The following is a 175559-nucleotide window of genomic DNA, read 5'->3' as shown; positions in this document are numbered from 1 at the left end:
GGGGTTTGGGCGCGCGTGCCCCCGGGGCCCCCCAAAACGCGGGGGGGGGGGGCCGGGGTCGAAAAATTGGCGGGGGGGGGGGGGGGGGGGCCCCCGCGGGGGGGGGGGCCCCCCCCCCGGGGGGGGGGGGCCCCCCCGCCCCTCTCGTGTTGCTGCCACCGCGGCCGGCCTTGACGACGTCGCAGGTCAGGGCAAGTCAGACCGGCCGCGGAGCTTCTGCGGGGCCGGCTTGACCGTCAGGCGACCGCCGCCCCCGCGTGGAACCGGCCGGGACTAACCCAGCCGCTGCACCAGCGCGTGGTACTGGTCCCACAGTTCCTTGGGGGTGTGCTCGCCGAAGGTGTTGAGGTGCTCGGGCACGAGCGCGGCCTCCTCGCGCCACACGTCCTTGTCGACGGTGAGCAGGAAGTCGAGCTCGGACTCGGACAGTTCGAGACCGTCGGTGTCGAGGGCACCCTTGGCCGGCAGGACGCCGATCGGGGTCTCGACGCCCTCGGCCCGGCCGTCCAGACGGTCCACGATCCACTTCAGGACTCGGCTGTTCTCACCGAAGCCCGGCCACACGAACTTGCCCGCGTCGTCCTTGCGGAACCAGTTCACGTAGTAGATCTTCGGCAGTTTCGCCTGGTCCTTGTCCTTGGCGACGTCGATCCAGTGACCCATGTAGTCGCCCATGTTGTAACCGCAGAAGGGCAACATGGCGAACGGGTCGCGGCGCAGCTCGCCGACCTTGCCCTCGGCCGCGGCGGTCTTCTCGCTCGCCACGTTGGCGCCGAGGAAGACGCCGTGGTTCCAGTCGAAGGACTCCGTGACCAGCGGGACCGCTGTGGCACGACGGCCGCCGAACAGGATCGCCGAGATCGGCACGCCCTTGGGGTCCTCCCACTCGGGCGCGATGATCGGGCACTGCGCGGCGGGCACGGTGAAGCGGGCGTTCGGGTGGGCGGCGGGCGTACCGGACTCCGGCGTCCAGTCGTTGCCCTTCCAGTCCGTGAGGTGGGCCGGAGGCTCCTCCGTCATGCCCTCCCACCAGATGTCGTTGTCGTCGGTCAGCGCCACGTTGGTGAAGACGGAGTTGCCCCACAGCGTCTTCATCGCGTTGGCGTTGGTGTGCTCACCGGTGCCGGGCGCGACGCCGAAGAAACCGGCCTCGGGGTTGATGGCGTACAGCCGGCCGTCCTCGCCGAACCGCATCCACGCGATGTCGTCGCCGATCGTCTCGACGGTCCAGCCGCCGACCGTCGGCTCCAGCATGGCGAGGTTCGTCTTGCCGCAGGCGCTCGGGAAGGCGGCGGCGACGTACTTCGACTCGCCCTGTGGCGGGGTCAGCTTGAGGATGAGCATGTGCTCGGCCAGCCAGCCCTCGTCGCGCGCCATCACGGAGGCGATGCGCAGCGCATAGCACTTCTTGCCGAGCAGCGCGTTGCCGCCGTAACCCGAGCCGTACGACCAGATCTCGCGGGACTCCGGGAAGTGCGAGATGTACTTCGTGGAGTTGCACGGCCACGGCACGTCCGCCTCGCCCTCGGCCAGCGGCGCTCCGAGCGTGTGCACAGCACGCACGAAGAAGCCGTCGGTGCCGAGTTCGTCCAGGACCGGCTGTCCCATGCGGGTCATGGTGCGCATGGATACGGCGACGTAGGCGGAGTCGGTGATCTCCACGCCGATCGCGGAGAGGTCCGAGCCGAGCGGGCCCATACAGAAGGGCACGACGTACATCGTCCGGCCGCGCATCGAGCCGCGGAAGAGACCGCCCTTGCCGTCCGCGCCCTGGAAGATCTCCCGCATCTCGGCGGGGGCCTTCCAGTGGTTCGTCGGGCCCGCGTCCTCCGCCTTCTCGGAGCAGATGAACGTCCGGTCCTCGACCCGAGCGACATCGGTCGGGTCGGAGGCGGCGTAGTAGGAGTTGGGGCGCTTGATCGGATCGAGCTTCCTGAAGGTGCCCTTGCGGACGAGTTCCTCGCTCAGTCGCTCGTACTCGGCTTCGGATCCGTCACACCAGACCACGCTGTCCGGCTGAGTCAGTTCGGCGATCTCGTTCACCCACGAGATCAGTGCTTTGTGGTTGGTGGGTACGACGGTGGGAGCCGCGATGTCGCGCGCCACGATTGCTCCTAAATGAGGGGTTTTGTTGTTGTGCCCCGTGGGGGCTGCGACCCGGATGCTTCACGATGCTCATGCCCTGGCGCTCATCCGGTGCCGACCGCACTCATTTGATCATCCGACTAGACCGCGCATATGTCCAGAGGGCCGCACAGCTGAGCGGAGTGACCATCGCCACTCACCTCCGGGTTCTCTCCGGGTTTTCTCCGCGCCACTTCGGGTTCACCCTGGATATCGCGACGTACCGCGACGTACCGCGCCATGGGCGCGCGTGAGAGCATGGCCACTATTGACCGGTCATCTGGCCACACTGATAGGTAACTTACGGTTCCGTAGGTAGAATTCGGCCCATGACTGCGTCCGTCCCCGACGCGCCCACGGACTCACCGGCCACTGGCCACAGCTCCGTCGCGCACCCCGCGTCGCACTCGTCCCCGTCGCACCTGTCCCTGCCGCACCCACACCTGCCGCATCCGCACCTGCCGGACGAGATCAAGCCCAAGCTCCGCGGCTGGCTGCACCTCGGCATGTTTCCGGCCGTCCTCGTCTCGGGACTGGTGCTCACGGCGCTCGCGAGTTCGACCCGCGCCCGCATCGCCTGCGCGATCTTCGCCCTGACGGCCTGCCTCCTGTTCGGAGTGAGCGCGCTCTACCACCGGGGCAACTGGAGCCCGCGCATGGACGGCGTGCTGCGCAGACTCGACCACGCGAACATCTTCCTGATCATCGCGGGCACGTACACACCGCTGACGATGCTGCTGCTGCCGGAGGCCAAGGGCCAGTGGCTCCTGTGGAGCATCTGGGCAGCCGCCGCGGCGGGCATCATCTTCCGGGTGTTCTGGGTCGGCGCACCCCGCTGGCTCTACACCCCCTGCTACATCGCGATGGGCTGGGCGGCCGTCTTCTTCCTCCCCGACTTCATGCGGGCGGGCGGGATCGCCGTACTCGTCCTGGTGGTCGTCGGCGGGCTGCTCTACAGCGCGGGCGGCGTGATCTACGGCATCAAGCGGCCCAACCCGTCACCCAGCTGGTTCGGCTTCCACGAGGTTTTCCACTCCCTCACCGTCGGAGCGTTCGTCGTGCACTACGTGGGGATCTCGCTCGTCGCCTATCAGCACGGCTGATCGCCCACCCGTTTCCCACCCGCCCCTTCCACGGAAGCGCTTCGCGCCTCCCTGTCAGCCCTCTCGGCCCTCTCGGCCGTCCCGGCCGTCCCGGCCTACTCGACCGCCTCCGCGTCAGTGGCCGTGGCTTCGAAGCCACGGCCACTTCGTATGCCAAGGCGGCGACGCCCACCACGACGACTCCGAGAACGACGGCCGCACCGCCGACCAGATATCCGGCCACACACAGCAACGCCACCACGAATGCCGGCACCTCAAAGCTGCCTCTCACAAGCCCCTTCCCCCTCGCCCTCGCCCCCACTTTCCCCTCACCTTCACAAAGCGTGAGTCAGCCCTATCTCAGAGTGACACGGCGCACTGACAATGCACCCGCCTCGACAGCTCTCACTCAGGCCCTGGACGCGAACGACACTTCGGCCCTCGACATCAAGGCCCTCCAAGGGCACAACGCCCGCCGGCGGCTCCGAGTCGGGGACTACCGCGTCGTGTACACGGTCGAGGACGGCCGCCTCGTCGTCTGGGTGCTCACTTTCGCCGATCGTCGGGAGGGCTACCGGAACCTGTGAGCTCCGACCGGCCGGGAGGGCGCGCCCGTGGCGGGCGCGCCCTCGCCGGGTTCGGTGGCTAGCGGCGTTTCAGATCCTTCGCGCCGCAGGCCACCCCGTCCTTGCTCGGGTCGAGCTTCAGTGGATCGTCCTTCCCGTTGACCTTCAGGAGGCCGTAGTCGTTCGTCTTCAGCCAGGCGCACCGCGCGGCCGTCGTCTTCTTCACCTCGTCGGGAAAGACGGTGGGCACGCAGACGTTGACCGAGCCGTAGTGCCGGTCACAGCCGGAGATCGTCGGACTGACCGGCTGCGAAGTCCGCTTCTTGCCGGGCTCGGTGACCGTGCCCTGCAGGGAGTCGGCGAAGGAGTGCACGTGCGCCTCGGCGGTCGACTCGGCGGCCAGCGCCGACGGGCCCTGCAGATGCACCCACTTGGCCACCGACGGCACCCCGTTGGCGTCGACCGCGAAGAGCATGTACCAGCCGGGCGGCGCCAGGTTCGGGTTGCTCGTCACGTTCAGGTCGACGTTGTTGCCGTCGACGGACAGCGGCAGGTCCACGAACCGCTGGTTCGGGTCCGAGGAGTGCGTCACCGCGGCCGGGCGGATCAACTCGGCCTTGGCGATGGGCCGGTCGGTGGTGATGCGCTGCGTGTCCCCGTACACCCACTCGTTGTCGATCAGTGAAGTGATCGTCGGGCGGGTGCCCTTGAGGAGGTACGGGGGTGTGTAGACGGACACGTCGTGGTTCCAGGTGCCGTTGCCCGGGTTGTCGCCGGTCGTCATCACCCGGCCGTCGGGCAGCAGGAACGCGGAGGAGTGGTAGCCGCGCTCCTCCGGGTCGGGAGCCACCGGGTCGAACGTCGAGGTCACCGGGTCGAAGATCGACGACTCGTACACCGGGTTGGCACGGTTGTGCAGGGCACCGCCCGTCTCCAGGACCTTGCCGTCGGGCAGGAGTACGGCGGAGAGGTACATCTTGCCCTGATCGCCCGTCTGAGCCACCGGACCGGCGCCCAGGTCCACCGTGCCCTGCGGCAGCGGCGGGCCCACGGTGTACGACGGGTTGGCGGTCTTGAGGTCGATGATGTCCGTCAACCGGTTGGCGTCCGGGTTCGAGTCGATGTTGCCGCCGCCGATCGTCAGGACCTTCTGGTCCTGGGCCGGGGGCAGCAACACGCTGGCGGACTGGTCGCGTTGGTCCTTGTTCTGGAGTCCCGGGACCGCCGTCATCACGTTCGCGTCGTAGTCGTAGATCGCCGAACCCGTGCCCGGAGTGCCGTTGCCGAACACATGGCTGCCCGAGTAGAAGAGGCGGCCGTCCTGCATAAGGATCATCGACGGGTACAGACCCCAGTACGACCAGGTCTGGTTGACCTGCCACAGCGGCAGCCACTGCTGCTGCTCGTCCGACCAGAGTTCGGCGGTCACCGAACCGGTGGAGTCCTCGCGCAGACCGCCGAAGGAGATGATGTCACCGTTGCCGAGCTCGGTCGCCGACGGATACCAGTGGCCGTCGTTCATGTCGTTCGTCTTGCTGTACGCCTCGGTGACCGGGTCGAAGATGTACGAGTCCTTGTAGCCCTCGTACCCGTGGGAACCGTCCGCCGCCGGGAACGCCTTGTTGCCGCTCATCACGAGCACGCGGCCGTCCTGCAACTGCACATGCCCCGCGCAGAACATGTCCTTGGGCGTCGGGATCGTCTTGTACGTGCCGGCCACCGGGTCGTACACCGCGCTGGTGAACGTGCCCGCGTTGAACTGCTCCTCGCTGTTGCCGGAGCCCGCGATCAGCAGCACCTTGCCGTTGTTGAGGACGACGGAGTGCATGGAGCGGACCGGGTTCTGCGTCGGCAGCACGTCCCACTTGCCGTTGGCGCACTCCTCGGCCGTGCCGGTACAGGTCGGCGGCGGGAGCGTGTCGGCGACCTGCTCCATCGTGTAGTCGTCGGTGGTCGCGGAACCGGTGCCGTAGACGGAGACACCCCAGGTGATGCGGTCGGTACCGGCGGGCACCTCGGGGGTACGGACCGTCGCCTGGGTCCAACTCCCCTGCATCTCCAGTGTCTTCAGGTCGGTCCAGTACTGCCAGCCCGCCGTCGCGTCATGCCGGAAGAGCGTGAGCGAGGTGTCCGGGGTCGTCGACTTGTACCAGAGGCCCAGGTCGTACTGCTTGCCCGGAGTGACCGGCGGCGCGCAGGTGGCGGACTCGGTGATCAGCGCCTTGCGGTCGCCCTCGACCCGGCGGGTCAGCTCGACCTTCATGGCCTTGGTGCCCGAGTGGGCGTCGGCCACCGTGGAGAAGGTGAAGTCGTTGTCGCCCCAGCCCGACTTCTCCCAGCAGTACGGCATGCCGTCCGTGCCGGCCGTCTCGAAGCCCGGATTGGTGACGAGGTTGGCGGCGGAGGCGGGCTGCGGAGAGATGAGCAGCAGGCCGGCGGCGAGGCCCGCCACGGCCAGCAGCGACGTCCTCCGCCGTGGTCTCATCCGTGATGCGAACCGTGGTCGTACGCGATAGGTCACGCGGCTCTCCTTGCTGTGCGGCTTCTGCTCCCGCCCGCGGGCTCATTGCTGCGGCGCGGCAGATAGACCAGCGCTTCGGTCCCTACGAAGCGCAGGACGAAGGTCGTCACCAGGGCCAGGGCCGTGGCGGGGAGTGCGCCCATCCCGAAGTGGCCCACGAACAGGGCGATCAGCGGAATGCGCAGCACCAGATCGGCGTTGGCGAGCAGGGCGAACCGGCCGACGCGGTCCCACAGGTGGCGGTGCATCCGACGCTCACGGAACAGGAGATGCTCGATGAGCAGGAAGTTCCAGGCGACCCCGAGCTGGTTGGCGAGGATCTCCGCCGGCAGGTAGTGCATGCCGGCTGCGGTGAGGGCGTACAGGCCCAGCAGGTTCGGTACGAAGCCGGTGGCGCCGATCAGGCCGAAGACCACCATGCGCGCGACGGGCGAGGCGGTACGCAGCCCCACCAGATGGCGCAGGAAGCGGAAACCCTCCTGTGCGGTCGACTTGGACTCGCCCGCGAACCGGTCCTGGAAGACGAACGGCACCTCGGTGACTCCGCGGGGGCGGCTGCGTACCGCGAGTTCGAGGAGGATCTTGTAGCCGAGCGGCTGGAGGATCTCGGCGGTGACCGCGCTGCGGCGGATCGCGAAGAAGCCGCTCATCGGGTCGCTGATGCCGTGCAGCTTGCGCGGGAAGAGCGTCTTGGTCAGCCAGGTCGCGCCGCGCGAGACGGCGATGCGGTAGCCGCCCGCGAGCCCTTCACGGCTGCCGCCCTTGATGTAGCGCGAGGCGACGACGAGCCCGGCCGAGGCGCGCTCCCCGGTGGCGACCAACTCCGGTACCAGCGACGGCGGATGCTGCAGATCCCCGTCCATGACGACGATCCAGTCGGAGGTCGCCGCCTTCAGTCCCTCGACGACCGCGCCGCCGAGCCCGCCCACGGGTTCGGCGCGGTGCAGCACGGTGACGGGGAACGGGCAGTGCTGTGCGGCCTCGCGGATCACCTCGGGGGTGTTGTCCGTGGAGTCGTCCACGAAGACGACCTCGCAGGGCAGCCGCGCGGGCACCGACTCGGTGATCTGGTTCAGCAACTCCCCGATGTTCGCAGCCTCGTTGAACGTCGGTACGACGATGGTGACGGCGCCCGGTTCCGATACCTCCGCGGCGCGCACCGCCGGATTGCCCAGTTCGTCGGGGACGGTGCTCTCGAAGCTGCTCATCGACTGCCTCCGTCGGTAGCTGTCGTGGTACTGCCGTCGATTCGCCGGATCTCGATCCGGTCCTCGCCTTTGCCGAAGGTGGCGACGGGCGTCGAATGCTCCATCGCCGCCTTGACGTTGGGCAGGTCGACCGCGTCACGCCGTACGGTCGGGGAGGCGACGACGTAGTCGATGTCGCGCCAGCCGTCCGGCATCGTCTTGGTCACCGCGGGGTCGAGGTCGGCCTTGTAGAACCAGATGACGCCGAGCCCCGGCTCGTAGCCGGCGTGAACGAGGTCCAGCCAGAGCGCGTCGTCGACGAGGACCCGGGTCTCCGCCGGGTTCTCGACCTCGGTCTTGAGCCATGAAGAGGCCGCCCGGTAGGGGGCGTTGGCGTCGAGGGTGACGGCGGTGCGGTTTCCGTCGTACCAGCGCGGTACGACGTAGGCGGCGGCGCCCGCCACGAGCAGCACCGCCGTCACCCGCCGTCCCCACAGGACGTACCGCTTCTCGTCCTCGCTGCGCCATCTGCGCAGCACCGCGTGGGCGACGCTGGCGGTGCCGCCGGCGAGGACGAGCGCGAGGAACGGCAGGGCCTGGATGACGTACATCGCGGGCAGATAGCCGCTCGGGCGCATGGCCACCAGGGCGAGGATCGCCACGGTGAGGGCGGGCCCGGCCAGGGCGCGCGCCGTCACCGACCAGCGCCAGGTGACCAGGAGCAGCAGCGCGCCCGCGAGGCCGCCGAGGGGCAGCACGCGGTCGTAGTACAGCCAGGACTGCAGAACGCCGTACGAGCCGGTGCTCGAGTCGAGGATGAAGCCCGAACCGGGGCGGCTCATCTGGTACTTGATGCCGTCCCAGAGCGAGACATGGCCCGTGCCGGAGAACAACTCGCCCTTCAGCAGGGCGAAGAGCGGGTACGCCAGGCCGATCAGGACGCACGCGGTGATGGCTCCGGTGAGCGCGAACTTCCGGGTGTCGCGGTGACCGTGCCGCCACATGGTGACCAGCAGGGCGGGCAGGATGACGAGCATCGTCTCCTTGGTGAGCACGCCCGCCGCGGCCGCGATGCCCGCCCCGAAGTGGTGCCAGAGATGACGGCTCGGGGAGGCGGCGAGGCAGAACGCGAGCAGCGTCCACATCACCGCGATGTTGTCCAGGAAGATCTCGCGCTGGAGCACGACCGACAGCGGCGAGAGCCCGAAGAGCACCATCGCGAGGCCGGCTGCCCACTGCGGCAGCGAGAGGCGGCGCGCGAGGACGTAGACGAGGACCGCGCTGATGGCACTGACCAGGAGCATCGCGAAGCGCATCGAGCCGACCGTCATCAGCCCGGGGCTGATCTGGGCGGGGATCCAGGTCAGTGCGGCTATCTGGATCCAGCCCAGCGGCGGATGGTCGTACCAGTACGTGTAGTGGGCCAGGCCGTTGCCCTCCTGCACGGCCCAGGCCTGGGCGAGGTAGGTGCCCTCGTCGTCGCTGAGCGTCGGGTAGTCGGCGATGTTCCAGCCCTGCACGAGCATGATCGCCACGAGAAGCGCGAGGCACAGCAGCAGATCGGTGCGCGAGCTGCGAAAACGGAGCGGGGGACGGGGATCGGGGACGTTTTTGGGCGTAAGGGGCCGCTGCGCGGGGACCGTGGAGGTGGCCACCGCGGGAAGGGTGGAGGTCACGCGGGAATGTCCTCTCGGGACTCTCGGACTCTCGGACTACCGGACTACCGGACTCTCGGACTACCGGGCTACCGGACGGGCGAAGTCGCGATCCGGCGCACTAGCGGGCCGCTTCGACTTCGGTGAGGTGCGCGCCGACATGGCTGGTCAACTCCCAGTCGTTGCGCCCTCGTTGCTCGCGCCAGACGGCACGAACTGCGGCGCCGGCCAGCAGCACCTGATAGAAGGGGCCACCGGCGATCAGCTTCAGGTAGTGGACAAAGCGGACCCGAAGCCCGTACTGCTTGCCGAAGTCGTGCAGTCCGACAAGCTCGAAGACGAAGGTGACCAGCGCGGTCACAGCCGGCAGGAACGTGATGAACGCGATGCCGACCGGTACGTCCAGAAAGAGTGCGATGGCCACGTTGAGCGGAATGACCACGCCGGAGACCGCCTGGAGGTACGGCGTCATGAGGGTGTACCGGGCCAGCAACCGCTGCCCGAATCCCGGGAGTTGCTTCCAGTCCTTCTTGCGGTAGACCTGAAGGAAGCCCTGGTTCCAGCGAGTTCGCTGCTTCATCAGCGACATCAGGGTGCCCGGGGTCTCCTCCCGGGTCACCATGTCGGAGTCGTAGGCGACGACGACCTTCTTGCCGACGCTGGACAGCCGCACACCCAGGTCGCAGTCCTCGGCCAGGCAGTCGGGATCCCAGCCGTCCGCCTCCCGCAGCACGCCCGTCCGTACGAAGACGGTGTTGCCGCCCAGCGGGATGAACCCCTTCTGCGCGTGCAGATGGAGCCTGGACCGGAACCAGAAGAAGTACTCCAGGCAGTTGCGCAGGCTGTACCAGCTGGAGTTGAAGTTGATGAGCTGTACGCCGCCCTGGACGACGTCCGCACCCGTCGTACGGAACGCGTGGTCCACGTGGGCGAGGAGCTCCGGGTGGACCTGGTCCTCGGCGTCGAAGACTCCGACGACATCGCCGCGGCAGTGCGGCAACGCCGTGTTCATGGCCCTCGGCTTGTTCTTCTTCTCGTGGTGGTCGACGACGACCCGGACGCGCGGGTCACGTGCCTCGGCGCTGCGGGCCACCTCGGTGGTCTCCGGGTCGTCGTGCCCGACGATGACGATGATCTCGAAGTCGTCGTGGCTCGACTCCAGCAACCGCTGGATGGTGTGGTCGAGTACGGCCTGCTCGTGTCGAGCGGGCAGCAGCAGCGAGAACGACAGGCCGTCGCCGCCGTCGGGACTGCTGAATCGGGTGGAAGCAAGCACCTCAGGCGTACGCCACGCGTGCATCTGCCACCACAGGGTGAAGGCCGCCATCCAGAACAAGGCCAGCGAAACGGCAGCGATAAAGACAGACGTGAGCAACAGATCCCCCCAGATCCCAAAAACCCCCAGCCGCGACAGCGGGTCACTCCCGTCGCGGCACCGTGCAGAGACTATGGGGGAACTGTGAAGTCAGGAAGCTCATCAGATAAATAGAATGTTTCGGAATCCTCAGTCGAGTAAGGGCAAGTAACCGGACGTATCCCGCCACGTCGGAGGTTTACGGACCCTGTAGCCCATGTCAGACGGCGTTTCCGCCTCCCACCGCCTCGCGCAACCGCTGGACATCGGAGGTTGGCGCGTCACAGGTGAAGTTCCGGCAAACGTAAGCGGAGGGCAGGCCGTTGACCAACGGGCGGTCAGTGAGCAGCGGAAGTTCGTCACTGTCCGCAGCGCCGACGGCCACAACGGCCCCCGGCGCGGTGCCCAGCAGCGCCACGCGATGCAGTTCCCGGGTCGCGGGATCCTCCATCGGACCCACCACGGCGATCTCCCGCGGCCCGTCGAGAAGCGCCTCCGCCGCGGCCAGCCCCCAGCCGACGAAGCGCGGCACGCGCGGCCCGAGCGCCTTCACGACCCCCAACGCCCGCTCCGCCGCGGTCCGATGCGGCTCCGCCCCCGTCTGCGCCGCATACGAGAGCAGCGCGCAGGCTGCCGCGTTCCACCCCGAGGGCGTCGCGTTGTCGGTGGGATCCTGCGGACGCCGGATGAGCCGCTCGGCATCGGCCGCGGTGTCGTACAGGGCGCCCGTCTCGGAGTCCGTGAACTGCACGAGCACATGGTCGAGCAGGAACCCGGCGAACTCCAGCCACACCCCCTCCCCGGTGACCCCCGCCAGCGCGAGGAACCCCTCGGCGACATCCGCATAGTCCTCCAACACCCCGGCGTTCGCCCCGACTTGACCGTCCTTACTGGTACGGGCCAGCCGCGCCCGGTCGTCCATGTGCAGCCGTACGAGGAGATCGGCGGCGCCGATCGCGGCCTCCACGAGGTCCGGACGCCCGAAGTAGGCGCCGGTCTCCGCGAGGGCGGCCACCGCGAGCCCGTTCCAGGCGGCGACGACCTTGTCGTCACGGCCGGGAGCGGGGCGCTGCGCGCGGGCGGCGAGAAGGCGCTGCCGAAGCGAGGCGATCTTCTCCGCGTCGAACACGCCCTCGTGCTGCGGAAGTTGAAGAACGGAGGCCCCTTCCTCGAAGGTGCCCTCCTCGGTCACCCCGAAGTAGTCCGCGGCGAGTCCGGCGTCCTCCCCGAGGACTTCCCTGAACTGCTCAGGCGTCCATACGTAGTACGCCCCCTCGACATGCTTCCCGTTCCCGTCGTCACTGTCGGCGTCGAGCGCGGAGGCGAACCCGCCTTCGTCCGTGCGCAGTTCACGCACCATGAAGTCGGCGGTCTCCAGGGCGACGCGACGCGCGAGCTCGGACCCGGTGGAGCGCCAGAGATGCGCGTACACCCGGCACAAAAGTGCATTATCGTAGAGCATCTTCTCAAAATGTGGCACAACCCACTCACGGTCGACCGAGTACCGGGCGAAGCCGCCGCCGAGCTGGTCGTAGATCCCGCCTCGCGCCATCCGCTCGCCCGTGTCGGCTGCCATCTGGAGCGCGCCCTCGGATCCGGTCCGCGCGTGATGCCGCAACAGGAACTCCATCACCATGGACGGCGGGAACTTGGGCGCCCCGCCGAAACCGCCGTGCTGGGCGTCGTACTCCCGGGTGAGTCCGAGCAGGGCCTGCGCCAGCTCCTCCTCGCCGGGGGCCTGGGCGTCGCCGTAACTCAGCTCGCGTTCAGCGAGGTCCCGCGCGATCTTCCCGGCGACCTCGGCGACCTCGCCACGCCGGTCGGCCCAGGCACTGTGCACGCCCTCCAGCACCTGCCGGAAGGCCGGCATGCCGTGGCGGGGCGTGGGCGGGAAGTAGGTCCCGAAGTAGAAGGGCTCGGCATCGGGGGTCAGAAACACGGTCATGGGCCAGCCGCCCTGGCCGGTGGCGGCCTGCACGGCCTCCATGTAGACGGCGTCGACGTCGGGGCGCTCCTCGCGGTCGACCTTGACGTTGACGAAGTGCGTGTTCAGATACGCGGCCGTCGCCTCGTCCTCGAAGGACTCGTGAGCCATCACATGACACCAGTGGCAACTGGAATAGCCGACGCTCAGCAGCAGCGGCACATTCCGCTTGCGTGCCTCGTCGAAGGCCTCGGCCGACCAGGGCCACCAGTCGACGGGGTTGTCGGCGTGCTGGAGGAGGTAGGGGGACGTCTCGTGGGCCAGTCGGTTCGGCATACCTCCATCCTTGCGCACCGCACCCCTCATGGCCGCGAAGGCACCGTGATGATCCCCGGATCCGGGCAACCACCGTGATGATCCGTGCGCACCCTCGCGCGGACGCCCCGTACGCAGGACACTTGGCGGCGACAGATGTTGCCGCCGGAGGGGGACGTGACATGCGGGACAGCCACCGGGCGGATGCCGAGCGGCTGTTGGCCCGGGCCGTGGAGGAAGAGGTACGGCGGTCGGGTGGACGTACCGACGGGGGCGTACTTCTTTCTCGCGCTCGGGGTGCGCTGGACGCGATGGGTGAGACGGCGGCCGAGGAGTACGGGGCGTACACGGGAGCGCTCGACGAGGCGGAGGCGGGGCGGCTGACGTTCGGGCAGCGGTACGCCCGGGACGGTGCGGGAACTCCCTTGCTGGTGGCGGTCGTTGCGGCGGTCGCGGCCGTCGTGGCGGACCTGGCGCTCGGTACGGGCGCGGGGACGGCGCTCGGTGCGGGGGCGACCGTGGGCGTGGTGGGCGCGGCGGCCACCGTGGTCAAGGTGACGGCCTCGCATCTGCCGGCGGCGAGCCGCCGGGCCGGCGCGCTGGGGCAGCCGGGCGGCGCCGAGCAGTTGCGTCTGCAGTGGCTGACGGCCCTGGAAGTACGCGGGATCCGGCCCTTCATCGACCAACAGCGCGTGCTCAGCGCCACCACGGGCGCCAAGCAGGGCGGGCCCCAGCTGCGGCGCACCGACAAGAGCGCGGCAGCCAGGCGGCGCAGTGTGCTGGAGCAGTCGTTCGGTCAACTGCCCGATCCGGAAGGCCCGTTCGCCGGCCGTCGCGCAGAGCTGTCGCGGGTCGCGCAGTGGGTGCACGCGGCGCGCGCGAGCACGGAGACGAAGCCGACGGTGGTGGTGCTGTACGGCGTGCCCGGCTCCGGCCGCAGCACGCTCGCGATCCGGGCGGCGCATGCCCTGAAGGACCAGTTCCGGGGCGCCTGCGTGGTGGACCTGCGCGGCGACAACCCCGAGGAGTCGCCGCTGACGACACGGGACGCGCTGCTCCATCTGCTGAATCGTCTCGGCGCGCCGCGCGAGCAGCTCCTCTTCCGCGAGCGTTCCTCGCAGAACCAGCAGGACCAGCAGGTCAGGCGGCTGACCGAGCTGTACCACCAGCACCTGACGGGGCTGCCGGTGACGATCGTCCTTGACGACGCGAGCGACGCCGAGCAGGTCCGCATCCTGGTCCCCGAGCGCTCGGACAGCCTGGTCCTGGTCACCGCCCGCAAACCCCTCGACCTGCCGGCCGACCTTGCCGCCTGGGTGCACCAGCTCCCGGTCGAGGCGCTGGAGGCGGCCGGCGCCGAGGAGCTGCTGAGCGCAGCCGCGGAGGACAAGTCCGGCCCCTACGACGCCGAATCCTCCGACCGCGTAAGGGAGTTGTGCGGCGGTCTGCCGCTGGCCCTACGCATCGCCGGTTCCTCGCTCGGCCCGCGGACGCCACGCCAACTGGCCTCGGACCTGGCGGCGTACGGCCCGGTCGAACCGGTCGAGCGGGTCCTGTGGCTGCGCTACACGGACCAGACGGACACGGCACGCCGGCTGCTGCGCCGCCTCGCCCTCGCGGGCCGTGCCTCCCTGGGCGCCGTCGCGGCCGCCTCCCTGCTCGCCACGGACGAACCGGAGGCCACCCGCCACCTGACCGCGCTCTCCCGCGCGGGCCTCGTCGACCACGTCCGGGGCAGCCGCTACCGCCTGCACGACCTCGTCCGCACCTTCGCGCAGGCCCGCCTCCTCGACGAGGAGGAACCGTCCGAGCGTACGGCGGCCCAGGAACGTCTGATCGTGAACTACGCGGAGCTGGCGGACTCGGTGATCCGCCTGGTCGACGGCAAGACGTCCACGCGGGCGGACCAGTTCGGCCCGCACGGCTTCACCTCTCTCGACGCGGCCCTGCGCTGGCTGGACGACGAGTCGAGCTTCATCACGGCGGCCCTGCGGCACGCGGAGGGCGTGGACCAGGCGGCCGTACTCCATCTCCTGGGCGCGCTCTGCGACTACTGCCTGCTGCGCGGCGACCTCTACCGCCTGGGCGAGATCAGCGAGTTGACGCAGGCCGTCGACCAGGGCCTGCTGGTCCGTTCGGTCCAGTGGCGTACGGGCATCGCGGCCCGTCAGCTCGGCGAGCTGGACAAGGCCCGTACGACGCTCTCCTCGGTCGTCGACCTCTACTTCGAGGCCCATCAGGACGCGGGCGCCGCCCTGGCCCTGTGTTCCCTCGGCATCACCCTCCACCACCAGGGCAACCTCACCGAGGCCGCGGCGAAGCTCCAGGAGGCCATGGACCTGCAGGCCTCGCCCGAGCTGGCGGGCGACCGCGCCTGGACGATGCACGCACTGGCCGGCGTGGAGCGCGACCGCTCCCGGCTCGCCGTGGCCCTGGACCTGCTCACCCGGGCGCTGGTCCTGCACCGCGAGAGCGAGTCCGTGCACGGCGAGGCGTGGGCGCACTTCCACCTCGGCCAACTCGGCCTGCGGATGGGCGACGTACCGCGCGCGGAACGCGAACTGCGCGAGGCACTCGAACTGTACGGCCGCACCCGCGACCCCCGCGGCGAGGCCTGGGCGCTGACCCAGCTGGCCCGCGCCCGCCTCGTCGCCGGCGACCCGTCCCCCGCGGTCGACGGCCTGCGCCAGGCGGCTTCCCGGCACCGCGACAACGAGGACGCGCGCGGCGAGGCGTGGACGCTGTACTACCTGGGCCAGGCCCTGGAGGAGACCGGCAACCTGGACCAGGCGGTGCGCGAACTGGAGCGCTCCCGCACGATGTTCTCCCGCATGCGCGACGTGTACGGACTGGCCTGCGCCCGCCATCACTCGGCGCGCGTCACCCGCGACCAACGGGCCGGCCAGACAGGCTCGTTGCGCAACTCCGGCTTCGCCCGCCAGCTCCTCGTCGACGCCCGCGCCGACTTCCAGCGCATCGGCGTCGCGCACGGCGAGGCGTGGACGTGCCTGGAACTGGCGGTGGTCGACGGCGGCAACGCCCGTACCCAGCAGGCGCTGAAGCTGTGCGACGAGGCCATCGCCCTCTTCGACTCGTACGGCGACCGCCGCGGCGAGGACTGGGCCCGCTTCCTGCGCTGCACCCTGCTCCCCTACGCCGCCCCCGGCGGCTCCGAGATCGGCACCGCCGTCGCCCAGGAGGAACTCAGCCGGCTGTCCCGCACCGGCCACACGTCCCGGGACGCAAAACTCGACGACTACGTCGAGGCGTACCAGCTCCTGCTGGAACGAGGCGTGAGCCTGGAAACCGGCTGGCAGGCATGGCGCCTCCAGATGGTGCCCAAGCGCCACGCCCGGGACGTGATGGGGGTGGCGGTGGGAGCCGGGCGGGGGTGACGGTGCGCGGGGGTTACGGTGCCGGGGGGACCGGCTGACGCCGACGAGACCCGCGCCCTGTCGGCGTACGCCGCCGAGACCCGCGCCCTGTCGGCGTACGCCGCCGAGCGCCGCGCACACCGGCGTACGGCGACAGCGCCTCGCGGACCCACTAGAGCCACTCGCCCTCGGACGGACCGACTCCGACGGCGTACGTCAGCGAGCGCCTCGGGGACCCGCTCGCTCCGCCGATGCCAGCCGCGCATCGCGCCGCAGCGAGGCGGCGTACGGCTGCTCGCGCCTCGCGCCGATCGGGCTTGGGCGGGCCCACACTGCACCACACGGCACGCGTGCGTCCGACAGCGGCGCGGCCGCCGCCGGCGGGCAACCGGCCCCGCCCGATGGGGCGGAGGCACCGCGCCGAGGCGCGGGAGTGAACAGGTAAGCGCAGCGCGCCGCGTCGGCCGTCTGCGCCCGCTGACGGCTCAGCGACCGCAGGCGCTCAGCGGCCGCGCGCCGGCGACGGGTGGCGCCTCAGCGCGGGTCGAGCTTCCCGGCCTCCGCTGGTCAGGCCTTCTCGGCCTTCGCCGGCGAGGCCTTCGCGGGCGAGGTCCCCCCGGCTGAGGCGTCCGGGTCACCGGGCCCCTCCCCGGAGTCACCCCCGTCCCCGTTCCCGTCCCCGTCCCCCTTGCCTGAGGCACTCGCCTCGAAGTTGTCGTTGACCTTCCCCATGTGCCGGTTCATGGACTTCATCAGTGCCCACACCGCCAGGGCCATCGCCGCGAAGACGATGAAGCCGAGGACGCCGGGGGTGACCTTGTTCTCGTCGACCTCCTTGGCGAGGGGGACGAGGTGCGTCAGTGCCAGGCTTGCGCTCATGTCAGGCATTGTCGCGGATGCCCGCAAAGAGGTCGTCCTCGGGGAGGGAGGTATCGACGAGGGACTTCACGAGCTCGTACTCCTCGGTCGGCCAGACCTCCTTCTGGAGCTCCAGCGGGACCTTGAACCAGCCGCCGTCGGGGTCGATCTGCGTGGCGTGCGCGATCAGCGCCTTGTCGCGGATCTCGTAGAACTCGGCGCACGGAACGTGCGTGGTCAGCGTGCGCTCGGTGCGCTCGAACTCCGACCACCGCTTGAGCCAGTCCCCGTACGGCGACTCCATGCCACGCTCCAGGAGTGCGTGGTGCAGCGCCTCGGTCCGCGGGCGGTTGAAGCCCTGGTTGTAGTAGAGCTTCTGCGGCTGGAACGCCGGGCCGAACTGCGGCTCCGGGTACTTCTCGGTGTCCGCCGCCGCCTCGAACGCCACCATCGAGATCTTGTGGGTCATGATGTGGTCGGGGTGCGGGTAACCGCCGTTCTCGTCGTACGTGGTGATCACCTGGGGACGGAAGGAGCGGATCTGCTTCACCAGCTCGCCGGCCGCCTTGTCGACGTCCTCCAGTGCGAAGCAGCCCTCGGGAAGCGGCGGCAGCGGGTCGCCCTCGGGCAGGCCGGAGTCGACGAAGCCGAGCCACTCCTGCTTGATGCCGAGGATCTCGCGCGCCTCGTCCATCTCCTTCTTGCGTACCTCGTGGATGTGCTCCTCGATGTACTTGTCACCCTGAAGCTTCGGATTGAGGATGGAGCCGCGCTCGCCGCCCGTGCAGGTCACGACCAGCACGTCCACCCCCTCGGACACGTACTTCGCCATGGTGGCGGCGCCCTTGCTCGACTCGTCGTCGGGGTGGGCGTGCACGGCCATCAGTCGCAGCTGGTCAGTCAAGACTCAATCCTCAGTAAGTCGGCCAGTCGGCAAGTCGGCGCCCGGCGTGAATCAGCTCGATGGGCGGCTTCTATAGTGACGGAACCGGAGGGCGAATAATTCCGGGTCCCGGCCCTGGGCCTCCCGGACCCATGCCGCCGCCCCTGCCGAGAGGACGACCATGAGTACGGCGAGCACGCAGCTGCCCGAGGGCCGGTACGGCCGCTCCGCGGACGAGCGCGCCGACCGGAAACTCAAGGTCATCGGCGGCGTACTGGGCGCGATCCTGCTCGTGCTCATCGGCTGGTACGGGTACGACCACATCGCCGGGACCAAGATCAGCGCCGAGGTGATCACCTTCAGCGCCTCGGACACCGAGGTCGAGGTGCACCTGGAAGTCCGCAAGGACGCCGACGCCCACGGCTACTGCACGCTGCGCTCACAGGCCGCGGACGGCGCCGAGGTGGGCCGCGCGGACTTCCGCTTCGATCAGGACGCGTCCCGCATCGACAAGGTCCTCACGCTCCGCACGACCGCCAAGGGCACCACCGCGGAGCTTCTGGGGTGCTACGACGACTGACGTCACCCCCAGCACTTACGTGTTGACCTGCGTTGACGTAATTCTGGTGTCTTATGTCCTCCCCCTTCGGCCGCTGAATTGTTAGGCTCGTGGTTTCGCCCACCCGTGAAGGACCATTCTTCTGGGTAGGGCGATGCTTTGTATTCCCAGTACCTACGAGGAGCACCTGTGACCCAGACCAGCGAGAACGTCACCTGGCTGACCCAGGAGGCGTACAACCAGCTCAAGGCCGAGCTGGAGTATTTGTCTGGTCCCGCGCGCACGGAGATCGCCACGAAGATCGCGGCGGCGCGCGAGGAGGGCGACCTGCGGGAGAACGGCGGGTACCACGCGGCCAAGGAGGAGCAGGGCAAGCAGGAGCTCCGCGTGCGCCAGCTGACCCAGCTCCTGGAGAAGGCCAAGGTGGGCGAGGCTCCCGCGGCCGACGGTGTGGTCGCGCCCGGCATGGTCGTCACCATCGCCTTCGACGGCGACGAGGACGACACCCTGGACTTCCTGCTGGCCTCGCGCGAGTACGCGAGCGCCGACATCGAGACGTACTCGCCGCAGTCCCCGCTGGGCTCCGGCGTGAACGGCAAGAAGGTCGGCGAGGACGCCCAGTACGAGCTGCCGAACGGAAAGCTCGCCTCGGTGAAGATCCTCAAGTCCGTGCCCTACCAGGGCTGACCCGAGGACGACCCGGGGTCCGGGGTCCTGGGCCCGGGACCACTGACGGGGTCCGGGGACCACGTAAGCCCAAGGCCCACCTGTGTCCAGGACGGACGCCGCCCCAGGACCACGTACTCCGACCGGCTCCGACTCCGACGATGCCCCCGAGAACCCGCCTCCGCGGCCCGGGGGCATCGTCATGCCTGGATCGATGCTTTGGTCACGCGGTGGCGGACCGGTACTTGCGCACGGCCAGCGTCCTGAAGATCAGGACGATCAGCACCGAGTAGATCAGCGAGGCCCAGACCGCGTGCTGCATGGGCCAGGCGTCCGACTGCGAGACGCCCGGATTGCCGAAGAGCTCACGGGAGGCCTGCACGGTGGCGCTGAAGGGGTTCCAGTCCGCGATGTGCCGCAGCCAGGGCGTCATGTTGCTGGAGTCCACGAACGCGTTCGAGATGAACGTGACCGGGAAGAGCCAGATCAGTCCGCCGGAGGTTGCCGCCTCCGGGGTGCGCACGGAGAGGCCGATGAGCGCGCCGATCCAGGTGAACGCGTACCCCGACAGGAGGAGCAGCCCGAAGGCACCGAGGACCTTGCCGGCGTTGGTGTCGCCGTCCGACCCGACCCGCCAGCCGACCAGCAGGGCCACGATGGCGAGGACCAGCAGGGTGAGCGCGGTCTGTACGAGGTCGGCGAGCGTCCGCCCGGTCAACACCGCGCCGCGCGCCATGGGAAGCGAGCGGAAGCGGTCGATCAGGCCCTTGTGCATGTCGTCGGCGATGCCCGCACCGGCGCCCGCGGTGGCGAAGGTGACGGTCTGCGCGAAGATGCCGGCCATCAGGAAGTTCCGGTAGTCGGTGGAGCTGGTGCTGCCGCCGATCTGCATGGAACCGCCGAAGACATAGCTGAACAGCACCACGAACATGATGGGCTGGATCAGCCCGAAAATCACCATCTCAGGAATCCTGGACATCCTGATCAGGTTGCGCTTGGCGACGACCAGGGAGTCCCGGATGGACTGGCCGACGGGGTTGGCGGGCGCCGGGACCTGCACGGCGTCGGTGACGGCACTCACTTCGCGTCCTCCTTCTTGCGCTTGCGGCTCTTGCTGTCCTTGCGGTCCTTGCTGTCCGCCACTCCGTTGCCCTCTTCCCTCTCCTCGGCCGCGTGGCCGGTGAGGGAGATGAAGACGTCGTCCAGGGTGGGCCTGCGCAGGCCGATGTCGTCGATCTCGATGCCGCGGCTGTCCAGCTCGCGGATGACCTCCGCGAGGAGCTTCGCGCCGCCGGTGACGGGCACCGTGAGCTTGCGGGTGTGCTCCTGGACCGTGGTCTCGCCCTTGCCGAAGCCGCGCAACACCTCGGAGGCCGTCTCGATGTGCTCGCGCTCGTGCACGACCACCTCGACGCGCTCGCCGCCGGTCTGCGCCTTGAGCTGGTCGGCGGTGCCGCGGGCGATGACGCGGCCGTGGTCGACCACGCAGATGTCGTGCGCGAGGTGGTCGGCCTCCTCCAGGTACTGGGTGGTCAGCAGCAGCGTCGTACCGCCGGAGACCAGCTGTTTGATGACCTCCCACAGCTGCTGGCGGTTACGCGGGTCGAGACCGGTAGTCGGCTCGTCCATGAACATCACCGGAGGCGAGACGACCAGCGCGGCCGCCAGGTCGAGCCGGCGGCGCATACCGCCCGAGTACGTCTTCGCGGTGCGGTCGCCGGCGTCGGTGAGGTTGAACTGCTCCAGCAGCTCTTCCGCCCGGGCCTTCGCCGCCTTCGCCTTCATCTGGTAGAGCTGGCCGACCATCTGGAGGTTCTCGCGGCCGGTCAGATACTCGTCGACCGCGGCGAACTGGCCGGACAGACCGACCCGGCGGCGCACCGCGTCGGGGTTCTTGAGCACGTCGATGCCCGCGACGACCGCTCTGCCGCTGTCGGGGCGCAACAGGGTGGTCAGACAGCGGACGGCGGTCGTCTTGCCCGCGCCGTTCGGCCCGAGCAGGCCCAGCACGGTGCCTTCCGGGACATCGAGATCGACGCCGTCCAGAGCCCTTACGTCGCCGAAGGTCTTCACCAGGCCTTCGGCATAGATGGCGCCTGGCATGTGAGGTCTCCCATGTGGTCGGGGAATTCCTAGGAAGGAGCTTGGTTTTCGCTGTTTCGTCCCGCCCGGCGGTCAAAAAACGTTCGACCGTCCGGACAGACCTGTGGTGGGATGTGTGGCGAGAGACACACAGTAACGCGATGTATCGCGTTACTCAACAGGTTTTTCCACCTCGCACTGACAACGGCTCTGACCTGGGGAGATGCCCAGATACCCGCAGCCGTCCTCAGCGGACCGCAGCGGGCCTCAGCTCGATGACGGTGTAACCCGCCTCGCGCAGCGCCTGGTTCACCTCGGCGCAGTGCTCGGGCCCCTTCGTCTCCAGGTGCAGCTCCACCTCCACCTCCGTGAGCCCGAGCCGTGGATCGGTCCGTACGTGGCTCACATCGAGGACGTTAGCGTCGGCCACTGACAACACCCCGAGCAGTGTGGCCAGGGCGCCGGGACGGTCCGTCAGACGCAGGGTGACCGCCAGGTAGCGGCCGCTCGCCGCCATGCCGTGCCGCAGGATGCGCTGCATCAGCAGCGGGTCCACATTGCCGCCCGAGAGCAGGGCCACGACCGGCCCCTCGAAGGCGCCCGGCTCCGCCAGCAGCGCCGCGACGGGGCTCGCGCCCGCCGGTTCGACGACCAGCTTGGCCCGCTCGAGGCAGAGCAGCAGCGCGCTGGACAGATGGTTCTCGGTCACCGTGACGACGTCGTCCACCAGGTCGCCGATGATCCGGAACGGCACATCGCCCGGCCGCCCGACCTTGATGCCGTCGGCCATCGTCGCCGGATTCTCTATCGACAGAGGGCGTCCGGCCGCCAGCGAGGGCGGATACGCGGCCGCGCCCGCCGCCTGCACGCCGACGATCCGCACGTCGGGGCGCAGCGCCTTCACCGCGATCGCGATGCCTGCGGCGAGGCCTCCGCCGCCGATTCCGACGACGATCGTGCGCACCTCGGGGCACTGTTCCAGGATCTCCAGGCCGACCGTGCCCTGCCCCGCGATGATGTCCGGATGGTCGAAGGGGTGGATGAACACGGCCCCTGTCCGCTCCGCGTACTCCTGCGCGGCGGCCAGCGTCTCGTCCACCACCTGTCCGTGGAGCCGCACGTCGGCGCCGTAGTCGTGGGTGGCCGCGACCTTCGGCAGCGGCGCCCCGGTGGGCATGAAGACGGTGGACCGCACGCCGAGGAGCGAGGAGGCCAGCGCGACACCCTGCGCGTGGTTTCCGGCGCTCGCGGCGACGACACCCGCGGCGCGCTCCTCGGGACCCAGGCCCGCGATCCGCACGTACGCGCCGCGCAGCTTGAACGAGCCCGTGCGCTGGAGGTTCTCGCACTTGAGGTGCACGGGCGCGCCCACCAGCTGGGACAGATACCTGCTGCCCTCCATCGCGGTCATCCGCGCCACGCCCGTGAGCATCTTCTGCGCGCCGCGTACGTCGTCGAGAGTCACGCTGGGCAAGGAGTCAGCCGTGCTGTAGCTCATGACCACCAGTCTCGCAGTTCACGTGGGCCTCCTCCCGGTGTGACCACGCTCCGAGACTGGTTTACGCAGCGTCGGTACGGCCCGCGCCCCGGCCGCGTACCCTGTCCCCCAACCCAGCTCCCACGCATGAATTGAGCCCCCGGCCATGCCCACAACACCAGAGATGTCGATGGACATGACGACCGTCGGTGACACCGGTCTCCTCGACACCCTGCAGCACGAGGTCGCGGTATTCGCGCGCCGTGCCGAACAGACCCGGCTCGGCGGAGTGGGGCAGGTGCGGAACTCCATGGACCGCGCCGCCTACCTGCTGCTCAACCGCCTCGACAAGGAAGGTCCGATGGGCGTCAAGGCGCTCGCCGCGAGCATGGGGATCGACTCCTCGACGGTCACCAGGCAGGTGGCCCCGCTGGTCGACACCGGGCTCGTCAAGCGCACCTCGCACCCCGAGGACGGGCGCGCGGTGGTCCTTCAGCTCTCGCCGCGCGGCCAGTCCCGCCTCGACGAAGTGCGCTCCTCCAGGCGTCAGTTGATGGCCGAGCTGACACACGACTGGGCACCGGAGGAGCGCGAGGCGTTCTGCACGCTCCTGACGCGCTTCAACAGCGCGCTGTCGGCCCGACAGGCCACCCAGGGCGTGCCCGTGGACGAGTCGCAGCCGACTTCCTGAGCGACAGCAGCGTCCGCAGCGACAGCCGCGACAGCCGGCCGGAGCGGGCTTTCGGGTCCCTTGGGCCTGCTTCACGCGCGCGTGCGCGAGGCTTCGGCCGGCTGCGTCGGCTGACCGCAGGTGCCTCTGCTTCACGTGCGCGTGTGCGCGCGTGTGCGTGTGCGTGGCTTTCCTCCCGATCACGCGCGCGTGAATCGTTTCGTGCCCCACGCGCGCGTGCATGTGCGCCGGGGCTCTTGACCGGAAGGCCGCACCCGGTCTCATATGAGACCGGGCCCTTGAAGTTCCCGGTGCGGCGTGCGCGGTGCGGCATGTCGTACGCGGCCGGGGCCCCGTTTCCCTCAGGGTCGTCCTCGGGCGGGAGGCGCGGTGCGAGATCGGCAGGCGTCCCATGGCGCCCGCCGGGCCCGGGAGTTCGAAGCGTTCGTCGCGGGCGCGGCAGGGCGGCTGCTGCATGCCGCGACCCTGCTCACGGCGGAGCCCGCGAACGCCAACCCGCGCGCGCGGCGCCTGCTGACGTCGGCCCTGGCCCAGACGTACGCCTCCTGGGACCGCCTGCGCGGCGAGGACCCGTACGACCACGCCCGCCAGCACCTGGCCGTCCGCTTCGCGCACGGCGCCTGGCACCAGCACGGGAGCTTCGGCAGGAGCCGCCCGTCGCCGGACAGCGTTCTGGCGCGCCTGTCGCCCCAGGAGCGGCTGATCCTCGTCCTCAGGCTGTACGAGGGGGTCGCCGAGGAGCAGACGGCAGCCTTGCTGGGTCTCCCCACGGAACGGGTACGGGCGATCTGCGCCCGTGCGATGGCGACGTTGTTGCACCCACCGCGCGGACCGGCCCCCGCTCTGGCGAGAGCGGTGCCGTCATGAGCCTGCGCGATCGCGAGGCCGCCGTGCGGCGGATCCTGGAGCGGACGCCGCCCCCGGTGCCGCCCGAGCTGCACGCGGATGTCGTGCGCCGCGGGAGCCGCATACTGCGCCGCAGGACGGCGGTCCGCCGCCTGATGTGGCTGGTGCTGTTCGCCGCGGCGGTCGCCTTCGTCGTCTGGGCGATCACGGCACAGCCCTGGGTGGAGCCGCCGTCGGAGACGACTCCACCGCTGACCGGCTGGTGACCCGGGTCTGACGGGGGCTCGGGATCCAGACCTGACGGGCTGGGTATCCAGACCTGACGGGGGCTCGGGATCCAGATCTGATCGACTGGTGACCCAGGTATGAGGGGGTTGGTAGCCCGGGTTCTAACCGAGCGCCTGCTGAAGGTCCTGAAGCAGGTCGTCGACGTTCTCGATGCCTACGGAGAGGCGTACGAGGTCGGCGGGGACCTCGAGGGCCGAGCCGGCGACGGACGCGTGCGTCATGCGCCCCGGGTGCTCGATCAGGGACTCGACACCGCCCAGGGACTCGCCGAGCGTGAACACCTTGGCACGGTTGCAGACCTCGACGGCCGCCTCCTCGCCGCCCGCGACCTGGAAGGAGACCATGCCGCCGAACGCCCTCATTTGCTTGGCGGCGACTTCGTGACCGGGGTGCTCCGACAGCCCCGGGTACAGGACACGTGTCACGCGCGCGTGCCGGGTGAGCATGTCGGCGACCCTGGTGGCGTTCTCGCTGTGCCGGTCCATGCGTACGGGGAGCGTCTTGGTGCCGCGCAGCACCAGCCAGGAGTCGAAGGGCCCGGCGACCGCGCCCATCGCGTTCTGGTGGTAGGCCAGCTCCTCGCCGAGTCCCTGGTCCCCGGTGATCAGGGCGCCGCCGACGACGTCCGAGTGGCCGCCCATGTACTTGGTCAGCGAGTGCACGACGATGTCCGCGCCGAGCGCCAGCGGCTGCTGGAGGTAGGGGGTCGCGAAGGTGTTGTCGACGACCAGCCTGGCGCCGGCGTCGCGTGCGATCTGGGCGACGACGGCGATGTCCGTGATGCCGAGGAGGGGGTTGGAGGGTGTCTCCACCCAGATGACCTTGGTCTTGGGGGTGATGGCCGCCCGTACGGACGCGGGGTCGCTGGTGTCGGCGACCGACCATTCCACCCCCCACTTGGAAACGACCTTCGCGAACAGGCGGAACGTGCCGCCGTACGCGTCGTTGGGGATCACCACGTGGTCACCGGGGCTGAGCAGCGTACGCAACAGGCAGTCCTCGGCCGCCAGTCCGGACGCGAACGCGAGGCCGCGGCGACCGCCCTCCAGGGCGGCGAGGTTCTCTTCCAGGGCGGTCCTGGTGGGGTTGGCGCTGCGGCTGTACTCGTAGCCGCCGCGGAGCCCGCCGACGCCGTCCTGCTTGTAGGTCGAGACCTGGTAGATCGGCGGGACGACCGCACCCGTGAGGGGATCGGCGGTGTTGCCCGCGTGGATCGCGAGGGTCTCGAAGTGCTGACTGATGTGCCTGTCGCTCATGCGTCCCGAGCGTAGTGCGCTTGCGGGGCTGATGACGTCCCGCCCCGGTGGAGCCGACCGCACGACGAGGTTTCCGGACCGTGACGCCGACCGGTTCGCCAATTGTCCGACCCGTCTGGTTCGCTTGAGGCATGGAGATTCTGTGGGTCCTGATGGCGCTGGCCATGTTCAGCCTGGTCCTGCTGCCGGTTCTGCGGCGCAGGCGTGCCGGTATACAGCTGGTCTCGCCGGGCGACCCGGACGCCGCGGACCCGGCGAACTACGGGTTCCTGCTGCAGGAGGAGCTGGACATCCGCATGCCGGGCCCCGACCGGGACCTGCTGGACGTGCTGGACCTGGTTCAGCGCACACAGGACTACCGCTCCGCCCTGCAACTGCTCGCCGGCACGGAAGCAGAGGGTGAGCGGCGCTGGCAGCGGGTGCAGGCCTTCGCGGGCGCCGCGTCGCTGGAGCTGCGGCAGCGCCCCGGAGGGGTGAGCGAGACCCCCGGCGGGCAGTGGCTGCGGGTGTGGCGGGCGGAGAAGCCCAAGGACGCGGGCGGCGCGGCGGTGCACGCGGAGTTCCTGGTGCAGCAGGCGTGGCGCACGTCGACGCCGGGGACGGACGAGTTCCGGATCATCATGGAGGAGGCGAGGTCGGCGTGCGGCGAGGCCGCGCTGCTGGCCCCGGGGGACCCGATCCCGTACATCATCGAGCTGTCGGTGGCGCGCGGACTCGCCTACTCCCAGCCGGAGTTCGAGAAGCTCTGGCTGAAGATCCTGGACCGCGCGCCGGCCCACATGGGAGCGCATCTCGCGGCCCTGCACTACTGGTGCGAGAAGTGGCACGGCACGCGTGAGATGTCGTACTCGTTCGCGGAGGCGGCGGCAGCGCGCGCCCCGCAAGGGTCCTTGCTGGCCGCCATGCCGCTCTTCGCGGTCTTCGAGCACCTCCCCGAGGTCAGCCTGGTCCGCAGCTTCTACCAGAGCGAGGTCGTGACGAAGGCCGTCCACGGCGCCCTCTACGCGGTACACGCGGCCCGCCCCGACGACCCGATGCTCGCCCACGTCCGCCACCTCCTGGTCTTCTTCCTCGTCCGCGGCGAGCGCTGGGCGGAGGCCATGAACCAACTGGTCCATATCGACGGCCACGTGGGCGCCCTGCCCTGGACCCTCACATCCGACCCCGCAGCGGACTACGCGGTGTACCGGGCGCTGGCGGTGGCGGGCTACGAGGCGAACGGGGGGAGCCCGGCGACGCTCCTGCGCTGAGGCCTCACACCGTCGCGCGCTGAGCCCCCATACACCCGGTTGCGCCTTGCCACCCGGCTTACGGGTGGGTAATACTCCGCCCCTGCCTGTTGGTCATGATCACACCCATGGCCACCAAACTTTTTCGTGATCTTCAGTCTTCCCGGGGGGGGAACTCTGCCCAATGGGCGCGACCCTGCGCGCGCTGCGCGCTCTCGTATGGCTCGTCGGATTCCATCTGCTCGGCATCGTCGTGCTGGCCGCACTGGCCGGGGTCGACTACGTCTTGTACCTGCACGCCCCTTCCAGCGTCGCCGTCAAGTCGTACGTCGTCTCCGTGCTGCTCTCGATTCCGCTGGTCCGCGGCCTGTTCATGGTGCGCACGCCGAGGAACGAGGACATCGCGGGCATACCCGTGACAGCTGCCGACGAGCCCGAACTCTGGCGCACCGTAAGCGAACTGGCCGACCACGTCGCCACCCGCACGCCCTCGGTCGTCGTCCTCACGGCCGACGTCAACGCCGCCGTCAGTGAGCGTGCCCACTTCCTCGGCCTGCTCGCCGGACCGCGCCGCCTCTACCTCGGCGTGCCCCTCATGCAGGGCCTGACCGAGGACCAGCTGCGGGCCGTCCTGGCCCATGAGCTGGGCCACTACTCGAACTCCGAGACCCGACTCGCAGCCATCACCGTGCGCGGTCGTGCGCAGGTCCTGCGCACCATCGAGCAGTTCGAGGAACGGGCCGGCAGCACGGCGGAACGCGAGCGGGCCCGGCAGGAGAAGAGGAACACCAAGGCCGAGGCCAGGGGGAAAGCGGCCCGAGAGATCGACACCGGCCACGCGGGGCTCACCTACCGCGCGATGGCAAGGGTCTACACCGCGTACGCCAAGCTGTACTTCCGCGCCACGCTGGCCGACTCCCGCCGTCAGGAGTACGCCGCCGACGCCGTGGCCGCCAAGATCGCCGGACGGGACGCCACCGTGTCGGCGCTGCGCGAGGTCCCTGCCCTGGACGCCGCGTTCGGGTTCTACATGCACTCCTACGCGACACTGGGCTCCAGCGCCGGGCTTCTACCGCCGCGCGGCGAGGTGTTCGGCGGCTTCCACGCGATGCTGAACGCCCGGCAGCTCGAACTGGTCGGGCTGCGCTCCGCACCACCGGCCGCGCCTCCGTCGCCGTACGACTCGCATCCACCCATCTCCGACCGCATCCGCCGCGTCGAGGCGCTGCCCGCCGATGGGCGCACGGAAGAGGCCAAGGGCACCGCCCTCGACCTCCTGGCCGATCCGGCGGGGATCCTGGCGGCCCTGGAGGACACGGTTCTCGCGGACGACGTACGGCACTTCCGGCGCACCCTCGACTGGCAAGAACTGCTCGACGCCTCCATAGCTGAGGGGCTCGCCTCCCTCAACACACCGCTGCACCGGGCGCTGGCGATGTACACCAAGGACCGGCCGACCCTGCCCGCGCTGCTGCGGCTGATCGACAACGGGCAGCTGTGGCAGTTGGCCCGCAGGCTGCCCCTGTCCAGCCGGGCGTCCGCCGCGCAGGGCCGCGCCTTCCGCGAGTTCGTCCGTCCCGTCCTGTACGAGTCTCTGCACAGCATGGCACTGGCTGAGTTCGCCGCCCATTCCCAGCTGCGCTGGGAGTTCTCCTGGTCACGGCCGGCCACCGTGCTCCTGCCGCCGACGCCTGGCGGCAAGGAGACCTCGGAGACCGACCTCGACGCCGCGGTCAGGGCGGCGCTCGCCGACACCGCCGACACCGCCCCATTGCGTGCCCTGCTCACCCACCACCGCTGAGGCCCCTGTGCGCGTCTCCGTCACCCCCCACCGAGGTTTGCTGTGATCATCATCTGGGTCGTACTGGCCCTCGTCATACTCCCCCTGGTCGCTCTCGGCCTGTACTTCCTCAAGGCCATCGTGGAGGGCGCCGTCGAAGGCTGGCGGGGCGCCGGCGACTCGACGGGCTACGAGCTGCCCGCCGAGGCCACGGCCCTGGGGCTGCTGCCGCCCGAGCGGCAGAACTCCAAGTTCGCGGGTCCGGCTCCGGCCGAGCTGACAGCGGCACTCGCCGCCGCCAGGTCCGGCGACTGGCAGCCGGTCGCGGCGCTGTTCGACGCGACGGCCGTCGAGCGGGACTGGGAGCGCCGCGCGCTGTACCTCGCACCGCTCGCCAAGGTCGCCGCCGAGGACGACGCCTGGCTCCTTGCCTGGGAAGCCGCACGCCCCGACGACCCGGGCGCGGTGCTGATGCGGGCGCGCAGCACGGTGATGCTGGCCTGGGACATCCGCGGTGGCAAGAGAGCCAAGTACACCACCTCCGAGCAGTTCGAGGGCTTCCATCGCATGCTGGCCCGGTCCCGCGAGGAACACGCCCGCGCGGCCGCCGTGGCGCCCGAGGGTGACCCGACCCCGTACTGCGGTGAGATCTGGACGGCGCTGGGACTCGGTTACCCGCACGCGGAGATGGACCGCATGTGGAAGGAGCTCACCGACCGCGCGCCGCACCACTACGAGGCGCACTTCTCGGCGCTGCAGTACTGGTGCAAGAAGTGGCGGGGCTCGGAAGAGCTGGCCCGTCAGTTCGCGGCGCGGGCGGCTGACGGGGCGCCGCTGGGCAGCCTGATGACGGCATTCCCGCTGATCGCGCACTTCGAGCACGACGAGTCGGACTCGACGGACGCCGACCGTACGCCCGAGATGCGTGCCCTGGTCGACGCGGCGCTCGTGGACGTGGCCGCCGCCGACCCGACGCACCCGCGACTGGCGGAGGTCCGGCACCTTCTCGCCTACTACCTCTGTCTCCAGGACCGGGACGAGGCGGCCGTCGAACAGTTCCGCCTGGTGGACGGTCATGTCGGAGCCCTCCCCTGGCGCTACCGCGGCGACCCGGCAGCCGAGTTCTGCCGCATGCGAGACCTGAGCCTGGCGAACGCAGCGGCCTCGCGGTAGTCCGGTCACCGAGTTCCGCCGGATGTGCGACCTGAGTCCGGCGAACACAGCGGCTCGGGCCGTCGTCCTGCCCGCAGCTCACGCGCTGCTGCGGCCGACTCGCCGATGGCGAGTACGGCGGTCGAAACTCAGTAGCCGCCCGGACCGGCCCGGCCCCAGGCTGTACGTCATGGAAGAACCACACCGTCGGATCCGTGCGGTCTACGGCGAGTCGACGATCACCGTCTACCAGGCGTACTCGCCGGAGATCGGCCTGCCCACCGTTCGTGAGGGCCGTTTTCCCGCTGCGTGGAAGCGGGAGCGCATGACGTGGATCAAGCCGTCGTTCCTGTGGATGATGTACCGCTGCGGGTGGGGCGCCAAGGCGGGGCAGGAGACCGTGCTCGCTGTCGAGATCTGCCGTGAGGGCTTCGAATGGGCGCTGCGTCATGCGTGTCTGTCGAGCTACGTCCGCGGCGTGCACCCGGACCGGGCCGGGTGGCGGCGTCAGTTGACGCGTGCGCCCGCTCGCGTGCAGTGGGATCCCGAGCGGGATCTGCGCCTCCAGCCCCTGCCGTACCGGTCATTGCAACTGGGTCTTTCCGGCGAGGCCGTACGAAGGTACGCGGACGAGTGGACGGTCGCCATCCGCGACGTCACCCCGCTCGCCCACGAGATCCACGCCCTCGTCAGCGGTGGCGACCTGGGCTCCGCCGCCCGGCTGCTGCCCCGGGAACGCCCTTATCCCGCTGGGGACGAACATCTTGCCCACCTGATGGGATGACCTACCCCGCGCACGTCATCCTTGTACCGTGCCTGAGAGGCAGGACCGGCTGAGGCGCGAGCGCGGCCCGGGTCGGCCGTGGAGGTTCGGTTCAGTCTCCGACGACCGCCGGGCTGGCTCGTGGGTCAGCCCGCCGTGCGGGTGGGCAGGCGCCAGCCGGGGCGGGGGAAGTGGCAGGTGTAGCCGTCCGGGTAGCGCTCCAGGTAGTCCTGGTGTTCGGGCTCGGCCTCCCAGAAGGGGCCGACCGGCTCGACCTCGGTGACGACCTTGTTCGGCCAGAGGCCGGAGGCGTCCACGTCCGCGATCGTGTCCTCGGCGATGCGCTTCTGCTCGTCGTCCACGTAGTAGATCGCCGAGCGGTAGCTGAGGCCGATGTCGTTGCCCTGACGGTTCTTGGTGCTCGGGTCGTGGATCTGGAAGAAGAACTCCAGGATCGCGCGGTAGTCGGTCTTCTCGGGGTCGAAAAGGATCTCGATGGCCTCCGCGTGCGTGCCGTGATTACGGTACGTCGCGTTCTCCACGTCACCGCCGGAGTATCCGACCCGGGTCGCCGTAACGCCCGGGAGCCGGCGGATCAGGTCCTGCATCCCCCAGAAGCATCCGCCCGCCAGCACGGCCCTCTGCGTCTGCCCAGCCATTGCGGCCCTCCAATATCCGTCATGTACGTCATGTACGTCAGCTCGGTCACTCGGGCCGCCCGGCTCGCACGCCACCGGCTTCTCCTGCCCACTCCCCACAACGCGTGAGGGTTCCAGGCGATTCCGCACCCGCCGATCCGGCCCTGTGGTCGGCCGCCGCGAGGGGGCACCGATGCCGTCCTGCGGGCCGGCTGCCGGCAAGGCGGACGCCCTGGTGCGTCGGCGGCGTACCAGGGCGTCCGAGGGGGCGAGCTCTTGGGGGCAGGGCGCGATCAGGTGCCGTAGACCTGGAACTCCCAGAGCGAGTAGCCGTACTGGGTGGAACGCGCGGTGCCGTACATCCGCACATACCGCCCGGAACCGGTGACAGTCAGTGTCTGGTTGCCGCCGGTGCTCGCCGTGGTCGAGTAGATGGTGGTCCAGGTCGTCCCGTTGGCCGAGGTCTGGATCTGGTACGCCGTGCCGTACGCGCCCTCCCAGTTGAGGGCGACCGAGCTGATGGCGTGGGTGGCCCCGAGGTCCACCTGCAGCCACTGCGGATCAGTGAACGTGCTCGACCAGCGGGTGCCGGTGTTGCCGTCGACCGCCATGGGAGCGGTGAAGCTGGTGCTCTCCGAGGACGAGGTGGTGGCCGTTCTGCCCTGCGACAGGAGCGTGCCGGGGGTGGAGCCGGACGTCGAACCGTAGAGCCTGAGCTCGTAGAGCGACGCGCCGTAGGTCGAGTTTCTGGCCGTGGCGTAGATCCGGACGTATCTCCCCGAGCCCGACAGCGCGGTGTCCTGGAGGAGTTGTGGACTGTTGTTGTTGGAGTAGATCGTGGTCCACGTCGTGCCGTTCGTGGACGTCTGTAGCTGGTAGGCCGATGCGGCGGCCGCCTCCCAGATCACCGACGCGTGGGTGAGGTTGTAGGTGGCGCCGAGGTCGACCTGCAGCCACTGCGGGTCGCTGAACGCGCTCGACCAGCGAGTGCTGATGTTGCCGTCGGTGGCATTGGCCGCCGGGAACGACGCGCTCTCCGCCGAGGAGGCAGTGGTGGGCTTGCCCTGGGCGATGTTGGTGCCCGTGGCGCCGGGGGGCGCCTTGTTGTAGACGGCCACGTAGTCGATGTTCAGCGAACCGCCGGACACGGTGGCGGCGGTGGGACCGCCGCCGTAGGCAGCCGGGAAGCCGCCGCCGATGGCCAGGTTGAAGATGATGAAGAAGCTGTGGTCGACGGCGTTGGACCAGGCGGTGGCGTCGATCTGGTTGGAGCTGAGGGTGTAGAAGTTGACGCCGTCGAGGTACCAGCGGATCTGCTCGGGGGAGGTCGAGCGGTCGATCTCCACCGCGTAGGTGTGGTACCCCGTCTGACAGCCGGAGCAGGCGCGTTCACCGGAGCCGACGCCGGTGGACTCGTTGCACGGGCCGCCCGGGTTGGTGCCGCAGTGCAGGGCGCCGAACACCGAACTGCGGCCGTTGATGTCCTCCATGATGTCGATCTCGCCGGAGCCGGGCCAGACCGTGCCGACCCGCAGCGGGGAGCCCAGCATCCAGAACGCGGGCCAGTACCCGAGGCCGTTCGTCGTGTTGACGTTCGGCTGCTGGAGGGACGACTCCATCCGTACGACGCCACCGGGCAGCGCGCCGAAGCCGTCCGCCTGCGTCTCGACCCTGCCCGAGGTCCAGCCGAGGACCGGGTCGGTGCCCGAGTGCAGGGCCTTGATCACCAGATGGCCGTTGCCGTCGTGGTAGACGTTGGCCGTGCTGTTGGTCATCGTCTCGACCTCGCCGGTGCCGAAGGTCCAGCCCTCGCCGACGTCGTAACGCCAGATGTCGGTGTTCAGTCCGGTGTTGGCGGCGCCGGAGAAGTCGTCGCTCCAGGTGGTGGTGAAACCGGCGGGTGCTGCCGGTACGGCCGCGGGGGCGACCGCCGCGGCGGGCTGCGCCGCGACGGCCTTCGCCGGGGGCTGCGCGGAGGCTGCCTGGGGGGAGGCTCCCTGGGCGGCGGGCGCACCGGCCAACGCGAACGTCGCGACGGCGGAGATCGCCGCGAGCAGGCCAACGCCCGTTCGCCGCCTGCCTCTTCGGCTCGGAAGTAAGTGCAAGCGCGTGCCTTTGATGGACATCCGTGCTCCTTCCCCTCGTGGGGGGCGAGGGGCAGCCACTTGACGCTACTCCGTCAGGCGGCGTCCCTGTGGGTGGAGGTGAGAGCGCTCTCAGGAGCGTGTTCCTCGCGTCGGGTCCATGTCAATAGCACGGCGCACCCCTCGAAGAAGGCGAGCGTCGCCGCGTTGCCGTCGGGTGAACGACAGATCAGGAAGTCCGGTGAGCGACAGGACAGGAAGACGACGCGCTGAATCGCTTCTCCCTCACTCGTTCGAGCGGTGGAAAAGCACCCATGGCCGATACGCTGACGCATGGGATCAGAATCACGCCCATGGGAGCAGCCATGACCACCTCCGCCGCTGGGCAGCCGCTCATCCCCGAGCCCCCTGCCACGGTTGCCGCGTTGCGGCAGGCCATCCGTCAGATCGCGCCAGCCGCACTACCGGCCTTCACACGGGAGTTGGACCAGGCAGCCGACCAGTCACGGCAGGGTTCCGATCTTGCGCCGCTCCAGCGGTTCATCGCTCAGTGGGCTGCCTATGTCCACATCCAACGCCAGCCCGCCCTGGCAGCAGACCTCCGCCGCTGGGAAGACGCCGCCGAGGCGGGCGACGCCGCCGAGGCACGGCAAGCCGCCTCCGCGATCGGGCGCATCCTGGACGAAGCCCACTCAGCCATCGGCCTCCCGGCCCGGTGAGCACGGAGTGGCGCTGGGAGTACGACCCCGACCACAATCACGTGGCAGGCGGCATCCCCGTTCACATCGTGGCGGAGGTGGAGCGTCTGGCGGGTCAGCTCGTGGACCTCGCCAGTACGGGTATCGATGTCAGCGACCTCGGCAACGGCCCCCGACCGGGAGGCCTGCGCCGTATGGACGCGGCCGGCGGCTGGTTCTACTTCCTGGTGGCACCACGCGCCCCGCTGATCATCATCGTCCGCATCGTGCCACCGTTCGACTCCCTGTAGCCGTCACCGCCCTTGTCCTTGCGATGCGGCACCAGGGCGGAGTGGCGTAACGCTCGACTTCACGATCCGGGGGACTCGGCGGCGGAGACCAGCCCAAGCGTGCCGCTCGTCAAGGACGCCCTCCAGGCAGTGGCGGGTGACACCGCCTTCTCCGTTATGTCCGGAGTGGTTCCCCGACGGTCCGGCCCGCCCGGACCGCCAGGGGCCGCTCACCTGGTGCCGACCGTCCGGAGTGCCGTGAGGACCAGCGCGCGGCTGACGTGCACGATCTCGGAGACGGACACCCGCTCCTGGGCGCTGTGTGCGACGCGGATGTCGCCCGGTCCGAACTGCAGGGTCGGGATGCCGGCGGCGGCGTAGAGCCGCAGGTCACTGCCGTACGAGGCACCGTGCTCGGACGGGGCGGGGGCGCCGCCCGCGACGGCTCGCGCCGCCTCCCGTACGACATCCCGCAGCGGATGCCCCGCCGGCAGCCGCCCGCTGGCGAACTGGCCCCCGGGCCAGCTGACCTTCGCCGGATGGTCGCGCAGCCACGGGTCGGCGGCGCAGGCCTCGGCCACGCATTTCTCCAGGGCGGCGCGGGCGGTCGCGGGGTCCTCGTCGAGACGTACGCCGAACCGGCCCTCGGCGACCAGCAGATCGGGCACCGTACTCGCCCAGTCGCCCGAGCGAACCGTGCCGACGGACAGCGCGTACGGAATGCGGTGCTCGGCCATGAGGGGGTCAGGGTCGGCGTTCCGCTCGGCCTCCAGGGCGGCCAGCGCACGGTGGACGGGCAGGTACGCGTCGATGGCGCTGACCCCGGCGTCCCGGGAACTGCCGTGGGCGGCCAGACCGGGAACGGCGATACGGAAGGTCAGCGCGCCCGCGTTGGCCGTGATCAGGGTGCTGTTGGTCGGCTCGGTGATGACGCAGGCGTCGCCCGTGTGACCGCGCTGGAGTGTGCCGAAGGCCCCGAGTCCACCGTCCTCCTCCCCCACCACGAAGTGCACCGCCAGCCGGCCGCGCAGCCGTACCCCGCTCGCCCGGATCGCGGCCAGCGCGGCGAGGTGGGCCACAAGGCCGGCCTTCATGTCGCACGCGCCCCGGCCGTGCACGGTGTCGCCGGCCACCCTCGGTATGAACGGGTCCCCGTCCCAGCCCGCCAGGTCACCGGGCGGTACGACGTCCACATGGCCCTGGAGGATCAAGGTCGGCCCGTCGCCGCCGTCCTCGGTGACCCCCACCAGGCCCCACGCCTCGTCGCGCGGCGCCTCCGACCCGGGGAAGCCGGGGTGCGCCCGCAGTGTGGGCAGGTCCATCGACCACAGGTCGACGTCGAGACCGAGCCGGTCCAGCCGTCCGGCCAGGTCGTGCTGTGCCTCGGACTCCGCCGGGCTCCCCGTCACGCTCGGGACGGCTATCAGCTCCAGGAGGTTTCGGGCGATGGCCTGCTCGTCGATCGCGGCCAGGGCGGCGGCCTCCTGCGCACTCAACTCGGCGCTGGACACGTCGGTCGTCATGGGCGGTCGCTCCTGTCGCGGCTCAGTGTTTCACTGCTCGTAGCGTGGCGTTGGCCTGGGCATTGACTGTGGCATCGGACCTGGAGCTGGACTGGGAATGTGCCCGAGATCACCGCGGATCCTACGGCGCAGCACTTGGGCACTCAATCTCCGTACTGGCCGATCGTCTCCGTACTGGCCGACCATGAAGACGCCATGCAGACCTGCAGACCTGCAGACCTGCAGACCGTGCCGGACCATGCCGGACCATGCCGGACCATGGAAACCATGCAGACCGGCAAGACGCGGTCAGGCCGGTACCCGCGCCGGGAGGCTTTGGTGGGGATCGCTTCGTTGCCGTACGTCGACGAGCACGTCACGGTCGTCGTGGCGGAGGCCGACGACGTCTGGCGTGGTCTGGTCGAGACGCTGGAGCGGTCCTTCTCGCGTCCCCGCGCGGCGGGCTACGCGCGGCTGGTCGGATGCGCCGACCGTACGGCGTCCGGGCCGCGGCCCCTTGCCGAGGGGTCGACGTTCCCGGGGTTCCGGGTGGCCGCCGCGGTGCCGGGGCGGAAGCTGGTCCTTGAAGGGCGGCACCGTTTCTCGACGTACGCCCTGATCTTCCGTCTCGACCACGCGGGGCCGGGTCGAACCAGGCTGCGCGCCGAGACCCGGGCCGCCTTTCCCGGTCCGGCCGGCCGGCTGTACCGACGGCTCGTCATCGGAACGGGTGGGCACGCGACGGGCCAGCGGCGCCTGCTCTCGGCAGTCCGGCACCGATCCGAGTAGCGCTGGTGGCACGCGCAAGCGGGGCCCCCGGTTCCGACCGCCCCAGGAAGGGTGCTTAAGGTAAGCCTTACCTAATTCATCGATCGGAGTCGTTGTGCGCACCTGGGGATCAAAGGCCGTACTGGCCGTTGCCGTGGTCGGCGGCCTGTTGGCCGGATGCTCATCCAGCGATGAGGCCTCCGCCCCGAGCGGGAGCGCCTCCTCCGACTCGGACCGCAATCTCGTGGCCGGCGCCTCCGAGGGACCCTCCGTGGCCCCCAGCGCCGTCGAGGCCGGTATGGGCGCCGGGAGTGCCAAGGACGGGGAGTTCCCGCGGACCGTCGGGCACTTCCAGGGCAAGACGGAGATCAAGACCGAGCCCGAGAAGATCGCCGTGCTCAGCACCGGACAGCTCGACGACCTGCTGTCGCTCGGCATCGTCCCGACGGTCACGACCCGGGCCGACAACGCCGGGCTCGTGCCGGACTATCTGGCGGACGCCTTCCCCGCGTACAAGAAGCAGCTCACGGAGATGACCGACGCGGGCACCCGCCAGGCGCCGAACCTGGAGACGCTCGCCGCCGCCAAGCCCGACCTGATCCTGGTCAACGACTCGCTCGGCGACCTGTACCCGAAGCTGTCGAAGATCGCACCGACCGTCGTCACGGCAGGCAACGGCATCAACTGGAAGCGGGATCTGCTGCTCGTCGGCGACGCGGTCGGCAAGGGCGAGCAGGCGCAGAAGATGCTCGACGACATCGCGGCAGACGCCGCCACCGGCGGCAAGAGCCTCGGTGATCCCGCCGTGTCGATGCTGCGGTTCACGCCGGACCGTACGCGGATGTTCGGGGTGTCCTCCTTCACCGGGTCGATCGCCGTCGACATGGGGCTCGGCCGGCCCAAGTCACAGCAGTTCAACGCCATTTCGCAGGACATCGGCGCGGAGAGCATCGACACCGCGGACGGTGACTGGATCTTCTACTCCGTGCAGGGCGACGCGTCCAAGACCGATGCCGGCAGCGTGCTCGCCGGACCGCTGTGGAAGTCGATGAAGGCCGTCAAGGCGGGCCAGGCGGTGAAGGTCGACGACGACCCCTGGTACCTCAACGCCGGCCCGACCGCCGCTCGGCTCGTCATCAAGCAGCTCACGGACACCATCGGCAAGTGAGTCAAGTAGGTCAGGCAGAGCGAGCAGGGCCGGAGCGAGCAGGGCCGCCGAGGCCGGCGAAACGGCGCGCGACGGCCGCCAAGCGCACCGCCTGGCTCACCGCCGCCCTCCTCCTCACGGTCACCGCCGTCGCGTTCAGCCTCGCCGTCGGCACCCGCCCCGTCCCCCTGTCCACGGTCCTCGACGCCCTCGTGCACGGCGGGAGTTCACCGGACGCGCTGGTCGTACGGTCGCTGCGGGTGCCGCGGACCGCGATCGGGCTGACGGCTGGGGCGGCGCTCGGGCTCGCGGGGGCGGCGCTGCAGGCGGTCACCCGCAATCCGCTCGCCGATCCGGGGATCCTCGGACTGAGCCAGGGCGCGGCGGCAGGCGTCGTGTTCGCGATCGCGCTCGGCTGGGCGAACGGCTTCTCCGGCTACGTCTGGTACGCCTTCGCCGGCGCCGTCGCCGCCGCGTGTGCCGTCTACGCCATCGCCTCGCGCGGGCGTGGCGGCGCCTCGCCGGTGAAACTGGCGCTCGCCGGAACCGCGCTGTCCGCGATGACGGCAGGCGCCACCACCGTTGTCCTGACGTCGAGTTCGGCGACCCTCGACCAGTTCCGGTTCTGGCAGGTGGGCGCACTCAGCGGGCGGGACGCCGGGACCGTCGGGCGGATGCTGCCGTTCCTGATCGCCGGCGCGCTCCTGGTGCTTGCCTGTGCCCGCGGCCTGGACGCGCTCGCGCTCGGCGACGACACGGCGCGGGCGCTGGGCCACCGGGTCGCGCTGGTACGAGGGTGTGCGGCGCTCGGCGCGACCGTGCTCACCGCGGCCGCGGTCGCCGCCGCGGGGCCCATCGCCTTCATCGGCCTCGCCGTACCCCACCTCGCCCAGCGTCTGGTCTCCGGCGGCCACCGCTGGACCCTCCCCCTCTCCGCTCTCCTCGGCGCCGCCCTGCTGCTCGCGGCGGATGTGGCGGGCCGGGTGGTCCGCGCCCCGGCGGAGGTCCCGGCCGGCGTGATGACCGCGCTCGTGGGCGTACCCGTACTGATCGTGCTCGTACGCCGGAAGTCGGTGGGCGCATGACCGCCGGCACGTACCCCCGCTCGGCGGGACTCTCCGCGGTCCGCCACCGCCGCCTCTCCCTCCTCCTGCACCGGCGCTCGGCAGCCGTCGTCTGCGCACTCGTCGTGCTCCTCGCCGGCGTCATGCTGCTGTCGGCGTGCGTCGGGCAGACGTACATCCCGCCGGGCGAGGTCTGGCGGGTGCTGCGCGGTCAGGGAGGCCCGTACGACCTGATCGTCGGTGAGCTGCGCGTCCCGCGGATCGTGCTCGGCGCGCTCGTGGGCACCGCGCTCGGACTGTCCGGGGCGCTGGTGCAGACCGTGACGCGTAACCCGCTCGCCAGCCCGGACGTCATCGGCGTCGGACACGGCGCCGCCGCCGCGACCGTCCTGGCGCTCGCCACCGGCACGGTCGCCTCACCGGGCGCGCTGCCCGCCGTCGCCGTCACGGGCGGTCTGGTGGCCGCCGCGCTGGTGTACGTGCTGGCCTGGCGGCACGGGATGCAGCCAAGTCGGTTCGTGCTGACGGGAGTCGGGATCGGGGTCGCGCTGTCGGCCGTCGTACAGCTGTATCTGACCGAGAGCGAACTCGCCGAGGCCGAATCGCTCAAGCTGTGGCTGACCGGCAGCCTGAACGGGCGCGGCTGGGAGCAGGCGTGGCCACTCGGCTGGGTCCTGCTGCTCTCCATGCCCGCGCTGGTGTGGGCGAACCGGGCGTTGCGGCCGCTGGGCCTGGACCCCGAGACGGCCGCCGCGCTCGGCGTCCGCGTGCACCGCACCCAACTCGGGCTGACCTTCCTGGGCGTGGTGCTGGCCGCGGTCGCGACGGGGGCCGCGGGCCCGATCGGTTTCGTCGCGCTCACCGGTCCGCAGCTGGCCCGCCGCATCACCCGCACCCCTCAACTGCCGCTCGTCGCCTCCGGGTTGACGGGAGCAGTCATCGTGGTCGCCGCGGATCTGGTGGCCCGCACGCTGCTGCCGCCGCTGGAGATCCCGGTGGGGGCGCTCACGTCCCTGGTCGGGGGGCCCTATCTACTGTGGCTGCTGGGGCGTTCGGGCAGGCGCTGAACCCGCGCCCGGAGAACCGGACCCGGGTTCAGCGGCATACCGCAGACCTGGCTAGATCGTGGCCGTGTCGACCACGAAGCGGTAGCGGACGTCGCTCGCGAGGACACGCTCGTACGCGTCGTTGATCTCGGAGGCCGTGATCAGCTCGATCTCGGAGCCCAGGCCGTGCTCGGCGCAGAAGTCGAGCATCTCCTGGGTCTCCTGGATGCCGCCGATGCCGGAGCCCGCGAGGGTCTTGCGGCCGTTGAGCAGGGCGAACAGGTTGAGGGAGATGGGCTCCTCCGGGGCGCCGACGTTCACCAGCGCGCCGTCCGTCTTCAGCAGGGAGAGGTACGCGCCGAAGTCCAGCGGGGCCGAGACCGTCGACAGGATGATGTCGAAGGTGCCCGCCAGCTCCTCGAAGGTCTTCGGGTCGCTGGTCGCGTAGTAGTGGTCGGCGCCCAGCTTCAGGCCGTCGTCCTTCTTGCGGAGCGACTGCGACAGGACGGTCACCTCGGCGCCGAGCGCGTGCGCGATCTTGACGCCCATGTGGCCGAGGCCGCCCAGGCCGAGGACGGCGACCTTCTTGCCGGGACCGGCGTTCCAGTGCTTGAGCGGGGAGTACGTGGTGATGCCGGCGCAGAGCAGGGGTGCGGCCTCGTCGAGGGAGATGCCGTCGGGGATGCGGACGGTGTAGTTCTCGTCGACGACGATGTGCGTGGAGTAGCCGCCATAGGTGGGCGTGCCGTCCACCCCGATGCCGTTGTACGTCGGGACGTTGCCCTTGACGCAGTACTGCTCCAGGCCCGCCTTGCAGTTCTCGCACTCGCGGCAGGAGTCGACCATGCAGCCGACGCCCGCGCGGTCGCCCACCTGGAACCTGGTGACGCCGGAGCCGACCTCGGTGACGATGCCGGCGATCTCGTGGCCCGGGACCATCGGGAAGATCGCCTCGCCCCAGCCCTCGCGGGCCTGGTGGATGTCCGAGTGACAGATGCCGGCGAACTTGATGTCGATCAGGACGTCGAACTCGCCGACCTCGCGGCGTTCGATGGTGGTGCGCTCCAGCGGCGCCTTGGGAGCGGGGGCGGCGTACGCAGCAACAGTGGTCATGCCGGGGTTCTCCTAAGGAGTGGTCGTGTACCCGGCTGCCTTCTGACCTTGCTGACTTTCCGACCGGGTACGTCGTCCAGCGTGCCGGGCCGCGCGACATTCACCCAGGCCACGGCTTTACGTACGTTCGCTGGTCCTACTACTGACGGGGTCAGCCTCGTACGCGTACGACCGTCAGAGGACCGTGAATACTGAAGGCATGGACGCACACCCACCACAGCCTTCTCAGCAGCCCGCGGGCGCGGCGGGGCAGCCGCTGGACCGGCGCGCCGAGCTCAGCGAGTTCCTGCGCACCCGCCGAGCCAGGCTGAAGCCGGAGGACGTCGGGATGCCGGACTTCGGCCGGCACCGGCGGGTGCCGGGGCTGCGCCGCGAGGAACTGGCGCAGCTGGCCGGGGTGTCGGTGGCGTACTACACGCGCCTTGAGCAGGGCAACGGACAGAACGTGTCGGCGGAGGTGCTCGACGCGATCGCCCGCGCCCTGCGGCTCACCGACGCCGAGCACGCACATCTCACCCACCTCGCCAAGCCCAAGCAGCACAAGAAGAAGCAGGGGGCTCGGCAGCAGCAGGTGCGGGGTGCCTTGCGGCAGCTGCTGGACACGCTGGACGGGGTGCCTGCGTACATCACCGGGCGTCGTTCCGACGTGCTCGTGTGGAACCGGATGGCCGCGGCCGTGTTCGGCGACTGGTCGGAGCTGCCGGCGCAGGAGCGGAACTGGGCGCGGATGGTGTTCCTCAGGCCCGAGTACCAGGACCTGTTCGTGGAGTGGGAGCAGAAGGCGATCGACATCGTCTGCCTGCTGCGCATGGACGCCGGCTGTCACCCCGACGATCCTCGGCTGTCCGCGCTGGTCGGCGAGCTCTCCGTGAAGAGCGAGGACTTCCGGCGCTTGTGGGCCACGCACGATGTGAAGGAGAAGTCTCACGGGGTGAAGCGGCTCCGTCATCCCCTGGTGGGTGACCTCTCCCTCCAGTACGAGTCCTTCCAGCTCGCCGGTGACAGTGAGCAGGTGCTGGTCACGTATCACGCGGAACCGGGGTCGCCGTCGGCGGAGGCGCTCCGCCTGCTGGCCAGCTGGGGAACGGACGCCACCCGTTCGGGCAAGGCCGCCCCTCAGTCCTGAGGCCTACGGGCAGTCCTGAGGCGTACGGGCAGTCCTGAGGCCTACGGGCAGTCCTGAGGCCTACGGGCAGTCCTGAGGCCTACGGGCTGCCTCTACGGCTGGTACGGGAGCGCGGCTCCCCACGTCCACTTCGGCACCGGCTGCTCCCCCGGAGCCACCGCGTCGGGCCCGGAGAAGTAGACGGCCAGCCGCGTCCCCCACTCCGCATACGCGACGAACGCGGAGCGGAACTCGGCGTCGGTAGGCAGGCCCGCGTCGTCCGCGGCGTCCTGGAGGAGGTTGACCCAACGGCGGCGCTGGACCTCGGTGATGCCCTTGCCCAGGTGCTTGGCGACCATGTGCCCGTGGCCGCCCTGCGTCTCGGAGTAGCCGGCCGGGCCGCCGAAGACCTCACCGAGCCAGAGCGCGACATGCTCGGCGTGTTCGGGGGCCAGTCCCTCGAAGACCGGTGCCAGGACGTCGTCCTTGAGAACCTTGTCGTAGAAGACCTCGGTGAGGCGGGTGAAGGCCTCGGCGCCGCCCGCCCAGGCGTACAGCGTGGGAACGGCCGCGCCCGTCCCCCGTACCGCCGTCGGCTTGTAGTGGCGCATCTCCTCGATGCTGGAGACGTAGGGACGGATCTCGGCGAGGAAGTCGGCGAACAGCTCCGACTTGCGGAAGCCTTCGAGGTGGTCCTCGGTCGACGTCCAGGTGACGCGCAGGACGAAGTGCTCGAAGTCCTCCTCGCAGCGCGCGAGTTCGTAGTCCACACACTGGGGAGCCGCCGCGAGATGGGCGGCGGCCCGGGTGTAGGCGGCGAGGAACTCCGCCGACTGCTGCTCGGGGATGCCGTACCGGATGTACTCGACGGTGTGAACAGTCATGCTTCTACACAAACACGGACGGCCCCGGAAGTTGTACTTCCAGCGAAGCGGATCCCACCTATTCGAGGAGCCCCCGAGGCAAGCAGGCATCTTCCGTCCCGAAAGGCGGCTTCGCCCACGTCCCGGGCGGATTCTTCAACTACCTCATCGTCCCCCGCCACGAACGCCTCTACATCATGCAGGCGACCTTCTTCTGAACGGCTCCTCGCCGCAGCCCTCTTGTTCAGGCGGTCAGCCCGTCGGTTTTGAGGGCGGAGACGAACGGGGCCCAGGCGTGGGCGGTGAGGACGAGGGCGGGACCGTCGGAGAACTTGGAGTCACGGACGGGAACGAGGCCCGAGAGGCCGTCGGCGACTTCTACGCAGTCCCCGCCGGAACCGTTGCTGTAGCTGGACTTGCGCCAGAGGGCGGCGCCGGGGAAGTCGCTGGCAACCTCTACGCAGTCCCCGCCGTCACCGTTGCTGTAGCTGCTCTTGCGCCACAGCGCGTCACTCAAGTCGATCCGGTTGCTTGCCATTTCGGTAATCCTCTGCCGCTGCCTTGATCATGGCCAGGGACGCCTCCGGTGACAGCGCGGCGGCCCTGAGCCGATCGTATGCCTTGCGGTACTGCTTCACGAGCGCCGGTTCGTCGATGGTGTCCCCGCTGTACGACGACTCCACGTAGACCAGCGGCGGGGCATCGGGGAAGGTCATGACCTTGACGGTGCCGGTCATGAGGGGATACGGACCACATGTCCGCGGAATGATCTGCGGAACGATTCGGTATTGCTCGGTCAACTCCACGATCCGTTCGAGCTGTTCGGCCGTCTCCAGCGGCGGGAGGATCGGTTGCCGCAGCAGTGACTCGTGCAGGATCGCCCAGTACTCCGGGGTGTGGTGATCGTCCTCGAAGAGCCCGGCCCGGGCCATACGGGCACCGACCTTCTCCTCGACCTCCTCCTCGGAGGCCATGGGGTGGGCCGCCCGGACCAGGGCACGCGCGTACGGGGCGGTCTGAAGCAGTCCGGGGAAGACGCTGGGACACCACTCCTCGATGGTCTCGGCGAACTTCTCCGCCTCCAGCACCTGCTCGAAGTACCACGCATGCCCAGCCCGGTGCGCCTTCCGCACGTCCTCACAGCACCGCTCGAAGAACCCGTCGGTCTTCAGCACCTTGTCCACATGCCGAGCCAGGTCCAGCGGCATGCGCCGTCTCCCGTGCTCGATGTCGCTGAGGTAGGACTTGCCGAAGAAGCTGCCCTCGACCGTCTGTTCAAGGGAGAGCCCGGCGGCCTCCCGCTGCCACCTCAACTCCTTGCCGTAGAAGGTGGGTACGCCAGAGGAGCCGTCGATGTTCTTGCGCTGGGCCATCGTTCACCGCCGTGTGGGGTCTGCGGTCGACACGGTCATTTTCCACTGCTCTTGCCACGTCGCTTTCCATGGCTTCCGCAACTCCCCGGCCTGCTTCCGCAGTTCACGCCGCGAACCCGGAACCCCTTTTACGGTACGCCGCAACACGTCAAGGTGTGAGCGATTCGTCACAGAGCGCACAGGAAGATGAACCGCTCATGCCCGACCACTCGCCCGCCCCCTCGCCCGCCGACCGCCCCACCGCCGACGACATGACCCACTGCGTGGCGGAACTCCGAGCCGCCCTCACCCTCCACGGCATCACGCTCCCCTCCCTCCGCGTGGACCTTCCGTCCTACGCGAGTACGTGCCGGCCGCCCGCGGGCCTGGTCTCGCTGGGGAACTGCAACACCGCCACAGCCCGCACACTCGCCGCCGTACTCCGGAAGGCGGCCGAGCGGTGACGGTGACCTTGGAACTCAGTCTGCTCGCCACCGCGAAGTCCGTACCCGAGCTGCGCCACCACCTACGTCACCACAGCTACGAAGTCCGGCTCTGCACAACCGAGTTGATGACGAACGTCATCGACCACCTCGGCGAGGGCACCCCGGTGACCGTCCGAGTCATCAACACGGACCACGGCCACACCCGCATCGAGGTCACCGACCCCGACCCGCGCGCCCTGCCCGTGCTCCTGCAAGCCGCCGCCACGGCCGAGTCCGGCCGCGGTCTCGCTCTCCTCGACGCTCTCGCACGGGGGTGGGGCGTGGAACAAGGGTCGGACCGCAAGACCGTCTGGTGCGAGCTGGAGGGCACCGCCCCGGGTCAGGCACCCGTCACACCGGCGCGCAGTTCCCGGTAGGCGCTCGCGATGTCCCCCAGGCGCACCGTGGTGATGTCCTCGCGTGAGGGAGTCCCGGAACCGCCATAAACCTCGTACAGGCGCAGATCCCGCAGCGCCGTGGCCTCGCTCCGAAAGGTCCCGTGTTCCGACCATCCAGTCGAGGGCCTCTGCGGACGTTGCCCCGCCGCATGCAGCCCCAGCCAGGCGTCTGCGGCGTTCGGTCATGCCTCAACGCCGTCTCGAAGCGACGCGCCGCGGCCTCCGTCCGGCCCTGCCGGAGAAACCCCCACTGCCTCTGCCCAAGCGCGCTCGCATTTCCTGGCCGAAATCCAAGACGCGGAAGTCACCGACACGGCTTCTCCGCTCAGCGAGCAGCGGCGGACTGCGCATGAGTACGCGTACTCATGCGTGTTGGCAGGCTATTCCGCGAGAATATTTTCATGACGCTGAATAGAGTTCTTACGGGCACGGGGACGGCAGCGCTCGCAGTACTGGCGCTGGCTGCATGCGGCAGCGAGGGGACCGTGGGACGGCAGCAGAACAGCGTGACCGCGCAGGCGGCAGCTACCAGCCCGAGCCCGGATACGCAGGTAGCGTTTATGGAGATGCTGGAGCGGGTGGGTGCGCCGTGCGTGCCGGATACCCCGGCGGCGCCGGAATCAGATGATCCGGGTCCTGGTGAGCATCCGCCCACGCAGCCGAGCGGGCTGTTGCCGGTGGACGAGAATCCGCCTACGGACGTAACGTCCCCCACTGCCACGCCTGAGCAGCCCAAGCTGAATGGGGTGGAGGCATGTGAGGGCCGCATACATGGCAATCGCATTACCCAGGCACTGACTGGCCTGAACAAGCCCTCCACCATTCAAGTAAGGCAGGAGCTGAATAAACTCGGCTACACCGATTCCCGTATCCACGGCTTGCATGCCGAACAGGGCATTGTGCGCTTCTACGTGGACTTGCGGGTAATGGGCGGGCAGCTTGCGCTGAATGGGACTGCGGCCGGGAACAAGACCACTGTGGGGGCGTTCGCGCACCCGGCGGAAGGCGCGTTCAACCCGGGCAAGTAGCGAAACTCGGCGGGGCATCAACTAATGGCTTAATGGCTGTCCCGTAACTGCAGGTGCCACAGGCCCAGGGCCGTTCCTGTCCCGGTGCCAGTCGGCCACCGTGGGCGTTGTCAGTGGGGGCGGGCACACTGACGTCATGAGCGTTTCTCCGTCTCCCGAAGCCCATGCGTCCCGCACCTCCCCTGTTTGGGTGGAGTCGATGGGCGGGCCTTTGATCGTCGTCCCCGTCTCCGCGTTGGCTGCATGGCGTGGGTGTACGGAGACAGGGGTTATGACGGGAGACGCCACCGCTCCAGACGACTATGACCGGGCCTGCGCGGTGGACGATCTGGCCGGTGTGATCACCGTTGGCGAGAACGGTGCGCAGGCACTGGTGCTGGCGGACGAGCCGGCGACCAGCTGTTTTCTACCCGAGCACCGGGCCTTCCTGCGGTGGCTTGCCGCTGATTCCGAGGCCGAGCTGAAGGCGGCGGCCAGGGCTGTTCTTGCAGACCCCGCCACCGAGTGGGAGGAGTGCGGCACCTGGTCATCGGACGGTCCAGCCACACTCATGGACTCCGCCGAAGCAGGCTCCGAGCTAGGTATCGAATATCCCGGGGGCGGAATGCCCTCCCAGGCATCGGTTTCGCTGCCCGCCGGCCACTGGAGGGTCCGAGCCACCCATACCAAGACGGACGGAGAGAACTGGGTCGGCCTGGTTCAGATGCTGCCCATCGAATCTTGACCTTCTACGCTAAGTACTAGTTCCCTCCGTCTCCGGCGGCCATCGCCGGGGGTGGATTTTCTCTCCCTGATAAATTGACCAGAGAGTTGGGTCATCAAAATCGCACACTTTACGCGTTCTCGCATCGCTGCTATTGCGGCAGTTCTCGGGGCAGGTGCACTGCTCGGCACGGTCGGCCCATTCGCGAACAAATTCGACAACCCAGTCTGCCAGGCTGTAGGCGTCGTATTTTCCGTCGGATGGTCATGGGCATGCTTCGCCTTCCTGGTCGGTTACTCGCGGCGGTCAAGAATCGAGGCATCGCTGCTGGCGTCTTCAGCATTGGCAGTGGGCGTAGCCGTGTATTACCTTTTCAAGTTTCTGAGCCCCGACGTTCCGGCCGGGGGACACGTCATCTCTGGTGCGGGCGCCGGCCTCTCCCCCGGGGCCCTGTTCTGGGGGGTAGCGGCTTTCGTCTTCGGTGCGCCCGTTGGGCTCCTGGGGAGTATGGCGAGAACGCCCGGCATCGGCGGTCTCGGGTTCCGCCTGCTTGTCCCGTTGATCGCCTTCTTCGAGGCATCCCAGCGGCTGGCAGCGGAGGTGGACGACTCGCAGGGCCGGGTCGTCGAAATGGTCTGGGCTTCGATTCGTGCGCTCTCGGCCGTGGCCGTCGTACTTCTCGTGGGCCATACAGTGTGGAGCTGGTGGCATGGCCGGGGCACGCGGCAGGCCGCCCCAACGCACCGCCACTGACGCATCACCGATACACAGGCCGGGCGGCCTGTCAGCGGCGGCGCTCTTACAAATGAGCTTGGGATGACTACGGTCTGTATCGCGCCGTCGACGATCTGCGAGGGCCCTGGCTGGGCTGTTAAAACCGGTGCGTGGCTTCTTCGTCCAGCTGTCGGTTCGGGGGCCGTTTCGGGCCAGGCGCTGGGTCATGAGGGTGATGAACGCCCAGTTCAGGTGGGCTTCGGAGTGTTGGGGCAATAAGGCGACGCGTTTCCACGGCACGCTCAACGCCACATGTAAAGCGGCGGTCGCAAACTCAGGGCCAGCCCCTGCAAGTAGCAAGACCCGCAAACAACGTGAGGGGCCTGCCGGAATTCGTCCTCCGGCAGGCCCCTCAGTCGCGGACTACTTGCCGTAGTACGCGTTGTAGATCGAGACGGCCGACTTGTTGCCCTTCTTGTCGGTGATCGTCGCGTGGAGGGAGATGGCCTTGCCCTTCGCGGGGTTCTTGAAGGTGACCTTGCCGTTCTTGACGGTCACCTTGGTCCACTTCTTGCCCGCGTCGTAACTGACGGACACCGACAGGGACTTGAGGTTGCTGCCGACAGCCGCGCCCTGGACGATGACCGGGATGGTCACCGTCTTGCCGGCCGTGACACGGCCGTCCAGGCCGACGGAGGCGCCGAAGCGGGCCGTGGAGATCGGCAGCTTCGCGTCGGTGACCTTCTTGGAGCGGAAGGTCCAGCTCGCGTTGATCTTCGAGGCGGCCGTGGCCACCTTCGAGGAACGCGTGATGGACGTCGACAGCTGGTACAGCGCGTCCGCCGCCGGCACCTTGTACTGGCCGCTGCCGTCCAGCGGATCGGCGGTCGCGGCGATCTTGGTGCCGTTGCGGTACAGGGTCGTCTTGACCGAGGTGTAGAGCGACTCACCGGCGTGACCGGCTCCGTCGGCGAACACCGGCAGGACGCCGTAGAGGTAGTCGCCGCTGCGGTAGACGCCGTACAGACTGTTGAGCTTCGGGCCGAAGACCGCGTTGTTGAAGGTCTTCGAGTAGGTCTTGCCCGCCGCGAAGGTCAGCGAGTCGCCCAGGGTGTAGTAGGCCTCCAGGCTCGGGAAGCCTTCAGGGTCCGTGGGACCGAACTGCACGAAGTCGAGACCCCACTTGACCTTGTCCCCGGTGGACACATGCAGCGTGCGCGTGCCCGGCAGCTTCTGCTCGACGCCGACGCCGAAGGAGAAGTCGTCGGACAGCTCACCGAAGGCGGTGAGGGCACCCGTCTTACCGGCGGCCGACGCCCCCAGGTTCACCTTCACCGTGGCGAGCTCGCTCGCCTTGTAGTGCTTGGTCTTGGCGCCCTGCAGCTTGGTGACCTTGCCGCCGGTGACGACGTCGTACTCGGTGGCGGCGCCCTTGGTCCAGGTGCCGGACCAGCTCTGCGTGAGACCGGAGGAGATCGCCGGGCCGACGTGCGCCACCCGCAGGTCCGCGAAGGAGGCCATACCGATGCCCATACCCATACCGGCCGGCTCGTACGAGTAGAAGACAGCGCCGAACATCAACTCCGCCGCCGCGTCCGGCACCGTGATGTCGGCGCTCTTGGCGGTGCGCTGGTCGATCGTCACCGTGGTGTTCTTGGTGACGCTCAACGTGGGCTGGACCAGCCAGTCCACGCCGCCCGCGCCCGTGACGAGGTCGTTCACGAGCATGGTGTCCAGGATGTACGAGCCCTTGGGCACCCGGATGGTGTCGGTGGCGCCGGTGCCCTGACGGAAGAAGTCCCGCCCGTCGGCCAGACCCGAGTAGCCCCACAGGTCGGTGAGGTGGACGGGCTGCTCACCGGCACGCGTGATGTAGTTCACCGTGACGTCGTAGGACTCCACCTCGCGCTGCACCGCCGCCGCCGTGCGCACGGTCTGGCCGCCGCCCGTCGCCGTCACGTACGACGAGTAGGCGCCGTCCGTGGTGCCGCCCAGCTTCGTGTTGACCGTCAGGTCGACGGAGGCCGTGCCGCCCGCCGGGACGGTGACCGTCTTCGCGCCGAGCGTGAAGAAGCCCGCCGGAGCCGCCTGGCCACTGGGGTTGGTCCCCGTCGCCGCGAGGTTCAGGGTGACGTCGGCCGTGCCGAAGTTGCGGTAGGTGACCTGCTTGGTCACCGGGGTGTCATCGGTGTGCGGCCACTGCTGAATGCCGAAGCTCACCGAAGAGGTCTCGGCGATCACGGTCTGCTGGATGGCCTTGTCGACCTGGATCCGGCCCGAGCCCTGCTGGAACGGCGTGTACGCGCCGCCCTTCGCGGAGCCGGTCAGCGCACCCTTGAGCTCGGTGAACGTCCAGTCCGGGTGCTGCTGCTTGAGGATCGCCGCCGCGCCCGCGACATGCGGGGTCGCCATCGACGTACCCGAGATGGTCACGTAGCCGGCCGGGTTCTCGCCGACCTCCTTGGCGATGACGCTGCCCGCGGCCGAGGCCGCCGTGATGTCCACGCCGGGCGCCGTGACCTCCGGCTTGACCGCGCCGTCCAGGCCGGGGCCGCGGCTGGAGAAGAACGCCAGCTTGTCGCTGCCGTCCACGGCGCCGACGGTCAGCGCGTCGGCCGCGCTGCCCGGGGAGCCGACGGTCTGCTCACCGGGGCCCTCGTTGCCTGCCGCGATCGCGAAGAGGATGCCCTTTTCCTCGGACAGCTTGTTGACCTCGGCCTCAAGAGGGTCGATCTCGGGGGTGTCCCCGCCGCCCAGGCTGAGGTTCACGATGTCGGCGCCCTGCTCGGCCGCCCACTCCATGCCGGCGAGGATGCCGGAGTCGTCGCCGTAGCCCTCGTCGCTGAGGACCTTGCCGTTGAGGATCTTCGCGCCGGGCGCGACGCCCTTGTACTTACCGTTGGACTTGGCGCCCGTGCCGGCCGCGATCGACGCGACATGTGTGCCGTGGCCGTACTTGTCGGTCGCGTCGGGCGAGGTGGAGAAGTTCTTGGACTCCGTCACCTGGCCCGCGAGGTCCGGGTGGGTCGTGTCGACGCCGGTGTCCAGGACGGCGATCTTGACGCCCGTGCCGTCGTAACCGGCGGCCCACGCCGTGGGAACGCCGATCTGCGGCACGGACTTGTCGAGGCTCACCTCACGCACGCCGTCCAGCCAGACGTTCGCGACGCCGGAAGCGGTGCTCCCGTCCTCGGTGACCGCGTCCCACAGCTCGGTGGCGTCCTGCTTGGGCGTCACCACGGCGTCCGCGTTCAGGGACTTGAGGGTCCTGCGGACGGTGCCCGCGTCACGGACGTCGCCCTTGGCCGCCGTCGCCGTGCCCTTGTAGCCGACGATCACCTTCAGTCCCTGCTTCTGGGACTTTATGGACGCCGCCGTGTTCAGCTCAGTGACGTCGAAGAGCCGCTGGTCGATCTTGCCGGTGGCTATCAGACGCTGCGCGTCGGCCGGCACCACGAAGGTGTGGCCATCGGCCTCGCGGGTCCGGACGGGTATGTTCTCGCGGCCCTCGGCGCGCTCGACGCCGACGACACGCCCCTTGGCGTCGACGGCCACCCGGTCACCGGTGATCAGCGTGATGTAGTGCTTGGCCGTGAGCTCGGCCTGCTTGGCCTGGGCTGCCTGCCCGGCCGCGGACGTACCACTCGCCTGCTCCGCCGACGCCGGGCTGGTCATTCCCGCCGCCAGGGCCACCGCGGCCGCCGTTGCGACCGTGGCAAGGCACGTTCTTTTCACTTGTCTGCGCAAAACTCCCCCTGAGATGAGATCCGGACGAATCCCCATTCGTCCGGCCGGAGGAAGTTCCGCACGTGCGTACGTGCACCCCCCGGAATACGTAAGTATGCCCGGGGGGTGATCAGCTTCTCAATAGCGGGGTCACAGGAAAGAGTTGACCGACATCCTCCGCCGCGATCCCGCACCCCCTCTTCTGCGCCCTCTACGCCCCCGCGTTCTCCTTGACGGTGAGCTTGCCCTTGCGGATCGTCGCAACTCGCGGGGCCTTCCTCGCGATCGAGGAGTCGTGCGTGACCATGATGAAAGTGAGCCCGTGCTCCTTCCACATGGTCTCCAGTACGTCCATGATCTCGTCGCGCATCGACTCGTCGAGGTTGCCGGTCGGTTCGTCGGCGAGCAGTACCTTCGGCTGCTTGACCAGCGCGCGGGCGATCGCGACGCGCTGCTGCTGACCGCCTGACAGTTCGGCGGGCAGATGCCCGAGCCGCTCGTCGAGGCCCACCGACGCCAGCGCGTCCGCGGCCCGCTGCCGCCGCTCCTTCGCCTTCACCCCGAGGGGTACTAGAGCGGTCTCCACGTTCTCCTGGGCGGTGAGCGTGGGAATCAGGTTGAAGCTCTGGAAGACGAACCCGATGTTCTCGGCCCGCACCTTGGTGAGCTTCGCCTCGGACAGCTTCGCCATGTCGATGCCGTCGAGCTCGACGCTGCCCTCGGTGGGCCGGTCGAGTCCGCCGAGCATCTGGAGGAGGGTGGACTTTCCGCCTCCGGTGGGGCCCTGGATGACCAGCCGGTCGCCGTCCGCGATGGTCAGGTCGACACCGGCGAGGGCGTTGATCGTGTCCCTGCCCCGCGAATAGCGCTTGATGACGCCTCTGAGTTCGTACATGGAACAACTCCTGCTTGTGCGTAAGGGGGTTGGCCGCGTGAGCCGTGCGGGGCCGGACCACTCGAACCGTGCGGGGCCGGACTACCTGAGCCGTGCGGAGCCGGACCACTTGCGTGTGCGGGGCCGTACTACTCCACGCGGCGCAGCGCGTCCGCGGGACGCAGCCGGGAGGCGCGCCAGCCACCGAAGGCGCCGGCGATCAGGCCGCCGGCGACCGCGAGGCCGACCGCGACGACGATGGTGTTGACGCTGACGGGCGCGCTGAGCGCGACGTCGAGGGTCGAGGACGCGGCCTCGCGGGCGGCGCCGAAACCACCACCGCCCCCGCCACCACCGCCTCCGCCGAAGCCGCCACCGCCGGGACCAGCCGCCGCGGCGCCGCCCGAACTCCCCACCTCCGCCTGGAGGGTGGGGCTGATCTCGGTCACGACGAACGCGCCCGCGAGGCCGAGCGCGATACCGAGAGCGCCGCCGACGAGACCGTTGACGATGGCCTCACCGACCACCTGGCGGGTCACCCGGCCCGACTTCCAGCCGAGCGCCTTCAGGGTGCCGAACTCGCGCACCCGCCGGGAGACGGCCGAGGAGGTGAGCAGACCGGCGACCAGGAACGCGGCGATGAGCACCGCGATGGACAGCCACTTGCCCACGTTCGAGGCGAGGTCGGAGGCGGTCGACAGGGAGCCGGAGACGGTGCTCGCGAGGTCGGCGGAGGTGGTGACCGTCGTACCCGAGATGTTCTTCTGGATGGTGCTCTTGACGCTGTCGATCTGCTGCGAGTCGGACGCCTGGACGTAGATCGTGGTGACCTTGTCCTTGGAGTCGCTGAGCGTCTGCGCCTGCTTGAGCGGGATGTACAGGTTGGCCGCCGCGTCACCGCTGTCGGGCGTCGCGATGCCGATGACCTTGTATTTGACGCCCTTGACGGTGACCGTGCCGTCGAGCGCGAGCTTGTTCTCCTTGGCGTACGCCGCGTCGACGACGACGACCTTGGCATCGGTCTCGGAGGTCGTGAACGTACGGCCGCTGGTGATCTTCGAGGAGGTCAGCGGGCCGAGCTCCGGCTTGGTGACGTCGGTGCCGAAGACGGTGTACTGGTTGACGTCGAAGTCGGCGCCGCCGCCCTCGACACGGCCCTGCGGAGCACCGGTGCCGCCACCGCCACCACGGCCGCCGGGGGCGGCCGAGGCGCCTTCGTCCTGCTGGAACTGGCCCTGCCGGAACTGGCCGTTGACCTTGATGACCTGGAGGCTCAGCCCGCCGACGGAGTCCGCGACGCCCGCCTGGGAGTCGACCTTGGTGACGGTGTCGGCGGCCAGGGTCTGGAAGCCCTGGACCATCACGCGGTCACTGCTCTGCTCGGAGTCGCCGTCGCTCGCGTCGAAGTTGAAGCGCGGGCGCTGGCTGGTGTCCGTCTGAGCCGCCGCGGCCTTGGTGACCGTCATGTCGGTGCCCAGTCCGTACAGCGACTGGAGGACCTTGCCCTGAGCCTTCTCCATGCCCGAGGACACGGAACTGACCACGATGACCAGGGCGATGCCCAGGGCGAGCCCGGAGGCGACGACGAGGGCCGCCTTTCTGCGGCGGCGCAGTTCGCGCCTCAGGTAGGTGAAGAACATGGCCGAAAGCTAGGTACGGCTCGTGATGAAGGCATAAGGCCGAGATAAGAGAATGATGAGAAGGCTGTGGCGGAGCGTGAGTTCACCTGTGGGCAACCCCAGAAGCCTGTGGGCCGGCAACGTCGACGGCCCGCACCCTTTGGGGGGTGCGGGCCGTCGCCACAAGCAAGAGGGGTCCTAGACGGCCGAACCGGCCTTCCACGCCGCCCAGTCCATGTTCCAGCCGTTGAGGCCGTTGTCCGGGGCGATGGTCTTGTCGCCGGTGTTCTGGACGACCACCACGTCGCCGATCATCGAGTTGTTGTAGAACCAGGCGGCAGTCGTGTTCGGGTCGTTGGCGCCCTTGGTGTCCGACAGGCCCACACAGCCGTGGCTGGTGTTGACGCTGCCGAAGACGGACTTGGCGCCCCAGTAGTTGCCGTGGATGAAGGTGCCGGAGCTCGACAGACGCATCGCGTGCGGTACGTCCTTGATGTCGTACTCGCCCTTGCCGTCGTCGTCCGTGAAGCCGACCGTCGCGCCGTTCATCCGGGTCTCCTTGAACTTCTCGGAGATCACCATCTGACCCTCGTACGTCTTGTTCTCGGGCGAACCGGCGGAGATCGGGATGGTCTTGATCGTCTTGCCGTCCTGCGTGACCTTCATGGTCTTGGTCTGGGCGTCGACGATGGAGACCTGGTTACGGCCGATCTTGAAGGTGACCGTCTTCTGCTGCACGCCGAACACACCGCTCGCGCCCTCGACACCGTCGAGGTTCAGCTTGAGGGTGACGGTGGAGCCGCCGGTCCAGTAGTCCTCGGGGCGGAAGTCCAGGCGGTTGGCGCTGAACCAGTGCCCGACGACCTCCTGGCCGCTGCTGGAGGAGACGGTGATCCCCTTCTGCACGTCGGCCTGGTTCGTGATCGCCTTGTCGAAGTTGATCGAGACCGGCATGCCGACGCCGACGGTGGAGCCGTCCTCCGGCGTGAAGTTGCCGATGAAGCTGTTGGCCGGGGAGACCGTGGTGAACGACCCGTTCTCGTGGGCCACGCGGCCCTCGGAGTCCGTGGCCGTCGCCGTGACCTTGTATGTGGTGGAGCGCTCCAGCTGACCGGTCGGCGCCCAGCTCGTCTTGTCCCCGGATATCTCACCGGCGACGGCAGTACCGTCCGCGGTCTCCATGGTGACGTCCGTGAGCGTGCCCTTGCTCACGGTGACCTTTGCCGCGTTGTTGATGGAGGCGTTGTCGGAGCCGTCCTTGGGCGTGATCGTGATCGAGGCCTCGGACGTCTTCTTGGCGGCGGCCGCGTCGGCGCTGGCCTGCGCACTGTTGCTCTCACCGGCGTCACCGCCTGCCTTGTCGTCGCTCCCGCTGCACGCGGAGAGCGCCAGCACCCCGCCGAGCAGTGCGGAGGCGACCATCAGGCCCCTGCGCCGCTTACCATCCGTCATCACACGCTTCTCCATCGTTGCCGAATACCCAAAAAACCGTGAGAGCCCCGTGAGAACTTTCAACGCTCCGGACGGTTCATCCCGTTCCACATCCGGTGGATGTGTGGGGCACACCACGTCCGAGGCGGGTGGCACGGAGGTGATCCGCACGCCTCCCGCGATCTTCTGAGACGAGAAAACCCCGGGCGACGGTTGCCGCCCGGGGTCACGATTTCCCCAAGAAGCTTCAGCCGACGCCGATTTCCTCGTCGTCCTCGGCGTCATCATCCTCGTCGAGGTCCCAATCCGGCGAATCGGGGTCGTAGTCGATCGGCTCGCTGCTCCAGGAAGCCTGGGCGAGTTCGATCCCGGGCACCTCGCTGACCAGGTCGAACGGGTCGACGAGATAGGCGAGGGCCTCGGCAGTGTCTTCTGTCACTGCGTTTTCGGCGTGCGTCCGCTCGTCCGCCGGCATGGCGGTGTCCTCGGCGATCCGCCGCAGCGCGGCCTTGGCGACGGCGTCGGCGTCATCGACTTCAAGCACCAGTTCGACACGAAGCCGGACAAAGCGCGCTGTCTCAGGAGTACTCATGGGACGGAGCGTACGACCCACAGGTTCCGCGACTTTCCCACGACCCGCGCCTTTCATTAGCATCGGTCCACACGGCCAATTCGCCAGCGCCACAAGGGGATCGATATTTCGTGTCCGCCGCACGTCGATCATTGCTGACCGCCACTGCCGCGGGGACCCTCCTGGGGGCCCTGTGGTTCGTCCCGTCCGCCAACGCGACCCAGGACGAACCCGTCGAGCACGTCTCGACGTCACCCAGTGCACCGGCCAGTCCGTCGGCCGGTCCCAACACGACCACCGTGAACGGGACCTCCACGGAGTCGGAGACGGAGTCGCAGTTGGGCGACGCCCCGGCCCGGCTGGCCGACACCGGAAGTTTCGACACGACGCCGTACGTCGTCGGCGGCACCCTCTTCCTCGGCCTTGGCGCCGGGTTCGTGACCTACTCGGTGCGCCGGGAGCGCACGGCGGCCTACTGAGCGCGGTGCTGCGGCGCCCGGACCCATCGGGGAACCCATGCGAGACCTGACCGAGCTGACCGATGTCGAGGAGCCCGCGTGGCCGCTCCTCTCCGAGAAGCTCTCCACCACGAGTTCGGTGTCACTGGAAGTGCTCCCGGTAGACCCCGCGCAGGGCCGCGGGACCTTGCTCCAGTTACAGGTCACGGCCCGGTCGTGGCTGGGCGCGTTGGCGCTGAACTGCGGCGGAGTGGTGCTGGACAGCGGATGGCTGCGCATCTACGGCAGTCCGGGCCAGGAGACGCCCACGGGCCCGCCCGGCCTCGCCGAGGTGAACGAATTCCCCGCCCGCTTCGATCCCGCGTGGCGGCCTGAGGGCGGGCTGGTCGTCGGCCATGACGTCCTGGGCGGCGTCTTCGTCCTCAACGGCCCCGACCCCGAAGCCGAGGGCCGCCCCGGCCGGCCCGGCGAGATGATCTACTTCGCGCCGGACTCACTGCGCTGGGAGTCGCTCGAAGTGGGCCACGCGGACTGGCTCAACTGGCTCCTGAGCGGCGGTATGGAGCAGTTCTACGACACCCTGCGCTGGCCGGGCTGGCGGGGCGAGTCCGGCGCCCTGACCGGCGTCCAGGGCCTCTCCGTCTCCCCGTTCCTCTGGTCGGCCGACGCCCGCCGCGACCTCACGGCCACCACCCGCCGCGCGGTTCCGCTGGCCGAGATCCTCGATCTCCACCGCAGCTCCGCGCTCAAGCTCGACTCGGTCGACCCGGGTTTCTTCGGCGAGGTACACGACTGAGGCGCGCATTCGGCAGATGACTGAGGGGGTGTCGTGCGGACCGGACCGGCCCGCACGACACCCCCTCAGCCGTACGCCTGCTTACCTACGCCGCCCGGCGGCCTCCGCCGCCCTCGCCGCCGCGTTCCGTGCGGCGCTGCGGGGCACGGCCACGGCCGCCCGCACGGCTCGCGCCCGCGACGCCGCCGTTCTCGGTGCGCCGGCCGCCGGAGCGCTGGGGCTGACGGCCCTGCGACTCGCCGCCGGCGCCCGAACCCGAGCCCTGCGTACGCGACCCCGAACCCGAGCCCTGCGTACGCGACCCCGAACCCGAGCCCTGCGTACGCGACCCCGAACCCGAGCCCTGCGTACGCGTCCCCGTGCCCTGGGGGCGACGGGCTCCGCCGCCCACCCGGGGACGTGACTTGGGCCGCGCCTTCGGCTGCTCGGCGGCCTGCGGCACCTCGATGACCACCGGAACACCGGAGGGCTCGCGGGCGCCGGTGATACGGGCCAGTTCCTCGTCGCCGGACTTGACCCGGGCGATGCGCGGGCTGATGCCGGCGTCGGCCATCAGGCGGGTCATCTCACGCTTCTGCTCGGGAAGCACCAGCGTGACGACGCTGCCGGACTCACCGGCACGCGCGGTACGGCCACCGCGGTGCAGGTAGTCCTTGTGGTCGGCCGGCGGATCGACGTTCACCACGAGGTCGAGGTCGTCGACGTGGATACCGCGTGCGGCCACGTTCGTGGCGACCAGCACGGTGACCTGACCGGTCTTGAACTGGTCCAGGGTGCGGTTGCGCTGCGGCTGGCTGCGCCCGCCGTGCAGCGCGGACGCCCGGACACCGCTGGCCAGCAGCCGCTTGGTGAACCGGTCGGCGCCCCGCTTGGTGTCCACGAAGAGGATCACCCGGCCCTCGCGCGCCGCGATCCGCATCGCCACGGCCTTCTTGTCGGTCTCGTCGGCGACATGCAGCACGTGGTGCTCCATGGTGGTCACCGTGCCCGCCGACGGGTCCACGGAGTGCACGACGGGGTCGGTGAGGAACATCTTGACCAGCCGGTCGATGTTCTTGTCGAGCGTCGCCGAGAAGAGCAGTCGCTGACCGCCCGGCTCGACCTGCTTGAGCAGCGCCGTGACCTGCGGCATGAAGCCCATGTCGGCCATCTGGTCGGCCTCGTCGAGGACGGTGATGGCGACCTGGCCGAGCGTGCAGTCGCCCCGCTCGATGAGGTCCTTGAGCCGCCCGGGAGTGGCCACCAGCACCTCGGCGCCGCGCCGCAGCGTCCCGGACTGGCGGCCGATCGACATACCGCCGACGGCCGTCGCGATACGGAGGTTCACCGCGGTCGCGTACGGCGTCAGCGCGTCGGTGACCTGCTGCGCGAGCTCACGGGTGGGGACGAGCACCAGCGCGAGGGGCGCCTTGCTCTCGGCCCGGCGGCCCGCGGTGCGCGCCAGCAGGGCGAGGCCGAAGGCGAGCGTCTTGCCGGAGCCGGTGCGGCCACGGCCGAGCACGTCGCGCCCGGCAAGGGCGTTGGGCAGGGTGGCGCCCTGGATCGGGAAGGGCTCGGTGACACCCTGGGCCGCCAGGGTCTTGGTCAGCGCGGCCGGCATGTCCAGCGCGTCGAAGGACTCGACGGCGGGGAGCGCGGGCGTGATGCTCTCGGGCAGCGAGAACTCCTGCGGGGCCGGCGCGGCCTTACGGGCCCCGCCCTTGTTGCCGGCGCCCCGGCCCGCGTTCCTCGCGGGGGCGGAGGCGCCGGTCTGGGGCTGGCCACCGCGTGCGTTCGCCGGCCTCTTACGGACGGGACGTTCGGATCGAGTCATGCTGGATCTGGATTTCCTTCCTGGGCCACACGGACAGCACACGCGCACAGCGCGAGCCGGGGCCCGCACCCGATGGTGCGGGGCCCCGGCTCTGGAAAAGCGCTTCCCCTGATTTAGGCGGGAACGATGTTCTCCGCCTGCAGGCCCTTCTGGCCCTGCGCGACGTCGAACGAGACCTTCTGGCCCTCCAGCAGCTCACGGAAGCCGGAGCTGGCGATGTTGGAGTAGTGAGCGAAGACGTCGGGGCCGCCGCCGTCCTGCTCGATGAAGCCGAAGCCCTTTTCCGCGTTGAACCACTTCACGGTGCCTGTTGCCATGTTTCTCTCCTGAATAGGTAGGGGCCCCCATCCGGAGATGCACCGGGAAAAGCCGGAGATGCCGGTAAAACAAAACGCGCCTGCGGAAGATTCCGATCAGGCGCACAAAGTAAATGGGTACCAAAAACGTATCAATGTGATAGTAGCACGCCTGTGATCGCCTCCGGCCCCCGAAAGGCCCGGACGTGACGAGGACCACCGTACAGCCGACGGCAGCCCCCGCCACATCGGACTCCGCGCCACTTACTAGGCCAGCGGACCCGTCACCGGCTCCACCGCCGCGAGCACCTGCCCGCCGCGGACGAACGCGTCCGCCGCCGCCAGGTCCGGGGCGAGGAAGCGGTCGGGACCGGGGCCCTGTACGCCGGCCGCGCGGACGGCCGCGATGACCGCCTGTGACGCCGGGGCCGGGACGAGGCCCGCACGGAGTTCGATCGCGCGCGTGGCGGCGTACAGCTCGATCGCGAGGATGCGGGTGAGGTTGTCCACAGCCGTGCGCAGCTTGCGGGCGGCGGACCACCCCATCGACACGTGGTCCTCCTGCATCGCGGAGGACGGGATGGAGTCCGCGGACGCGGGTACGGCCAGCCGCTTCATCTCGCTCACCAGCGCCGCCTGCGTGTACTGGGCGATCATCAGGCCCGAGTCGACGCCTGCGTCGTCCGCGAGGAACGGCGGCAGGCCGTGCGAGCGGTTCTTGTCGAGCAGCCGGTCGGTGCGGCGCTCGGCGATGGAGCCGAGGTCGGCGGCGGCGATGGCGAGGAAGTCGAGGACGTAGGCGACCGGGGCGCCGTGGAAGTTGCCGTTCGACTCGACCCGGCCGTCGGGGAGTACGACGGGGTTGTCCACGGCGGAGGCCAGCTCGCGCTCGGCGACCGTGCGGGCGTGGGCGAGGGTGTCACGGCCGGCGCCGGCGACCTGCGGGGCGCAGCGCACGGAGTAGGCGTCCTGGACGCGCGGGGCGCCGTCCTGGTGGTGCCCGGTGAGTTCCGAACCCTTCAGTACGGCCAGCATGTTGGCGGCGGCGGCGCTCTGTCCGGGATGCGGGCGGATGGCGTGCAGCTCGGGGGCGAGGACCTTGTCGGTACCGAGCAGGGCTTCCAGCGACAGGGCGGCCGTCACGTCGGCCGACTTGTAGAGGGTCTCCAGGTCGGCGAGGGCCATGACCAGCATGCCGAGCATGCCGTCGGTGCCGTTCAGAAGGGCGAGGCCTTCCTTCTCGCGCAGTTCGACGGGGGTGATGCCGGCCTCGGCGAGCAGTTCGCCCGCGGGCCGTACGACACCGTCCGGGCCCTCCGCGTCGCCCTCGCCCATGAGGGTCAGGGCGCAGTGGGACAGCGGGGCCAGATCACCGGAGCAGCCGAGCGAGCCGTACTCGTGGACGACCGGGGTGATGCCGGCGTTCAGGATGTCGGCCATGGTCTGCGCGACCTCGGGCCGCACGCCCGTGTGTCCCGAGCACACGGTCTTGAGCCGCAGGAACATCAGCGCGCGGACGACCTCGCGCTCGACGTGCGGGCCCATCCCGGCAGCGTGCGAGCGGACGATGTTGCGCTGCAGCTGGGCGCGGAGTTCCGGGCTGATGTGCCGGCTCGCGAGGGCGCCGAACCCGGTGGAGACGCCGTAGACGGGCTCCGGCTTGGCGGCCAGCGCGTCCACGATCCTGCGGGCCGCGGCGAGGGCCGCCACCGCCTCGCCGGAGAGCTCGATCCGGGCGCCGCCGCGTGCCACGGCGAGAACGTCGGACGCGGTCACCCCGGACGTCCCCACCACCACAGTGTGCATATCCATATTCAGGAGCGTACGCAGTGAATTCGATGATGTCACTACTGGGTGGCGGGTTGACCCCTTACTCAGACCCCGTGCCCAGACCCCGTGCCCAGACCCCGTGCCCAGACCCCGTGCCCAGACTTCGCGCTCAGACTTCGCGCTCAGACCCCGGGCTTCGCGGCGCGGGGCGTCCCCGGAACCGGCGGCGCTCCCCTGCCCCGTCCTGGGGCGGGGCGTCGGCGAGGCGGACGACCGGGTCGTCGGGGCCCTCACGTCCGGCGACCACGGGCTTCGCGGCCCGTACGGCCTTCGCCCGGTACTGGGCGGCGTCGGCCAGCCGGAACAGCCGCCGGGCCGAGCGCACCGGCCCGATCGGGTCGGCGGTCGAGGCGACTCCGCAGGCCACGCCCTCGCCGAGCTCCAGCTCGGCGGCGCGACGGCAGAGTTCGTCGGCGACGCGGACCACCTCGTCGGCCGCCGGGCCTACCGCCAGCAGGCAGAACTCGTCCCCGCCGAGCCGGGCCGTGAGGGTGCCCGGGAGCATCGCGCCGCACAGGGAGAGCACGGATCCGAACCGCTCGAGGAGGCGGTCGCCGACCGCGTGCCCCCGGGTGTCGTTGACCCGCTTGAGCCCGTTGAGATCGCAGACGACGAGGCTGACCACGACCGACTCGTCCGCCTTGTGACGGTCGATGGCCTCGTCGAGCCGTAGGTCGACGGCGCGGCGGTTGGCGAGACCGGTGAGGGCGTCCGTGAACGCCAGCCGCCTGGCCTCCTCCAGCCGCTCGGTCTGCGCGATCCCGGCCGCGACGACCGAGGCCAGTACGGTCGCGAAGTCGGCGTCGGCCCGGTCGAAGACGGGGGCTCCCGCAGGGCGGGCCACATACAGCTCGCCCCAGGCGCGGCCGTGCAGCACGATCGGGGCGACGACGCAGCAGCCACGGCCTCGGCGGCGCAGGGCGGCGACGCGCTGATGGCAGTACCCGGCGTGGCCCCCGGCCGGACCCTCGGCCGTCTCGACCCAGGCGTCCGGCTCACCGCCCCCGGCCCATCGCTCGTGCAGGAACTCGGTGATCTCCGGGAACCTGTGGACCGGATAGGCCTCCTCCTCCGGGAACTCCTCCTCACCCTCGGCCCGCTCCCCCACGTTCACCAGAACCCGCAGCCGGCCGAGCTCCCTCTCCCACACCGAGAGGGCCGCGAAGCTCCCGGAGAGCGCGTGACAGACCCCGACGGCCGCCGCCCGCCAGGACTCGCTCGGGGTGTGGGCCGCCGCCATCCCCTGCGCCAGCTCCACCACGGCCCTCAGCCGTCTGTCGTCACCCATCCTTCCAGGCTAGGCAGAATGGTGACATTTAGGGATGTTTGGGTGGCGAACAGGGGGTTCCAGCGGGAGAAGCCCCGGCTTTCTCCGTGACTGCGTACACGTCGCGGCCGACATGCGCGACGGCGAGCGGCCCGCGTGGTTCTACGGACTTACGGACCGCTCACGGGCATGCGTCATGTTCCGTGACGAGGACGAAGCTCAGGTAGGGCAATCCGGACCCCGCCACCTCTGGGACGAAGCCGAGTCGGCTCGCCTGGGGCCTGCAGTCAGGGCGTTCGCGCAACCCGGTGTGGTGTCGGTTTGGTTTCGCTCGACGATCAATAAAGACACGCAATGATCATAAGTAGGCAAAAACCCTGCACCTCAACTCAGGGAAACCTCAACACACAGCCTCCACATAGCATGCGCACAGCCAACAAAAGAGACGATCTTCAACCGCATGCGAAATGGACCATTCCATTTTGCCGTCTGAGCAGCGTGCTTGGATCCCGCTACCGCGAGCCGACCAGCTCGCACAGCACCATCTGCTGGCCCACACGGCCGGGCAGTGAACGAACAGGGGATCCATGGCCATCAGTCAGACCAGACGACCCACCCGTGCCACCTGGGCCATGTCTGCCGCTCTCGTGGCCGGCATGGCGATAGCGCCGCAGGCCGTCGCTCCCGCGCAGCCGTCCGCCGCAGTGGAAGCCGACTGCACCTACTCGGTTCCCACCTACGTCTGGGAACCGATCACCAGCGTCGGCCTCACCCAGCCGCGGGTGCTGCACAAGTACATGGACTGGGGTCCGAGAACCGCGGACGCGAGCATGCTGGACACGCTCCACACCGCGACCCTCCCGATGACCAGCAAGATCGTCACCGGCGGCGGCAACGGCCTCATCTACGAGGTCGCGTTCGGCGGCCGGGTCAACACATACAAGGACAACACGGCCACCGGCGGCTCCCTGCTCACGCCGGTCAAGACCTACAGCTTCAACTGGTCAGCCGCCAAGCGGATCCTGACCAATGGGACGTACATCCTCGTCCTGGCCCAGGACGGCACACTGGACGTGTACAAGCAGTCGGCCCCGGCCACAGGCGACGGCACCATCACCAAGATCGACACAGTGAACTCCAGCATCACCAGTGAACTCGCCGCCGCCGCGGACGTGTGGATGATCAACTCCGCCGTCCAGTGGCTCAAGGACGGCACCGTCAAGCAGGCCTCGCTCATGTCGGTGAACGGCACCACGATCGATCTGGTGCGCAGCATCCAGATCGCCACGGGCGTGGACGCGGCGCAGGCATGGAGCCCCGGCCCCGGTGCCACGAACACCCAGACCGTCACCAGCGACCCGGACACCACCGGCCAGATCCGCAAGTACACGACCGGCCCCTGGACCCAGGTCGATGACGACGTCCGCTCCGGCATCGTCGGCGAGATCATGGCGGATGCGGGCCCCTGCCTGGCGGACCCGGATCCGGACACCGCGCCGTACTTCGGCACCCCGTCCGACGAGTCCGGCGGCGCACCGGCGACGGAACCGGCCGACGACTCCGCTCCTGCCCCGGCGCGCACCGTCACGGGCGCTTTCACCCTGGGCAACGGCAAGCCGGCGCCCGGTCTGCCGGTCACGATCACCGCGTCCGACACCGACGCGGACGCGGCCGATCAGGTCAAGGAACCGGTCCTGGGCACGACTACCACCGCCGCTGACGGAACCTGGTCGTTGCCCCTGCCCGAGACGCTGCCTGCCGCAGTGCAGAAGGCCAAGGACGACAACGGCGGCGTCCTCAACCTGCAGGCCAGCACGCAGGGCACCACCACCAGTGGTGTTCCGATGCTCGGCGTCGACGCGGTGACCGACGCCCCGGCGTCCGGAGCAACGGCCGTGGCGGATGGCGACCACACGGCCACGCTGGTCCCCAACACCGTCACCGACTCCACGGAGGACACCTTCGCCGCCTCGACGGAGTCACAGACGTACGCGGCTCGGGTCGAGAACGCCCCCGCGGTCACGGACGAGAACACCCCGCAGTGGCAGAGCGATCACAGCACCCTCGCGGCCGGTTACAACCCCTACGTCGTGGACGGCAAAGACGTCAGCACCGAGGCCGTCAAGCCGCCGATCACCCCGAGGGACTCCGGAAGCTGTAGCACGTTCAAGTCCAGGCAGAGCTCCTCGACCAAGTACACGGTCGTCGGCGAGGCCCATGCCGGTTGGGATGCCAAGGCGACCTTCGAGTACGAGTCGTCGATGAGCAGCAGCTTCGACATCGCCGTCAAGAGCAGCGGCGACTGGAGCATCAGCGGCTCGAAGGAACTGTCGAGCAGCACCGGTGTCTCGGTGGGCTACACCAACAAGGGCCCGAACTACGCCCACCAGTACAAGGTGCCGATCGAGTACATCAAGTACAAGAAGCAGCGCATCTGTTCCGGCACCGTGCGTGCCACCTGGTACACGATCGAGGCCAACCGGTACAAGGCCCCGGCGGGCGGCGCGCTCGGCAAGGTGGGCAAGGACGTTTCCGGCAAGGACGGCAGCGCCGGCTTCAACCGCTCCCCGAAGTCGAACCGGAACTACGTGACGTCAGGCAACTCGTTCCAGCTCTCCAAGGGCAAGAGCGTGAAGTTCGGCAGCGCCGTCAGCGCGTTCGGCGTGGCCCTGGGGGCGAAGACCGGCTACGACACCAACCACAAGCAGAGGATCGTCGCCGGGGACAAGCCCGGCAAGCACTGGATCTGGGGGAAGAATGGATCAGTCAGCAGTGGCAAAGCCGGTGTTTTCTACTCCAAGTAGGGTGCTCCCGCGCCGACTGCTCTCGTCCATCGTGGCCGTGGCCCTGGCAACCGCGTTCCTCACCTCGTGCGGCAACGCCGGCACCGACGGCCAGGAGTCCCAGGGCAAGGCTCTGGACGGAGGAATGCAGTCGCAGGCGGAACTCGGCTTCGAGCACGCTCAGATCGGTCAGGAGTACTGGGTGAGTCTGCCGGAGACGACCAACGTGTCGTCGAGTCCGCTGACCATTCTGAACGCCGAGATCACCCATGTGCCGAAGGGGCTTGAGGTCCTGGAGTACAAGGCGGTCAGCGAGAAGGACACCGACGGCCATGCGATGGGCGTGGGCCTCGCCGGCGAGGGGGGCACGGGGGAAATGGACCACGCCCGTGACCACGCGGGCCGTCCGATCGCGGTGAAGCCGAACAGTGCGGCGGACATCTATTACCTGGCCCGCGTGAAGGTGACCGCCCCCGTGCGAGGGGACCTGACCGGCTGCCGCTACCGGTACCGGCAGGGCACCGTGGAATACCGGCAGGACCTGAGGTGTGTCACTCAGATCCGGCTCGGCGAACCCCTGAAGAACAGCGGCTGAAATGCCTGGGCCCGCACCGAACCTCCTGCGCCGGTGCGGGCCCCTACGGCATGTTGGGGTGACGAACCGGGGGCAAGTGGCGGGGGACCTCTCGGGTTCTTTCGCCCCCGCCGCCCCTACCCAACCCGTACCTGGGGCAGCCGCCCCTAAAAGTCGGCACCTCCGGCGTTTGAGGAGTGGATGGTCCAGGGGGCCGGCCCCCTGGCGGGGTCTGGGGCGGAGCCCCAGAGACAGGGGGCGGGAGGGGGCGGAAACCTACACCCCCGGCCACTCCGGCCGGCGCTTCTCGTTGAACGCCGCGACACCCTCCGCCCGGTCCCCCGAGAACGCGACGGACCGCCAGGCGGCGTCCTCGACCTCCAGCCCGGCGCGGAGATCGAGACCGTGTCCCAACCGCAGCGCACGCTTGGCCGCACGCAGCCCCACCGGAGAGTTCGCCGCGACGCGGGACGCCAGCGCGAGCGCCTCCTCGCGATCCCGGCCGGCGTCGACCAGCTCGTCGACCAGCCCCAACTCCCGCGCCTCGACAGCCTCCACGCGCCGCGCGGAGAAGATCAGCTCGGCCGCACGGGCGGAACCGACGCGGCGCGGCAGCAGCTGCGTACCGCCTCCGCCGGGAATCACCCCGACCGACACCTCGGGCAGCCCGACGACCGCCGTACGATCGGCCACGATCAGGTCGCAGGACAGCGCCAGCTCGAACCCGCCGCCCAGCGCGAACCCGTGCACCGCGGCAACGGTCGGCATCGGCAGCTCCAGGACGCCGGTGTACGCGGCCCGCGCGACCGGTCGCTGACGCACCAGTTCGGCGTCGCTGAAGGAGTTCCGCTCCTTCAGGTCGGCGCCGACGCAGAAGGCCCGCTCATGGGTCGAGGTCAGCACGGCCACCCGGACGTCCTGGTCGGCGGCGAGCGCCTCGCAGGCACCGGCGAGGGAGCGGGCCATGTCCGTGGACACCGCGTTCATGGCCTTCGGCCGGTCCAGGACGAGCTCCGCGACGTACCCGTGCCGCCGCACCACGACGAAGTCCCCGAACCGCCGCTCGTCCCCTTGCTCCAGCTCCGCCATGACGCCCTCCGGTTAACGCGGGTTAACAACCGACCCTCCGATCATCGCAGCAGCGGACCGTCCACCGGAACCCGCTGTCCCGCCCGCCACCCACCCGTTCGAGTGACACCCGCTCGAACTCCCGGCCCCCGCAGCCGCCCGCCGCATAACGTGCGCACCGCCGCAGCGCATCGGGGAGCGCCGGCAACTGGGGGAGGTAGGAGCATGACGAACCGGGAGACGACACGTGGGCGCCATCGCAGGCCGCGCGCACGGCGGGTGTTCGTCGCCGTGGGGGGACTGGCCCTGGCGGCAGGGGCGTTGAGTGTCGTACGGCTGGCACCCGAGTCGGTGATCTGGGGCATGGGGACCCCGGACGGCGAGCCGACGACGGGCACCGTCACCGATACGGCCGGCAATGCCGCCGCGACCGTCGGGGCCGTGTCCTCGGCGCTTCCGGTGGCCGCCACGACGCCCGCCGTGATGGGCGGGGAGAACATGCTTCCGACCCCGGGTGTGAGCCTCGCGCCCACTCCGGCGTCGACGCCGACACGGTTGGTGGCGGGCCCGTCGGCCCCGGTCGGCGTCACCGTGAGCGGTACGCCGGACACCACCGGCATTCCCACCGGTCAGGCCCCCGCTCCCGCGGCGTCGCAGCCACCGGCGGCGGCCACCGCCGCGCCCGCCCCGAGCGCGACCACGCCCGCCCCCACTCCCACTCCCACGGCGAGCGCGAAACCCAAGCCCCCCGGCCTGTGCGTACCGATCATCGGGCTCTGTGTGAACGGTCTGAACCAGCCGCTCGGCGGGCGTTAGGACTCGGTTTCGCGGCGGGCGAGCAGCCATGGCTCGACCACGCCCAGGCCGCGCACCGGGCGCTGCCACATCGGCTGGAGGGCGAAGCGGTAGGAGGGCGGTTCCTCGCCCTCCTTCTCCGCGGCGGCCGCGGCCTCGGCGGCGTCCGCCTCGGAGGCGGGCGCGTCGGCGGTACGGATCAGCTCCTCCGCGAAGGCCCCGTCCACCAGGACGGCGTCCCGTGGCGCTATCGAGGTGAGCCGGCTCGCGAGGTTCACCGTCGTACCGAACACATCACCCATGCGTGTGGTCACCGTGCCGAAGGCGATGCCGACGCGCAGTTCCGGCATGGTGTCGTCGTTCGCCATCGTCTCGATGAGGCGCAGCGCGATCTCGGCGGCGACCCCGGCGTCGTCGGCCGCGTACAGGACCTCGTCGCCCAGTGTCTTGATGAGCCGGCCCCCGTGCGCGGCCACCAGGTCCGCAGCCGTGGTCTCGAAGGCCTCGACCAGTTCGCCGAGTTCCTCCTCCTCCATGCGGCGGGTCAGCCGGGTGAAGCCGACCAGGTCCGCGAAACCGACGGCGAGACGGCGGTCGACCATCTCCTCGTCGTCCGCCGCCTGTACGACCCGGCCTGTCGCGGCCGCGAGTTGGCGGCGCCAGACGTAGACGATGAACTCCTCCAGCTCGGGCAGGAGCAGTTCGATCAGGGGGTACGTCACCTCGGTGCGCGTCATCCCCGGTTCCGGGGGCTCGGTCAGGCCCTCCAGGAAGGAGTCGATCTGCCATTCGGCGAGGCGGGCGGTGGTCTGGCCGGTGGAACGGGCCACCTGGACCGCCATCGCCTCGCTCAGCAGGCCCGCCTCGACGAGGCCCGCGAGGCGGCGCAGAGCGAGGACGTCGGCTTCCGTGAGCGCCTTGGCCTGGCCGATGTCGGCGAAGCCCATGGCTCGCCAGAAACGGGAGGCGAGCTCCATGGAGACGCCCGCGCTGCGGGCCGCCTGGAAGGGGGTGTAGCGGCGCTCGGCGCCCAGGATGAGCTGCTCCAGGCGTAGCGCCAGGGGGTCCTCGCCGGAGTCCTGGCCCTCGAGTGCGTCGGGTGCGTCCACCCGCGCGGAGGACGAGTGGGTGACCGACCCGGCGGTACGGCCCGGCTCGGCGTCGGGGGCGGGGTCTGCACCCGTACCGGAACCGGTGTCGTCGACGGTCACGCCTGCTGCCCTTCCGATCTGCCACGGTCAGGTATCGACCGCGCTCAACTCTACGGCAGGTGTGGGCTGGCTCACTCCTGACCGCTGCGGCATGTGGGGCTGGGGGTGGGGTTTTCGCCCCCTCCGCCCCTACCCGTCCCTTGTTCCTGGGGGCTGCCGCCCCCAGACCCCCGCTTCGGCCTGAACGGCCTCGTCCTCAAACGCCGGACGGGCTGAAACGGAAAACGCAGCCTCACCCCGCCCGCAGATGCACGATGTCTCCCGCCGCCACCGGCTCCTGCACCCCCTCCCCGGTAGCCAGCACCAGGCGCCCGTCCCCGTCCACGGCCACCGCTTCCCCGCTGATCGACCGCCCCCCGGGCAGTTCGGCCCGGACCACCCGCCCGAGCGTCGCGGACCCGGCGGCGTACGTCTCCTGGAGGCCGGAGGCAACAGGGTCGCCGTCGGCGGCGCGCCACCGGTCGTACCACTCCGCGAGCGACCGCAGGACGGCGCGCAGCACGGTGTCACGGTCGGTCGTCGACGCGCCCGCGAGGGCGAGGGAACCGGCCCCGGGCACGGGCAGCTCGTCCTCGCGGAGGGTGACGTTGATGCCGATACCGATGACCACGGCGTCCGTCCCGGCCCGCTCGGCGAGGATGCCGCCGGTCTTGCGTTCGGCGCCGTCCACGGTCACCAGCAGGTCATTGGGCCACTTGAGTGCCGTATCGACGCCGGCGGCCCGCGACAGCGCCGTCGCCACCGCGACCCCGGAAAGCAGCGGCAGCCATCCCCAGCGTTCGACGGGGACCCCGGCGGGCTTCAGCAGGACGGAGAAGAAGAGGCCGGAGCGGGCCGGTGCGGTCCACTGCCGGTCCAGGCGGCCCCGCCCGGCGTTCTGCTCCTCGGCGACGAGTACCGCGCCCTCGGCGGCCTTCCCCTCGGTGGCGAGGGCGACGAGGTCGGAGTTGGTCGACCCGGTGCGGGCGACCACCTCGATCCCGGACCAGAGGCTGCCGTCCCGTACGAGCGCGCGGCGCAGGGAGGCGACGTTGAGGGGAGGCCGGTCGAGGTCGGACCAGCGGCCCGGCCCCGGCTCGTCCGGCTCGTCGGACGGGTTCCCTTGTGCACCCGGTGGTGTCGTCATGCCACCCACCCTAGGTTTGACATCCTGCGCCCCGCAGAGGGGGACGGATTCCAGCCCTGGCGGACTGCGGTTCACGGACGCTCGACCACTCTCGTGATGCCATCCCTCCGGCGCGTCCCGCCGCGACGCGCCGATCGTACGACGCGAAGGGGAGGGGAGTGTGGTACACGCCGCACTGCCGAACCGTATCGGCGCCACTACCCTACGACTCAGTAGCCAAGCCGAGCAGCACGGTCGAACGGAACGCTCGGCAGTACACCTGAGCAGCACCATTGAGCAGCATTCTTGAGCATGTAACCCGCACGTCCCACTGAGCAGGCAGGGAGCCGCATCCCGATGTCCGAGCCGGAAGAGCTGCAACAACACCCCGACATCCACACCACCGCCGGCAAGATCGCGGACCTGCAGCGCCGCATCGAGGAGGCGACGCACGCCGGCTCGGCCCGCGCCGTCGAAAAGCAGCACGCCAAGGGCAAGTTGACGGCCCGTGAGCGGATCGAACTGCTCCTCGACGAGACCTCCTTCGTCGAGTTCGACGAGTTCGCGCAGCACCGGTCCACGGACTTCGGCCTGGAGAACAACCGCCCCTACGGCGACGGCGTCGTCACCGGGTACGGCACGGTCGACGGCCGTCCCGTCGCGGTGTTCTCGCAGGACTTCACCGTCTTCGGCGGCGCCCTCGGCGAGGTCTTCGGCCAGAAGATCATGAAGGCGATGGACTTCGCGCTGAAGACCGGCTGTCCGTTCATCGGCATCAACGACTCCGGCGGCGCCCGCATCCAGGAGGGTGTCAGCGCGCTGGGCATGTACGGCGAGATCTTCCGCCGGAACACCCACGCGTCCGGGGTCATTCCGCAGATCTCGCTCGTCGTCGGCCCCTGCGCGGGCGGCGCGGTCTACTCCCCCGCGATCACCGACTTCACGATCATGGTGGACCAGACCTCGCACATGTTCATCACCGGGCCCGACGTCATCAAGACGGTGACCGGCGAGGACGTCGGCTTCGAGGAGCTGGGCGGCGCCCGGACCCACAACTCGGTGTCCGGCGTGGCCCACCACATGGCCGGCGACGAGAAGGACGCCATCGAGTACGTCAAGCAGCTGCTGTCGTACCTGCCGTCCAACAACCTCAGCGAGCCCCCGGTCTTCCCGGAGGAGGCGGACCTCACCGTCACCGACGAGGACCGCGAGCTGGACCTGCTCGTGCCGGACAGCGCGAACCAGCCGTACGACATGCACTCGGTGATCGAACACATCCTGGACGACGCCGAGTTCTTCGAGACGCAGCCGCTGTTCGCGCCGAACATCCTCACCGGGTTCGGACGGGTGGAGGGCCGCCCCGTCGGCATCGTGGCCAACCAGCCGATGCAGTTCGCGGGTTGCCTCGACATCGACGCGAGCGAGAAGGCCGCGCGGTTCGTCCGGACGTGCGACGCCTTCAACGTCCCGGTGATCACCTTCGTGGACGTGCCCGGCTTCCTCCCCGGCGTCGACCAGGAGCACACCGGCATCATCCGGCGCGGCGCCAAACTGATCTACGCCTACGCCGAGGCCACCGTCCCGCTCATCACGGTCATCACCCGCAAGGCGTTCGGCGGCGCGTACGACGTCATGGGCTCCAAGCACCTGGGCGCCGACCTCAACCTCGCGTGGCCCACGGCCCAGATCGCGGTGATGGGCGCGCAGGGCGCGGTCAACATCCTGCACAAGCGCACCATCGCGGCCGCCGAGGACCAGGAGGCCACCCGCGCCCGGCTGATCCAGGAGTACGAGGACACGCTCCTCAACCCCTACACGGCGGCCGAGCGCGGCTACATCGACGCGGTGATCATGCCGTCCGACACCCGCGCCCATGTCGTGCGGGGCCTGCGTGCGCTGCGTACGAAGCGGGCATCACTGCCTCCGAAGAAGCACGGCAACATCCCTCTCTAGGCCCGCTGGGAGCGGTTATGACGATCAAGGTCGTACGGGGCAATCCGACCCCGGAGGAGCTGGCCGCCGCACTCGCGGTGGTCCGGGTGCGCGCCGCGGCGGCGGCTTCCGCCCCGTCCGGCGCGCCCGGGGCCAGTGACGCCTGGGCCGACCCGGCCCGTATCGCCACGCGCCGGCTGCCCCAGCCTGGCCCGACGGCGTGGGGTCGCACGTACTGGCCCGGTTAGAACAGTCCAGCCGAAACGGTTCCGCTAGAGCAGTGCCGCGAGGGCTTCGGCCATCACCGCGTACCCCTTGTCGTCGGGGTGCAGGTGGTCGCCGAAGTCGTACGCGGGGTGCAGCCGGTCCGGGTCTGCCGGATCGGCCAGTACGCGGTTCAGGTCCAGCGCCGCGTCCCACTCGCCCGATCCCCGGATCCACTGGTTGACCTCGCGGCTCACCTTCGCCGCGTGCTCGCCCCAGTGGTCGGAGCCGCCGAAGGGGAGCAGGGTGGAGCCGATCACCCGCAGGCCCCTGGTGCGCGCCTGTCGTATCAAGTCCCGGTACCCGTCGATGAGTTCGTCCGTCTCGATGACCGGTGCGGGCTTGTAGGTGGGCTGTTCGCCGGTCTCGCTGAAGCCGATGTCGTTGAGCCCCTGGAGCACGACGAGGGTGTCCACGCCCTGGTGGTCGAGGACGTCGCGGCCGAGCCGGTGGACGCCCTTCTCGCCGTACCAGGCCGAGTCGTTGAGCAGCAGGTTGCCCCCGATTCCCGCGTTGAGGACGGGCCGCCCGGTGCGTTCGGCGAGCGCGTCGGACCAGCGGCGGTTCGCGCCCGGGGTCGAGCCGAAGCCGTCCGTGATGGAGTCTCCGAAGAGCGCCACGGCGTCCCGGCGGCCGGTGTCGACCTCGACGGCCGACAGGAAGTACCACGACTGCGACGACGCGTCGAAGGCCTCGCCCGGCACGTCCGCCAGATGGTCGCCCGGAGCCCGGTGACTGGTCGCGAAGGCCTGTGCGTGGAAGGTCGCGGGGCCGGTGACGGCGTCGAGGTGGAGGGTGACGGTCACCGATTCCAGTGGCGCCAGGGTGAGTTCGGCCGCGTCACTGACGGCGAGGCCGCGCGCCGGGATCTCGGCCGAGACGGCCCCGTCGAAGGTGAGCCGCCGCACCGAACCGGGTTCGACGGCGGCCCCTTCGCCCGAGCGGGCCACGGTGGCGCCCGCGATCCGCAGCGGCGAGGTGCCGTACGCGTTGGACAGCCGGACGCGGACCCGGTCGCCGCCCGCGGTGAGACGGACCGCCTGGCGCAGCGACTGGCGCCAGAAGCCCTCCTGCGACCAGTTGGGGGTGAAGCCCTCGGCGGGGAGCTGGGGCGATGCGGTCCAGGCGGTGGTGAACACGGAAGCTGCCTCCAGTAAATGGGACCACTGTTCCCTTAGTGATACGCACGACGGTAGCAGGGCGGCGCCCGCTAAAGAAACCCCAGGCCCATTTGTGCGAGGCGCGCACAAGTTGAGTACGCGTACTCAGGCGCCCGGCCCTCCGCCGTCGCACGATCGAAGACATGCTGTGGTCCGACCCCGAGAACGAGCCGCCCAAGGAACTCCGCGACACTCAGGACATGTTGCGGCGCCTGGGGGTTCTGATGGCGTTGGCCATGGTGCTCGCGATGGTGGTGCTCGGCATCAAGTGAGGCGCGCCGATACCCTGATCACATGACTGATCAGCCGCGTCGCCGTCTCGTGCTCGCCTCGCAGTCCCCCGCCCGGCTCAACCTGCTGCGGCAGGCCGGACTCGACCCCGAGGTGATCGTCAGCGGAGTCGACGAGGAAGCCGTCAGCGCGCCGACCCCCGCCGAACTCGCCCTCGCGCTGGCCGAAGCGAAGGCCTCCGTCGTGGCGGCGAAGCCCGAGGTACAGGGCGCCCTGGTGATCGGCTGCGACTCGGTCCTCGACCTGGACGGCCAGGCGTACGGCAAGCCCGCCGACGCCGAGGAGGCCACCGCCCGCTGGAAGTCGATGCGCGGCCGCGCCGGGACCCTCCAGACCGGCCACTGCGTCTACGACACGGCCGCCAAGCGCTACGTGTCGGCGACCGCGTCCACCGTCGTCCACTTCGGCGATCCGAGCGACGTCGAGATCGCCGCGTACGTCGCTTCGGGGGAACCCCTCTATGTGGCAGGGGCGTTCACTCTCGACGGCCGCTCGGCACCCTTCATCAACGGCATCGACGGCGACCACGGCAACGTGATCGGGATCTCGCTGCCGCTGGTGCGCCGCCTGCTGGCCGAACTGGGCGTCGGTATCACTCAGTTGTGGACGCCCGGGGAGAAGTGATCAGGAGGCCGAGGGGGCCGGAGGGGCCACGGGACCGGTGACCGGCGCTCCGTCGCCGTCGCCGCTCCAGCCCGTCTCGGGCGCGGCGTCGGAGGGGCCCTCCCGGCGGTCGAACGCAAGGAGCGTGAACACGATCAGCGCGAGGCCCACCATCAGGAAGGCGAACGCGCTCCAGCCCACCAGACCCACCGTGAGCGCACCCAGCAGGCCGTGCACCACCGCGGCGCTGATGAGCAGGATCCGCCCGAAGAGTCCCGGGGCCCGGTCGCGCAAGGCGACCAGCAGAGCGGTAAGGCCGCACAGCGCGAAGTAGAGGCCGAAGACGACACCCCCGACCTTCGACGAGAGGGACATCATGTCCGGGTCGAGCCCCGCCAGGGACATGTCCTGATTGTCGACGACCGTGCCGAGCAACCAGTTCAGCAGCGCGATGCCGATCGCCTCCACGAAGAGCACGATCGCCGCCACCCACGCCACCGGTCTGCGCACCACCGGTCCCACCCGCTTCCGTGTGCTGTTACCCCTAGTACGTTCGAGTACATCCTGAACGCTACTAACGGGTAAACCCCGGGACAAGAGTTCTGCCGGGGGCAAAGAATCACTGGGCCATTCGTAGGGACTCCACAAAGAAACCCTGTGGCGCGCAGCACGGAACCACAGAGACCTTGACCACAGAGGAGGGCTAGGGTTCAGGCAAGGGATTCCGTGTGCCGTGGCGCGACAAGGGATTTCCCCGGCCGAGCGCGCCTCGAGTCACGCTCCGTGTGGGCAAGCTCACCATTGGGGACGGGTCGAAAGCTCGTGTCGGCAGTCCCTAAACTCGGCTTGTTTCCAGGAGGGAGCCATCGTGCGCAAGGTGCTCATCGCCAACCGTGGCGAAATCGCTGTCCGCGTGGCCCGGGCGTGCCGGGATGCCGGCATCGCGAGCGTTGCCGTCTACGCGGATCCGGACCGGGACGCTTCGCATGTCCGTGCGGCGGACGAGGCGTTCGCATTGGGCGGTGACACCCCGGCCACCAGCTACCTGGACGTCGCCAAGGTGCTCCAGGCCGCCAAGGATTCGGGGGCGGACGCCATCCACCCCGGTTACGGCTTCCTTTCCGAGAACGCGGACTTCGCCCAGGCGGTGCTGGACGCCGGCCTGGTGTGGATCGGCCCGCCGCCGCAGGCCATCCGCGATCTCGGCGACAAGGTCGCCGCCCGGCACATCGCCCAGCGCGCCGGCGCCCCACTGGTGGCCGGCACCCCCGACCCGGTGTCCGGCTCCGACGAGGTCGTCGCGTTCGCCGAGCAGCACGGCCTGCCGATCGCCATCAAGGCGGCCTTCGGCGGCGGCGGGCGCGGCCTGAAGGTCGCCCGCACCCTCGAAGAGGTGCCGGAACTGTACGACTCCGCCGTCCGCGAGGCGGTCGCCGCCTTCGGCCGCGGCGAGTGCTTCGTCGAGCGCTACCTCGACAAGCCCCGGCATGTGGAGACCCAGTGCCTGGCCGACTCCCACGGCAACGTGGTCGTCGTCTCCACCCGCGACTGCTCACTCCAGCGCCGCCACCAGAAGCTGGTCGAGGAGGCCCCCGCGCCCTTCCTCTCCGACGCCCAGGTCGCCGAGCTCTACACCTCCTCCAAGGCGATCCTCAAGGAAGCCGGCTATGTCGGCGCGGGCACGGTCGAGTTCCTGGTCGGCACCGACGGGACGATCTCCTTCCTGGAGGTCAACACCCGTCTCCAGGTCGAGCACCCGGTCACCGAGGAAGTCGCCGGCATCGACCTGGTGCGCGAGATGTTCCGCATCGCGGACGGCGAGGCACTCGGCTACGGCGACCCCGAACTGCGCGGCCACTCCTTCGAGTTCCGCATCAACGGCGAGGACCCCGGACGCGGCTTCCTGCCCGCCCCCGGCACCGTCACCGTGTTCGACCCGCCCTCGGGCCCCGGCGTCCGCCTGGACGCCGGCGTCGAAGCCGGCAGCGTCATCGGCCCCGCCTGGGACTCCCTGCTCGCCAAGCTGATCGTCACCGGCGCCACCCGCGAGCAGGCGCTCCAGCGTGCCGCCCGCGCCCTGGGGGAGTTCACCGTCGAGGGCATGGCCACCGCCATCCCCTTCCACCGCGCGGTCGTCAAGGACCCCGCGTTCGCCCCGGAACTGACCGGCTCCACCGAGCCGTTCACGGTCCACACGCGGTGGATCGAGACCGAGTTCGTCAACGAGATCCCCGCGTTCACCGCGCCCACGGACACCGAGACCGACGAGGAGCCCGGTCGCGAGACCGTCGTCGTCGAGGTCGGCGGCAAGCGCCTGGAGGTCTCGCTGCCCTACTCACTGGGCATGTCCCTGGCCCGCACCGGTCTGGCCGCGGGCGCCAAGCCCAAGCGCCGGGCGGCCAAGAAGTCCGGCCCGGTGGCCTCCGGCGACACCCTCGCCTCGCCCATGCAGGGCACCATCGTCAAGGTGGCCGTCGAAGAGGGCCAGGAGGTCAAGGAGGGCGACCTCGTCGTCGTACTCGAAGCGATGAAGATGGAACAGCCCCTCAACGCCCACAAGTCCGGCACCATCATGGGTCTCACGGCGGAGGTAGGGGCCTCCCTCACCTCCGGCGCCGCGATCTGCGAGATCAAGGACTGACGGCCCTCGGTCCCACCCGTACGAGAGGGTCGTACGACATCCCGGAGCGCCTGTCGGACTGGAGCAGTCAGTCCGCCGGGCGCTTCGGCGTTCTCCTCCAGCCGGGTGCCCGGAGGTGGTCAGCGGCGGCGCAGGTCCGCCACCCTCGCTCGCTCACCGGGGGGCTGCTCACCCAGGACCGTGGCCGAGCGCAACTGGGGTGCCGTGCCGGGGACCTGGCCGCGGCGCTGTCCAGGGAGCGGCATGTCCCGGCGTGGCTGACGCCCCACCGGGACGGGATCGCCTCCCGCACCGCCCGCGGACGATCCGGCGACCGCGATCTGTACGCCCTGGTCGGCCAGGGCCTGCAGTTCGGTGAGGGCACGGTCGTCGTGGGCGGGCGGTTCGTCGGTGACCAGGCGGGTGATCAGATCGGTCGGGACCGTCTGGAACATCGTGTCCGTACCGAGCTTGGTGTGGTCGGCGAGGACGACGACCTCCGCGGCGGCCTGGACGAGCGCCCGGTCGACCGAGGCCGACAGCATGTTGGAGGTGGACAGGCCGCGCTCGGCGGTCAGCCCGCTTCCGGAGAGGAAGGCCCGGGAGACCCGCAGCCCCTGGAGGGACTGCTCGGCCCCTGAGCCGACCAGGGCGTAGTTGGAACCGCGCAGGGTGCCGCCGGTCATCACGACTTCCACCCGGTTGGCGTGGGCCAGCGCCTGGGCCACCAGGAGGGAGTTGGTGACGACGGTCAGCCCGGGTACCCGCGCAAGCCGGCGAGCCAGCTCCTGCGTGGTGGTCCCCGCGCCCACCACGATGGCCTCGCCCTCTTCGACAAGACCTGCGGCGAGATCGGCGATGGCCGTCTTTTCGGCGGTCGCGAGATGTGATTTCTGCGGAAAGCCGGATTCTCGCGTGAACCCGCCCGGCAATACCGCACCGCCATGCCGGCGGTCGAGGAGTCCTTCTGCCTCCAGTGCGCGCACGTCCCGCCGTACGGTCACTTCGGAGGTCTGGACGACGCGGGCGAGCTCACGGAGCGACACGGCCCCGTTCGCTCGCACCATTTCGAGGATCAATTGGCGACGTTCTGCAGCGAACACGAAACTGACAGTAACCCCAACGACCGTCTGCTTTCAGCAGTTTGCGCCGAATAACAGAAGTTGTTCGCATAGGAGGGCGCGGAGTGGTATACGCGCCTACTCACACCGCCTATGCCGTACGAATGGGCGACAACTCCCCGTGACCAGCGGAGAGTCGCCGCTGCGGCTCAGCTGCCGCCCTCGGTCTTCCGCGTGTGCAACTGCCGTGCCACCTCGGCGATCGAGCCCGACAAAGACGGATACACGGTGAACGCGTTCGCGATCTGTTCGACCGTCAGATTGTTGTCGACCGCGATCGAGATGGGGTGGATCAGTTCCGAGGCGTGGGGGGACACGACCACGCCGCCCACCACGATCCCGGTACCCGGGCGACAGAAGATCTTGACGAAGCCGTCCCGGATGCCCTGCATCTTGGCGCGCGGGTTGCGCAGGAGCGGCAGTTTGACCACGCGGGCGTCGATCTTGCCCCCGTCGACGTCCGCCTGGGAGTAGCCGACGGTGGCGATCTCCGGGTCGGTGAAGACGTTCGAGGAGACGGTCTTCAGGTTCAGCGGGGCCACCGCGTCGCCGAGGAAGTGGTACATGGCGATACGGCCCTGCATGGCGGCGACGGACGCGAGGGCGAAGACGCCGGTCACATCACCGGCGGCGTACACCCCGGGAGCAGTTGTGCGCGAGACCTTGTCGGTCCAGATGTGCCCGGAGTCCCTGACCTTGACGCCGGCCTCCTCCAGGCCCATCCCGCTGCTGTTCGGGATGGCGCCGACGGCCATCAGGCAGTGCGAACCGCTGATGACCCGGCCGTCGGAGAGGGTGACCTCGACCCGGTCGCCGACCCGCTTGGCGGACTCGGCGCGGGAGCGTGCCATGACGTTCATCCCGCGGCGCCGGAAGACGTCCTCCAGGACGGCGGCGGCGTCCGGGTCCTCGCCCGGCAGCACGCGGTCTCGGCTGGATACGAGCGTGACGCGGGAGCCGAGTGCCTGGTAGGCGCCGGCGAACTCGGCGCCGGTGACGCCGGAGCCGACCACGATGAGTTCGTCCGGGAGTTCGTCGAGGTCGTAGACCTGGGTCCAGTTCAGGATCCGCTCGCCGTCGGGCTGCGCGTCGGGCAGCTCGCGCGGATGCCCGCCGGTCGCGATCAGCACGGCGTCGGCGGTGAGGGTCTCCTCGGCGCCGTCCGCGGAGCGCACGATCACCTTGCGGGAGCCGTCCAGGGCCTGCATGCCCTCCAGGCGTCCGCGACCGCGCAGGACACGGGCGCCGGCCCGCGTCACCGAGGCCGTGATGTCGTGCGACTGCGCGAGCGCCAGGCGCTTCACCCGGCGGTTGACCTTGCCGAGGTCGACGCCGACCACCCGCGCGGGCGCGTCGATGGGCGGAGTGTCGTCGGCGACGATGATGCCGAGCTCCTCGTACGACGAGTCGAAGGTGGTCATCACCTCGGCCGTCGCGATGAGGGTCTTGGACGGGACGCAGTCGGTCAGCACCGACGCCCCGCCCAGACCGTCGCAGTCGACGACGGTCACCTCCGCGCCGAGCTGGGCGGCCACGAGGGCCGCCTCGTATCCGCCGGGTCCGCCACCAATGATCACGATCCGAGTCACGTACTCCATTGTCCCGCACGCTCAGGGTGCTTCCCGCCGCGGGGCCCGCGCTCCGCGTCATTCGAGCTCCTTCTGTTACGCGGAAGGCCCCGGCTGTTACGCGAGAGACGCAGGTGATTGCTGCCGTACTCTCGACCCCATGTCGCTCTACGCCGCCTACGCCGGCAATCTCGACCCGCGGCTCATGACGCGCCGCGCACCGCACTCGCCGCTGCGCGCCACCGGCTGGCTGAACGACTGGCGGCTGACGTTCGGGGGCGAGCACATGGGCTGGGAAGGGGCGCTGGCGACGATCGTCGAGGCACCGCGGTCCCAGGTCTTCGTGACGCTGTACGACATCGCATCCCTGGACGAGGACTCCATGGACCGGTGGGAGGGCGTGGGGCTCGACATCTACCGCCGGATGCGGGTGCGGGTGCACACGCTGGAGGGCGAGGAAGCCGCGTGGGTGTACGTGCTCAACGGGTACGAGGGGGGACTCCCCTCGGCGCGCTACCTGGGCGAGCTCGCCGACGCCGCCGAATCGGCCGGGGCGCCTCATGACTACGTGATGGAGCTGCGCAAACGGCCCTGCTGAGGCCGGCACGGGCACCCATATCCGCACCTTTGTCCGTCCGCTCGGGGGGACGCACTCCCGCGCGCTTGTCGGAAACGACAAGACAACGATCGCAAGACCGTGAGCTCTGTCATCTACGCGCGTAGGCCCGGACCAGCTACCCTCATGCGCGTGAACGCATCTCTTCTTCCGGACGACATCCAGGGCGACCCCCACGCCGCCGCCGACGCCGCCGCCACGCGCCTGCGTGAGCTCACGGGCGCCGAGACCCACGACGTCGCCCTCGTGATGGGCTCCGGCTGGGCGCCTGCCGTGGACGCGCTCGGCACACCCGAGGCCGAGTTCCTGGTCACCGAGCTGCCCGGGTTCCCCCCGCCGGCGGTCGAGGGCCACGGCGGCAAGGTCCGCTCGTACAAGATCGGCGACAAGAGGACCCTGGTCTTCCTGGGCCGCACCCACTACTACGAAGGCCTCGGCGTCGCCGCCGTCGCGCACGGCGTCCGTACCGCCGTCGCCGCCGGCTGCAAGACCATCGTGCTCACCAACGGCTGCGGCGGGGTGCGCGAGGGCATGCGCCCCGGGCAGCCGGTCCTGATCAGCGACCACATCAACCTGACGGCCACCTCGCCGATCATCGGCGCGAACTTCGTCGACCTCACCGATCTGTACTCGCCCCGGCTGCGGGCCCTGTGCAAGGAGATCGACGCCAGCCTGGAAGAGGGCGTGTACGCGCAGTTCCCCGGGCCGCACTACGAGACGCCGGCCGAGATCCGGATGGCCCGCGTGATCGGAGCCGACCTGGTGGGCATGTCGACCACACTGGAGGCCATCGCCGCCCGTGAGGCCGGTGCCGAGGTGCTCGGCATCTCCCTCGTCACCAACCTCGCCGCCGGCATGACGGGCGAGCCGTTGAACCACGAGGAGGTTCTCCAGGCGGGACGCGACTCGGCGACCCGGATGGGGGCGCTGCTCACCCAGGTGCTGGATCGGCTGTAGTTTTTTCGCCCCGCCGCCCCTGCCCGTCCCTTGTTCGGGCTCCGCCCCAGCCCCCGCTCCTCAAACGCCGGAGGGGCTGTCTCCAGCCCGTCCGGCGTTTGAGGACGAGGCCGTTCAGGCCGAAGCGGGGGTCTGGGGGCGGCAGCCCCCAGGAGCAAGGGACGGGTAGGGGCGGAGGGGGCGAAAAAAACCGGGTACACAGCACCGGGTACACAGCAACGTACGAACGAACGAAGACAGAGAGGCGCACCCGACGTGCAGGACGAACTCATCGCGCGGGCAAAGGCGTGGCTGGCCGAGGACCCCGACCCGGAGACCCGTGAGGAGCTCGCGAAGCTCATCGGCGCCGGGGACACGGCGGAGCTCACCGCACGCTTCAGCGGCACTCTCCAGTTCGGCACCGCGGGACTGCGCGGCGAACTCGGCGCGGGCCCGATGCGGATGAACCGCGCCGTGGTCATCCGCGCGGCCGCCGGCCTCGCCGCGTACCTCAAGGGCAAGGGCGAGACGGACGGCCTGGTCGTCATCGGCTACGACGCCCGCCACAAGTCCGCCGACTTCGCCCAGGACACCGCCGCGGTCATGACCGGCGCGGGTCTGCGCGCCGCCGTACTCCCGTACCCGCTCCCCACGCCCGTCCTCGCGTTCGCCATAAGGCACCTCGGTGCGGCGGCGGGAGTGGAGGTCACCGCCAGCCACAACCCGCCCCGTGACAACGGCTACAAGGTGTATCTGGGAGACGGTTCGCAGATCGTTCCGCCGGCGGACGCCGAGATCGCCGCCGAGATCGACGCGGTCCGCGCGCTCGCGGACGTCCCCCGCCCGGACAGCGGCTGGGAAATCCTCGACGGCGGCGTCCTGGAGGCCTATCTGGCCCGTACGGACGCCGTACTGGCCGCCGGCTCCCCGCGCACCGCCCGCACCGTCTACACCGCCATGCACGGCGTCGGCAAGGACACGCTGCTCGCGGCGTTCGCGCGGGCCGGCTTCCCGGAGCCCGTCCTCGTCGCCGAACAGGCGGAACCGGACCCGGACTTCCCGACGGTCGCGTTCCCGAACCCGGAAGAGCCCGGCGCGATGGACCTCGCCTTCGCGAAGGCCCGCGAGACCGAGCCGGATCTGATCATCGCGAACGACCCGGACGCGGACCGCTGCGCCGTGGCGGTCAGGGGCGCTGCCGGCTGGCGGATGCTGAGCGGTGACGAGGTGGGCGCGCTGCTCGCCCAGCACCTGGTGAAGCGCGGCGCGCGGGGCACGTTCGCCGAGTCGATCGTCTCGTCCTCGCTGCTGGGCCGGATCGCGGAGAAGGCGGGGCTGCCTTACGAGGAGACCCTCACCGGCTTCAAGTGGATCGCCCGCGTCGAGGGCCTCCGGTACGGGTACGAGGAGGCGCTCGGCTACTGCGTCGACCCCGACGGCGTACGCGACAAGGACGGCATCACGGCGGCTCTGCTGATCACGGAGCTGGCTTCGGAACTCAAGGAACAGGGGCGCACGCTCCTCGACCTCCTCGACGACATCGCCGTCGAGTACGGCCTGCACGCCACCGACCAGCTCTCGGTCCGCGTCGAGGACCTCTCGCTGATCGCGAACGCCATGCGGCGTCTGCGTGAGCAGCCGCCCACGCGGCTCGCGGGCCTGGCGATCACCAGTGCCGAGGACCTGACGAAGGGCACGGCCACGCTGCCGCCCACGGACGGGCTGCGTTACACCCTGGAGGGCGCGCGCGTCATCGTCCGGCCCAGCGGGACCGAGCCGAAGCTGAAGTGCTATCTGGAGGTCGTCGTCCCGGTGGCCGGGCACGAGGAGCTGGACGCGGCGCGGGCGAAGGCGACCGAGCTGCTGGCCGCCGTCAAGCGGGACCTGTCGGCCGCCGCCGGCATCTGACCCGTACTCGCGCGCACACCTGTTCCACGCCTGCTCGCGTGCCTGCCTCGCGCCTGCCCCGGTGTGGCCAAGTGTCCCTGGTTCATGGGGAGTTGGGCTGTCGCATGCTCCTCGGCCGGCTGCTCCGCCCCCGTGCGTACTCCGCCACTCACCCCATGGCCAGCAGAACCACCAGCAACACGGCCCCGGCGATCGCAGGGCCGACGATCTCGTACGCCCAGCGCACCGTCACCTCGCCCTGCGCGCTCTCCGCCTCCCTCCGTGCCTCCCGGAGTTCGCGCAGTTCGTGCATGATCCGGTCGGTCTCCGCAAGAGCCGGCCCGGACGGTTCGGATGCCGGACCGCCGAGGCCGCCGAACCCGAAGCCGCCCAGCCCCCCGCCGCCCCTCCGCTTCCCGGCCGGGTCGGCGGCCTGGCGTGCCTGACGCTGGGCCGCCTTCTTGCGTCCGCGCAGCGACACCGGTACCGCCCACAACTGGAACTTCCGGCCGGACTCGTCGACGACCTCGTTCGAGTAACCGGACCGCAGCCCGGCGACCTGCCCCCAGGGCAGCACGATGCTGCGGAGCGGGTTGCGGATGCTCAGCCGGTCGGCGTTGGCGTAGACGGCCGGACGCAGGGTGAAGGCGACGACCAACGGCACCATGAGGATCATCCCGGCGAGCGCCAGCCACGGGGTGCGGTCCTCGCCGGAGACCAGCGCGTCGATACCGAGCCAGCCCACGAGGGCCAGCAGCAGGGCGCCGCCCGCCATGCCGGCGGGCGACCGGTAGATCCGGTCCTTCGACTCGGGTCGCGAGGCGTCCGGCGTGGGTGACTGATGATCCGGGGTCGTCATACCCCGATTCTGCCCGACGCGTCCCCCGGCCCCTCTGCGCGGTGCCTCGCGCCTTCCCGGCCCCACCCTCGACGCCTGCCGGGCGCCCGGCACGGGTGTGCGAGCCGAGCGTTTTCTCGCCCCCTCCGCCCCGGCCCATCCCGTACCTGGACTGCGCCCCCAGACCCCGCTTCGGCCTGAACGGCCTCGCCCTGGAAAGCCGGACGGGCTGAAGCTGCTCATCCGGGACCGAGAGGGCGCTAGGAGGCCCGATTTCCCGTTCCCGTTCCCCTGGTCGCCCGATCCTGAGGGTCTGGTCGGACGGGTGGGGTTTGTCGGCCCGAGGCTCCGTCACCCCTCGTAGTGGCCCTCGTCGAGTTTCTTCTCACCGTGCAGCGTGAACAGGCGAATGCTCTTGTCCATCTCCGTACTGAACACCGCCAGATGGACGTTCAGTGTGCCGCTGACGTCGTATCCCCCGTACACCGTCCAGGCGAGGACCACGTTGCCGGTACTGCTCGGGGTCGTGCCAGGCACTGCGGTCAGTGTCCCGGTGGCGCCGCCCGTCGCCGTGACCCGGGCGTACGGGGCGATGTCGACGGTGACGTCCGTAGCCCCGTAGAGCCCGACCGACGCCTCGGCTCCCAGCGTGGCCTTCGCGTTACCCGCGCTCGTCACGGCCGACTTCACGGGGCTGACCGCCATCGAGGCCTTGTTGACCGGACTCCAGCCGGTCGCGCGGCTGTAGCTGCCGCCGGCCGTGAAGTCGCCGGTCGCGCTCTGCGAGACGCGGACGCTGACCTTGCCGTCGGCGTCGACCTGGTAGTACAGGACGTAGCCGAGGTTGACCACGACCGGCACCGGGCCGACATAGATCACGACATCGGTGGTCAGTTGGGCGAACGGCACCTTGGTGCCCTTCTGCGCGGCGGACGCCTGCCCGTCAAGCTCCCACCGCGAGGCCCAGTCACCGGACAGGCCGATGTAGGCGGAGGCCGGCTGACCCTCGGCGCCGACGCTGCTGCCGTCGTACGCGAACTCGACCTCGGGGGTCAGCTCCACGTAGCCCTTGACCGACGCCTCGGCGGACTCGGAGGCGTCGGCGGGGGTCGCCACCGAGTCGCTGACGTCGACCCGGATCGTCCCCAGCGACACATCCGCCCCCTTCGAGCCGAAGGTGGCGCCGCTGCCCTTCTTCCCGGAGACGGTCACACCCGCGTCCAGCGCCTTGACCGTGACGGAAGACGGATCCACTGCCACCGTTTTATCGACCTTGCTCTTCCCCAGCAGTTCGCGGAGCGTGGCCGGCTCAGTCGCGACCTCAGTGCCCGTGGCCGTCCCGCCCAGTACCCGGGTGACCTTGACCAGCAGGCCGTCGGGCGCCGACGGCACCGGCGCGCTGGCAAGGACGTCACCGGCGGCGACGGCTGCAGGCTTCGAATCACCGTCCGAAACCACGGCCCGCCCGCTCTTCGCGTCGTACGAAGTCACCTTCAGAGACGACTGCTGCGCCGGCTGGTCCCCGGCGGATGCGCGGGCCATCGCAGCCGAGCTGGTCCCGGCCGCCGTGGCCGCGCCGGTGGCAGTCGAACCGGCGGACCCGGTGGCGGAGGCAGAAGGGGACGATACGGTTCCGGCCACCTTCTGCATCCCGCTGTCGGCCGCTCCGGTCTGTGTTCCGGTCCCCTGCGGCGCCCCTGTCGCGGAGCAGCCCGCCATGGCCAAGGCCGCCAGCGTCAGAGCCGAAATCAGCGAATTCCGCATACCGTTGCGCACATCAGGTCCTCTGAAGTCGGGGCGGCGATCGAATTATCTGCCCAGTGGTGTGCATGACCTTTTCATGCACACCACTGGGCAGATAAGGGCTCCACAGGCAACGTGGGGCGTGACTTACCTCACGCCAGCCGAACCACTCGCCCCCCACAGCCCTCCTGCGCCCCGTCGGCACCAACCCCGGCCCTGAACACCTACCCCAGGACGGGCAATTCGGCCGCGGCTCCGGATCCGCTGCCACAGTCACCGAAGCCACCCATTGCGACCGGCCGCATCCGGAAGACCACGGAAGGGGCCGGGGGCCGGGGGCCGGGGGCCGGTAGATCAAACGCCCTTCGCGTACGTCCGCGCCCCCGGATCCCCGCCCCCATCCTGATCCGGCGGCGACGGGCGGATGCACCGGCCCCCGACCCCGACTCCGACCCACCCACCCACCCACCCACCCAGCCGGCAGCACGCACCCCGCGCGACCCACATCCGGCGCCCCGCAGCCCGACACCCCGCACCGCCCGCACCCCGCACCGCCCGCACCCCGCACCGCCCGCACCAAGCACCCGACACCCCGGCACTCCGGCACTCCGGCACTCCGGCACTCCGGCACTCCGGCACTCCGCAGACAACCCCCAGGGCTGTACAGCCGCTACGCGCGTAGATATGCTCGGCTAGTGACCATGCCCACCACTGCACCCGCTGCTGCACACGCACTCGGCGACGTAACCGCGTCCGACAGCACGCTGCGCCGCTTCCTCCACGGGCTCCCCGGCGTAGACGCGGTCGGCCTGGAGGCGCGCGCCACCTCGCTCGGCACCCGTTCCATCAAGACCACGGCCAAGGCGTACGCCATCGACCTCGCCATCTCGATGGTCGACCTGACGACGCTGGAAGGCGCGGACACCCCGGGCAAGGTCCGGGCGCTCGGCGCCAAGGCGGTCCGCCCGGACCCGACCGACCGCACGGCGCCGGCCACGGCCGCGGTCTGCGTCTATCCCGACATGGTGGCCACCGCCAAGGACGCCGTCGCCGGCTCCGGCGTGAAGGTCGCCTCCGTCGCCACCGCCTTCCCGGCCGGCCGAGCCGCCCTCGACGTCAAGCTGGCCGACGTACGGGACGCCATCGCCGCGGGCGCCGACGAGATCGACATGGTCATCGACCGCGGCGCGTTCCTCGCGGGCAAATATCTGAAGGTGTACGACGAGATCACCGCCGTGAAGGAGACCTGCGGGACCCGCGCCCGCCTCAAGGTCATCTTCGAGACCGGCGAACTGTCGACGTACGACAACATCCGCCGCGCCAGCTGGCTCGGCATGCTCGCCGGCGCCGACTTCATCAAGACCTCCACCGGCAAGGTGGCGGTGAACGCGACCCCGGCGAACACGCTGCTCATGCTGGAAGCCGTACGCGACTTCCGCGCCCAGACCGGCGTGCAGATCGGCGTGAAGCCGGCCGGCGGCATCCGCACGACCAAGGACGCGATCAAGTTCCTCGTCCTGGTCAACGAGACCGCGGGCGAGGACTGGCTGGACAACCACTGGTTCCGCTTCGGCGCGTCCTCGCTCCTGAACGACCTGCTGATGCAGCGTCAGAAGCTGGCCACCGGCCGCTACTCCGGCCCCGACTACGTGACGGTGGACTGATCACCATGCCCATGGAAAAGCGGTCACCCGCATTCGACTACGCACCGGCGCCCGAGTCCCGCTCCGTCGTCGACATCGCCCCTTCCTACGGCCTGTTCATCGACGGCGAGTTCACGGAAGCCACCGACGGCAGGGTCTTCAAAACGGTCAGCCCGTCCACCGAAGAGGTCCTCGCCGAGATCGCCCAGGCGGGCGAGGCGGACGTCGACCGTGCCGTCAGGGCGGCCCGCAAGGCGTTCGAGAAGTGGTCGGCACTGCCCGGCTCCGAGCGCGCCAAGTACCTGTTCCGCATCGCCCGGATCATCCAGGAGCGCTCGCGCGAGCTCGCCGTCCTCGAAACCCTCGACAACGGCAAGCCCATCAAGGAGACGAGGGACGCCGACCTCCCCCTCGTGGCCGCGCACTTCTTCTACTACGCGGGCTGGGCCGACAAGCTCGACCACGCGGGCTTCGGCGCGAACCCCCGGCCCCTCGGCGTCGCGGGCCAGGTCATCCCCTGGAACTTCCCCCTGCTGATGCTGGCCTGGAAGATCGCCCCGGCCCTGGCGACCGGCAACACCGTGGTCCTCAAGCCCGCCGAGACGACCCCCCTGTCCGCCTTGTTCTTCGCGGACATCTGCCGCCAGGCGGGGCTGCCCAAGGGCGTCGTCAACATCCTTCCCGGGTACGGCGACACGGGCGCGGCCCTCGTCGAGCACCCGGACGTCAACAAGGTGGCCTTCACAGGCTCCACCGCCGTCGGCAAGGCGATCGCCCGCCAGGTGGCCGGCACGACCAAGAAGGTCACCCTCGAACTCGGCGGCAAGGGCGCGAACATCGTCTTCGACGACGCCCCCATCGACCAGGCCGTAGAGGGCATCGTCACCGGCATCTTCTTCAACCAGGGCCAGGTCTGCTGCGCGGGCAGCCGTCTCCTCGTACAGGAGTCGATCGAGGACGAGTTGCTGGACTCCCTCAAGCGCCGCCTCTCGACGCTCCGTCTCGGTGATCCCCTCGACAAGAACACGGACATCGGCGCGATCAACTCCGCCGAGCAGCTGTCCCGCATCACCACGCTCGTCGAGCGGGGCGAGGCGGAGGGCGCCGAGCGCTGGTCCGCGCCCTGCGAACTCCCCTCCTCCGGCTACTGGTTCGCCCCGACGCTCTTCACGAACGTCACCCAGGCGCACACCATCGCCCGCGACGAGATCTTCGGCCCGGTCCTGTCCGTCCTCAGCTTCCGCACGCCGGACGAGGCGGTGGCCAAGGCCAACAACTCCCAGTACGGCCTCTCCGCCGGCATCTGGACGGAGAAGGGCTCCCGGATCCTCGCGGTCGCGGGCAAGCTCCGCGCCGGCGTCATCTGGTCCAACACGTTCAACAAGTTCGACCCCACCTCGCCGTTCGGCGGTTACAAGGAGTCGGGCTTCGGCCGCGAGGGCGGTCGCCACGGCCTGGAGGCGTACCTCGATGTCTGACAAGCCCGAGAAGACCGTAAAGCCCGGGAAGACGGCGAAGCCCGAGAAGACAGCGAAGCCCGGGAAATCGGATAAGCCGGAGACCTCGGAGAACTCGCAGAAGTCAGAGAACTCGGAGCAGAACCGTCTGAGCGTCTTCAAGACCTACAAGCTGTACGTCGGGGGCAAGTTCCCCCGCAGCGAGAGCGGCCGGGTGTACGAGGTGACCGACTCCAGGGGCAAGTGGCTGGCCAACGCGCCGCAGTCGTCCCGCAAGGACGCCCGTGACGCCGTGGTGGCGGCCCGCAAGGCGTTCGGCGGCTGGTCCGGGGCCACTGCGTACAACCGCGGCCAGATCCTGTACCGCGTCGCGGAGATGCTTGAGGGCCGCAAGGACCAGTTCGTGCGTGAGGTCGCGGACGCGGAAGGGCTCTCGAAGTCCGAGGCCGCGGCCGTCGTGGACGCGGCCGTCGACCGCTGGGTCTGGTACGCGGGCTGGACCGACAAGATCGCCCAGGTGGTCGGCGGCGCCAACCCGGTCGCGGGCCCGTACTTCAACCTGTCCACCCCGGAACCGACGGGCGTGGTCACCGTCCTGGCGCCCCAGGAGTCCTCGTTCCTCGGCCTGGTCTCGGTGATCGCCCCGGTGATCGCGACCGGCAACACGGTGATCGTCATCGCGAGCGAGAAGTCCCCGCTCCCGGCGCTGTCACTCGGCGAGGTCCTGGCGACCTCGGACCTGCCCGGCGGAGTCGTCAACGTCCTTTCGGGCCGGACCGCCGAAATCGCCGCGCCCCTGGCCGCGCACCAGGACGTCAACGCGATCGACCTGGCCGGCGCGGGCGCCGACGACGGCCTGGCGAAGGAACTGGAGATCGCGGCGGCGGACAACCTGAAGCGAGTTCTTCGTCCACAGGCTGTGGATTACTCCGAGACCCCCGGCACCGAGCGCCTCACCGCCTTCCTCGAGACGAAGACGGTCTGGCACCCGACGGGCGCGCTGGGCGCCTCAGGATCGTCCTATTGAGTCCTGAGTTCTGGGTCCTGGGTCCTGGGTCCTGGGTCCTGCGCCGAAGGACCGTCTCACTGAGTCCTGAGTCCTGAGTCCTGAGTCCTGAGTCCCGGAACCCGGTGCTTGAGACCCGGGACCCCGATCCGTGTCCCCGGGGTCCCGTTCTACGAGAGAGCCGCGCTCCCCCTCCGTCCAGGGGAAGCGCGGCTCTCTTGCGTGCCCGACGCCGCAGGCCCGACGCCGCACGTTCAGTGCAGCAGCCCCGCCGCCTGCCCGATCACCGGGATGCTGCCCACCGACGGCGCCTGCGCCAGCGGCCCCGTCAGGGCCTGCGAGGACAGCGGCTTGAAGTCGGCCAGCTGCGTGGCGACCCCGTTGTCGAGCGGGTCGACCCCGGTGCCGGCGAGGGGGTTGGGCTTGAGCCCCGCGACCGGCCCGGTGACGTACCCGACCGTGCCGGTCAGAGCCCCCAGGCCCGCCTGCGGGTCGATCTCGCCGAGCGAGGTGGGCCGGGTGCGCACGACGTCCACGACGGGGTCCGCATCCGCGACGGCCGGCGCGGCGACGGCCGCACCGGCAGCAACGACCACGCCGGCCGCGGTGGCGATGCGCGCGGTCCTGCGCGCCATGGTGGTCAGCTGGTCTGCGTGTCGGGCCATCACATTTCCTATTCGGGGAGCACTTGTCGGAGAGCAACTTGTCGGAGAGCAACTTGATTGACACGCAGAGTAGTTGACTCAGCCCCCCTTCCGGGCGGTCCTGGCGACGGATTCGCCTGTGCGGCCCAACAGGCATATCAGCGCCAGTCCACGGTGCACGTCGACATCCCCCGGCGCGAACCTCCGGGTCAGTCCGTTCCGTGACGGAGCCCTCGCCCCACTGACCGGAACGGCGGCGCGGGGCAGGGATAATGTCCAGGACGTTGCCGGCAGGCAGCGAGCCCAGGTCGAGTCACAGAAGGTACGGAGAATTGGGTTCCCATCCCCCGATACCCACCCGCGTGGTGCTGCTCTGCGGCCCCTCCGGCTCTGGAAAGTCCCTTCTCGCGGCCGCCTCCGGCCTCCCCGTGCTCCGCCTCGACGACTTCTACAAGGAGGGCACGGATCCGACGCTGCCCCAGGTGGAGGGCAGCGCGGACATCGACTGGGACCACCCGCTGTCCTGGGACGCGAGCGCCGCGGTCACCGCGATCGAGGAGCTGTGCCGCACTGGTCGTACGGCCATCCCCGTGTACGACATCTCGCTGAGCGCCCGTACCGGCACGGAGGCGCTGCACATCGACCGGACCCCGCTGTTCATCGCGGAGGGCATCTTCGCCGCCGAGATCGTCGGGCACTGCCAGGAGTTGGGCGTGCTGGCCGACGCGCTGTGCCTGTCCCGCGGCCCGGTGACGACGTTCCGGCGCCGATTCCTGCGGGACCTCAGGGAGGGCCGCAAGTCGGTCCTCTTCCTGCTGCGCCGCGGCTGGCGTCTGATGCGCGCCGAGCGCTCCATCGTGGCCCGCCAGACCGCCCTGGGCGCGTACCCCTGCGACAAGGGCGAAGCCCTGGGCCGGTTGACCGCGGCGGCCGCCGGCCGCTGCATGACCCCGCGCCCGGCGACGGCGTAAGCCGCACAGAAGCAGAGGACACACGAAAAGAGGCCCAGGCGGACCCCCCGTCCGCCTGGACCTTTCTCGTTTCCCCCGTGCTACCACGCGGTCCCCCGACCCCGTGGTTCCCCCGCCCCCATTGGTTCCCCCCGGAACCGCTCCCCCGTACTACCTCTTACCTTTTCTTGCTTCCCCCCAGACCTTCAGGCGACAAGCTCCCCGAAGGACTCCTCCTCGTCACGTCCGAAGCTGAGGACCTCGTCCTCACGCATCCGGCGGAGCGACCGCCAGATGCTTGACTTCACCGTGCCGACACTGATGTCGAGGATCTCCGCGATCTCCGGGTCCGTGCGGCCCTCGTAGTAACGAAGGACCAGCATGGTGCGCTGGAGTTCGGGCAGCCGGGCGAGCGCCTGCCACAGCACGGCGCGCAGCTCGGTGCCGCGCATCGCGTCGGTGTCACCGGCGGTCTCCGGCAGTTCCTCGGTCGGGTATTCGTTCAGCTTGCGGCGGCGCCACGCGCTGATGTGCAGATTGGTCATGGTGCGGCGGAGGTAGCCCCCGACCGCGGCCTTGTCACTGATCCGGTCCCAAGCCCGGTACGTCGAGAACAGCGCGCTCTGCAGCAGGTCCTCGGCCTCGAAGCGGTCACCGGTCAGGTGATAGGCGGTTGCGTAGAGGGAGGCGCGGCGCTCCTGGACGTAGGCGGTGAACTCCGCTTCCGACACCGAGCGCCGCTCCCCCGTGACCTCCCCGTACGCGGCTCCCCCGTGAGCCTGTCCCCCCGCGTCAACCACCGTCATGTACGACCCGGTGTGCTGACGCCCGGCGCCGCGAGCGCACCCCCGCCCGCTCACGACACCGGACTTCTCAGTGTTCCGGGTGACGGTGACAGTGACGTCGTGCAAACGCGTGACAACTGCGCCAGTGCCGGTGCTGTGCAGCGTGTTCATCTCGCGCCCCCCGTCGTGGAGTCCCGGTTCTTCGGTTCGTTCCGTCGTGCTGGCTTGCTTGTGTGGAAAAGCTTGCCCGGGCCACTTCATGACGGTGTCCGCCGACTGTCACAGACCTGTCACAGGGGTCGCCCGCAGGCGCGTCACGGCGGAGGCACAGGGTGATCACAGAGGAGAGCGGTAGCACTACGCAGACGACCGATCCGGGGCCTCGTCGAGGAGTCCCTGTGTGCGGGAGATGGATGGGAGCGCTCCAACGGTCGATACACGACCGTTGGATGGGCCAGAATGACGTCCGTGCCCTCCCTGTTGCTGATCGAAGACGACGACGCCATTCGCACGGCCCTGGAGCTGTCGCTGACGCGCCAGGGGCACCGTGTGGCCACCGCTGCCACGGGCGAGGACGGTCTGAAGCTGCTGCGTGAGCAACGGCCGGACCTGATCGTGCTGGACGTGATGCTGCCCGGCATCGACGGATTCGAGGTGTGCCGGCGTATCCGGCGCACCGACCAGCTCCCGATCATCCTGCTGACCGCGCGCAGCGACGACATCGACGTCGTGGTGGGCCTGGAGTCCGGCGCCGACGACTATGTCGTCAAGCCCGTGCAGGGCCGGGTGCTCGACGCGCGGATCCGTGCCGTCCTGCGGCGCGGCGAACGCGAGGCGAACGACTCGGCGTCCTTCGGCTCCCTCGTCATCGACCGTGCCGCCATGACGGTCACCAAGAACGGCGAGGATCTGCAGCTGACGCCCACCGAACTGCGGCTGCTCCTGGAGCTGAGCCGCAGGCCCGGACAGGCGCTGTCCCGCCAGCAGTTGCTGCGTCTGGTCTGGGAGCACGACTACCTCGGCGACTCGCGTCTCGTCGACGCGTGCGTCCAGCGACTGCGCGCCAAGGTCGAGGACGTCCCCTCTTCCCCCACGCTCATCCGTACCGTCCGGGGAGTCGGCTACCGGCTGGACAATCCTCAGTGACCAAACCGCAGGACAAGCTCCGCGGCTGGGCCGCGGCGCGCAGGGCGATCCTGTCCGGCCTGCGCTTCACCAGTCTGCGACTGCGGCTGGTGGTGGTGTTCGGACTCGTCGCGCTCACGGCCGCCGTATCGGCTTCGGGCATCGCGTACTGGCTCAACCGCGAGGCCGTCCTGACGCGTACGCAGGACGCGGTGCTGCGCGACTTCCAGCAGGAGATGACCAACCGCGCGAGCACGCTGCCGGTGCACCCGGCGCAGGCCGAACTCCAGCGCACGGCAGGGCAGATGTCGGCCAGCAGCCAGCGCTTCAGTGTGCTCCTGGTCGCCGAGGCCACGGACGGCAAGCAGATCACCGGCAACTCCGCGCTGGACACCTTCACGCTGGAGGACGTACCCAAGTCCCTCCAGAAGGCGGTGAACAAGGAGCAGCCGCTCTCCTCGAACAACAAGTCGGCGTACCACTTGTACTGGCAGCGCATCTCCGATGACGACAAGCCCTATCTCGTGGGCGGCGCGAAGGTGATCGGCGGCACCACTACCGGCTACATGCTCAAGTCCCTCGAACCCGAGGCGAAGGATCTCAACTCCCTCGCCTGGTCCCTGGGCATCGCGACCGGTCTGGCCCTGATCGGCTCGGCGCTGCTGGCGCAGGCCGCCGCGACGACGGTCCTCAAGCCGGTCCACCGCCTGGGCATCGCGGCCCGCCGCTTGGGCGAGGGCAAGCTGGACACCCGCCTGCGGGTTTCCGGCACCGACGAACTCGCCGATCTCTCCCGCACGTTCAACCACACGGCTGAGGCCCTGGAGAAGCGCGTCGACGACATGAGCGCCCGCGACGAGGCCTCCCGCCGTTTCGTGGCGGACATGTCCCACGAACTCCGTACGCCGCTCACCGCGATCACCGCCGTGACGGAGATCCTGGAAGAGGAACTGGACGCGGAGACCGGCAGCGTCGACCCGATGATCGAACCGGCCGTACGGCTCGTCGTCAGCGAGACCCGCCGGCTGAACGACCTCGTCGAGAACCTGATGGAGGTCACCCGCTTCGACGCGGGCACCGCCCGGCTGGTCCTGGACGACGTGGACATCGCCGACCAGATCACCGCGTGCATCGACGCCCGCGCCTGGCTGGACGCGGTCGACCTGGACGCCGAGCGCGGTGTCATGGTGCGCCTGGACCCGCGCCGCCTGGACGTGATCCTGGCCAACCTGATCGGCAACGCGCTCAAGCACGGCGGCTCGCCGGTACGGGTCTCGGTGCGCAAGGAGGCCGGCGCCCTGCTGATCGAGGTCCAGGACCACGGTCCGGGCATCCCCGAGGACGTACTCCCGCACGTCTTCGACCGCTTCTACAAGGCGAGCGCGTCCCGTCCCCGCTCGGAGGGCAGCGGCCTCGGCCTGTCCATCGCCCTGGAGAACGCGCACATCCACGGCGGCGAGATCACCGCGGCGAACGCGCCCAAGGGCGGCGCGGTCTTCACCCTCCGCCTCCCGCAGGACGCGCCGGTGCTCCTCGCCGACGACCCGCGCGACGAGGACGAGAGCGGGACCGGCACGGAGGCGAACACCGGATGACGACCCTACGACGCCGGTCCGCCCGCCCCTGGGCGGTCCTCGGCCGACTGACCACCCTGCTCAACGAAAGCGAACGCCGGACGCCGACCCCACGACGCCGGTCCGCCCGCCCCTGGGCGGTCCTCGGCCTGCTGGCGACGCTGCTCACGGGCTGTGGCATCCGCTCCACCCAGGTCCCCACGGACTTCGGCCCCGCGCCCTCGCGAGCCCCGTGTGCCGTGTCGGGCGACATCTCCACGCAGACCTCCGGGGGCGTCCCGGTCCAGGTCTTCCTGCTCTGCTCCGCGCAGCTCGTCGCGGTCGACCGGTCCGTCAACATCCCCGCCGGCACGGTGGAGGAGGCGCGGCGCGTGCTGGTTGCCCAAGGGCTGCTCGACGAACTCGCCGAGACCCCGTCCACGGCCGAGTTGCAGGCCGGCTATGCCACGGACGTACGCGGCGGCATGACGGTGAGCGGCCCCCGGGACAAGGACCCCGAGGACACCCTCCGCCTGAGCACCCCGCCGGACGACCTCACCCGCTTCTCCCTCGCCCAGATCGTCTGCACCTTCGCCAACTCCGCCGCAGCCCAGGACGACGGCACGGTCATCCTCGGCGGCCCGGACGCCGCCCCCCTCAACCGCTACGAATGCACCAGCGAGGTCCGCTCCAGCCCGGGCACGGAGTCGCCGCCTTCGACAAGAGTCGGGAACTGAGGTTTTCAGCCCGTCCGGCGTGGGGGTTTCAGCCCGTCCGGCGTTTGAGGACGAGGCCGTTCAGGCCGACGGCGGGGGCCTGGGGGCGGCAGCCCCCAGAAACAAGGGACGGGCAGGGGCGGAGGGGGCGAAGAAACCGCCCAGCCACACATGTGGCGTATGCCTCAGCCCCAACCTCCCCACCAACCCGGAACCGATCGCGCCGAACCCCGCGTCTTGGCCAGCGTGCAGCGTGAAGGTTCAGGCGGCGGCAGTGCCGCGATCCGCATCCGTGTGGCAGGAGGTGTCCTCCTCCTCGCGCACCTCGCCCTCGTCGCCTGGATCACCCTGCGCCCCCTCGACGTTCCCTGGGTGAGCGCCGCGAACCTGCGGCCCTTCGCCGGTATCAGGGCCGACCTCGCACTGGGCCCCCGGGAAGCGGCTCGCCGCATCGGCGAGGGCCTGATCCTGCTGGCCCCGCTGGGCGTCCTGCTCCCGACCGCGGGCGGCAAGCTCACCGTCTCCCCGCTCGGCTCCCTCGTCCGTACGGTCGCCGCCGGCGCCCTGCTCTCGCTGGGCATCGAACTCCTGCAGACCGGCGTCCCCGGCCAAGTGGTCGACGTCGACTCCCTGCTGCTGAACACGGTGGGCGTCGCTCTGGCGCACCTCGCGATCGTGCCTGCCGCCCGGTCCGGGCTCCGCCGCCGGGCGGAGAAGCAACGCCGCGCGGCACTCCGGCGGGAGGACACGGCTCAGGGTCGGACCCCGACGATTCCCAGGGTCGGGATCGCGCCGTAGAGCGACGCTTCGCCCGTTTCGTCTCCGTAGCCTTGAAGGCACAGAGTCGCTGAGTCCCCGAGTCGCGGAGTCACAGAGTCGCGGAGTCACAGAGACACCGCGATACAGAGACACCGCGATACAGAGACACCCGCTACTCAGAGACACAGAGACACAGCCGTCACGGCAAAGAAGTCTCCCGACACACGGTTCACGAAGGAGCCCCGATGAGCGCCATTGTCCGCCCGACCAACGGCCGCATGATCGGCGGAGTGTGCGCAGCGCTGGCAAAGCGCTTCGGCACCTCCGCGACCACGATGCGCGTGATCTTCGTCCTGTCGTGCCTGCTTCCGGGCCCGCAGTTCCTGCTCTACATAGCGCTGTGGTTCCTGTTCCCCTCGGAGGACAAGGCCCGCGCCACATCCTGGTAGGACGACCGCCGCGCCACGAAAAGGCCGGTGGGGCGCACCCGTTCAGGGTGCGCCCCACCGGCGTTTCGTCCGTGAAGCCAGCCTCAGCCGAGCGGCAGCCCGTTCACCGGCAGCCCGTGCGTGGGCAGGCCCTGCACCGGCAGTCCGCCGAGCAGTCCGGCCACCGGCGCGGTCGGCCCGTCGGCGAGGACGCGCGCGACGGCCGGCTGCGCGGCGGCCACACCCGCGCCGAGCGCGCCCTGCCCCTGGGCGATCGCCTCGCCCGCACCGGGGAGCGCCTTGGACACGTTCTCCGCGGGCAGCGTCGAGGTGACGGTGTCCAGCACCGAGGAGGCGTCCGGCAAGGCGGGCGCGGCATTCGCGGCACCCGCGCCCGCGGCGGCGAAGGCGGCACCGAGAGCGGCGACACCGAGGGTCTTGGCAGCAGACTGCTTCATTTTGAATGCGTCCTTGGATCCGTGAGACGGGGATGTGAGCGGTCCAAGACCGTAAACACCTCCAGCGGCCTTCCGCAAACATCGAAAAGCGCCCGAGTCATGGAGAACAGGTGAAGACCGAGCCGCTTCCCGCCTCGTCGGATCAGCCCTCATCCTCCCCGGAACCGCTGGTGGAAGCGGTCTGCTGGAACAGCCAGGCGGACTTCAGCTCGGCATATCCGGGCTTGAGCACGTCATTGATCATGGCCAGTCGTTCATCGAAAGGAATGAATGCTGACTTCATAGCATTGACGGAGAACCACTGCATGTCATCGAGTGAATAACCGAACGCCTCGACAAGTTGCTCGAATTCCCGGCTCATACTGGTACCGGACATGAGCCGATTATCGGTATTCACCGTGGCACGGAAATGCAGCCGGCGGAGCAGCCCGATCGGATGGGCGGCGTACGAGTCGGCGGCACCTGTCTGGAGGTTGGAGCTGGGGCACAGCTCCAGGGGGATGCGCTTGTCCCGTACGTACGAGGCGAGCCGTCCGAGCTGCACGGAGCCGTCCTCGTGGACCTTGATGTCGTCGATGATCCGCACGCCGTGCCCGAGCCGGTCGGCGCCGCACCACTGCAGCGCCTGCCAGATCGAGGGGAGCCCGAAGGCCTCACCGGCGTGGATGGTGAAGTGGTTGTTCTCGCGCTTGAGGTACTCGAAGGCGTCGAGGTGTCGGGTGGGCGGGAACCCGGCCTCGGCGCCTGCGATGTCGAATCCAACGACACCGCCGCCCGCCAGGTCCCGGTACCGGTTGGCGAGTTCGGCGATCTCCAGGGCGCGGGCGGCGTGCCGCATCGCGGTGAGCAGTGCGCCGACGCGGATCCGGTGGCCGTTCTCGCGGGCCAGCCGCTCGCCTTCCCTGAAGCCCTCGTTGACCGCCTCGACGACCTCTTCGAGACTGAGCCCGCCCTCCAGGTGCTGCTCGGGCGCGTAACGCACCTCGGCGTACACGACGCCGTCCTCGGCGAGGTCCTCGGCGCACTCGGCCGCGACCCGGACGAGGGCTTCACGGGTCTGCATGACGGCGCAGGTGTGGGCGAATGTCTCCAGATACCGTTCCAGAGAACCGGAGTCGGCGGCCTCGCGGAACCAGATGCCGAGCTTGTCGGGATCAGTCTCGGGGAGGCCGGAGTAGCCCGTGGTGCGGGCGAGTTCGACGATCGTCCCGGGGCGCAGACCCCCGTCGAGATGATCGTGCAGCAGGACCTTGGGCGCCCGGCGGATCTGCTCCGAGCTCGGGGTGTTCCGGATCTGGCTCGTCATTACCGCACTCTAGCCCCTACGCGCGTAGATCTCCTGCCGGGCAGATGTGTCGATACGTAACGGTGACCCCGCCGACGGGTGGCGTACACCACTGCTTCTGAGACTGTTCTGTCATGGCACACCAAGCGACGCCGGTTCGCAGAGCCCGGCTGGGGAGGGCGCTCGGCTCGGAACCGACGGCGGTCAGCGGGGTCGTCCTGCTGCTCCCGGGCGGCGAGGAGACCTCCGCCCGCAGACCGTCCTCCATGCTGGCGGCCGCTTCCGTCCACACGCTGGGGCGCCGGCTGACGCGCGCGGGGCGCGCAGAAGGCCTGGCCACGCACGTCGTGCACTACCGGGTCCGCGGCTGGAACGGCAGCGAGGCGGAGTTGGCGGCCGACGCGTCCTGGGCCGCCGACGAGGTCGTACGCAGATACGGAGATGTCCCGGTGTGCCTTGTCGGCGTCGACATGGGTGGCCGGGCGGCGCTGCGCGCGGGCGGCCACACCGCCGTCAACTCCGTACTCGCGCTTGCCCCTTGGCTGCCCGAGGAGGACGTGGCGGCACCCCCCGAACCGGTGAAACAGCTCGCCGGGCGACGCGTGCTGATCGTGCATGGCACCAACGACGAGCGCACCGATCCGGAGTTGTCCTTCCGTCTCGCGGCCCGCGCGAAGAAGGCCAACCGCGACATCTGCCGCTTCGAGGTCCACTCCGACGGCCACGCACTGCAGCAGCACCGGACCGAAGTCATGGCCCTGGCCGAGGACTTCGTCCTGGGCGCGCTGTTCAGCCGTTCTTTCTCCCGGCCGGTCGAGGACGCCTTCGCCGCGCCGCCGCCGCTGGGGCTGCGGATGCCGCTCGCGGCGGGCTTCGGGCAGGCGCGGCGCCGGTAGCCGCCTGCGCAGAGCCCGTACAGGGCACACCACACACGAAGATCCACAACACCCGGCACCCCACATCGCAAGACCCCCTTGCACATCTTTACTGAAAATGATTATCGTCTTTACGTGCCCATGGAGGGCATGAACATGACTCAGGGGGGTCTCTTTTGCGTACCCGCAATCGCCTGCTGACCGTTTCCGGCATCGCCGCCGCCGCTCTCGCCGCGGCCGGCCTCAACACGTCCGCCTTCGCCGCGACAACGCTGTCGTCCGGGCATGTCGACGTACTCGACACGGAGTGGGACGGCAGCGCCCTGCACCTGCACGTGCACGACGAGGTGACCGAGACCGAGTACGAGCCGGCCGACGTGACGCTGGCCGTCCCGGCGGCCGCGAAGGTCACCAACCCGGGCTACGCCTTCCTCGGTACCGGCAGCCAGGTGTGGCTGCTGCCCGACACGGAGGCCGAGGCCACCGCGGCCGGCGTGCTGTTCGCCGGCGTCTCCACCGAACACCTCACCACCGGCACCTTCACCGGCGACACCGTCACCTACACCCTGGTGAACGCGACCCGCAACGGCGCGAGCACCGAGGACTTCAGCGTCTACAGCGACGCCTCGGGCTCGGTGAACCGCTACTTCGACAGCGGCAGCACCGCCAATCGCTCCGAGTCGTTCACCGTCGGCGCCCACAACCACCCCAACTGGGCCTTCGAGGAGGCGGGCACCTACCAGGTCACCTTCACCGTGAGCGGCACGGTGGGCGGCGGCACGGTCACCTCCGAGCAGGAGACCCTGACCTTCGTCGTGTCGGGCTGATCCGGACCGATGAGTACAAGACACACCTACGCCGCCGCGGTGATCGCCGCGGCGGCGGTACTCACCGGCGCGCTGGGGCTCGTGGCGGGCGGCAGTCCGCCCGCCAGGGCGGCGTCCGGCGCGGTCGTACTCGACGAAGGACCGGTCGACCTCACACCCCGGCTGGTGGACGGTGAACTCCAGCTCCAGCTTGACGACCGGACGACCGGCACCGAGGTGGTCCGCGAGCCCTCCGAGGTCGTCTGGCACGTCGTGCCCGAGGCGAAGTCGTTCGTCGAGGGCCCGCTCCAGGGGCCGTTGGGCAGTCTGATGGACGCCTGGTACCTCAACGGCTGGGAGGCGGACCAGATCTTCGCCCTCGAACCCGGCTGGAACGGCACGGAGGCCGGGGCCGACACCGAGGTGACGCTCACCGGCTTCGAGGGCCCGGGTGGCTTCGCCCTCTACGACTGGCTGGAGGACGACTCCTACAACGACATCCCGCCGGACGTCCACCTCGCCTCCGATCCCACCGCGAACTCCTACAAGCTGGGCAAGGACACCGAACACGCCGTCCCCACCTGGGGGTTCGGCGCCGAAGGCGTCTACCGACTGACCCTCACGGCAAGTACGACCCTCGCCGACGGCACCGTCTCCAACGACACCGAGACCCTCGCGGTCGCGGTCGGGAACACCGACCCGACGGCCGTCCTGCCCGGCGACGGATCGACGCCGACCCCGACGCCGACCCCGACGCCGACGCCGACGCCGACGCCGCCGAGCAGCCCGCCCCCGACGCAGCCCGTCACCCCCACCCCGACCGCCACCGGATCCGGCGCCCACGTCATCGACGACGGGCACCTGGACCTCGCCGCCCGGCCCGTCGACGGCGGACTGCGGTTCCAGATCAAGGAGGGCACGGCGTACGACTACCAGTGGTACGAGCCCGACGAGGTCGTGCTGCATGTCGTCCCGGCCGCGAAGAAGAAGATCACGAGCGACACGGCCTTCCTCGGCGCCGAGGGCGACCCGGTCTGGTGGCTGCCGCTCGCCCAGGTCTCAGGCATCCTCTGGCCGGGCTGGAGCACCGAGGAGTGGGAACCGGCCGCACTCGACGGCAAGGTCACCTACCAGGTGGACTCGTTGCAGGGCCCGGGCACCATGGCCGTGTTCTCGAGCGGCTCGCTCAGCGGCTGGGACCTCTGGATCAACAGCGGCGACGGCCTGCCCGACAGCTTCGTGCACAGCGTCGACGCACACTCCCACTCGTACTGGGCCTTCACCCAAGAGGGCGTCTACCGCACCGAGTTCACCGTGAGCGCCACTCTGGCCGACGGGACGCAGGTCAGTGACACGGAGACCATCGCGTGGGTCGTGGGGGATGACGTCGACCCGTCGACGGTCCAGCCCGGGGCGGGGGACGAGGACACGGCGACACCGACGGCCAGTGCGCCCGGCTCCGACGCCCCCACCCCGTCGGCGAGTTCAGGCCCGGGCGCGAGCCCGGAGGCACCCGCCTCACCGTCGGAGTCCACGCCTGCAGTCGGCCCGAACGACGGTACGTCCACCACGGTCACCGGCGCCCTCGCCTCCACCGGCTCCGGTGTCCTCGCACCGCTCGGCGCGTCCGTTGCCGCGCTGATCGTCGGAGGCGGCGCCGTGTGGGCCGTACGGAGAAAGCGAGCTCAGCAGTGAGAAGGAGCCCGGAGTTGAGAAGGCGTACGCGAAGCGCCGTCGGCGTGGCTCTCGCCGGAGCTCTTCTCGCCGGATGCGCGGGGTCCCGAACGGGCTCCGGCACCGGCGAGTTGAAGGTCTCGACGACCACCGCGATCATCGCCGACCTGGTCCGCCAGGTCGGCGGTGACCGTGTCGACGTCACCTCGATCGTGCCGCAGCACGGCGACCCGCACTCCTACGAACCGAGCCCCGGCGACGCGGCGACGGTCGCGCGGGCCGACCTGGTCTTCAGCAACGGCCTGCTGCTCGAAGAGCCCGGGATCACCAAGATGGTCCACAGCAACGCCCGCGAGGACGCGCCCAAGGTCGAGATCAGCGAGAAGCTGGAGGAGTACGGCGGCACGGTCATCAAGCTGGAGGAGGACCTCGGGCTCGACGTGCTGTGGCTGGGCTGGGCGGTCGAAGGGGACCTCGGCGGCGCCGGCGCCCAAATGCGGATCCGCGCAACGGACTTGGAGGGGCCGGGCGACCTGCACGTCTATCTCACCGACACTCTCGGCAACCCCATCAGCTACGTCGACTCCACGGACGGCTTCGACGAGGACGACTCCTTCGAGCTGCCCGCCGAGGCGCACACCCACGTCAACTGGGCCTTCACCGAGCCGGGTACGTACCGGCTGACCGTCGAGGGCTCGGGCGCCGGGAGCGGCACGCTGACCTTCTCGGTCGGCGGCGCGGCCCCCGAGGACGGTGGGACGGTACTCGACGACGGGCACGCGGACGTCGCCTTCGACGCGGAACAGCACAAGGTGTCCGTACGCTCCGACGATCCCGCCACCGGGAAGCGGGCCTACCACGCCACCGACGACGTCACGCTCAACGTGCCGGACCGGGCGAAGGAGGAAGTGCCCGAGGAGGGCGCGTACGGCTTCCTGGGCGCGCCCGGCGCCGACCTGTGGGTGTTGCCGCAGGCCGTCATCGGCAAGCACGTGCACGGCGACCTGGACCCGCACGCGTGGGAGGACGTCGCCAACGCGGAGGCGTATGTGCGGCGCATCGAGGCCGAGTTGACCGCGGCGGACCCGGCAGGGAAGGCGGCGTACGAGAAGAACGCCGCCGCCTATCTCAAGACGCTCGGCGCGCTCGACCAGGAGGTCGCGGACACCCTCGCGACGATCCCGAAGCAGAACCGCAAGCTCATCACCACACACGACGCCTTCGGCTATCTCGCGAAGGCCTACGGCATGGAGGTCGCGGGCTTCGTCGTCCCCGTGCCGAACCAGGAGCCGAGCGCCGCCGAGGTCGAGGAACTCGGCAACACCATCCGGGAGAAGAACGTCCCGGCGGTCTTCCTCGAACCGAACCTCGCCGCCCGTGCCGACGTGCTGCGCAGGGTCGCCGAGGACGAGGACGTGCGCGTCTGCACGATCTACGGCGACTCGTTCGACGACAAGGTCCACGACTACGTGGCGATGATGCGGCACAACGCGACCGAGCTCGCGAAGTGCCTACAGGGAGGGGCGAGTTGATGCGGGGCAGGGTTTGCACGGTGGTGGCGCTGGCCGCCACGCTGGCGGTCGGCGGGAGTGTCGCCCTCGCGGCGGACGGCGACCAGGTGCCGGTGGTGAAGGTGGACGACACCCACCGGGTGGTCGTGTCCCAGGGCGGCGCGGACTTCGCGGGTTCCCGGGTGTGGGAGGTGACGGCGGACGAGACCGGCTGGGGCCGGGACGGCTGGTCACTGAGCGGAGCCGAAGGGCCGGGGAAGGTCACCTCCGAAGGCCAACAGGGCGACGCCCGTTGGGTGTTCGCGACCGCGGGGGCCTACGAACTGCTCTTCCGTACGGGCGAGGCGACCGAGGCGCGGTATCAGGTGCTCGTCGGAAACGCCGTCATCGCGGAGGCGGAAGAGGGCGCGGAGGAGCCGGAGAAGGAGCCGGACACGGCGGCTTCGCTCGCGCCTCCGGCAGCCGCCGGGACTCCCGTCACCAAGGTGACCGAGACGCCAGCCCTCTCGGCCTTCGCCGCCCAGAACGCCCAGAACGCCCAGCAGGTCACCCAACTCGCTGCCCAGGAAGCCCAGTTTGCCGCCGAGGACGACGTACCGGTCGTCTCCACCCGGACAACCCTGGACGAGGGGCACATCGACATCGCCGCCCGCGTCGTGGGCGGGAAGATGCAGATCCACGTCAAGGACGGAACCGTCGCCGGGAAGACCACCTGGCGCGAACCCTCGTCCCTCGTGCTGCACGTCAAGCCGGCCGCCGAGAAGACCATCCCGGACAACGACGACTTCGCGTTCCTCGGCAAGGCGGGCGACCCGGTGTGGCTGCTCGACCAGATACAGCAGGACGGCCTGCTGTGGCCCGGCTGGTCGACCGAGAACATCGCGTCGGGGGCCGCCAAGGGCGAGGTGAAGTTCTCGCTCGACAAGGCCGATGGGCCGGGCAACTTCGCGCTCTACACGTACGACGGGCTGTCCGGCGCCGACGTGCTCTTCAACAGCGCGGACGGCGTGCCGGACTCCTTCGACGTCGCCCAGAACACGCACGCGCACGGCGGCTGGGCCTTCCAGAAGGAGGGAACGTACCGGCTGACGCTCACGATGTCCGGGCAGTTGGCGGACGGGACGAAGGTGAGCGACACGGAGACGCTGGCCTTCGTGGTCGGGGACGACACGGATCCCTCGGAGGTGAGCGGCGGGGAGGATGCCCCCTCCGGCACGGCCGGAGACTCCGGGAGTTCACAGACGTCCGACGACAGCACCACCGCGAGTGCCGAGCCTTCCGGCTCCATGGCCCACACCGGCGCGGACAGCCCAGCCCTGCTCGGTTCCGTGGCCGCAGGTCTCGCGCTGGCCGGCGCGGGTGCCATCTGGGCCGTACGTCGCCGCCGCAGGGGTGAGGAGGCATGAGCGGCACCCTGCTCACCGTCGACTCGGCGTCCGTCGTCCTGGGCGGGCGCCCGGCCCTGCGGGAGGCGTCGCTGAGCGTCGACGAGGGCGAGCTGGTGGGACTCATCGGGCCCAACGGGGCCGGAAAGACGACCCTGTTGAGGGCGGTCCTCGGGCTCGTCCCCCTCGCCTCGGGTGCCGTGCGCGCCGAGTCGTCGCCCATCGGGTACGTGCCCCAACGCCACGAGTTCGCCTGGGACTTCCCCATCGATGTCGCGGGGACGGTGCTGACCGGACGTACCCGGTCGATCGGCTGGCTACGGATGCCGCGCGCCGCCGACCGTGCGGCCGCCGACCGGGCACTGGAACTGACCGGGCTCACCGCGCTGCGCCGCAGGCCCATCGGCGAGCTGTCGGGCGGGCAGCGCCAGCGCGTGCTCGTGGCGCGCGCACTCGCCGCCGAACCCGAACTCCTGTTGCTGGACGAGCCGTTCACCGGAGTCGACGTACCCACCCAGCACCTGCTCAACGACCTCTTCGGACAACTCACCCGCGAACAGGGCAAGGCGCTGCTGATGACGACCCACGACCTGGCGGCCGCCGCCCGCACCTGTGACCGAGTGGTGCTGATCAACGGGACGGTCGTCGCGGAGGGCGGCCCGGAACTGCTCGCGGACCCGGAGCAGATGCTGCGGGCGTTCGGCCTCGACCGTGCGATGGGACCGACGGGGGCCAGGGCATGATCGACTTTCTGCTCGACCCCTGGGAACTCCCCTTCATGCAGCGGGCGTTCACCGTCGCGGCCGTCGTCGGGCTGGTCTGCGGGGTCGTCGGGGTGTACGTCGTGCTGCGCGGGATGGCGTTCATCGGGGACGCGGTGGCCCACTCGGCGTTCCCGGGAGTGGCGCTGGCCTACACCTTCGAGGGGAACCTGCTGATCGGCGGGGCTGCCGCCGGGATCACCACCGCCGTACTGATCGCCTTCGTGTCGCAGAACCGGCGGCTGAAGGAGGACACCGTCATCGGGGTGTTCTTCGCCTTCGCGTTCGGGCTCGGGATCGTGCTCGTGTCGACGCGCGACAGCTGGACGACCGACCTGTCGTCGTTCCTGTTCGGGCAGGTGCTCGCGGTGTCGGCGTCCGACGTGTGGACGGTGGCGGGGATCGGCGCGGTGCTGGTCGTCGTCGTCCTCGCGCTCCGCAAGGAACTGGTGGCCGTCAGCCTGGACCGGGAGACCGCCCGCGCGGCCGGCCTGCCGGTCTTCCGCCTCGACCTGACGCTGTACGTCGTCGTCACCGCGACGATCGTGATGTCACTGGAGGCCGTCGGCAACGTACTCGTCCTGGCACTGCTCATCACGCCCGCGGCGACGGCCCGGATGCTGACGGACCGGCTGTGGGCGATGACCGTGCTCGCGTCCGGGATCGGCTGCGCGGGCAGTCTGGCCGGGCTCTATGTGTCGTACGCCTATGACCTCGCGGCCGGTGGTTCGGTGGTCGTCGTACTGACCGGCGTCTTTATCGTCACCTGGTGTCTGGCGCCGCGGCACGGGCTGCTGACGCGGGCCCTGCGGCAGCGGGTCACTCCGGCAGCAGGTGCCCCCGCCGCGACAACAGGAACTTCTTGAAGGCCGCGACAGGCGGAGTGTCCGGGTGACCGTCGAGCCAGGCGACACCGATCTCGCGCACCGCGCGCGGGGCGGTGACCGTCAGCTCGACAACTCCCGGGCGGGCGAAGGCCGGTGGCGGGAGGAGGGCCACTCCGAGGCCGGCGGCGACGAGACCCCGTAGCGTCTCCGCCTCCTCGCCTTCGAAGGCGACCCTCGGCTTGAAGCCCGCCTCCCGGCAGACGGCGTCGGTGATACGGCGCAGCCCGTAACCCGGTTCCAGGGTCACGAAGGTCTCGTCGGCGGCCTCGGCGAGGCGGATGCGTCTGCGACCGGCGAGGCGGTGGTCGGCGGGGACGACCAGCCGGAGCTTCTGCTCGTCGAGGCGGCGGCCCACCAGGTCGGGGGCGTCCGGCACGGGTGAGGTGAGACACAGGTCCAGCTCTCCGGAGCGCAGCCGTTCCAACATCGCCTCGCCGTAGGTCTGGACGAGGCTGAAGCGGACGCGGGGATGATCGGCGCGGAAGGCGCGGATGAGCTCGGGGACCGTTTCCGACCCCATGGTGTGCAGGAAGCCGAAGGCGACCTTGCCGGTGGCGGGGTCGGCGTCCGCGCGCACCTCCTCGGCGGCGCGTTCGATCTCGGCGAGGGCGCGTTCGACGGAGCCGAGGAACGTACGGCCGGCCGGCGTGAGCGAGACCGTCCGTCCCCTTCTCGCGAACAGCTCGACGCCCAGGTCCTGTTCGAGCCGCACCATGGCCCGCGACAAAGTCGACTGCGGCACCCCCATCTCCTGCGCGGCCCGCGTGACGTGCTCGGTGCGGGCCACTCCGGCGAAGTGCGCGAGGCGCGGGGCGAGGAGTCTCGACATTTCCGCGCTGTCTTGTGTGTCACTGGACGGTGACAGGTGCGCTTCCGACCTCGACTCATGCATCACAGGAACGATTATGGCGTTTCCGTGCATTGGACGGATGAGTAGCGGGTCTTTAGCTTTGAAGTATGCCTTCTGCCAGTACCGGGGCGTCCACCACCGTGGACGCCTCGACCACCGCCTCAGCTCCCGCGACTTCCGCCTCCACCGTGTCGGCCGACTCCCGGATGGCCCCGGGCGGGCCCGGCTACCGCCGGATGAGCCTGGCCCTCTTCCTCGCGGGCGTCGCGACCTTCGCGCTCCTCTACTCCACGCAGGCACTCCTCCCCCTCATCTCGCACGACTTCGCCGTCAGCGCGAGTGACGCGAGCTGGACGGTGTCGGCCGCGACGGGCGCTCTGGCGCTGTTCGTGCTGCCCATGAGCGCCCTGTCGGAGCGGTTCGGACGGCGTACGTTGATGACGGCGTCGCTGGTGGTGGCCGTGACGGTCGGCCTACTGGTCCCCTTCGCTCCGTCGATCGGCGCGCTGATCGCGTTGCGCGCCGTACAGGGAGCTGCGCTCGCGGGGCTCCCTGCCTCGGCGACGGCCTATCTGGCCGAGGAGGTCCGGCCGAAGGCGCTGATCACCGCGATCGGTCTTTTCGTCGCGGGCAACAGCGTCGGCGGCATGAGCGGGCGGGTCGTCACCGGCTGGGTCGCGCAGGAGTGGGGCTGGCGCGTCGCCGTCGGTGTGATCGGCCTGATCGCGGTGGCGTGCGCGGTCGCTTTCCGGCTGCTGCTGCCCGCCCCCCGGCACTTCACGGCCGGGTCGCTGCGGCCGCGGATCCTGGCCCGCACGGTCCGCGACCACCTCTCGAACCCGCTGCTGTGCCGGCTGTACGCGATCGGCGCGCTCTTCATGACGGTGTTCGGCGGGGTGTACACGGTGATCGGCTACCGCCTCACCGAGGCGCCCTTCTCCCTCCCCCAGGGCATCATCGGCTCGATCTTCCTGGTGTATCTGGTGGGCACGGTGTCGGCGTCGACGGCGGGGAAGCTGGTCGCCCGGCTTGGCCGGCGCGGCTCCCTGTATCTGGCGGGCGGCACGACGACCGCGGGTCTGCTGTTGTCCCTGGCCGACTCGCTGCCGTTCATCCTGCTCGGTCTTGTGCTGATCACCGCGGGGTTCTTCGCGGGGCACGCGGTGGCGTCGTCGTCGGTCAGCAACACCGCCACACGGGGGCGGGCGCAGGCCTCCGCCCTGTACCAGTCCGCGTACTACGTCGGCTCCAGCGTGGGCAGCACGCTGGGCGCCGTCGCCTTCCACGCGGGTGGCTGGGCGGGGACGGTGACCCTCGGCCTGCTCGCCGTGTTCGGCGTCGTCGCGATCACGGTGCTGGGTTCGCACGCGGCGCGGGTCCAGGCCCGACGGGGGCCGGTGCTGGCGCACTGAGCGCGGAAGGGGCGAACAAAACCACCCACCCCCTGACCTGCGCCTTTCCCCACTCCCCAGGCCATTGTCAGTGGGCTGCGGTAGCTTCCGAAGTACGTCGCGAAGGCGCGGCGGAAACGGCCACAGGGGTGGGTTGGCTATGAGCGAAGGCACGGCGACGACGACAGACCTGGACGTCCGGCTGGAGAAACACCGGGTCGAGCTGACCGGGTACTGCTACCGGATGCTCGGCTCCTCCTTCGAGGCCGAGGACGCGGTGCAGGACACGATGGTCCGCGCCTGGCGCAGTTACGACAAGTTCGAGGGCCGCTCCTCGATGCGTTCCTGGCTGTACCGGATCGCGACGAACGTATGCCTGGACATGCTGAACGCGGGCAACAAGAGGGCGCGTCCCATGGATCTGACGGCACCCTCACCGCTGGCCCAGGCCGCGCTCAACCCACGCCCGGACCACACGTGGCTGGAGCCGATGCCGACCGCCCGCGTCCTGCCCGAGGTCGTCGACCCGGCCGAGGCCGCGGTGGCGAAGGAGTCGGTGCGGCTCGCCTTCATGGCCGCCCTGCAGCAGCTGCCTCCCAAGCAGCGCGCGGTGCTGATCCTGCGCGAGGTCCTCGCCTGGAAGGCGAGCGAGGTCGCCGAGCTGCTCGGCACGACGGTCGCCTCGGTCAACAGCGCGCTCCAGCGGGCCCGCGCGACCCTCGCGGAGAGCGACGGAGCCGGTGCGGACGCCGCCACCTCCGACCCGCTCGACGAGGAGCAGCAGAAGCTCCTGGAGCGCTATGTCGCCGCCTTCGAGGGGTACGACATGACGGCGCTGACGGCGCTGCTCCACGAGGACGCGATCATGACGATGCCGCCGTTCGACCTGTGGCTGGTCGGCACGGAGGACATCACCGGCTTCATGACGACGCTGGGCGCCGGCTGCGCGAACTCCCGCCTGGTGCCGGTGGAGGTCAACGGCCTCCCGGGCTTCGCCCACTACAAGCCGGATGCGGAGCAGGGCGGCTTCTCGCCCTGGGCCGTGCAGGTGCTGGAGATCTCAAAGGGCCGGATCACGGGGTTCCACTGCTTCCTGGACACCGCCCGCTGGTTCCCGCTCTTCGGCCTGCCCCTCCGGCTCGAAGCTCCCGAAGGGAGTCCTGGGGTCCAGGGCGTCCGAGGGGTTCAGGGCGTCCACGGAGTCGAAGCGGAGTCCGACCAGGTCGAGTAGCGCGCGCAGGGCAGGGGACGGGTTCCGCAGGCGTATCCGTCCCCCCGCCCGCCGCGCGGCGAGCTGCAGCCTGGCCAGGACGTCCACGGTGCCAAGGCCTGGCGGCCCGAGCCCCGCGACATCGCACTCCACGACCCCGCTGCCCGATGTCTCCAGCCGCGCCCGCACGTCATCACAGAGCCGGGGCACGTCGTCACGGGTGACGGGGCCGGGCAGCATGAGTACGGCGGGTGTCGTGGCATCCACACCCAGTAGACCGGCGGGGGACGCGAAACTCATCGGCAGGGCGCGCCCTGCCGCTACTCGGCGGGAAACTCGCCCGTGTCGATGACCAGGTCGAAGGGCGCGGGCAGCTTGATGGCTTCGCCGAACTTGGCGGTGCTGAGTGGACGGTAGACGTCGCCCTTCGGTTCTCCGTAGAGCGTCGCGGTGGGACCTTCGGGCGCCCAGCGGTCGACGAGGAGGTAGAGGGGGATGCCCGCGGTGGCGTAGGCGGCCGGTTTGCTGATGCGGTCGTGCCGGGCGTTGGACTTGGAGGTCACCTCGACGACGAGCTTGGCCAGGGCGGCCGGGATGTGACTGTCCGCCTCCGTGTGCTCCCGCGCGGGAGCCACCACGATGTCCGGAATGAGCATGCCCAGACGCGAGGGCACAGCGATGGCCAGAGTCTGGAAGACGCCCCAGTCCTCGGGGATCACGGAGTAGAGGCGGCGCTGGATTCGTTCCGTGATGAAGTTGTGGTGGTACGCGGGAGCAGGTGACACGGTGATGATCCCCTCAACGATCTCCACCTTGCTGCCCTCAGGCCATTCCATCTCCTCCCAGAACCGGACGAGGTCGTCCCAGCTCTGCTCGGGGTCCTGGCTGACGGTGAGTGCGCCCACGGCGGTCTCCTATCGGTCGTCACCGATCCCAGCATGCCGAACGGGACCGGCGTAGGTCCACCGATCCCGTTCACCCGTATGAGGAAGGCGCAGGTCAGGCGATACGTTCCAGCACCACCGGGGCGGCCTTGAAATCGGTGCCCGCCGCAGCGATGTCGTAGGAGCCCTCGACCGACCGGAGTGCGTACTCGAAGCGCTCCGGGGTGTCCGTGTGGAGGGTGAGGAGGGGCTGGCCCGCGGTCACGGTGTCGCCGGGCTTGGCGTGGAGTTCGACGCCTGCTCCCGCCTGCACCGGGTCCTCCTTGCGGGCGCGTCCGGCACCCAGGCGCCAGGCGGCGATGCCGATGTCGTACGCGTCGAGACGGGTGAGCACGCCCGATTCGGGCGCCGTGACGACGTGCTGCTCGCGTGCGACGGGCAGCGCGGCGTCCGGGTCCCCGCCCTGCGCGGCGATCATGCGGCGCCAGACGTCCATCGCGGAGCCGTCGGCCAGCGCCTTCGCCGGGTCGGCGTCCTTCACGCCCGCCGCGTCGAGCATCTCGCGGGCCAGCGCGAGGGTGAGGTCGACGACGTCCGAGGGGCCACCGCCCGCCAACACCTCGACGGATTCCCGTACTTCGAGCGCGTTGCCCGCCGTCAGACCCAGCGGCGTCGACATGTCCGTGAGGAGGGCGACCGTCTTCACTCCGTGGTCCGTGCCCAGGCCGACCATCGTGGAGGCGAGTTCACGCGCGTCCTCGATCGTCTTCATGAAGGCGCCGGTGCCGACCTTGACGTCCAGGACCAGGGAGCCCGTCCCCTCGGCGATCTTCTTCGACATGATGGACGAGGCGATCAGGGGGATCGCCTCCACCGTGCCGGTGACATCGCGCAGCGCGTACAGCTTCTTGTCGGCGGGGGCGAGACCGTCACCCGCGGCGCAGATCACCGCGCCGACGCCGTCCAGTACGGAGAGCATCTCCTCGTTGGAAAGCAGCGCGCGCCAGCCGAGGATCGACTCCAGCTTGTCGAGGGTGCCGCCGGTGTGGCCGAGGCCCCGGCCCGAGAGCTGTGGGACCGCCGCGCCGCAGGCCGCCACCAGCGGGGCCAGCGGGAGCGTGATCTTGTCGCCGACGCCGCCCGTGGAGTGCTTGTCGGCGGTCGGGCGGGACAGCGACGAGAAGTCCATGCGCTCGCCGGAGGCGATCATCGCGGCGGTCCAGCGGGCGATCTCCCGGCGGTCCATGCCGTTGAGCAGGATCGCCATGTTGAGGGCGGCCATCTGGTAGTCGGCCACCTCGCCGCGGGTGTAGGCGTCGATGACCCAGTCGATCTGCTCGTCGCTGAGCTCACCGCGGTCCCGCTTGGTGCGGATGACGGAGACGGCGTCCATCGACAACACAGCCATGGCTTTCCTTCCGAAAGGTGAGCGGCCCCACCCGGTGACCAGTCGGTCGATCAGGGGGGCCGCACGGAGTTACTTGTTGAGATACTCCGGCCCGAAGGCCTGCGGCAGCATCTCGGAGAGCGGCAGGATCCCGGCGGGGGTCTCCAGGAGCAGACCCGGCCCGCCGAACTCGTGCAGCAGCTGACGGCAGCGCCCGCACGGGACGAGGATGTCGCCCCGTCCGTCGACGCAGGTGAAGTGCGTCAGCCGGCCGCCGCCGGTGTTCTGCAGCTCGGAGACCAGACCGCACTCGGCGCACAGCCCGACACCGTACGAGGCGTTCTCGACGTTGCAGCCGGAGATGATCCGGCCGTCGTCCACGAGGGCGGCGACACCGACCGGGTAACCCGAGTACGGGGCGTACGCACGGGACATGGCCGCACGGGCCACCTCCCGCAGCGCATCCCAGTCCACGGCGGCCGAACCCTCGACGGCAGCGGAACCCTCGTCGGCGGAGGTCACTTGCCCTGCCCCTTCCGGTACGGCAGACCGTCCGCCTTCGGCATCCGCAGGCGCTGCGCCGACAGCGCGAGGACGAGCAGCGTGATGACGTACGGCGTGGCGGAGACGACCTGGTTCGGGACCTCGTTGGTGAGGGCGTACCAGAGGAACACCAGGACGCCGACGACCAGGGTGATCACCGCGGGCAGGTACTTCTTCCTGATCACGAGCCAGACCGCGCCGAGGAGCAGCAGGATGGCGGCCAGCAGCAGCAGCGCGTGGACGTTCTCGGAGCCGCCGCGCAGGTTGAGGCTGTCGGTGTAGCCGAACAGGCCCGCGCCGATGGCGAGTCCGCCCGGCATCCAGTTGCCGAAGATCATCGCGGCGAGACCGATGTAACCGCGTCCGCTGGTCTGGCCCTCCAGGTAGAAGGGGTTGGCCACGATGGCGAGGAAGACGCCGCCGAGGCCGGCCAGACCGCCGGAGATGATCACGGCGATGTACTTGTACTTGTAGACGTTGACGCCGAGGGACTCGGCCGCGATCGGGTTCTCGCCGCAGGAGCGCAGGCGCAGGCCGAAGGGGGTGCGCCAGAGGATCCACCAGGTGGCGGGGATCAGCGCGATGGCGATCAGGGTCAGCCAGGACACATCGGTGACGAGCCCGCCGAGCAGGCCCGCGATGTCCGAGAGGAAGAACCAGCCCTTCTCGTTGAGCGTGCTGAGCCCGTCGGAGAGTCCTGGCACCGTGAAGTTGCCGAGTGAGTCGACCGGCGGGGACTGCTTGGCCGAGCCGCCCTGGACGCCCTCGAAGGCGAGCGGGGCGAGGTAGCGGGTGGCGCCGAGGGCGAGGATGTTGATGGCCACACCGGAGACGATGTGGTTGACGTTGAAGGTGATCGTGACGATCGCGTGCAGCAGACCGCCGATGCAGCCGCCGATGATGCCGACGAGGACGCCGGTCCACGGGCCCCACTGGTAGCCGGCCCAGGCACCGAACCAGGTGCCGAGGATCATCATGCCTTCGAGGCCGATGTTGACGACGCCCGCGCGCTCGGCCCACAGACCGCCGAGACCGGCGAGGCCGATCGGGACGGCCAGTTGGAGCGCGGTGGACATCTGGCTGACGTTGGTGATGCCGTCGGCGCCGGTGATGATGCGGACGATCGAGGTCAGCGCCAGGCCGCCCGCGATGACCAGCAGGAGGACGGGGAGCGACAGCCGGCGGCCGCTGGGGGGCGCGGTCTCCAGCGAGGGCTGGTTGACGTCGGTTGCGGTGGTCATCGGCCCGCCACCTCCTTCTGGGTGTTGTTGTCGGAGGAGGCGCCGAGGACGTGGCCCGCGGCCAGTTCCGCGCCGACGCGACGCTGCTGGCGGCGCAGCCCCCACTCGCGTACGGCCTCGTAGCTGACGACGACCGAGAGCACGATCAGGCCCTGCATGATGACCGCGATCTCCTTGTCGTAGCCGTTGTAGTCGAGCTCGGGCGACGCCTTGTCCAGCCAGGCCCACAGCAGGGCCGCGAAGGCGATGCCGGTCGGGCTGTTGCGGCCGAGGAGGGCGATGCCGATGCCCAGGAAACCGATGCCCGTCGGGAAGTTCAGGCTGTACGTGTGCGAGTCGCCGAGCAGGATCGGCAGGCCCGCGAGGCCGGCCAGGCCGCCGGAGACCAGCATGGCGGTGAGCACCATGCGCTTGGGGTTCACCCCGCTGGCCGCGGCGGCGGTCTCCGAGGCGCCCGAGGCGCGCAGGTCGAAGCCGAAGCGGGTCCGGTTGAGGACGACCCAGTAGCCGATGCCGAGCAGCGCCGCGAGGACGACGAGGCCGTAGATCTCACCGGCGTCACCCATGTCGAAGCCGGGCACCCAGCCGGACTTGTCCATCTCGCCGGTGGTGTTGTTGTTGCCGACCTTGACGCCGAAGACGCTGGGCAGCCACAGGTAGGCGATGAGGGAGGTCGCGATCGCGTTGAGCATGATCGTCGCGACGACCTCGCTGACCCCGCGGGTGACCTTGAGGACACCCGCGATGCCGGACCAGAACGCGCCGGTACAGACCGCGGTCAGGATCAGCAGCGGGACCTGGAGGACGGCCGGCAGGGCGACATGGGCGCCGACGACCGCGGCCATCATGGCGGCGAGCTGGTACTGACCGTCCACGCCGATGTTGAACAGGTTCATCCGGAAGCCGATGGCCACCGCGAGCGCCGCGATGTAGTACATCGAGGCCTGGTTGATGATCAGGACCTGGATGTCGGAGTACCCGGCCTGCTCGAACATGAGCGTGTACGGCTCGATCGGGTTCTTCCCCGAGGCGATCAGCACGACCGAGGTCAGCGCCACGGCCACGACGAGCGCGATGACCGGTCCGGCCACCGCGAGGAGCAGGCGCTCCTTGTCGAACTTCTTCATCAGCGGGCCTCGTCTTCCGGGGCGTCCGGGGTGTCTGCCGTGGTCTCGGCCTGCTCTGGCTCGACTTGCTCAGCCTGCTCGGCCTGCTCTTCGAGCTCCACCCGCTCGGCGAGCTCCTCGTTCTCCAGGTGTCCGGTGGCGGCGCCGGTCATGGCCGTGCCGAGCTCCTCCGGGGTGATGGTGGCCGGGTTGGCGTCCGCGACCAGCTTGCCGTTGTAGATCACCCGCAGGGTGTCGGACAGCCCGATCAGCTCATCCAGGTCCGCGGAGATCAGCAGTACGGCGAGTCCCTCGCGGCGGGCCTCCCGGATCTGGTCCCAGATCTGGGCCTGCGCGCCGACGTCCACACCGCGGGTGGGGTGGGCCGCGATCAGGAAGCGCGGCTTGGCGCTCATCTCCCGGCCGACGATCAGCTTCTGCTGGTTGCCGCCGGAGAGGGAGGCCGCGGTGACGTCGATACCGGGCGTGCGGACGTCGTACTCCTCGACGATCCGGCGGGTGTCCGCCTGGGCGCCCTTGATGTCGAGCCAGATACCCCGGCCACCGCGGGTGTTGGGTTTCTCGGTGACGTGGCCGAGGATGCGGTTCTCCCAGAGGGGGGACTCCAGGAGCAGGCCGTGGCGGTGCCGGTCCTCGGGGATGTAGCCGATGCCCTGCTCGCGGCGCTTGCGGGTGGCCCAGGAGGTGATCTCCTCCTCGGCCAGCGTGATGGTGCCGGAGTCGGCGGCCTTGAGTCCGATCAGCGCGTCGATCAGCTCGGTCTGGCCGTTGCCCTCGACACCGGCGAGGCCGAGGACCTCGCCCGCGTGGATGGTGAAGGTGATGTCGTCGAGGAGGGCCTTGCCGCCGGGGGCGACCAGGCGCAGGTCACTGACGGTCAGGACCGGCCGGTCGGTGACCGTGGACTCGGCGGTCTCCGGGGTCGGCAGCTCGCTGCCCACCATCAGTTCGGCGAGCTGGCGCGAGGTGGTCTCGGACGGGACGGCGGTGCCGACCGTCGTGCCGCGGCGGATGACCGTGATGTCGTCGGCGACGGAGAGGACCTCGCCCAGCTTGTGCGAGATGAAGATGACCGACAGGCCCTCGGACTTGAGCTCGCGCAGGTTGGCGAAGAGCCCCTCGACCTCCTGCGGGACGAGGACCGCGGTGGGCTCGTCCAGGATCAGGATGCGGGCGCCGCGGTAGAGGACCTTGAGGATCTCCACGCGCTGCCGGTCGGCGACACCGAGTTCCTCGACCAGGACGTCGGGGCGCACATCGAGGCCGTACCGCTGGGAGAGGTCCAGGATCTTGCGGCGGGCCTTGCCTCCGATGCCGTACAGCTTCTCGCTGCCCAGGACGACGTTCTCCAGGACGGTGAGGTTGTCGGCGAGCATGAAGTGCTGGTGGACCATGCCGATGCCGCGCGCGATGGCGTCGGCGGGCGAGGAGAAGGTGACCGGCTCGCCTTCGACGGCGATGGTGCCCTCGTCCGGCTTCTGCATGCCGTAGAGGATCTTCATCAGCGTCGACTTGCCGGCGCCGTTCTCACCGACGAGGGCGTGGACCGTGCCCTTGCGGACGCTGAGGTGGATGTCGTGGTTGGCCACGACGCCGGGGAACCGCTTGGTGATTCCGGCGAGTTCGACTGCGGTCACCTGACCGTTGACCGCGCCGGCCGGAGGGCTGCTGGACGCGTTGATGGCGCATCTCCTGAGGGAAAGGGGGTCGTCTACGCGCGTAGCGCCCCTACGGCAACTTAAGGGGCGGCGCGCCGCGAGAACGGGATACGGAGAGCCAGACTCCCCGTACCCCGTTGAGCGGACGTAACCCCGCGGTTACCAAGCGGCTCCGGAGAAGAGCGGGCGGGCCCTGACGGCCTTCCTGAACTTCCCCGGAGCCGCTCGGCTGCTCCTGAGGTCCTGCTTCGTCAGCTGGTCTTGACCTTGATCTCGCCGCTGATGATCTTCTCCTTGGCTGCCTCTACGGCGTCCTGGATAGCGGTGTCGTCCTTGAAGGCCGGGTTGGAATCGGCGAGGCCGACCTCACCGGACTTCAGGTCGCCCCGAACGATACCGGTCTCGGGCTTGCCGTCCTCGACCGACTTCGCGAGGTTGTAGACCGCCTTGGCGACGTCCTTGGTCGCGGACGTCAGGATGGAGGCCTTGTACTTGCTCAGAGCTTCCTGCTTGTACTGGTCGGAGTCGACACCGATCGCCCACACCTTGGCGGCGGAGGCGGCCTCGATGACACCCTGGCCGGACAGACCGGCCGCCGCGTAGACGACGTCGGCCTTCTTCTCGATCTGACCCTCGGCGGCCGTCTTACCCTTGTCGGGGCTGGAGAAGCCGCCCTCCTCGGCGGTCTGCGTCAGGTACTGCGACAGGACGGTGACCTTGGGGTTCGTGTCCTTGACGCCCTGCTCGAAGCCCGCACCGAACTTGTGGATCAGCGGCACGTCCACGCCACCCACGAAGCCGACGGTGTTGGTCTTGGTGGCCTTGGCGGCGGCGACGCCGGCGAGGTAGGAGGCCTCCTGCTCGGAGAAGACCAGGTCGGCGACGTTCGCCGTCTCGACAGTGGAGTCGTCGACGATGCCGAAGGTGGTGTCGGGGTACTTCGCCGCGGCTTCCTTGAGGGCCGGCGCGTAGGCGTAGCCGATGCCGATCACCGGGTTGTAGCCCTGCTTGGCCAGCGAGACCAGGCGCTGCGTCTTGTCGGCGTCGGTCTCACCGTCGGTGGGCTCGACGTCGGCGGTCTTGTAGCCGAACTCCTTCTGCGCCTGCTCCAGACCCGCGTAAGCGGCGTCGTTGAAGGACTGGTCACCCTTGCCGCCGACGTCGTAGGCGATGGCGAGACCGAGGTCGCCCTTCGACTCCGACGAGCCCGCGGAGGTCGAGGTGCCGCCACAGGCGGACAGAACGAGGGCGAGAGACGCGGTCGCAGCGCCTGCGAGCGCGATGCGGGGAACCCGGCGCATGTGTTGTGCTCCTGTCGTACAAGCGCCTGACGGAACGACTACGGCGCTGGCTTCGCCGCAGATTAACGCGCGTAGACCAACTAGAAAACCCCTTCTGTCCACCTTGTTATCCGGCTGTGCCCGACGGCGCTCATTTGGTGGGTCGAGCCTTGCCGACCGCAAAGGGGCGGTGGCGGTGGGTGACCTGCGGTGCGGACACATCAAGCGGGCGGGCGCCTTCCGGCACCCGCCCGCTTGATGTGACTTTGTTCGCGTACGCCCGTCCAGGCGGGTCGCGGTCGCTACTCGGTCCCGACCTCGCTCGCCACTCGGCCCCGACCTCGGCCGCCACTCCGTCCTGACCTCGCTCGCTACTTGGTCTTGAACTTGATCACTACTCGGTCTTGACCTTGATCGTGCCGTCGATGATGCCCGCCTTGGCCTTGGCCACGGCGTCGGTGAGGCCGGAGATCTCCGCCATCTTCGGGTTGCTGTCGGCGAGGCCGACGCCGTCCACCTTCAGGTCGAAGGTCTGCGTACCGGTCAGCGGCTTGCCGTCCTCGACCGACTTGGCGAGCGAGTACACCGCGCCGCCGACGTCCTTGAGCGCGGAGGTCAGGATGTAGTCCTTGTACGAGGCGAGGGCGGCCTGGTTGTACTGGTCGGAGTCAACGCCGATCGCCCACTTCTTCTCCTTGGCGGCGGCCTCGATCACACCCTGACCGGAGAGGCCCGCGGCCTGGTAGATGACGTCCGCGTTCTTCTCCAGCTGGCCCTCAGCGGCCGCCTTGCCCTTGTCGGGGCTGGAGAAGCCACCCTCCTCGGCGGTCTGCGTCAGGTACTGCGACAGGACGGTGACCTTGGAGTTGGTGTCCTGGACACCCTGCTTGTAACCCGCCTCGAACTTGTGGATCAGCGGGATGTCCACGCCGCCCACGAAGCCGACGGTGTTGGTCTTGGTGGCCTTGGCGGCGGCGACACCGGCGAGGTAGGAGGCCTCCTGCTCGGCGAAGACGAGGGACGCCACATTGGCACCCTTGACCTCCGAGTCCACGATGCCGAAGGTGGTGTCGGGGTACTTGCTCGCGACAGCCGTCAACGCGGGGCCGTAGGCGAACCCGATGCCGATCACCGGGTTGTAGCCCTGCTTGGCCAGCGAGGCGAGCCGCTGCTCCTTGTCGGCGTCGGTCTCACCGTCGGTGGGCTCGATGTCGGCGGTCTCGTACTTGAACTCGGCCTTCGCCTTCTCCAGGCCCGCGTACGCCGCGTCGTTGAAGGACTGGTCGCCCTTGCCGCCGATGTCGTAGGCGATGGCGAGGCCCTTTCCACCGCTGCTCTCGCTGCTGCTGCTGCTGCCTGCATCGTTACTGGTGCCGCCACAGGCCGTGGCCGCGAGTGCGAGCGACGCGACCCCCACCGCGACACGGGTCAGGCTGGATATCCGACGCATCTGAAGGTTCCCCATTCTCCAAAGCCCCGCAGTGGGTGCTGAGTTCGGCGCACATTAACGCGCGTAGACAGTTCAGGGAACGGGGTTTCGCCTGGCCGTTATCCATTCGTGCCGATGGCCGGTTACGTCCCTGTGAACTATGGGGTCGAAGGGTGCACTTGGGGACAGAGCACCTACTGTGCCGGTGACGGTCCGTGTGCGGGTTGCGCGGCATGCGTGACTGGGCAAGCGGTTACGAGTCTCCGCTGCCCACGCTACGACGGTGGGGTGCGGGGCGCTACCGGAGCGGGTGCGTGGGCGTCGGCGAAGGGCGCGACCCCGGGGGCGAACGGGGTCACGCCCCTGCCTCACACCCCGGTGTCGAGAAGGGGCTCCGCGCCCAGGAGAGGTTCCACGCCGAGCAGCGGCTCAGCGTCGAGGAGGGCCGCCGCGGTGAACAGCTCCACGCCCACCGTGATCGCCGACTCGTCGGCGTCGAAGTCACCCTGGTGCAGGTCGCGGGGGACGCGCTCGCCGGGCGTGCGCACCCCGAGCCGGGCCATCGCGCCGGGCACGTGCTCCAGGTACCAGGAGAAGTCCTCGCCGCCCAGGCTCTGCTCGGTGTCCTCGATGGAGTGCACACCCCGCCGGGCGGTCATGGCGGCACGCAGCAGACCGGTGACGGCCGGGTCGTTGACGACGGGGGGAACACCACGGATGTAGTTGATCTCGGACTTCGCCCGGTAGAGGTTCGCGATCTCGTCGATCGCCGCGTGCACCAGGTCGGGCGCGGCCCGCCAGGCGGCCAGGTCCAGGCAGCGCACGGTCCCGGAGAGCTCGGCGTGGTTCGGGATCACATTGCAGGCATGCCCGGATTCGATCCGCCCCCAGGTCACCGCGAGCCCGCTGCGCGCGTCGGTGCGGCGGGCGACCAGAGCGGGGACGTCGGTGGCGACGCGCGCGGCGGCGGTGACGAGGTCGGTGGTGAGGTGGGGGCGCGCGGTGTGGCCGCCGGGGCCGTCGAGTGCGACCTCGAGCCGGTCGCACGCGGAGGTGATGGCGCCGTGCCGCAAGCCGATGCGCCCCGCGTCGACCCTGGGGTCGCAGTGCACGCCGATGATCCGCCCGACGCCTTCGAGAACGCCTGACTCGATCGCGTCGGGGGCGCCACCGGGCAGCACCTCCTCGGCGGGCTGGAAGATCAGCCGCACCGGACGCGGCAGCCGCCCCTCCCGGTGCAGCTGGGCGAGTACGAGGCCGGCGCCGAGCACGACGGAGGTGTGTACGTCGTGTCCGCAGGCGTGCGCGCGGTCGGGCACGGTCGACCGGTAGGCGCACTCGGTCTTCGTGTCCGGGATGGGCAGCGCGTCGATGTCGGCACGCAGGGCGAGCATGGGGCCTGCGCCGTCCAGGTCGCCGATGTCACAGATGAGTCCGGTACCGGTGTCGAGCACGCGCGGCTGCAGGCCCGCCAGCTCCAGGCGTGCCTTGAGGGCCGCGGTGGTGCGGAACTCCTGGTTGCCGAGCTCGGGGTGCATGTGCAAGTCGCGGCGGAACGCGACGAGTTCGGCGCGCAGTGCCTCGGGCAGCGCGCCGGGGAGCGCGGCTTCCCCTGGGAGGTCGGCCTCTGACTCTCGGGACGTCACTTGGTTCACCCTCTGAAGGGTAGGGCGATCGGGCGGCCAACTGACCCACGATCAACAAAAGTTCAACCTGTTAGGGGAAGAAAATCTGGCCGCACAACGCATAGGTATCGGTGAGGTTGGGTAAACTCGCCCGGCTTTCCGGGCGATTGGATCTTGAGTCGGCCCGCCGCGGATCACCCGAGGACTGCCCAGGGAAAACGCCCGAGGTGCCCGAGCCCATTCCCGTACTCCTTCCCCACGGTCTCACAACCAGCCCCGTGATCCCGGAACCGTGACCGCCGCGCGGCTGCTCCGACACGGAACGTGATTGCCGACGTCCGGGAAACCGAACTCCCCGAACCCGGCCGCCCGTGGATCAGGCCCCGGCGTCGGCCGTCCGCCGGTCGAGGAACAGCAGGGCGGCCACTGCGCGAGCACCACGGCCCCGCCGAGCAGCCGGAGTGCCGACGTATCCGCCGCCATCAGCGCGGTGACCTGAGTGATCGCATATACGAACACCAGGTCGAAGAAGAGTTCCGCCGGTGTCACCCGGTGTTCGTCCCCGGTGGCCGCGATCCGCGACCGCTCACTCCGAGTCGCCACGACTCCCCCTCCCCCGCCCGGCTTTACCGCCCGCAACGATAGGACAGGACCGGGCCGGGGGAAGTCAGACCGGCGTCACCGTCACCGCCGACAACCGGGTCACGTCCCTCGCCGTCCCCGTCACCCCCGACAGGAACCCCTGCGCCCGGGGCGAGGCGCTCTCCGTGAGCCACGCCGGGTCGATGTCGCACACCGCGACCCGCACCTCGGTGCCGACCAGCGCCAGCGGCAGGGTGTGCACGACCGTCGACGGGAAGCTGAGGATCACGCGGCCGATGGGACCACGGCGGGCGATCAGTTCGAGGGGCAGGTCCGGGCGGACGATCTCCAGCCCGATCTCCGTGGCCAGCCGGTGGAGCTTCTCCGTGCTCTCACGGCGGTGGGCGAAGTAGCGGGTCGCGCCGTGGGCCTTGGCGAGGGTGCGGACCGCCTCCAGGTAGTGGTCCGGGTCGACGACGCCGGTTTCGACCAGGGACGTGCCGACCAGGTCCGCGCCCTTGGTGATGCGGGGCGGGCCGAAGCGGGCGCGGGTCCAGGAGAAGTCGTTCGAGGTGAGGCGGACGCCCTCCGGGGCCGAGTCGATCGGCATCGAGGAGAAGACCTCCACCGAGCGTCTCACGGAGGGCGTGAGGCGCCGCCGGGCGGAGGACGAGACCGGCGCGAAGAGCAGGTCACGCGGGCCGGGGCGGCCGCCGCGCCGGTGCCAGCGCACCAGGCGTTCACCGCGGGCCAGTTGGGCGACGAACTCCATCGTCGCCGTACCGTCGTCCACGACCACCAGGTCGCGGGCCCGGGTGATGGTCAGCAGGAGTTGTACGTAGCGGGAGAACGGGTCTCCCATGACGATGCGGCGGGCCCTGCGCAGCAGCGGGGCGAGGCCGCCGATCGTCTGGAAAGGGGCCGCGGTGCCACCGCGCGCCTCCTCCCAGCGGACCTCGTAGCCCTCGTCGCGGGCCAGGTCCGCCATGCGGCGCAACTGGCCGCGTGTCATGGGGTCGTTCGGTGAGAGGACGACGAGGGTGAGCCCCGCGCCGGGCGGACCGGCGGTCCCCCCGGCCGGCGCCCCGCCGGGCGCCGGAGCACTGTCCTGCTCGTGCCGCAGGACATGGGCGTGCGCCCACTCCAGCACGTTCAGGAGCTGTACCGGACTCTCGACGAAGGCGAGAGTGTGGGGGCCGGTGGAACCGGCGCGGGGGCTCATCGACGTACGACCGTCCCGTCTTAAGGGTTTCAGACCGAGACCGGCTCACCGGCGGCGTCGGCGATCTCCGCCTCCGCCACGACGCCCGTGACGCGGCGCAGCTTCTTCATCGGACCGAGCTCCGACTCGTAGACCTTCTTGACGCCGTCACCGAGGGAGGCCTCGATGGTGCGGATGTCGCGGACAAGGCGGACGAGGCCCTGCGGCTCGACAGAGGCGGCCTGGTCGGAGCCCCACATCGCGCGGTCCAGGGTGATGTGGCGCTCGATGAAGGTAGCACCCAGGGCGACCGCCGCGAGGGTGGTCTGGAGGCCGGTCTCGTGGCCGGAGTAGCCGATCGGGACGTTCGGGTACTCGGCCTGGAGGGTGTTGATGACGCGGAGGTTGAGCTCCTCGGCCTGCGCCGGGTACGTCGACGTCGCGTGGCAGAGCAGGATGTTGTCCGAGCCGAGGACCTCGACCGCGTGACGGATCTGCTTCGGGGTGGACATACCGGTCGAGAGGATGACCGTACGGCCGGTGGCGCGGAGCGAGCGAAGGAGCTCGTCGTCGGTCAGCGACGCGGACGCGACCTTGTGGGCCGGGACGTCGAACTTCTCCAGGAAGGCGACGGCCTCGGTGTCCCACGGGGAGGCGAACCAGTCGATGTTCTTGCTCTTGGCGTACTCGTCGATCTTGCGGTAGTCGGTCTCGTCGAACTCCACCCGGTGGCGGTAGTCGATGTAGGTCATCCGGCCCCAGGGGGTGTCACGCTCGATGTCCCACTGGTCGCGCGGGGTGCAGATCTCCGGGGTGCGCTTCTGGAACTTGACCGCGTCGCAGCCGGCCTCGGCGGCGGCGTCGATCAGCTTGAACGCGTTCTCCAGCTCGCCGTTGTGGTTGATGCCGATCTCGCCGACGACGTAGACCGGGTGGCCGGGGCCGGCGGTCTTCGAACCGAAGCTGCGCAGACGGGAGTTGCTCATGGGGGTGTGGTTCCTTACTTGTCGAGGGAGTCGAGAGAAGGGCCGAGGATCCAGCTGGCGATCTCTCGGATCGCGCCGTCGCCGCCGGGGACGGTGGTGACCGCGCGTGCGGCAGCGCGCACGACGTCGTGGGCGCTCGCGACCGCCACGGGCCAGCCCACGAGGGCGAAGCACGGGAGGTCGTTGACGTCGTTGCCGACGTAGAGCACGCGCTCGGGCGCGATGCCCTGTTCCTCGCACCACTGCTTGAGTGCGAGATCTTTCCGGTCGATGCCGTGGAGGACCGGAATCTGTAGTTTCCGGGCTCGGGCGGCGACGACCGGGTTCTGTTCCGTGGACAGGATCAGCATCGAGAGGCCGCTCTTGCGGAGGGCCGCGATGCCGAGGCCGTCGCCGCGGTGCACGGCGACGACCTCCCGTCCGTCGGAGTCGATCAGCACCCTGTCGTCGGTCTGGGTGCCGTCGAAGTCGATGACGACCGCGTCGATGTCGGAGGCGGTCGGGAGTGTGCCGGGGCGGTTGGCGTCGAAGAGGGGCGCCAGGGCCCGGGCACGGGCCAGGTCGTGCGGGTCGTCGATCTCCAGCACCCGCGCGGGGTCGGTGCGCACGAGCTCCGTACGCCCGAAGAAGCGGTGCTGGTGCTCGCGGAAGCCGGCCGCGTCCATCGCGTACGCGGCGCCGGTCTCCAGGAGGTCCTGGGGGCGGTCCTGGCGGCGCGGGCGGAAGGCCTTGTCGTGGTTGACGCCGTAGCCGCCGGTCGTGGCCGTCGCGGTGGCGGTCACCGACGGTCCGCCCACCGACGCGGTGGACGTGGTCTCGACGGCCGTGGCCTCGTCGTCGGCGTCGCGCCAGATGAAGCCGTGGAAGGCCGCCACGGTCACCGCGGTGTCCGCGCCGTTCTCCACGACGGCGGCCGAGACCCCGTCGATGTCCTCACGGATGATGAACGGGCTGGTGGCCTGGACGAGCAGGACCACGTCGACCGGCGCGCCGTGCAGGGCCTCGTGGGCGTCCATGGCGTGCAGGACGGCGGCCTCGGAGGTCGCGGTGTCGCCGGCGATGGCGGCGGGGCGCAGGACCACCTCGGCGCCGGCCTGGCGGGCGGCGGCGGCGATCGCCTGGTCGTCGGTGGAGACCACGACGTCCGTGACGAGGCGCGCGGCGCGGCACTCGCGCACGGCGCGGGCCACCAGCGGCACGCCTCCGACCGGGAGGAGGTTTTTCGCGGGGACGCCCTTGGAGCCGCCGCGCGCGGGAATCACCGCGAGTACGCGGCGCACCCGCGCCGTCCGGCCCGCTTGACCGGCTTCCGAGTTGGACATTCGCTGTTCTCCTTGACGAGGGACGCGTGGGATGCGGGCGCTCACAGTTCGCCCATCCGCCGGATGACCGGCGCCACGCGCTGGACACCGTGGCGGTAGGCGCCACGGGCGGCTCGGCGGACTATCTGCCGTACGGGACTGGGTTCCCGGTCCGCCGCGGGGGCGCCGGGCAGCGGGGTGCCGTCCGGGCCGAGATGGTGCCGAGCGAGAATACCCGGGAGGTAGCCGGGCGCGGTCACGGGCGTGTAGTACGGAGCGAGGGGCGGGAGCGCCGATGCTTCCAGCAGCTCGCCGATGCGGTCCCGGGCGACGTCGAAGGCCGTTTCGTACGACCCGTCGGCGGCGACGCCCTGCCGGGACACCCAGTCCGCGTTCGGCGAGGGCTGGTACCCGTCGTCCAGCTGGTCCCAGGACGCCAGGCATCCCGAGCCCACGAAGTGGTGGTTGCCGAGTGACTCGCGCACCCCGAGGTCGCTGAGGACGACGGTGGGGATACGGCGGTGCAGGGACTCCAGGGCGGCCGTGGAGCTGATGGTGATGAGCAGATCGGTGCTGTCGAGGACCTCGCCCATGTGCCCGTAGACGAGGCGGAAGTTGGCCGGCGGGTCCAGCTTCTGGACCAGCTTCTGGTAGGGCAACTCCTCGATGTGTGTGGTGTGTTCGCCCGGCTTGGAGCGCAGCTTGAGCAGCACCTCGCGGTCCGGGTGCAGCTTCGCGTGCTGGATCAGCCGGTTGAGCAGGTACGTACGGTCCTTACGGCTGTCCGGTACGGAGGGCTGGGCGGCGAAGACGACCGTGTAAGGGTCGTTCCCCTTGCGGTAGGGGGCTCCGCCGAGGAAGGGCAGGGCGACCTCCGTGACCGACGAGGCGTCGGCACCTACTCCTTCGTACACAGCTCGGAAACGGTCCGCGTCCTGACGGGAGTTGGCGAGGACGAGGTCCGCACCGTGCCGCAGCAGGAGCCCGTCGGCGAGCTTCTCGTAGACGACCCCGACGTAGCCGGTGACGACCACGGGACGCCGGTCGCGGCCGTCCCAGATCCGCCGCAGGCCGTGCAGCATCGCCTGCACGGCGCCACCGACCAGGGCGAGGACCACCACGTCGTACGACTCCTGCTCCATGGCGCGCAGGAATTCCACGGCCGTGACCTCTCGTACGGAATCCGCACGGACACCCACTTCCGCCAACTGACGCGGCGTGGGTGTTGCCCGGCCCCGCAGGAGGAATCCGGTCAGAGCAGGACCGACTTGCGCGTCGGCGCGCGATCCGGCTTCCATGGACGGACCGGGAGCAATGCGACCCGCGGTCAGCGCACCCCACTTCCAGCGGGTGTCGGAGTCCGCGAGTACCGCGACCCGTAGGGGCTTCGTTGTACTCGTTGCACTTGGTGGCACACCTACGACGCTAGGAACCATTTCTTAGGTATAACCCAACCTCAACTCAACAAAGAGTTAACAGAAAGCCTCCGACAGCCCAACCGGCCCGCCGATGACCAGGAAGTACCTGGAATGAACCGTTCCGACCCCTTGAGTTCACCCACAGTTTCTGTACCGGAAAGTTATGAATCCGGGCAGCCGCACAGGCTCCCTGGCATGCCGAAACTCTCCGTCATCGTGCCGTTCTACAACGTCGAGCAGTACGCCCCGGACACACTCAGAAGCCTTCGCCTGAACGCCCGGAAAGACTTCGAGTTCGTGCTCGTGGACGACCATTCGAAGGATGAAACTCCTGCGATCCTGGAACGGACGGCCGAAGAACTTGCAGAAGTCGCCCAAGTCCGTTATGTCCGGCACGAGAAGAACGGCGGGCTCGCCACCGCGCGCAACACCGGCCTCGACGTGTCGAACGGCGAGTACCTGACCTTCCTGGACGGGGACGACTGGCTCGCGCCGGGTTACCTCGGTGAACTCGTCTCGGCCATCGAGGGGTTGGGCTGCGACTTCATCCGCACCGACCACGTACAGACCGCCAACCGCGCCCGTTCGGTGCACCGGGTCCCGCACGGGCGGCGCAACGAGGTGATGAACCCGCGCGAGGCGATCCTGCCCGCGGACCGGTCGACCTCGGTGGACTACGCGTACGCATGGGCCGGCGCCTACCACCGTCGACTGCTCGACCGGGGCCTGCTGCACTTCACCGACGGGCTGCGCACGGCGGAGGACCGGCCTTGGATCTGGAAGCTGCACCGCGAGGCGGAGTCGTTCGCCGTGGTGAGTCTGCTGGGTGTCTTCTACCGGCGTGGAGTGGCCTCCTCACTCACCCAAATCGGTGATATCCGTCAACTCGACTTCATCCGGGCCTTCGATCAGGTCATCGAGGAGACCGCCGCGGACCCCGACGCCGACCGGCTGCTGCCCAAGGCGGTGCGGACGTACTGCGCGATCATCGCCCACCACCTCTCGGAGATCGACAAATTCGAACCGGCCGTCGCCCGGCAGCTGCGGGCGATGAGCGCGGCGGCCATAAAGCGCATGCCGCAGGACATGCTCGGAGACGTACTCGACACCATGGACTTGAGCCGTTCCTCGAAACTGCGACGGCTGCGGCGCCGGATCACCACTGCGAAGGCGGCAGCCTGATGTCCCGCACCACCCAGATCTTCTGCGCCTCGACGCTGTACGGCGCCGCCACCCTGGCCGCCGCGATCGAGTCCGACCAGTTCGGTGAGGCCGACCGCCGCCTGCTCCTCGTGTTCAACAACTCCGCTACACCGGAGACGACTCCCGCCGTCGACGAGATGCCGGGGTTCGCGTCGCTGAGTGGTCACTTCGACGGCCTGCTGTCCTGGAACGAGGCCATTCGTCCCTTCCATCCCGGGGCCTGGTCGCCGCGCAACGACGACATCCCGCTCTTCGAACGCTATCTGCGGCTGCTGTGGGACCTCGGAGACGACCGGGTGGAGCTGGTCCTGGAGTCCATCCAGGTCAGCCCCGCCTTCACGGTGGCGCAGCTGTTCACCGGGGCACCCATCGACGTCTACGCCGACGGCCTGATGAGCTACGGCCCCACTCGCAACAAGCTCGACCCGCTGGTCGGCACGCGGGTGCGGCGGCTGCTGCACCTGGACCTGGTGCCCGGTCTGAAGCCGCTGCTGCTGACCGAGTTCGACGTGCCCGCCGAGGTCGTGCCGGCAGACGCGTTCCTGAAGGTGCTGAGCGGGCTCGGCGGCGCCGTACCGGAGCTGCCCGCGCTGCCCGACAACGCGGCGCTGCTGCTCGGCCAGTACCTGTCCGCGCTGAACATCCTCTCCCCCGAGGAGGAGGAGGATCTGCACGTGCGGATGATGCGCGGAGCCGTCGACCGCGGACACCGTGCCATCGTCTTCAAGCCGCACCCGACCGCGCCGGCCCGCTACAGCCGCGCCCTGGAGACCGAGGCCGCCAAGCTCGGCGTCGGGTTCACCGTGCTGGACACGCCCGTACTCGCCGAGGTGCTGTTCGAGAAGACCCGGCCCGGTCTCGTGGTCGGCTGCTTCTCCACCGCACTGTTCACGGCCTCCGCGTTCTACGACCTGCCGGTCGCCCGGGTCAGTACCGACCTGATGCTGGAACGCCTGACGCCCTACCAGAACAGCAACCGGGTGCCGGTCGCACTGGCCGACGCGCTGCTGCCGAGCCTGGAGGACACGGCGGGGACCGCAGTCCTCCCGGCCGACGAGCTGGCCGGTCTGGTCACCGCGCTCGGGTTCACCATGCAGCCACAGGTCAACCCCCGTCTGCGCCCGGCGACAGAGCGCTATCTTTCCGAGCACTTCGGACCGCGCACCCAGCCCTACTTCAGGCGTCGCCGGCTCACCTCGCTCGGGCTTCCCGGCGGCTTCCCGGACCGACTGGCGTTCGTGCCCCGCAACTCCACCGCGCGTCGAGTGGTGCGGCAGGCGCGCGCGCTTCGCAAGGCGGTACGCCGCTGAACCCGGACGCCGGACAACGGCGCACGGTGGGCGGGTGGACCGGCCGATGGTCCACCCACCCACGGTGCGGGCGTCGCCCGCCCCCCTCGTCGCGCCGGAAAAGATGAGAAAATCCGGGAAGCTCCATCACTTCCAGGTGAACTCATCGGAACCCGAAGAGATCATTGGCCTGTCACCCATGCCTTGCCTGTGACTCGGACTAACGTGCTGGCCAGCCCAACCGCAGACCCGCCCGCCGAGGGGATTTCCGTGACGACCATCACCGCCCGAACGGTGACCGACGTACCGCGGCCGCCGGAGCGGGTGAAGCCCCGGGAGACCCGGCTGCGGGCTCTGGACGGGCTGCGACTGGTCGCCGCCCTGATGGTGGCCGCGTACCACTACGGCGGTCGGGGCGGTGACGTCACCAAAGCCTGGGGAAGCTCGGCCCAGCAGCAGTTCCCCACCCTGCACGGGTACTTCGCGTACGGCTGCCTCGGCGTCCAGGTCTTCTTCGTCATCAGCGGGTTCGTGATCTGCATGAGCGGCTGGGGCCGTCCCCTCACATCGTTCTTCGCCTCACGCGCCTCGCGGCTGCTGCCTGCCTACTGGGCGGCGGTCGTGCTCGTGACGGTGGTGTTCGCGTTGCCGGTGGTCGCGTACCACGCGGTGTCGCCGAGCGACGCACTTGTCAACCTGACGATGCTCCAGCAACCCCTTGGTGTGGACCGGGTGTTGGGTGTCTGCTGGACACTTTGGGCGGAGATCCGGTTCTACGTCCTGTTCGCCCTGTTCGTGGTGCTTCCGGGAGCCACCAGGCAGCGGGTGATCTTCTTCTGTGCCGGCTGGACGCTGGCGTACGCGATCACACAGGGCGCGCAGATGCCCCTGCTGGAGATCGTACTGATGCCCGAGCACGCGCCGTTCTTCATCGGCGGCGTCGGTCTCTACCTCGTCCACCGCGACCGGACCGACGTCCATGCCTGGGGCATCGTGGCCGTCAGTTTCCTGATCGGGCAGCACTACGCGGTGCGCTCACTGTGGAACGCGGCGGACCCGAACGCCTTCGCCCACCGCACCACGTTCGGCATCGTCCTCGTCGTCGCCTTCGGCTTCGTGACCGTCGCCGCGATCGCACTCGGCTGGCTGAACTGGGCGAACTGGCGGTGGCTGACGGTGGCCGGCGCCCTGACCTACCCGTTCTACCTGGTCCACGAGCACCTGGGCTGGGTGGCCATAACGGCCTACCACCAGACCCTGCACATCCCGTCGTACGGCACCTTCCTGCTCACCGTCGCGACCATGCTGCTGCTGGCCTGGCTGATCAACCACTACGTGGAGAAGCAGTTGACACCCCGTCTGCGCTCCGCGCTGGCCAAGTCGCGGTCCTGACCGCGCGGCCTGGCGCCGCACGGCCGGGTGGCGCCCGGCGGCCCTGATTCCGGCGCGGAACAGTTCCCCGCCCGCCCCATAGGCTTCTCACATGTTCCTGGGACTGCCGCACAAGGGAGTGCTTCTCTCCTCATGACTGCCACACAAGGCCCCATCCGCCCACCCCACCGGCTCGACGACGTTCCCGGCTGGTTCCCTGTTCTCGACCAGTTGCTCTTCGACTGGTTCCTGGACCGGCAGGAGTCGGCGGGGCTGCGGGGCGACCTGCTCGAAGTCGGTGTGTACATGGGCAAGAGCGCGATCTTCCTGGGCCGCCACCGCCAGGAGGGCGAGCGGTACACGGTCTGCGACCTCTTCGAGGCGGACGCCCCGGACAACGCCAATCAGGCGGAGTCGACGAAGTCGTACTCCGCGCTCACCCGGCGGGTCTTCGAGGAGAACTACCTCTCCTTCCACGACGAACTGCCCCGCGTCCTGCAGGGCCCCAGCTCGCTGGTGCCGGCCGAAGTCCAGCCCCGCTCCTGCCGGTTCGTCCACATCGACGCCTCACACCTGTACGAGCACGTGTACGGCGACATCCAGGCGGCCCGCGACGCGCTGCTGCCCGGCGGCATCGTCGTACTGGACGACTTCCGCTCGGAGCACACGCCCGGCGTCGCCGTGGCCGCCTGGGAGGCCGTGCTCAACAGGGGCCTGCATCCGGTCTGCCTGAGCGCCCAGAAGCTCTACGGGACCTGGGACGATCCCGAGTCCGTGCAGGAGGAGCTGCTGGCCATGGCCCGCGAACGGGAGGACTGCCACCTCAGCGTTCAGGAGGCGGCCGGGCACCGCATCATCCGCCTCAAGTCCAAGGGCATGCGGGCCCCGGCCTTCCCGCCCTCCCGGCACCACACCGAGAGCCCCGAACCCGTCACCGCCGAGGTCCCGGCGGATCCGGCACCCGTGACGGCGAGCCCGGCTGCCGCCCAGCAGCCCCCGCAGCCCCAGCTGTCCCGTCAGGCCGCGCAGAGCCGCCGTACGCCTGCCGCCGTACGCAGCGGTGCCCGCGCCATCGCCCTCGACCTGTTGCCACCGATCGTCACCCGAGCCATCCGCCGGATCCGCGCCGCCAGGCGGCGGTCCACGGGGCGCTGAGCGGCTTTTCCGTGCCGCCGGGCAGCCGGGCAGCCGGGAGACTGAGCAGCCTGCCCGGCCGCCAGGCGGCCGGCCTGCGGCACCAAGCAAATCTCCGCGCCGCACCGGATCCGGCGGCGGCGCGGCACTCTCACTCGATCCCGTACCGCGCCGCGATCCCGGCGATCAGCAGGAGCAGCCCCTCCTCGAAGCCTTCCTCGTAGTTCTGGAAGACCTCGGCGCCCGCGGACGCCGCGAGAGGGAAGTCGGCCATGCGGGCGGCGCGCTCCTCGACGTCGTAGCCCTCGCGGCGCTCCCCCGGCAGTGGCCAGACGCCCTGTTCCTCGGTGACGAATCCGAGGGTGAAGTAGTGGGCCGTGGTGCTGGCGCGGACCGCCTGGGGAAGGGTGAGGCCCGCCTCGACCAGGGCGCGGAGGTTCGCCTCCATGTCGGCCGCGTGCTCGGTGCCGGTGAAGCGGGTGCCGCTGAACACTTTGGCGCCGTCGCGGTAGCCGAGCAGCGCCGTGCGCAGGCCGCGCTGACTCGCGACGATCCGGTCCTGCCACGTGGCGCCCTCGGGGAGCCGCGCGTCCGCCGTCATCCGGCGGTACATCTCCGTCGCCATCTCGTCGAGCAGGGCCTGCTTGTTCTTGAAGTGCCAGTAGAGCGCCGGGGCCTGCACGTCCAGCTCCTTGGCTATCGCCCGGAGCGTGAGCCCGTCGAGGCCGACCTCGTTGAGGAGCCTCAGAGCCGTCTCGACGACCTGCTTCTTGTCCAGCTTGGGGGTTCTCCGACTAGCCACGCTTGACAGTTTAACGCTGTTAAGTGCATGCTCCGGAACAAGGAACTTAACAGCGTTAAGGAGATGGCCATGAACACGTACGACTACGACACGGATGTACTCATCGTCGGCGCCGGCCCCACCGGGCTCGCGCTCGCTCTCGACCTCGCCCGGCGCGGGGCCCGCTCCCTCGTCGTGGAGCGCACCGACGGGCTCTTCCCGGGCTCGCGCGGCAAGGGCCTGCAGCCCCGCACCCAGGAGGTCTTCGAGGACTTCGGCGTACTCGACGCCGTCCGCGCGGCGGGCGGCCGCTACCCCCTCGGGGTGATCTGGCAGGACGGGGAGCGGGTGGGCGAGCACCGGATGTCCGACGAGAGCGAGGCGACAGAGGCCGAGCCGTACCACGAGCCGTTGATGCTGCCGCAGTGGCGGACCCAGGAGATCCTCTTCGCCCGGCTGACGGAACTCGGCGGAGGAGTCGCCTTCGGACGCGAGCTGGTGGACCTCGCACAGGACGCGGACGGGGTGACGGCCTCCTTCGCGGCGGGCGCTCCCGTCCGCGCCCGCTACGCCGTGGCCGCCGACGGAGGCCGCAGCGCCGTACGTCGCGCGCTCGGCATCGGCATGACCGGCACGCCCGGCATGTCCATGGACCCGAACCCGACGCTGGTCGCCGACGTCCGCATCACGGGCCTGGACCGCGACAACATCCATGTGTTCCCGCCTTCCGGCGGCGAGGGCTTCATGGTGATCTTCCCGTTGGCGGGGACTGAGGACTTCCAGGTGGCGGCGCAGTTCCCGGAGGGCACGGACGTCGACCTCTCCCTCGACGGCATCCGCAAAGTCGTCGCCACCCGCTCGCACCTCGCTCCCGAGGACGTGACCGAGGTGCGCTGGGCCTCGGACTTCCGGCCACGGGCCGCACTGGCGGACCGCTTCCGCGAGGGGCGGGTGTTCCTCGCCGGGGACGCCGCGCACGTCCACTCGCCCGCGGGCGGCCAGGGCCTCAACACCAGCGTCCAGGACGCCTACAACCTGGGGTGGAAGCTCGGCGCGGTGCTGAGCGGAGCGGCGGACCCGGCCCTTCTCGACTCGTACGAGGAGGAGCGGCTGCCGAACGCCGCGGACATGCTCGGGCTGAGCACCCAGGTGCACCGCGGCGAGGTCAGGCGCGGTGCGGCCACCCGGCAGCTCGGCCTCGGCTACCGGGGCTGCTCGCTCTCCGTGGAGACCCGGGAGGGACTGCCCGAGGACGCGCTGCACGCCGGCGACCGCGCACCGGACGGCATCCGTGGCGGCGTACGCCTCTTCGACACCTTCCGCGGTCCGCACTGGACGCTGCTGGCGGTCGGCACGGACACGGGCCTGCCGGAACTCGCCGGGGCCCGCACGGTCCGGATTCCGGCGTACGAGGCGTACGGCACAGGGGTCTTCCTCGTACGGCCCGACGGTTACGTGGGTTGGGCGGGCGTGACGGCGGAGGGGCTGGCGGAGTACGCGAGCCTCGTGGGCGCCGCTTAGGACGGGTCCTGGCTACGCGCTCGCGAGCGTGAGCTTCACGGCGAAGCCGAGGAAGATCGCGCCGGCGGCGGTGGTGGCCCCGGCGGAGAGCCGCCTGCGTCTGCGGAAGGCCGCCGCCAGCTTCGTCCCGCTGAAGATCAGCGCGGAGAGGTAGAGGAAGCTCGCCAGCTGTGCGAAGGCGCCGAGGACGACGAAGGAGAGGGCCGGGTATGCGTACGCCGGGTCCACGAACTGGACGAAGAAGGCGACGAAGAAGAGGATCGCCTTCGGGTTGAACAGACTGATGACCAGCGCCCGCTTGAAGGGCCGCTCCTCGGCCGCCGTCACCACTGCCGGAGCCTGTGCCCGCGCCTTCCGGGTCCGCCACATCCCCCACGCGGACCGCAGCATCCCGATCGCCAGCCACGTCAGATACCCGGCACCGGCGTACTTCACGATCCCGAACAACAGCGCGTTCCCCTGCAGCAGCGAGGCCACTCCGGCCGCCGACAGCGTCATCAGGACGGCGTCCCCACACCAGACACCCGCCGCCGCCCTGTAGCCGGCGCGGATGCCGCTGCGCGCGGCGACCGACAGGACGTAGATCGAGTTCGGGCCGGGAAGCAGGACGATCAGGACGAGGCCTGCGAGGTACGTGGGGAGGTCGACGACACCAAGCATGGATGGAGTGTCGCACGGGGGTACGAAACCCCGCCTTCGGGTATCGCGAGTTAGTCGTCGCCGTCCAGGAGGCGGTCGACAGAGAGTTCCAGAGCAACACCCAAGGGCTCAGGGAGCGGGACGGTAGTGCCGCGCTTGTAGGGCGTGACCACGTTGTACTCGTCCCCCTCAGGGTCGGAGTGCATCAGCACCTGATCGTGTTTGCGGTCCACAACGACGTAGTGCGGGATGCCGGCTCTGGCGTACGTCTCCACCTTTATGGCCAGGTCGTTCGACCAGTTGGTGGACGTAACTTCCATGACCAGGCGGAAGACGTGCGGCGCGTAGCAGGCCTTCTCCACCAGCGCGTCTTTGTAGTCGGCATCGACAATGGACAGGTCCGGAATGGCGTAGTCGTCCCGCCCTGTCGGCAGCCACACGCCGACCCCCAGCACGGCCTTGAGGTCGGCTTCCCAGCCTCCGGCCTGTTTGAACTCGAACGCCACGTCGAAGCACGTCTCTTGATGCGGCCCGTCCGGCGGCGGTGTCACAACAATGCTCCCGTTGAGGATCTCCACCCGGTGCCCGGGCAGCTCTTCCCGGAGGCGATCGGCAGCATCAGCGAGCGACGTCTCGTGCATCATCACAGCCACGGCACCCTCCTTTCGGGAACACCCTTCATGAGCGTAACCGGAGGCGGACCGGTTCCGCCCACGATCACCCATACGGATTAATCGCCCAGCTCAGAACGCATCCGCAGGCACATAACTCCCCCAGACCCCCCGCAGCGCGTTGCACACCTCGCCCACTGTCGCCCGCGCCCGCAGCGCGTCCTTCATCGGGTACAGCACGTTGTCCGTCCCCTCCGCCGCCTTCTTCAGGGCGGCCAGCGCCGCGTCCACCGCCGCCCGGTCCCGCTCCGCCCGCAGCCTCGCGAGCCGCTCGGCCTGCTGAGCCTCGATGGCCGGGTCGACGCGGAGCGGTTCGTACGGCTCCTCCTCGTCCAGCTTGAAGCGGTTGACGCCGACGACGACCCGCTCGCCGGAGTCGGTCTCCTGGGCGATGCGGTACGCGGAGCGCTCGATCTCACCCTTCTGGAAACCGTGCTCGATGGCGCTGACCGCGCCGCCCAGCTCCTCGACCCCGGCCATCAGTTCGACGGCTGCGGCCTCCACGTCGTCGGTCATCCTCTCGACGGCGTAGGAGCCCGCGAAGGGGTCCACGGTGGCGGTGACGTCCGTCTCGTACGCCAGTACCTGCTGCGTGCGGAGTGCGAGCCGAGCGCTCTTGTCCGTCGGCAGCGCGATCGCCTCGTCGAAGGAGTTGGTGTGCAGGGACTGCGTACCGCCGAGCACCGCGCCCAGGCCCTGCACCGCGACGCGCACCAGGTTCACCTCCGGCTGCTGCGCGGTGAGCTGGACGCCCGCCGTCTGGGTGTGGAAGCGCAGCATCAGCGACTTGGGGTCCCGCGCACCGAACTCCTCGCGCATCACCCGCGCCCAGATCCGGCGCGCGGCACGGAACTTGGCGACCTCCTCGAGAATCGTCGTACGGGCCACGAAGAAGAAGGACAGCCGCGGGGCGAAGTCGTCCACGTTCATCCCCGCCGCCACCGCCGTCCGCACGTACTCGATGCCGTCCGCCAGCGTGAAGGCGATCTCCTGCGCGGGCGAGGCACCCGCCTCCGCCATGTGATAGCCGGAGATCGAGATCGTGTTCCACTTCGGGATCTCGGCCCGGCAGTACCTGAAGATGTCCGCGACCAGCCGGAGGGAGGGCTTGGGCGGGAAGATGTACGTGCCGCGCGCGATGTACTCCTTCAGGATGTCGTTCTGGATCGTGCCCGTCAGCTGTGCGGCCGGCACGCCCTGCTCCTCGCCGACCAGCTGGTACATCAGCAGGAGGAGCGCCGCGGGGGCGTTGATCGTCATCGACGTGGAGACCCTGTCCAGCGGGATCCCGTCGAACAGCACCCGCATGTCGTCGATCGAGTCGATCGCCACACCCACCTTGCCGACCTCACCGGACGCGATCGGGGCGTCGCTGTCGTGGCCCATCTGGGTGGGCAGGTCGAAGGCGACCGACAGGCCCGTCGTGCCGTGGGCGATCAGCTGCCGGTAGCGCGCGTTGGACTCCACGGCCGTGCCGAAACCGGCGTACTGGCGCATCGTCCACGGACGCCCCGTGTACATCGAGGGGTACACACCCCTTGTGAAGGGGAACTCGCCCGGCGCTCCCAGCTTCTCGGCCGGGTCCCAGCCCTCCAGAGCCTCCGGCCCGTAGACCGGCTCGATGGGCAGACCGGACTCGGATTCGCGCGCCATCGCTGTGTCTCCCTCCGAAGCTGGCCAATACCTGTTCTATGAGCTTCGCTCTCCACCATGCGGTGTAGTTCGCAACCGGGCATGTGCGGGGAGCATCTCAAGTGACACACGACGGCACGACGGGGGTTCGATGCGTACGGCACCACGAATGACAAGACACGGGAAGCGCTCGCTGGCCGCGCTGGCGGCGCTGATCGCGGTCAGCGGCTGTACGGCGCAGGCCGGGGACGCGGACGGGAAACAGCCGCCCCTGACAAGGATCGACGGCACGGCCGGCTCCACCCCCGCGCCCCGGCCCACGGCCACCCCCGACGATCCCAAGCCGAGCGCCACTCCCTCGAAAACCCCGGTCGCGGCGCCCGAGGTCCTCTGGTCCAAGGGCGACGAGGGCACCGACGTACGCGAGGTGCAGGCCCGGCTGCGGCAGGTCGCCTGGCTCTTCGACGGGCCGACGGGAACGTACGACGACCTGACCGCCACCGCCGTGCAGGGCTTCCAGGGCAAGCGTGGTCTGCCACGGACCGGCGCGCTGGACACCGTCACCTGGCAACGGCTGCAGAAGATGACGCAGGAACCGGGAAAGTGGGAGCTGTACGCGTTCGGCGGGCAGCCGGCAGCGGAACCGGACTCGCGCTGTATGACGGGCCGCGTGCTGTGCGTCAGCAAGACCAGCCGCACGCTGCGCTGGATGATCGACGGCCGGACGGTGTCGACGATGGAGGTGCGGTTCGGCTCGCAGTACACGCCGACCCGCGAAGGTGTGTTCAGCGTCTACTTCAAGTCGCGCTACCACGTGTCGACGCTCTACGACTCGTCCATGCCGTACGCCATGTTCTTCAGCGGCGGCCAGGCGGTCCACTTCTCCTCGGACTTCGCGGCCCGCGGCTACTTCGGCGCCTCGCACGGCTGCGTCAACGTCCGGGACGAGGGGAAGATCGCGGAGCTGTTCGCCCAGGTCCGCACCGGTGACAAGGTCGTCGTCTACTGGTGACGCGCGGCGCGGAGAGGGGGGTGTGCAGAGGTGAGGCGGCGCGGGCGGGACCGGGGGAACGTGTCCCACCCGCGCCGAGGTGCATCGAGCCATGGGTACGGGGGGAACCCCGGCTCGGTGCGAGGGCCGATGACCAGTCGGCTCACTCATTACTGCGCCACCGCGGCCGAAAATGTCACACCCGGGGCGATTGGAAAGTCACCGGAATACGAACTCGCAGGTCAGGAGCTTCCGGCGAGATCCGGGACCGGGACCGGGCCGGGGGATGAGGGCGAAGGCGAAGGCGCCGGGGTGAGGGTTCCGCCGTTGGCGCGGACATCGTTGCCACGGTGGCCGTTGCCGCGGTCGTCCTTGTCCTTGCCGTGCTGGTGGCCACGGCCGTCGTCGCCGCCAGCACCCTTGTGACCACCGCCGTCGTTGCCACTCGCCTGTAGCGGGAGCAGCGGGAGTATGTGGTTGCCGCCGTCGTCACCACCCCCGTCGCCCGGGGCGGAGCTCTCTTCCGCGCTCTGGCCGAAGCCCTGCCCCAAGCGGGTTTCCGCGGTCGACTCCGAATTCCCGCCCGAGTCCTTGGAGTCCTCGTCCCCGGCACTCTTCTTGCTGTCGTCGGCGCCGGTGCCGGTGCCGGTGCCGGTGCCGGTGCCCGCCTGGTCCAGGACTTCGTTGCAGTACTTCTTCAGCCGGCCTTGACCGGAGCCACCCGCAGCCTCCTCCAGTACTCGCCTGCGGCCGGCGTCCAGTTCCTTGCCGTCGAGGACGTCGCGGCACGAGGCGCGTGTCTGGCTCCACTCTTCGCCGGTGAGGCCCGACTCCCCCGTGCCGTCCGAGCCCTGCTGCCCGCCCGGGGCACGTCCACCCGCCTCCTCCTTCGAGGAGCCGCCGACGGACGAACCACTCGTGGCGCCGTCAGGTGTCCCGGCCGGGGAACCACCGTCACCCGGACCGTCGGGCGACGGCGAGACCAACGGCCGCTCCGGTGTCGCCGCGGCCGTGACCGAAGCGGTTGGACCGGGTCTGTCGTCACCGAACGGAGTCGGCAGCATTCCGGTTCCGGTCGCGACGGCGACCCCGCCGATCATCCCGGCGGCCAGCGCCGCGGCGAGACCGAGGCGCGTGGGACGGCCCCAACGGACCCGGCGACCACCGAGGTCCGGACGTCCCAGACGGATGAGACCGGCGTCGGAGGAGTAGGCGCCGGTGATGTGGGAGGCGGAGCGCGTACGACCGCGCCGGTCCGTCTGCTCCACCTCACCGGCCGCGTCCGCGCGCACCTTGCGGAACGCGGCCAACGCGGAGGCCTCGCCGGGGAGTTCGTCGTCGCCCGGCGCAGGTGCCGGGACCAGCGCGGCGAGTGCCCGGGTGAGTTCGTCCACCTGGTTCCGGTCGTGGGCGTCGACGGCTGCCAGGGGTTCGCCGCGCAGCAGGCGCTCCGCGGCGTCGCGGTCCAGCCACCGGCCGGGGGGCCGTGGGTTTTCTCCCGGGAAGACACAGCGCTCGTCGGCCATCACATGTCCTTCTGCGTCCGCGAACGCGTATGCGTCACACCGGCGGACGTCACCGCACGTGTGCGCGGTTCTCTTTGTGGGGGTACGGCGCCGAGTGCCCCGGCGGATTCCGGATCGTCGCCGAGCAGCTCCGCGAGCCGTTTCAGACCGCGGTGCGCCGCGGTGCGCACCGCGCCGGGGCGCTTGCCGAGAGTCTCTGCCGCGGTCTTGGCGTCGAGGCCGACGACGACGCGCAGGACGACGGCCTCCGCCTGGTCCTGGGGGAGTTGGGCGATGAGCGAGAGAGCTCTGTCAGTGGCCAGGGACTCGATGGCCTCGCCTGCGGTGTCGGACTCGGCCGCCTTGCCGGTCAGTTCGGTCTCGTCGCCGCCTATCGCGGGGCGGCGCCCGCGCATCCGTATGTGATCGAGGGCGCGGTTGCGGGCGATACGGGCGGCCCAGCCACGGAAGCGGTCGGCGTCCCCGCTGAACCGCTCCAGGTCTCGGGCGATCTGCAGCCAGGCCTCGGACGTGACGTCTTCCGCGTCCGGATCGCCGACCAGTGTCCGTATGTATCCGAGCAACCGTGGGTGCACCGCGCGGTACACAGTCCGGAACGCGGTCTCGTCCCCGTCCTGTGCCGCAAGCACCGCGGTAGTCAGCTCCGCGTCGTCCCCCAGCACCGCGCGCGCCCCTCTTTTGCGCCTAAGCCGGCGCCGCTTTCACGGACCGGGTACTCGCCGTCGTGGTTGCTCGTTCGTGGTTGCTCAGTCGTGGTTGCTCGTTCGTGGTTGCTCGGTCGTGATTGCTCGGTCGTGATTGCTCGGTCGTGGTTGGGGTCTCAAGGCCCCTCGCGGGTGCCGTGGTCCACTCTCCGCACCTCGGCGCGAAAGGCACGTTACGGCGTGAAACCGCTCTCCGTCCATGTTCGTACAACATGCAACTACGCGGTGACGGTGCGAGGTGTGACACAAAACGCAGTGGCGGCGCAGTAGAAAGTACGGGCCGCCGCGCGGCCCGTACCGCGCGACGGCCGGGGCCTCTCCTGTGGGGGGTGGCGGCCCCGGCCGTCTCCGCGGTGTACCGCTGAGGCCGGGGGCGACGCGCGGCATCGGTGACAACGGGGCCGACGCGCGACCACCGGCCAGGCGCCCTATTCGCCCATCCAGCCCTATGCGCCTACCCAGCGCGATTCGCCGAGTCGTCCCGGACGCCGACCTGCGGGCCCCCTTCGCCTCGACACCCGCCGTACTGGGGCCATGGCGTACTTCAGTCCGAGCAACTGGTCGCGGACCCGTCAGCCGTGGAGGTGACGGTCACGCGGTAGCCGGCTCCGGAGCTGAATTCGGGGCCGGTCTTGGTCTCTTCGGCATCGAGGATCTCCTCGGTCAGGAAGTAGACGTCCAGCATCGTCGCGTCGTCCGCCTTGCCGAGGGTGAAGCACAGGTTCACGGGCATGTCTTCCTCGGAGGACTGCTGGGTTGCCTGAGACGGCTTCCAGCCTTCGCGCTCCGCCGCGGCCCGGTAGTGCTCGGTCACGTCAGCCCTGTCGCCGGGGAAGACGTAGGTCCGCTCGGCATACAGTGAAGCCTCGCCGCTGTCCTCCCAGCAGCCGGCCTCAAGATCCTCGAAGCCTTGGGGCACGATTGTCCCTTGTGGCCGAGAGTCGAGCACACCGTACGACTTCAGCTCGTCAACCCGGGGCTCGGTCCCCTCGCAGCCCGAGGCGGAAACGGCATCCGAGAGAGTCTGGCACCCGGTGAGAACTCCCGTCGCCAACGCGGCCGTCGACAGAAAGGCGACCCACCAGCCGGTTCCCTGACGAGGTAGCAAGCCGGCTCCTGTGGTTGACACGCCACGGCAGCCGACCTCACTGCCTGGGACCGAATACATGCGGCTGCCGAGGTTACATCACCTCCACCAACCGTGGCATGGAAGCAACTCCCGTCTCCCTTGGGGGTGTTCAACGGTCCGGACTACGTCGCCTGGTTCGAACACCGGCCGCTCTTGGTGTCAGCTGCCGTAGAGCGTGGGCAGATCGACCAGGAGGAGGTCGTCGCGGCGGTCGGCCAGGTCGGCCAGGTCGGGGTAGAAGCCGTGCAGGGAGTACAGGGCCAGAGCGGTGGCAGTTGTGTCGTATCCCTGATCGGTGAGCAGGTCACGGATGCGTTCCAGACGTTCCAGGTCACCGGTCCCCCGGCGGGCCGCGGTCGCCTTGGCCTCGCCCAGCAGCGCGATCCTCGCACGGGGAGACTGCGGGCGCTCACCGGCGGCCAGGGCGATGACATCGACCTCGTGCTTCGTCCGGGCGGCCTGGTCGGCGATCTCGGTGGTACCGACCGGGCCGGGCAATCCGCCGGGGAGCAAGGTGTGAGCGTAGCGGCGGGTGAAGTCGCGGGCCAGGTCCTCGAAGTGCGGTCCCAGGATCTTGGAGTTGAAGGTCGGGGTGGCCTGCTGCCACACCTGCTCGGCGAAACCCTGCTCCACGGCGGCGGCCTGCGGGAGGGTGATGAGCTGGTTGAAGCGGATGACAGGGTCGGCGAGGGTGATGACAGGGTGCCTGGAGCGGAGGATGTCCTGTTCCCGCCGGATGTAGCCGGTGGATTCCAGCACTCCGAGAGGGTGGGCGACGGCGTTGCGCGGGCGCTCCAGAGCGGCACCGATCTTGCTGGGTGTGGTGGCGCCGTTCGCGATCGCGGTGAGGATGTCGTAGTACAGCGTGTGCTGCGTGATCCTCGGGTCCTCGCGCAGCAGGTACTCGGTCTCGGTACGCGAGTACACCGCTCGCCCCGGATCGAGCAGCGTCCGGGTAAGCCAGGTGTCGAAGCCGTCGTCCGGATGCGGACGGGCAGCCACCGGCCGGTAGCCGGGGGCCCCGCCGAGCACCGCGTGCACCTTCAGCGCGGTCAGCGGGTCGTCGATCTGCCAGAAGACCCGGCTGTCGCGGTAGTCGAAGGGGCCCAGCCGCAGATCGACCACGGCACGACCCCGCAACGGCTTGGTCCCCGAGAGCAGCTCGTGCATGACGCTCATCGCCGAGCCGCACAGAATCAGTCGCGGGCCCGGCCCGGCACCAGGCCGGGCACCCCGCTGGCGCTCGTCATAGAGCTGCTGCAACAGGCCCGGGATCTCGGGCGAGTGCTGGAGCAGATACGGCAGCTCGTCGATCACCAGGAGCGGATGTGACGAACGGGCGGTCACATCGAGGGCATTGGACAGGACGTCACGCCAGTCGGTCAGACGCAGGCTCCCCTGCCGCAGGCCGGCGTGGGCGGCGACCGCATCACTGAACCGCTGAATCGCGGGCAGCCGCCCCTCCTCCCGGACCGCTGTGACGTACAGGCCGCCGACCTGCTCGGACAGGGCCTGCAGAAGGTACGACTTCCCGTGCCGCCGCCGCCCCGACACGATGCCGAGCCGCATCGCCGGATCCGGATCCGTGAGGAACTCCGCGAGCAGACCCCACTCCCGGTCCCGGTCGACAACGTCGTCCGGCTTGGTCGGCAGGCTCTTCTTCACTCGCTCTCCTACGCGTCGACTTCGACGGAATACGTCTAAGTCTACTTCGACAGATACGGGCGTATTGGATTTGTCCCGGCGCTTCGGCAGCCGAGCCCGGAGAATCCGGCGCGATGGGCGGGCAGACGCACGAGGGCCGGCCCTGGCGGAGAGCGCGAATCTGCACACCGACATCAAAATGCCTGGTCAGATGCCCTTCATACTTCTGTCAGGCCAGGGGTGGTGGCCCGGCCGTCTCCGCGGTGTACCCGCTGAGACGGCCGGGACCATGCGGGGCATCGGTGCCGACGTCGCCGACGCGCGACCAAGTGCCCCACCCGCGCGGAGATCTCCGCGGAGTCCCTACGTCACAGGTCAGAAGCTCACCGTGTGGCCTCACGGCACAGCAACCGCAGCGAACCGTCGCCCTCGTAGCAGCGGCGCGCCTCTTCGATGGGGTCCCACAACCGGCCGTCAGGCGTACGGATCCAATGGTCGCCGCCCGTCACCCACCACTCCGCGCCCGTGCTCCGGGCGACGACCTCACCGGCGTACGCCCCGAAACCGCGCAACACCGTCTCGACGGCGGCGTAGGGCGCCCCCTCCTGCCGTATCTCCTCGATCAGCCGGTCGACGCGCCACAGACTCTGCGCGGAGTAGTCCAGGCGCAGCCGGGCGCCCTCACGCATCGTCGCGACCGCGTCCGCCGCCCACCGGATGGGCTTCGTCGCAGCTTGGGGCCGGGTTGCTCGAGTTGTGTCCACACTCGGAAGAGCGCCCTCCGCCCGGAATTCGTCACGCCGATCCGAGCACTCCCCCACACCGGTCCGATATCGCCCCACGGCCCCCACAGGACAGGCACAGGACTCTCGCAGGCCGAAGGTTTACGGCGCGAAGGCACTGGAGAACAGGGGGCGTTGGCGGTTGGGCTGTTGGGCTGTTGGGCTGTTGGGCTGTGGGGCTGCCGGCCGATTGGGTTGTTGGCCGTACGACGCGGGCGGCGCCGTACCGGACAAGCCACCGGCGCTGCCTACGCCCGCCCTCGCGCCCGTCGCGACACCACCGCCCGGAGCACCCGTCGGCCCTCCGTCGACTTCCCCAGGACCAGCCGGAGGCCGCCCGCCCCGCGGTCCGCGAGCAGCTCCAGGATGGCGATCTGGCGCCGCAGTTCGGCGGCGACGAGCGGGGACATGCCGTCCGTACGGCCCTCTCGCCGGGCTTGGACCGAGGACGCGCCGTCGGCGGCGATGTCGAGGAGCCCGTGGATCTGCAGGGCCGCCACGGAACAGCGGTCCGCCCACGTCCGCAGGGCACCGGCGGAGTGCTCGGCCGGAACGGTGGCGAGCATGTAGCGGGCAAGGAGGGCGGCTTGTTCGTCAGGCGAGCAGTCGGAGTGTGCGCCCGCGCCTGTCCCGGAGCCTGAGCCTGTCCCGGTACCGGAGCCGGAGTCGGTACCGGAGCCGGCCAGCGCCGCGAAGCCGACACCGGGACCGGGACCGGGACCGGGACCGAGTTGCTCCCAGCCTCCCGACTCGCCTCCCAACTCCCCTCCCGGCTCGCCCAGATCCGCCCGTGCCTTGGCGACCCGCTCTCCCCACTCGTCCCCGTCCACCAGGCTCGTCCACAGCGGCCGCAGAGCATCGTCGTCACCACCCAGCAGGGGAACGCACCGATCCAAACAAGCCAGCCCGCTCGCCGCCAGCCCACGCTCATCCGCCTGAGCGATCAGTTCCACCAGGCTCATCGCGCCTCCCTCGAACTACTCGAACTCCGCGAACACCGCGACAAGGCGTCTGTTTCTCACGAAGTCCGCACTCCCCCTTACTGCGTGCGACAGGCCGGGAGTGTCACAGGAGCTCACAAAGGCATGACGCCAAGTCGGTCCAGGAACCGGAACAGCAGGTTTTCGGCCAACGGGTCAGGGTCCGCGGTCAATACGTGGAGAAGCGGTTCCGCGACCACCGTGTGGCCGGCCTCCGCGGCCCAGGCGACGGCGCGTTCGGCGGCGTCCGCCGGCTCGAGGAAGTAGTCGTCGACGCTGAGCCCCTCCTCGCTTTCACCGAGGTACCGGGCCATGGCGGGCCGCACGAGACAGGTCGTCCAGGCGCCGCTCTCCGGCGCGGCCGCCTCGACGACCACACAGTCGCTGTCCATGACGTACCCGAACAGCGCGGGCGCCCCCGTCTCCCGGGCGAGCGCGTTCATGCTCCCGACGTCCCCGTCACCGCTCGGGTACTCCCACACCTGCCAACCGTCGGGCGCCGTGGCCTGCAGGACCATGCCGGGCGCCGCCGCCAGCGCGTCCAGCTCCGCGAGCGGCCGCTCGCTTCTGCCCACGACGTAATACCCCCAGTAGCCCATTCCGGTCCCCCCGGTCTCTCGGTTCGGCTCGGGCCGAATACACCACAGGTGTACGGGAGTTGGCTACCTAATCGGGCAATCCGCCCGGGACTGGGACGCCGACCGGTACGGGGCCCCGGCCCTGGTGCGCCTTCTCGTCCTGCATCCTTGTCAGCCGCAGCACGACGAGGATCGCGAGCACAGCGGCGGGGATCTCCATGACGTCAGCGACCATGATCTGACTGACGGCGTCCTGGATCTGCTCGGGCGTCTCAGCGCTGGTGTAGGCGCGGGACCCGGCCCGGTCGGCGAACAGCGAGATGAGCCACAACGTCCACCAGGCGTTGACGAGCCCGTGCGAAACGCGGGAGCCAACAGCCGTACTCGCGTCCCAGATGTCCAGCATGATCCGGCGCGGGAACCACAGGTTCACGATCGGTACGAACCAGCTCCAGCCCGCCCAGGCACGCCTCTTGCTGTGCCCGAAGGGATCGAACACCTCGGCGTTCACCCGCACGCGCAGGAACCAGACGAGGTAGACGACGGCGGCGGCGACGAGGGAGGCCATCTGGGTGTACCCGGCCAGGGCGTAGACAGTGTCCGCGTGTTCGGCCTCTCGCTGGACGGCGTCGCTGTAGTCGCCGTCCGCAAGGGAGCCCGTCACGTTGTACGTGGTGATGTCGGCCCAGGCGGCGAAGAGGTCCGTGGCGATGACCAGGCCGAGCAGTATCGCGACGGCCTTGCCGAGGCCGACCGGTGAACGCAGCCACGCGGGGCCGTGCGGCAGCAGCGTGGGCCCCGCGGACACGGGCGGTGCCACCGGCAGGCCCGCGGACGGTCCCGTGGACGCGGCCACGCCGGCGAGCGAGGACCGCTGGGCGCAGTCGGCGCACAGGCCCTCGGGCGTCGACGCGGTGGAGTGCTGACACTGCTTGCAGAACATGGGCATCCCCCGAAGCACCGGCACGGCAACCCGCGCCGACTCCTGACACAAGAAGCCGGGCGAGCCCCTCCCCAGGGCACACCCGGCAATCGAATACGCATGCGGAAGATACGGTCCGGCCTGCCTCTACGTCCAGCCGGATTCAGCCCAGCCGGTCCGCCAGCTTCCTGAAATCCGTCCAGGACAGCGCGGGTTCACCGGAGTCCCACAGCTTCTGGACCGTCGCGCGCAACGGCATCCTGATCCCCGCAGCCACCTGGTCCTGGGTCTGCGAGTCCGCGAGATCGCACCACACGGCGAAGCTCCCGCCCAGGATCTGCCCGTCGTACTTCGCGGGGACCGGGGTCGTGCCGCGTACGACGAGCGGGGTCCACTGCTCGTAGATGCGCTGCCCGGTCGGGTAGACGAAGGTCTGCGGCTGGCCGAGGACGTAATAGAGGTACTCGTCGTTGTAGTTGATCAACTTGCGCCCCGCGTCGAGGTAATCGACGGGCTTGCGCGCGCCGATCTCCTTGCCCGTCCAGTACGCCACCTGCAGATCGTCGTCCGCCTGCACCTGGCCCCCGGGGAAGAACCCGTCGTTCCAGGCCCGCAGTGTCCGGTCGTGGCCGCGCATCACCTCGGCACGGCCGTTGAGCCAGCCTGTCGTGAGGTCGGCGATACTCGCGCCCGCGCCGTAGATGTTCACGGCGGCGGTGGCCAACTGCGGGTAGGAGGCCGCGGGGTTGGCGACCATCAGCGCCCGGTACTCGTCGCCGCCGAGGTGCCAGTTGGCGCCGGGGAAGAGATCGGCGTACTCGTTCAGCAGCTCGTCGACCAGGTCGGCGGACGCCTGCTGGGAGATGTCGATCGAGCCCGGTGAGGCGACGCCCTGCCCGTTGCGCAACTGGAGCTCGGGGTGTGCGGCGAGCACCGCGCCCAGGTGGCCGGGCGAGTCGATCTCGGGGACGACGGTGATGTGCCGGCTCGCGGCCAGGTCGAGGATCTCGCGGACCTGCGCCTTGCTGAGGTGTTGCTTCGACACGATCTCGGGGTGCGTGTCCGACTCGATACGGAACCCCTGGTCGTCGGAGAAGTGCAGGCCGAGCTGGTTGAACTTCAGGTCGCCCAGCTCCCGGACCCGGTCCTCGATCCAGTCCGCCGTGAAGTGCTTGCGCGCGATGTCCAGCATCAACCCGCGCTGCGGCTTCGCGGGCCGGTCCCGTACGACGCCCTCGGGCGCCGTGCCGCCGCCGTGCACCACCTGCTTGAGCGTGCGCGTGCCGTAGAAGACGCCCGCGTCGCCGGGAGCCGTGATCGTGACCCGGCCGCTCTTGACGCTCAGGGTGTACGACTCCGTGCCGGAGGCCGCCGCGTCGAGGCCCAGCTCGACGTCTCCGGAACGGGGTTCCGTCTCTCCCGCGTACGACAGCTTGAGTTCGCCGGCGAGCAGCCGCCCCTCGTCGGCGAGTTCACTGTCGGCGACGACCACACGGGAGCCGGTGGCAGGGCGCCAGCCGGGGCCCCTGGCGGGGGTGTGTTCGCGTACGGCGGGGATGGTGCGGGGGGTCTGGGACAGGGGGTACGTCCGGGTCGGCGAGGGGGCGGCGCCGGTGGCCGTCGGGGCGGTGCTGGACGCGCTCACCGGCGTGCTGCTCGACGGCACCCGCGCTCCCGCCGGTTCGCCGCTGTCCCCGGCGGGCCAGAACGCGACGGTGAGCGCGGCGGCCCCGGCGACGACGGCACCGCCGACGGCGGCCATCACCCAGCGCGTCTGCCGTGCCGGCGCGCGACGCCTCCCGGGGCTCATCGGGCCACGCTCCGGGCGGTGACGGCGGGCTCCTCAAATGCCGGAGGGGCTGGATTTCCAGCCCGTCCGGCATTTGAGGACGAGCGCGTCCAGCGCGGCTCGGGGGTCTGGGGGCAGCGCCCCCAGATACGGGACGGGAAGGGGCGGAGGGGGCGAGAACCCCTACCACCCGCACCCGCACCCGCGTTACCCGCCACGTCCCACATCACGATCCGCATCACGCCGCTCACTTCGTCGCCGAGGTCACACAGCCATGTCGTACAGCCAGGTCGCATATCCCCCGTTACCGAGCCAGGTCACACATCCCCCCAGGGAACCTAGGCCCCCCTGTCCCCACCCTCACCGTCCATCACACGTTCCGAAACACTCCCGTCCGGGTGAAATTCGGGCATCGGTCGGACAGCTCCTGACACACCTCGATAGCGTGAGCATCACAACTTTCACTCCTTCCCCTGCCGAACCACGCGCGATTTCCCTCGGATGTCACGCGAACACCACCGCCGAGGACACACGCTGCCGCCGCACCGTCTCCCACGCCTCCCCGAGCAGAAGAGCGCGGCGCCGTCCCCGGCCCGCCCGGAGGGGTTCAACTCCGCGCCCGCCGAGACCGTCGAGCGCGCCCTCCTCATGTGCTGCCGCAGCCTGCGCTGGGCCCACCGCCTCGCCGAACACCGGCCCTACCCGGACCTGGACGCACTGCTCGCCGCGGCCGACGAGGCGGCGTACGACCTGACACACGCCGACCTCGCCGAGGCGCTGGCCGGGGAGTCGCTCACGCTGCTCCCGGACGGCGCGTACTCCGCCGCCCACACCGCACTGAGCGCCGCGCACGCCGCGTACGAGAGCCGGTTCGGGCATGTGTTCGTCATCTGCCTCGACGACCTCGCCCCGGAAGAGGCCCTCGACCAGGTGCTCGCCGGAATCCGCTCCCGCCTCGCCAACGACCCCGAGGAGGAGCGCGTCCTCGCCGCCGAGGAGCTCAGACGCCTCGCCCGGGGCCGGCTCACCCGCCTTGTGCATACGTTCGAGACGGAGGGGAAGAGGACGGAGGGGAAGAGGAGCGAAGGAGCCAGTGAGGGCGGAACCGTCGAAATACACGGATTCAGGGCGCCTCTATAGCCCGTACGAGCCTGTTTGATTGCCTGTTTGATCACACCGGTGGGGCCGCTGTAAGCGTTCCGACAAGTCGTCGCTACGATGGCCGGGGCCGGTGGACCGTACCCGGCCGGGCCCGACCGACACCCAAGCCGGCGCGGCCCCGATCCCCGCTCCCGGAGGGTTTTTCCGTGCCGGCTGGAACGCTGTACCGCGGCCGGGAAGGAATGTGGTCCTGGGTGGCTCATCGAGTCACCGGCGTCCTCATCTTCTTCTTCCTGTTCGTACACGTGCTGGACACCGCTCTTGTCCGTGTGTCCCCCGAGGACTACGACAAGGTCGTAGCCACGTACAAGACGCCGCTCGTCGCGCTGCTGGAGTACGGCCTCGTCGCCGCCATCCTCTTCCACGCGCTCAACGGTCTGCGTGTCATCGCCGTCGACTTCTGGTCAAAGGGCCCGCGCTTCCAGAAGCAGATGCTCTGGTCCGTCGTCGGTATCTGGGTCGTGCTGATGGTGGGGGCCCTTTACCCCGTCCTCGGTCACGCATTCCGCGAAGTCTTCGGGAGCTGACACAGATGTCCACCACCGAAACCGCCGCATCCGGCATCGGTCCCGTCGAAGGCGCGGACGAGTTCTCGGCGTACAGCGTCGACAACCCGGCGCCGCTCATCGAGGCACCGCGCAAGCGGACCAAGAAGACCCCGAAGTCGACCCGTGGCAACTTCGAGATGTACGGCTGGCTCTTCATGCGCCTGTCCGGCATCGTCCTGGTCGTCCTGGTTCTCGGCCATCTGCTCATCCAGCTCGTCCTCGACGGCGGCGTCTCCAAGATCGGCTTCGCCTTCGTGGCCGGCCGCTGGGCGTCCCCGTGGTGGCAGGCCTGGGACCTCGCGATGCTGTGGCTCGCGATGCTGCACGGCGCCAACGGCCTGCGTACGGTCATCAACGACTACGCGGAGCGCGCGAGCACACGCCTGTGGCTGAAGGGCCTGCTGTACACCGCCACGGTGTTCACGATTCTGCTGGGCACGCTGGTGATCTTCACCTTCGACCCGAACATCCGCTAGGCACGGGGCTGAGGCAACCACTCATGAAGATCCACAAGTACGACACCGTCATCGTCGGCGCCGGCGGCGCCGGCATGCGCGCCGCCATCGAGTCGACGAAGCGCAGCCGCACCGCCGTGCTGACCAAGCTCTACCCCACCCGCTCCCACACGGGCGCCGCGCAGGGCGGTATGGCCGCCGCGCTCGCCAACGTGGAAGAGGACAACTGGGAGTGGCACACCTTCGACACCGTCAAGGGCGGTGACTACCTGGTCGACCAGGACGCCGCCGAGATCCTGGCGAAGGAGGCCATCGACTCGGTCCTCGACCTGGAGAAGATGGGCCTTCCCTTCAACCGGACGCCCGACGGGACGATCGACCAGCGCCGCTTCGGCGGTCACAGCCGTAACCACGGTGAGGCGCCGGTGCGCCGCTCCTGCTACGCGGCCGACCGCACCGGTCACATGATCCTCCAGACGCTGTACCAGAACTGCGTCAAGGAGGGCGTGGAGTTCTTCAACGAGTTCTACGTCCTGGACCAGCTGATCGTCGAGATCGACGGTGTGAAGCGGTCCGCGGGCGTCGTCGCGTACGAACTGGCGACCGGCGAGATCCACGTCTTCCAGGCGAAGGCCGTGATCTACGCGTCCGGCGGCACCGGCAAGTTCTTCAAGGTGACGTCCAACGCGCACACGCTGACCGGTGACGGCCAGGCCGCGGTCTACCGTCGCGGGCTGCCGCTGGAGGACATGGAGTTCTTCCAGTTCCACCCGACCGGCATCTGGCGCATGGGCATCCTGCTGACGGAGGGCGCCCGCGGTGAGGGCGGCATCCTCCGTAACAAGGACGGCGAGCGCTTCATGGAGAAGTACGCGCCGGTGATGAAGGACCTGGCGTCGCGAGACGTCGTGTCCCGGTCCATCTACACGGAGATCCGTGAGGGCCGTGGCTGCGGTCCCGCGGGTGACCACGTCTACCTGGACCTGACGCACCTTCCGCCGGAGCAGTTGGACGCCAAGCTCCCGGACATCACCGAGTTCGCCCGTACGTACCTCGGCATCGAGCCGTACACGGACCCGATCCCGATCCAGCCCACCGCGCACTACGCGATGGGCGGCATCCCGACGAACGTCCAGGGTGAGGTGCTGAGCGACAACACCACGGTCGTCCCGGGCCTGTACGCGGCCGGCGAGGTCGCGTGTGTGTCGGTCCACGGCGCGAACCGCCTGGGCACGAACTCGCTCCTCGACATCAACGTGTTCGGGAAGCGCGCGGGTATCGCCGCCGCCGAGTACTCGGCGAAGGCCGACTACGTCGAGCTGCCCGAGGACCCGGCCGCCCAGGTCGTCTCGCAGGTCGAGCGCCTGCGCGACTCCACGGGTACGGAGCGGGTCGCGGTCCTGCGCAACGAGCTGCAGGAGTGCATGGACGCCAACGTGATGGTGTTCCGCACCGAGCAGACGATCAAGACGGCGGTCGAGAAGATCGCGGAGCTGCGCGAGCGCTACCTGAACGTCTCGATCCAGGACAAGGGCCGCCGCTTCAACACGGACCTCCTGGAGGCCATCGAGCTGGGCAACCTGCTCGATCTGGCCGAGGTCATGGCGACGTCGGCGCTGGCGCGCAAGGAGTCCCGCGGCGGTCACTACCGCGAGGACTACCCGAACCGCGACGACGTCAACTTCATGCGCCACACCATGGCGTACCGCGAGGTCGGCGACGACGGCACCGAGTCCATCCGTCTCGACTACAAGCCGGTCGTCCAGACCCGCTACCAGCCGATGGAGCGTAAGTACTGATGGCAACCCCGACCCTGGACAAGGCGGACGCGGCCGACAAGCCTGAGGCAGGCTTCGCCGACTCCCCGTACATCACCGCCACGTTCCGTATCCGCCGCTTCAACTCCGAGGTCTCGGCCGAGGCGGTCTGGGAAGACTTCCAGCTGGAGATCGACCCGAAGGAGCGCGTCCTGGACGCCCTCCACAAGATCAAGTGGGACCAGGACGGAACGCTCACCTTCCGTCGCTCCTGCGCGCACGGCATCTGCGGCTCGGACGCCATGCGGATCAACGGCAAGAACCGCCTTGCCTGCAAGACGCTGATCAAGGACCTGAACCCCGCCAAGCCGATCACGGTCGAGCCCATCAAGGGCCTGACGGTCCTCAAGGACCTGATCGTCGACATGGATCCGTTCTTCCAGGCGTACCGCGACGTGATGCCCTTCCTGATCACGAAGGACACCAACGAGCCGACGCGTGAGCGTCTCCAGTCGGCGGAGGACCGCGAGCGTTTCGACGACACCACGAAGTGCATCCTCTGCGCTGCGTGCACGTCGTCCTGCCCGGTCTTCTGGAACGACGGCCAGTACTTCGGCCCCGCCGCCATCGTCAACGCCCACCGCTTCATCTTCGACTCGCGTGACGAGGCGGGCGAGCAGCGCCTGGAGATCCTCAACGACAAGGACGGCGTGTGGCGCTGCCGCACCACGTTCAACTGCACGGACGCCTGCCCTCGGGGTATCGAGGTCACGAAGGCGATCCAGGAGGTCAAGCGAGCGCTGATCACTCGGCGGTTCTGATTTTTTCGTACGTCGCCGAGGGCCCCGTTTCCTTTGGGAACGGGGCCCTCGCGCTTACCCGGCCACGTTCGAGTGATGCGACGCGTTCCGGATTCCTCAGGGCTGTCCGGCCTACGATGATGCTCTCGACAACAGCCCACGGGAGGCACGTGATGTCCGCAGCACCCGTCGAGCAGCCGCACGGCGACCGGTCGCTGATCGCGGAGGCGAATCGCATCATGGATCGCCTTCCGGGCCGCCGCGTCGAGATCATCGGAGGCCAGATCCTCGTGACGCCATCCCCCGACGTCGCTCATGCGAGGGCGCTGAAGAAGGTGACTCGTCCCTTCGAGGCCGCTGGTCTCGACGAGGACGACACCGAGGTGCACCAAGCCATCGGCGTCTGGCTTCCGGACGGCCCCGAGGACTACGCGATCCCCGATCTCTGCATTGTCGAAGCCGACATCGAAGAGCACCTCGTTGAGAACAACTGCTACGACCCCTTGGTCTTCCGTCTCGTCCTGGAGGTCACCTCCAGCAACTGGAAGGCAGACCTCCGCACCAAGGTCACCGCATACGCGCAGGCGAAGATCCCGGTCTACGTAATCGTCGACCGCAAACACCAACGCCTCCACGTTCTGACCGACCCCGCCGCGGACGAGTACGCGGCCCACCGCATCCACGCCCCCGGCGAACTCGTCACCCTCCCCGACTCCATCGGCGCCAAGGTCACGCTCGATGTGGCGGAGATCCTCAGGGCGGGGCAGCCGAAAGGCGATTGAGCGTTCCGGAAAGTAGCGCACCTCGACCCGACTGCTGACCCCGTGCGTGCCACGCGTCGTCGAGGCGGCGATCCGAGCCCCGCGGACCAGACGTACGGAGCCCCGCCCCCCAAGTTGGGGACAGGGCTCTCGTCGTACGTCCGGCTGATGTCAGCCGCGCAGGACGCGACCCTGCTTGTCCGTGCGGTCGTTGCTCGTGAAGAAGAGGATCGCGTCGATCAGGGCCCATATGCCCAGGCCACCGCAGGTGAAGAGCTGGGCGATGGCCACGCCCGTGGAACCGACGTAGAAGCGGCCGATACCGAAGCCACCGAGGAACAGCTGGAGAAGGCCCGCGGTGATCTTGGACTTGTCGGAGAGCGGGCGGCCCTGGTGGTCGACGCCGAACGGCGCTTCAGGGGTTTTGACAGACATGGAAGTTGCTCCTGGGATGACCGATGAGAGACCGAAGCGAAGTACTCCGGGGGAATCCAGGAGGGAACCCATGGCTGAAAACGCGTACTGCGATGGCGTACGCCGTGTCGCGCCATCCCCCCTGTGACCAGGGAAGCATAGAGAGATCACGAGGGAAGGCGGGAGCGAGAACGGTCGATCGTCCCGGATCGTTCCATATCCGTGATCAAAATCCGGCCAAGTTCGCGGGTGAGGCCGTGACTTACAGGCACTCGCGGGGGCGCTGGCCGGTGAGGCCGCGGCTTACGGGCAGTCGCGGGGGCGCCGTCCTCAACACGGCTGCCCCGGCGCGCCCTTGCCCGACTCAGACGACGTTGCGCACCACGGTCCACGCCACGGCCACCACCAGTACCGCCACCTGAGCCCGGGGGCTCAGGGTGGGCCGCCAGCGACGCCCGCGCACCCCTTCCAGGAACCAGCGCCCCAACAGCACGAGCGCGAAGGGGGAGGCCAGCAGCAGCACCCTGTTGTCGTGCCAGGCCGCCGGGAACTGGCCGTGCATCAGGTCGTACACCATGCGGGTGCCGCCGCAGGCCGGGCAGAGCAGCCCGGTGACGTAGCGGAACGGGCACTGGGGCAGCAGATGCCCCGGCTCGTGCGGATTCGTGCCGTAGAGATAGCCGGCGCCCGCGACCCCGGCGACGAACACCGCGAGGGGTGCCGTCGCCGGGTGCCGCAGGACAGTCCCCGGCCCGGAAACTCGCCCGGCCTCGGGTTCAGCCACGCAGGATCCGCCCTTGGGAGTCCGTGCCGGTGTTGCTGGTGAGCAGGAGGATCCCGTCGATCAGGGCCCAGATGCCCAGGCCACCGCAGGTGAGGAGCTGGGCGATCCCGATGCCGACGTTGCCTATGTAGAAGCGCCCGATGCCGAGGGTCCCGAGAGTGAGCTGGAGGATCCCCGCAACGATCTTCGACTTGTCGGAGTACGGGCGGCCGTAAGGGTCATAGCCGTACGGGGCGTTGGGGTCGCCCGTGTACATGCCGGGCGGCACGGCACCCATCGGGTAACCCTGCTGCGGGTAGCCGTACTGGCCGGGCTGCGGGTACCCGCCCGGCTGCTGGTAGTCCCCCGGCGGCGGATAGGCACCCGCCGGACCGGCCCCGTACGGGTTCGCCCCGCCGGGCGGGACGGGACCGGGGTTCGGATAGCCGTAGCCGGGCGGCTGATCCGAGGGCTGCTGCGGGGGCTGGGACGGCTGAGGCGGCTGAGGCTGCTCGGTCATGGTGATTCGCTCCTGCATCTCGGTGCGCGGGCCACTGGACAGGCCTGAAGGCCAAATGACCGAACAGGACTGCCGGTCATATTGCAGGAGGGGAGGTCCGGGAGAGAAGTCGGCTCCCCTGAAGACCATCCGGAGTATCGGGCCCGGCCGGCGCACTCCAGAAAACCGGGGCGCTTCATACAACCCTTGCGCCCCATCGCACGTCTTGTGTGTACGCCCGCCCCAGCCGCGTCTGCCTTGACCCGGCCGCCCGGGCGTCAGGACGATACGAAGGCCGCCTCGCGCCTAGGGGGCACGACACTCCGCCCACTCGGCGGGCATCTTCGCGGCACCCGCGAACTCCCCCGCCGCCCGGTCAGTCCCGCGGTCCCGCCGAACCCCCGCGGCGCCGGTTGATCGCCGTCAGGTCGATCTCGATCTCGAACGGGACGGTGAGCTTGAGGCGGTCGTGGAAGATTCCGGTGAGGGCGTAGGTCTTGGTGGCCGGGTCGAGTTCGTATACGTAGACGACGGGGAGGCCCTTGTCTTCGTCTTCCTCGACTCGCCAGAAGTGCCGGAAGCCGGCTGCGGCGTACTTGCGGGGCTTGACCTCGCGGTCGCGTGCGCGGGACTCCGTGGAGACGACTTCGACGGCGAGGACGATGTCCTCGGGGCGGTACCAGGTCTGGCGGGAGCCGGTGTTCGCTTCCACAGGGAAGACCAGAACGTCGGGCTCCGGACGGTTCCTGGCGTCCAGTTTGATGGTCATCTCCCGCATGACGTCAAGATGGTCCGGGGCCTGCTCCAGAAGACTGTTCTCCAGCAGACGCATGCAGCGCGAGTGGAAGGCGGTCTGCGGACTCACGAAAACGAGACTCCCGTCGATCAACTCCGTGTGCGGCGGGAGGCCCGGGATCCGGTCGAGGTCGTCCGCCGTCCAGCCCTCGACGGGCGGGATCGGCCAGCGGTACGACGGCTCGTCGTCGAGCCCGTTCTCGGATGCGGCGGCCATGAATGCTCCCATGCGACGGAGTCTCGCCTGTCGGTTCAGCGTACCCAGGGGGAATGTCACCCGCCTCCCCCCATCGGGTGACCCCCACGGTCAGCCCCCGAGGCCCCCGAAGCGCACCCACCTAATCTGACGTCATGTCAGATGATGAGTCGTACGAGCTGCTCGGGTTCGACAACGTACTGCTGCCCGTCGGGAACCTCGACGAGGCCGTGAGTTTCTACGAGCGGGCCGGGTTTCCGGTCGCGTTCCGGCTCGACGAGGCCGGTATCGCCCTGTTGAAGGTGGGCAAGGAGACCCCGGGGCTGTTGCTGCGGCTGGACGAGGAGCTGAGTCGGCGGTCGCCGGTGTGGGCCTCGGCGCGGGTATGGCTGGAGGTGCGGGACGCGCGGGGAGCGGCGGAGGTGCTGGCCGCGACGGGTGTCCCGGTCCTCGATTCACCCTTCCCCGGCGCCACGGGATGGACCGTCGAGTTCGCCGACCCCTGGGGCAACGTCGTCGGCCTCACGGACTACAGCAAGCGACCCGAGCTCAGCCGACAGGCCTGACCGTCCTCAGCACCCTCCAGTCAGACTTGAACATGTTCAAAAGCAGGTCTACATTCTTCTTCGACAGCTTTTTGAACGCGTTCAAGAAAGCATGGAGGGGTGGGGACATGGACCTCACGGTCGTCTCGTACGTCATCTATCTGCTGGTCAGCATCGCGCTGACCATCTGGGTGGCGCGCACGCTGAGCCACAACGGGCGGATCTTTCTGGCCGACGTACTGCACGGGAACGAGAAGCTCGCCGAAGCCGTCAACCACTTGCTCGTGGTGGGCTTCTACCTCGTCAACCTGGGCTTCGTCGCGCTCTATCTGAACGGGGACGACGAGATCGCGGACGCCCGCGGGATCTTCGAGGCCCTGTCGACCAAGCTCGGCGTGGTGCTGCTCGTGCTCGGCGTCATGCACCTCGGCAACGTGTACGTGCTCAACAAGATCCGGCGCCGGGGCGTCATGGAGCGGGAGCAGCTGCCGCCCGTCACGCCGACCGACTGGATCGCTCCGTCGGCCGGGGCGTGACCCCGATGGCCGGCATCCCAGCCGTCCGGGACCGGGACGCCGTGCGCGTCCCGGTCCTCGGGCTCACCGTTCTGTACGACGCCCAGTGCTCACTCTGCTCCTTCGTACGCGACTGGCTGCGGAAGCAGTCGCAACTGGTGCCGCTCCGGTTCGTGCCGGCGGGGTCCGACGAGGCCCGGAGCGCCTTCCCGTCCCTCGACCACCGGGCCACCCTCGAAGAGATCACTGTCGTGGGGGACGGCGGGCAGGTCTACCAGGGGCCCGCCGCCTGGGTGGTCTGCCTCTGGGCACTGCGTGAGCAGCGGGCGCTCGCCCATCGGCTGAGCACCCCGGCGGGTGCGCGTCTCGCGAGGGGCGCGATGCTCGCCGCGGCCAAGTGGCGTGCCGGCCACAAGACGGGCGGGAGCCTTTACTACGGGGGTGACGGTTGGACGTACGACCCCCGGGCGGGCTGGACCTACACGCCTCCCGGCTGCGACAGCGGCACCTGCTCCACTCGTTAGGCTCCTACCGTGCCAGCACCGACAGACAGCCCCGGCTCCGACAAAGCGCTCCCACGGGAGAAGGGCCCTGAAAAGGGCCCCGCCAAGAGCGAGCAGACCCGCGCCCTGATCCTGGAGACGGCGATGCGGCTGTTCGTGGAACGGGGGTACGACAAGACGACCATGCGGGCCATCGCCCAGGAGGCCGGGGTCTCGGTCGGCAACGCGTACTACTACTTCGCCGGCAAGGAGCACCTGATCCAGGGCTTCTACGACCGGATCGCCGCCGAACACCGGGCGGCGGCCCGGGAGGTACTGGACCGGGAGACCGATCTGGAGGCCCGGCTCGGCGGGGTGCTGAAGGCGTGGCTGGACATCGCGACGCCGTACCACGAGTTCGCGGTGCAGTTCTTCAAGAACGCCGCCGACCCGGACAGCCCGCTCAGCCCCTTCTCCCCCGAGTCGGAGCACGCGCGCGAGGAGGCCATCAGCGTCCATCGCGAGGTGCTGTCCGGGGCGAAGACCAAGGTGCCCGCGGAACTCCGCGACGTGCTGCCGGAGTTGATGTGGCTCTCCCAGATGGGACTCGTCCTGTACTGGGTCTTCGACCGGACCGAGGGACGTGAACGCAGCTACCGGCTCGCCGAGCGCGGCGCCCGCCTCACCGCGCGCGGTGTCTCCCTGGCCCGCTTCCGTATCCTGCGGCCCCTCGTCCACGAAGTGCACGAACTGTTCACGGACTTCCTGCCGGGGATGACCAAGGCACTGCCCGACCCCGCGAAGAAGCACTGAGGGGCGTGCTCCTGGAGCACGCCCCTCCGCACCACCTCGGTTCACCCGCCTCAGGTGACGGCGTCGACCTCCCCGTCCGCCAACTCCACGTCGTGCACCAGCGGTTCGTCGGTCACGATGACGTGCCGGGCCCGGGGCGCGTACGAGGGAGCCGTCGCCGACAGCAGATACGTGCCCGGAGCCGGGGCCGAGACGATGTAAGAGCCGTCGGCCAGTGAACTCACGCGGTCCAGCTGGCGGCCGCCCTTCGAGAGCAGCAGGATGACGGCGCCGTCGATCGGCTCGCCCTGCCCGTCACGGACGAAGCCGTGAACCGCCGTCGTACCGGACGAGGCCGCGGGAGGCGCGGGGTCCGCGTCCTCCTTCGGCTCCACCGCGAGGTGCGGCAGCCGCTTGTCCAGTCCGGCGGGCAGCCACCAGTTGGAGTTGCCGAGGAGATGCATCACGGCCGGCACCAGGGCCGTACGGAGGACGAAGGCGTCCAGCGCGACGGCGGCCGCCAGACCGACGCCCGCCATCGCGGCGCCGGTGTCGCCGCTCAGTACGAAGGCCAGGAAGACGCAGACCATGATCAGGGCGGCGGAGTTGATGACCCGGCTGGTCTCCGCCAGGCCGACGCGGACCGCCCGCGCGTTGTCCTTCGTGTGCACCCATTCCTCGTGCATCCGGCTCACCAGGAACACCTGGTAGTCCATCGAGAGGCCGAAGAGGAGCGAGAGCATGATGACGGGCAGGAAGGAGTTGATCGGTCCTTCCTTGCCGAGACCCAGCAGGTCAAGGCCCCAGCCGTACTGGAAGACCGCGACGAGTACGCCGAAGGACGCGGCGGCCGCGATCAGGTTCATCACCGCCGCCGTCAGCGGTACGACGATCGAGCGGAAGGCGACCATCAGGAGCAGGAAGCCCAGGCCGATGATCGCCAGGACGAAGTACGGCAGCCGGTCCGCGGTCACGGACGAGAAGTCCTTGGACACCGCTGTCACACCGCCGACATGGGCGCTGACGCCCGCGTCCGGGATCACCTGCTCGCGCAGGGTGTCGATGAGTTCGTCCGTCTCGACGGACTGCGGTGACGTGGTCGGCACCACCTGGATCACCGTGACGCCCTGGCCGGGCGGCAGGGCGAGGACCTGGGCGACTCCCTCGGTTGCGCGGATGCTCGTGACCAGGCCGGAGGTGTCGGGATCCTCGGTGACCACCTGAAGGGGTCCGTTGAAGCCGGGGCCGAAGCCCTCGGCCAGCAGGTCGTACGCCTGCCGGGTCGTCGACGACGCGTCGTCGTTGCCCTGGTCGGTCGTGCCGAGCCGGAGCGACAGCAGAGGCAGCGCCAGGACCGCCATGACGACCACGGCCAGCGCGGCGACCTTCCGTGGATTCCGCTCCACGTTCGTGGACCAGCGCACCGCCAGGCCGCTCGTACGGTCGGGCTGCGGTCCCTCGGCGGCGAGCCTGCGCCGCTGGCGGCGGCTGAGCACCCGGGTGCCGAGCAGGCCGAGCAGCGCGGGCAGCAGGGTGATCGCCGCGAGGACGCTCAGCACGACGGTGACCGCCGTGCCGATGACCACACCGTCCAGGAAGCGCATGTTCATCACGAGCATTCCGGCGAGCGCGATGACCACCGTGCCGCCTGCGAACAGCACCGCCCGGCCAGAGGTGTTGAGGGCCGTGACCGCCGCGTCCTCCGGCTTCTCACCACGCATCAGGCCGCGCCGGTGCCGGGTGACGATGAACAGCGCGTAGTCGATGCCGACGCCGAGGCCGATCAACGTGGCGAGCAGCGAGGCGAGTTCGGGCACGTTCGTGACATGGCTGAGGAGCTGGGTCGAGAACATGCCGGTGCCCACACCGAAGATGGCGATCGCGAGCGGCAGAAGCATCGCGAGGAACGAGCCGAAGGCCAGGTACAGGACGATCGCGGCCGCCACGATGCCCACCAGCTCGGCGAGGCCGGTGGGCGGTTCCTGGACCCGCTGGATCGCCTGGCCGCCCAACTCCACGTCGAGGCCCGCCTGTTCGGCGCCCTGCGCGGTGTCGACGACGTCCTGGACCAGTTCCTTGGGTACCGCGTTCGCCTGCTCGGCGAAGGTGACCTGGGCGTACGCGATCCGCCCGTCCTTGCTGATCTGCGCGGTCCCCCCGGCTGCGTACGGGTCGGTGACCGCGCCGACGCCCGCCATCTTCCCGATCTCGGCGAGCGCGGGCTCGATCCGGGATCGTACGGATTCATCCCGCACCGATCCGCTGTCGACCTTCCACACCACCGTGTCGGTGTCGCCCGCCCGCTCGGGGAAGGCCTTCTCCATCAGGTCGTACGCACGCTTGGAGTCCGTGTTGGGAAGAGAGAAAGTTTCCGCGTAGTTCGTGCCCGCGGCTGAACCCGCGAAGCCCAGCCCGAACAGCGCCCCCACCCACAGCAACAGGACCACCAGCCGGTGCCGATAGCACCACCGCGCCAATGTCGCCACGCTCAACGCTCCTTCGTAGGGTCCCCCGGGTCCTGAGCCCTCAGGATGTCGAGGCCCCCCGGTGCACGGCAGCGCCCGCCCATGACTCTCAAGGAACTCCAATGACTCTCAAGGAACTCCAAAGAGCGGAACGGCCCCGCTGTCAGTGGCTCCGCGGATACTGGGGTCATGACCGCACAGGAGGGGGCCACCGTCCTCGTCGTCGAGGACGAGCCGAGCATCGCGGACGTCCTCACCATCGCCCTGCGCTACCACCGCTTCGAGGTGATGGTGGCGGGCACCGTCCGCCAGGCACTCACGCTCGCCGAGCGCACCCGCCCCGACGCGGCGCTGCTCGACGTGATGCTGCCGGACGGTGACGGCCGGGCCCTCGGCCGCGAGCTACGCGTACGACAGCCCGACCTGGCGATCGTGTTCCTCACCGCACGGGACGCGCCCGCCGAGATCGTGGGCGCCCTCGGCTTCGGCGACGACTACATCACCAAACCGTTCAACATCGACGAGGTCGTCGCCCGCATCACAGCCGTACTGCGCCGCACGCGCCCGGCGGACGTCCTGCCGGAGCGCCCGCCCCTGCGGTACGGCGACCTGGAGCTGGACGAGACGACGTACCGCGTGCACCGCGGGGACCACACGGTGGAACTCACCCCCACCGAGTACGCCCTGCTGCGCTTCCTCGTCCGCAACGGCGGGCGGATCGTCCCCAAGGAGCAGCTCCTGCGCCATGTATGGCAGTACGAGCACTCGGCCGAGTCGACCGTCGTGGAGACGTACATCAGCTATCTGCGGCGCAAGCTCGAACCCCTGGGTCCGCCGGTGATCCAGACCCGGCGGGGCGTCGGATACGGGCTCGCATGATCATCTGGCGCGGGGTGTTCCCCTCCGTGAAGACCGGTGGATCCCGCTTCCACCATCACGGAATCCACTCGCTGCGCGGCGGGCTGACCATGGCGAACGTGGCGCTGCTGGCCCTGGGCATCATCGTGGCGACCGCGGTGAGCCTGATGGGCATGCGGCACTACCTGCTCGACCAGATCGACGCGGATCTCGCCAAGACGCGTGACTCCCTGGGCAGTTCGCAGCTCACCCTGCGGCAGATCGACTCACTGAGCGCGCTGGCGTTCATCCGCGACCGGCTCGTACCGGAGTCCGACAGGTCGCCGACGCCGGACTCGATCTACACGGCGGTCGACGGGAACGGAACCGCCGTGAGCATAGGCGGACTCAAACCGACCGGTTCCCAGGTCGCTCTGGCCGCCGCCGTGGACGACCCGCGCACACTCACCGACGACCCCGAACCGCACGACCTGACCGTGCAGGGCGCCGCCTACCGGGCAACGGGGGCGCGGCTCGCCGACGGCACATCCGTCCTGCTCGCCACCTCCACCGACGGGCTGCACAACGGCATTGCGAAGGCGCTCAGGCTCGATGTGGCCATGGGGGCACTGCTGTTGGCACTCCTCGGGTGCCTGACCATGTTCAGCGTGCGGCGCCGGATGCGGCCGCTGGAGGACATGGTGGAGACCTCCTCGGCGATCGCCGAAGGGGACCTCACCCGGCGGGTGCCCTCCAACAGCCATCCGACCCAGGAGGTCGAGCAGCTGCGGATCGCCCTCAACTCCATGCTCCACCAGGTCGAGTCGGCGCACCGGACGCGTGAGCAGAGCGCGGCCCAGCTGCGCCGGTTCGTCGGGGACGCCTCGCACGAGCTGCGCACGCCGCTGTCGGCGATCCGCGGCTATCTCCAGCTGATCGAGAAGGGGATGCTGCCCGATCCGGTCGAGCGCAGACGGGCCTGGGACCGGATGCACGCGGAGGCCGACCGCATGGGCCGCCTCGTGGACGAACTGCTCACCCTCGCCCGGCTCGACCAGCGCCCCGAACTCCGCTTCAAGAACGTCGACCTGAGCCGGCTGGTACGGGACGCGGCCGAGGATCTGCGGGCCCAGCAGCCGGGCCGCCCGGTGACCGTCGGCGCCGAGGGAACCCTCCTCGTACACGCCGACGAGTCGGGACTACGGCAGGTACTGGGCAACCTCGTGGGCAACGTACGCACGCACACGCCCGCGGAGGTGCCGGTGCGGCTCGGCCTGGAGCGGGCGGACGGTGTCATACGACTGTGTGTCGCGGACGAGGGTCCGGGGCTCGCGGAGGACGACGCGGCGCGTATCTTCGACCGGTTCTTCCGGGCGGGCGGCGGGGCGGGCAGCGGGCTCGGCATGGCGATCGTGCAGAGTGTCGTGTCGGCGCACGGGGGCGAGGTCGCGGTGCGGACATCGCCGGGCGAGGGGCTGGCGGTGACGGTGGTGTTGCCTACGCGGGGGCGGACTTGAGCGCGTTGTCTGCCTGACGCTCGTGAGTCTGCTTGACCGGATACGGTGACCCGCTTGACCGGAACCGGACCTGGATGATTGAACGGGGGCCGCCACCGTGCCGTACACAAATGCAGGTGGTACCGGCCTGGCCTGTTCACGCTGATCCGCCATCCGCCATCCGCCGCACCAGCACAGCGCATCGCACGGAAGGACCGCCGGGTTGTCGTTCAACACGAGCTCTCGCCCACTGCCGAAAACGAGCGAGACGACGGATGAGACACAGGCACCTCAGGAGCAGGAGGAGGGCCTGACGCCGGAGGCCACCTCCGAGCCCGCGCCCGACCCCGCGCCCACGTCGACGCCGAAAGGCACGCGGGAGGCAACTCCCGAGCCCACGCCGGAACCCACAGCGGAAGCCGCCGCCGAACCGATCCTCGAACCGGCGGGGAGAGCCGCCCCCGAACCCGCAGGGGATGCCGCCCCCGAACCGGTCCCCGAACCCGAAGCAGAACCCACCCCGGAACCGGCCTCGGATCACGGCCCGCGGGGTCCGCGGCGCTGGCACGTCTGGCGCGGCTGGCGTGACAGGTATCCCGTCGCCGCGAGGGCGGTGTCGTTGACCACCACCGCCCTCGCCGCCGTGCTCGTACTGTTCACCCTGCTCATGTCGAACCACGTCGTCAACCTGACCCCGCTCTACTTTGTTCGCATCCCCGTGGAGGCGATCTTCGGCGCCGCGGTCCTGATCGCCCTTCCGCGCAAACCGCGTGTTGGGGTGGCGGTGCTCGCGGGGCTTGGCCTGGGCGTGCAGATGGTCCTGAACCTTCTCGACATCGGCTTCCGGGAGTACCTGGGGCGGGACTTCAACCTGGTCCTGGACTGGACGTTGTTCGGCGACGCACACACGTACCTCCAGGACACGATCGGCAAGACCGGCACGCTGGCCACCGTCGTCGCGGCCCTGGCCCTCGTCCTCGTCGTGCTCGTCGTCATGACACTCGCGGTCGTCCGGCTGGGCAACGTCATCGGCCGGCACACCGCCGCCGCGACGCGCACGACCCTGGCTTTCGCCACCGTCTGGATCACCTGCGCGGCGCTCGGCCTGCAGTTCATCCCCAACGTGGCGGTCGCCGCCGAGCGTACGGCCGATCTCGTCAGTATCCGCGTGCAGTCCGTGCAGGACACCCTGCGGGACGAGGCGGAGTTCGCCAAGGTGGCCAAGAAGGACATCTTCGCCAACACCCCGCCGGACCAGTTGCTGACGGACCTGCGCGGCAAGGACATGATGATCACCTTCATCGAGAGCTACGGTCGCAGCGCGATCGAGGACCCGGTCATCTCGCCGGGGGTGAACGCGACCCTCACAGCCGAGAACGAGAAGCTGCAGGAGGCCGGGTTCGCGGCGGAGAGCGGCTGGCTGACCTCGGCGACGTTCGGTGGAAACAGTTGGCTGGGCCACTCCACCTTCCTGTCAGGCCTGTGGATCAACAACCAGCAGCGCTACCGAACCGTCACCACGGGCGACCACATGACCCTCACCAGCGCCTTCCAGAAGACGGGCGCCTGGCGCACGGTCGGCATCATGCCGGGCGTCCAGAAGACCTGGCCGGAAGCGGAGTTCTTCGGCCTCGACAACGTCTACGACTCCCACCACCTCGGTTACGAGGGGCCCTCGTTCAGCTGGTCGCCCATGCCCGACCAGTTCGCCCTGGCCGCATTCGAACGCCTTGAGCACGGCAAGGAGCAGGACAAGCCCCTGATGTCGGAGATCATCCTGACCTCCAGCCACCAGCCTTGGGGTCCCATCCCCAAGATGGTCCCCCAGGACCAGCTCGGCGACGGCTCGATCTTCGACGCCATCGAGAAGGAGGGCACGGACGCCGCGGAGCTGCTCACCAACTCCCTGAGGTCGAAGGAGGAGTACGGCAAGTCCATCCAGTACTCGGTGACCAGCCTCATCGACTACCTGGTGCAGTACGGCAATGACAACACCGTGCTCATCTTCCTCGGCGACCATCAGCCCAGGACCCGGGTCACCGGTCCCAACCCCAGCCGTGACGTGCCGGTCTCGATCGTCGCCAAGGATCCCAAGGTCCTCGACAAGATCGCCGACTGGGGCTGGACGGACGGGCTGCAGCCCAACAAGTCCACCCCGGTCTGGAAGATGAGCGACTTCCGCGACCGTTTCCTGACGGCGTACGGTTCCACGCCGACCCCCTGACCTGACGGCGACCCCCTGAGCTGACAGCCGAACCCCGACCTGACAGCGAACCCTGAGCTGACAGCCGACCCCCTGACCTGACAGCCGACGGGGCCGGGAATTGAATGACGCCGACCGACGGTTTCGAACTTGATCCGGCGTCACCCCCGGATATTGTGGATATTGCATGACGCCCACACCGGCCTTATTGCCCGAGGCCCACCCGGGGTACAATCCCACATGGACTTCAACAATGAGGCACTCGAATCCCTCAAGGCCGATCCGACGGCTTCCCCCATCCACCGGTCGCTCAATTTCTATTACGGGAACGTCGACCAGGATGCAGCGATGGACGCTTTCTACGCGCAGTTCGTACGGCCTGGAGACCTGGTTTTCGACATTGGCTCCCACGTCGGCGATCGCATTGGCAGTTTTCGCCGACTGGGGGCACGCGTGACAGCCGTCGAGCCGCAACCGCTCTGTATCCGCGCCATCCGAGAAATCTACGCAGGCGACGAAGACGTCATATCCATCGAAGCCGTATGCGGTGCACACGAGGGAGCGGCGAAGTTCTATGTCAACTCACTGAATCCGACCGTTTCCACGGCATCGGCTGAATTCATAAAGGCCGCTGATGGGGCAGGTGGCTGGCAAGATCAGGTGTGGGACGCAGAGATGGACGTGCCGGTCGTGACGTTCGACGGTCTCATCAAAACGTACGGCACGCCCGCGTTCGCCAAGATAGACGTCGAAGGCTTCGAAGCCTCAGTACTGGCCGGACTCAGCCATCCATTGCCTGCACTCTCGTTCGAGTTCACGACCATCGAACGTGCAGTCGCGCAGCGCTGCCTCGACCGCGTGACGGAACTGGGGTTCGGGCTCTTCAACGTGTCCATGGGCGAGAGCATGAGCCTGGAGTTCGATGAGTGGGTCTCGTCAAAGACGATGGCCGCGCACATTCTGGCGCTTCCGCATGAGGCCAACTCCGGCGACATCTACTGCCTGTCGTCGCCGGCCGCAGCCGCGTAACGACTCCTACCGGCACGGCCGGCCAGGACACCGCCGCTTTCCTGCGACTTGACCGGCAGACCACACCCCCTCGTGCGGACCTCACAGAGGCAGCGCGAGGGGCGACGATCAAGTTCGGCCCAGCAGCTACCGCAACACGAATTCAAGCTCAGCGGTACTCAGTCTCGTCAGTCGCTTCCGCGCCGACTGCCTCCACAAATACGCCACATCGATGCCGAACGACCAGACCAGCGTCCCAATGGAGAGCGCTACGCAAACCTGCGCCATTTCCCTAGGCAGCAAACCCGCACTCACCACGACCAACACCACACCTTGCGAAGCAGCCACAACCTTTCGTGACATTCGAGGCAGCAGCGGGGCACACAGCCACGGCATCGCCCATGACGCCAACACGAAGGTGTAGCGGAAAAGCCCGATCGCGGCGGCCCACCATCCGAGAGACGTCGCGATAAAGACGCTCAGGACAATCGCCAGGACGGAGTCCGCTTCCATGTCGAACCGTGCACCGAACCTCGAAGCGGTGCCTGTACGGCGGGCGACCTGACCGTCTGCGGCATCGAGAATCAACGAGACCGCGGCCAATCCGATCAGCGCCGGCCGATACACGTGTCCGCCAACGGAGTCGGCGACCAGAGCCGCTGCACCACCGGTCAGGATCAACCTGCCGAAAGTCACACTGTCAGCAGGTCCCCATTGGTGAACGTCGGGTTGCTGCAGGGCGCGCGCGAGCAAGACCCACGTAACAACGGAATACCCCAGCCCCACGAGCCAACCGGCTACGCCGAGTCCCACTGTCGACCCCAGCAAAACCAGAACAGCTGTTTGGGCCACGACGCCCAGAGTTGGCGGGTAGATCCGCAGAGCCACTTCTCGCTGCGCGAGATCCGTCACCGTTCCTCCTAAAGCCCACCGGTCAAGACGGCCCGGTCTCGGCGCCGCACCCTGACCAATACGTCAGCCGACGCCAGACCATTCAAAGCCGGGGCACGCCCACTTGCTTTATTTCGGTCCCGGAGACTCCCGTCACCCACAGGGAGCAGGCCGGCCGGCCACGAGGGGCGAACGCTGCCGCAGGAGTCCGCCCTGCTCCCCTGCTCCCCTGCTCCCCGCTCCCCGCTCCCCGCTCCCCGCTCCCCGCTCCCTGCTCCCTGCTCCCTGCTCCCTGCTCCCTGCTCCCTGCTAACGGTCAGGCCTGCCGTGAGGCCAGTTCCACCACCGTGATGTCCGACGGGGCCCCCACCCGCGTCGGCGGCCCCCACGCGCCCGCACCCCGGCTGACGTACAACTGCGTGTCTCCGTACCGCTCCAGCCCCGACAGGGTCGGATTCGCCAGGTCCGCCACGAAATTGCCGGGCCACAGCTGCCCGCCGTGGGTGTGGCCGGAGAGCTGCAGGTCGACGCCGTGCTCGACGGCGTCGTGTATCTGTATCGGCTGGTGGGCGAGCAGGACGCTGGCCCGTGATGTGTCACGGCCGCCGAGCGCCTTCGCGAAGTCGGGACCCTGCCCCTCGCTCTCGCCCGCCACGTCGTTCACCCCCGCGAGGTCGAAGGCGGGCAGCTCGACGTGAGCGTTCTCCAACGGGCGCAGCCCGAGCCGCCGTACCTCCTCGACCCACTGCTCGGCACCGGAGAAGTACTCGTGGTTGCCCGTGACGAAGAACGCCCCGTGCCGGGCCTTGAGCTGCGCGAGGGGTGCCGCGGCGGGCCCGAGGTCCTTCACACTGCCGTCGACCAGGTCGCCGACGACGGCGATGAGGTCGGGCTGGGTCGCGTTGATGGTGTCGACGACCTTCTGTGCGAAGCCGCGGCCCAGCACCGGCCCCAGGTGGATGTCGCTCACCACCGCGATCCGGAACCCGTGCGCTGAGCGCGGCAGCTTGGCCAGCGGCACGGTCACCCGCTTGACCGAGGGACCACGCAGGACGCCGTACGTCCCGTACCCGACAGTGCCCACGGCGGCAGCAGCCGCGGCACCCCCGACCACACGGGAGACGAAGAGCCGCCGGGACGGCCCGGCACCACCACCCGCAGGCGCAGAACCGGCCGAAGGGGACGTACCGGAACGTCCGCCCGCAGCGGCTGGCGCGTCAACACCGTCAGCTTCCGGAGCGGCCGATTCCGCGCCAGACCGAGGACGGATGCTCCGGTGCGGCCCCGACCCGACGACAACCGCGGGCGAAGCAACCTCAGCGGTCACACCAGGCGCACCGGCCCCCCGCCGCGCCAGGAACCGCCGCAGCACCGGCCGTACGACCTCCCCCGCCAGCAGTGCCAGGGCGAGATACATGAACAGCGCCAGCCACAGGAACCCGGGCCAGGCCAGCGTCTGCTGGAGCCAGAACGGCGCACCGCTGCGCTCGGCGACGAAGGCCGTGACCATCAGCACGGGCCCGGCGGCGAACACGGCGGTGCCCAGGCGCCGGGCGAGTCCCCCCGCGCGGGTCGTGTCGCGCACCAGGCGGCGCCACTCGTACCAGTGCAGTGCTCCGAGCGCGGCCAGCACGGCCACCAGAACGAGCACAAAGACAACGACCACGGTCTCGTACCCCCGCTATGACGTCTGGTGAGACGAGGCCTCGTCCGGCGGCATCTGGCGCAGGGCGCGCACCCCGCGCAACCCGATGCCCCCGACAACCGTCCCCAGGACAAAGGAGACGACGGCGAGCGTCAGATGCACCCAGAAGTACGCCGTCGGATCGCCCGCGTCGTCGAACGCGAGCCCGCTGCCGTCCTTGAACAGGTTCTTGATGAAAGTGATCCATGGGAAACTACTCAGCACCACCAATGTTCCCAAACGAAAGCGCAGGTCAGCACCCGTGAGCCAAGATCTAGGCATGTCGCCTTTCATCGCTCCTGACGTTCCTGAGCACCTTCTAGACACTGTCCGCGTCTTCCTGTACGCGCGTCAGTCTAAGGGCCGGTCCGATGGCTCCGACGTGTCGACTGAGGCACAGCTAGCGGCCGGTCGCGCGTTGGTCGCGTCCCGCAACGCTCAGGGTGGGGCGCGCTGGGTCGTGGCAGGTGAGTTCGTGGACGTGGGGCGCTCCGGTTGGGACCCGAACGTTGTGCGTGCTGACTTCGAGCGCATGATGGGTGAAGTACGCGCCGGCGAAGGTGACGTTGTCGTTGTGAATGAGCTTTCGCGGCTCACTCGCAAAGGCGCACATGACGCGCTCGAAATCGACAACGAGCTAAAGAAACACGGCGTGCGTTTCATGTCGGTTCTTGAGCCGTTCCTTGACACGTCCACCCCCATTGGCGTTGCCATTTTCGCGCTGATCGCTGCCCTTGCGAAACAGGACAGTGACCTAAAGGCGGAACGACTCAAGGGGGCTAAAGACGAGATTGCCGCGCTGGGTGGCGTTCATTCGTCTTCCGCCCCGTTCGGTATGCGCGCCGTGCGTAAGAAGATTGACAATCTCGTGATCTCCGTCCTTGAGCCGGACGAAGACAACCCGGATCACGTCGCGCTAGTTGAGCGCATGGCGAAAATGTCGTTTGAAGGAGTGTCCGACAACGCCATTGCGACGACCTTCGAGAAGGAAAAGATTCCGTCCCCCGGAATGGCTGAGAGACGCGCCACGGAGAAGCGTCTTGCGTCCATTACGGCACGTCGCCTGAACGGCGCTGAAAAGCCGATCATGTGGCGCGCTCAAACGGTCCGATGGATTCTCAACCATCCTGCAATCGGCGGATTCGCATTCGAGCGCGTGAAGCACGGCAAGGCGCATATCAACGTCATACGGCGTGACCCCGGCGGTAAGCCGCTAACGCCCCACACGGGCATTCTCAGCGGCTCGAAATGGCTTGAGCTACAAGAGAAGCGTTCCGGAAAGAAGCTGTCCGACCGAAAGCCCGGGGCCGAAGTAGAGCCAACGCTTCTGAGCGGGTGGCGCTTCCTGGGGTGCCACATCTGCGGCGGATCAATGGGACAGTCCCAGGGTGGCCGTAAGCGCAATGGCGACATTGCCGAAGGCAATTACATGTGCGCCAACCCGAAGGGGCACGGTGGATTGTCGGTCAAGCGCAGCGAATTGGACGAGTACGTTGCCGGGAAGGTGTGGGCACGGCTCCGCACAGCGGACATGGAAGACGAGCACGATCAAGCATGGATTGCCGCCGCTGCGGAACGCTTCGCGCTTCAACATGACCTTGCCGGCGTGGCTGACGAGCGACGCGAACAACAGGCGCACCTAGACAACGTCCGGCGCTCTATCAAGGATCTACAGGCGGACCGTAAGGCCGGTCTGTACGTTGGCCGTGAAGAGCTGGAAACGTGGCGCTCAACGGTGCTGCAATACCGGTCCTACGAAGCGGAGTGCGTTGCCCGAATCGCTGAGCTTGACGAGAAGATGAACGGCAGCATCCGCGTACCATCTGAGTGGTTCAGCGGTGACGACCCGTTGGCCGAAGGAAGCATTTGGGCAGGTTGGGACGTCTACGCACGTCGGGAGTTCCTGAGCTTCTTCCTTGACTCCGTCATGGTGGGGCGGGGACGCGACCCTGAGACGAAGAAGTTCATCCCCCTCAAGGACCGTGTGACGCTCAAGTGGGCGGAGCTACTGAGGGACGAAGACGAAGCGAGCGAAGCCACTGAGCGGGAACTAGCAGCGCTGTAGCGGACAGCGGAAGGGGTCCGATCCTTCGGGGTCGGGCCTCTTTTTGTACCTCCGAATCGTTAGTTAACCTAACTAGTATACCGTTCCGTGACACTCCCCTACACGACCCCTTCTGAGAATCCCCTTCCTGACCTGGGCTTATGCAGTAGTGCAGATTTGTACTTGATCTTGGTAACACCATAGAAAAGCTATAGAGAAACAGGACGAGCGTACAAACCTGCAAACCTGCACCACCCGCTGTCAGCCGGCGGACCACAGCAACCCCCCGCGCGGGAATCCCCTCCGCTCTAGGGAATCCCTTTCGCTCTAGTAGTAGTGAGCCGGAAGAGGTACCGCGCACCCTTCCACACAGAACGGCGGACAAGAACCCTCCGGCTCGTCGGTCCCTTGAGCGCTCCTCGGTTTCTTTCCGGGTTGTAGCCCAGGGCTCCGGGTCGGTAGCTCAATTGGTAGAGCAACGGGCTCTTAACCCGTGCGTTGTAGGTTCGAGTCCTACCCGACCCACTTACTGTCAGCCCACTCTTAAGAGTAGGTAGGGGGGGGTGCTTCCCATAGGGGGTACCCACACAAGAGGGGGGGGGTAGCCCATGCGTACACGGTGTCTTGAGTGTAGGGAGTGGGCTACCCATAGCGGCAGGTGTGCCATACACCATGCCCACTACACAGCGCGTAGGTCAGTGCAGTCTCACACTAAGAGGCGTGAGGCTATTGCACGTGGCAACAACGCTGCGGCTCGTCTCCGTAAGGCTGTACGCAAGGCCGTTGGTGGACAGTGCCGCATGTGCCTTCGTTGGTACCTGCCTTCTCAGGTGGACATTGACCACGTGTTGCCCCTTGCTCGTGGTGGTGAAGACCTTGACAACAACGTTCAGGTTCTTTGCAAGCAATGCCACAAGACGAAGACGGCAATGGACTTCGGCAAGCGCCCCTTCTAGGGGGGAGAGCGGTCCGAAAGTTCGGCACATGTGCTCTCAGCGATCCCGGCCCCAGCTCGGAAAACGCGCGCTAGGTGCACGGCCGTTTTTGCCTGAGCGTGACTGCCGCTCACCTGGGGTGACAATCTGAATGCCCCATTTTGTACCCGCCACGAAGGCACCCGCTAAGGGGGATGAACGCTCCGTTAGGGGGTGCCATGAGCCACGCTAAGAGTCCTGAGCTACGCACCGGGAACGCCAACTACGCCGCTGAGGCTGAGGCACCGATTGTGTACGAAGGCCGTGCGCCCCGTGCTCCGGGTCACCTGGGTTCCACGGGCAAGGAGATTTGGCGCGCTGTCTGGCAAGCCGGCTCCGGTGCCTACTCCCCCGACACTGACCGCAACCTGATCCTTCGGTATGCGGAGCTGTACGACCGACGCTCTCAGCTTCTTGACGCTGTGGACGCTGACGGTCTCATGACGATCGGCAGCACGGGTCAGCCTGTTGTTCACCCTGCCATGCGGTATGTCGAGAGCACGGAGAAGGAACTTCGCGCTATCGAGACCGTCATTGGTTTCTCTCCTGAGTCGCGTATGCGTCTAGGGATCGTGGCTGCCGAAGCCCGCAAGGTTCAGGCGGGACCCGAAGACTTCTGATGAGTTCTGACCCTTCGGATACCCGAAGGTGTTCATGCATGGGGGTGACCGGTGAAGATTGACCCGGTCATCTCTCGGCACATCCCCGCTGACGCGCCGTTCCCTTCGGAGGGGTACCGCGTAGCGAAGTGGATTGAAGAGTTCTGTTACCTGACCGGCTCGTTCGCCGGCCAGAAGTTCAAGCTCCTTCCGTGGCAGCGGGAACTACTTGTTGACGCGTACCGGCTTGAGCAAGACGCGTTTGGTCAGTGGAAGCGCAAGCACAGAATGGCAGTCGTGTGCATTGCCCGTAAGAACGGGAAGAGCACCATTGCGGCAGCCATCATGCTTTACCACTTGATCGCTGACCGCGCGGACATGCAACGTCAGGTGATCGCTGCGGCGAATGACCGCAATCAGGCGCGCATGGTTTTCGACGCGGCGAAGCAAATGGTCAACGCGTCCCCGAAGCTCAGCGCCGTGTGCGACGTGCAGCGCGACATTATCCGGTACAAGGACAACACGTACCGGGTCGTGAGCGCGGACGCTGGACGGCAACAGGGTCTGAACCCGTGCGCGGTCTCGTTGGATGAGTACGCGTTCAGCAAGAACGCCGACCTGTTCGACGCGCTCACGCTGGGGTCTGCCGCTCGTAACCAACCCATGACGTGGGTTGTCTCGACAGCCGGCCCCGACCCTGACGGACCGTTCGCCGCGCTGTGCGAGACCGGTGAGCGTGTGAACTCCGGTGAGGTCAGTGACCCCACCTTGTTCTACCGCTCGTGGGGTCCGCGCATCGGTGACACCGTTGACCACCTTGACCCCGAAGTGTGGAAGGCGTGTAACCCCTCTTACGAGATCCTGAATGAAGACGACTTCAAGGCAGCCGCTCAGCGGTCAACCGAAGCGTCGTTCCGGATCTACCGCTTGAGTCAGTTCGTCCGTGGCGCGTCCACGTGGCTGCCTCACGGGCTGTGGGACAGCCTTGCAGGGGATGACGACCTTCTACCCGGGCAAGCCGTTGTGTTGGGCTTTGACGGCTCGTGGAAGGGTGACAGCACAGCGCTCGTCGCCTGCCGCGTGGAAGACCTACGGGTGTTCGTGATCGGCCATTGGGAAGCCCCTCAAGGGGATGCTCATTGGCGCGTGCCCATGCCCGACGTGCGTGAGGCACTGCGGGAAGCGTTGGCGACGTACAAGGTCGTGAATCTCGTTGCGGACCCGTACCGCTGGGAAGAGACCCTTGAGAATCTTGAGGCTGAGGGTTACCCGGTAGAAGCCTTCCCGACGAACTCACTCGCGCGCATGGTGCCTGCCACTCAGGCCGTGTACGACGCGGCTCGTGACGGTCGGATGAGCCACGACGGTAACCCGTCCCTTGCCCGGCATATCGGTAACGCCGTGATCCGTGAAGACGCTCGTGGTGCCCGCATCACGAAAGAGCACGCGTCCAGCCGGCGAAAGATTGACCTTGCCGTTGCCATGATCCTTGCCGTTCACGGCGCTGTGATGTGGCGCGAAGACAACGGGGCTTTCGTCAACACGGCCATTCTCGCCACCTACGAAGACGACGAAGGTGTTCACATCATCGGCGGAGAAGCCGGGATGTTTGACGACTAGCCCACTCTCAAGAGTAGGCAGGAAGGGGGACCCGGTGGGTTTCTGGTCAGACCTGATCCGCCCCAAGGAGACCCCGACCGAAACGCGTGAGTGGGTCCCGTATGACCCCAGCTTGTACGGGACCCTTACCGCTGCTTCCGGTGAGCGGGTGACCGCGTCCGATGCGCTGCAAGTGAGCGCGGTCTTCGGCTGTGTCCGTCTTCTCTCGGAGACGATTGCCACGCTGCCGGTTGCCACGTACACGAAGCGTGGTGGGTCTCAGCGCGCGATCACTTCCCCCGATTGGCTGGACTACCCGAACGCTGAGCCCGGGGGCATGGGCAGGATTGACATTCTGTCTCAGACCGTTCTCAGTCTTCTGCTTGACGGGAACGCGTACCTTGCCGTTCGTTGGCAGGGTCCGAACATCGTGGGTCTTGACGTGCTTGACCCTACGTCCATCGTGCCTCATATGGTCATGGTGGACGGTCAGCGCCGTAAGGTCTTTGAGGCTTTCGACGTTGACGACGACGGTAACGAAGTCGCTCTTGGGTGGTTCACGCCCCGGGACATTCTCCATATCCCAGGGATGATGCTGCCGGGTGAGTTCGCCGGCTGTAGCCCGATCACGTACGCGCGTGAGTCCATCGGTCTCGCTCTCGCTGCACAGAAGTACGGAAGCAAGTTCTTCGCGAACGGTGCTGTACCCGGTGCGGTTGTTGAAGTCCCGGGCACCATGTCTGAGGACGGTTTGAAGCGCGCGCGTGAAGCGTGGCGCACAGCGAACACCGGGGTTGACAATGCTCACCGCGTCGCCTTGCTGACTGAGGGTGCGAAGTTTTCCAAGGTGGCTATGTCACCGGACGAAGCTCAGTTTTTGCAGACGCGACAGTTTCAGGTTCCTGAGATTGCGCGCATCTTCGGCGTTCCGCCGCACCTGATCAGCGACGCTACGAACTCCACTTCGTGGGGCTCCGGTCTCGCTGAACAGAACATCGCATTCAGCATGTTCTCTCTGCGCCCGTGGCTTGAGCGCATTGAGGCAGGGTTCACGCGTCTGCTGTACGCGGAGACTGCCGACCGCTTCCGGTTCGTCAAGTTCGACCTTGACGAGATCAAGCGTGGCGCTCCGAAGGAACGTATGGAGCTGTATTCACTCGGCTTGCAGAACGGCATTTACAGCATTGACGAAGTCCGTGCTTCGGAGGATCTTCCCCCGCTGCCTGACGGGTTGGGTGAGTCGTACCGCGTTCCCATGAACCTTGCCGAAGTTGGCGCGGAGCCGGAGCCGGAACCTGAGCCCGTTGTTGAGCCCCCTGCCATTGAGCCACCGGCCGAAGACGAGCCGGACGAAGAGAAGCCGGACGAAGAGCCGGCTGACGAAGGGGGTACGGATGACTGACCTTGAACGTCGGTTCGCGGTCAGCCCACCGGAAGAGCGCAAGGCGGACAACGGCGTGATCGTCATGCGCGGTTACGCCTACCGCTTCAACGAGCTGTCTCACGACCTGGGCGGGTTCCGAGAGCGGATCGTTCCGGGTGCGGGTGCTCCGTCGCTGCGACAGAACGACGTGATTGCCACGTTCAACCACAACGTCAATGCCCTTCTTGGGCGGACGGGTGCGGGCACGCTTCGGGTTGGCGAAGACCGCGAAGGCGGTTGGTACGAGATTGATCTTCCCGACACCACGACCGGCCGTGACGTTGCCGCGCTTCTCAAGCGTGGGGACCTTCGCGGTAGCTCCTTCACGTTCCGCGTGGTGG

General features: G+C 69.3%; 158 protein-coding genes, 1 tRNA gene and 1 pseudogene (1 of these 160 only partly in view). 82 read left to right on the top strand and 78 right to left on the bottom strand.

All coding sequences use genetic code 11. The annotated features are described in order from the left end of the window. Window positions 1–273: 273 nt before the first annotated feature. Window positions 274–2106 (bottom strand): phosphoenolpyruvate carboxykinase (GTP), encoded by a 1833-nt coding sequence (locus ACFYPC_RS22300; protein ID WP_388678835.1) that lies wholly within the window; start codon window positions 2104–2106, stop codon window positions 274–276. Window positions 2107–2453: 347 nt separating this feature from the next. Between ACFYPC_RS22300 and ACFYPC_RS22295 the strand changes: the two genes are divergently transcribed. Together ACFYPC_RS22295 and ACFYPC_RS22290 are read left to right on the top strand one after the other, a co-directional pair. Then, window positions 2454–3227, top strand: coding sequence for a hemolysin III family protein (locus tag ACFYPC_RS22295; RefSeq protein ID WP_388678832.1), 774 nt, complete (start codon window positions 2454–2456; stop codon window positions 3225–3227). 344 nt (window positions 3228–3571) lie between these two features. Then, a complete protein-coding gene (locus tag ACFYPC_RS22290) occupies window positions 3572–3793 on the top strand; it encodes a type II toxin-antitoxin system RelE/ParE family toxin (protein ID WP_388678830.1) in 222 nt (73 codons plus the stop codon). 58 nt (window positions 3794–3851) lie between these two features. Here the strand turns inward: ACFYPC_RS22290 and ACFYPC_RS22285 are convergent, their stop codons facing one another. The 5 genes from ACFYPC_RS22285 to ACFYPC_RS22265 form a co-directional block, all read right to left on the bottom strand. Beyond that, window positions 3852–6257, bottom strand: a complete 2406-nt coding sequence (locus tag ACFYPC_RS22285) for a galactose oxidase-like domain-containing protein (protein WP_388678828.1) — start codon at window positions 6255–6257, stop codon at window positions 3852–3854. Between the two features lie 32 nt (window positions 6258–6289). Beyond that, a complete protein-coding gene (locus ACFYPC_RS22280; protein WP_388678825.1) occupies window positions 6290–7501 on the bottom strand; it encodes a glycosyltransferase in 1212 nt (403 codons plus the stop codon). Beyond that, window positions 7498–9156 carry an ArnT family glycosyltransferase gene (locus tag ACFYPC_RS22275; protein WP_388678822.1) on the bottom strand — a complete coding sequence of 553 codons (1659 nt, stop codon included), beginning with the start codon at window positions 9154–9156 and terminating at the stop codon, window positions 7498–7500. The genes ACFYPC_RS22280 and ACFYPC_RS22275 overlap by 4 nt, the downstream gene beginning before the upstream one ends. A 100-nt stretch (window positions 9157–9256) precedes the next feature. Continuing rightward, entirely contained in the window at window positions 9257–10510 is a 1254-nt protein-coding gene (locus ACFYPC_RS22270) for a glycosyltransferase (protein ID WP_388678820.1), read from the bottom strand. A gap of 199 nt (window positions 10511–10709) precedes the next feature. Beyond that, the gene (locus ACFYPC_RS22265; protein WP_388678818.1) at window positions 10710–12749 is read right to left on the bottom strand and encodes a thioredoxin domain-containing protein; all 2040 of its coding nucleotides are present in this window, start codon (window positions 12747–12749) and stop codon (window positions 10710–10712) included. A gap of 161 nt (window positions 12750–12910) precedes the next feature. On the opposite strand from ACFYPC_RS22265, the gene ACFYPC_RS22260 reads away from it, so the two are divergent. Then, entirely contained in the window at window positions 12911–16123 is a 3213-nt protein-coding gene (locus tag ACFYPC_RS22260; protein ID WP_388678816.1) for a tetratricopeptide repeat protein, read from the top strand. Between the two features lie 546 nt (window positions 16124–16669). Here ACFYPC_RS22260 and ACFYPC_RS22255 read toward each other — a convergent pair. Beyond that, window positions 16670–16990 (bottom strand): hypothetical protein, encoded by a 321-nt coding sequence (locus ACFYPC_RS22255; protein ID WP_388678814.1) that lies wholly within the window; start codon window positions 16988–16990, stop codon window positions 16670–16672. Further along, window positions 16983–17843 carry a mycothiol conjugate amidase Mca gene (gene mca, locus ACFYPC_RS22250; RefSeq protein WP_388678893.1) on the bottom strand — a complete coding sequence of 287 codons (861 nt, stop codon included), beginning with the start codon at window positions 17841–17843 and terminating at the stop codon, window positions 16983–16985. The genes ACFYPC_RS22255 and mca overlap by 8 nt, the downstream gene beginning before the upstream one ends. A 181-nt stretch (window positions 17844–18024) precedes the next feature. On the opposite strand from mca, the gene ACFYPC_RS22245 reads away from it, so the two are divergent. Continuing rightward, the gene (locus ACFYPC_RS22245; protein ID WP_388678811.1) at window positions 18025–18423 is read left to right on the top strand and encodes a DUF4307 domain-containing protein; all 399 of its coding nucleotides are present in this window, start codon (window positions 18025–18027) and stop codon (window positions 18421–18423) included. 168 nt (window positions 18424–18591) lie between these two features. Next, a complete protein-coding gene (gene greA, locus ACFYPC_RS22240; RefSeq protein WP_388678808.1) occupies window positions 18592–19089 on the top strand; it encodes a transcription elongation factor GreA in 498 nt (165 codons plus the stop codon). Between the two features lie 202 nt (window positions 19090–19291). Here the strand turns inward: greA and ACFYPC_RS22235 are convergent, their stop codons facing one another. From ACFYPC_RS22235 to ilvA, 3 genes are all read right to left on the bottom strand, one after another. After that, window positions 19292–20149 carry an ABC transporter permease gene (locus tag ACFYPC_RS22235; protein ID WP_388678805.1) on the bottom strand — a complete coding sequence of 286 codons (858 nt, stop codon included), beginning with the start codon at window positions 20147–20149 and terminating at the stop codon, window positions 19292–19294. Then, a complete protein-coding gene (locus ACFYPC_RS22230) occupies window positions 20146–21171 on the bottom strand; it encodes an ATP-binding cassette domain-containing protein (RefSeq protein WP_388678803.1) in 1026 nt (341 codons plus the stop codon). Before ACFYPC_RS22230 ends, ACFYPC_RS22235 begins: the two co-directional genes overlap by 4 nt. Window positions 21172–21397: 226 nt before the next feature. Then, entirely contained in the window at window positions 21398–22648 is a 1251-nt protein-coding gene (ilvA, locus tag ACFYPC_RS22225; protein ID WP_388678800.1) for a threonine ammonia-lyase, read from the bottom strand. Window positions 22649–22811: 163 nt separating this feature from the next. On the opposite strand from ilvA, the gene ACFYPC_RS22220 reads away from it, so the two are divergent. The 3 genes from ACFYPC_RS22220 to ACFYPC_RS22210 all read left to right on the top strand — a co-directional run bounded on the left by ACFYPC_RS22220 (window position 22812) and on the right by ACFYPC_RS22210 (window position 24430). Continuing rightward, window positions 22812–23318, top strand: coding sequence for a MarR family winged helix-turn-helix transcriptional regulator (locus tag ACFYPC_RS22220; RefSeq protein ID WP_388678891.1), 507 nt, complete (start codon window positions 22812–22814; stop codon window positions 23316–23318). A gap of 369 nt (window positions 23319–23687) precedes the next feature. After that, window positions 23688–24185, top strand: coding sequence for a sigma factor-like helix-turn-helix DNA-binding protein (locus ACFYPC_RS22215; RefSeq protein WP_388678797.1), 498 nt, complete (start codon window positions 23688–23690; stop codon window positions 24183–24185). Beyond that, window positions 24182–24430 (top strand): hypothetical protein, encoded by a 249-nt coding sequence (locus ACFYPC_RS22210; RefSeq protein WP_388678794.1) that lies wholly within the window; start codon window positions 24182–24184, stop codon window positions 24428–24430. Before ACFYPC_RS22215 ends, ACFYPC_RS22210 begins: the two co-directional genes overlap by 4 nt. Window positions 24431–24553: 123 nt before the next feature. Here ACFYPC_RS22210 and ACFYPC_RS22205 read toward each other — a convergent pair whose 3' ends face one another. Next, on the bottom strand, window positions 24554–25708 hold the full coding sequence (locus ACFYPC_RS22205) for a cystathionine gamma-synthase (RefSeq protein WP_388678791.1): 1155 nt from the start codon (window positions 25706–25708) through the stop codon (window positions 24554–24556). Window positions 25709–25839: 131 nt separating this feature from the next. Between ACFYPC_RS22205 and ACFYPC_RS22200 the strand changes: the two genes are divergently transcribed. The 4 genes from ACFYPC_RS22200 to ACFYPC_RS22185 all read left to right on the top strand — a co-directional run bounded on the left by ACFYPC_RS22200 (window position 25840) and on the right by ACFYPC_RS22185 (window position 30653). After that, the gene (locus tag ACFYPC_RS22200; protein ID WP_388678788.1) at window positions 25840–26958 is read left to right on the top strand and encodes a hypothetical protein; all 1119 of its coding nucleotides are present in this window, start codon (window positions 25840–25842) and stop codon (window positions 26956–26958) included. Between the two features lie 163 nt (window positions 26959–27121). After that, a complete protein-coding gene (locus tag ACFYPC_RS22195) occupies window positions 27122–28738 on the top strand; it encodes a M48 family metalloprotease (RefSeq protein ID WP_388678785.1) in 1617 nt (538 codons plus the stop codon). 42 nt (window positions 28739–28780) lie between these two features. Then, a complete protein-coding gene (locus ACFYPC_RS22190) occupies window positions 28781–29890 on the top strand; it encodes a hypothetical protein (RefSeq protein ID WP_388678782.1) in 1110 nt (369 codons plus the stop codon). A 169-nt stretch (window positions 29891–30059) separates the two neighbouring features. Then, window positions 30060–30653 carry a DUF4291 domain-containing protein gene (locus tag ACFYPC_RS22185; RefSeq protein WP_388678780.1) on the top strand — a complete coding sequence of 198 codons (594 nt, stop codon included), beginning with the start codon at window positions 30060–30062 and terminating at the stop codon, window positions 30651–30653. Between the two features lie 125 nt (window positions 30654–30778). On the opposite strand, the gene msrA is transcribed toward ACFYPC_RS22185, so the two are convergent. Together msrA and ACFYPC_RS22175 are read right to left on the bottom strand one after the other, a co-directional pair. Beyond that, window positions 30779–31291 carry a peptide-methionine (S)-S-oxide reductase MsrA gene (msrA, locus tag ACFYPC_RS22180; RefSeq protein WP_388678778.1) on the bottom strand — a complete coding sequence of 171 codons (513 nt, stop codon included), beginning with the start codon at window positions 31289–31291 and terminating at the stop codon, window positions 30779–30781. 272 nt (window positions 31292–31563) lie between these two features. Then, the gene (locus tag ACFYPC_RS22175) at window positions 31564–33396 is read right to left on the bottom strand and encodes a discoidin domain-containing protein (RefSeq protein ID WP_388678775.1); all 1833 of its coding nucleotides are present in this window, start codon (window positions 33394–33396) and stop codon (window positions 31564–31566) included. 323 nt (window positions 33397–33719) lie between these two features. On the opposite strand from ACFYPC_RS22175, the gene ACFYPC_RS22170 reads away from it, so the two are divergent. Further along, on the top strand, window positions 33720–34073 hold the full coding sequence (locus ACFYPC_RS22170; protein WP_388678772.1) for a DUF6247 family protein: 354 nt from the start codon (window positions 33720–33722) through the stop codon (window positions 34071–34073). Next, a complete protein-coding gene (locus ACFYPC_RS22165) occupies window positions 34070–34342 on the top strand; it encodes a hypothetical protein (protein WP_388678769.1) in 273 nt (90 codons plus the stop codon). Before ACFYPC_RS22170 ends, ACFYPC_RS22165 begins: the two co-directional genes overlap by 4 nt. Before the next feature lie 209 nt (window positions 34343–34551). Here the strand turns inward: ACFYPC_RS22165 and ACFYPC_RS22160 are convergent, their stop codons facing one another. After that, on the bottom strand, window positions 34552–35844 hold the full coding sequence (locus ACFYPC_RS22160; RefSeq protein ID WP_388678766.1) for an ArgE/DapE family deacylase: 1293 nt from the start codon (window positions 35842–35844) through the stop codon (window positions 34552–34554). Window positions 35845–36111: 267 nt separating this feature from the next. Here ACFYPC_RS22160 and ACFYPC_RS22155 point away from each other — a divergent pair, with 267 nt between their 5' ends. The 4 genes from ACFYPC_RS22155 (at window position 36112) to ACFYPC_RS22140 (ending at window position 39869) form a co-directional block, all read left to right on the top strand. Further along, entirely contained in the window at window positions 36112–36612 is a 501-nt protein-coding gene (locus ACFYPC_RS22155) for a hypothetical protein (protein ID WP_388678889.1), read from the top strand. 94 nt (window positions 36613–36706) lie between these two features. Then, the gene (locus tag ACFYPC_RS22150) at window positions 36707–37759 is read left to right on the top strand and encodes an ABC transporter substrate-binding protein (RefSeq protein WP_388678764.1); all 1053 of its coding nucleotides are present in this window, start codon (window positions 36707–36709) and stop codon (window positions 37757–37759) included. After that, on the top strand, window positions 37756–38823 hold the full coding sequence (locus ACFYPC_RS22145) for a FecCD family ABC transporter permease (RefSeq protein WP_388678761.1): 1068 nt from the start codon (window positions 37756–37758) through the stop codon (window positions 38821–38823). Before ACFYPC_RS22150 ends, ACFYPC_RS22145 begins: the two co-directional genes overlap by 4 nt. Further along, the gene (locus tag ACFYPC_RS22140; protein WP_388678758.1) at window positions 38820–39869 is read left to right on the top strand and encodes a FecCD family ABC transporter permease; all 1050 of its coding nucleotides are present in this window, start codon (window positions 38820–38822) and stop codon (window positions 39867–39869) included. The genes ACFYPC_RS22145 and ACFYPC_RS22140 overlap by 4 nt, the downstream gene beginning before the upstream one ends. A 51-nt stretch (window positions 39870–39920) precedes the next feature. Here the strand turns inward: ACFYPC_RS22140 and ACFYPC_RS22135 are convergent, their stop codons facing one another. Next, window positions 39921–40961, bottom strand: a complete 1041-nt coding sequence (locus ACFYPC_RS22135; protein WP_388678756.1) for an NAD(P)-dependent alcohol dehydrogenase — start codon at window positions 40959–40961, stop codon at window positions 39921–39923. A gap of 199 nt (window positions 40962–41160) precedes the next feature. On the opposite strand from ACFYPC_RS22135, the gene ACFYPC_RS22130 reads away from it, so the two are divergent. Then, window positions 41161–42087, top strand: a complete 927-nt coding sequence (locus ACFYPC_RS22130; protein WP_388678753.1) for a helix-turn-helix transcriptional regulator — start codon at window positions 41161–41163, stop codon at window positions 42085–42087. Between the two features lie 92 nt (window positions 42088–42179). Here ACFYPC_RS22130 and ACFYPC_RS22125 read toward each other — a convergent pair whose 3' ends face one another. The 3 genes from ACFYPC_RS22125 to ACFYPC_RS22115 all read right to left on the bottom strand — a co-directional run bounded on the left by ACFYPC_RS22125 (window position 42180) and on the right by ACFYPC_RS22115 (window position 44302). Beyond that, entirely contained in the window at window positions 42180–42950 is a 771-nt protein-coding gene (locus ACFYPC_RS22125; RefSeq protein WP_388678751.1) for a group II truncated hemoglobin, read from the bottom strand. Between the two features lie 223 nt (window positions 42951–43173). Beyond that, window positions 43174–43467: a DUF397 domain-containing protein gene (locus ACFYPC_RS22120; RefSeq protein WP_388678748.1), complete on the bottom strand. Its 294-nt coding sequence runs from the start codon at window positions 43465–43467 to the stop codon at window positions 43174–43176. Beyond that, window positions 43439–44302: a helix-turn-helix domain-containing protein gene (locus tag ACFYPC_RS22115; RefSeq protein WP_388678745.1), complete on the bottom strand. Its 864-nt coding sequence runs from the start codon at window positions 44300–44302 to the stop codon at window positions 43439–43441. The genes ACFYPC_RS22120 and ACFYPC_RS22115 overlap by 29 nt, the downstream gene beginning before the upstream one ends. Window positions 44303–44499: 197 nt before the next feature. Here ACFYPC_RS22115 and ACFYPC_RS22110 point away from each other — a divergent pair, with 197 nt between their 5' ends. The 5 genes from ACFYPC_RS22110 (at window position 44500) to ACFYPC_RS22090 (ending at window position 47648) form a co-directional block, all read left to right on the top strand. Next, on the top strand, window positions 44500–44745 hold the full coding sequence (locus tag ACFYPC_RS22110) for a hypothetical protein (RefSeq protein WP_388678743.1): 246 nt from the start codon (window positions 44500–44502) through the stop codon (window positions 44743–44745). Between the two features lie 2 nt (window positions 44746–44747). Then, the gene (locus tag ACFYPC_RS22105) at window positions 44748–45143 is read left to right on the top strand and encodes an ATP-binding protein (protein WP_388678887.1); all 396 of its coding nucleotides are present in this window, start codon (window positions 44748–44750) and stop codon (window positions 45141–45143) included. 422 nt (window positions 45144–45565) lie between these two features. Continuing rightward, window positions 45566–46192 (top strand): hypothetical protein, encoded by a 627-nt coding sequence (locus ACFYPC_RS22100; protein WP_388678740.1) that lies wholly within the window; start codon window positions 45566–45568, stop codon window positions 46190–46192. A gap of 136 nt (window positions 46193–46328) precedes the next feature. Further along, the gene (locus tag ACFYPC_RS22095; protein ID WP_388678737.1) at window positions 46329–46916 is read left to right on the top strand and encodes an immunity 21 family protein; all 588 of its coding nucleotides are present in this window, start codon (window positions 46329–46331) and stop codon (window positions 46914–46916) included. A gap of 486 nt (window positions 46917–47402) precedes the next feature. After that, entirely contained in the window at window positions 47403–47648 is a 246-nt protein-coding gene (locus tag ACFYPC_RS22090) for a hypothetical protein (protein ID WP_388678734.1), read from the top strand. Window positions 47649–48032: 384 nt separating this feature from the next. Here ACFYPC_RS22090 and ACFYPC_RS22085 read toward each other — a convergent pair whose 3' ends face one another. The 5 genes from ACFYPC_RS22085 to ACFYPC_RS22065 all read right to left on the bottom strand — a co-directional run bounded on the left by ACFYPC_RS22085 (window position 48033) and on the right by ACFYPC_RS22065 (window position 55851). Continuing rightward, a complete protein-coding gene (locus tag ACFYPC_RS22085; RefSeq protein ID WP_388678731.1) occupies window positions 48033–51284 on the bottom strand; it encodes a S8 family serine peptidase in 3252 nt (1083 codons plus the stop codon). 262 nt (window positions 51285–51546) lie between these two features. Beyond that, window positions 51547–52230 carry an ABC transporter ATP-binding protein gene (locus tag ACFYPC_RS22080; RefSeq protein ID WP_388678728.1) on the bottom strand — a complete coding sequence of 228 codons (684 nt, stop codon included), beginning with the start codon at window positions 52228–52230 and terminating at the stop codon, window positions 51547–51549. Window positions 52231–52358: 128 nt separating this feature from the next. Next, the gene (locus ACFYPC_RS22075; RefSeq protein WP_388678725.1) at window positions 52359–53849 is read right to left on the bottom strand and encodes an ABC transporter permease; all 1491 of its coding nucleotides are present in this window, start codon (window positions 53847–53849) and stop codon (window positions 52359–52361) included. A gap of 177 nt (window positions 53850–54026) precedes the next feature. Then, the gene (locus ACFYPC_RS22070) at window positions 54027–55295 is read right to left on the bottom strand and encodes an Ig-like domain-containing protein (protein WP_388678722.1); all 1269 of its coding nucleotides are present in this window, start codon (window positions 55293–55295) and stop codon (window positions 54027–54029) included. Window positions 55296–55506: 211 nt separating this feature from the next. Continuing rightward, a complete protein-coding gene (locus tag ACFYPC_RS22065) occupies window positions 55507–55851 on the bottom strand; it encodes a hypothetical protein (protein ID WP_388678719.1) in 345 nt (114 codons plus the stop codon). A 110-nt stretch (window positions 55852–55961) separates the two neighbouring features. Here ACFYPC_RS22065 and ACFYPC_RS22060 point away from each other — a divergent pair, with 110 nt between their 5' ends. Together ACFYPC_RS22060 and ACFYPC_RS22055 are read left to right on the top strand one after the other, a co-directional pair. Further along, window positions 55962–56309, top strand: a complete 348-nt coding sequence (locus tag ACFYPC_RS22060; RefSeq protein ID WP_388678716.1) for an LPXTG cell wall anchor domain-containing protein — start codon at window positions 55962–55964, stop codon at window positions 56307–56309. Window positions 56310–56346: 37 nt separating this feature from the next. After that, window positions 56347–57084 (top strand): DUF2625 family protein, encoded by a 738-nt coding sequence (locus ACFYPC_RS22055; protein ID WP_388678713.1) that lies wholly within the window; start codon window positions 56347–56349, stop codon window positions 57082–57084. Window positions 57085–57169: 85 nt separating this feature from the next. Here ACFYPC_RS22055 and ACFYPC_RS22050 read toward each other — a convergent pair whose 3' ends face one another. The 4 genes from ACFYPC_RS22050 to ACFYPC_RS22035 all read right to left on the bottom strand — a co-directional run bounded on the left by ACFYPC_RS22050 (window position 57170) and on the right by ACFYPC_RS22035 (window position 62311). Beyond that, window positions 57170–58897 (bottom strand): DEAD/DEAH box helicase, encoded by a 1728-nt coding sequence (locus ACFYPC_RS22050; protein WP_388678711.1) that lies wholly within the window; start codon window positions 58895–58897, stop codon window positions 57170–57172. 113 nt (window positions 58898–59010) lie between these two features. Next, window positions 59011–59214, bottom strand: coding sequence for a cold-shock protein (locus ACFYPC_RS22045; protein WP_266455269.1), 204 nt, complete (start codon window positions 59212–59214; stop codon window positions 59011–59013). Between the two features lie 246 nt (window positions 59215–59460). After that, the gene (gene hutH, locus ACFYPC_RS22040; protein ID WP_388678884.1) at window positions 59461–60999 is read right to left on the bottom strand and encodes a histidine ammonia-lyase; all 1539 of its coding nucleotides are present in this window, start codon (window positions 60997–60999) and stop codon (window positions 59461–59463) included. Window positions 61000–61132: 133 nt separating this feature from the next. After that, on the bottom strand, window positions 61133–62311 hold the full coding sequence (locus ACFYPC_RS22035) for a diguanylate cyclase domain-containing protein (protein WP_388678707.1): 1179 nt from the start codon (window positions 62309–62311) through the stop codon (window positions 61133–61135). 566 nt (window positions 62312–62877) lie between these two features. Here ACFYPC_RS22035 and ACFYPC_RS22030 point away from each other — a divergent pair. After that, window positions 62878–65094, top strand: a complete 2217-nt coding sequence (locus ACFYPC_RS22030) for a hypothetical protein (protein WP_388678704.1) — start codon at window positions 62878–62880, stop codon at window positions 65092–65094. Window position 65095: 1 nt separating this feature from the next. After that, entirely contained in the window at window positions 65096–65668 is a 573-nt protein-coding gene (locus ACFYPC_RS22025) for a hypothetical protein (protein ID WP_388678702.1), read from the top strand. Between the two features lie 255 nt (window positions 65669–65923). On the opposite strand, the gene ACFYPC_RS22020 is transcribed toward ACFYPC_RS22025, so the two are convergent. Further along, window positions 65924–66736, bottom strand: a complete 813-nt coding sequence (locus tag ACFYPC_RS22020; protein WP_388678700.1) for an enoyl-CoA hydratase/isomerase family protein — start codon at window positions 66734–66736, stop codon at window positions 65924–65926. Window positions 66737–66940: 204 nt separating this feature from the next. Between ACFYPC_RS22020 and ACFYPC_RS22015 the strand changes: the two genes are divergently transcribed. Then, window positions 66941–67531 (top strand): hypothetical protein, encoded by a 591-nt coding sequence (locus tag ACFYPC_RS22015; protein WP_388678697.1) that lies wholly within the window; start codon window positions 66941–66943, stop codon window positions 67529–67531. Here the strand turns inward: ACFYPC_RS22015 and ACFYPC_RS22010 are convergent. Together ACFYPC_RS22010 and ACFYPC_RS22005 are read right to left on the bottom strand one after the other, a co-directional pair. Then, window positions 67528–68721: an adenylate/guanylate cyclase domain-containing protein gene (locus ACFYPC_RS22010; RefSeq protein WP_388678694.1), complete on the bottom strand. Its 1194-nt coding sequence runs from the start codon at window positions 68719–68721 to the stop codon at window positions 67528–67530. The genes ACFYPC_RS22015 and ACFYPC_RS22010 overlap by 4 nt on opposite strands. A 232-nt stretch (window positions 68722–68953) precedes the next feature. Continuing rightward, complete coding sequence (locus ACFYPC_RS22005; RefSeq protein WP_388678691.1) at window positions 68954–69847, bottom strand: biotin--[acetyl-CoA-carboxylase] ligase; 894 nt, start codon at window positions 69845–69847, stop codon at window positions 68954–68956. A gap of 336 nt (window positions 69848–70183) precedes the next feature. On the opposite strand from ACFYPC_RS22005, the gene ACFYPC_RS22000 reads away from it, so the two are divergent. Further along, window positions 70184–71779, top strand: coding sequence for an acyl-CoA carboxylase subunit beta (locus ACFYPC_RS22000; protein WP_388678689.1), 1596 nt, complete (start codon window positions 70184–70186; stop codon window positions 71777–71779). Between the two features lie 17 nt (window positions 71780–71796). Continuing rightward, entirely contained in the window at window positions 71797–72006 is a 210-nt protein-coding gene (locus ACFYPC_RS21995; protein ID WP_388678686.1) for an acyl-CoA carboxylase epsilon subunit, read from the top strand. 24 nt (window positions 72007–72030) lie between these two features. Here ACFYPC_RS21995 and ACFYPC_RS21990 read toward each other — a convergent pair whose 3' ends face one another. Then, window positions 72031–73161, bottom strand: a complete 1131-nt coding sequence (locus ACFYPC_RS21990; protein WP_388678683.1) for an SGNH/GDSL hydrolase family protein — start codon at window positions 73159–73161, stop codon at window positions 72031–72033. Between the two features lie 164 nt (window positions 73162–73325). Here ACFYPC_RS21990 and mmpB point away from each other — a divergent pair, with 164 nt between their 5' ends. Together mmpB and ACFYPC_RS21980 are read left to right on the top strand one after the other, a co-directional pair. Next, complete coding sequence (gene mmpB / locus ACFYPC_RS21985; RefSeq protein WP_388678680.1) at window positions 73326–73454, top strand: morphogenic membrane protein MmpB; 129 nt, start codon at window positions 73326–73328, stop codon at window positions 73452–73454. Window positions 73455–73476: 22 nt separating this feature from the next. Next, window positions 73477–74097, top strand: coding sequence for a Maf family protein (locus tag ACFYPC_RS21980; RefSeq protein WP_388678677.1), 621 nt, complete (start codon window positions 73477–73479; stop codon window positions 74095–74097). Here ACFYPC_RS21980 and ACFYPC_RS21975 read toward each other — a convergent pair whose 3' ends face one another. Further along, window positions 74098–74598, bottom strand: coding sequence for a hypothetical protein (locus ACFYPC_RS21975; RefSeq protein ID WP_388678674.1), 501 nt, complete (start codon window positions 74596–74598; stop codon window positions 74098–74100). A gap of 346 nt (window positions 74599–74944) precedes the next feature. On the opposite strand from ACFYPC_RS21975, the gene ACFYPC_RS21970 reads away from it, so the two are divergent. Beyond that, window positions 74945–76717 (top strand): acetyl/propionyl/methylcrotonyl-CoA carboxylase subunit alpha, encoded by a 1773-nt coding sequence (locus ACFYPC_RS21970; protein ID WP_388678672.1) that lies wholly within the window; start codon window positions 74945–74947, stop codon window positions 76715–76717. A 119-nt stretch (window positions 76718–76836) separates the two neighbouring features. On the opposite strand, the gene ACFYPC_RS21965 is transcribed toward ACFYPC_RS21970, so the two are convergent. Together ACFYPC_RS21965 and ACFYPC_RS21960 are read right to left on the bottom strand one after the other, a co-directional pair. Continuing rightward, the gene (locus ACFYPC_RS21965) at window positions 76837–77799 is read right to left on the bottom strand and encodes a DeoR/GlpR family DNA-binding transcription regulator (RefSeq protein ID WP_388678670.1); all 963 of its coding nucleotides are present in this window, start codon (window positions 77797–77799) and stop codon (window positions 76837–76839) included. A gap of 167 nt (window positions 77800–77966) precedes the next feature. Then, window positions 77967–79415: an NAD(P)H-quinone dehydrogenase gene (locus ACFYPC_RS21960; protein WP_388678667.1), complete on the bottom strand. Its 1449-nt coding sequence runs from the start codon at window positions 79413–79415 to the stop codon at window positions 77967–77969. Between the two features lie 130 nt (window positions 79416–79545). On the opposite strand from ACFYPC_RS21960, the gene ACFYPC_RS21955 reads away from it, so the two are divergent. The 3 genes from ACFYPC_RS21955 (at window position 79546) to ACFYPC_RS21945 (ending at window position 82845) form a co-directional block, all read left to right on the top strand. Further along, window positions 79546–79983 (top strand): gamma-glutamylcyclotransferase, encoded by a 438-nt coding sequence (locus tag ACFYPC_RS21955; RefSeq protein WP_384386356.1) that lies wholly within the window; start codon window positions 79546–79548, stop codon window positions 79981–79983. Between the two features lie 150 nt (window positions 79984–80133). Next, the gene (locus tag ACFYPC_RS21950) at window positions 80134–80958 is read left to right on the top strand and encodes a purine-nucleoside phosphorylase (protein WP_388678664.1); all 825 of its coding nucleotides are present in this window, start codon (window positions 80134–80136) and stop codon (window positions 80956–80958) included. Window positions 80959–81213: 255 nt separating this feature from the next. After that, window positions 81214–82845 (top strand): phospho-sugar mutase, encoded by a 1632-nt coding sequence (locus ACFYPC_RS21945; protein WP_388678661.1) that lies wholly within the window; start codon window positions 81214–81216, stop codon window positions 82843–82845. 148 nt (window positions 82846–82993) lie between these two features. Here ACFYPC_RS21945 and ACFYPC_RS21940 read toward each other — a convergent pair whose 3' ends face one another. Next, entirely contained in the window at window positions 82994–83683 is a 690-nt protein-coding gene (locus tag ACFYPC_RS21940) for a PH domain-containing protein (protein ID WP_388678658.1), read from the bottom strand. 330 nt (window positions 83684–84013) lie between these two features. Then, on the bottom strand, window positions 84014–85204 hold the full coding sequence (locus tag ACFYPC_RS21935) for a hypothetical protein (protein WP_388678656.1): 1191 nt from the start codon (window positions 85202–85204) through the stop codon (window positions 84014–84016). 902 nt (window positions 85205–86106) lie between these two features. On the opposite strand from ACFYPC_RS21935, the gene deoC reads away from it, so the two are divergent. The 3 genes from deoC to ACFYPC_RS21920 are packed head-to-tail and all read left to right on the top strand — an operon-like array spanning window position 86107 to window position 89532. Beyond that, window positions 86107–87069: a deoxyribose-phosphate aldolase gene (gene deoC, locus ACFYPC_RS21930; RefSeq protein ID WP_388678653.1), complete on the top strand. Its 963-nt coding sequence runs from the start codon at window positions 86107–86109 to the stop codon at window positions 87067–87069. Between the two features lie 11 nt (window positions 87070–87080). Further along, window positions 87081–88526, top strand: coding sequence for an aldehyde dehydrogenase family protein (locus ACFYPC_RS21925; RefSeq protein WP_388678882.1), 1446 nt, complete (start codon window positions 87081–87083; stop codon window positions 88524–88526). Beyond that, window positions 88519–89532, top strand: a complete 1014-nt coding sequence (locus ACFYPC_RS21920) for an aldehyde dehydrogenase family protein (RefSeq protein WP_388678651.1) — start codon at window positions 88519–88521, stop codon at window positions 89530–89532. The genes ACFYPC_RS21925 and ACFYPC_RS21920 overlap by 8 nt, the downstream gene beginning before the upstream one ends. Before the next feature lie 233 nt (window positions 89533–89765). Here ACFYPC_RS21920 and ACFYPC_RS21915 read toward each other — a convergent pair whose 3' ends face one another. After that, complete coding sequence (locus tag ACFYPC_RS21915; protein ID WP_388678648.1) at window positions 89766–90176, bottom strand: hypothetical protein; 411 nt, start codon at window positions 90174–90176, stop codon at window positions 89766–89768. A gap of 311 nt (window positions 90177–90487) precedes the next feature. On the opposite strand from ACFYPC_RS21915, the gene ACFYPC_RS21910 reads away from it, so the two are divergent. Then, on the top strand, window positions 90488–91126 hold the full coding sequence (locus tag ACFYPC_RS21910; RefSeq protein ID WP_388678646.1) for a uridine kinase: 639 nt from the start codon (window positions 90488–90490) through the stop codon (window positions 91124–91126). A gap of 185 nt (window positions 91127–91311) precedes the next feature. Here ACFYPC_RS21910 and ACFYPC_RS21905 read toward each other — a convergent pair whose 3' ends face one another. Continuing rightward, a complete protein-coding gene (locus tag ACFYPC_RS21905) occupies window positions 91312–92061 on the bottom strand; it encodes a SigE family RNA polymerase sigma factor (protein ID WP_388678643.1) in 750 nt (249 codons plus the stop codon). A gap of 297 nt (window positions 92062–92358) precedes the next feature. Between ACFYPC_RS21905 and afsQ1 the strand changes: the two genes are divergently transcribed. The 5 genes from afsQ1 to ACFYPC_RS21880 all read left to right on the top strand — a co-directional run bounded on the left by afsQ1 (window position 92359) and on the right by ACFYPC_RS21880 (window position 96492). After that, the gene (gene afsQ1, locus ACFYPC_RS21900; protein ID WP_037625670.1) at window positions 92359–93036 is read left to right on the top strand and encodes a two-component system response regulator AfsQ1; all 678 of its coding nucleotides are present in this window, start codon (window positions 92359–92361) and stop codon (window positions 93034–93036) included. Continuing rightward, window positions 93033–94610 (top strand): ATP-binding protein, encoded by a 1578-nt coding sequence (locus tag ACFYPC_RS21895; protein WP_388678641.1) that lies wholly within the window; start codon window positions 93033–93035, stop codon window positions 94608–94610. Before afsQ1 ends, ACFYPC_RS21895 begins: the two co-directional genes overlap by 4 nt. Next, complete coding sequence (locus tag ACFYPC_RS21890) at window positions 94607–95305, top strand: hypothetical protein (protein WP_388678639.1); 699 nt, start codon at window positions 94607–94609, stop codon at window positions 95303–95305. Before ACFYPC_RS21895 ends, ACFYPC_RS21890 begins: the two co-directional genes overlap by 4 nt. Window positions 95306–95530: 225 nt before the next feature. Then, the gene (locus ACFYPC_RS21885; RefSeq protein ID WP_388678638.1) at window positions 95531–96082 is read left to right on the top strand and encodes a VanZ family protein; all 552 of its coding nucleotides are present in this window, start codon (window positions 95531–95533) and stop codon (window positions 96080–96082) included. 206 nt (window positions 96083–96288) lie between these two features. Next, entirely contained in the window at window positions 96289–96492 is a 204-nt protein-coding gene (locus tag ACFYPC_RS21880) for a PspC domain-containing protein (protein WP_385736655.1), read from the top strand. 83 nt (window positions 96493–96575) lie between these two features. Here ACFYPC_RS21880 and ACFYPC_RS21875 read toward each other — a convergent pair whose 3' ends face one another. Then, a complete protein-coding gene (locus ACFYPC_RS21875; protein WP_388678636.1) occupies window positions 96576–96929 on the bottom strand; it encodes an ATP-binding protein in 354 nt (117 codons plus the stop codon). A 142-nt stretch (window positions 96930–97071) separates the two neighbouring features. Then, window positions 97072–98235 (bottom strand): adenosine deaminase, encoded by a 1164-nt coding sequence (locus tag ACFYPC_RS21870; RefSeq protein ID WP_388678634.1) that lies wholly within the window; start codon window positions 98233–98235, stop codon window positions 97072–97074. 113 nt (window positions 98236–98348) lie between these two features. Between ACFYPC_RS21870 and ACFYPC_RS21865 the strand changes: the two genes are divergently transcribed. The 7 genes from ACFYPC_RS21865 (at window position 98349) to ACFYPC_RS21835 (ending at window position 106092) form a co-directional block, all read left to right on the top strand. After that, complete coding sequence (locus ACFYPC_RS21865; protein ID WP_388678632.1) at window positions 98349–99110, top strand: alpha/beta hydrolase; 762 nt, start codon at window positions 98349–98351, stop codon at window positions 99108–99110. 155 nt (window positions 99111–99265) lie between these two features. Beyond that, window positions 99266–99916 (top strand): choice-of-anchor M domain-containing protein, encoded by a 651-nt coding sequence (locus ACFYPC_RS21860; protein WP_388678629.1) that lies wholly within the window; start codon window positions 99266–99268, stop codon window positions 99914–99916. Window positions 99917–99925: 9 nt separating this feature from the next. Beyond that, window positions 99926–101590, top strand: a complete 1665-nt coding sequence (locus tag ACFYPC_RS21855) for a choice-of-anchor M domain-containing protein (protein WP_388678626.1) — start codon at window positions 99926–99928, stop codon at window positions 101588–101590. Window positions 101591–101604: 14 nt separating this feature from the next. After that, window positions 101605–103101: an anchored repeat ABC transporter, substrate-binding protein gene (locus tag ACFYPC_RS21850; RefSeq protein WP_388678623.1), complete on the top strand. Its 1497-nt coding sequence runs from the start codon at window positions 101605–101607 to the stop codon at window positions 103099–103101. Then, on the top strand, window positions 103101–104486 hold the full coding sequence (locus tag ACFYPC_RS21845; protein ID WP_388678620.1) for a TIGR03773 family transporter-associated surface protein: 1386 nt from the start codon (window positions 103101–103103) through the stop codon (window positions 104484–104486). The genes ACFYPC_RS21850 and ACFYPC_RS21845 overlap by 1 nt, the downstream gene beginning before the upstream one ends. Then, window positions 104483–105208, top strand: a complete 726-nt coding sequence (locus ACFYPC_RS21840; protein ID WP_388678617.1) for an anchored repeat-type ABC transporter ATP-binding subunit — start codon at window positions 104483–104485, stop codon at window positions 105206–105208. The genes ACFYPC_RS21845 and ACFYPC_RS21840 overlap by 4 nt, the downstream gene beginning before the upstream one ends. After that, the gene (locus ACFYPC_RS21835) at window positions 105205–106092 is read left to right on the top strand and encodes an anchored repeat-type ABC transporter permease subunit (RefSeq protein ID WP_388678615.1); all 888 of its coding nucleotides are present in this window, start codon (window positions 105205–105207) and stop codon (window positions 106090–106092) included. Before ACFYPC_RS21840 ends, ACFYPC_RS21835 begins: the two co-directional genes overlap by 4 nt. Here ACFYPC_RS21835 and ACFYPC_RS21830 read toward each other — a convergent pair. Further along, a complete protein-coding gene (locus ACFYPC_RS21830; protein ID WP_388678612.1) occupies window positions 106046–107035 on the bottom strand; it encodes a LysR substrate-binding domain-containing protein in 990 nt (329 codons plus the stop codon). The genes ACFYPC_RS21835 and ACFYPC_RS21830 overlap by 47 nt on opposite strands. Before the next feature lie 35 nt (window positions 107036–107070). Here ACFYPC_RS21830 and ACFYPC_RS21825 point away from each other — a divergent pair, with 35 nt between their 5' ends. Both ACFYPC_RS21825 and ACFYPC_RS21820 read left to right on the top strand, forming a co-directional pair. Continuing rightward, window positions 107071–108375, top strand: coding sequence for an MFS transporter (locus tag ACFYPC_RS21825; protein ID WP_388678609.1), 1305 nt, complete (start codon window positions 107071–107073; stop codon window positions 108373–108375). Between the two features lie 139 nt (window positions 108376–108514). Continuing rightward, the gene (locus ACFYPC_RS21820) at window positions 108515–109585 is read left to right on the top strand and encodes a sigma-70 family RNA polymerase sigma factor (protein WP_388678606.1); all 1071 of its coding nucleotides are present in this window, start codon (window positions 108515–108517) and stop codon (window positions 109583–109585) included. Between the two features lie 39 nt (window positions 109586–109624). Here ACFYPC_RS21820 and ACFYPC_RS21815 read toward each other — a convergent pair. From ACFYPC_RS21815 to ACFYPC_RS21745, 15 genes and pseudogenes are all read right to left on the bottom strand, one after another. Continuing rightward, window positions 109625–109804 (bottom strand): annotated as a pseudogene (locus tag ACFYPC_RS21815) (hypothetical protein); the annotation flags it as partial. An 80-nt stretch (window positions 109805–109884) separates the two neighbouring features. Then, window positions 109885–110469 (bottom strand): Uma2 family endonuclease, encoded by a 585-nt coding sequence (locus ACFYPC_RS21810; RefSeq protein WP_388678604.1) that lies wholly within the window; start codon window positions 110467–110469, stop codon window positions 109885–109887. A 94-nt stretch (window positions 110470–110563) separates the two neighbouring features. After that, window positions 110564–111847, bottom strand: a complete 1284-nt coding sequence (locus ACFYPC_RS21805) for a thymidine phosphorylase (protein ID WP_388678879.1) — start codon at window positions 111845–111847, stop codon at window positions 110564–110566. 78 nt (window positions 111848–111925) lie between these two features. Continuing rightward, entirely contained in the window at window positions 111926–112357 is a 432-nt protein-coding gene (locus ACFYPC_RS21800; RefSeq protein WP_388678602.1) for a cytidine deaminase, read from the bottom strand. Continuing rightward, window positions 112354–113619, bottom strand: a complete 1266-nt coding sequence (locus tag ACFYPC_RS21795; RefSeq protein ID WP_388678600.1) for an ABC transporter permease — start codon at window positions 113617–113619, stop codon at window positions 112354–112356. Before ACFYPC_RS21795 ends, ACFYPC_RS21800 begins: the two co-directional genes overlap by 4 nt. Then, window positions 113616–114746, bottom strand: coding sequence for an ABC transporter permease (locus tag ACFYPC_RS21790; protein WP_388678598.1), 1131 nt, complete (start codon window positions 114744–114746; stop codon window positions 113616–113618). Before ACFYPC_RS21790 ends, ACFYPC_RS21795 begins: the two co-directional genes overlap by 4 nt. After that, window positions 114746–116383 carry an ABC transporter ATP-binding protein gene (locus ACFYPC_RS21785; RefSeq protein ID WP_388678595.1) on the bottom strand — a complete coding sequence of 546 codons (1638 nt, stop codon included), beginning with the start codon at window positions 116381–116383 and terminating at the stop codon, window positions 114746–114748. Before ACFYPC_RS21785 ends, ACFYPC_RS21790 begins: the two co-directional genes overlap by 1 nt. Before the next feature lie 272 nt (window positions 116384–116655). Then, complete coding sequence (locus tag ACFYPC_RS21780; RefSeq protein WP_388678592.1) at window positions 116656–117705, bottom strand: BMP family protein; 1050 nt, start codon at window positions 117703–117705, stop codon at window positions 116656–116658. 373 nt (window positions 117706–118078) lie between these two features. After that, window positions 118079–119134: a BMP family protein gene (locus ACFYPC_RS21775; RefSeq protein ID WP_388678589.1), complete on the bottom strand. Its 1056-nt coding sequence runs from the start codon at window positions 119132–119134 to the stop codon at window positions 118079–118081. A 347-nt stretch (window positions 119135–119481) separates the two neighbouring features. Beyond that, complete coding sequence (locus tag ACFYPC_RS21770) at window positions 119482–120768, bottom strand: amidohydrolase (protein ID WP_388678587.1); 1287 nt, start codon at window positions 120766–120768, stop codon at window positions 119482–119484. 234 nt (window positions 120769–121002) lie between these two features. After that, window positions 121003–121341 carry a low temperature requirement protein A gene (locus ACFYPC_RS21765; protein ID WP_388678586.1) on the bottom strand — a complete coding sequence of 113 codons (339 nt, stop codon included), beginning with the start codon at window positions 121339–121341 and terminating at the stop codon, window positions 121003–121005. A 64-nt stretch (window positions 121342–121405) separates the two neighbouring features. Continuing rightward, complete coding sequence (locus ACFYPC_RS21760; RefSeq protein WP_388678584.1) at window positions 121406–122542, bottom strand: hypothetical protein; 1137 nt, start codon at window positions 122540–122542, stop codon at window positions 121406–121408. 29 nt (window positions 122543–122571) lie between these two features. Next, window positions 122572–123507 (bottom strand): N-acetylneuraminate synthase family protein, encoded by a 936-nt coding sequence (locus ACFYPC_RS21755; RefSeq protein WP_388678581.1) that lies wholly within the window; start codon window positions 123505–123507, stop codon window positions 122572–122574. Between the two features lie 14 nt (window positions 123508–123521). Further along, complete coding sequence (locus tag ACFYPC_RS21750; protein WP_388678578.1) at window positions 123522–124829, bottom strand: cytidylyltransferase domain-containing protein; 1308 nt, start codon at window positions 124827–124829, stop codon at window positions 123522–123524. Between the two features lie 41 nt (window positions 124830–124870). Continuing rightward, window positions 124871–126244 (bottom strand): DUF6716 putative glycosyltransferase, encoded by a 1374-nt coding sequence (locus tag ACFYPC_RS21745; protein ID WP_388678575.1) that lies wholly within the window; start codon window positions 126242–126244, stop codon window positions 124871–124873. 177 nt (window positions 126245–126421) lie between these two features. On the opposite strand from ACFYPC_RS21745, the gene ACFYPC_RS21740 reads away from it, so the two are divergent. The 4 genes from ACFYPC_RS21740 to ACFYPC_RS21725 all read left to right on the top strand — a co-directional run bounded on the left by ACFYPC_RS21740 (window position 126422) and on the right by ACFYPC_RS21725 (window position 131244). Next, window positions 126422–127408, top strand: coding sequence for a glycosyltransferase family 2 protein (locus ACFYPC_RS21740; RefSeq protein WP_388678573.1), 987 nt, complete (start codon window positions 126422–126424; stop codon window positions 127406–127408). Beyond that, window positions 127408–128739, top strand: a complete 1332-nt coding sequence (locus ACFYPC_RS21735) for an alpha-2,8-polysialyltransferase family protein (RefSeq protein WP_388678572.1) — start codon at window positions 127408–127410, stop codon at window positions 128737–128739. Before ACFYPC_RS21740 ends, ACFYPC_RS21735 begins: the two co-directional genes overlap by 1 nt. Before the next feature lie 258 nt (window positions 128740–128997). Further along, window positions 128998–130110, top strand: coding sequence for an acyltransferase family protein (locus ACFYPC_RS21730; protein WP_388678876.1), 1113 nt, complete (start codon window positions 128998–129000; stop codon window positions 130108–130110). A gap of 132 nt (window positions 130111–130242) precedes the next feature. Further along, complete coding sequence (locus ACFYPC_RS21725) at window positions 130243–131244, top strand: class I SAM-dependent methyltransferase (RefSeq protein ID WP_388678570.1); 1002 nt, start codon at window positions 130243–130245, stop codon at window positions 131242–131244. Between the two features lie 130 nt (window positions 131245–131374). On the opposite strand, the gene ACFYPC_RS21720 is transcribed toward ACFYPC_RS21725, so the two are convergent. Continuing rightward, complete coding sequence (locus tag ACFYPC_RS21720; protein WP_388678568.1) at window positions 131375–132025, bottom strand: TetR/AcrR family transcriptional regulator C-terminal domain-containing protein; 651 nt, start codon at window positions 132023–132025, stop codon at window positions 131375–131377. Between the two features lie 69 nt (window positions 132026–132094). Between ACFYPC_RS21720 and ACFYPC_RS21715 the strand changes: the two genes are divergently transcribed. Further along, window positions 132095–133525 (top strand): FAD-dependent oxidoreductase, encoded by a 1431-nt coding sequence (locus ACFYPC_RS21715; RefSeq protein WP_388678565.1) that lies wholly within the window; start codon window positions 132095–132097, stop codon window positions 133523–133525. A gap of 12 nt (window positions 133526–133537) precedes the next feature. Here ACFYPC_RS21715 and leuE read toward each other — a convergent pair whose 3' ends face one another. The 3 genes from leuE to ACFYPC_RS21700 form a co-directional block, all read right to left on the bottom strand. After that, on the bottom strand, window positions 133538–134185 hold the full coding sequence (gene leuE / locus ACFYPC_RS21710) for a leucine efflux protein LeuE (protein WP_388678563.1): 648 nt from the start codon (window positions 134183–134185) through the stop codon (window positions 133538–133540). Between the two features lie 50 nt (window positions 134186–134235). After that, window positions 134236–134808, bottom strand: coding sequence for a Uma2 family endonuclease (locus tag ACFYPC_RS21705; protein ID WP_388678873.1), 573 nt, complete (start codon window positions 134806–134808; stop codon window positions 134236–134238). 99 nt (window positions 134809–134907) lie between these two features. Further along, window positions 134908–136488, bottom strand: coding sequence for a methylmalonyl-CoA mutase (locus ACFYPC_RS21700; RefSeq protein WP_388678560.1), 1581 nt, complete (start codon window positions 136486–136488; stop codon window positions 134908–134910). A 148-nt stretch (window positions 136489–136636) separates the two neighbouring features. On the opposite strand from ACFYPC_RS21700, the gene ACFYPC_RS21695 reads away from it, so the two are divergent. Then, window positions 136637–137479, top strand: coding sequence for a L,D-transpeptidase family protein (locus ACFYPC_RS21695; protein WP_388678557.1), 843 nt, complete (start codon window positions 136637–136639; stop codon window positions 137477–137479). Between the two features lie 221 nt (window positions 137480–137700). Here the strand turns inward: ACFYPC_RS21695 and ACFYPC_RS21690 are convergent, their stop codons facing one another. The 9 genes from ACFYPC_RS21690 to ACFYPC_RS21650 form a co-directional block, all read right to left on the bottom strand. Then, window positions 137701–138984 carry a hypothetical protein gene (locus ACFYPC_RS21690; protein ID WP_388678555.1) on the bottom strand — a complete coding sequence of 428 codons (1284 nt, stop codon included), beginning with the start codon at window positions 138982–138984 and terminating at the stop codon, window positions 137701–137703. Next, a complete protein-coding gene (locus ACFYPC_RS21685; protein WP_388678552.1) occupies window positions 138984–139646 on the bottom strand; it encodes an RNA polymerase sigma factor in 663 nt (220 codons plus the stop codon). The genes ACFYPC_RS21690 and ACFYPC_RS21685 overlap by 1 nt, the downstream gene beginning before the upstream one ends. A 586-nt stretch (window positions 139647–140232) precedes the next feature. After that, window positions 140233–140607 carry a hypothetical protein gene (locus ACFYPC_RS21680; protein WP_388678549.1) on the bottom strand — a complete coding sequence of 125 codons (375 nt, stop codon included), beginning with the start codon at window positions 140605–140607 and terminating at the stop codon, window positions 140233–140235. Between the two features lie 369 nt (window positions 140608–140976). Continuing rightward, complete coding sequence (locus tag ACFYPC_RS21675) at window positions 140977–142482, bottom strand: ATP-binding protein (protein ID WP_388678547.1); 1506 nt, start codon at window positions 142480–142482, stop codon at window positions 140977–140979. A gap of 362 nt (window positions 142483–142844) precedes the next feature. Next, window positions 142845–143225, bottom strand: coding sequence for a hypothetical protein (locus tag ACFYPC_RS21670; protein WP_388678544.1), 381 nt, complete (start codon window positions 143223–143225; stop codon window positions 142845–142847). 266 nt (window positions 143226–143491) lie between these two features. Continuing rightward, the gene (locus ACFYPC_RS21665) at window positions 143492–144205 is read right to left on the bottom strand and encodes a hypothetical protein (protein WP_388678541.1); all 714 of its coding nucleotides are present in this window, start codon (window positions 144203–144205) and stop codon (window positions 143492–143494) included. Between the two features lie 113 nt (window positions 144206–144318). Then, on the bottom strand, window positions 144319–144822 hold the full coding sequence (locus ACFYPC_RS21660; RefSeq protein WP_388678539.1) for a hypothetical protein: 504 nt from the start codon (window positions 144820–144822) through the stop codon (window positions 144319–144321). 67 nt (window positions 144823–144889) lie between these two features. Beyond that, a complete protein-coding gene (locus tag ACFYPC_RS21655) occupies window positions 144890–145744 on the bottom strand; it encodes a DUF4328 domain-containing protein (protein WP_388678536.1) in 855 nt (284 codons plus the stop codon). 142 nt (window positions 145745–145886) lie between these two features. Beyond that, window positions 145887–147533 (bottom strand): family 20 glycosylhydrolase, encoded by a 1647-nt coding sequence (locus ACFYPC_RS21650; RefSeq protein ID WP_388678533.1) that lies wholly within the window; start codon window positions 147531–147533, stop codon window positions 145887–145889. Between the two features lie 480 nt (window positions 147534–148013). Here ACFYPC_RS21650 and ACFYPC_RS21645 point away from each other — a divergent pair, with 480 nt between their 5' ends. The 6 genes from ACFYPC_RS21645 to ACFYPC_RS21620 all read left to right on the top strand — a co-directional run bounded on the left by ACFYPC_RS21645 (window position 148014) and on the right by ACFYPC_RS21620 (window position 153015). Further along, on the top strand, window positions 148014–148652 hold the full coding sequence (locus ACFYPC_RS21645; protein ID WP_388678531.1) for a 2-oxo-4-hydroxy-4-carboxy-5-ureidoimidazoline decarboxylase: 639 nt from the start codon (window positions 148014–148016) through the stop codon (window positions 148650–148652). 167 nt (window positions 148653–148819) lie between these two features. Then, the gene (gene sdhC, locus ACFYPC_RS21640; RefSeq protein ID WP_388678528.1) at window positions 148820–149200 is read left to right on the top strand and encodes a succinate dehydrogenase, cytochrome b556 subunit; all 381 of its coding nucleotides are present in this window, start codon (window positions 148820–148822) and stop codon (window positions 149198–149200) included. Between the two features lie 5 nt (window positions 149201–149205). Beyond that, on the top strand, window positions 149206–149697 hold the full coding sequence (locus tag ACFYPC_RS21635) for a succinate dehydrogenase hydrophobic membrane anchor subunit (protein ID WP_388678526.1): 492 nt from the start codon (window positions 149206–149208) through the stop codon (window positions 149695–149697). 23 nt (window positions 149698–149720) lie between these two features. Next, the gene (gene sdhA / locus ACFYPC_RS21630) at window positions 149721–151475 is read left to right on the top strand and encodes a succinate dehydrogenase flavoprotein subunit (RefSeq protein WP_388678524.1); all 1755 of its coding nucleotides are present in this window, start codon (window positions 149721–149723) and stop codon (window positions 151473–151475) included. After that, window positions 151475–152254 carry a succinate dehydrogenase iron-sulfur subunit gene (locus tag ACFYPC_RS21625; protein WP_384379757.1) on the top strand — a complete coding sequence of 260 codons (780 nt, stop codon included), beginning with the start codon at window positions 151475–151477 and terminating at the stop codon, window positions 152252–152254. The genes sdhA and ACFYPC_RS21625 overlap by 1 nt, the downstream gene beginning before the upstream one ends. A 152-nt stretch (window positions 152255–152406) precedes the next feature. Beyond that, complete coding sequence (locus tag ACFYPC_RS21620) at window positions 152407–153015, top strand: Uma2 family endonuclease (RefSeq protein ID WP_388678521.1); 609 nt, start codon at window positions 152407–152409, stop codon at window positions 153013–153015. A gap of 150 nt (window positions 153016–153165) precedes the next feature. On the opposite strand, the gene ACFYPC_RS21615 is transcribed toward ACFYPC_RS21620, so the two are convergent. The 4 genes from ACFYPC_RS21615 to ACFYPC_RS21600 form a co-directional block, all read right to left on the bottom strand. Beyond that, entirely contained in the window at window positions 153166–153429 is a 264-nt protein-coding gene (locus tag ACFYPC_RS21615) for a TM2 domain-containing protein (protein WP_388678519.1), read from the bottom strand. A 343-nt stretch (window positions 153430–153772) separates the two neighbouring features. Next, window positions 153773–154192: a DUF2752 domain-containing protein gene (locus ACFYPC_RS21610; protein WP_388678516.1), complete on the bottom strand. Its 420-nt coding sequence runs from the start codon at window positions 154190–154192 to the stop codon at window positions 153773–153775. Continuing rightward, window positions 154185–154691: a TM2 domain-containing protein gene (locus tag ACFYPC_RS21605; protein WP_388678514.1), complete on the bottom strand. Its 507-nt coding sequence runs from the start codon at window positions 154689–154691 to the stop codon at window positions 154185–154187. The genes ACFYPC_RS21610 and ACFYPC_RS21605 overlap by 8 nt, the downstream gene beginning before the upstream one ends. A 355-nt stretch (window positions 154692–155046) precedes the next feature. Then, the gene (locus ACFYPC_RS21600) at window positions 155047–155682 is read right to left on the bottom strand and encodes a Uma2 family endonuclease (protein WP_388678511.1); all 636 of its coding nucleotides are present in this window, start codon (window positions 155680–155682) and stop codon (window positions 155047–155049) included. A 134-nt stretch (window positions 155683–155816) separates the two neighbouring features. Here ACFYPC_RS21600 and ACFYPC_RS21595 point away from each other — a divergent pair, with 134 nt between their 5' ends. From ACFYPC_RS21595 to ACFYPC_RS21580, 4 genes are all read left to right on the top strand, one after another. Next, window positions 155817–156227: a VOC family protein gene (locus ACFYPC_RS21595; protein ID WP_388678508.1), complete on the top strand. Its 411-nt coding sequence runs from the start codon at window positions 155817–155819 to the stop codon at window positions 156225–156227. Window positions 156228–156334: 107 nt separating this feature from the next. After that, window positions 156335–156742, top strand: coding sequence for a hypothetical protein (locus tag ACFYPC_RS21590; RefSeq protein ID WP_388678505.1), 408 nt, complete (start codon window positions 156335–156337; stop codon window positions 156740–156742). Between the two features lie 5 nt (window positions 156743–156747). Beyond that, window positions 156748–157245 carry a thiol-disulfide oxidoreductase DCC family protein gene (locus ACFYPC_RS21585; protein ID WP_388678503.1) on the top strand — a complete coding sequence of 166 codons (498 nt, stop codon included), beginning with the start codon at window positions 156748–156750 and terminating at the stop codon, window positions 157243–157245. A 105-nt stretch (window positions 157246–157350) separates the two neighbouring features. Beyond that, complete coding sequence (locus tag ACFYPC_RS21580; RefSeq protein ID WP_388678871.1) at window positions 157351–158016, top strand: TetR/AcrR family transcriptional regulator; 666 nt, start codon at window positions 157351–157353, stop codon at window positions 158014–158016. 50 nt (window positions 158017–158066) lie between these two features. Here ACFYPC_RS21580 and ACFYPC_RS21575 read toward each other — a convergent pair whose 3' ends face one another. Next, window positions 158067–160472 carry an MMPL family transporter gene (locus ACFYPC_RS21575; protein ID WP_388678868.1) on the bottom strand — a complete coding sequence of 802 codons (2406 nt, stop codon included), beginning with the start codon at window positions 160470–160472 and terminating at the stop codon, window positions 158067–158069. A gap of 177 nt (window positions 160473–160649) precedes the next feature. Between ACFYPC_RS21575 and ACFYPC_RS21570 the strand changes: the two genes are divergently transcribed. From ACFYPC_RS21570 to ACFYPC_RS21555, 4 genes are all read left to right on the top strand, one after another. Next, window positions 160650–161339 carry a response regulator transcription factor gene (locus ACFYPC_RS21570; RefSeq protein ID WP_388678500.1) on the top strand — a complete coding sequence of 230 codons (690 nt, stop codon included), beginning with the start codon at window positions 160650–160652 and terminating at the stop codon, window positions 161337–161339. A gap of 89 nt (window positions 161340–161428) precedes the next feature. Then, the gene (locus tag ACFYPC_RS21565) at window positions 161429–162814 is read left to right on the top strand and encodes an ATP-binding protein (RefSeq protein ID WP_388678865.1); all 1386 of its coding nucleotides are present in this window, start codon (window positions 161429–161431) and stop codon (window positions 162812–162814) included. 202 nt (window positions 162815–163016) lie between these two features. Further along, window positions 163017–165017 (top strand): sulfatase, encoded by a 2001-nt coding sequence (locus tag ACFYPC_RS21560; RefSeq protein WP_388678497.1) that lies wholly within the window; start codon window positions 163017–163019, stop codon window positions 165015–165017. 219 nt (window positions 165018–165236) lie between these two features. After that, on the top strand, window positions 165237–166025 hold the full coding sequence (locus ACFYPC_RS21555) for an FkbM family methyltransferase (RefSeq protein WP_388678494.1): 789 nt from the start codon (window positions 165237–165239) through the stop codon (window positions 166023–166025). 126 nt (window positions 166026–166151) lie between these two features. Here ACFYPC_RS21555 and ACFYPC_RS21550 read toward each other — a convergent pair whose 3' ends face one another. From ACFYPC_RS21550 to ACFYPC_RS21540, 3 genes are all read right to left on the bottom strand, one after another. Then, window positions 166152–166916: a CDP-alcohol phosphatidyltransferase family protein gene (locus ACFYPC_RS21550; protein ID WP_388678491.1), complete on the bottom strand. Its 765-nt coding sequence runs from the start codon at window positions 166914–166916 to the stop codon at window positions 166152–166154. Window positions 166917–167211: 295 nt separating this feature from the next. Beyond that, a complete protein-coding gene (locus tag ACFYPC_RS21545) occupies window positions 167212–168561 on the bottom strand; it encodes a metallophosphoesterase (protein WP_388678488.1) in 1350 nt (449 codons plus the stop codon). 15 nt (window positions 168562–168576) lie between these two features. Then, window positions 168577–168873 carry an SCO4848 family membrane protein gene (locus tag ACFYPC_RS21540; RefSeq protein ID WP_388678486.1) on the bottom strand — a complete coding sequence of 99 codons (297 nt, stop codon included), beginning with the start codon at window positions 168871–168873 and terminating at the stop codon, window positions 168577–168579. On the opposite strand from ACFYPC_RS21540, the gene ACFYPC_RS21535 reads away from it, so the two are divergent. The 7 genes from ACFYPC_RS21535 to ACFYPC_RS21505 all read left to right on the top strand — a co-directional run. Next, on the top strand, window positions 168860–170644 hold the full coding sequence (locus ACFYPC_RS21535; protein WP_388678483.1) for a recombinase family protein: 1785 nt from the start codon (window positions 168860–168862) through the stop codon (window positions 170642–170644). The genes ACFYPC_RS21540 and ACFYPC_RS21535 overlap by 14 nt on opposite strands. A gap of 431 nt (window positions 170645–171075) precedes the next feature. Continuing rightward, window positions 171076–171148 (top strand) — tRNA-Lys (locus tag ACFYPC_RS21530). Window positions 171149–171231: 83 nt separating this feature from the next. Beyond that, window positions 171232–171579 carry an HNH endonuclease gene (locus ACFYPC_RS21525; RefSeq protein WP_388678480.1) on the top strand — a complete coding sequence of 116 codons (348 nt, stop codon included), beginning with the start codon at window positions 171232–171234 and terminating at the stop codon, window positions 171577–171579. A gap of 269 nt (window positions 171580–171848) precedes the next feature. After that, window positions 171849–172217 (top strand): phage terminase small subunit P27 family, encoded by a 369-nt coding sequence (locus ACFYPC_RS21520; protein WP_388678862.1) that lies wholly within the window; start codon window positions 171849–171851, stop codon window positions 172215–172217. 51 nt (window positions 172218–172268) lie between these two features. Further along, window positions 172269–173816 carry a terminase large subunit domain-containing protein gene (locus tag ACFYPC_RS21515; RefSeq protein WP_388678477.1) on the top strand — a complete coding sequence of 516 codons (1548 nt, stop codon included), beginning with the start codon at window positions 172269–172271 and terminating at the stop codon, window positions 173814–173816. 148 nt (window positions 173817–173964) lie between these two features. Further along, window positions 173965–175197, top strand: coding sequence for a phage portal protein (locus tag ACFYPC_RS21510; RefSeq protein ID WP_388678475.1), 1233 nt, complete (start codon window positions 173965–173967; stop codon window positions 175195–175197). Further along, on the top strand, window positions 175190–175559 hold the 5' portion of the coding sequence (locus ACFYPC_RS21505) for an HK97 family phage prohead protease (protein ID WP_388678472.1). It continues 284 nt past the right edge of the window; only the first 370 of its 654 coding nucleotides appear in the window; its start codon is at window positions 175190–175192; its stop codon lies beyond the right edge, outside the window. Before ACFYPC_RS21510 ends, ACFYPC_RS21505 begins: the two co-directional genes overlap by 8 nt.

Source organism: Streptomyces sp. NPDC005808 (assembly GCF_042871385.1).
In the GTDB taxonomy this organism is placed as follows: Bacteria; Actinomycetota; Actinomycetes; order Streptomycetales; family Streptomycetaceae; genus Streptomyces.
The sequence above is the reverse complement of the archived record's forward strand: the minus strand, read 5'-3'. Positions and strand labels throughout refer to the sequence as shown.

Bases quoted from the DNA above. Each gene is read 5' to 3' on its own strand.
- ACFYPC_RS22295 (WP_388678832.1), top strand. From the start codon at position 2,454: ATGACTGCGTCCGTCCCCGACGCGCCCACGGACTCACCGGCCACTGGC.
- ACFYPC_RS22285 (WP_388678828.1), bottom strand. From the start codon at position 6,257: ATGAGACCACGGCGGAGGACGTCGCTGCTGGCCGTGGCGGGCCTCGCC.
- ACFYPC_RS22280 (WP_388678825.1), bottom strand. From the start codon at position 7,501: ATGAGCAGCTTCGAGAGCACCGTCCCCGACGAACTGGGCAATCCGGCG.
- ACFYPC_RS22265 (WP_388678818.1), bottom strand. From the start codon at position 12,749: ATGCCGAACCGACTGGCCCACGAGACGTCCCCCTACCTCCTCCAGCAC.
- ACFYPC_RS22260 (WP_388678816.1), top strand. From the start codon at position 12,911: ATGCGGGACAGCCACCGGGCGGATGCCGAGCGGCTGTTGGCCCGGGCC.
- ACFYPC_RS22255 (WP_388678814.1), bottom strand. From the start codon at position 16,990: ATGCCTGACATGAGCGCAAGCCTGGCACTGACGCACCTCGTCCCCCTC.
- mca (WP_388678893.1), bottom strand. From the start codon at position 17,843: ATGGCCGTGCACGCCCACCCCGACGACGAGTCGAGCAAGGGCGCCGCC.
- ACFYPC_RS22245 (WP_388678811.1), top strand. From the start codon at position 18,025: ATGAGTACGGCGAGCACGCAGCTGCCCGAGGGCCGGTACGGCCGCTCC.
- ACFYPC_RS22230 (WP_388678803.1), bottom strand. From the start codon at position 21,171: ATGCCAGGCGCCATCTATGCCGAAGGCCTGGTGAAGACCTTCGGCGAC.
- ilvA (WP_388678800.1), bottom strand. From the start codon at position 22,648: ATGAGCTACAGCACGGCTGACTCCTTGCCCAGCGTGACTCTCGACGAC.
- ACFYPC_RS22220 (WP_388678891.1), top strand. From the start codon at position 22,812: ATGTCGATGGACATGACGACCGTCGGTGACACCGGTCTCCTCGACACC.
- ACFYPC_RS22210 (WP_388678794.1), top strand. From the start codon at position 24,182: ATGAGCCTGCGCGATCGCGAGGCCGCCGTGCGGCGGATCCTGGAGCGG.
- ACFYPC_RS22205 (WP_388678791.1), bottom strand. From the start codon at position 25,708: ATGAGCGACAGGCACATCAGTCAGCACTTCGAGACCCTCGCGATCCAC.
- ACFYPC_RS22200 (WP_388678788.1), top strand. From the start codon at position 25,840: ATGGAGATTCTGTGGGTCCTGATGGCGCTGGCCATGTTCAGCCTGGTC.
- ACFYPC_RS22195 (WP_388678785.1), top strand. From the start codon at position 27,122: ATGGGCGCGACCCTGCGCGCGCTGCGCGCTCTCGTATGGCTCGTCGGA.
- ACFYPC_RS22185 (WP_388678780.1), top strand. From the start codon at position 30,060: ATGGAAGAACCACACCGTCGGATCCGTGCGGTCTACGGCGAGTCGACG.
- msrA (WP_388678778.1), bottom strand. From the start codon at position 31,291: ATGGCTGGGCAGACGCAGAGGGCCGTGCTGGCGGGCGGATGCTTCTGG.
- ACFYPC_RS22175 (WP_388678775.1), bottom strand. From the start codon at position 33,396: ATGTCCATCAAAGGCACGCGCTTGCACTTACTTCCGAGCCGAAGAGGC.
- ACFYPC_RS22170 (WP_388678772.1), top strand. From the start codon at position 33,720: ATGACCACCTCCGCCGCTGGGCAGCCGCTCATCCCCGAGCCCCCTGCC.
- ACFYPC_RS22160 (WP_388678766.1), bottom strand. From the start codon at position 35,844: ATGACGACCGACGTGTCCAGCGCCGAGTTGAGTGCGCAGGAGGCCGCC.
- ACFYPC_RS22155 (WP_388678889.1), top strand. From the start codon at position 36,112: ATGCAGACCGGCAAGACGCGGTCAGGCCGGTACCCGCGCCGGGAGGCT.
- ACFYPC_RS22140 (WP_388678758.1), top strand. From the start codon at position 38,820: ATGACCGCCGGCACGTACCCCCGCTCGGCGGGACTCTCCGCGGTCCGC.
- ACFYPC_RS22135 (WP_388678756.1), bottom strand. From the start codon at position 40,961: ATGACCACTGTTGCTGCGTACGCCGCCCCCGCTCCCAAGGCGCCGCTG.
- ACFYPC_RS22130 (WP_388678753.1), top strand. From the start codon at position 41,161: ATGGACGCACACCCACCACAGCCTTCTCAGCAGCCCGCGGGCGCGGCG.
- ACFYPC_RS22125 (WP_388678751.1), bottom strand. From the start codon at position 42,950: ATGACTGTTCACACCGTCGAGTACATCCGGTACGGCATCCCCGAGCAG.
- ACFYPC_RS22120 (WP_388678748.1), bottom strand. From the start codon at position 43,467: ATGGCAAGCAACCGGATCGACTTGAGTGACGCGCTGTGGCGCAAGAGC.
- ACFYPC_RS22115 (WP_388678745.1), bottom strand. From the start codon at position 44,302: ATGGCCCAGCGCAAGAACATCGACGGCTCCTCTGGCGTACCCACCTTC.
- ACFYPC_RS22110 (WP_388678743.1), top strand. From the start codon at position 44,500: ATGCCCGACCACTCGCCCGCCCCCTCGCCCGCCGACCGCCCCACCGCC.
- ACFYPC_RS22100 (WP_388678740.1), top strand. From the start codon at position 45,566: ATGACGCTGAATAGAGTTCTTACGGGCACGGGGACGGCAGCGCTCGCA.
- ACFYPC_RS22095 (WP_388678737.1), top strand. From the start codon at position 46,329: ATGAGCGTTTCTCCGTCTCCCGAAGCCCATGCGTCCCGCACCTCCCCT.
- ACFYPC_RS22090 (WP_388678734.1), top strand. From the start codon at position 47,403: ATGGCGAGAACGCCCGGCATCGGCGGTCTCGGGTTCCGCCTGCTTGTC.
- ACFYPC_RS22085 (WP_388678731.1), bottom strand. From the start codon at position 51,284: ATGACCAGCCCGGCGTCGGCGGAGCAGGCGAGTGGTACGTCCGCGGCC.
- ACFYPC_RS22080 (WP_388678728.1), bottom strand. From the start codon at position 52,230: ATGTACGAACTCAGAGGCGTCATCAAGCGCTATTCGCGGGGCAGGGAC.
- ACFYPC_RS22075 (WP_388678725.1), bottom strand. From the start codon at position 53,849: ATGTTCTTCACCTACCTGAGGCGCGAACTGCGCCGCCGCAGAAAGGCG.
- ACFYPC_RS22070 (WP_388678722.1), bottom strand. From the start codon at position 55,295: ATGGAGAAGCGTGTGATGACGGATGGTAAGCGGCGCAGGGGCCTGATG.
- ACFYPC_RS22065 (WP_388678719.1), bottom strand. From the start codon at position 55,851: ATGAGTACTCCTGAGACAGCGCGCTTTGTCCGGCTTCGTGTCGAACTG.
- ACFYPC_RS22055 (WP_388678713.1), top strand. From the start codon at position 56,347: ATGCGAGACCTGACCGAGCTGACCGATGTCGAGGAGCCCGCGTGGCCG.
- ACFYPC_RS22050 (WP_388678711.1), bottom strand. From the start codon at position 58,897: ATGACTCGATCCGAACGTCCCGTCCGTAAGAGGCCGGCGAACGCACGC.
- ACFYPC_RS22045 (WP_266455269.1), bottom strand. From the start codon at position 59,214: ATGGCAACAGGCACCGTGAAGTGGTTCAACGCGGAAAAGGGCTTCGGC.
- hutH (WP_388678884.1), bottom strand. From the start codon at position 60,999: ATGCACACTGTGGTGGTGGGGACGTCCGGGGTGACCGCGTCCGACGTT.
- ACFYPC_RS22035 (WP_388678707.1), bottom strand. From the start codon at position 62,311: ATGGGTGACGACAGACGGCTGAGGGCCGTGGTGGAGCTGGCGCAGGGG.
- ACFYPC_RS22030 (WP_388678704.1), top strand. From the start codon at position 62,878: ATGGCCATCAGTCAGACCAGACGACCCACCCGTGCCACCTGGGCCATG.
- ACFYPC_RS22020 (WP_388678700.1), bottom strand. From the start codon at position 66,736: ATGGCGGAGCTGGAGCAAGGGGACGAGCGGCGGTTCGGGGACTTCGTC.
- ACFYPC_RS22015 (WP_388678697.1), top strand. From the start codon at position 66,941: ATGACGAACCGGGAGACGACACGTGGGCGCCATCGCAGGCCGCGCGCA.
- ACFYPC_RS22005 (WP_388678691.1), bottom strand. From the start codon at position 69,847: ATGACGACACCACCGGGTGCACAAGGGAACCCGTCCGACGAGCCGGAC.
- ACFYPC_RS22000 (WP_388678689.1), top strand. From the start codon at position 70,184: ATGTCCGAGCCGGAAGAGCTGCAACAACACCCCGACATCCACACCACC.
- ACFYPC_RS21995 (WP_388678686.1), top strand. From the start codon at position 71,797: ATGACGATCAAGGTCGTACGGGGCAATCCGACCCCGGAGGAGCTGGCC.
- mmpB (WP_388678680.1), top strand. From the start codon at position 73,326: ATGCTGTGGTCCGACCCCGAGAACGAGCCGCCCAAGGAACTCCGCGAC.
- ACFYPC_RS21980 (WP_388678677.1), top strand. From the start codon at position 73,477: ATGACTGATCAGCCGCGTCGCCGTCTCGTGCTCGCCTCGCAGTCCCCC.
- ACFYPC_RS21960 (WP_388678667.1), bottom strand. From the start codon at position 79,415: ATGGAGTACGTGACTCGGATCGTGATCATTGGTGGCGGACCCGGCGGA.
- ACFYPC_RS21955 (WP_384386356.1), top strand. From the start codon at position 79,546: ATGTCGCTCTACGCCGCCTACGCCGGCAATCTCGACCCGCGGCTCATG.
- ACFYPC_RS21940 (WP_388678658.1), bottom strand. From the start codon at position 83,683: ATGACGACCCCGGATCATCAGTCACCCACGCCGGACGCCTCGCGACCC.
- ACFYPC_RS21935 (WP_388678656.1), bottom strand. From the start codon at position 85,204: ATGGCCCGCGCATCCGCCGGGGACCAGCCGGCGCAGCAGTCGTCTCTG.
- deoC (WP_388678653.1), top strand. From the start codon at position 86,107: ATGCCCACCACTGCACCCGCTGCTGCACACGCACTCGGCGACGTAACC.
- ACFYPC_RS21925 (WP_388678882.1), top strand. From the start codon at position 87,081: ATGGAAAAGCGGTCACCCGCATTCGACTACGCACCGGCGCCCGAGTCC.
- ACFYPC_RS21920 (WP_388678651.1), top strand. From the start codon at position 88,519: ATGTCTGACAAGCCCGAGAAGACCGTAAAGCCCGGGAAGACGGCGAAG.
- ACFYPC_RS21915 (WP_388678648.1), bottom strand. From the start codon at position 90,176: ATGGCCCGACACGCAGACCAGCTGACCACCATGGCGCGCAGGACCGCG.
- ACFYPC_RS21905 (WP_388678643.1), bottom strand. From the start codon at position 92,061: ATGAACACGCTGCACAGCACCGGCACTGGCGCAGTTGTCACGCGTTTG.
- ACFYPC_RS21890 (WP_388678639.1), top strand. From the start codon at position 94,607: ATGACGACCCTACGACGCCGGTCCGCCCGCCCCTGGGCGGTCCTCGGC.
- ACFYPC_RS21880 (WP_385736655.1), top strand. From the start codon at position 96,289: ATGAGCGCCATTGTCCGCCCGACCAACGGCCGCATGATCGGCGGAGTG.
- ACFYPC_RS21875 (WP_388678636.1), bottom strand. From the start codon at position 96,929: ATGAAGCAGTCTGCTGCCAAGACCCTCGGTGTCGCCGCTCTCGGTGCC.
- ACFYPC_RS21870 (WP_388678634.1), bottom strand. From the start codon at position 98,235: ATGACGAGCCAGATCCGGAACACCCCGAGCTCGGAGCAGATCCGCCGG.
- ACFYPC_RS21865 (WP_388678632.1), top strand. From the start codon at position 98,349: ATGGCACACCAAGCGACGCCGGTTCGCAGAGCCCGGCTGGGGAGGGCG.
- ACFYPC_RS21855 (WP_388678626.1), top strand. From the start codon at position 99,926: ATGAGTACAAGACACACCTACGCCGCCGCGGTGATCGCCGCGGCGGCG.
- ACFYPC_RS21845 (WP_388678620.1), top strand. From the start codon at position 103,101: ATGCGGGGCAGGGTTTGCACGGTGGTGGCGCTGGCCGCCACGCTGGCG.
- ACFYPC_RS21840 (WP_388678617.1), top strand. From the start codon at position 104,483: ATGAGCGGCACCCTGCTCACCGTCGACTCGGCGTCCGTCGTCCTGGGC.
- ACFYPC_RS21835 (WP_388678615.1), top strand. From the start codon at position 105,205: ATGATCGACTTTCTGCTCGACCCCTGGGAACTCCCCTTCATGCAGCGG.
- ACFYPC_RS21830 (WP_388678612.1), bottom strand. From the start codon at position 107,035: ATGCACGGAAACGCCATAATCGTTCCTGTGATGCATGAGTCGAGGTCG.
- ACFYPC_RS21825 (WP_388678609.1), top strand. From the start codon at position 107,071: ATGCCTTCTGCCAGTACCGGGGCGTCCACCACCGTGGACGCCTCGACC.
- ACFYPC_RS21820 (WP_388678606.1), top strand. From the start codon at position 108,515: ATGAGCGAAGGCACGGCGACGACGACAGACCTGGACGTCCGGCTGGAG.
- ACFYPC_RS21795 (WP_388678600.1), bottom strand. From the start codon at position 113,619: ATGACCACCGCAACCGACGTCAACCAGCCCTCGCTGGAGACCGCGCCC.
- ACFYPC_RS21790 (WP_388678598.1), bottom strand. From the start codon at position 114,746: ATGAAGAAGTTCGACAAGGAGCGCCTGCTCCTCGCGGTGGCCGGACCG.
- ACFYPC_RS21780 (WP_388678592.1), bottom strand. From the start codon at position 117,705: ATGCGCCGGGTTCCCCGCATCGCGCTCGCAGGCGCTGCGACCGCGTCT.
- ACFYPC_RS21775 (WP_388678589.1), bottom strand. From the start codon at position 119,134: ATGCGTCGGATATCCAGCCTGACCCGTGTCGCGGTGGGGGTCGCGTCG.
- ACFYPC_RS21760 (WP_388678584.1), bottom strand. From the start codon at position 122,542: ATGAGCCCCCGCGCCGGTTCCACCGGCCCCCACACTCTCGCCTTCGTC.
- ACFYPC_RS21755 (WP_388678581.1), bottom strand. From the start codon at position 123,507: ATGAGCAACTCCCGTCTGCGCAGCTTCGGTTCGAAGACCGCCGGCCCC.
- ACFYPC_RS21750 (WP_388678578.1), bottom strand. From the start codon at position 124,829: ATGTCCAACTCGGAAGCCGGTCAAGCGGGCCGGACGGCGCGGGTGCGC.
- ACFYPC_RS21745 (WP_388678575.1), bottom strand. From the start codon at position 126,244: ATGGTTCCTAGCGTCGTAGGTGTGCCACCAAGTGCAACGAGTACAACG.
- ACFYPC_RS21740 (WP_388678573.1), top strand. From the start codon at position 126,422: ATGCCGAAACTCTCCGTCATCGTGCCGTTCTACAACGTCGAGCAGTAC.
- ACFYPC_RS21735 (WP_388678572.1), top strand. From the start codon at position 127,408: ATGTCCCGCACCACCCAGATCTTCTGCGCCTCGACGCTGTACGGCGCC.
- ACFYPC_RS21725 (WP_388678570.1), top strand. From the start codon at position 130,243: ATGACTGCCACACAAGGCCCCATCCGCCCACCCCACCGGCTCGACGAC.
- ACFYPC_RS21715 (WP_388678565.1), top strand. From the start codon at position 132,095: ATGAACACGTACGACTACGACACGGATGTACTCATCGTCGGCGCCGGC.
- leuE (WP_388678563.1), bottom strand. From the start codon at position 134,185: ATGCTTGGTGTCGTCGACCTCCCCACGTACCTCGCAGGCCTCGTCCTG.
- ACFYPC_RS21705 (WP_388678873.1), bottom strand. From the start codon at position 134,808: ATGATGCACGAGACGTCGCTCGCTGATGCTGCCGATCGCCTCCGGGAA.
- ACFYPC_RS21700 (WP_388678560.1), bottom strand. From the start codon at position 136,488: ATGGCGCGCGAATCCGAGTCCGGTCTGCCCATCGAGCCGGTCTACGGG.
- ACFYPC_RS21695 (WP_388678557.1), top strand. From the start codon at position 136,637: ATGACAAGACACGGGAAGCGCTCGCTGGCCGCGCTGGCGGCGCTGATC.
- ACFYPC_RS21690 (WP_388678555.1), bottom strand. From the start codon at position 138,984: ATGGCCGACGAGCGCTGTGTCTTCCCGGGAGAAAACCCACGGCCCCCC.
- ACFYPC_RS21665 (WP_388678541.1), bottom strand. From the start codon at position 144,205: ATGAGCCTGGTGGAACTGATCGCTCAGGCGGATGAGCGTGGGCTGGCG.
- ACFYPC_RS21660 (WP_388678539.1), bottom strand. From the start codon at position 144,822: ATGGGCTACTGGGGGTATTACGTCGTGGGCAGAAGCGAGCGGCCGCTC.
- ACFYPC_RS21655 (WP_388678536.1), bottom strand. From the start codon at position 145,744: ATGTTCTGCAAGCAGTGTCAGCACTCCACCGCGTCGACGCCCGAGGGC.
- ACFYPC_RS21650 (WP_388678533.1), bottom strand. From the start codon at position 147,533: ATGAGCCCCGGGAGGCGTCGCGCGCCGGCACGGCAGACGCGCTGGGTG.
- ACFYPC_RS21645 (WP_388678531.1), top strand. From the start codon at position 148,014: ATGTCACGCGAACACCACCGCCGAGGACACACGCTGCCGCCGCACCGT.
- ACFYPC_RS21635 (WP_388678526.1), top strand. From the start codon at position 149,206: ATGTCCACCACCGAAACCGCCGCATCCGGCATCGGTCCCGTCGAAGGC.
- sdhA (WP_388678524.1), top strand. From the start codon at position 149,721: ATGAAGATCCACAAGTACGACACCGTCATCGTCGGCGCCGGCGGCGCC.
- ACFYPC_RS21625 (WP_384379757.1), top strand. From the start codon at position 151,475: ATGGCAACCCCGACCCTGGACAAGGCGGACGCGGCCGACAAGCCTGAG.
- ACFYPC_RS21620 (WP_388678521.1), top strand. From the start codon at position 152,407: ATGTCCGCAGCACCCGTCGAGCAGCCGCACGGCGACCGGTCGCTGATC.
- ACFYPC_RS21615 (WP_388678519.1), bottom strand. From the start codon at position 153,429: ATGTCTGTCAAAACCCCTGAAGCGCCGTTCGGCGTCGACCACCAGGGC.
- ACFYPC_RS21605 (WP_388678514.1), bottom strand. From the start codon at position 154,691: ATGACCGAGCAGCCTCAGCCGCCTCAGCCGTCCCAGCCCCCGCAGCAG.
- ACFYPC_RS21600 (WP_388678511.1), bottom strand. From the start codon at position 155,682: ATGGCCGCCGCATCCGAGAACGGGCTCGACGACGAGCCGTCGTACCGC.
- ACFYPC_RS21595 (WP_388678508.1), top strand. From the start codon at position 155,817: ATGTCAGATGATGAGTCGTACGAGCTGCTCGGGTTCGACAACGTACTG.
- ACFYPC_RS21590 (WP_388678505.1), top strand. From the start codon at position 156,335: ATGGACCTCACGGTCGTCTCGTACGTCATCTATCTGCTGGTCAGCATC.
- ACFYPC_RS21585 (WP_388678503.1), top strand. From the start codon at position 156,748: ATGGCCGGCATCCCAGCCGTCCGGGACCGGGACGCCGTGCGCGTCCCG.
- ACFYPC_RS21570 (WP_388678500.1), top strand. From the start codon at position 160,650: ATGACCGCACAGGAGGGGGCCACCGTCCTCGTCGTCGAGGACGAGCCG.
- ACFYPC_RS21565 (WP_388678865.1), top strand. From the start codon at position 161,429: ATGGCGAACGTGGCGCTGCTGGCCCTGGGCATCATCGTGGCGACCGCG.
- ACFYPC_RS21555 (WP_388678494.1), top strand. From the start codon at position 165,237: ATGGACTTCAACAATGAGGCACTCGAATCCCTCAAGGCCGATCCGACG.
- ACFYPC_RS21535 (WP_388678483.1), top strand. From the start codon at position 168,860: ATGTCGCCTTTCATCGCTCCTGACGTTCCTGAGCACCTTCTAGACACT.
- ACFYPC_RS21540 (WP_388678486.1), bottom strand. From the start codon at position 168,873: ATGAAAGGCGACATGCCTAGATCTTGGCTCACGGGTGCTGACCTGCGC.
- ACFYPC_RS21525 (WP_388678480.1), top strand. From the start codon at position 171,232: ATGCGTACACGGTGTCTTGAGTGTAGGGAGTGGGCTACCCATAGCGGC.